Here is a 230,686-nt window from a genome sequence, read left to right on the forward strand (position 1 = left end):
AATGAACTGTTGTTCTTTCCATTTCCCTTCGTAATCAACGTGTTTTACCGCGACTATATGGTTGCGTTGTCTGCGCCATATCATGCGGAAAGTGATGATGGTGAGTAATAAGATGAGCGCCACCAAAGTCGGCAATAGCCAATCACTGGTGATGGTTTGCGCTTCTTTAGAAACGGGTAGTGCGCTGGCGGGGCGGGCAAGATCCCGATCAATCAGGTTATCCAATTGACCAATGCTGTTGAGCTGCCTTTCGCGTTGCTGATTGAATTTTTGTTCCAGTAGACGCGCGTATCCTTGCTCAGATTCTGGGTCCTGATTGGCGTTAACTCGGTACCAAATCTCAGCCAGATCGAGCGCCGCAATCGCGGTGGGATGTTGTTCATACCACTTGGCTAAGGTCGTACCCGCTTGAGGATTTCCAGCCAGAGCTAGTTTGATAAGCCAATATTGGGCTTGCAGTGGATCTTTTTCCACGCCTTGGCCTGTCAGATATGCGTTGGCGACTTGGGCCATGGCGGGTGGATGGTTCAATTCAGCGGATTGTAAAAACCAGTAAAACGCTTCATTCAGGTTTTGTGGGGTGCTACTTCCGGTTTGATAAGCCAAAGCGAGTTGATATTGAGCTTGCGGATTTTGCTCTTGGGCCAGTTGGGTGAGTCTTGTGACATCATCAGCGGCCGCCAGTGGCAATGAAAACAGCAAAAACAGCCATAAACTCCGCAAACGCATGATCTTTCTTTCCCTGAAAATGAAACGTTCGGTCAATTCGCTGTTTAGTTGAAGGTGCAGCCGTTATGGCTGCAACTTTAAGCTAATGAGCGTTCAAACACTATTTGAGTGGCAGAATTTGAATCTCGACGCGGCGGTTACAAGCGCGTCCTTCTGCGGTGTTATTTGAGCATAGAGGGAAACGCTCACCATTACCACGAGCAATTGCACGCCCCGCTGCAACCCCTTGAGATAACAGGAATGAGCGCACTGACTCGGCACGCTTCTCAGAAAGCACTTGGTTGGTGGTATCACTGCCTGTGCTATCGGTATGGCCTTCAATCACTAAGCTGGTATCTGGATATTCGACCAGAATACGCGCGACACCGCGTAAAGTTTTATGGATATAGCTATCGAGTTGGTAAGAATTGCTGGTAAAGCCAATACCGTTTTCCATGCGCAGTAAGAGTTGGTTTTCGCCAACGCGTACCACTTGTACACCGGAATCTAATAATGCTTTACGTAATTCCGCTTCTTGTTGGTCTAAGTAGTAACCAATCCCTCCACCCACAGCTGCGCCACCTGCTGCACCAATTAAAGCTTTCTTACGACGTTTTTTGGCATCATCACCTGTCGCTAGACCCACCGCAGCACCTGCGATAGCCCCAATTAAGGCACCTTTGGTCGCTGAGTTTGTTTCTGTTTCGCCTGTTGTTGCATTTTGGCGCTGGGTTGCCTGACAGCCAGATAAAGTGACAACTGCGGCTAACAACAAAGTGGTTTTGTTCAACACGTTCTCTCCGTTTATTGAATGATATTTCGCGCAATAGACGAGAATTTTCGTCTCCCGTCAATTGATGGGGTGCGCATTTTACCAATCTCTTACAAATAGTTATTTGAGTAGTTTTGGAGCTTGCGCGCCATTGATCGGGCGATTAACTGAGACTCGGCGACCTTTTTTGAGGCCTGTCTCATAATCTTCCGTCAGATTTTTCATCGCTTCACGCAACTGCTGTTTGAAGGTTTCACGGTCGATATTCTCAAACTCCTTATCAATATAGTTATTGATTTTATTCATAGAATCTTCGTCCGGAGTGATGATAGGTAATTTTTCTAAAGCGCCTTCAATCCAGCCAGAAACAAACGAGTTAACCCGACGTGTCACCTCCAGTGAAGAGGTTCCGGTTCCCGCAAAACTGTTACGAAATTGTCCAGTTTGCTCATTCATTTCACGATAAATAATATCAAAGGCAAAAGCCGCGAAGATGGCGCGATCTGCTTCGCCAATGAATTCAACGCGTTTTAACCCTTTATGATTGATCAATACGGCTTCCACTCCGAATCTGGTATTGATGCCTCGGATCACTCGCAAAATCCCAGAAGAAATGGCAGCCGGAAGCAAATGGGTCGACTGTGTCTTGCCCATTTTGATGAACTCGATATCGTCTTTGTCGAGACCATACTTGAGCATGAGGTTATGCGCCATTTTGATCGCGTTTGCGGCTTCATTAATATTGGCGGAATTACCTAGCTCAAGGCATTTGGCGATTTTTTTAAGGGCTTTTTGTTTATCCATTAGCAAGCAAAATAGATTCGGTACGGCTTAAGAAAAGTCCGACATTCTAGCGTTTTTGACAGCTAAGGAAAAGGGAAGAGGCCATCTCTTACAAGATAGCCTGATACGCTAAACGAATTTGGATATAAGGAATTAGATACCGAGCTGATCCAACAAATCGGCAGATGCACTGTCTTCTTTTGAGTGGCTAGCAACCGAGAGTGATTTTTGCTGTTTCTGTGTTGCGGCCAGAATATCGTCAGGGCTTTCATCTTCCTGAACGTCGAACTCTTCGAGTTGGATAAACTCGGTTTTGTCCATCGCCAGTTCAAGATAAAAAATGTTGTTATTGGCTGTTGAAAATGTCACCCGTCGCGCCTGTGGACGATCAAGGTTGGTATCTACAGATAAAAGCACCTGCTTGTTCAGCGAAAGCATCTTAGGTTGGTTCTGGGTAATGTTGGTTTGCAGATCTTTACGCACCTTGTTGGTGAAGTCACCGACAAGTTGGTTCATCAGCTCGCCCAGTACATCGCCAACTTCATCGGAGGTGTGTAGTACCGCGAGTTCTTCTTCTGGCATGCCCATGTTACGCATGTAATTGGTGTAAACCTCAAGCGCCGCTTTGGCGGTAAAGTTGATCACAACAAGGCCACTAAAACCACCATCAAACAACACAAAACAGCCGAAATCTGGTTTCAGCGAGGTTTTATTAATTTTTTGTACCATTGCGGAATAGTGAATCGGTGAATTCGTTGCGGACGTGAGAACCGTAGAAACCGATTGGCACAGCATGAGTAGGATATCTTCCGTTGTTACTATTTGATTTTTTTTCATCGTTTTTTCCATACAGTTCTAAATAAGCGAAATAACAGAATGGCTCGGTGATAACAAAGTTGAAAAAATTCTGTTTCACCGCATTCTGGCACTCAGATTCTGATTTGATCACCATTTTAAATGTTGTAAAGTGACCGAATTCAAAGATTACTCTTTAAAATCTAACAATAACCCAAAGCTGATTGGATCAGCGTAGTAGGGGCAGGAAGCAAATGTTACCAAGACTCCATCACCAATCCGACGTTGATCCGGTGGTTTTAACTTTTTTACACGAGTTAAAAACCGCAGGATTTACCGGCGATATTGAAACCCAATACTCCAGCCGTCTTGCGGTAGCGACGGATAACAGCGTCTACCAACAATTGCCTCAAGCGGTCGTACATCCTAAATCCACCGCTGATGTTGTTCTTATAGGAAAGATTAGTTCAAAACCAGAATTTGAGAGAGTGACTTTTTCACCTCGCGGTGGCGGTACGGGCACGAATGGTCAATCGCTGACTAAAGGTGTGGTCGTTGATTTGTCGCGGCATATGAATCGTATCCTAGAAATTAACCCGCAAGAGGGATGGGTACGAGTGCAGGCGGGGGTCATTAAAGATCAACTCAATGATGCGGTTCGCCCACACGGTTTTTTCTTCTCTCCCGATCTTTCGACCAGTAATCGCGCGACACTTGGCGGCATGGTTAACACCGATGCTTCAGGGCAAGGGTCGCTACAGTATGGCAAAACGTCGGATCACGTACTCTCGTTGCAAGCGGTATTTGCCGATGGTTCTTTGCTGGAAACCGATCTCTCGCAAGGTTTGCCTGCTCCCAATACGTTTGCTGCGCAAGCGATGCAAGTCACGGAGCAGGTTTGCCGTACCAAACGTGAGCAAATTGTCGCGAAATTTCCGCCGCTCAACCGTTTTTTGACTGGATACGATTTAAAAAATGCCCTGAATGAGGCCGAAGATCGCTTTGATATCACGCGGGTGTTGTGTGGCGCGGAAGGTTCACTGGCGTTTATTACCGAAGCTAAACTCAATTTAACGTCAATCCCCAAAGCACGCACTTTAGTGAATGTGAAATACGACAGCTTTGATTCCGCACTGCGCAATGCGCCTTTAATGGTTGAAGCCAAAGCTTTGTCGGTAGAAACCGTTGACTCGAAAGTGCTCAATCTTGCCAAAGAAGACATTATTTGGCACAGCGTAAAAGACTTGCTGACCGATGTGCCGGGCAAAGAGATGCAAGGCATCAATATGGTCGAATACGCTGGCCAAGACAGCGCGCAGATTAATGAACAAGTCGCACAATTAACCGCGCGCCTTGATGAGATGATGGCCAACCAACAAGCGGGAATTATTGGCTATCAAGTTTGCAGTGATTTGGCGAGCATCAACCGCATTTACAATATGCGTAAAAAAGCGGTGGGCTTGCTCGGCGCAGCCAAAGGCCGCGCTAAACCGGTTGCGTTTACGGAAGATACCTGTGTGCCGCCAGAGAACTTAGCCGATTTTATCGTTGAATTTCGCGCGCTGCTCGATTCCAAAAATCTAGCGTATGGTATGTTTGGGCATGTGGATGCGGGCGTATTGCATGTGCGTCCTGCGCTTGACTTGTGCGATCCCAAGCAAGAACTGTTGATGCGTGAAATCTCCGATCAAGTGGTTAAGCTCGTCGCTAAATATGGCGGCTTGATGTGGGGTGAGCATGGCAAAGGCTATCGTTCGGAATACGGTCCAGAATTTTTTGGTGAGGAGTTGTTCACTGAACTGCGTCGTGTGAAAGCGGCGTTTGACCCGCACAATAAGATGAATCCGGGCAAGATTTGTACCCCACTCGATACACCGTTTGAACTAGTCAAGGTATCGGATACTAAACGCGGTTTTTACGATCGCCAAATCGACGTCAAAGTGCGCGACAGCTTTAAGCAAGCCATGGAGTGTAACGGTAACGGTTTGTGCTTTAACTACGAAACTAGCTCTCCTATGTGTCCGTCAATGAAGGTGACGGCGGATCGTCGTCACTCGCCGAAAGGGCGCGCAGGATTAGTGCGAGAATGGCTACGCCAACTGACAGAGCAGGGCATTGATATTCTCGATCTTGAAAAAGCTACGCTCGAATCCTCGCCAACAGTTAAATCCATGCTGGATCGGGTTCGTCATGCTTTTAGCAAAGATAAAGAGTACGACTTTTCGCATGAAGTGTACGAGGTGATGAATGGTTGCTTGGCCTGTAAGGCCTGTGCAAGCCAGTGTCCGATTAAGGTGGATGTGCCCAGTTTCCGCTCGCGTTTTCTGAATATCTATCACAGCCGTTATCCGCGTCCAGTCAAAGATTATTTAGTCGCGAATATCGAAACCTTATTACCAGTGATGGCGAAGGCTCCGCAACTGGTAAATAGCGTGTTAGCACAATCTGCGGTGCAAAAATTAACCGCTAAAACGGTGGGTTATGTTGATGCGCCACTCTTGTCGGTACCTACACTCGCACAGCGTTTACGCCGTCATCCCGTCGTCCTGTTTGATATGCAGCGTTTGGCGGGGTTATCGCAAGAAGAGCGCGAGCAACATGTGTTGATCGTGCAAGATCCGTTTACCAGTTATTACGATGCGGATGTGGTCGAAGATTTTGTCACCCTGCTGCTTAAATTAGGCAAAAAACCAGTATTGTTGCCGTTTAAACCCAATGGCAAAGCACAACACATCAAAGGCTTCTTACGCCAATTTCGTTCGACGGCAGCGAATACCGCGGCATTTCTGACTCAAGTGGCGGATCTCAATATTCCGCTCGTGGGTGTAGATCCTGCTTTGGTGCTTTGTTATCGCGATGAGTATGTTGAAATATTAGGCAAAGAGCGCGGCGAGTTTTCGGTTTTGACGGTTCATGAATGGCTCAAACCACGCCTGCCGCAGTTTACGCCTCAAGCAACCGATGTACAGCCTTGGTATCTATTGGCGCACTGTACAGAAAAAACTAAGCTGCCTAATGCGGAAAAAGAGTGGGTGGAAATCTTCCGCCACTTTGGTACGCAGCTCAATGCGGTGGCGGTAGGGTGCTGTGGTATGGCGGGTACCTTTGGTCATGAGGTCGATAAATTAACCATGTCTCGCGATATTTACGATTTGAGTTGGCAACCCGCATTAGCGTCGCTACCGAAAGAGCGCTGTTTGGTCACCGGTTACTCGTGTCGTAGCCAAGTGAAACGGTTTGAGCAAATCAAACCTAAGCATCCGTTGCAGGCTCTGTTACACTTGCTATAAGCAGAATGCCCAGTGACTCCACTGGGCTTTTTCATTCAGTTGAATTGAGGTGATTATGAAAAATTTAGAATTAAAGGTTCCTCCAGTCGCGGTTTTTCTGGTGGCCTTGGCGTTGATTCATCTCTCTTCCATTCTCTTTCCGACTTTAACCATTACACTACCGTGGCCAAGCCTAGTCATGGCGCTCTGTTTTTGCAGCTCAGGTTTCTGGGGAATTGCTGGTCTGTTGGAGTTTCGTCGTTTTAAAACGACGGTGAACCCCATGGCTCCGGATCTCGCGGCCACGGTGGTAGACAGCGGCGTTTTTGCACTCAGCCGTAATCCTATGTATCTCGGCTTACTGCTCCTGCTGTTTGGGCTTGCTTACTGGCAAGAAAACGCTCTCAGCTTGGTGATCGTTGGCGGTTTTTTGCTGTATATGAATCAATACCAAATCGAGCCTGAAGAGCGGATTCTAGAAGCCAAGTTTGGCGAAGCCTATCTAGATTACAAAAAGCGAGTGAGACGCTGGTTGTAATGTCCGATTACTTAGCATTTTTAGCTAAAATTCACATATTTGTGAAAAAAGAGTTTGAAACATTTCTGGGGTTTATAGATTTGTGCGTAGGATAACCTTTCTACTTGACGTTGCAGTGGTAGTGGCTGGCGCGCGGCGCAATTTGTTCCCAACAAACTTGTCACTGACTTGTCGCCTACCTATCGTTCCAAGTCGTTGGGATATAACGAGCTATCAAATGATAATTTCTGATTAATGAAAGGATTGAGTTGTGCATCAGGTTGCTAAATTGCTGTCGTGTTTTATCGGTTTTTCTCTTTTCTCTACACTGCTCTATGCGGAATCCACAGCAGATATTTCATCTCGTATTATTAATGGTTCGAATGCAAACTCTGCCGAATGGCCATCGATTGTGGCTCTGGTTAAACGCGGTGCAGATGCTTATCAAGGGCAATTTTGTGGCGGCAGTTTCTTAGGTGGACGATATGTCTTAACCGCTGCTCACTGTTTTGATAGTCGTAGTGCTGCTAGTGTGGATGTGGTTATTGGTGCGTATGATCTGAATAACTCTTCTCAAGGAGAAAGGATTGCCGCGCAAAAAATTTACCGTCATTTGAGTTATAGTCCCAGTAACTTATTGAATGACATTGCGATTGTCGAGTTAGCACAAACCAGTAGTTTGTCTGCCATCACTTTAGCGGGTCCTGCAACACGCACGTCTTTACCAGCATTAACCCCTTTAACAGTGGCTGGATGGGGGATTACCGTGCAAACTAAACCGCCACAATTTACTCCGATACTACAAGAAGTGGATGTTGACCTGGTTTCGCAATCGCTTTGCCAAATAGTCATGCAGCATGGAATTTCCTCTGATCCTAATTCGACCAACTTTTGTGCCGCTCGTCTTACGAAAGATTCATGTCAGGGAGATTCTGGTGGCCCAATTGTAGTTAAAACGGGTCGAGAGCAGCTGGGTATTGTGAGTTGGGGGGATGAACAATGCGCTAAAACAGGCACTTATGGTGTGTATACCAACGTCAGTTATTTTCGTGATTGGATCACAAAGCACACTAACCAGCTTAGCTATGATCAAGTCGCCAATCTCGGTATTCGTCCATTAGGTAAAGTGAGTCAATCATTTACATATACCAACCTTGATGCCAATACGTTGACCTATACAGGAAACACATTCTCAAGTCTGCCCGCTGATTTTAGTGTGCTATCCGATGGGTGCAGTACTAAAGTGACGTTAGCCACTGGTGAAAGTTGTAGTGTAGAAGTGGCTGTTGATGCGCAACACTACCGTCAATATCAGTATGACTTTGAGTTGATCTTTAGCTATGCGGGAGGTTCTAAACGTGCAACGTCTCGCATTCAACTGGATACTTCGCCTTTTGCCCCAAGTACCTCTTCTGGCGGTTCCATCGGCTGGCTGAGTTTGCTGTTTTTGGCTCCATTGTGGATGAGACGGAAAACCGCCTGATTACCAATCCGAGATAAAAAATAACCCGCGGTGTGCGGGTTATTTTTTTGCGTTAGATTTAGATGTTCTGCGAATTATGCCGCTTGCTCAATCTGGCTAAGAAAGGCTTCTTTGCGCTCATTGAAACGGTTGACGAGATCATCGATTTCCGCTTGGTCGTAAGGTTTTAAACCGCTGGCGACCATACGTTTTAGCCCTTTACCGACCACTTGTCCTTCATCTTTAAACACGAAGTTGAGTGTCACTAAGCCGCGTTTGCCATCAACATCAAAAGTCGCGCCCGCAAACTCTACTTCTGGATGGGTAAGATCAAGGCGGGTAAATTCCACCTCCATCGATTCATAAATCACCAGTGGACGCTGGCAGTTGATCATCATCTGCTGCTCTTCCATCAAAGGCACCATGATGTGCGGGAAGTTCATGCCAGAAAACTGTACATAGCTGGTCACCACATGCTCGATAAAGGCAGGGTTGCGGTTAACTTCACCTTCATGTGACATGTGCAGGTACTCTTTGCCGCTGGCATCCACGACTGCGCTTTCACGCTGACACTTATTTTCAATGTGCAGAGCAACGCCATCACTCACCATGCCAGAGAAATCAAAACGCATCTTTTGGCTAATGCCTTCTTTTTGCAACAGTACGGCAAACAGCAAATCGCCCGGTACGCAAAAGCGTTTGTTGTCTTCATCATGGATAGGGTTGAAATCACCCGCGACCAATTTGGCAAAGTGGCTAGCCTGTTGGCGAGTAAATTGAAATTGGTGCTGTTGATTTGAATGGTATGCAGTCAGGAACATGGTTATCGCTATCTCAACTAAACTGCGCGCATTATAGGACAGAATCTTGCAATCATTGGTCTATCCAGTGGATATGTTCTTTTGCCACTTCAAGTGATTTAAGCATAAGAGCCCCGTAGGGCTCTTGAAATGTTGATTTGTCAGCCACTTAGTGCTGGCTTGGTAGCAGCTGCTCGGGCATTAAACGGTTGTGTACGGCAAGTTGCAGCAGAGCATTGGCTTTTTCGATATCCGGCGCAAAATAGCGGTCTTTATCGTAAAACGGCACTTTTTCTCGCAGTATCTGCCTTGCTTCCTCAATGCGTGGTGAGGACTTCAATGGCGCACGAAAATCCAATCCTTGCGCGGCTGCAAGGTATTCCACCGCCAAAATACCACGAGTATTTTCGCCCATGTCACGTAGTCTGCGTGCGGCAAACGTCGCCATCGAAACGTGGTCTTCTTGGTTGGCTGAAGTGGGTAAACTGTCCACTGACGCAGGATGCGCGAGGGTTTTGTTCTCACTAGCTAAGGCGGCTGCTGTGACTTGTGCAATCATAAAGCCGGAGTTAACCCCACCATTGTCGACCAAAAAGGGCGGTAGCTTACTTAGCGCACTGTCAATCAGCAGTGCCATACGCCGCTCGGAAAGACTGCCAATTTCAGCAATCGCCAGCGCCAAGTTATCCGCAACCATGGCGACGGGTTCAGCATGGAAGTTGCCGCCAGAGATGATGTCGCCATCCTCGGCAAACACGAGTGGGTTATCAGAAACCGAGTTGGCTTCGACTTCCAACACCTCAGATGCACTTCGAATTTGCTGCAAGCAAGCGCCCATCACTTGGGGTTGGCAGCGCAAAGAGTAAGGGTCTTGCACTTTTTCACAGTTGCTGTGGGATTGGCCAATTTCACTGCTGACATCGAGCAGGTGACGATACGCCGTTGCAGCATCCATTTGGGTTCGGTGCCCACGCACACGGTGGATACGCGGATCGAAGGGGCGACGGCTTCCCAGAGCGGCTTCGACCGACATCGCACCGCACACAGTGGCAGAGGCAAACAGATCTTCAGCCACAAACAGTCCTTCGAGCGCAAACGCGGTCGAGGCTTGAGTGCCATTGAGTAGCGCGAGCCCTTCTTTAGGGGCAAGGGTAATTGGCTCTAGCCCCGCAATTTTCATCGCTTCCAGACCGGAGATGATTTTGCCGTTGTAACGTGCTTGGCCTTCGCCGAGTAACACTGTGCTCATGTGAGCCAGCGGCGCAAGATCGCCCGATGCGCCAACCGAGCCTTTTTTCGGTACGCAAGGATAAATCTGGTTATTGACGAGCTCGATCAAAGCTTGGATGACTTCAAGACGGATACCAGAATAGCCACGCGCCAAGCTGTTGATTTTAAGTAACATCATCAAACGAACGGTTTCATCCGACATCAGCTCACCGATGCCCGCAGCATGAGAAAGCACGATGCTCTTTTGCAGCGTTTCTAAATCTTGCGGGGCAATTTTGGTGTTGGCGAGCAAACCAAAACCAGTATTGATGCCGTAAACGGTACGTCCTTCGCTGATCACTTGTTCCACCACTTGGGCGCTTTCGGCAATCGCCGGAATCGCTTCCGGATCGAGGGATAACACCACGGGTGAGCGGCTCACTTGACGCAACTGTTTTAAGCTGAGTTGGCCGGGTTTGATCATCAGGTGCAACATGGTTTCTTTCCTCACTTGAGTTTGGCCAGCTCAGCGTTGAGCATTGGTAAATCGAGTTTTTGCTGCTGCGCGCAGCGTTTGGCAATCTCATAGCCCGCATCGGCATGGCGCATCACGCCGGTCGCTGGATCATTATGCAGCACGCGTGCAATACGTTCGGCGGCATCATCACTGCCATCACAGCAAATCACCATGCCGGAATGTTGTGAGAAGCCCATGCCGACGCCACCACCGTGGTGCAGCGAAACCCAAGTAGCACCACCTGCGGTGTTGAGTAGCGCATTGAGTAACGGCCAATCAGAGACCGCATCTGAACCATCGAGCATGCCTTCCGTTTCGCGGTTCGGGCTAGCGACTGAGCCTGAATCCAAATGATCACGACCAATCACGATTGGCGCTTTGAGCTCGCCATTTTTCACCATTTCGTTAAAGGCTAAGCCTAAGCGAGCGCGATCTTTTAAACCCACCCAGCAAATACGAGCCGGTAAACCTTGGAAGTGGATTCGCTCACGCGCCATATCCAGCCAGTTGTGCAGATGTGGGTTGTCAGGGATCAGCTCTTTGACTTTTTGATCGGTTTTGTAAATGTCTTCCGGATCGCCAGACAGTGCTGCCCAACGGAACGGACCTATCCCTTCACAGAAGAGTGGACGAATATAGGCCGGCACAAAACCGGGGAAATCGAATGCATTGGCAACACCTTCTTCCAGCGCCATTTGGCGAATGTTATTGCCATAGTCCAGCGTCGCAGCGCCGCGAGCTTGCAAATCAAGCATGGCGCGCACTTGGATAGCCATTGAGGCTTTGGCGGCTTTGACGACGTCGGCTTCATTTTGCTGACGCGTCTGCGCAGCTTTTTCCATGCTCCAGCCGAGTGGTAAATAGCCATTGAGTGGATCGTGTGCCGACGTTTGATCTGTCACCACATCAGGTGTGATGTTGCGTTTGACTAATTCGGGGAAGACGTCGGCAGCATTACCCAGTAAGCCGACAGAAATTGGACGATCAGTATCAGCGATCATCGCCAGCGCTTCATCAAGTGTGTTGGCTTTTTTGTCGACATAACCGGTGCGTAGACGATAGTCGATGCGCGATTCATCGCATTCCACCGCAATCATCGAGAATCCTGCCATCGTCGCCGCCAAAGGTTGCGCGCCGCCCATGCCGCCCAATCCGCCAGTCAAAACCCAACGGCCTTTGGCATCGCCATTGAAATGCTTTTTCGCAACCGCGACAAAGGTTTCGTAAGTGCCTTGAACTATGCCTTGTGAGCCAATGTAAATCCAAGATCCCGCCGTCATCTGGCCGTACATCATCAAGCCTTGTTTATCGAGCTCGTTGAAATGTTCCCAGTTTGCCCAGTGTGGTACTAAGTTGGAGTTGGCAATCAACACGCGTGGCGCATTTTTGTGGGTGGGGAAAACCCCAACCGGTTTACCCGATTGCACCAGTAAAGTCTGGTCATCTTCGAGGCGCTCCAGCACTTCGACGATTTTGTCAAAGCACTCCCAGTTACGCGCCGCGCGGCCAATGCCACCATACACAACCAGTGCATGAGGATGTTCAGCCACATCGGGGTCGAGGTTATTCATCAGCATGCGAAGTGGGGCTTCAGTGAGCCAAGATTTGGCGCGCAGCTGTGTACCACGAGGGGCGCGAATGGTGCGCTGAGTGTCCAGTCTTGTTCCTTGTGCAGATGACTGTGTCATGTTGAGACTCCTTTTGATTCACGGGTGACGGATGGATTGCACTTGTTCGGCCATGGCGTTAGCAATGTCCCAACACAAACGAGCGGCTAAGCGCGCGGTGTGCTGATCAATATCGAAACTCGGGTTGTATTCGGCGATATCGGCAATCATCAATTTGTTTTTGTTATGAAGAATTTGGTCGAAATAGGGGGCGAGCATTTCTATGCTCACACCGCGCGCGGCAGGCGCACTGACGCCGGGCGCACTGGCCGCCGGAAACACGTCCAGATCAATGGTGAGATAGAGGTAATCACAATCATCAATAAAGTGTTGTAATTGAGTCAGGTGATCCTTGAGTGACAAAGGCGAAAACGCTTTATCTTCAACATACCAAACCCCTAGCTTATCTGCGCGTTCAAACAGCGCGGGCGTGTTGCTGGCGCGGCTCACTCCCAAGCAGGCGTAATGAAAATCCCAACCTTGCTGCTGGCAAAAATGGTGGATTTGATTAAACGGCGTGCCTGAGCTTGGGCGTACTGGAACGAACGCTGTTTCAACCCCAGATTCAAACGCGCGTAAGTCAAAATGCGCATCAAAATTGATGATGCCGATCCGTGGTTGCTTTACGCCTGTTGCTAGAAAATGTTGTGCTAAACCCTGAAAGGTTGCCCAAGCAATCTCGTGTCCGCCGCCGAGCACGATGGCCCGCGCGTGAGGCAGAGCCTGTTGAATCACTTGCGCGCATTCTTGCTGAGCTTGCTCTAATGCATCACCTTCACAACGAATGTTGCCCAAATCGTAAATGGGGGTTGGATGGTGCCACGCGAGATTGGCCAGTGCTTGCTTAATAAGGTTGGGCGCGTGTTTGGCTCCGATGCGACCTTTGTTGCGTGCAACGCCCGCATCACACTCAAAACCGATCAACGCCACACCCGGCTCTTGGTTCGCTAGCTCGCCCACTTGAATGGGACAAGCGATATAGTGCACACGACGCCCAGCTTGGCCATCCTCAGTATCATGGCGGCCTTGCCAAGTGTGCTCTGTGGTGAAATTAGGATTCATAGCTTAGCTCTCCATTCACCATGCGAGCATGCAGGCGAGAAACGCCGACTTGGTAGCTCAGCTCGGCAGGGTGTTCGATATTCCAAATTGCCAAATCAGCATCGTAGCCTTCTACGATTTGTCCTCGGTTTGCGGGGTAACCCAAGGCTTGCGCTGCATGGCAAGTGACACCGCGTAGCGTCTCTTCTGGCGTTAGGCCAAACAAGGTACAGCCCATATTCATCATCAGGGACAAATCGGCAAATGGTGAGGTGCCGGGGTTTAAATCGGTAGAGATGGCCATGGGTACGCGATATTGGCGCAGCCATTCAATCGGCGGCTTTTGGGTTTCGCGCAAAAAGTAGAATGCGCCGGGAAGTAAGGTGGCAACCGTGCTCGATTGCGCCAATGCTTTCACGCCCGCTTCATCAAGATATTCGATATGGTCAACGGAGAGCCCACCCATGCGAGCGGTGAGTGCGCTGCCGCCTAAGTTGGAAAGCTGCTCGGTATGACCTTTGATTTGCAAGCCATGCGCTTGCGCAGCATGAAACACGCGTTCAGTTTGCGCCACGCTAAAGCCAATCGACTCACAAAACACATCCACGCTGGTGGCCAGTTGCTCTTCGGCAACCCGAGGAATGATCTCTTGGCAAATATGCGCGATATAGTCATCACTACGGCCTTGAAATTCAGGAGGCAGTGCGTGCGCGGCAAGTAATGTGGTGGTGATTTTGACTCGACGATGCTGCTCAAGCGCTTTGGCGGCGCGCAGCATTTTCAGCTCATCCTTGAGCGTTAAACCGTAGCCAGATTTCACTTCAACGGAAGTGACACCGCTACGCAGCAGGCCATCCAAACGCGGTAGGGCGAGTTCGATCAACGCTTCTTCACTGGCCTTACGAGTGGCATTCACGGTAGAAAGAATGCCGCTACCTTGGGCGGCGATGGTTTGGTAGGGCACACCTTGTAAACGCAGCTCGAATTCGTTGGCGCGGCTGCCGGCATAAACCAAATGGGTGTGGCAATCAATCAATCCCGGTGTGACTAATTTGCCGGCACACGAGATAGGATGTGCATCGCTGGGGTGGTCAATATGTTGGCCTATGTACTGAATGCGCCCCTGCTCAATGACTAGGGTTTGCGGCTCGGTTATCTGATAACCTTGCACGCCCGGTTGCATGGTTACTAAACGCGCTTCGGTCAACACACAATTCATCGCTTTCCATCCAGATATCGAAATTTCAAATGTATATACAAATAAATAGTGGAAAGCGTGAAAGTTCGCAACTTGAATGTTGCGAAAATGTGATCATGTGGGGCTATTGGTTGAATAGAATTTTCGAGCTGAGTTTATAGCGCGAACCCGGATGATAGAGCAGGGCTGAGCTCACCAGCTTGTCACCACTCCAAGTACGGCGATTGAGTAGCAAGCAAGGTTCATTAGCCGCAAGTGCAAGGGCTTGTTTGACATGCGCATCGGCCACAATGGCTTCTACAGTATGTTCAATCGCGCTCAGTGGACAGTTTTGCGACAAATATTGGTTGGGCGTAATTTGGGTAAAATCTTGGTCTAAATAGTGCGGTACCGAACGGCTATTCACCCAACGCACTTCCAGCTGCATCGGGATATCGTTAGCGTAGTGAATGATTTCACTGTAAAACACTGGGCTTCCCACCATTACACCGAGCTTGATGGCGACAGCTTCATCGGCGTTCAACGCACGCTGTTCAACCACTTTGTTGTGATACTGCTTACCGCGACTGAGGATTTCATCCGCGATATTACGAATATCCAGCAAAGGTGATTCGGCTTTCTCTTCTGCCGCGCAAACAAAGGTGCCCAAGCGTGGGCGGCGCTGTAATTTGCCTTCACTGACCAGATCGCGCAGCGCTTTGTTGACCGTCATGCGGCTGACACCAAATTGCTCGGTTAATTCCAATTCAGTGGGGGTACGATAACCGACCGGCCAACGACCCGACTCGATGTTGTCGAGCATAAATTGTTTGATTTGCAGATAGCGTGGAGACAAGTTTCAACTCTTTCAAAAATCATTTGCATAGACAAATCATTTCTTTGAAATCGAAGTTTTGCAACTTTTTGTGTGTAAGTTGCCACATTGCGCAGATTTTACTGAGTGATAACGCCTACAAGCGATAGCGATAACTGATGTGCAGCGCAATATCCGTGCTGAAGACGTTTTCAGTTAACGCAAGCTCCAGGCGCTGGATGGCATTACGTAGCGATAACCCAGCACATATTCTGTTGCGGGTTTCTCAAGCTCCTTGGGGCTTTCCACTGTGCCTTGATAAAAATGAAAAGAGCTAAACAAGTGGTGCTTGGTATTGAGCTGGTACTCATAACCTGCTGCCAGAGTGAGGGTCGACTTTTTCGTTGGTAGCGTGCTCGTCGCACTATTGTGATGAACTACGCCGAGCAGGCCATAAATTCGATGCGCGTCCTGCTGATAGGTGTAGTTCAGTTGCAGTGCTTGCTCAAAACGGTTTAAGCGTAATAAGCCATTTTGGTTGTAATAGAGAGTAGCACCGAGTGAAAGACCATGCTGCTCTGAAGTGTGGATTTGGTACTGCGTGTAAAGAGAAAATGCGTTGCTTAGAGTGGAGCCAGAAAAGTCATCCCACGCAATCTTGTGCTCTGGAACGGCAATATGAAAACGGTGTTTATCAACACTATCACGCCCATTTTGATCCAGACCAAACAGGTCATGAAATCCCATGGTCAGCGAATCCAACTGGTTATCCCTCGCCTGACTAAACCGATAGCTCAGCTCCGCCTGCCAACGGGGTGCAAACTGCCATTTAAGACCTAAGGTGAACTGGTTTTGGTAGAAATCACCCTCATAACCCGGACTATCACTCCAGATACTGGCAGCAGAAAATCCACCAAACAGCTCTTGGCTATCCAGCGGGAGTGAAAATCCGTCGCGAAGTTGTGGAGCAAGGGAATGACTGGCGAGAGGCGCTTGGGCGTAATTGATGAATGGGCCGTAACGGTAGTCATTAGCCAGACTAGGAAAAGCCACCAGAGTACAAATAAGGCTAAGCAATGGGATGAATCGCATCGTCTAACTCACAGTTTGATTGCACTTGAGCTAAGTTTAGCGGAATTTTTTGTGATAAAGCTTGGGTTTATGTCTCAATCTAACATCTTGGAATGTCAATAAAGAGCAACGCCAGCTTGAAAGCTGGCGTTGAGAAGTTTAGTCACGCTTCCACAGCATATGGCAAAACTTCTGATCTGGGTCACGACTGATCAACATGCGCGCGAACACATCGTCCAGCACATCATTTTCTTCGTTCACCAGACCAATACGTACTTCGGCATAGATTTCTTTATCGACTTCGAATCCCACTTGGTCATCCCAGTCATCACCCACATCGACCAGCTCAGCCGCGCCGCGATCATCAAACTGTGCCGTGAACAGAATCACGTCTACAGGTTCAAGGTTATCTGGCGCCATTTCCAAGAAAATGTCGTATGCAGTATCAATGGTGTCGTCGATAGAAATAAGCTCAGCCATAAGATTACGCTCGGTTCATGAATTTGCGTTCAGCAGTATTGATAACGATACGATCGCCCGTTGCAATGTACTCTGGAACTTGAACCACTAATCCAGTTGGCATACGCGCTGGTTTAGTACGAGAAGAGGCAGAAGCACCTTTGATTGATGGATCCGTCTCTTCAATCACCATTTCAACAGAAGATGGCAGTTCAATCGCAACCGCTTCACCGTCAACCAATACTACGCTCATGCCTTGAATTTCTTCAGTGATGAACAGCAGCTCGTCTTCGATTTCATCTTTCTTGAAGTTGTATGGGGTGTAGTCGTCATTGTTCATGAAGACATATTCATCGCCATCAATGTAAGAGAAAGAGATCGGACGTTTGTTCATTTCTACGGTATCCAGAACGTCATCAGATTTGTAACGCTCATCTACGCGTGCGCCTGTGTTTAGGTCAGTACAACGTAGTTTGTAGATTTTTGAACCGCCGCGGCCACCAGGAGTGGTCACTTCGATATCTTTGATCAGCAGAGTCTTACCGTTAGAAATGATGGCAAAACCTTTTTTGAGTTCACTTGCCTTTGGCATGAAATATATCCTTCGTGTAAAAAGTGGCAGCATTATAACTAAAGGATGGGGAGAAAAGGAATATCTCTCCCCCTGCTACGTGACGTGGTGCGTGCATCGTGGTTAAGAATTAAGGTTTGACTGGTTGATTGCTCGCCAGTGGGGTAAGTCTGCTATTGATTGATGGTCACGCATCATAGAACATAAGGCCTGTGCAAATTAAGCGAGTATGGAGCGGTATGACTCTGCCGGTGATTGACCCCAAGCAACCTTTTCAACCTGAATATCAAAACGCGATTGCGGATTTGGTGCGCTTTTGGCGCGCAGGGGCAGGGCAGGCATTACACAGCATTTACCTCTACGGCAGCGTGGCGCGAAAAACGGCCAAGCCGAATCGCTCCAACCTTGATGTCGTGGTAGTGACCTATGGCTCTTTTGAAGAAAACCGCGCGACCTTAATCAACACTATCCGTTGGCGTTTTCAAAAAAGCTACCCGTGGATCACCGATGTCTCCTTTAAGATCGCAGCCGTTGAGGAAGTGGCGACCTTAGAGGCGATTTTTTCTTGGGGTTTCATGCTACGCCACTGCTGTGTTTGTGTGTATGGCGATAATCTGGCCGAATGTTTTGGCCATTACGAGCCAAGCTGGGAAATTGCGAAGCATTGGAATATGGATGTGGGGGATTGGCTTGCCTATTACCGAGATAAAATTGCCAAAGCCGCAACCGAACAAGAGCAGATCATGGCTCAGCAGATGGTGGCCAAAAAGCTACTGCGTGCCAGCTATTCGCTGATTATGTACCGCGACAAGCAGTGGTTTGATGACCCGATCGAATGCGGTACCCACTTCCTACGCTATCACCCAGAGAAGCAGCTTGAGATTGACCGCCTTGGCTTGCTACTAAAACCCCGTGCAATTCCCAAACGCTCGGTGATTGGTTTACTCGATAGTTTTGGTCCGTGGCTGGTGTCTCAATATCAAAAAACCGAGTTTCGAATTGGTTAGTCTTTTTTGAGAATAAGCAGTAAGTATAAGTTTTAACCGCTGAATCATTTATTGATAAAGAAATTAGTGTGCTAAGTTTTTAATACGCGTCACTTGAGCCTCTTTAGCATGCTGAGTTTTAATAAGTACTTACCCACGGTGAGAAAAAATGAGTTAACCAAGGTTTCTCAATACCTTGTTTCAGCGATGCATTCGATTCGTGAAGGGATGGTGTGGCTGATCCCGTGCTTAATGATCTCTTCCTTCGTCCTATTTATTGCCAGCATGGGCGAGCTGTTTAGCGGTGGCCGTCCTGAATGGGTTTTGATTTTGTATCGCGCGAACCAAGTGATCGCCGAAACCTTTCCTTATTTGATGACGGCCACCATCTCATATCTGCTGGCCATGCATTGGCATTTGCCACGTCCCCCGATTGCGCTACTGAGTATCATTTATTTGGCGATCTCGTCAGCTTCGGTAAGTGCCGAGAATAATTTGCCAACGTTTCAAATCATCACAGCACTGATCACGCCAATTTATGCTATTCCGATGATAGCTTGGTTGATGAGTTATCCGGTCTTACACTTAACCCGCTCAAACAGTGCTGGCAGTATAGTACGTGAGTCACTCAATCTGGTGTTGCCTGCGGCACTGACGGCCATGGTTGTGGTGGGCATAAATTTAATTTTATTTGGCCCGATCACTCGTCAGATCTTTGCAAGCTTGATGCATTTTGATTATGCCAATGACCCTTATTCCTTCGGCTTAACATTCGCCAGCCTAAACTCGCTGCTTTGGTTTTTCGGCATCCACGGTTATTACGCTTTATTACCTTTAGTGGAATTATTGCAAGAAGCGAGTCGGCTGTCCGAGTCCTATTTTTTGATCGGTGAAACCGCCCCTTATCCAATGAATTTATCCTTTATGGGCACGTTTGTGTTTATCGGAGGCAGCGGTGCAACCTTTTCTTTAGCTTTAGCTATCCTATTGTTCGGAAAGCAGAAAAACATTCGCTTGCTCGCGATTGCCAGTCTTCCGATCGGGCTGATTAATGTGAATGAGATTTTCCTATTTGGTTTACCTCTGATCCTCAATCCGCGTTTATTCTTCCCCTTTCTCCTCGCACCTATGGTGAATGTGGTGGTATCACTCTGGGCGGTCGAATCGGGTTGGGTCGCGTACCCGAGTGTTTCAGTGCCGTTCAATAGTCCGATTTTTCTCAATGCTTGGATTGCGACTAGCGGTGACTGGAATGGATTACTCCTGCAATTGGTCAATATTGTTCTCGGTTGTCTCTTATATTTGCCCTCGGTACTGCGTCTTAATGAACAATATGGTCAGCAAACGATTCGAATTCCTTCGTTGGATACTATGTATACTCGCCGTCAAGAAGAGGCGGCTCATCTGCAAGATGATCCCATTGCGTTGGCGCAGAAACGGGAGCGTGAGCAGCTTAAAGTTGAACAGCAACTGCAGATGATGAGCAGCAAAGAGTTCTGTTTGGAGTATCAACCGCAGGTTTGTCACCGAACAGGACAAGTGATTGGTTGTGAGGCATTAATTCGAGCCAAAGATCAACAAGATAACATTCTATCACCAGCAACCTTTTTACCCTCACTTGCCAAAGCTGGGTTGATGAAGGAGATGGATTTATGGGTAGTGAAACATGCTACGCGTGATGTTCGTAAACTCACGAATGTCGGAGTTTATGTGCCTGTCAGTATTAATCTGACGGCAGAAACCTTGATGGATTTGACCGTAATGGCTCAGATTGAAGAGATCATTCGCCCAGTAGCAGGATTAATTCATATTGAGCTAACGGAAGAAAGTTTACTGGCGGATGAACAGCGTTTGACTTGGGTGTTTAACCAACTTCATCAATTAGGCGTCAAAATTTATATTGATGATTTTGGTACCGGTTACTCTTCCTTGAGCTATCTGCACCGTTTTGATGTCGATGGCATCAAGATTGATCGCTCCTTTGTGCTGGCTTTGGCCTCTGAAAAAGGGCGCAAAGTGTTTGCAAATTTACAGCTCGTTGCTCATTCCCTTGAGCTGGAAACGATCGTCGAAGGGGTCGAAACCCAAGAGCAGTTAGACGCGATGGGAGATGAGTACCCGTTCTCTGTACAAGGTTGGTTTTACAGTAAGTCATTGAATCGTAGTGATTTAGTCGAGTTTGTGCAGAGTCGAGATGTTTCTAAAATAGCCCCAGTTGAGGCGCAATAAGCTCATCAAATTGTTTGCCAATAAAAGGCAAAATCGCATCTGCGACCGGTTTAAGCTGTTTATCGATGTAGTGCTGATAATCAATAGGGCTTTTCGAATACTCTTTCGGCTCGGGACCATTGACTGTAATCACATATTCAATCGTTCCGCGGTATTGGTATTGTAACGGTCGCCCAAGTTTGGCGTTAATGTCATCCGCCATTCTGGCCGCGCGTACTTGCGGAGGTACATTCTTTTGGTATTCATGTAACCGTCGGCGCAAACGCTTTTGATACACCAACTGCTCATCCAATTGGCCTGCCAATGTCTGTTCTACGATAGTGCGAATATAGGACTCCGGATCCTGTCTGTGGAATATCAATTGATACAACTGATGTTGAAAACGTTGCGCGAGCGGTGTCCAATCGGTGCGTGCGCTTTCCAAACCTTTAAAAATCAGTTGCTCATTGTCACCATCCCCTTTTAAGCCCGCATAGCGTTTTTTGGAGCCCGTTTCCGAACCGCGAATGGTCGGCATTAAAAAACGGCGATAGTGGGTTTCGTACTCGAGTTCAAGAATCGAAGTAAGGGCATATTCTTGCTTTAAATGCTCTGTCCACCATTGGTTGATTTCGCGGACCAAAGCGTGACCAATGTTATCCGCTTCTTGCTGAGAGTATTGCCCACCGAGTGCGACAAACGTTGAATCCGTATCGCCATAGATCACTTGATAACCGCGCGCTTCAATCAACTGTTTTGTTTGGATCATGATTTCATGGCCGCGCATGGTAATGCTCGATGCCAAACGGGTATCGAAAAAGCGGCAGCCTGATGAGCCGAGCACACCATAAAACGAGTTCATGATGATTTTGATTGCTTGTGAAAAAGCCTTTTCTTGGTTGCGTTTGGCTTCATCGCGCGCTGCCCATAGCTTTTCGATCATCTCAGGTAAAAAGTGTTTGGTGCGATGAAATTGACCACCGCGAAATCCCGGAACCGCGTGATCGGCCTGTTTGCCTATTGGCAGTTTTAATCCTTCAATCAACCCAAGTGGATCAATCAAAAACGAGCGAATAATCGAAGGGTAGAGGCTTTTAAAGTCGAGCACGAGTACCGAGTCATACAGCCCCGGAATCGAATCCATCACATAACCGCCCGGGCTGGCAACCCAGTTTTCTGGCTGCAAATTGGGAGCGACATACCCTGCACGGTGCAGTTGTGGTAGATATAGATTGGTGAATGCGGCCACGGAGCCACCAATGCGATCTAGCTCGACCCCTGTTAAACGCGAACGCTGAATCGCGAAATCGAGCAGATGAGTGGCCGCAAAAATCTTATTCACTAATACGCAGTCTTGCAGGTTGTAGTGCGCGAGCGAGGGCTTATCGTGGCGAAACATCTGGTTAATTTCATCCATCCGATCATGTACGTTATGAATCGCTTTCCCTTCGCCGAGCAGCTCTTGCGAGACGGACTCCAAAGACCATGAGCGAAAATGAAAAGTTGCGGTTTTTAACGTATCGATACCATCGAGCACCACACGCCCGGGAATACTGATAAAACCCTGCTGCGTTTGGCTCGCCGTGCGGAAAAAGCTCGGTTGCTGAGCTCGGCCAATGGTGAGTTTAAGTTTGTGGAATTCCGCGCGTTTGTGCAGTAGCCGGAAATCGAAATCCACCACACTCCAACCAATAATCACATCAGGATCAAACTGCTCAAACCATGCAATCAGCGCTTTGAGTAACTGGTATTCATCCTCGACCCATTGAATCGGCGTTTCTGCAGGCTCCGGCTGACCAACCATAATCACTCGGCTGTCCAACTGGCTATCCAAACCAATCGAGTAAAGCAACCCTTTTTCGGAACATTCGATGTCTAGCGACACCATATTCAGCGCCGGCAGGTAATCACCTTGGCGACATTTGGCTTGATGAACTTGGCGATAATGGCCGAAATCGGTGATCTGACCAGTAAATTCGATGCTGCCTTGGATAAAGCGTTCCATCAGAAAACGGTCAGCCAAACGAATATCCGCCTCTAAGGTCAACATGTCCGCTTGAGCGAGTTTCTCCGCTAAGATTTGGCTATCGCGAATCGTATTGCAGTAACAAGCGGCGAGGGGGTGGCCTGCAAAGCTACGTAATGGCAGAGGCGATAATGAGGGTGTTATTGATAATTCTGCGGCAATTCGTATCACTTCTTGGCTAGCCGATTGTTCAATAAAAAAAACCGGACGCTCACCGCGTATGGTAAGTTGTGTTGGGCCAGAAGGTGTAGCGAGCCAAAGTTCAATTTGGGTTTGTCCTGCGATGTCACGAGCATGACGCGTTAATACAAACCCTTGTTCAATCTTCAATCTGGCTCACCATTTTTCAACACTCATCTATTTTTACGCTGGCACATTATACTAATAGTGACGCTGATTACATCGCATTGTGACGTCACAAGCAGGAGTCGGTGAGCACCTAGGTGATTGCGACGCAAAAGTAGGCTAAAAATCACGGCTTTCATTCACCAAATCTTTCAATTAGGCGAATATGATTTTTGTTAAGTAATTGATTTTTATGTGCCACATGTGCGATCCGACACTTTGAAAAATAAGTGCTTGCTAAAGTGTAGGTTTCAGATCATATTCACAGAAGAAAGTTGCCCGCGTTGGTTTGGGGTAGCTTCGCTGTAATCCACTGTCTCGGTGGGTGCAGAGCCAATAGATAAGTGTGGAGATACAAGTTTGATTAGTGTTTTCCTTGTAGATGATCACGAGCTGGTTCGCACAGGGATACGACGTATTATTGAAGACGTCCGTGGAATGAAAGTAGCAGGGGAAGCTGACAGCGGTGAAGAAGCCGTAAAATGGTGCCGTACTAACCATGCGGATGTCATTTTAATGGATATGAACATGCCGGGTATTGGTGGCTTAGAGGCAACCAAGAAGCTGTTACGTGTTAATCCAGACATTAAAATTATCGTATTGACGGTACATACCGAAAATCCGTTCCCAACCAAAGTGATGCAAGCGGGTGCCGCAGGTTATCTCACGAAGGGCGCGGCTCCGGATGAAATGGTCAATGCGATTCGTATCGTTAACAGCGGTCAGCGTTATATTTCTCCAGAGATTGCGCAGCAAATGGCGTTGAGCCAGTTTTCTCCCGCCTCTGAAAACCCTTTTGCTGATCTCTCTGAACGCGAATTGCAGATCATGTTGATGATCACTAAAGGCCAGAAGGTGACGGACATTTCCGAACAGCTCAGCTTGAGCCCGAAAACCGTCAACAGCTACCGCTACCGTTTGTTTGCCAAGCTGAATATCAACGGTGATGTGGAATTAACCCACTTAGCTATCCGACACGGGATCTTAGATACTGAGAAGTTATAGTGTCGACACCGTTTGATTCTGCCCCTTTTCTTAAGACAGTCACCAACCAGCCCGGCGTATACCGAATGTATAACGCTGAGGCTGAAGTGATCTATGTCGGCAAAGCCAAAGACCTCAAAAAGCGTCTAACCAGCTATTTTCGCAAGAATCTCGACAGCGAAAAAACCAAAGCTCTCGTCAGCAACATCGCCAAGATTGACGTGACGGTCACCCACACCGAAACGGAAGCATTGATCCTTGAGCACAATTACATCAAGCAGTATCTGCCTAAGTACAACGTGCTGCTGCGTGATGATAAGTCTTATCCCTATATTTTCTTAAGCGCGCACAAACACCCGCGACTGTCCTCACATCGTGGTGCCAAAAAACGCCGTGGTGAATATTTCGGGCCTTATCCGGATTCGGGTGCAGTGCGTGAAACTCTGCATTTGATCCAGAAAATCTTTCCCGTCCGTCAGTGTGAAGATACGGTGTACAGCAATCGTACTCGACCTTGCTTGATGTATCAGATTGGGCGCTGTGCCGGACCTTGTGTGAAAGGGCTGATTTCTGACCAAGGCTATCAAGAGAGCGTCCATTACCTGCGTCTTTTCCTGCAAGGCAAAGACAACCAAGTACTGTCGATTCTGGTTGAGAAAATGGAGCAGGCGAGCCGTGAACTGCGTTTTGAAGATGCCGCTAAAGCGCGTGACCAAATTCAAGCCATTCGCCGCGTACAAGAGCAGCAGTTTGTGTCGGATGACAGTTTGGAAGACCTGGATGTGCTCGGTTTTGCACAAGAAAATGGCATTGCTTGCATCCATATTTTGATGATCCGCCAAGGCAAAGTGCTCGGCAGTCGTAGCCATTTCCCGAAAATACCAAGTGACACCTCGCAGGTCGAAGTGTTTGAGAGCTTTTTAAGCCAATATTATTTGAGTCACAGTGAAGCTCGCAGTATTCCGGCACGGATCATTTTAAATCGAGGGTTGACCGAAGAAACCGAGGCGTTACAAACCGCGATCAGTGAACTTGCAGGGCGCAAAGTCACTTTCCATGTCAATCCAACTGGTACGCGAGGTCGTTATCTGAAACTCGCCAATACCAACGCGCTGACGGCGATCACGACTAAGATTAATCACAAGATGACCATCAGTCAGCGCTTCAAAGCCCTGCAAGAAGAGCTCGGCATGGATGCGATTACTCGCATGGAGTGCTTTGATATCTCACATACTATGGGCGAAAGCACGATGGCTTCTTGTGTGGTCTTCAACCAAGAAGGGCCGCTAAAGCAAGAGTATCGGCGTTACAACATCACGGGCATCACTGGTGGGGATGATTACGCGGCGATGGCGCAAGTGTTGGAACGTCGCTACAGCAAGCAGCTCGATAGCAGCAAGATCCCCGACATTATTTTCATTGATGGTGGTAAAGGGCAGCTCAATCGTGCCTATGAGATCATTTCGTCCTGCTGGCAAGATTGGCCTAAGTACCCGAAGATCATTGGTATAGCCAAAGGTGTGACGCGTAAACCTGGTTTGGAAACGCTGATCACCATTGATGGTGACGAGTTTCATCTACCGAGTGATGCGCCTGCGTTGCACTTAATTCAACACATTCGGGATGAAAGCCATAACCACGCGATTGCAGGGCACCGAGCGCAGCGCGGAAAAACTCGCCGAACCAGTACGCTTGAGGGTATCGAAGGGGTCGGGCCGAAACGGCGTCAAGCCTTGCTGAAATATCTGGGTGGTATGCAGGAGTTAAAACGCGCTTCTGTTGAAGAAATCGCCAAAGTGCCGGGCATCAGCCACGCATTGGCAGAAAACATTTATCAAGCATTGAAACAATAAGAAAAATACAGCAACATTAACGCGCCATCGAAAAGAGCCTATACATTATGCGTTTCAACATTCCTAACCTTCTCTCTTTGCTCAGATTATTTCTGATCCCCGTGTTTGTGGTGACCTTTTATCTCCCTTTTGAATGGGCTCCCTTTGTTGCCGCTATGGTGTTTTGGGTCGCTGGATTCACCGATTGGCTAGATGGGATGTTGGCGCGAAAATTAGGCCAAACCTCGCGTTTTGGTGCATTTATTGACCCAGTAGCGGATAAAGTACTGGTTGCCACGGCGCTGATTTTGATCACCGAACATTATCACAGTATCTGGATCACCATTCCTGCGGTGACCATGATCGCTCGCGAAATCATCATTTCAGCACTGCGTGAGTGGATGGCAGAAATTGGCAAACGAGCCAGTGTCGCGGTTTCATGGGTTGGCAAAGTAAAAACTCTGACTCAAATGTTTGCGCTGTGGGTATTGATCTGGCGTTATGACGACTGGATGATTTGGCTTGGCTACATTTCTATCTATGTGGCGACTGTACTGACCTATTGGTCAATGGTGCAATATTTGGCGGCGGCCAAAGACGACTTACTGAATGAAGAACATCACTAGAAAACGGGCGAAAGCCCGTTTTTTTATCGTTGCGTAATAGGCGAGTAGAACAAAAAAGTGAAGCTTGGGATCCAGTTATCTCTATAAAAATCCGGTGTTTTTTGCTAACAAAGTGAGCAAATATCGCGTTTTTGCACGTTAAATAGTCAAACGATTAGAAAGGCAAAAAAATTGTGTTGACTCAATAACTCGAATGCGTAGAATGCATTCCCGTAGTCAGACAGCCACCGAAACAAGTGAAAGTCTGAAGTTACAGAGGCGCGTTGGCAGAGTGGCCATGCAGCGGATTGCAAATCCGTGGACCTCGGTTCGACTCCGGGACGCGCCTCCATTGCGACACTAGCTGAGTTGGTAGAGCGCAACCTTGCCAAGGTTGAGGTCACGAGTTCGAACCTCGTGTGTCGCTCCAAATTAAATGATATGGCGTTAAGCGGTATCACAAGATGGTGTCTCCCATCGCAAAAATTTTGCGTGCCCTGGTGGTGAAATCGGTAGACACAAGGGATTTAAAATCCCTCGACTTTCGAGTCGTGCCGGTTCAAGTCCGGCCCGGGGCACCATCTCCATTTCGCGACACTAGCTCAGTTGGTAGAGCGCAACCTTGCCAAGGTTGAGGTCACGAGTTCGAACCTCGTGTGTCGCTCCAAATCAGAAAGCCCGCTCCTTGAGCGGGCTTTTGCTTTCTTGATACTTTTTCATTCTGGTACTTTTGCACTATATCAACATGCTGTGCTGTGATGTTTCTCGTTGATTTATTTAGCACTTGCTAACGTTTTCCGGTTTTTATGATTAAAGTCACGTCGAGTGATTCGCTTCTCGTTACAATTGCCCTAGATTTATTAAGGAATAATCGTGAGTTAGCGGTATAGGCTAAAGAGTTGAGCGCCGAGCATGCAATCATTCAAATGGGATCAATACTTCGAAACAGGATTGGAGGAGGTTGATGAGCAGCATCAATCTCTTGTCAATATCGTCAATCGCTACAGCTCTCTGTTGGCCGAAAATCATGTATCACTAGATGAGATACGTCTCGCTCTGTTTGAGCTTTCTCGTTACTCTGAGTATCACTTCAAAGAAGAAGAGAAGCTCATGCGTGAGGTCGGCATTTCGGCACTTCATCTTGAAGAGCACATTCAGGTTCATCGCACGTTTATGTCTGAAGTGTTTAGCATGCAAGCTTTCATCCATGATGTAGATGACCGCTCGGCCGTTCAGTTATTGGAGTTTTTGATCCATTGGTTGGCGTACCACATCTTAGGTATCGATCAGAATATGGCGCGACAAGTGATTGCGATTCGCTCAGGCATGAGTGCCGAAGAGGCCTATGCTAAAGAAGAACGTGAGAAAAATGCCGCGACAGAGCCATTACTCAATGCCCTTAATGCGTTATTTGATCAAGTCTCAGAACGTAATCGAGAACTCGTCAAACTCAATCAATCACTAGAAGAAAAAGTGATTGAGCGCACTCAGCAGCTTTACCAAGTCAATCGTCAGCTCGAAGCGCTATCCATGACCGACAGTTTGACGGGCTTACCAAACCGCCGTAAAGCCATGCGTCAGCTTGTGTTGCATTGGAATCTTGCGCAAGACAACCAGCAGCCTTTCGTGTGTGTCATGATCGATATTGATGGGTTTAAAGCGGTTAATGATCATCACGGGCACGATGTAGGCGACAAAGTGTTAACCACGATAGCGAACATGCTAAGAGATCACTTTCGTAGTGATGATCTGGTATGTCGTTTAGGCGGCGACGAGTTTCTAGTGATTTGTCCTGAAACCGATACTGCTGGTGGTGTCTATATTGCAGAGCAGGTTTGCCGTGCGATTCAACAGCAGGTGATCTCGCTTGAAAACAATATTCGTTGGCAAGGCAGTGTCAGTATGGGGGTTGCCGCGTTTGCCTCAAACATGAAAGATCACCATGAGCTGCTGCGCGCGGCGGATCAAGCGGTTTACCTTGCCAAAAACAGCGGAAAAAATCGTGTTTGCGCTTTTGGTGCACCGAGCTAGTTGAGTGATTTCAGCATCCACACGTCGCAGCCATTATGCTCTGTCCCCGCCATGGGCTGCGTTAAGTGCTCAAAACCAAGCTGTTGGTAGAGCTTGATCGCTTGGGTCATGCTAGAAAGGGTATCTAAATAACATTTGGCATAGCCTTGCTGTTTCGCAAAATTCAAACAATGTTCGCTGAGCGCTCGGCCTACGCCATGGCCGCGGCTTGTGGGGAGCAGAAACAACTTCTTCAGCTCACACAAATCCGTATGGCCAGCAAAAGGTGCAATGCCGCCACCGCCGACTACCTTCCCCTCCAATAACGCAACAAAATACGCGCTACGGTCTTGCTCTCGATAATGCTGACTCATCGTAAGCACTTCGGCATCCGATGGGCCAAACCCTTCACCAATCGCACCAAATTCAGCGCCGACGCTTTGAATAATTTGGCAAATAGCAGCATCAAACTCAGGTCGAATCGGTACGATTTTTAATGTCATTGGTATTCCTTTTCTGGATGAAAAATGTGGTGGTGTGAATTTTTTAGCATGTCACCGCGTACTTCTAATTAGTGGGTATTGATGTAAGACTTTTCAAGTGCATGAATAATGCGCCAATAATGCATACAGGATGGATTTCAATTTGGCTTTAATCCTGGCTTTCGGTACTATGTACAGCTATTTGAAAACCCCAAGAATCCCTTACGGTAACACTATTGGCGGTCTTGCGACTGCCAAAGAAACCTACTCGGGCTCCTAAAGGAAACTGCTGATTAGCAGACGAGGAAACGATGCAACATCTACAAGAGATTATTGCTAATGCGACCGCGGCGATTAACGCTGCAGAGTCGCTCGTCGCACTGGATGAAGTGCGTGTTCAGTATCTGGGCAAAAAAGGCGAACTGACGCTTCAACTGCAAAGCCTAGGTAAGCTACCGCCGGAAGAGCGCCGTACTGCTGGCCAAGAAATTAACGTTGCGAAAGACGCAGTTCAAAAAGCGCTGGCTGAACGTAAAGATGCGCTGCAAAGCGCAGAGCTGGAAGCCAAATTAGCGGCTGAAACCATCGATGTGACACTGCCGGGGCGCCGTATCGAAAATGGTGGTTTGCACCCAGTGACTCGTACTATCGAACGTATTGAAAGCTTCTTTGGTGAGCTTGGCTTTACTGTAGAGTCTGGCCCTGAAATCGAAGATGATTTCCATAACTTCGATGCTCTGAACATTGCCGTGGATCACCCAGCGCGTACCGATCACGATACTTTTTTCTTCAATCCGAAGCTGATGTTGCGTACTCACACCTCTGGCGTGCAAATCCGTACTCTGGAAGAGCGTCAGCCGCCACTGCGTTTCATCGCCCCAGGCCGTGTTTATCGTAACGACTACGACCAAACGCATACCCCAATGTTCCACCAAGTGGAAGGTATGTTGGTTGATGAAAACGTTAACTTTGCACAGCTGAAAGGCATCCTGCATGACTTCCTGTGCAACTTCTTTGAAGAAGATTTGGAAGTGCGTTTCCGTCCTTCTTACTTCCCGTTCACTGAGCCTTCAGCGGAAGTGGATGTGAAAGGCAAAAATGGCAAATGGCTAGAAGTGCTAGGCTGCGGCATGGTGCACCCAAATGTACTGCGCAGCGTAGGCATCGACCCTGAGAAATACTCAGGCTTCGCGTTTGGTATGGGCGTTGAGCGTTTAACCATGCTCCGCTATGGCGTGAATGACCTGCGTGCATTCTTCGAAAACGATCTGCGTTTCCTAAAACAGTTCAAATAATTCAGGGTTCCCAAGAGGTATATACAATGAAATTCAGCGAATCATGGCTTCGTGAGTGGGTTAACCCGGCAATTACCACTGACGAATTAACTCACCAAATTACAATGGCGGGTCTGGAAGTGGACGACGTACTGGCCGTGGCTGGTGTGTTCGACGGCGTAAAAGTGGGTCAGGTGGTTGAGTGTGCTCAACACCCAGATGCTGACAAACTGCGCGTCACCAAAGTGGATATAGGCGAAGATGAGCTTCTGGACATCGTGTGTGGTGCAGCCAACTGTCGTCAAGGCCTGAAAGTGGCAGTGGCAACGGTAGGCGCGACCCTGCCAGGTGATTTCAAAATTAAGAAAGCCAAACTGCGTGGCCAACCGTCACACGGCATGCTGTGTTCTTTCTCTGAGCTGGGTATCGATGTTGAATCGAACGGCATCATGGAACTTGCGAAAAATGCACCGATTGGTATGGATTTTCGCGATTTTCTGTCACTGAATGATGTGACAATCGATGTGGATCTGACGTCTAACCGCGCGGACTGTTTCAGCATCCGCGGTCTGGCTCGTGAAGTGGGCGTACTGAACCGTGCGGACGTGACTGCGCCTACGGTGAATGCGATTGCAGCAACCATCAATGATACGATTTCTATTGACGTGAAAGCGCCTGCGGCGTGTCCACGTTACCTTGGTCGTATCGTGAAGAACGTGAACGTTCAAGCGCAAACGCCGCTGTGGATGCAAGAAAAACTGCGTCGTTGTGGTATCCGCTCTATCGATCCGGTGGTTGATATCACTAACTTCGTGATGCTGGAGCAAGGCCAACCAATGCACGCATTTGATCTGGCAAAGATTGAAGGCGGAATCGTGGTTCGTCTGGCTGAGCAAGATGAAAAACTGACTCTGCTTGATGGCTCAGAAGCCAAATTGAACGCAGATACGCTAGTGGTTGCTGACCAACAAAAAGCGCTGGCGATTGCTGGTGTGTTTGGTAGCGAGCATTCTGGCGTCAGCACTGACACCAAAGATGTATTACTGGAGTGTGCGTTCTTCGCACCAGACCACATTCGTGGTCGTGCACGTAGCTACGGCCTACACACCGATTCTTCAATGCGTTTTGAACGTGGTGTGGATTATGCTCTGCAACACGCCGCGATGGAGCGTGCAACGCAGCTGCTGGTTGAGATCTGTGGTGGTGACGTTGCACCAGTGGTAGCCGCAGAATCAGCGGCTGATTTACCCAAACCAAACCAAGTTGCGCTGCGTCGTAGCAAGCTCGACAAACTACTGGGTCATGCGATTCCGGATGCGGACGTGGTTGAGATTCTACAGCGTCTAGGTATGCAGGTCGAAACCACCTCAGAAGGTTGGCAAGCGACTGCGCCAACATGGCGTTTTGATATTGCTATCGAGCAAGATCTGGTGGAAGAAGTTGGCCGTATCTATGGTTACAACAACATTCCTAACCAAGCGCCAGTGGCCGCGTTGAACATGAACCTGCACAACGAAGCGAAATTACCGCTGAAGCGTGTACGCGACCTGCTGGTTGACCGTGGTTACCAAGAGGCGATCACCTACAGCTTCGTTGAGCCTGAGCAACAGAAACTGGTTGTACCGGGGGTTGATGCGCTGATCCTGCCAAACCCAATTTCTGCTGAAATGTCAGCGATGCGTTTGAGCCTGATTCAAGGTCTGCTGAACACTGTGGTTCACAACCAAAAACGTCAGCAACCTCGTGTTCGTCTGTTTGAATACGGTTTGCGCTTCATTCCTGATGCGGCGGCAGAAAATGGCATGCGCCAAGAGCCTATGTTGGCGGGTGTGATTTCTGGCGCTCGTGGTGAAGAGCACTGGAATATGGAAACGGCAACCGTTGATTTCTTCGATATGAAGGGCGATCTGGAAGCAGTTCTTGAATTGACCGCGAAAGGCAAAGCCTACAGCTTCGTCGCGACTAAGCATCCAGCTCTGCATCCAGGTCAAGCCGCAGCGATTATGGTGGATGGCAAAGCGATCGGTGTGATTGGTACGGTTCACCCAGAACTTGAGCGTAAGTTTGGCCTCAATGGTCGCACTATTGTGTTCGAGATCGAGTGGAATGCGATCAACACACGCGTGATCCCAGAAGCTGCAGCGATTTCTAAGTTCCCAGCCAACCGTCGTGATATCGCGTTGGTGGTCGATGGCAACATCGCTTCTGGCGACATCGTTGAAGCTTGCCGTGTGGCGGGTGGTGAGCTACTGAAAGACGCAAAACTGTTTGACGTTTATGTCGGTAAAGGCGTGGAAGAAGGCAAGAAGAGCTTGGCGATTGCGCTGACGTTGCAATCGGTTGAACGCACACTTGAAGAAGCGGATATCGCAGCAGCGGTAGAGGCGATTGTGCAAGCCGTATCTGCCCAATTCGGCGCGGCTCTGCGCGACTAAGCTTAGGTCTATCTTCGCTTTAAATCAGATGAAAACAGGCTCTTCGGAGCCTGTTTTTTTATCGTGATAATCTGGAACTGAGCCAACAACTCTCTGATTTTTAGATGAAACTAAGAAAAAATTTTTGGCGTATCGAAAAAAATTATCTACGCTAAATAGTGATGAGGGTCTGAAAATCATTTTAGTGACAATGATGTAAATAACTAAAAACTCAGATTTTTTTCCTCTTGTCATTCAAGAGAGAGTCAGTGATTTTTTGAAAGAGATGTAAATCGTAACGTTTTGAATCGCTTACTGAGTAATAAAAAAGTTGGCGAAAATCAGAAGGTTGGCATACACTTTCACTGTTCGGCAGTTAGGTTATTGATTGGCCGAATAAAAATTGCTTTGGCGCTGCCAACCAGCAGCAAGGTTTAACTTAGCTTTGAGGGAAGTTTTATGGCGCTCACAAAGGCCGAATTGGCTGAAGCCCTGTTCGAACAGCTCGGCATGAGCAAGCGGGATGCCAAGGATACGGTTGAGGTGTTTTTTGAAGAAATTCGTAAAGCACTCGAAAGTGGCGAACAGGTAAAACTCTCCGGTTTTGGTAATTTTGACCTACGAGATAAAAATCAACGTCCGGGTCGAAACCCTAAAACCGGTGAAGATATTCCTATTACCGCTCGACGTGTCGTAACGTTCCGCCCAGGGCAAAAATTGAAAGCCCGTGTCGAGAACATCAAAGTCGAAAAATAAGACCGAGCAATAGACCACGCCCGAAAGCGTGGTCTTTTTGCTTTATCCCCATTTCAATAAAAAACGCAACCGAGATGCCTAGGCTGCGTGTTTTGTTTGTGCTGTCCGAAGCGTCGGGTATTTATGCCGCTTGAATGTGTGTTGTGATGTAAGGCTGCCACGCTTGTTGATAGAGATCGCGTGAGGCTGAGCGCATCTTGGCAATTTGCGCATTTTCCCATTCGGTTAACTCACGTTGCTCTTGGCGCGCGGTGCGCTCAATGGTTTGGATTTGCTCATACAGCTCATGCTCTGCACCACTTTTTACTTGCGCAATCGCCGCTAAATGCAACTGAACCTCAGCAATAATCCCTGTTTTAGGTAACTGAACTAAAACGTTAAGATCGCGATAACCAGATTCTGCCGGATTCTTGAAGCGGTTTTTCACTTTTACCACAGTCGCTTCGCGACTTAATGTCTCATAAGCGGTGACGAGACTCGCCACATCATTCGCCACTATGGTGGCTCGGGCTAAATCGGTAATACGTTCAGCCTGACCATCTAACTCTAACTCAACCTTTTCTAAAGCACGCTGACGAGATTTTGTGCCAGCAAAGTAGGCTTGAGTATGGGTCAAGAGTGCGGTGCTTTTGCACAAAGTTTCTAGCTCGATTTGCGCTTGATGTGCTTTGCTGTACAGCACATCAAAATCTTGATAAGGCTGGACAATAGGGTAATTTTGGTTAGCGATACCGTACAAACCACTTAAGCTATGACGAAACAGCTTAGAGCTGACTTCGTTTTGTTGTGACTCTTCGCGGTTATCTTCCGTTGAATTGGTGGTTAATGGCACAGCCGCCATGGCAGGAGCACGGCTCAGCAGCAATAACATTAAGGCTGTGGTACGTAGCAATAGACTCATTCACTCTCCTTAGCTTGCGCTGTTCAGTCAAAAAGTAGACCTAGAAGGCGTTTTCTGACAGTGCAATCAAAGTGGGTTTAGTGTTCCTTTCTGCTCACTATGATCAATTGGGCCTTGTTGTTCCTTTTCCAATTCAATCTGGATTTTCAGTTGTAAGAATTTGTTATCCATCACATATCTTCTTCCTATTTGAAGCTGCAAGGGCGATGTTCGCGCACGCCAATCACATAGTCTGTCGATGTTTATTGGAATTCACTCATCTGCCGCCTATCTGCCATTTCAGGTTCTGCAACTTCAAATCGTTTGGAAAGAACATAGGCATCCATTCAGACTTCGAGTTTTCGATGGAGTTCCAAAGCCTTAGATAAAGAAATGTAACTGTCGAACAGATGGGGAGGGACAAATTCGTGCTACCGTGGGAGCAGAAGATCCGCTACTCTTGGCGGTAGCAAATGAAAAGGAGTAGAAGATGCGAGATCCTGAGTTCTGGCATAACAAATGGGCAGCGAACCAGATTGGTTTTCACCTTGAAGACGTGAACCCGCTATTGATCCGCTTTTGGTCTGATCTTGCCCCTAAACGCAGTGAAAAAGTGCTCGTCCCTTTGTGTGGTAAGAGTGAAGATCTGATTTGGCTGGCGAATCAGCATGACAGTGTTCAAGGGGTTGAACTGAGTCAAATCGCGGTACGTTCTTTCTTTGCCGAGCATTTCTATACCCCGACAGTGACCCGACTCAATGCGCAACATGAGCTGTATCAGTTTGATGAGCTTACGCTTTTTACCGGAGATTTCTTCACAGCTCCTGTTGAATCGGTGGACTTAGTTTATGATCGTGCAGCGCTAGTGGCATTGCCGGAAGAGATGCGCGCAGAGTACGCGCAGCGCGTGTTGCAACTGCTTAAACCGGGTGGGCGCATTTTGCTGGTCAGTATGGATTATGTGCAAACTGAGTTGTCAGGGCCGCCATTTTCGGTTCCTGAAGCGGAAATTCGAACCTTGTTTATGGGGTGTGAGGTGCGCAGAGTTTACCAAGATACGAGCATAGATCCGCATCTGAATAAGCGCACACAAGCGGGCTTAAGCCGCTTTGCCGAAGAAGTTTGGGTGATTGAAAAAGCCGAGTGACTTTGACTCTTTAACTCTTTGAATGCCACTAAGTAGAAATGAAAAAAGCGCGCTGAATGAGCGCGCTTTCTGATAGTGCTGATAAAGATAAAAAGCTGAATTAGTAATGAATCTTCACAGCTTTCGCACACTCAATCGCGCGATCAGTGGCTTCTTGCGTCGTTTTTCCTCGGCTCAGGGCAACACCTAAGCGACGACGACCCGCAATATCTGGCTTGCCAAATAAGCGTACTTGGGTGTGAGGAATGCTTAAGGCGTCATCAAGTCCACTAAACTGGATATTCTGTGATTGACCTTGGCCGAGGATCGCCGCAGAAGCTGATGGGCCATATTGCACGATTTGACCAATCGGTAAACCGGTAAACGCGCGCACATGCAAAGCGAATTCAGAGAGCTCTTGAGAAATCAGCGTCACCATTCCGGTATCGTGTGGGCGAGGGGAAACTTCATTGAAGATGACCTTGTCACCTTTCACAAACAGTTCAACCCCAAACAAGCCATAACCACCAAGCGCGTTAACCACCTGTTCTGCCACATATTCAGCCGCTTTGATGGCATTTTCTGACATCAGTTGTGGTTGCCATGACTCGCGGTAATCGCCATCTTCTTGGCGATGGCCAATTGGAGCGCAGAAATGGACGCCATCCACAGCGCGTACGGTCAGCAGTGTGATTTCGTAATCAAAATCCACGAAGCCTTCCACAATCACTCGGCCAGCGCCACTGCGTCCACCTTGTTGTGCGTATTGCCAAGCCGCTTCGATCTGCTCTGGTGTGCGAATAACACTTTGGCCTTTGCCCGATGAACTCATGACAGGCTTACAGACACAAGGTAAACCAATGGTTTCTACTGCCGCGGCAAAGCTCTCATAGCTGTCTGCGAATTGATACGCGGAAGTGGGCAACCCTAACTCTTCAGCGGCTAAACGGCGAATGCCTTCACGGTTCATGGTTAGGCGAGTTGCATTGGCGGTAGGCACAACGTTTAAGCCTTGCGCTTCTAACTCCACTAACTTGCTGGTGGCAATCGCTTCAATTTCTGGAACCACGAAATGTGGCTTTTCTAAATCAATCACTTGTTGTAGTGCATCGGCATCGAGCATATCAAACACGTGGCTGCGATGGGCGACCTGCATGGCAGGCGCATCGGCGTAACGATCACAGGCGATGACTTCGAGGCCAAGGCGCTGACACTCAATCGCGACTTCCTTACCAAGTTCACCAGAGCCAAGCAAAAGTACTCGCGTTGCGTTATCCCGAGTCGCGGTCCCAAACATAGACAATCCTTATAGTCATTCAGTCAACATTAGCAAAAAACAGCGGCCATGATACTGGAACAAAGCACAAAAGAAAACGTTTGCTTCCCGCTGTAGCCAGTCAAATTACCCCGTATTCGGGTCAAGTTTATGACAGTTTTATGGCGAACAGGATCAGAGTGAAAGAGCGATAAACAGCAATATGGGCAGGCTTAATAAGCTGAAGAAATTACCAAACAACACCATAGCCGCAACCTGAGTAGGCTCGATGTGATAACGCTCGGCGAACAGATAATTCATCACTGCGGGGGGCAACATGGTAAACAGCACCATCATTTGCAGTTGTAAGGGAGGCAGTGGAATGAAAAAGTAAATCAGCGCAAACGCGCAGGCTCCGGTGAGCAGAGATTGTGCCGTTGAAACAAGGCCAACTTTGAGCCCGGCTAAGCGCAGGTTGATCATTTGTGAGCCGAGGGAAAGCAGCATCACAGGAACGGCAGCTTGCCCAAGTAAAGCGGTGGCGTTGTACAAGGGGGACCAGATAGAGACTCCGCTTAGATTGAGCAGTAAAGCCAGTGAGGATGCTAAAAAGACCGGAGCGCTGAGCACGGTTTTCAATACGCTACCTTTGCTCAGCATGGCCACCCCTAAGCTAATGTGCAGACACATAGAAACCACAAACAGCAACACGGCAGAGGGGAGCGCGGTTTCGCCAAACGCATAAGTAAACAGGGGGATCGCTAAATTACCGCTGTTGCGAAACATGTGCAGTGGAGCCCATGTTTTAAATGACCAACGACCCAAACGACATATCAGGAGCATTAAAATACCGGGCAGCAATACCGCGACAAGAGCGGCAAGCAACAGAGGTGTTTGCTGCGTATCCAGTGGCATGTTGACCAGTGAAGAAAACACCAACGCAGGCACAAAGGCCTCCATATTGATGCGATTGATCGGGCGAAAATCGGGTTTGAGCCAGAAACCAATCAAATAGCCAATCAAGACTAAGCTCATCACAGGAAAGAGAATGGCAATGATTTGTTCAAACATAGCTTGCGAGAGATGCGTGTAAAAAGCGCAAGTTATCAGGCTTTATTCAGAACGTCATGGTAGGTGATGGAAAAGTGTGCGCGCGACATCTTTAGCAAGATGTGGACTAAGAGAGCTAGTAGCAAAAAGTGAAGAGGCCAATGGCCTCTTCATTCGGTTTACAGTGAGAGATAAGAAAGTGGAATATCGGGATTGATCACTTCCAGCGTTGCTTGAGTATCGGCAAGATGGCTGATTTTGCCGGTTGCACTCTCTACCAGCGCGGCGGCTTCAATATCCTCGAATGATTCACCCATCATCATCGCTTGTGCTAAGGCAACTTGTAGCGGTGGCAAACTTGGGTTAAACGCAGCATTTTCGGCATACGCGCCAAGGTAAATCGCGCCACTGCGCATTTTCAGTGCCACACCACTGAAGTTTTGGGTATAAGGCGAGTGGCTGATGTTCATCGCGCGCAGGGCTTGCTGGATCAGCTCTTCATCATCGTCACTGGTTTTACCATGATTGACTGGGCTCATCAGGCCAGAATCAATGCCGAGATCGGCAGGGCCAAACGACTCAGGTAGGTACTCTTGCAAAGTTTTGGCAGCACGCTTGGGCAGTTGAATTTTCAGCGAAGACGCGGTGGTCAGCTCATTCATAAACTGGCGGCAATGGCCGCAAGGGCTAAAGTTGATGGTGATGTCTGCCACCCCTTTTTCCCCTTTCATCCACGCATGGCTAATGGCGCACTGCTCAGCATGTACGGTTTGCCCAAGCTGCGCACCAGTAAATTCCATATTGGCACCAAGATAGAGACGGCCGGAGATGCCACGTACAATCGCACCAACATAAAATTCAGAGATGGGGGCATACGAGTAAGCGGCAGCGATAGGTAACAGCGCGACGCGCAAATCGGCATCTTCCAGACCTGAAAGGGTCAAAAGCTGCTGATACTGCTCGGCAGAGAAAGTGGCATCGAAATCCTTGGCCAACACCAATTCACGTAAATATGGGGCAAAAGAAGCAGGCATTTGTTGTAATGCTTGTTCAATACGGTTTCTCATAGTGATTCCTTTTCATTGCATGGAATCCTATTTTAGGTAATGCGAGATTTTATAAGGTGATCAGCGTCACGTTAAGTTATGTAATTTATTTTTATGTTTCATTATTAGAGTGACGTCACACATGATAACGATTGCAAGCGTATGAGATGTGACGCCACTCGAAATGAAATTATTGAAGCCAAAGTGCGAAAGCAAACAGACTTGGTGCTAAGACAGATGTGATAATACCACACACGACAAGGGCTAGTGAGCTGAACGCGGCGTCGCGAGGATCTTTCTCAGCGCACGTGGCTGTGCCGAGGGCATGGGATACCGTACCCATGGTCAGCCCTTTGGCGATGGGATGAGTAATATTGAGCAGTTTGTAAATCGGGTAGGCAAGAATGGCACCAAATAGCCCGACGAGTAGCACCAAAATCGCAGCAATCGCGGGCTCGCCGCCCAACTGGCGTGCCACTTCCATCGCGATCGGCGTTGTCACTGATTTTCCCATCAAGGCGGCAATCAGTTCTATATCTGCCCCCATGCTTACGGCTATCAAACTGGCGGTGATCATCGACATCACACTGCCCACGCCACAAGCCAAAGCGATAATTCGCCAGTTGGCACGAATTTGTGGCAACTGCTCATAAAGTGGATAAGCCAAAGCAACAACCGCTGGCTGGAGTAGATAACTCAACCACTGATTATCAGCGTAGTAAGTCTCAAAAGGTACTTTGAGGTAAGTCAGCAGTGGAATAAGTATACCGATACTGATCAGAAGCGGATTGGCCAGTGGGGTATTGCATTTTTGAGCCACCCAACGGGCGACGAAAAATACCCCAAGTGTGATGATCAGCCACATGACTTTTTCCCCTTCTTGAGCATTCGATCCAGTATCAGTCCCAGTGTCACCATGACAATTAAGGTACCGCCGATAGCGCTAGCGAGGATCGGGGCGAGGTTTGCCAGTAGCGTATCGAAGTGCACCATCAAGCCGACACTGATCGGGACGAACAGTAAAATCATGTAACGAATAAACAGGGTGGCACTGGGCTTGACCCATTCGACAGGCACTAAACCGCTGGCCATCAAGCCAAATAGGATCAGTAACCCTATGATGCTGCCGGGAATGGCAATGCCTAGCCAAGTTTGTAAATTGATGCCAGCCAAAAGACAGAGAAAAATCAGTCCCATCGAGACGCAGTATTGAGCTATTTTTTTGATCATTAATGAAGTCAGCAAGTAAAAATAAACGTTAGTGAGCGAGTTTTTCAACGTAATGGTAAACGGATTTTAAAATCGCCATTTTCTTTGGATCAGCTTGATGTTCATGCACCAGATTTTCCAAATTCAACATATAACCTTCTAGATTGCGCTCGAAATAGTCACGGCAATGCGCTGCCCAGCGGCGTTGCTCGGCATCGGTTAAGGTATGGGGATAATGGCGCGCACGATAACGAAACAGCAGTGGTTCAATGCGCTTATCTGCCACCTGTATCGCTAAGCTGCCCAGATTCTCCGGTGCAGTGGTGCGGATGATCTCCATCGCCGCGCGATCGGCTGGGGAGAAAAAGCCGGCATAGAGTTGGCTATCCACATCACTCTCTTGGTTAAACTCGCGCTCTTGGCTAAATACCGTCACCAGCTTTTCACGAATCTCGGGATGTTGACGAATCACATTCAAGTGCGCGAGACACTGTTCGCGGTCAATACCAATCTTTTGTGCATTTTCTGCGGTCAAGGTTTTGGCCGGAGCCAGAATAGGGCATTTATTGAGATGCACCAATTTCACGGGTACTGGTAGCTCATCCGGTGCTAGGTCTTCATACCGCGTATAGAGACGCGCTTGCAGCGTTTCGGCATCGAGATCCATTAGCGGCTTAGGGTCTTTACCCAAATCCACCACAATCACCGCATTTTGATTGGTCGGATGCCAAGCAATCGGCACAATCCAGCTAGTGTAGTGACGCTCACGCCCAAGCATGCCAGAAACATGCATCAGCGGAGTTTGGTTCACAATATCAATCAGTTCTGTCAGTTTGCGTTTGTGGCGCATAGTGAAGAAGTAGTCGAACAATTTCGGCTGCGCGGCTTTGACTTTTTTCGCCAGTTCAATGGTGGCAATCACATCGGCCATCGCATCGTGCGCGTTGCTGTGCTCAATGCCGTTGGCAACAGAAAGATATTCCAGTTTAAAGCTGGTGAAGCCGTCATCATTTTCCGGCCACTCGATACCTTCAGGACGCAAAGCATGACACGCGCGAAGCACATCCAGCAGATCCCAACGGGAATTGCCGTGTTGCCAGCTCCAAGCATAGGGGTCGATAAAGTTGCGATAGCAGGTGTAGCGCGTCACTTCATCATCAAAACGTATGCTGTTATAACCTAGGCTGGTGGTATTGGGTGTGGAGAGCTCAGCATGAATACGCGCGATAAATTCGGGCTCCGCCAGACCTTGGCTATTGGCTTTTTGAGGAGTGATCCCTGTGATCAATGCGGCTTCAGGAGCAGGTAAATAGTCGTTGGGCAGCTGACAGTAAATTACCAAAGGCTCACCGATGATGTTGAAGTCCATATCGGTACGCACACCCGCAAACTGACTAGGACGATCTTTGGCGGGATTGACTCCCCAAGTCTCGTAGTCAAAGAAGAAGAATGTGGGCTGGTGTTCTTGCTGCATGTGGCTTACCAAATCGCTAAAAATTGCCGTTATTAGACCATCCTGACCCTGACATAGCAATTGCTGCCCTTGTGCTATCCCATTATTTGTTCAGCCTTTCAACAAAAAAGCCGATGCTGTGCATCGGCTTTGGCAAGGTAAGATTAGGCTTGCTGAGTTTGCAGCTCAGGCTCTTCGTTTGTCTCTTTAAGCAAACGGCTTGTGACAGTGCCTGCCGTCATCGAACCTGACACGTTAAGCGCCGTACGCGCCATATCAATCAGTGGCTCGATAGAAATCAAAAGCGCCGCAATCGTGACGGGTAAGCCCATGGCTGGCAGCACAATCAGGGCTGCGAAGGTCGCACCGCCACCCACACCTGCAATACCAAAGGAGCTGATGGTGATCATCGCAATCAACGACACGATAAAGTGAATATCCAGTGGGTTAATCCCTACGGTTGGAGCAACCATTACCGCCAACATCGCAGGGTAAATGCCCGCACAGCCGTTTTGCCCAATCGTGGCACCGAATGAAGCTGACAGGTTAGCAATTGCAGGTGGCACATTCAGTTTGGTGATTTGCGCTTCCACATTGAGAGGAATCGTGGCCGCAGAGCTGCGCGATGTGAAGGCAAAAGTCAGTACAGGCCAGATATTTTTAAAGTAACGGGTTGGGTTAACGCCCACCATAGCAACCAGTAATCCGTGCACCACAAACATCAGGGCTATCGCCACATAAGAAGCCACAATGAAACCGAGCAAGTTCAGAATGTCGGTAGCACTGGATGTCGCGACGACTTTCGCCATCAGCGCGGCGATACCGTAAGGTGTCAGCGCCATGATCATTTTCACTAAACGCATCACAATCGCTTGTGCCGCTTCAACAAAAGTACGAATTGGCGTTTCTAACTCTTGTTTATCGGCAATCACTTTGCGTGCGGCAATACCAGTGAGCACGCCGAAAATCACCACCGCGATGATGGAGGTTGAACGTGCGCCGGTTAAATCGGCAAAGGGGTTGGTTGGGATAAAGCTCAACAGAATTTGTGGAATCGTTAGGTCGGCAACCGTTGATGCGCGGCTTTCAAGTGCTGCAATACGTGCGGTTTCGCGTGCGCCTTCAACCAAACCTTCAGCCGTCAGGCCAAATGCTTGAGTGATGAGAATACCGATCAGCGCAGAAATCGCAGTAGTCACCAGCAAAATACCGATAGTCAGACTGGAGATTTTGCCCAGTGAACCGTTTTTATCGAGGCGCACCACGGCAGAGATCATCGATACCAGCACCAGTGGCATGATGACCATTTTCAGCAGACCCACGTAGCCATTGCCCACAATGCCAACCCAAGCGAGAGTCTCTTCAATAGCTGGATGACCTTCGCCGAGTACAACTTGCAGAGCAAATCCAAACAGACTACCTAGAACTAGGCCAAACAGTACTTGACGAGAAAGGGTGGCGGCTTTTTTCTGTAGCCCAAAGAGGTAAAGCAATAAACCGGCGAAAATCACCAGTGCTGCGATGGTAACCACTGACATAGACAAATCCTTAAAAGAGATGAAGGAACTCAACCGTAGTACTCGACAAAATAGAGATATCTGCGAAATGAGAATGATTTTGCGCAAATATAGCGACCGCCATCACGAAAATAAACTGTGAATAAATCATGTTTTATAACCAATGGTTATCAAAAACAGAGAGTTGGCTGATTTGTGGTCAATTTCAATGCCATTTCCGATCATATGGGTCACCGCTTAGTGCGTGCTCAAGTGGAAGTGCGTTGTAACACTTGCGAGTCGCACCTAGGGCATGTGTTTCCTGATGGGCATTTTTTTCAATGGAATTAGGTTAGTGCAAACGGTACGCGCTTGCCTTTTTTATTGGCAGGTTTATTCGGCTTTGGTTTCGGTGATCTTTGGTTAGCAATCATGGTACAGCTCCTTGTGGTGTCTCAAGCAAGAGACAACGTTAAAACAGGATAACCAAACTGAAGCATTAAAAGATGAAGCATTATTTGTACCAAAGTATAGGACAGACTGGTTCAAATGCTTGTACCCGTCTTATCTTGAATCAGCAACTCCAAGTAGTGTGGGTACATTTGATGCCGTGGCCAACGTCAGCCGCGGCGGCAAGTCGTTTGCGCTGAGAGTGTGGTGTAGTAGGCAAAATAAGTGAAGGCTTTTGCTTTGTTGTTCAGAGCGAGTAGACTGTGCCGATTCTCTCTCATGCCTAAAAAAAGAAGTAAGGAAACACGCATGTTAGATCGCTCATTCAGCGCCGAAATCCAACAACGAATCGATCAAAAAACCAAGCCAATCGGGGCGCTAGGGCAGCTTGAGCGCGTTGCGCATCATTTAGCACTTATCCAAAGCCAAAACCAAGCTCAAGCGGTAACTCAACTGGCGATTCATCAGCCGACCGTTTTGGTTTTTGCCGCCGATCACGGCATTGCTGCGCAAGGTGTCAGTATTGCGCCAAGCGCAGTCACTGAACAAATGGTGCAAAATTTTCTCGCGGGCGGCGCGGCCATCAACTGTTTTTGTCGTACTGAACACGCCGCCATGCGGGTGATTGACTGCGGTATTTTGCAAGCTCAGCCCGCTCACGCGGATTTGATTGAGCAACGTCTCGGTGCGGGTACGCATAATTTGGCCGAGCAAGCCGCCATGTCTTCAGAGCAGGTGCAACAAGGAATCGCACTTGGCAAGGCGTTGATCCATCGTGAAGTTGAGTCGGGCTGTAATCTATTGATGTTTGGTGAGATGGGCATCGGCAATACCAGCAGTGCAGCTGCAATCTTGGCGGCACTCTCCGGGTTGCCGATTGAAGTGTGTGTTGGACGTGGCACCGGCATTACGGATGAGCAGTACCAACGTAAACGAGAGTTAGTCACCCAAGGTGTTGAGCGCTGTTTAGGCGCCGCGCCGCAAGATGTCTTGCAGCAAGTTGGCGGGTTTGAAATTGTCCAAATGGTCGGGGCATTTATGGGGGCATACGAAAAGCAAACCCCAGTGCTGGTGGACGGTTTTATTGTGACGGTTGCCGCTTATGTTGCGACCTTAATTGAGCCCAATGTACGAGACTTTTTGCTGTTTGCCCACTGCTCACAAGAAACGGGGCACCGCGCAGTATTAGAAATGCTGGCCGCAGAGCCACTGTTGGATTTAGGTTTACGTTTAGGTGAAGGTACCGGAGCTGTGTTGGCGCTGGGTCTTGTTCGTGCTGCAGTGGAGTTTTACAACCACATGGCCAGTTTTGCTGATGCAGGAGTCACAGTGTAATGGCGGCTATTTTACGTTATCAACTGGAGCTGTTTTTGCTGGCCGTGAGCTTCTTCTCACGCATTCCTGTGCCGGTGAGTTTGCCTTATAGCAGTGAGCGAATGAATCAAGCTGGGCGCTATTTTGCTCTGGTTGGACTCCTGCTCGGGGCGATTTGCGCTTTGGTTTACTCGCTCGCGACGCAGCTTTTTTCTACTAACATCAGCGTGTTTTTGACCATGGTGTTGAGCTTGTTATTGACCGGTGCCTTTCATGAAGACGGCTTAGCGGATATGGCTGACGGTGTGGGCGGTGGTATGACGGCTGAGCGCCGTCTAGAGATCATGAAAGACAGCCGCATTGGCACTTATGGCTCTAGCGCTTTGATTATGGTTTTGCTGGGTAAATATTTGCTACTCACCGAATTGGCCGATCTTACTTCACTGGTTCCTGTTTGGTTACTGGCTTATACCCTAAGCCGCGCGGTGGCGGCGTCTTTGATTCGTAATACGCCTTATGTCTCCGATACCGACAGCAGTAAAAGTAAGCCGCTGGCGCAGCAGCAGTCGGGCACAGATTTGGTGATTTTGGCGCTTACTGCCTTGGCAACACTGCTCTATTTCTCAGGGCAGTTTATTGCGGTAATGATTTCGGTCTGTTTGATTTTTAGACAGGTTTTCCGCCTATGGTTAATCAGACGTTTGGGGGGCTTTACCGGCGATTGCCTTGGCGCCGCGCAGCAGTTGATGGAGATTCTGATTTATCTGATCCTGCTCTCCTTTTTGCAGCATGAAGTGATGATTTAGGGGGCAAAGTGACGGTTCATTTGGTTTTAGGCGGTGCCCGTAGTGGTAAATCGAGTTACGCAGAGTTACTCGCCAAACAAACCGCACAAGCTTCGGGGGCCACCTTGCATTATGTGGCGACCGCCACTGCCTTAGATGATGAGATGCGCGAGCGTATTGCTCATCATCAAGCCCGACGAACCGCAGAGTGGAATGAACATGAAGTGCCGCTGGCTTTGGCTGAGGCGTTAACTCGTTTTCAACGCCAAGATGTAGTGTTAGTCGATTGCCTGACGTTATGGCTCAATAATCTGCTTTTTGAACACGAAGCCGCGCTCTGCGCAGCGCGGATTGAGCAGCATGTCGATTCGCTGTTGGCGGCATTGGCTCAAACCCAAGCTCACATTATTTTGGTCAGCAATGAAGTGGGTATGGGAGTTGTACCTATGGGCGAATTGACTCGCATGTTTGTTGACCACGCGGGATGGATGAACCAGAAAATCGCGGCATTAGCCGATTCGGTGACGTTTGTCGTGGCGGGATTGCCACAGCGTTTAAAAGGCGAGTAGCAAGGCATGATCCGAATTTGGTTACTGCGTCACGGCAAAACACAAGGCCCTGCAGCCCTGAATGGTATAACGGATGTCGCGGTGGAGCCGAGCGTGCAACAAGCGATAGCCAGCCAATTGAGCACTTTGCCGTTTACTCGTGTGATAAGCTCCCCCTTACGTCGCTGCGCCGATCTGGCTCGATTGCTCCAATCGGCTCGTCCACATGTTATGCTCGATTTCGACCCGCAGCTCCAAGAGCTTAACTTTGGTGAGTTGGATGGACAAAGTTTTGCCGACTTGGAGACTCAATGGCCAATATTGGATGCCTTTTGGCAAGACCCCGCAAAGAACACACTGCCACAAGCTGAACCTCTCGCTATGGCCTATCAAAGAGTGAGTCAAGCTTGGCAACAATGGCTACCTAAGCTTGAGAGCGATACGCTTATCATCTGCCATGCAGGAACCATACGTTTGATTTTGGCACACGTATTGGGTGTCGATTGGCGCAACCCACACTGGCATACTCGGTTAACCATTCCTCATCAATCGGTGACTGAGCTTGTCCTTTATCCCGGTGAGCCACCGATAGTGAGCGTGACCAGCATCGGAAATGCGCTTTTCCGTTAGCTCATAAAGCGAATTGAATATGGAGCATCTCATTGAATTAGTGGTAGAATCCGCGCCTATATCGTCGTCTGGCTGGGAATAAAAAGATCTATTCCTTGCTACTTGAAGCTGCAGCGGTGTTGGCTATATTCGCTCACCCCAATCACTGAGTATTTCTATGATGAGGGATCACTCTCCACCTGCAACTCCAAGTCGTTTGGGTAGAGTGCCGTTAACGACCACGGATATTGAATGGGTGATGATAAGTGCGATCATCTTGGCATAAATTGTTCGTACAATTTCTTAACATACCGCTGTGCAATAAAGGAGTAGCGCATGACGAAGTCTCTCTTCCGCCAATCTTTTCTTTTCGACAGCTTAGATCTTGACCATCCCATGGTCGCGCAAACCGTACGTACAGAGCAGGGTGTGACCTTAAAGCTGCATCAACGTGGCGTGTTGGAAGTGATCCCAGCTCAAACGGACGCGGCGACAAAAAATATGGTGATCTCCTGTGGGGTACATGGTGATGAAACCGCACCTATGGAACTGCTGGATAAATGGATTGACGATATCGTCAGCGGATTTCAACCCGTTGCTGAGCGCTGCTTATTTATTCTGGCGCACCCGCAAGCCACGGTGTGCCATGTCCGTTTTATTGAGCAGAATCTCAACCGCTTATTTGATGATAAGCCCCACACTCCGAGCACTGAGCTGGCGATTGCCGATAACTTAAAAGTGCTGCTTAAACAGTTTTTTGCCAACACGGACGAGCACTCGCGTTGGCACCTAGATTTGCACTGTGCGATTCGTGGCTCGAAACACTATTCGTTTGCAGTAAGCCCGAAAGCGCGTCATCCGGTGCGCAGCCGTAGCCTGATGCAATTTATCGAGCAAGCCCATATTGAAGCCGTGATGCTATCGAATGCGCCATCCAGTACGTTTAGTTGGTATTCGGCAGAGCATTATGCTGCGCAGGCCTTAACCTTAGAGCTTGGTCAAGTGGCACGCTTAGGTGAAAATCTATTAGACCGTCTGTTGGCCTTTGATCTGGCGATGCGAGATCTCATCTCTCGCCATAAACCCGAGCACTTACCGAGAAAAACGGTGATGTACCGAGTCAGTCGTACCATAGTGCGTCTGCACGATGATTTTGATTTTCGCTTCAGTGACGACGTGGAAAACTTCACCGCCTTTATGCATGGGGAAGTGTTTGGTCACGATGGCGATAAGCCTTTAATGGCGAAAAATGAAGGGGAAGCGATTGTTTTCCCGAACCGCAAAGTGGCCATTGGCCAGCGTGCTGCCTTGATGGTGTGTAAGGTGAACACGCGCTATGAAGATGACCAATTGGTGTACGACTGATCTTGCTTGGGCATGATCTCCTTTCTATTTGAATGGCTTAACGGTAAGGTTAGGCCATTCTTTTTTCTATGAACGACAAGATGGATTTTCATCGACTGCTTCAACATAAACAGCAACGCTGGCAGCGCAGCAGTTATCTGCTGATCGGGCTGTTTTTGAGTGTGTGTGTCCTTTATTTGTTGGTGGGAGAGCTGTGGCTATCTCCTTTTTCCGCTTGGTCTTCTCTCGAACAGCAGTTGGTCTGGGAACTGCGTTTGCCAAGATTACTGGCTGCGGCGGTGATTGGGGCTTCTCTGGCCGTGGCGGGAGCCACCTTACAAGTGTTGCTAGGCAATGTGCTTGCTGAGCCGGGTGTCGTGGGGGTATCGGGTGGTGCAAGCGTGGCGATGGTGATTCTGCTGCTGTTTTTCCCGAGTTTAAATTCCCCAGTGGCTTTTATGGCGGCCGCGGTATTGGGCGCGTTGCTGTTTACGTTGCTCTTGGTGGTGATGGCTCGTAAGTTACGCTTGACCACCGCAAGGCTATTACTGGTCGGGGTAGCATTGGGGATTTTGTCTGGCGCGGTAGTCACTTGGGCTTTCTATTTCAGTGATGACCTTGGTTTGCGTCAACTGATGTACTGGTTAATGGGCAGTGTCGCAGGCGTCAGTTGGTATCAACATCTCCTCTCTTTGGTGGCGGTGCCTGTGGTGATTTGGCTTGTCTTGCAAGGTGGTATTCTGGATAAGCTGATGCTTGGTGAAGGGCATGCCAAACAGTTAGGGGTCGATATTCATCGTGTTCGCTGGCGGCTCATTCTCGCTATCGCATTACTGGTCGGGGCTTCCGTCGCACTAGGGGGAGTGATCGGTTTTGTTGGGTTAGTGGTTCCTCATTTGCTGCGTTTAACGCTAGGCTCGGAAAATCGTCTATTGCTGCCACTTTCTGCTTTGTGCGGCGCTTTATTACTGGTGAGTGCGGATCTGATTGCGCGTTTGGCGCTGGGCAGCGGTGAATTACCATTGGGGGTAGTTACCACCACTCTGGGCGCACCCATTTTTATTTGGATGTTGGTGAGAAACCATGATTCGTGTTAACAGCTTACAGGTGGATTCTCGTCTGCTGCCGCTGTCATTACAGGCTAACGCTGGCGAAGTTTGGCATGTGATTGGCCCCAACGGCTGTGGTAAAAGCACCTTGCTTGCCGCTTTAGCGGGGATGATCCCTTTCTCTGGTTCTGTGCAGATTGGTGGCTTAGACGTGAGTCAAGCAAGCTTATCTGAGCTCGCCCGACATCGCGCTTATTTGGCGCAAAATGATAAACCCAGCTTTCAACTGCACGTTTTCCAATATTTGGCGCTGTCGGTTCCTACGAACGTAGCCCTAGAACGCTCGGAAGTGGCTAGCGAAATCGATCAGATCAGCCGTTTACTCAATATTGATGACAAACTACACCGTTCGATCCACCAGCTTTCTGGTGGTGAGTGGCAGCGTGTGCGTCTAGCTGGAAGTTGTCTACAGGTCTCACCGGTTTTGAATCCTTCTGCACGTTTACTGATTTGGGATGAGCCAGCGGCACCGTTGGATATTGCGCAAGAAAGCCTGTTGTATCGTCTGATTGAGCGCATGGCAGGGCAGGGATTAACGGTGATCATGGCCAATCATGACCTTAACCGTACTTTGCGTCATGCCGATCAAGTGTTACTGCTCAGTCGTGGTGTCCTATACCGTGCTGGAAGTGCGAAAGAGGTACTGACTCAAGAAGTGCTGCAATCCGTGTTTGGCACGTCAATTCGCCGAGTGGAGCTGGAAGGGCATCCTCACTTGCTGTTCGATTGAGTCTAAGACGCCAGCATCTTATCGGGTGCTGAGTTGACCAATCATGGCGCATTGAGCACTGTTTTAGCGCATGTTGCTGGAAGAATAGGCGAGAAGGTTTTTTAGTATTTTTTTATTTATCAATGGGTTGTGTTTTTTATCGTAAGGAAAAAATATTGGCACACAATTCGCAATACTAGATTTGATACATTCTCGTTCTTGTTAGGCTCATCACTCTTCGGCAGATCCCTTGGCACTCTCTCCTGAATGGTGCCTTGGTATAAGAGTATTGAGTTTGTGCTGAACTGATTGGCCCCAATCAGACGCAGTATGCCACCTTAGTGACTAAGGTGGCCTTTTTTTATCTGGATACTCGATACCTTGCCAACTTAATGCAGAGGCTGATTACTGAGTGAGTGCTGCGAGATCCGCTGGGCGGTAATAAACCGACTTCAGCACTTTGCCCTGACGCACGGTTTTAGACTCAGAGATAAAATCTTCTGCACATTTGGCAATAATGTACTCACCTTGATGAACCGCCATCAGCTTGACACCTTGTTCAGCATAGAATTTCTCAGTATCTAAATACTCTTGTTCAGTGCGGCACACTTTACTCATATTGGAGCTGTGTACTTCATCCCAGCATGGAAGAAAGTCGATATTTAAGTTGGTCGCGACATGCAAAAGCAGGTCAATCAAATAGCTGATCGCTAGATTGTCTTCTACCTTAGCGTGGCCTAAATGCACCAATCTTCCCATCAACACATAGACGGTATCCACAATCGCATCCGCTTGTTCGGTTTTATTATCGGCTTGGGCAAGCTCAGTCAGCTCTTCAATCGCCAAAGAAGTGTGTAAGGTGTCAGCCTGGGAATTTAAGGTCTGTGGTGCGGCGACAGGCAGATCAAAGGTTTGGCGGAATTCACTGATATCACGGTATAAGTGGTCGAAGATCTCTTGCGTCAGCTTAGTTAATTGCATGCTTGCGTTCCGAATGGGGTTTAACAGGAGGGCAAGTGTAACAAAGCTTGTGCAGCGGGGCTACGTCAGCACACGAATCACAGGATTGAATAACAAAGCGAGCAAAAACAAAAGGCGCAATTATGCGCCTTATCGGTAGGGAGAACCGAAATACCGATTAACCTACATAGGGAATAGGTTATAGGTAGAGTTTGGCCAGTTGTGATGGCTCTAATTCTTTACCTTCGAGGTTGGCATTCCAGTTCGTTCCGACCAGAACACCATCTTCATCAAGAGTGATTAACCAATCTTCTACAAAAACATCCAGCGGGATTTCTACCACCTCAAAGTCAGCCCACTCTTCAACATTATGAATTTGTGCATCTTCTTTGGATGACCAGAAAGGCATTACTTCACTTTCTTCAAATTCAGTCGACTCACAAGAGAGCCAACCTTCTTCGTTGCGTAAACCCCAAACAAGTTGGCTTTCTTGGGTTTCTTGAATAAACAGCGCTAGATTCGCTTCGATATCTGCCGTTAATTTGCTCATTTTATTCTCTCGCAGTAGATAATGCCGTAAGGGTAGCACTTTCATCGAAGAATGCCCATGCCGATCTCTGTCTGCTCATAAAAAGAGTGAGATCACAGTTTAAAGGCCGTCAGTTTTTGGTCGAGTTGCCGTGACAAATCAGCCAGTTTTTCACTCTCTTCTGCTAAATAAGTGGCCGCTTGCGACATTTCCAGCGCCGCATCATTAATGCCACTTACGTTGCGGTTCATCTCTTCGGCAACGGCACTTTGTTCTTCCGCTGCGGTGGCAATCTGAGTGGCTTTGTCGCTGACGTGCTGAATGTGACTCACAATCAGAGATAAGTCGCTGCCCGCATTCTCTGCGGTTGCCACGCTGTTAGCCGCCAATTCTTGGCTTTTTTGCATCGCACTGGCTGTGCTTACCGCCAGTTGTTGCAGACGGTTAATCATGGTTTGGATTTCATCGGTGGAATGATGAGTTCGGCTGGCTAAATTCCGTACCTCATCGGCGACCACAGCAAAGCCGCGACCTTGATCGCCCGCTCGCGCCGCTTCAATCGCCGCATTTAAAGCAAGAAGGTTTGTTTGTTCGGAAATGCCACTGATGACCGAGGTGACTTCGCTAATTTGCATCACCCCTTCTTTGAGCTTATTCACTTGGTCAGTCGCAACGCCCAGTTCAACCGATAAGGCGCGAATGCTGTCTACGCTCGAATGGACGTCCTTATCTCCTAGGTTCGCTTCTTTGCTGGCATCGAGGGTATCGCGCGCGGTGTCTTCTGCATGGCCTGCCACATCGGCCACGGTCGCGGTCATCTGGTTCATCGCAGTAGCAAGCTGGCTTAATTGGTCACGTTGTGAAACCACGGCTTGGCTAGTTTCTTCGGCAGAGGAGGCAATGCGGATTGCCGCTTCCGCGACCGAAGAGGCGGACTGTACGGATTCAACCAAGGCATCATGTACGGAGGCAATACTGTTATTGATGCGCTGGGCAACAATGCCAAGCTCATCTTTCCCCATTACAGGAATCTGAGCGGTGAGATCGCCTTGGGCAACTTTTTTCATCACATCTTTGATGGTATCAAGTGGTTGAATCACCGCGCGGCTGATCACAACACCAAGACCTATCATAACGAGTGTCACTATGAGGGTGGCGAAACCCATTTTGAGGAATTGTTGGTAAACCGCGTGCTCAATATCATCTAAAAGCATGCCTGAGCCTAAAATCCATCCCCAAGGTGCAAAGCCATTAACGAACGAGAGTTTATCGGCTGGGTCACCTTGTTGGTTTTTCCAAGGATAAATCAGAGAGCCTTGCTGGCCATTGCGCGCCAAGTCGATCATGGTGAACCAGAATTTACCTTCCGTATCTTTACCCGGATTCCCCATCTGTTGGCCGACCAAATCCTGACGGATCGGGTGTACAACCGTGTAGCGTGATTCATCAATCACGAACATATAGTTGTTGCCATCAAATCGCAGCGCGTTGATCAGGGCTTTGGCTTGCTCTTGAGCCTGTTCTTTGGGTAGGGCTTGATTGAGATAAGCCACCTGAGAAAGGGTGCTCTGAATCACTGCTTTCAAACGTGCTTCACGCTCAGCAACCAAATTTTCTTTTAGGGCATTGGCAGAGATAAAGAGCAGACTCAAAAAACCAACAATACCAACGATGACAATAGCGGCCAGTTTATAACTGACCTTGATATTCTCTAGCTTCAACATGACGTACCACCTAACTGAGCGCTGTAATGTTTTATGGTCTTATTCGGCTAGGTTATTGTTTGACTGGATAGGCCGATAAGGACTAATAAAAGGATGGTTCACAACGGCCGATTTGCCACTGGCCTCATTTCATTTTGTTAACCAGCTCAACTATTTGATGATAGTTAGTGCAATAACTCAAACGCAAGCAGGGAGGCTAAGCCTCCCTCGTTAGGATGGGATGAAAAGAGTTAAGCTTCGAGTGTCACGCGAGTATCTTCGCTTAGGGCTTCGAGCTCTTTGATGACGTCATCGATTTCAATATTCACAGGTAGATGCATAGCGACATTAGCCGTAAAGAGGCTAGAGCTGATACCGCCACCACCGGCGATAAACACACGTTGGCAGTCCATATCTAAGATGCTAATACCTTGTCCATCGAGCAGATGGGTAATTTCATTAACGATCCCTGCGCGATCATTGGCATCTAGCCTAACTTGATAGACAGTATCGCTCTTATGGACATGCGGATCGGCATCGGTAATTTCGACCAAAAGGCCGGGATAAGATTTGAAGGCGTGCTTTACTGTGCTGGCATTGTCTGCAGGTAATTCAATTTTGATGACAGCAGCAACGCTGTCTTCAATAAAGTTCACTTTACTGATGAGCCACTTACCCCCATTTTCGTGAGTGACGGCTGCCAGTTGCTTAATGGTGGCTGGTGTTGCTTTTCCGACAAAATTCACAATAAATGTGCTGTTCATGTTGGCCTCCTGACAAAGAATTCTTGTTGCTTGCTCTTTGAGTGTAGGAGGTTAACTGAGGTCGGAATTGACAAAAATCAATTTTCGGACAGGGAGTCTCAACAGAAGGACAATAATTCTACTTGCGCCACAGATTTATCCCCTTCTGGCTTTCAACTTTAGGTTGTTTGGCCACCTCACTAGAAGGCTAATCAATAAAAGGGGATGTGATGGGCAAAAACGAGCACAGGCTATGCCTAGGTATAGCCTGCCGCACAGAGTTAGAAGGTGATTTTAAAATTGACGCCGTAGTACTGTGAATCGTATGGAGCACCGGCATCCAGCGCATATTTGGCTGCATCTGGGTTGTTTGACCAAGGGCTGCTTTGGAACGAGACATCCGCAGAGCCTCCCCAAGCACTGCTCACCCAGCCATGAATATGACCGATTGGGTTCAGGAAGAAAAGAGTTACACCACCTACAGTATCGGAGCCCATGACTTCACCCCCATTAGCCACAATATTTTGTTCGGCTTCAAACATCAGTTCACCGACCACAGCACCAAAAAACGGGGTGATGAAAATATCTTGCCATGAAGGGACTTCCGCGAAAGACTCAACCCCGTATTCCCAGAAGAACGTTGACATGGTGGCAGAGTAGAGGAAGGATTCAAATTCATTAAACCCTGCATGACGGGCCGCCGTGTAATAAACCCCACCGAAGTATGGGTGCATAATGTAGTTCAGAACATGTTCGTCACGATCCCAAGTTGGACCTGAGGTAACGTTATCTTTCCACTTTTTGCCAAGGCCGCTTAGTTTGCGATCTTCTGAATCCCACTTTGTGATGGACTCAGGGAGTAACGTCATCAATCCTGCGGTTACAACACTCAGGCCGAGAATAGTATAGGTTTGACCTTTCAGATAATCCCAGTCTCGGGTGTCTTGCACCATTAAATATTTAGGAAGAGGTTCATCGAGTTTGAGTGAAGAAGCATCATTGAGACTCAAAGAAAAAGGGTTACCAACAGAGTCGGTATAATAATTGCTTGAATAGCAGTTGTTCTGCTCACAGCTCAATGGATAGGTAAAATCAGATTTGAAGTTCACATCTTGTTGCTGTGCGTTTGCGCAGGCGGAAAATGTCAACAACATCATTGAGGTGATGTTTTTCTTGAGCACAGATGTCTCCAGTTAGGTGATATATCGATCGGGGTCACAATTATCCATAAAACTCACAAACAAGGAACTGATAATTCGTGCTTGTTTGAAATAGCTTAGTCGATAAAACATTCTTTTCTATTGGCTTATTGTAGGCTGATATGGAAACAGCATTTACATCAGGATGGCAAATATGTTGAAAATAGCAATGCTCAGTACCGGCGAAGAAGTTTTGCACGGTGATATCGTCGATTCTAACGCCGCTTGGCTAGCGCGTGAATTTTATCAGCATGGCTTTTCATTGGCTAAACGCGCCACGGTTGGTGACAGCTTGCCTGCTCTGGTGGAAGAATTAATGATGCTGAGCTTTAACTCGGATGTGGTAATCGTCAATGGTGGTTTAGGCCCGACCAGCGATGATATCACTGCCCAAGCTGCGGCTCAGGCAGCAGAACAACCGCTGGTTTTGAACGCAGATTGGTTGACTCAACTGGAAGCCTTTTTTTCTGGACGCGGTCGAGTGATGCCAGAGAGTAATCGCAAACAGGCTATGCTGCCAGCCAATGCTGAGGTGATTGATAATCCGATTGGCACCGCTTGTGGGTTCAAAATGCAGATCAACGATTGCAGGTTCTACTTTACCCCTGGGGTTCCTAAAGAGTTTTACCAAATGGTCAGTGAACAGATCTTGCCTGATCTGCAGCGGCAATTTCCTTCCGTGTTAGGGCAACAATGTAGCCGCCTATATACCTTTGGCACTTCGGAATCCTCCATCTCCGATAAGCTAGATAAAATGCATTTGCCGGAAGGCTACAGCTTAGGTTATCGCTCTTATCTGCCGTTTATTGAAGTTAAATTGTTTGGCCCCAGCCACGATCAAGAACGTCGCCTCAGCTTACTGAAAATCATTCATGCGCATTTAGAGCAGTATGTGGTAAGCATTGATGAGCCGATGTTGACTTATTTAGGCCATGTGATGGCAGAAAAAGGGCTCTCTTTGGCTTTGGCAGAGCAAGCAACCCAAGGTTGGTTGTCGAGTTGGTTGCTGAGTGATCCCAACCTTGAAGCACTAGCAGGACATTCTTGGATTTTAAGCCATCGTGTATCGTCTGAACTTGCTCACCAAGACCCATTGGCAGCAGCGTTTGCCCTTGCAGGAGCGACAAAAGACAAATGTGGTACTCAAATGGCGCTGGTTACTGGGGCTTTGAAAGAGGATCAAGTTTCGGTTGCGCTCTCAACCCCAAATGGAGAATGGGGGCAAACGGTTAAATTTGTGCGTCGTTTTAGCGCACCAGAGCAAAAAGAGTGGATCGCGACATTAGCTGCGGACATGTTACTGCGCTATCTCACTGGACGTTCTATGTTTGTTGGTTACAGTGCGGTTGAGCGGGTCAAAGAGATGCATTTGCCGAATAGTGTGCTCAATTAGAAATCAAAACCTTACACTAATGTATTGATTTTAAATTGAATTTTTATCGTTATACGTTCGGTGTTAACTGAATGAATCTGCTACTTATTCTGCTTATTGATGGTTTAGCTTTCGTTATGCGTATTTTGTCTAATCAATAAGCGGATGATTTATTTAGAGAGCGTGATTTGTCTCAAAAGAGAGGCTTTAAACCATTGGTTGGATCGGTACACTGACTGCTCCCCGAAAAGTGGCGGCAGGAGGCTGACATGTTTCAACACTCGAAAATCTTGGTTTGGTATAAAATCGCCAGTCAAAAAGTCGTTTTAGGAGAAGCACATAGCGACGGAACTGAGGATGTAGTTTCACTCTGGTTACACGCTCCAACCCAATTTGATAACGTCAGTAACCAAGGCTATTGGTTATCGCTATTTGATGATGGCGGACGCGAAATCGGCAATAAGTGGGTATCAATGAGAACCGCGGATGCGATTTTGTGTGGTGAGAATAGAGCCAGAGCCTAAGCTCTGGCTTGCTCATATCCTGTGAAGCCGCCGTATTACTGGCGGCAACTTTACTTTCAGTGGTTTTGATTTTATGGCGTTTGCTTAACTCAAACGGCTATCGAACGCCATCGACGTATCGAGAACGTCAAACACCGCCTGCTAAGCGCGTTTAGCTTTGAGCTGATAAGTGACTTGTTCTATCTCAAGTGCCGTTTTTGCACGGCAGATACAAGGTAGAATTTCGTTACCTTGTGTATAAGCCATGGCAAAACCAACATACTCGACTTCACCAGAGATGAGCTGGCAACGACAAGCACCACAGTGCCCGTCGCGACAGTTGTATTCTGGCTCTAACCCTGCTTTTTCCATACTTTCAAGCAGAGTATGGCTCGAGTTAGATTCAATGGTCAGCAGCTTGTTGATTTTGATCGCAGCCATTACAGTTCAAAGCCCTCGAAATCATCGGCGCTTACTTCGTTGTCGATTTGACCTACTAAGTAAGAACTGATTTCAGCTTCTTGAGGCGCAACTTGCACGTTATCAGAAGAAAGCCATGCATTGATCCATGGGATCGGGTTATTCGTCGCGGCTGGATATGCCGGTTCTAAACCGACGGCTTGCATACGGATATTGGTAATGTACTCAACGTACTGACACAGAATATCTTTGTTAAGACCGATCATCGAACCATCTTTAAACAAGTATTCTGCCCACTCTTTCTCTTGTTCTGCGGCTTCTTTGAACAAGTCGAAGCTTTCTTGCTTACACTCTTCTGCTACTTGCAGGAAGGCAAAATCATCCATGCCATTGCGCAGTATATTCAACATGTGCTGAGTACCCGTCAGGTGCAAAGCTTCATCACGCGCAATCAGTTTGATGATTTTCGCATTACCTTCCATCAGTTCACGTTCTGCAAACGCGAAAGAGCAGGCAAAGCTCACGTAGAAGCGAATAGCTTCAAGCGCATTCACCGACATCAAGCAGAGATAGAGCTTCTTCTTCAACTCTTTCAGCGATACCGTGATGGTTTCACCGTTGATCTCGTGTTTGCCTTCACCATAGCGGTGATAGTCATTCGTCAGTTCAATCAAATCATCGTAGTAGTGTGCAATGTCTTTGGCACGCTTGATGATGTGTTCGTTTTCGACGATATCGTCAAACACCACTGCAGGATCATTCACGATATTACGAATGATGTGAGTGTAAGAGCGCGAGTGAATGGTTTCAGAGAAAGACCATGTCTCAATCCAAGTTTCGAGTTCTGGCAATGAAACCAGTGGCAGCAGTGCGACGTTCGGGCTGCGGCCTTGGATAGAGTCGAGCAGAGTTTGGTATTTCAGGTTGGAAATGAAAATATGTTTTTCATGATCAGGCAATTTGCCGTAATCAATCCGATCGCTTGATACATCGACTTCTTCTGGACGCCAGAAGAAGGAAAGCTGCTTTTCAATCAGCTTCTCGAAGATCTCGTATTTCTGCTGGTCATAACGTGCGACGTTAACCGGTTGACCAAGGAACATCGGTTCTTTTAGTTGGTCATTCTTTTTTTGGGTAAAAGTACTGTAAGCCATTGTTGCCTTCATCCGTTTGGCCTCTCGCCTAAGCAAGAGGCATGCAAATCAAAGAGTTAAACTATTTCTCGTGCATTGTGCTTTAGAAGCTGGAGTTTAGATCTTACAAGCGCCGCTGGCACAATCGTCTTCCTGCACTTTCACTGCAGCATCGGTCTGCTCGTCTTTCGCACCATCACGAGTGTTATGGTAGTACAGGGTTTTCACACCAAACTTATACGCAGTTAGCAGATCTTGGAGCAGTTTTTTCATCGGTACTTTGCCCGAATCGAAATTGCTTGGATCGTAGTTGGTATTGGCAGAGATCGCTTGGTCGACGAATTTCTGCATGATACCCACTAAGTGCAAATAGCCATCGTTTGACCCGATGTTCCATAGCAGTTCATAGTTCTCTTTCAAGCGAGTAAATTCGGGAACCACTTGCTTCAAGATGCCATCTTTTGATGCTTTAACTGAAACATAACCACGTGGTGGTTCAATGCCATTAGTCGCGTTAGAGATTTGCGATGACGTCTCAGAAGGCATCAGTGCCGTCAGCGTCGAGTTACGCAGACCGTGTTCCATGATCTCGTGACGCAGCTTGTCCCAGTCGTAATGCAGAGGCTCTGCACACACCAGATCGATCTCTTTCTTATAAGTATCGATTGGCATTAAGCCTTTCGCGTAGTTGGTTTCATGGAACAGTGGACAGCGACCTTGTTCTTTCGCCAGCTTCATGGAAGCGCGCAGCAAGTGATACTGCATGGCTTCAAAGGTGCGGTGGGTCAAACCATTTGCGCTACCATCTGAGTATTTCACGCCATTTTTCGCCAAGTAGTAAGCGTAGTTGATTACGCCCACACCCAGAGTACGGCGGTTCATTGAAGAACGGTACGCCGCTGGCAGTGGGTAATCTTGGTAATCGAGCAATGCATCCAGAGCGCGTACCACAAGGTCAGACAACTCTTCGAAATCGTCTAGTGACTCAATTGCGCCTAAGTTAAATGCAGAGAGAGTACATAGGGCTATTTCACCGCTTTCATCTTCTACGTTAGTCAGTGGCGAAGTCGGCAGTGCGATTTCCAGACACAGGTTTGATTGACGCACAGGCGCAACCGCCGCATCAAATGGGCTGTGCGTGTTACAGTGGTCAACGTTTTGGATGTAGATACGGCCTGTTGAAGCACGCTCTTGCATCAGCAGAGTAAAGATTTCCAGCGCTTTAACGGTTTTCTTCTTAATAGAAGGATCGTTTTCGTACTTCACGTACAGGCGTTCGAATTCATCCTGATCTTGGAAGAAAGCGTCGTACAGTCCTGGCACATCAGAAGGAGAGAATAGGGTAATGTTACCGCCTTCAACCAGACGCTTGTACATCAGTTTGTTGAGCTGAACACCGTAATCCATATGACGAACACGGTTCTCTTCTACACCACGGTTGTTCTTCAGAACCAGCAGAGATTCCGCTTCACCATGCCACAGAGGGTAGAACACGGTTGCGGCACCACCACGCACGCCGCCTTGTGAGCAGCATTTCACCGCGGTTTGGAAGTATTTGTAGAAGGGGATACAGCCAGTGTGGAACGCTTCGCCCCCCCGGATTTCCGAACCCAGCGCACGAATACGGCCTGCGTTGATACCAATACCGGCACGTTGAGAAACGTAGCGAACAATCGAGCTTGCCGTTGCATTGATAGAATCAAGGCTGTCACCACATTCAATCAGTACGCAAGAGCTGAACTGACGAGTAGGAGTACGTACACCCGACATAATCGGTGTGGGCAGCGAGATCTTGAAGGTCGACGTCGCATCGTAGAAACGCTTGATGTAATCAAGGCGTGTCTCTTTTGGATACTTAGCAAACAGGCAAGCCGCAACTAGAATATAGAGGAACTGTGCACTTTCGTAGATTTGGCCGGTAACACGGTTTTGTACGAAATATTTGCCTTCAAGCTGTTTCACCGCAGCGTAAGAGAAATCAAGGTCACGACGATGGTCAATGAAGCTATCCATCAGCTCCAGCTCTTCACGGGTATAGTCTTCGAGCAAATGCTTGTCGTATTTACCTTTCTCAACCATCTTGGTGACATGAGCGAGCAGTGTGGGTGGCTCGTATTGACCGTAGGCCTTTTTGCGCAGGTGGAAAACCGCAAGACGCGCAGCAAGGTATTGGTAGTCGGGGGTCTCTTCTGAGATCAGATCCGCGGCTGACTTAATGATGGTTTCATGAATGTCTGAAGTCGTAATGCCGTCATAGAACTGAATGTGAGCGCGCAGTTCTACTTGTGAGACAGATACGTTTTGCAGACCTTCGGCAGCCCAAGTGATCACTCGGTGGATCTTATCCAGATCAATGTTTTCTTTGCGGCCATCACGCTTGGTGACAGTAAGTTGTTGGTTCATTCTGCTTCATTTCCCTAACAAAACTGATAAAAGCCGTGTTTTTGTCTAAATCTTGTAAATTGAATCGAGGCTTTTGTGATTGAGCTCGTCCTACATATAGTGTCACAAACACTATATGTAGGGGTGCTTCAGTGTTCGGGTTACAAGATAGTGCTATAGCATCGGTATTGCAAGTTACAGCTTTGGGACATTTTGTGGATAACTAGCAAAATTAAAAAAATCAGTTAGTACCTACTTACTGATGATCTAAGAGCAGAATTGATTGTAAAAAATCGCCGTTTGCACATCGCTTTATTCGTAACCACAAACGAAAAAAAATTTCTTGATCTTTAAGGAAAAATTCACCCTAAAAATGGATCGTTTAAAATGGAATCAAACGCACGAAAAATAGGCTAAAAAAGCGCGGTAACTTGTGCTACCGCATCGATTTTTTAGCGTGGAGTATGCGCTAAAAAAGGCGAGTATGGACGATGTAATTCACATCGACATTCGACCCTAAACGATAGGTATCGGTAAACGGATTGTAGTGTAAACCTGTGATGCCTTGTTCTTGCAGCGCAGTATGATCAACCATCTTCAAAAGTTCAGAAGGGCGAATGAATTTGTTGTGGTCATGCGTGCCTTCTGGAACGATTTTCAGCAGCTTCTCAGCCCCCACAATCGCAAATAGATAGGATTTGACGTTGCGATTCAGGGTCGAGAAAAACACATGGCCGCCGGGCTTAACCAGTTTGGCGCAAGACTGGATGACGGAAAGTGGGTCAGGAACGTGCTCCAGCATCTCCATGCAAGTCACTACATCATAGGTGTGCGGGTTGGCCTCAGCATGTGCTTCCACCGTGCTTTGGATGTAGGTGAGTTTGGTACCCGTCTCAAGGGCATGTAAACGCGCCACTTCTAACGGCTCTTTCCCCATATCAAGACCAGTCACTTGTGCGCCTTCGCGCGCCATGCTTTCGGCTAAAATGCCGCCACCACAGCCGACATCCAAAACCCTCTTCCCAAACAGGCCATTGGCTTTTTCTAGCACATAGTTCAAACGTAGAGGGTTGATCTGGTGTAAAGGCTTAAATTCGCCTTCCAGATCCCACCAACGGGAAGCCATATCCTCAAATTTTTTGATTTCATTAGGATCGACGTTCTGTGTTGCTGTCAGTGGTGTCGAAGCCAAGTCTATTGAAGCCATCTTGTATCGCCTGTGTTACGCATCCGTGAAGAGTGGGCATTATAGCGCGCTGAGTAAATCGCACCAGTTGAGATGCCAGATTTGGCGATGAGCGTTTAAAAAACAGCCATCTAACTTTGCCAAGTGCAAGGAATGTGTAAATTCTCGGCATTTAAGACGCAACCAAGGTCACAACCTGATAAAAGGTCAGGGAAAGTAATGCCGAAGCGTGGAAACATGTGTTATATTTTTTCACCTTATAAGTATCAAGAATATCCAGTTCTCGACTGACTTGGCGCTCAATCTTGTAGTGAGCTTCGTTTCAGTAAGAATTTGGGTATACCGATCAAACTATAGAGGGATAATGGCTCTATGAGCGATCTAGCTAAAGAGATCACGCCCGTAAACATCGAAGACGAGCTACGCAGTTCGTATTTGGACTACGCGATGTCGGTTATCGTGGGTCGTGCTCTTCCTGATGTGCGTGATGGCCTTAAACCAGTACACCGACGCGTACTGTTCGCGATGAATGTGCTGGGCAACGACTGGAACAAAGCCTATAAAAAATCTGCCCGTGTGGTAGGTGACGTAATCGGTAAATATCACCCTCATGGTGACAGTGCGGTTTACGACACCATCGTGCGTATGGCGCAGCCTTTCTCACTTCGTTACATGTTGGTCGATGGCCAAGGTAACTTTGGCTCGATCGACGGCGACTCCGCGGCGGCAATGCGTTATACCGAAGTTCGTATGTCGAAAATCGCGCACGAACTCTTGGCAGACCTAGACAAAGAAACCGTTGACTACGTTCCGAACTATGACGGCACCGAGCAAATTCCTGCGGTATTGCCGACCAAGATCCCGAACCTGCTGATCAACGGCGCATCTGGTATTGCGGTGGGTATGGCAACCAACATTCCTCCGCACAACTTAGGTGAAGTGATCGATGGCTGTTTAGCCTACATCAACAATGAATCGATCACCATTGATGAGTTGATGGACTACATTCCTGGTCCAGATTTCCCAACCGCAGCGCTGATCAGTGGCCGTAAAGGCATCATTGACGCGTACAAAACCGGCCGCGGCAAGGTTTACATGCGCTCGAAAGCGGAAATCGAAACCGATAAGAACGGCAAAGAAACCATCATCGTCAGCGAAATCCCTTATCAAGTGAACAAAGCGCGCTTGATCGAAAAAATCGCTGAGTTGGTGAAAGAGAAAAAAGTCGAAGGGATCAGTGCACTGCGTGACGAGTCTGATAAAGACGGTATGCGCATTGTGATTGAGTGTAAGCGTGATGCGGTTGGTGAAGTAGTTCTGAACAACCTGTATGCCAACACTCAGCTGCAAACCACCTTCGGTATCAACATGGTGGCACTCGATAACGGTCAGCCTAAGCTGTTTAACCTGAAAGAGATGCTGAAGTGTTTCGTCGACCACCGCCGCGAAGTGGTGACTCGTCGTACTATTTTTGAACTGCGTAAAGCGCGTGAACGTGCCCACATCCTTGAAGGTTTGGCACTGGCTCTGGCTAACATTGATGAAATCATTGAACTGATCCGCCGTGCCGCCACGCCTGCAGAAGCAAAAGAAGGCTTAATTGCCCGTGGTTGGGATCTTGGCAACGTTGCGGCAATGCTTGAGCGTGCAGGTACGGATGCTGCGCGTCCTGAGTGGCTTGAGCCACAATACGGCATCCGCGATGGCAAGTACTTCCTGACTGAGCAACAAGCGCAAGCGATTCTGGATCTGCGTCTGCATAAGCTGACTGGTCTAGAGCACGAGAAGATCCTCGATGAGTACAAACAGCTTCTCGAAGAAATTGCGGCATTGATGCACATTCTGGCGAGCACAGAGCGCTTGATGGAAGTGATCCGTGAAGAGCTTGAAGCGATTCGCGCTGGCTTTAGTGATGCGCGCCGCACTGAAATCACGGCGGCAACGCACGACATCGACATGGAAGAGCTGATCGCCCGTGAAGATGTGGTTGTGACTCTGTCACACGAAGGTTATGTGAAGTATCAATTACTGAGCGACTACGAAGCACAGCGTCGTGGTGGTAAAGGTAAGAGTGCAACCAAGATGAAAGAAGAGGACTACATTGAGCGTCTTCTGGTTGCCAATACCCACGATAACATTCTGCTGTTCTCGACTCGCGGCAAAACTTACCGTATGAAGGTATACCAACTGCCGCTCGCCAGCCGTGCAGCACGTGGTAAGCCAATCGTGAACCTGCTTCCTCTGGAAGAAAACGAGCGTATTACTGCGATTCTGCCAGTCACTGAGTTTAGTGAAGATAAATTCATCTTCATGGCAACCGGTGACGGTACTGTGAAGAAAACTTCACTGGATCAGTTTGCCAACGTGCGTGCGAATGGTTTGATTGCGCTCAACCTGCGTGACGAAGACTCGCTGATTGGTGTGGATATCACCGATGGCGAAAGCGAAATTATGCTGTTCTCTAAATTCGGTAAAGTGGTTCGCTTTAAAGAGTCCGAAGAAACCGCGGTTGTAGATGAAAATGGTCAACCTGTGCTGGATGAAAATGGCCAGCCAGAGATCAAGTTCAAAGGCGTAAGGCCAATGGGTCGTACCGCGGCGGGTGTTCGCGGGATGAAACTGGCTGAAGGCGACCAAGTGGTATCGCTCATCGTACCGAAGACCGAAGGTGACGTGCTCACCGTAACGGAAAATGGCTACGGCAAGCGTACCAACCTGTCTGAATACCCCACCAAAGGTCGTGGTACTCAGGGTGTGGTTTCGATCAAAGTCTCTGAGCGTAACGGCAGCGTAGTGGGTGCAGTACAAGTAGCCGAGGGTGATGAGTTCATGATGATCACCAATGCTGGCACACTGGTACGTACTCGCGTGGCGGAAGTGAGCCAAGTAGGCCGTAATACTCAAGGCGTGACCCTGATCCGTACTTCGGAAGGTGAAAGTGTGGTAGGTCTGCAGCGTATCGATGAAATCGAAGAGTCGGAATTGCCAGAAGGTGAGGAAGCACTCGTTGAGAACGATGCACCTGTTGCACAAGATGATGATGGTGAACAAGAATAATCTGCTCTGTCATACCCCTGCCTAATCACCCTTGGGTAGGGAAATTCATAAAGTGCCTAATCAAAGCCGGACAATCGTCCGGCTTTTTTGATCCTGCCTATATGCCAGCACCATAAAACCCATCATTCGCTATACCCCCAAAAACACTCCGTATTTGTCATCGGTTTGCTTGGGTATAATGCCCGCCCAATTTATAGGTGTTGTAATTGAAAGGTCATACCATGAGTCAATATGTTGTCTGTGCGCTCTACAAATTTGTTGAGCTCAATCATTACCAAGAGCTAAGAGCGCCGCTGCTGGCACTGATGGAAGAGAACCACATTCGCGGCACATTATTGCTGGCGCAAGAAGGCATTAACGGTACGGTCGCTTCTTCTCGCCAAGGGATTGATGCGCTGCTGGCGTGGCTAGAAAACGAACCGAGTTTAAAAGGCACTGTGTATAAAGAGTCTTCTGCCTCTGAGCCACCGTTTAACCGCACTAAGGTCAAACTCAAAAAAGAGATCGTGACCATGGGGGTAGAAGGTATCGATCCCCGTCATGTAGTGGGCACTTATGTGAAGCCGCAAGATTGGAACGCGCTGATTTCCGATCCTGAAGTCTTGGTGGTGGATACCCGAAACGACTACGAAGTACAGCTTGGCACCTTTAAAAACGCGCTCAACCCAAAAACGGAGACGTTCCGCGAGTTTCCACACTATGTACAGGAAAACCTTGATCCGCAAAAGCACAAGAAAGTCGCCATGTTCTGTACTGGCGGGATCCGCTGTGAAAAATCCACCGCATATTTGAAAGAGCAAGGCTTTGAAGAGGTGTATCACCTTGAAGGCGGCATCTTGAAATATCTTGAAGAGGTGCCTCAAGAGCAAAGCTTGTGGGAAGGGGATTGCTATGTGTTTGATGGGCGCGTTGCGGTAGGGCATGGCCTTGCCGAAAGTGATTATCAAATTTGTAATGCTTGCCGTTTGCCTATCACAGAGGAAGATAAGCAGAGCGAACAGTATGAACAAGGGGTCAGCTGTCCGCGCTGTTTTGGTACTCATTCCGAAGAGCAGCTAGAGCGTTTCCGTGAACGTGAAAAGCAAGTTCAATTGGCGAAACTGCGTGGTGAAAGCCATATCGGTGAAGAGAGTGCGGCACTGATTGAAAAACGCCGCGCAGAAAAGTTGGCGCGCAAAGCGGCGCAGCGCGGCCAGAAAGGCTAACGAGTCGTGAGTGGGTGGCCGTTTTGCTACCCACTCACTGCTTGAAATCGCTGGCGAAACTCTCTCGGAGTCATGGTTTTGAGGGTTTTAAATTGGCGGTTAAAGTTCGACAAATTGCCAAACCCAGTTCGCTCGGCAATTAACGCAATCGGCAGCGCAGAACTGGCTAAAAGCTCACACGCTTTACCAATTCGAAACTGTTTTAAATGCTCAGAAAAACTCATCCCATAGTGCTTTTCAAATAAGCGATACGCCGAGCTTTCGCTCAAATGTAACTGATGACATAAGTCGGTAATTTTTATTGCTTGTGCGTAGTGCTGCTCCACATATTGTTTGGCCAGTTGAATTTTCTTATGCGTGTCACTGTTGCTGGTGAGTGCCGTCATCACATAGGGTGCGACAGATAGACGCTGTGCCTGCGCATCGTCCGCCATCACAAGCAAGGACTCAATCACGCGCAGAGATTGGTAACTGTGAGGCTGTTGATCGACATTGGCTAGGAGTTCGGCGACGCGCGTAGCGGTTTGCTCACTGAGACGCACGCCATAGGTGGCATGTTGCTGCAAGCGTTGCAAAGCTTGAGCTTGAGGCAATACGCTCTGTAGCTTGTCTAGCCACTCTTGTTTGAACCAGATAATCGTTGAGTGCAGAGTTTGGGCTTTATTGATCAGCTGTCTACCCGCAATCATATGTGGCAAACCGGGGCCGTAAAGTAAAAGTGTGTTGTGCTCAACCGCGCCAATCGCATCCCCTGCAAAATAGTTACCGACAAAACGCTGATCAGGGTTCTGGTAGAGCACTAATTCATATTCGGTGTGGTAGTGCCAAGGACAGGAAAATTCTTGAGTTTGGCTTTTGCTGCGAAATTCACGCAGCACCCAATCCTGACTGATACCGCTCATCACATTTTCAATTAAAGGTCGCATAACGATTTACGTGGGTTTTCTTGCGCTCAACGCATGGAGATAGACTAGAGGAATGGCTTGTTTTCTGTCAAATCATCAAGTGATTTTGCCTGAATAGTATTAGAACTGGCTTGAATAACATCAATAACTCATGCCCAGATTCAGTACACTAGCCGCCATAATCACCCTGCTGCTCTAAGTCGTTTAGGGATAAAGTGACGCTGCCAAGTAGGAAGGGGATTCCATCGAATATTGCTATGAGGTTACTGCATGTATCGAGATAAAACCGCCTTACTGTTTATTATGTCGACACTGGTTACGGGTCTATGCGGAGCGTTTTTCTATCCACTCTCCAGTCTGTTTATTGTTGAGGCGCTCGATGCTTCACCGATGCAACTGAGCCTGTACATGGTGCTGGCAGTCGTCAGCTCAGTTATTGTCTCACAGTGGCTTGCGCGCCAGTCAGATCGACATTGGCAGCGTAAAACCATCTTATTGGTTTCGTTAATCTGTTATCTCATCACTGTGGTCAGCTTTATGTTTATTCGCAGCTACAGTCTCGCCATCATAGTGGTGGTACTGTTTGCTAGCGTGAGTGGCGCGTCATTTGGTCAGCTTTTTGCTCTTGGCCGCGAATACGCCGATCAGCATTTAACCGATAAAACGACCTTCCTCTCTACCATGCGTGCCGGAATTGCGATTGCTTGGGTATTCGGCCCTCCGGCGGCGTTTATGCTCAAAGCAAGTTTTGGCTTTAATGCCGCCTTTGCGGTGTCTGCTCTGATAGTATTTTTAGGCATAGTGCTGATTGCTCGCTTCTTGCCAGCAGGGGTGAAAACCGCCGCAGCCGTTGGAACCACGCCAGTCGAGCTTGGACAATATTCACCCCGTAAGCGTGCTTTGATCGTACTGTACTGCGTGACCTTGGTATGTACTTTTGGCTCAAACAATCTTTATATCACCAGTATGCCGCTCTATTTATCACGTGAGTTGATGGTGCCTGAACATTGGCTAGGGTTGCTGTTTGGCACGGCCGCATTGTGTGAAATTCCGGTCATGTTAATGGCGGGAAAACTTGCCGAGCGATGGGGAACAAATAAATTGCTGATGCTTGGGATCACCAGCGGCATCTTGTTTTACGGTGTGATGCTGACCCACACTGGGTTTGTTGCCATGATGGCCGCGCAAGTGCTCAATGGTTTTTTTATCGGCGTGTGCGCGACGCTAGGCATGGTGGTGCTGCAGGACATGATGCAAGACCGATTGGGCACGGCTTCCACCTTATTTTCGAGCATGCTCAGTATCAGTACTTTGGTGGCGAGCTTATCGGTTGGCGTAGTCGGTGAGTTTTATAACTATTTCAGTACCTTGTATGTTTCTTTAACTGGTGCTTTCAGTGCTTTACTGCTGTTGGCGTTGTTTAGTCAACTACAGCGCAAAGCAATACCAACCGAAGCGGTGCAAAGTGGAGTCTCGGTCCATTAAGGGCAAAGAAAAATGCGTTGCGTTGGGATCGCTTGAGGTGTTCGTCAAGGTACTCGCTGCGTAATTATTCTCTAAACTGTAAAAATTATGTGACCATACTTCCATATCTTATTGCGTGATAAGAAATAATTATGAAAGAAGGTATTATTTATAAGAAATGGATGAAATTGTGGAGAGAGTAGGTGGACAATTCGGTTGTTACCCAGCTGAAGAAAGAGTTCTACGCGCAGTTGAGCGCGTTGCAAGCTCATTCAGCGCCACAATCAAAACCGACACTCTCGGTATTAACCGATGAAGAGTTACGTCAATTAGAGCAAATCTGGATTGAGTTGAGCGTCTGGAAGAAGTCGCAAAACTAATTATTTTTATCCCTATTTTGATGCTTGAATGAACCCAACCCACTCCGGTTGGGTTTTTTGTTGCTCAAAAAGGCATTTGTTATAACATAACAATTTAAGCCTTCGAGTGATCTTTTCTTTGAAAAAAGGGGTATCAGCCCTCATAGTTAGGTCACTAGTAGAGACAAGTTATGCAAATGTTGAGAAACGTGCATCCCGTTACAGAAATTCAAGTGAGTGCAAACATGGCGGAAGTAAGAGCCAGAGTCGATTTTAAAGTCGGTGCGAAAAGCAATATTGACGCAGAAATCCTGTCATTTCATGGACTGCAATCAGACAAAGAACACGTTGCAGTGATTTTCAAATCAGCGGATACCACCCAAGAAGCCCCGCTTGTGCGTATGCACTCGGAGTGTTTAACGGGCGATGTTTTCCATTCGTCTCGTTGCGACTGTGGTGAACAGCTAGAAGAAACCATTACTCGCATGGGACAGTCAGGCGGCATCATTCTGTATTTACGTCAAGAAGGGCGGGGTATTGGTCTGTACAATAAGATTGATGCGTATCGCTTGCAAAGTCAGGGCATGAATACTTATGAAGCCAATAATCACCTCGGTTTTGGGGATGATCTGCGTGACTTTACGGAAGCCGCGCAAATGCTACAAGCCTTGGGGGTGAAGAAGATACGTTTGGTGACGAACAATCCGAAAAAGATCCGTGAGTTAAAAGAACATGGCATTGAGATTGTCGAGGTAGTTCATACCTCGGCACACATCAAAGACGGTAATGAAAATTACCTGAAAGCCAAAGTTTCTCACGGTAAGCATCAACTCAAACTGTAACCTTCAGTTTTATAAATAGATTCGCGTTACTGCCGATAATATCGCATGTTATTAAACCCCGCACTTGTGGGGTTTTTTGTGTGTTCAGGTTGAAAAAAAATTGTAAATTTGTATTATTTGCATCGAAATAACAAATGATAATAATTTGCAATTCATATCAAGCTCAACAAGGACGCTCCATGAACGTTAAGTCTATTCTCTCTTCCGCCATCTTAGCTTCACTGACGCTCACTACATCAGCAAGCTTCGCTGCAGCGCCAACTCAAGCCCAAGTGGTTGAACATTATGCCGATATTGCGCATGCCGTTTATGCCGATTCACGTGTGACTGCGCAGCAACTGCAAAAAACCATCGACCGTTTCTTACAAGCTCCGACCGCACAAGGTCTGGAAGAAGTGAAACAAGCGTGGTTGGCGGCGCGTGTGCCTTATCAACAATCAGAAGTGTTCCGTTTTGGTAACGCGATTGTCGATGACTGGGAAGGTCAGTTGAACGCGTGGCCGCTAGATGAAGGTTTGATCGATTATGTGGCAGGAAGTTATCAACATGAACTGGGCAATGAAGGCGCAAATGCCAATATCATTGCCAATACTGCACTGACCATTGGCGCAACGAAAGTTGATGTGAAAGAGATCACGCCTGAGCTGCTGGCCAGCCTCAACGAAATCGGTGGCTCTGAAGCCAACGTGGCATCGGGCTACCACGCGATTGAATTTCTGTTGTGGGGACAAGATTTAAACGGCACCAAAGCCGGTGCCGGTGCTCGCTCATACACGGATTACCTGCAAGGCAAAGCCTGTACCAATAATCACTGTGATCGCCGTGCACAATACCTCAAAGCCGCCGCGCAACTTTTGGTGACCGATCTTGAGTGGATGGAGAAGCAGTGGGCGAGTGGTGAAAAAGACAATTATCGCCAGCAACTGCTGAGTGAGTCAGCGGAAAATGGTCTGCGCAAAATGCTGTTTGGTATGGGTTCGCTCTCACTGGGTGAATTGGCGGGTGAGCGTATGAAAGTCGCGCTAGAAGCGAATTCAACCGAAGATGAGCATGATTGCTTCTCGGATAACACGCATAACTCGCACTACTACAACGAGCAAGGTATCTACAATATCTACACAGGTAGCTACACTCGCGCCGATGGTTCTGAGCTAAAAGGCCCAAGTCTGTACCAATTGGTTGCAGAGAAAGATGCCAATGCGGCAAAAGAGATCCTGCAACAGTTTGAAGCGGCGCGCACGCAAGTGGGTGAGTTAGTCACGGCAGCTGAAAAAAATAACCAACACTTTGATCAACTGATCGCGGCAGATAACGCGGCAGGTCACGCGATTATCAATCAAGCCATTCTGGCGCTCGTGGCACAAACGGGTTCGATTGAACGCGCGGCAGGCATCATCGGGATCGATAATCTAAACCCAGATACGGCAGAGCACGAGTTTTAATCTCGTCACTGTCCCTATCCCTTTCTTCGCGCAATGGCCTTTGGTTTATGCATGGAGAAAGGGATAACTTATTTTCGCAATAAAACCCAATACCGCTTTACGTCAATGATAATTCCTAAATAGTTTGGTATGCAGCGTCAATTCCGCGGCTACTTATAGCCTTCCTACTTGAAGCTGCAGCAGTGTTGGCTACGTTCGTTCACCCCAATCAGATAGTGTATCTATGCTCATGGGGATGAACTTACTTGCCGCCTACCTGCAACGCCAAGTAGTTTGGGTATATACGGTAAAGGGAATCAGGGATTGGGCCGTTTTTTACAGGAACCATGTCATGAAGTCGTCTTTATCTCTGTTATTACTCACGAGCGCCTTGAGCAACCTTGCTTTGGCAACAGAGATTAAATCGGGTGGGGAAACCAGTACCACGAAAGAGGGAGCCAATGCGTTTTCCATGCCGGCCGCGAATTTGCCGATGGCGAAACGCCTTGATTTTAGTGTTGGTAACAGCTTTTTCCGCAATCCTTGGGTTCCCGCTCCCGCTTCGACGGATGCGCGCGACGGACTAGGACCTCTTTTTAATACCAATGGCTGTCAAAACTGCCACATTAAAGACGGGAGAGGCCATCCACCAGAGCCTAATGACACCCAAGCGGTTTCCATGCTGGTGCGTTTGAGTATTCCTGCGGTTACTGAGCAGCAAAAAGCCATCTATGCGGTCAATGGCGTAGTGCCAGAGCCGACTTATGGCGGGCAGCTACAAGATTTTTCGCTACCCGACCAAAAGCCAGAAGGGCGAATCCACATTACGTATGATGAAGTGGTGGTCACTTTTGCCGATGGTACTCCTGTGGCACTTCGGAAACCGAACCTAAAGATTTTGGATCTCGCTTATGGTGAGATGCACCCAGATGTGCAAATGTCGGCGCGGGTTGCGCCGCCGATGATTGGACTTGGACTGTTAGAAGCGATCCCGGATGCGACCTTATTACAGTGGGCTGACCCTGAGGATCGCGATGGCGATGGTATTTCCGGCCGTGTTAACCAAGTGCGCGATGTACGCACTGGCGAAATGGCGATTGGCCGTTTTGGCTGGAAAGCGGGCCAACCCAACATCATGCAGCAAAATGCGGCGGCCTTTAATGGCGACCTAGGATTAACCAGCCATCTCTTTCCGCAAGAAAACTGCACCGAAAAACAGACAATCTGTCGTGATTTACCGAATGGTGGCTCACCAGAAGTGAGCGATAACATTCTGGATTTCGTGGAGTTTTATGCTCAGCACTTGGCGGTGCCTGTGCGCCGTAACGTGCAAGATCCACAGGTACAACAGGGGGAGAACCTGTTTGCTCAAGCGGGTTGCCAATCTTGCCATAAAACCAATGTGTTGACGCAAGAGCTGGCTGAACGTCCCGCGCTTTCCAAGCAGCGAATTCAGCCGTACACCGATTTGCTGCTGCATGATATGGGCGAAGGCTTGAGTGATGGTCGTCCAGAGGCTTTTGCATCTGCGCGTGAATGGCGTACTGCCCCTTTGTGGGGGATAGGTTATACCCAAGAAGTCAATGGCCACACCTATTTCTTGCATGATGGCCGTGCGCGCAATGTGCTGGAAGCGGTGCTGTGGCATGGTGGTGAAGCGCAGGCGAGCCGCGATAAGGTACTGCAGTTTGATAAAGCGCAGCGTGAAGCGCTAGTGGCCTTTTTGAATTCACTCTAGGAGAGAAGGATGAAAAAAACAGTGACTCTGCTAGCGGTGTCTTTACTGGCGGCGTGTCAGAGTGCTCCAGACATGGAGCATCCTAGCCAAGCGGTATTCGAGCTAGAGCGTGAATATGCCCACATTCTCGCTGAGCAAACCAAGCAGTTACAGCAGCGTATGGCTCACTATTGCCAAGCGCCGACGACGGATATATCACCACTGAAACAAGAGTGGCAAGCCAGCATGCAAAGTTGGATGGCCTTACAAGGACAGCAGCGTGGGCCGAGTGCTGCATTAGATTTGAGCTGGAATATGCAATTCTGGCCAGATAAAAAAGACACGACTGGGCATAAAATGAAGCAGCTGCTCGCCAAACCACCAGTATGGGAAGTCGACGATATTGCAAAACAGAGTGTGGCAGTGCAAGGGTTGGGTGCATTGGAATGGCTCATTTTCGATAGCGCATCGCCTTTGCTGACTGCACCGCAGCAAGCTTGTCCAGCCGCGATGGCCATCAGCGCGACTGTGCAGCGTAATGCCACTCACATTGCTAAGGCTTGGCAAGAGAACCCATGGCAATCTTTGGATGATCGCACTTGGCGTGCGGAGTACATCGCGCTGCTTTCCAATCAGTTGGAGTTTACGCTCTCTAAGCTCAATCGGCCGCTGGCCAACATTGGTCAGCCACGGCCTTATTTTTCGGAGTCGTGGCGATCGAAAACTTCGCTGAGCAATATGCGTTATAACTTGTTGGCGATTCAAGCCTTATACCTTGCCGATGGTAAAGGTATGGATGCGATGCTGCGCCAACAAGGTATGGTTGCCAAGGCGGATCGCGTCACCACGCAGTTGGCCGGGATTATCGAAACTTGGCCGCAGCAAGCAAGCCTGTTTGATTTGCTGCAAACCAAAGCGGGGTATCGCGAGGGTTTAGTTTTGCGCGACAAGCTCGAGCAACTGAACTATTTACTGCACGACGAAGTGGCTGTGGGACTCGGTGTGGTCATAGGGTTTAATGCAACCGATGGTGACTGATGCAACACGTCGCCACTTATTGCAAGTGGCGCTTTTTGGCTGCACGACACCTTGGCTAATCAGCGGTTGTAGCTCTGCGCGATCGCCACAGCCAGCCTTGATTGGTTGTGCAATAGAAGGGCGAGAGCGCTTTAGTGTAGTGATGGCAGATAACGCTGGGCAGGCGGTCGGTAAGCTTGCCTTACCTGCTCGGGGGCATGGTATTGCCATTCACCCAACGTTGCCGCATGCAGTGGCTTTTGCACGCCGCCCCGGTCAGTTTATGTCGGTGTTTGATTATCAAACGGCGCAGCAAATTGTGTTGCGTCCCGCCGATAGCCAGCGTTACTACTACGGACATGGTGTCTATTCACATGATGGTCGCTACTTATACGCCACGGAAGGGGAGCAGAAAACCAGTCGTGGTGTGATTGGCGTTTATGATGTGACTCACCACTATCAAAAAGTCGCGGAATGGAGCGGTTTTGGGATTGGTCCTCACGAAGTGATCTTGATGGCCGATGGTCGCTTAGTCGTGGGGGTCGGAGGCGTCCACACTTTTGGCCGTGAACCGTTAAATCTAGAGAGTATGCAGCCAAGTTTGACTTATCTCTCAGCACACGGTGAGGTACTGGAGCAAATCACTTTACCTGATCGCCATCTGAGCATCCGTCATTTGGCGCATGATGGGGATAACACTGTCCTGTGTGGTCAACAATATCGCGGCCAGCCAGACGATTATCCTCCCTTAGTTGCCATGCACACAGGAGCAGGTCCGCTTAAGCCATTACAAGCAGAGCCTGAGCAATGGGCGCGTTTTAATCACTATATTGCCAGTATTGCGGCGACCGATGAGTGGATTCTTGCCACTTCTCCCCCTGGAAATTGCTATGGGATCTGGTCAAGAGCTACGGGTGAATTGGTGGAATTAGCCGCTTTAGCCGATGCTTCTGGCGTGGTTGTTCGCCATGGTGCTTTTCAAATCAGTTCGGGGTCGGGCAAAATCATTTTGCAGTCTGCACCTGCGCTCTCGCAATCGCATATGAGTAATGTGATGTGGGACAACCATTGGTCAGCGATCTAGGTATAACCCTCCTACTTGAAGTGGCCGCGGTGTTGGCCACCTTTGTTCACCCCCATAGTCTCTCTAGGTTTATGGGGATGAACGTACTTGCCGCCGCCTTGCTTGCCGTCATCCTGCAATGCTCATTCGTTTGGGAATAGAACGACCGACGATAAAGATGAGACATGAGTGAAAATACTCCTATCAATAGCTTAATTTTGCGGCTGAGTTTTGCCATACTTAGTGCATCTTCAGCCAGTAGGGCGTTTTGATGAAAAGCCGAGTCGTTGCCGCTATCGCATTGTTATTCTTTGTTATTCCGTGTTCTGCTACCCAGCGTTTTGTTGAATTAGGGTGGATTGATAGCAGTTCGTCGGTCAATAAACAGATCACTAACCCAGCTTTGGTTGAGCAAATCTACCAAATTAGTAATGATCAGTTACTGTGGAGTGATCTTGCTACGGTGAACCATTTAGAAGCTCAGCTTGAGGTGATCCACCGTGCGAGTTTTAGCCCTTTATTTAGCCGACAACTTTTAGCGCTGAAAAGCTATCGCCAACAAGATAGATGGCATGAGTATGACGTGTTGGCGACCGACACTTTACTGCAATACCTCAGCTATGCTGAGCAGGCACCGAAAATCGGTATTGCTTGGTTTTTTGAAGGTCAACTTGATCAACCTCTTGCTCCGCCGAGTGAAGAGGCGCAACTGGCTTTGCATATGGCAATTGGCAACCAGTCACTCGCTCGCTTAATGGATGAATACACCCCACAAGACCCTACTTATCAGCAACTGCTGCACGCGTATCAATCGCTCTCGAGCATTGAGTTTAGTGAGGTGGCACTTTACGTGCAGATGGAGCGGCTTAAGCGTCCGGGTGACCCATTAAGCCACCGTGAAGCTTTAATGCAACGTTTAGCTCTGGTGAATCTGGATACTACATCCATCTTAAATGATGTGGCCTATTACGATGCCTCGCTTGAAAAACCGATTAAGCAGTTTCAAAGGATGCATGGCTTGCAGCCTGATGGCGTGATTGGTCCACAAACCATGAAATGGCTGAATAAATCCGTGACTGAGCGACTTGCCTTGTTAGCGCTTAATGCAGAGCGGATTCGATTATGGCCAACCCAACAAGACAGTATGATTGTGGTCAATGTGCCCGGTTTTGAGATGAAGTATTGGGATGCGGGACGCGAAGTGTTTGAAGCCAAGGTGGTGGTGGGCAAAACCACCAGACCGACACCGGTGATGAATACCAAACTCGATTCACTGATCATCAACCCAACCTGGAATGTGCCGCATAAAATCATGGTGGAAGACATTCTGCCAATGGTGAAGCGTGATAGTGAGTATCTCGCCAATCATCGTATGGAAATCATTCGTGGTTGGAGCGATCCGGAAGTGATTGATCCTGAGCTGATTGATTGGGAAGCCGTTGAACCGGAAACCTTCCCATACCGTCTTCGCCAACAGGCAGGCGTGCAAAATGCGCTTGGTATATACAAGTTTAACACCCCCAATTCACGCGCTATCTATCTGCATGATACACCGAGTAAGCATCTATTTAATAACGCGTCTCGGGCGTTCAGTTCTGGCTGTATACGGGTAGAAAACGCTGAAAAGTTTGCGCAAGCCTTGCTCGAAAATCAAGGCATTACTCTGAACGATTTTCCGGTGAGCACCCAAGCGATCGCGCTCAAAAAGCGCATTCCAGTCCACATCATCTATCAGACTGTGTGGTATGAAGAAGGTGCGCTGCATTATCGTGATGATATTTATCACTATGATGCTTTAGCTCTCGGCAATGGTGACGCGTCTCCAAGTTTGACTAAAATTTGACAGCGGAAATTTTTCCTTTCTGTTCAATAAGTAAGAGAAAATCTATCCAAAATCAGTGATAGTTAGCACGTTTTATGCATTTGATATCGAACCCAGAGTCCGGTACTTTCCGTATCGATAGAGCCCAGTTCGGTAGGTAATTAAAGTGCAAACAACACGTCGAGATTTCTTAAAACTGACTGCGGGTGGTTTAATCTTAGCCTCCTGTACGCCTAGCATCGCGTTCGCGAGTTATGCCGCCAAGCCAAGAGAATTGGCATTAAGCAACTTACATACAGGCGAAAGTATTGAAACGCGCTATTTCAATGGTAAAAACTACGTTCGTTCAGAATTGAAGCGGCTCAATCATTTATGTCGTGATTTTCGTCGTGACGAAGTGCACGCCATGGATAAGCTATTGTTTGATCAACTGTGCCAAATCCAATTGCTACTCGGCACTCAAGCCGAAGTGCACATTGTCTCTGGTTACCGCTCTCCGGTGACCAATAAACAACTGCGCAGCAAATCAAAAGGTGTAGCTAAGAAAAGCTACCATATGTCTGGGCAGGCCATCGATTTTCGTTTGGATGGCGTGTCGTTAAAGAAAATCCGTGAAGCGGCAATCAGTTTGCAAGCGGGTGGTGTCGGTTTCTATCCGAAAAGCCAATTTATTCATATTGATACCGGGCCCGTACGCCAATGGGTTGGAGCCTAACTTGTCAAAAGCGGGCGTTAATGACATAGTGCCTGCCAGTTAAGAATCAGACAGGATAGGTTTATGTCTTTACAATATCAGGTGGTGCCTGTTACGGCCTTTGCCCAAAACTGCTCTATCGTGTGGTGTGATGAAACCATGGAAGGAATAGTGGTGGATCCGGGTGGTGATGTGAAACAACTGGCAATGTTGATCGCGGAGCTAGGCGTAAAAGTAACCCAACTGGTACTGACTCATGGTCACCTTGATCACGTTGGTGGTACGCAGTCACTGGCGCAAGCTCTCGGTGGAACTCAGATTGTCGGGCCGCATAAAGCGGATAATTTCTGGTTACAAGGGCTCGAAGGGCAAAGCAAAATGTTTGGCTTTCCGCTTACGGAAGCCTTTGAACCTGATGAGTGGCTCGATGATGGTGATGTTATTCACTTTGGTCAGCAAACTCTGCAAGTTATCCATACTCCCGGACATACACCAGGTCATGTTGTGCTGTTTAGTGAAGCGGCGCGTTTGGCGTTTGTGGGTGATGTGCTGTTTAATGGCAGTATTGGCCGTACGGATTTCCCGCAAGGGGATTTCAATACTCTGATTGCGTCTATCAAAAATAAACTTTGGCCGCTAGGCAGCGATGTCACCTTCATCCCCGGTCATGGACCCCAATCTACCTTTGGCCGTGAACGTGCCAGCAACCCATTTGTCGCGGACGAAATGCCGCTTTACTGACCATGTTCTGGCTCGGCAGCGGCAAGATAGCGCCGAGCCAATCCGACAAACTCTTCCGCACTGCGATCCAAGTCCTGCTCTGAAATAAAAATATCGTAACCAAAGAAGTCACGTTGATACTGCATTCGATTAGCCAGCATGGCTTGCAGTCCGGTGTATTGTTTACCCTCGGCGTCCACATAGGGTGTGGAGTCCAAGACCAGATCTTCAAATTGATGATGCCGCGCTTTTTGTTGAGCACCGAGATAGAGTAAGGCGCGTTGGCTGAGCAACAGTTGGGTCGATAAGCGAGGACAAATACTGTTGAGGTAGGGCGCGTAATGTTTAAGACGAATGCCAACCCAAGGTAGAGGTTGATGCCAGCCTTCCCGCTCGTAACTACACACGCCAATCTGGCTGATATTATTCCATTTCACCACCCAACCACCTTGATAAAAATGCTGCTGGAAATGGGTTGCCGTTAATGTGTAAGCCACTTGGCCTTTTAACATCAACCAGTAGGCAATACCTGCCCAAGCCATGAGCGCAAGTATTCCGACCAAGGCTTGCAAAAATGATTCGGCGACGCCAATCACCACCAAAGTGATAAGGCCAGCCAAGGCTAACAGTCCCTTTATCACGAAAGGTGTGAAATGGATCTGATGATTGTAAAGTTGCAAAGTGGGCATGCCCTTCTCACTCTTTGGCCGTGTCGCCCAAATTATAGTCATCTGAGTGGGCTAAAGATCATTTGTCGTCAAGAACTTGACCTCATCCCTACAAACGTCGAACGTAATTTGCTATAAAGCGCGCTTCAAAATTTTATGACTGCCTTTGGGCAGCGAAATGGAGACCGACCCGATGAGACTAGCTCATAAGCGTAAAGTGCAGGCTAAGCTGCAAAAACGCATTAAAGCGATCGTTGCCAACCTTGCCACGGTAAAAGTGACGGTAAAATCGAGCACCACTGTGCAGCAACCTGCGCAATCCGTGCACTCAAAGGCCCTTTCGGCACACCAATCTGAGCAAGCGGCAACGCCAACGGTGACTTGTCAACTGACGCCAAAACAGCAGCAAGTCCTTGAGATTGTACGTGGCGCAGTTGAGGGGATTAACCCCAAAGCGATTGGTTTGCTGGCAGGCCAAGAGGAAGCGAAAGCTTCTGCATGGGCCGCGGGCGCGCTAAAAAAACTGCTCGATGAAAAGCTGGTTGAGAAAAACCAAGTCGGCAATAAAGTGACTTACACTCTGACGATGTAAGCTCTAAGCAAAGCTCCGTTCTCGGAGCTTTGCTACTGCTGATTAAGGTGTCTACTGGCTCCTAGTTCACTTGAGCTGTTATTGTCTTGCAAGTGATAGCTATGCCTTTGTCACATTTTTTACTCTTTTCTTTAAAATCCCCTCACGTAGGAATGACTACGTATTTCCCTCCCATACGCTTATTAATCTTTCTTTATGCTTTTGTTTTTAAATTATTTTTATTTTTATCTTACGTAGTAATACTTAAGACGAATGGCTAAGTTGTGCGGTTGGAGTGTTACTTGGCTGCGTGGTCTCGCCGATTTCTTGTCTTACGAATATCGACCACATTGTTGACGAGCCTGTTGCAGGGTGCGCAGGTATGGATAACCAAGGACGTCAAACCATGAGTCTGATTCATCAGTCTGTATCACGAGTTATGAAGCGAAGCGTGCTGCTTATTGCGGCGGGTGTTGCGCTGTTCACAACTTCCGCTTTTGCAGAAGAGAAAGTTTACCGTTTAACACTGGCTGAGACATGGGGACCTAACTTCCCAATCTTCGGCGACACCACAAAGAATATGGCGGCAATGGCAAAGAAAATGTCCAATGGCCGTTTACAAATTCGCATTGATTCTGCCAACAAACATAAAGCGCCACTGGGTGTGTTTGATATGGTTAAATCGGGCCAATACGACATGGGACACTCCGCGTCTTATTACTGGAAAGGCAAAGTTCCGAACACTTTGTATTTTACCTCTATGCCTTTTGGTATGACGACGGGCGAGCAATACGCATGGTTCTACCACGGTGGTGGTATGGAGTTGATGGAGAAGGTTTACTCTCCACACAATATGCTTTCATTCCCCGGTGGTAACACCGACGTGCAGATGGGTGGCTGGTTCCAAAAAGAAATCAACAGCGTTGCAGATCTGCAAGGGCTGAAAATGCGCATTCCCGGTTTTGCCGGAGAAGTGTTAGCGGAGCTCGGTGCCAAACCCACCAACATTGCTCCGGGAGAGCTATACACCTCGCTCGAGCGTCGCACAATTGATGCGCTAGAGTGGGTAGGGCCGTCACTTGACTTACGTATGGGGTTCCACAAGATTGCGCCTTATTACTACACCGGTTGGCATGAGCCAGCAACTGAGCTGCAATTCTTAGTCAACCAAAAGACGTGGGATAAATTGCCTGAAGATCTACGTGAAATCTTACGTGTTGCGATGCGCACTGCTGCTTACGACATGTATGTTCAATCAGTTCATGAAAGTGGCAAAAACTGGGTTTCGATTACCCAAGAGTTCCCAGATGTGAAAGTAAAAACCTTCCCAGCGCCTGTGATTAAAGCCCTGCGTGAGGTTAACGACCGACTACTGGCGAAACACGCAGCAGAAGATCCACTGGCTAAAGAGATCCAAGAATCACAAGCCAACTATCTGAAACAAACACGCAGTTGGACAGATATTTCACTGCGAGCCTACCTCAATAGCGAATCACAATGATAAGCTGAACTGCGTGTGCAGGAAGCCCAAGAAAAGCACATAACGATAAGCTCCGTGCACATTCGTGACACGGAGCAATTTGATTAGACAGGGAGTGTGTAATGAGAAGTCTGATTTATGTTGAGCGGTTATTTAACCGTCTTAGCGATCTACTGGGGTGGCTCTCCAGTATTCTGTTTATTCTGTTGGTGGCCAATGTCGTGTATGACGTGGTGATGCGCTATGCCTTTAACGATGTTTCTATCGCCTTTCAAGAATTAGAGTGGCATCTGTTTGCCACGGTTTTTTTGCTTGGTATTCCTTACGCCATTAAAGCGGGCGGCCATGTACGAGTCGATCTGTTCTATGAACGTTTATCGATGAAAGCACAGGCGGTGATCGACATTCTTGGCACTCTGTTTTTCCTGTTGCCGTTCTGCTTGTTGGTGGTCTATTTCGGGATCGACTTTGCCAAAGAAAGCTACGCTCTGGGTGAAACGTCCGGTGACCCGGGTGGTTTGCCATATCGTTGGATTATCAAGGCGATGATCCCAGTCTCTTTCACTTTCATGGCGATAAGTGGTGTCGGCTTGATCATCCACTCGCTCAATAAAGTGTTTAACCCACGTCTGATGCACGCAGACCAAACTAAGTAAGGGAAACGTATGATTGGTATTGTGATGTTTTTCGTTGCCCTGTTTGCGCTATTACTGGGTTTCCCCGTTGCTTTTACCTTTGGGGGCATTGCGCTGATTTTTGGCGTGTGGGCTGAAGGCATAGAGATGTTTGCGTTTATGCCTTACCGCATTCAATCAATCATGGAAAACACCGTGTTAATGGCGGTGCCGCTGTTTGTGTTTATGGGTTTGGTGCTACAAAAAACCAAGCTGGCGGAGCAGCTATTAGAGTCGATGGGGCGCTTATTTGGTGGCATTCACGGTGGTGTGGCGATATCTACCGTGTTGGTGGGCACTTTACTCGCCGCCTCGACAGGGGTAGTGGGTGCATCGGTAGTGGCGATGGGGCTAATTTCACTGCCTGTGATGCTCAAATACCGTTACGACAAAGGGTTGGCGTGTGGCACCATCTGTGCGTCGGGGACCCTTGGGCAAATCATTCCACCTTCTATCGTATTGATTCTATTGGGGGATGTACTTGGGGTTCCGGTTGGCGATCTGTTCCAAGCCGCACTCTGGCCGGGTTTGATGTTGGTGGCGGCGTATATCATTTACATCCTGATTTACGCCAAGCTGAATCCGCAAGCGGCGATGCCTATTGAACCTGATGCCGATTTATCACGTCGTCAAGAAGTGGTGAAAGCACTGAAAGCGGTTATCCCGCCGTTGGCGCTGATTGTGGTGGTTCTGGGCTCGATTTTCGCTGGTGTGGCGACGCCCACAGAATCCGCAGCACTTGGTGGTGCGGGCGCGATTTTACTGGCATTGGCGTATGGTCAATTCAGTTGGTCAATGGTCTATGATGCCTCTAAAGAAACCGTCAAAGTGACTGCTATGGTGTTTGCTATCTTATTGGGTGCGACCGCGTTCTCGATGGCGTTTACTTATACCGGTGGTGATGAGTTGGTAGAAGAATGGATGATGAATCTGCCAGGAGATAAATGGGGATTCTTGATTGTCACTATGTTGGTGATCTTAATTCTGGGTTTCTTTATCGACTTCGTAGAAATCTGTTTCATCATCGTACCGATTTTGGCTCCAGTCGCTGTGCTGATGGATGTGAATATGACGTGGTTTGCTATCTTAGTTGCGATGAACTTGCAAACATCGTTCTTAACTCCCCCGTTCGGCTTTAGTTTGTTCTATTTGAAAGGGGTTGCGCCAAAGTCGGTCACCACCATGGACATCTACCGCGGCGTAGTGCCCTTTATCCTGATCCAGATTTTGGTTTTGATTTCGTTGATGGTATTCCCAAGCTTTTATGGAATGTGATCCGACTCAAGAGTGAGCGTATCGAAATTCAATCCACAACAACAAGTTGTTAGAGTGAAACTGCTTTTCGAAGGGTCGGAAAGCAGTTTTTTTATGGGGAAATGGAATGCCTCTCAAAGCCAAATTGATTTTGCTGGCTTTACTGCCTCTCTTAATTGCCACAGCAAGCATCAGTTGGATTTCGATTCATCAGGCGAAAACCTTAGGCCAGCGTGAAATTGAGATCTTCCGAGCTAAGCTGATGGAAGAGCGCGAAACCTCACTCAAAGACAGCGTCGAAGTGGCGTTTGATGCGGTGAGGTTGATTGCCAATAATCCCAACTTAAGTGAAGCGGAAGCCAAACAGCAGGTCAAAGCGGTATTAACCAATATTCGTTATGGCTCTGATGGCTATTTTTTCGCTTATGATGCTCAGGGCACGAACTTAGTGCATCCGATCCAACCTGAGCTGGTAGGGCAAAACTTATGGCAGTTGCAAGATGAACGCGGTGACTTTCTCATCCAAGCGCTTCTTTTCCAAGCCCAATCGGGTGGTGGGTATCACCAATATTTGTGGCGCAAACCCTCAAGTGGAGAGACTGTCCCTAAACTCAGCTATTCGGCTTGGCTTGACGACTGGGAATGGATGATCGGCACCGGCTTGTACATTGAAGATCTCAGTTATGAAGTTGAGAAGATGCAAGCGGCCGTCAACGCTAATATCGATACCACCTTCTTTTCAGTCGTGGTGATTTTGATAGTTACGGTGGCGGTGATCATTGTGTTGACCTTAGCCATCAACCTGCATGAACACCGTTTGGCGGATAAGAATCTCAAAGATTTGGTACACAAAACCGTGTTGTTTCAGGAAGATGAAAAGAAGCATCTCGCCCGCGAGCTGCATGATGGAATTAATCAGTTATTGGTATCTAGCAAGTGTCATCTTGAGTTACTGGCAAACCAGTTAAACGATCCAAAACAGATCGTGCATCTGGAAAAATCCCAGCACTCGTTGATCACTGCAATTAATGAAGTTCGGCGAATCTCGCACCATTTACGCCCCAGTGCGCTAGATGATCTCGGTTTACAAGCGGCACTCACGACGCTGCTTGAGGATTTCAAACTGCATTCACAAATGGAGATCGAGATGTTGTTTGATACCCAGCCGGGCAAGCTAAAATCGGAAGTGGCCACCACACTGTATCGAGTGGTGCAAGAGTCACTCAATAATATTGAAAAACACGCCAAAGCCGAGAAAGTCACGGTGTTACTGCAGCAAATGGGTGATATGTTGCAGCTTATGGTGCGTGATGATGGGGTAGGATTTTCCAGCAAAGAAGCGCTGCAAAAGCGCGGGATTGGTTTACGTAACATGCGCGAACGTGTCGAGTTTATTGGTGGTGAATTTGAATTAAGCAGCGAGCCACAATTGGGCACCGAAATTACGGTTTTACTGAAGTTGGATGGAAGTGTTTATGGATAAACCAATCAGAGTGGTGATGGTGGATGATCATCAGGTGGTGTTAGAGGGTTTTATTGCGCGTTTAGAGCAAGAGCCGGAAATCGAGGTCGTCGCCACGGCGAGTAATGGATTGGAAGCTTTAGAATTGGTCAAACTTCACCAACCGGATGTGGTGCTGATGGATGTGAGTATGCCGATCATGAACGGTATTGAAGCCACCCGCTTGATCAAAGAAGAAGTTCCTCACACCAAAGTATTGATGCTGACCATGCATGATAACCGCGAGTACATTATGCAAGTGATGCAAGCCGGCGCAATGGGCTACATGCTCAAAGAAATCTCAGCACTGAAAATGGTGCAAGCGATCAAAACGGTTCATCAAGGCGCGACGTACTTCTGTGAATCCACCACCTCAACACTGTTTAGCCAAGAGATTTTACCCGTGGCGAATAAGCCAAACCCGCTGAGCCGCCGTGAAGAGGCGATCTTACGTATGGTTGCACAAGGTTGCAGCAGTAAAAAAATCGCGACCTTGCTGAATATCAGCTATCGCACGGTCGAAACCCATAGGCAAAATATTAAGCATAAGCTCGACATCCACTCCACGGCAGAGTTAGCTCAGTACGCGCTACAACATGGTTTATTGGAATGAACTATTCTGGCTGCGTAATGCTACCAATCGTCAGCATCGGCGCGGCATCCATATCTTGCGCGTTCATCATGGCTGAGATGCGTTGTACAGAAGAGAGCAGTAAGCTCTGTTCCCAATCTTGTAATTGATGGAATTGCTCAACAAAGCTCTCTTGTAAAGGCTGTGGGGCTTGTGCGAGTAGCTTACGCCCCTCATCGGTTAAGTGAGCATGAACTTTGCGTTTATCACTGTTACTGCGCACGCGCTGCACATAGCCGTTACGCTCCAATCGATCCAAAATCGTGGTAGCGGTGCCTTGGCTCATATTGGTATGCACCGCGAGCTCACGAATTGTGACCTGTTCACCTAAGTCATGAATTGAACGCATCAAAATCAATTGGGGGCCGGTGAGTCCTGCGTCCTTATTAAGTTTTTTGGAGTGTAGGTCAATGGCGCGGATGATCTGGCGCAATGCGACTAATACTTCTTCGTGCTTTTCCACAGAGGGTTCACCCAGTTTGTGCTGAATCTGTCGCGAACCATACCTTACTTGCCTTGATTTTTAAAGTATTGAGCTAAGAGTAATCCATGGCGTTACTGCGATGGATTTTGCTTTTTATATTCCACTTAGATGCTTTGAGTGAGAATTAAATTTTGGTGGTTTCTGATGTCGACCATTTGAAATAGACAAAGGGTTTTCTGTCTTAAATTGGCTTAAATGCTCTATATGGTGGATCTTTTCTGTGATCTATGTAAAATAATCGTGCTTTTAATGAATGAAATTAACAATGAGTACAAAGCAATTTGTGATTAAAAAACCGAAAATGCTTTGTTGTCATTGTTGTTGAGCTCGATTTAAATGACTCAGAGAGGGTACATGACAAAAGAAATTGATAAGTACAGTATCGATAATACGGATTACACCGTAGGCCAAGATAATGTACAGAAATGGGGGTTTGATGTGCACAACCCCGTGTTTGGGATCAGTGCAGGTTTGATCGCTGCATTTTTACTACTGACCGTACTCGTAGACGCTCACCAAGCTAAGATTGGGCTTGATACCGTAAAGCAGGGCATTATTGCGAGCTTCGACTGGTTGTTTATCTGGTCGGGTAACTTATTCCTACTATTTTGCATCGTATTGGTCCTTTCACCGTTTGGCAAAATTCGGTTAGGTGGACAAGCCGCGCAAGCGGACCACTCTTTTCTATCTTGGTTATCGATGCTGTTTGCTGCAGGGATGGGGATTGGTTTGATGTTCTGGAGTGTTGCAGAACCCGTGGCCTATTATACGGGCTGGTATGAAACACCACTGGGCGTAGAAGCCAACACTCCTCAAGCTGCGCAACTGGCGATGGGAGCAACCATGTTCCACTGGGGACTTCACCCGTGGGCCATTTATGGTGTTGTTGCTCTATCATTGGCTTTTTTCTGCTACAACAAAGGCTTGCCACTTTCAATGCGCTCGGTTTTTTATCCGCTACTGGGTGATCGCGCTTGGGGATGGGCGGGGCATGTGGTCGATATTCTTGCGGTATTAGCCACGCTGTTTGGTTTGGCAACGTCTCTCGGTCTTGGGGCGCAGCAAGCGGCTTCTGGTATCCACCATGTATTTGGTTTTGAATCGGGCATTGGGCTACAAATTGCGGTGATCTGTGTGGTGACGGGTTTAGCCACATTGTCTGTGGTTCGAGGTATTGATGGCGGGGTGAAAGTCATCTCTAACATCAATATGATTGTCGCGTTTTTATTGCTCGCACTGGTGGCAGTGATTGGTTATAGCGTCACATTGACTTCGATTCCGACGACTTTAATGGCTTACCTACAAAACTTAATTCCGCTGAGTAATCCTCATGGCCGTGAAGATGAAGTGTGGTTCCAAGGTTGGACGGTCTTCTACTGGGCATGGTGGATTTCATGGTCACCGTTCGTGGGCATGTTCATCGCACGTGTTTCTAAAGGACGTACCATTCGTGAATTCATTGTGGCGGTCTTATTGATCCCAACGTTAGTGACACTGGTGTGGATGTCGGTATTTGGTGGCCTAGCAGTAGAGCAAGTGATTAATGAAATCGGCGTGTTAGGTCAAAATGGCTTAACCGATGTTTCGCTGGCCATGTTCCAGATGTTTGATTCGCTGGTTTTCGGTAAGGTGCTATCTGTGATTGCCGTGGTGCTGGTTCTGGTGTTTTTTATCACGTCGTCAGATTCGGGTTCACTGGTCATTGACAGTATTACCTCAGGCGGCAAATTGGACTCACCAGTATTGCAGCGTGTATTTTGGGCGGTACTCGAAGGCGCAGTCGCGGTTGCACTGCTATGGATTGGAGGCACGGAAGCGGTACAAGCGCTGCAAGCGGGCGTTATCTCTACAGCCTTGCCATTTACGGTGATCTTGCTACTGATGTGCGTCAGCTTATGGAAAGGGTTAAAAACCGAACCTGAGTTTAGTGCGACACCGCTATCAAGCAATTCATAAAAGGCATAAAAAAGTCCGGCATTTATGCCGGACTTTTAGATAATCAATGGTGTCTTAGGCTCTTTGGAGTGCCTGTGGTTCAATGGTGTCATTGATAAGTGTTGGTGGCAGTTTAGCGACTTGCTGAATCAGCAGGGGATTACCCAGAACATAACTCAGTTCGACTTTGGTCAGGAGTGCCAGTAGGCTTTCTTGACTTTCCGCTTCCTGTACTTTAATGCGTGCTACTGCATCTAAAGGTTCAATCGCGGTTCCGGGTTGACGTGACGGCAGTTTATCCATCATCGCAATATGTAAAGCGATCAAGTTTTGATCGGCAAGTACCATTCGAGCGTTCCACACTTCCTGAAGATCAGATACATACTCGTCACGACGGGCTTGGGCAGCAAGCACAATCTCCGGTGTTTCAATCTCTTCTGGTGTTGCAAGAATACGTTTTTGCTTAAACCAAGCCCCGATGGTGTATGAGGCTGTGATCCCAGAAAGTGGCACAGAGAACCACAAACCGATTAAGGCCGGAGACATCCACGCTAGCAGAGTCCATGAGTCGAGCATCGCTGCATAACCAAGGAGCAATCCAGCGGTCATGTGCCAACGGTGGCGGTACAGCAAATCTTTGATTGGCAAACTACCGTCATCACGTCGTTGAGGAGCCCAACCACTATCTCGCCCAAACAGGATCGATATAACGGCTCCGCAGTGGATGAGCATCATGATTGGCGCGACTAGTGCAGAGAGCAGGATCTCAGTAATCGCGCTGAGTATGACTCTCACTCTTCCCCCTAATGTTCGACACATGTCACCATCAAACATCAGTAGCAGTAATCCGAAAATTTTCGGGCTAAATAGAATACCCATGGTGATGTAAAACAATTGCAACGCGCGTGTTGAGTCCATGACCGGCCAAGTCGGGAACAGTGAAAACTGCTCGGTAAAATATTCAGGACGAATATAGTGCGCTTGCAGTGCCAGCAACAAACCAGACAAGATTAACAGCAACCAAAATGGTGAAGATAGATAAGACATAATGCCCGTGGTGAGGTGCAAACGACTGACCCAGTGTAGGCCTCTTGTAGCAATGATACGGCTATGCTGTAAGTTACCTTGGCACCAACGGCGATCACGTACTGCTAAATCAATAATCGAAGGAGGGCACTCTTCAAAAGAGCCACTGAGATCAGCGGCAATGGTGACACTCCAGCCTGCACGACGAATTAAAGCGGCTTCAACGAAATCATGACTGAGAATATGTCCACCAAAAGGCGGTCTACCAGATAAATGCGGTAGGCCAGCGGCACTCATAAAGGCTTCGGTACGAATAATCGCGTTGTGTCCCCAGAAGTTACCTTCTTTTTGCACCCACCAAGCCAGACCAGTACCGACCACTGGACCATAGATGCGAGCGGCAAACTGCTGCACACGAGCCATGAGCGTCGTACCATTGATTAGCGCAGGAATGGTTTGAATCAATCCAGCATCTGGGTCACTTTGCATGCGTTGAGCCAATGAAATCATGGTAGTTGGCTGCATAACGCTATCGGCATCTAATACTAATAAATGGTCATACCCAGAACCCCAACGACGGCAAAAATCGGCGACATTACCGGCTTTGCGCGCAATGTTTTTACGCCGCCGCCGATAGTATACGTTAGCTTTGTTTGCGGTTTGCTGGCGTAGTAACCAGAAGGCTTGTTCTTCAGATAGAGCCACCTCAGGGTCGGTGGTATCGCTGAGAATAAACCAATCGAAGGCATGCCCGTGTTCCGTATCCGCTAGAGCTAAAGCCATGGTTTCGACTGCGGCAAAGACGCGATCTGGTGCTTCGTTATAGGTTGGCATCAAAATCGCTGTTCGTGTCGTTAGGGGCAGGTCTAGGGGAGCGGTTTGTTTGCGGCTAGCGAGGACAAAAAATCCGGCAATTGAGCTTGAGAAGGCTAAAGCAATCCAGCAGAAGTTGATGGCAAAGAGAACCAAAACAGCGTATTCGATGGGGGTCAGTCTACCAACTAAAAATACGCCGCGCATTTCAAAAATAGCAAAAGCAGAAATAAGTAAAGCGAAGCCGACGACGAACACACGTCGCCAAGAGCAGGATTTAACCCCATCCGTTTTAATCGGGTCGCGCGGAAAACCCTCACTAAGTCGTTTAAGATTTTGTTCCGGCATCTCGCCGTGCTGTTCTGGCGGCATGGCAGAGCCCCCCATTAACTGGGAGGCTCCTTTTTCAACCATTGGGTTTGTCATAAAAAATCCGAGTACTAACTACAGGGTCCAACGATACAGCCAAGTTTCCACTGGACGTGCTTCTTTCAAAATTAGCTCTGCACGCAATTCGGCCAGCGTAACTTCGGTTGGATCAAATTCAAATGATAAGCGATAGCCATTGTTGGCAGGGTTATCACGTAATACAACGTTACTGATTACCCCAGCATTACTGCGCACTTTTGGTTCTGGCATTTGCGCAGGTTTTACACCTTGGACTTGGTAATCAATCACAAATAAACGTTTTGGTGTTGGTTTAGCAATATCGGCACGTCCACTCGCAGTGCGGCTCACAGTGATCGCTTGTGGATTCTTTTCAGGCTGAGCGCCCCAGTTGAGGTGGTAAGAGAAACGATATTCGCTACCTGCCGCAAGTGGTTGAGCTGGCTTCCAGAAAGCAACGATGTTGTCGTGAATTTCTGATTGAGTTGGAATTTCTGTCAACACAACAGCACCAGGACCCCAGTTACCGACCGGTTCAACCCACAGACTTGGGCGTTTTTCGTAATGAGCTTCCAAATCTTGGTAGTTCGCGTAATCGCGCTCACGCTGCATCAGGCCAAAACCTTGCGGTGAGTTATCCATAAAGGCGCTCACTTGCAGTGTGCTAGGGTTAGCCAATGGACGCCACAAACGCTCACCACGTCCGTTGATCATCAATAAACCATCAGAATCATGTACAGAAGGACGGAAATCATCAGTCTTCTCACGGCCATTTGGCGAATGCATGAACATACTGGTTGCTGGCGCTAGACCAACTTTGCTTAACTCTACACGTGGGAAGAGTACCGCCTCGACGTCCATACGAGTATTTTCTCCTGGACGAATAGAGAAACGATAGGCGCCAGACACGCTTGGGCTATCCAGTAGGGCATGAACCACAATCAAGTTGGTGTCGTAGTTTGGCTTCTCCACCCAGAATGCGCGGAAAATAGGGAACTCTTCACCCGTAGGATCGGCAGTTTTAATGGCTAAGCCACGAGCAGATAAGCCATAAGCATTGCCTTTACCCAGAGCACGGAAGTAGCTTGCTCCTTGGAATACAAATAGTTCATCAAAATATGCTGCACTATTGAGAGGGTAATGTACACGAAGGCCACTATAACCAATATCTTCAGTAGGCAGGTTCTGTTGTAGAACTTCGCCAGCGGTGAACATATTCGGATCGTAGCTTAAATGTGTGGCTTTATTGCCTTCAACAAGCGCAATTTCAATCAGATCTTGGAAGAAGAAACCACGATGGAATAGTTGCATTTGGTATGGCAAACCATCAGATTTCCACACAGCGCTATCGGGTTTAAAACGAATATCACGATACTCATCATAACTGATCTTAGCCAAACTCTCCGGTAGCGGATCTTTTAAAGCAACATAAGGCTTTTTCGCCAACTGGCGAGCTAGACGAACAACGGTGTCGTTCTCAAACGATCCTGTTTTGGCAAAGCGAACCACATTTTTAACTTCGCCAGCTTTTGTTGGCTTAGTAGATTCTGAATTGACTGCAGAAGAGGCGCTAGTATTTTTAATGTCTGTAGCAAAACCATCATCAGACATTAATAAAGAAGCCCCAAACAACAGGGAGAAAAGTACAATCAGTTTTTGCGCATGACGTTGCACGGCGCTGGACACACGAATCATATAGAAATGAACCGATAACAAAGTGAAATACGAAGATAGCTTAAGAGTTTACTGCAATTTTGCTGACCGGGCGGTATAACAGGAAATTGCAGGTCTCATTTAAGCGCGAAAGATAACAGAACTGTAAAAAAATGCACAACATATGTTGTTGAGAACTGTCTTTATCAGATATTTTCTATTCATAAGCTTATATCCTTTAGCTATATGTGATTTTGCGAGGGGAATCACGTTGTGTGGAGATTGAAAGTTTGGTAGCAGCCAGTAATTCCTGTTTAAGGCCTTATAACATAAATGGTTAATTTAGGTCTGTGATAAGTTGTCAGAAAAAATGACAAAACGAGTGCGCTTTAATCGAATAGTGTTTAATATCGCGACTCCTTCGTTCCAACTTTTTGTTTAAAATAATGAAATTAACACTAAAACACAAACTGATTGGCGCAAGTTTATCGGCAGTGGTGGTAATGGCGACGGCATTGACTTGGTTTTCCGCCAGTCAATTGCAACAGCAAACCAGCAATGCGGTTTATACTCGTGCTGACGCAATTTCTTCGACCGCTGCTAAAGGCATCTCAGATTGGATTTCTATCCGTAAATCAATTAGTACTGCGTTTAATGCTCATATTGAAGCACAAGATGTTGTCCCTTATCTGCAACAAGCACGCAATGCGGGTGGTTTTGACGATATTTTTTACGGTACGACTGACGGCGCGATGTATCGTTCGCATCCAGAGCGTAATCGTGCGGATTATGATCCACGTACGCGCCCTTGGTATAAAGATGCAGCCAGTGCGGGTAAGCAGATCATCACCACCGCTTACAGTGATGCGATAACTGGCGCACTGCTTGTGACGATTGCAGAACCTGTTCGCCTTAACGGTAATATGAGTGGTGTGGTTGGCGCCGATGTCCTCATTGATCAGCTGATTGCGGACGTGATCAGTATGGATGCAGGAAAAAATGCACAAACCATGCTGATTGATGGTCAAAACGGTTCGTTTTTAGCTCATCCAGAAAAATCCTTATTATTGAAGCCTGTTACCACGCTCACCTCTGCCTTAGATATGCGCACTATTGAGCGTGCCGCAGATCAAGGTCAATTGCTCGCGCTTAAACTGAATGGCGTAGCGAAGTTCTTCTTTTTCACCGCTGTACCTGATACTCCTTGGTATTTTGCGGTACAGATGGATAGCAATACCGAATACGCCTCTCATTCCGAGTTGTTAACAGGCCTTATCACTACTGCGCTGCTGATCACTGTGATTGTGGTTGTGATTGTCTCTTGGCTCGTCAGCTTCTTGTTCCGTGACTTGGGCCGTGTATCGAAAGCGCTGGAGGAAATAGCCTCTGGTGATGCCGATTTGACACAACGTTTAGAGCCTCGCAGTGATGATGAAGTCGGACAACTGGCAAGCAACTTCAATACCTTCGTGAGCAACATGCACACCATGGTACTCAAGTTAAGCCATGTTTCAGCCGCATTGGCGCAGCAGTCGAAAGTGACGGCGGCACAAGCGGAAGAGCGCAGTAGCCGAATTCGCTTGCAACAAGATGAAATCAACATGGTGGCTACCGCAATCAATGAGATGGCTGCTGCCACTCAAGAAATTGCGGGTAACGCGGATCACACGGCGCAAAACGCAGGTGAAGCCGTGACGGCGTGTGTCCATGGCGCAGGTCAAGTCACTCAAACGCAGCGTTCGATTCAATCTTTGGCTGAAGAAGTGCAAGTCGCGACCGAAGTCATTCAAGAGCTGGAAGCGCATGGTCACCAAATCAGTACGATTCTGTCGACGATTCAGAACATCGCTGAACAGACTAACCTACTGGCGCTCAATGCGGCCATTGAAGCTGCCCGTGCGGGCGAGCAAGGGCGTGGTTTTGCTGTCGTGGCTGATGAAGTTCGTGTGTTGAGCCAACGTACCCACGCGTCGACCAAAGAAATTCAGCAGATGATTGAAACGCTGCAAGCCACCACAGGTAAAGCGGTAGGTATTATGGACGACAGCCGTCGCCTCGCGGACACCAGTGTTGATGATGCTAATGAAGCTTCGGTTAGCTTGGAGCAGATCCATAAAACGGTAGAACGTATCAGTGATATGGCGACGCAAATTGCGTCAGCGGCTGAAGAGCAAGCCTCTGTGACTTCGGAAATCACTCGCAATACCGTAGGTATTCGTGATGTTTCAAATGATCTCGCGCAAGAAGCTCACTCCGCTGCTGAACAAGCTGCAGAGTTGTCTGAACTGTCGCATGAGTTAGAACAAGAGATCCGTCGTTTTAAACTGTAATGACGTCACAGACAAAGTTTGATTAAGGAGCGCTTGATGCGCTCCTTTTTCGTTCTTATGCATCTCGTCATTTCGAGTTTCGATTCGCGGTCAAAGACCTATATAGAGCTCTTAAGTACAGAGGCTAAAGCCACAGAGACTGAATGGCGGTGTGGGGGGGGAGATGGTGCGCGCACTGCGCTTGAAAAAGTTCTGCGGTCGCAATGGCATCCGTCAGTGCATGGTGAGGTGAGTAGGGCGGTAAGTGATAGCGTATCCGTGATTGCCCAAGGCGTATGGAGGGCAGAGGTCGACGTGTAATGTGTTGCCACAGCGAGCGTTGTTTATCCAGTAACTGACGTTCAATTTCTAATGTATCGATCACGGGAAATTCGATCGCCTCGCCCCATATATTCAGGCTACTCTGGCGCAAAAATTCACGTTCAATATGCCTAAAGTGTACGACGACAATCTTACCGTGTAACTCCTCGAGTAATTCTTTCAATACCTGTTCTGGATCTCGCGCCTGTTGTAACTCGGAGTGCGTGATCCCATGGAACACTATCGATTCCTCTTCAAATGGTTGAGAGGGTTTTACTAACCAGTACCGAGCTTGATTAAGAAAAATCCGTTGAGTAGTAAAAGGCACTAAACCGATACTCACAATGGCATCTTGCTCGGCATTCAGTCCCGTTGTTTCAAAATCGAGGGCAACCAGTGAGCACTGATGAATCGGTGTTGAGCCTTCAACCAGAGGTTGAGCATAAAAGCGTTGTAAACTGGATTGCCGAGCCTGCTGGGCTAAGTGAGCAAACCGAGCGGGCCAGTAAATCGCAGAATCGAACATGACGCTCACTTAAAATGTTGGTTGGCTTGGTAACGATACTTAAGATAATTCTGCCCGTTACTGAGGATCTGAAACGCATCTTTTAAGTTGCGTCGTTCAAAGTCCGAAAGATTTTCCGGCTCGATGCTGTTGTCGGCTTCACGCTCTTGTTCAACATCAATCGCTTGATGGCGAATCCGCACCATCGCGATGAATTCCAAGGCATCACGCAGATCTTTGCCTTTACCTTGCGGGAGCAATCCTGCTTCAATTACATCATCTAAACGTTCAAATGAGTTTTTAGCGCGTGAACCTGCGGCGAGGGCATGTACGCGGATCAAATCCGCCAGTGGTGCTGTCCCGCGACGTTTCAAATTGATGGAGTTGTTATGGCGTCCATCTTTTTCCATCACGAAATTCTTAAAAAAGCCCAGTGGCGGCGTGCGATTGAGCGCATTACGCGCCAAACAGGCTAAAAATCGCTGATTGCGTCTGGCGCGGCGTACAATGAAACCAGACAGTTGCTCGGCCCATTTGGTGCGTCCATAGACACCATCGAGATCAAAAAAAATCGACGCATTGAGCAGAGCTTGCGGGTTGGGATTATCAATCCAGTCAGCAAAGCAGGTTTCCCATTCTTTGCGAGTCATGCGCCATTGCGGATTGCTAGCCATGATATCACCGTCACACAATGGGTATCCGCAGCGGTCTAATCCCCTACACACCAACTCAGCAAATTGAGCAAAATAAGCACCATGCTGCTGCACATCGTAGCGATCATCTAAAATCAGAGCATTATCTTGATCGGTCACAATCAGTTGCTCATCGCGTCCCATCGAACCAAAGGCGACAAAACAGTAGGGTAGCGGCGCAGCACCCAGCTCGGCCTCGACTAATTCAATGATGCGCTGAGTGAAAGCGCGGCCAATGGTCGACATCGCAGTACCAATCATGTGTGAATTGGCGTCTTCGTTAACTAAACGTACGAAGCTTGCTTTGACTTCATTGGCGAGTTGAGCCAAATCATCCATGCACGTTTGCTGGTAGATACGACTGACTAAAAGCAATGAGTTTTGCGACTCATGGCGTACGATGTCGGTCATATCGATGATGCCAATCGGCTGCCTTTCTTTTAATACAGGGAGATGGTGAACGTTATTGCGTAGCATGGCGAGCATGGCTTCATAGACGTAAGCGTTATGATCCAGCGAGATGACCTCATGAGTCATGACTTGACTGACGGTCTGTGTGACATCCATACCTTGCGCCAAGACGCGTCGGCAGAGATCTCGTTCCGTGACAATGCCGACCACGGGCGTTGAGTCATCTTCTGTATCAAGCAGGATCTGGTGATCGAGGATCAGCAGCGCAGAGACGTTTTCATCTGCCATGCGCTGTGCCGCCTGTTGAATAGAGGCTTGTTTGTCTATCGCTGGCGCTTGACGTGTTAACAGCTGTTTGACTTTGCTGGTGATAAGATCATTTTGTTCTTTTTGTTTAGCAACGGTTTGACGCAAGCGTACGGCTTGCTCTACTTCAACAAAATCGGCAAAACTATCAAACTCTTGGTGTAAACGGTGAAAGAGCGCTTCAGGCAAACAGTACAGTAGCGTATCTTCAATTGCAGTGACCGCGAAAGACACTTGGTTACGCGTTAATAACCCCATTTGTCCAAATAGACTGCCTTCCGTCAGTCGATTGTACAGCTCACCATGACGTCGATAGACTTCGACCGCACCACTACGAACCAAATATAAATCACTGATGGCTTGTTTATAGCCAATAATCGGTGTGTCCTTACGAAAGTAGGCAATTTCAATTTGTTGAGCGATTTCTGGTAGTCGTTCGTTGGGTAAGGCATCAAAAGGTGGATGCTGTTGCAGGAATTGTTGAATCTCGATTAACTCGGCGTCCATGGAGGCTCCTATCGTTACAAACATGCGTTAGGCGATGTTTTTGGCGGTATGGCAGACCATACTACCTCAATTTATTGCCTTAGGGCTAATCGGAGCACGCAGAGAGAGGGAAAGGAGTCTATCTATACCCTTCCTACTTGAAGCTGCAGCGGTGTTGGCTACGTTCGTTCACCCCAATCACATAGTGTATCTATGCTCATGGGGAGGAACTCACTTGCCGCCTACCTGCAACTCCAAGTAGTTTGGGTATATGAACAGTAAAAAACAAAAACCGGCCATATTCCAGCCGGTTTAAGAGAGTCATTGACGATGCGATTACATCACCGCAGCAATGCCTTGGCACAATGGTAGCATGTTTGATTTGGTCATCCCCGCTACGCTGATGCGGCCAGAGCCGACGATATAGATACCCAACTCTGATTTGAGGCGTGCAACTTGCTCTTTGCTTAGGCCAGAGAAAGAGAACATGCCGTTTTGACGCTCGATAAAGCTAAAGTCAGCGTCTACACCCACTTCTTTCAATGTGTTAACGAAAAGTACGCGCATCTCTTGAATGCGTTCACGCATTTCCGCGACTTCGGCTTCCCATTCTGCACGTAATTCTGGATTGTTCAGAATGTAAGTGACGACGGCAGCACCGTGAGCTGGTGGGTTTGAGTAGATAGAGCGGATAATCGCTTTAACTTGTGAGAACGCCGTCTCTGCAACGGCCGTTGAAGGTGCAACCAGCGTGAATGCACCGACACGTTCGTTGTACAAGCCAAAGTTCTTTGAGAAAGAGCTGGCAACCAGAATCTCAGAGTTGTATTTCGCAAAAATACGTAGGCCAGCTGCGTCTTCTTCTACGCCTGAAGCAAAGCCTTGGTAAGCAAAGTCAAACAGAGGCAGTAAGCCTTTGTTTGCCACCAATTTCGCCAGTACTTCCCACTCTTGCTCTGTTGGGTCAATACCCGTTGGATTGTGGCAGCAGCCGTGCAGTAAAACCACATCGCCTTTCTCTGCCTGCTCTAAATCTGCCAGCATAGCGGCAAAATCTTTGTCTTTGGCTTTGGCATCATAATAAGCGTATTGCGTAGTTTCTAAGCCAGCGGCATTGAACACACCGTGATGGTTAGCCCAAGTCGGGTTACTGATCCAGACTTTCACATCGCCCAGTTGACGCTTAATAAATTCACCCGCCACACGCAGCGCACCAGTTCCACCAGGTGCTTGCGCTGTTTTTGCCAGTTTTTGTGTCACTATGTCCGAATTCGCGCCGAACAGCAGTTTTTGTACGGCTAAACCGTATTCAGCTGTCCCTTCAATCGTCAGATAAGATTTGGTTTTCTCTGACTCAAGCAGTGCAGCTTCCGCTTTCTTTACAGTAGCGAGAACTGGGGTTTCACCTGCTTCATTCTTATAAATACCTACACCGAGGTTAATTTTGTCGGTACGAGGGTCTTTTTTGAACTCTTCAGTTAAACCTAGGATAGGGTCAGCGGGAGCGGCAACGACTTTTTCGAACATAAAGCACATCCATGTCAAGTTAGGGTGGGAAGGGATGATTAAACTCATCAAAATTTACCGTATTTATACCTCCCGCGAATTCAGGTGACAACAGCACCTGAAAGAAAATATCGAAAAATTTTCACTTGGCTGAAAAATTGGGAATAGTTGTGCATTTTTTTATGTAATAGAACACCTTCATGGCTTTCGATATTCGTGAATACTGCTAAGATGCAACTTATAGTCGGGGAGCCTGAGAGCGTATATACCCTTCTTACTTGAAGCTGCAGCGGTGTTGGCTACGTTCGTTCACCCCAATCACATAGTTTATCTATGCTCATGGGGATGAACTCACTTGCCGCCTACCTGCAACTCCAAGTAGTTTGGGTATAACAACGTGCGAATCAAAGGCTGAGATCGCGTAGCGAGACCCGTTGAACCTGATTCAGTTAGGACTGACGTAGGGAACTATCCTCAACCGCTGGTATTGTCTCACCATTGATTTGCAGTTTGGGATCAGTTCCTGTTTTCACAGGAGCTTTTATGTCAACAATCTCTTCTATTCATACTCCCATAGTGCTGACTATCGCAGGCTCAGATAGCGGTGGTGGTGCTGGAATTCAAGCCGATATCAAAGCCATTTCAGCGACAGGGGGGTACGCCTGCTCAGTGATTACCGCGATTACCGCACAAAATACGCAGGGTGTTTCCGCCGTTTTTCCTTTGCCATCAACGGTGGTTGAGCAACAGTTAGACGCCGTGTTTAGCGATATTCCCGTCTTGGCAGTCAAAATTGGTATGTTGGCGGATGCCCCAATCATCGCTCTGGTTGCTAAGAAATTACGCCAATATCAACCGAAATGGATTGTGCTCGACCCAGTGATGATCTCAACCAGTGGCCATCATTTATTGGCGGCAGAGGCAGTCGAGACGTTAAAACGCGAGCTATTACCGTTAGCCAATCTCATTACGCCTAATCTGCCAGAAGCGGCGGTTTTAGTGGGGATGACGCAACAAGAATGGCAGCAGAATCCGCAGCAGGGTATTACCGCGCTTAGTCAGTTAAACACACCAGCGGTACTGCTCAAAGGCGGTCACGACCATCAGCAAGCCAACAGTGATGACTTACTGATTCAAAGTGGTGATAGTCGTCATTTCTGTGCGCCCCGTATTGCTACGAAGAATACGCATGGTACGGGCTGCTCACTCTCATCTGCGATCGCCTCATACTTAGCGCAGGGGGCTGAGTTAGTGGAAGCGGTGGATAAAGCCAAACAGTATATCCACCAAGCGATTGCGCATGCCGATCAATTGAGGATCGGCCAAGGTTATGGGCCGATACACCATTTTTATCTACTGCAAATAGCTAAAAGCCAGCAGAAAAGCCAATAAGAGTGAGCTTGAGGTATAAAAAAACCGTCTCGCTTGAGACGGTTTTTACATTCAACAGAGCGGAATTAGAAACTCGCGCTGCGTGGGGTACGTGGGAATGGGATCACGTCACGCACGTTGCCCATACCAGTGACGTAAGAGACTAGACGCTCGAAGCCCAGACCAAAGCCCGCGTGCGGCACTGTGCCGTAACGGCGCAGGTCGCGATACCAGTCCATGTGCTCAGGATCGATGCCAAATTCACGCATACGCGCATCAAGAATATCCAAACGCTCTTCACGCTGTGAACCGCCGATGATTTCACCAATGCCCGGTGCCAATACGTCCATCGCCGCAACAGTTTTGCCATCTTCGTTCATACGCATGTAGAAGGCTTTGATGTCTTTTGGATAGTTCTTCACGATAACCGGTGCTTTGAAGTGCTCTTCTGCAAGGAAACGCTCGTGCTCAGAAGCCAAATCAATGCCCCATTCAACAGGGAACTCAAACGTTTTGCCGCAGTTTTTCAGAATTTCAATCGCATCGGTGTAATCCACTTGTGCGAAATCTGAATCTACAAACTGTTCAAGACGGGCAATCACTTCGTTGTTGATACGATCGTTAAAGAACTCAAGATCGTCACGACGCTCTGCCAGTACGGCTTTGAACACGTACTTCAGCATGTCTTCAGCCAGTTTTGCTACAGTGTTCAGGTCAGCAAACGCAACTTCAGGTTCAACCATCCAGAATTCCGCCAAGTGACGGCTGGTGTTTGAGTTTTCCGCACGGAATGTTGGGCCGAAAGTGTACACTTTGCTGATCGCACAAGCGTAAGCTTCCGCGTTGAGTTGGCCTGATACGGTCAGGAAGGTTTCTTTACCAAAGAAGTCTTGGTTGTAATCCACTTTACCTGCATCAGTACGCGGCAGGTTTTCCATATCCAGCGTTGAAACGCGGAACATTTCACCTGCGCCTTCTGCATCAGAAGCGGTGATCAGTGGAGCTGAAACCCAGAAGTAACCTTGCTCATGGTAGAAACGGTGAATCGCTTGCGCCAAACAGTTACGAACACGCGCAACCGCACCGATCACGTTAGTACGTGGACGCAGGTGAGCCACTTCACGCAGATATTCAATTGAATGACGAGTTTTCGCCATTGGGTAAGTGTCGGCATCTTCAACCCAACCGACGACTTTTACGTCAGACGCAGCTAGCTCAAATGCTTGGCCTGAAGCTGGAGATTCAACAATCTTACCGGTTACTTCAACGGAACAGCCTGTAGTGAGCTTCAGAACTTCGTTGTCGTAATTATTGAGATTATTAGGAACCACGGCCTGAATCGGGTTGAAACAAGAGCCGTCATAGATGGCAAGAAACGAAATTCCAGCTTTGGAATCACGACGTGTGCGAATCCAGCCGCGAACAGTGACTTCACTGTCTACTGCGAGCTTGCCGCTGAGTACGTCATTTACAGGCGCGTAAGTCATGTTTATTACAGTCTCCGTTGAGATAAAAGACACCCCGATGCCATTTGCTGCATTCATTGCGCAAAAAATAGACGAAACATCGGGTTGTAGAGAGTTTTACAGATTCAACGGAACATATTACCTGTCAATTTGTCAGCTTCAACCTTTAATGTGGTTTCCGCGCAGAATTCTTAGCAATCAAAGTAAATTGATTCAGCAAGGATTCTAATTGTTGTGATAAATGTTCAAGATCGATGCTGATCTCACGCGTCTCACTTGCCGATTGTGATGTGTTGTTCGCGTGATGAGTGATGACTTCAACTTTATTCTGGATCTCATGACTGACTTCCGTCGTGCGTTTGGTCTGCTCTTGAATGCCCATAGCATGGCTTAGTACTTGCTGCATTTCGCTGACTACACGAGTCATGGCGGCAGAGAGTTCCTCCACTTCGGATGAGCGCTGATGCGCATGAGAGCAGACGTTATCTACAGAAGAGAGTGAGGCTTTGCTGTCACGCTGAAATCCCGCGATGATATTTTCAATATTGCCGGTGGCTTCCGTGGTGCGTGATGCAAGATGACGCACTTCATCTGCAACGACAGCAAAACCACGACCTTGTTCGCCCGCTCGCGCCGCCTCAATAGCGGCATTGAGCGCAAGTAAGTTAGTCTGCTCGGCAATGCCTTTGATCACGCCAAGAATGGACGATACTTGGCCAGTTTGATTATTTAATTCCACAATACGCTGTTTGACCGCCTCAATATCGCCCACCAGATTTTTGATATCTTCACTGGCTGCGTGTGCTTGCTTGGCACTTTGCTGAACAATACTGGTGGTGTGATTGATCAATTTAGACGCTTCTTCGGTAGCAAACTCAACTTGTTGCTGCTTACCTTGCATATCCGTGATGTTGGTTTGCACTTCTGCGGTTTCTTTTTGTTGATTGTTGGCCGCCTGATCGGTGACTTGCGCGACATTCGTAAGCTTTTTGGCTGAATCAGCAAGGGAATGGGAAGTGTCTTGCACTTGTTGCAAACTGTCTGACACCGTATCCATCAGTGAGTTGATGGATACCGACAGTTGTCCGAGTTCATCTTTTCTATCGTTTTCGAGTCGATGGGAAAGATCTTTACTTTTACTGACAGCACACATAAATGCCGATGTTTTTTGCAAAGGCAGAACGATAATTCTACGCATAAAAAACAGCGTCAACATAAAACCAAACAGCGCAATAACCGACATAATGCCGACACCAATAAGAGTGCGATGATTCACCATTTGCGTTAAGTGGTTAAGATTAAACTCAAGACGAATCACACCAAGCACTTCACCTTCCGGTGCGATATGGCAAGCTACGCAATTAGTTCCTCGGTAGTTTTCACTCGATTTCATTGGTAACGCGACCACGATGCCTTCCCCCCAATCGGATTGGTAGGGCTCTATAACCATTTCTCCTTGTAATGCCCGTTGATCAATTTCATCTTTAGGTTGTTGATCTGTGCTTCCTGGGCCATAAATCTTATTCAAAGAGGGCGCTCGAATGACGCGAACTTGTTCAATCCCATCTTGTGCTAATGCTTTTTGGCGTAGCGTCTCTTTTTGTGCCATGGTGCCAGTCAGCATCATCATATTCAGGCTATCAAAGTAGTTACTGGCTTTGTCGTGTAACTGCTCACTTAGCACGGAATGGATGAGATCTTTTTGCTGCCAATATTGATAAGAGGTTGAGCCCGCCAAAACTAAAGCAAACACGGTGATTAATGTGAGCAGCAATTTACTAAGAATGGATGAGTGCATGATAGTTTTGTAATTATAAGTGGCCCCGACTCATGTAAATATAGCGTTAATTCGCTAGGTGACAAACGTAGACCAATTGTTAGTGTGACCTTAACCAAAGTGTGAGTTTAAATATGAGGTATGACGCATACTCTTAGATGGTTGCACAACCTATCACGTTGATGAATCTCAGCTATTGCATTGATTATTGAGGGATGTTTTTCACAAGCTTGTGTGAGAGGTGCAAGTTGCCTGAATTATGTTTTGAATAGCCTTGTCTGAGCCGCTGAGATTTCTTAGTATTGCGGCTCTTTTTATGCCCCGAGAATGATGATGAAAACAGAATTATACAAAGAGTTTATGTTTGAGGCTGCTCACCACTTACCGCATGTACCAACTGGTCATAAGTGTGGTCGTTTACATGGACACTCTTTTTTAGTTCGTCTGTATGTTGAAGGTGAGGTTGATCCCCATACAGGTTGGGTTGTAGATTTTGCGGAAATTAAAGCCGCATTCAAACCGATTTATGATCGTCTCGATCACTATTATCTGAATGATATCGAAGGGTTAGAAAACCCAACCAGTGAAGTGTTGGCAAAGTGGATTTGGCAACAGCTCAAGCCCAGTTTACCGCTGCTGAGCAAAGTCGAGATTAAAGAAACTTGCACGGCGGGTTGTATTTATCGCGGTGAATAGCGCATTGATGTGAGATGTAATCTGATCATGCAAAGCATAAAAAAACGCCCGGATATCCGGGCGTTTTTGTAACCACAAAAGGTTCCGATTAACAGATCACTTTGATTGCCAAGCCACCCTGTGAGGTTTCACGGTACTTAGCATTCATGTCCTTGCCGGTTTCCAGCATGGTTTCAATCACTTTATCCAGTGAAACACGTGGGGCAGAGGAACGACGCAGCGCCATACGGGTCGAGTTGATCGCTTTCACGGCTGCAATGCCGTTACGCTCGATACATGGCACTTGTACTTGTCCTGCAACTGGGTCACAAGTCAAACCAAGGTTATGTTCCATCGCGATTTCAGCTGCCATACAGACTTGCTCTGGGCTACCGCCTAAAAGCTCAGCAAGACCGGCTGCTGCCATAGAGCAAGCGACACCCACTTCACCTTGACAGCCCACTTCCGCCCCAGAGATAGAGGCATTGCGCTTGTACAAACCACCAATCGCGCCAGAAGCGGCGAAGTAACGGATGTAGTCTTTCTCGGTCACGGTTTGGATGAATTTGTCGTAGTAGGCGAGTACCGCAGGAATAATGCCGCATGCACCGTTGGTTGGCGCAGTAACTACACGGCCACCTGCTGCGTTTTCCTCGTTAACCGCAAACGCATACATGTTTACCCAGTCAACCACCGCCATTGGATCGTTAGTGGTTTTTTCAGATGTGAGCAGTTGTTGGCGCAGCGCAGCAGCACGGCGTGGTACACGCAAAGGCCCAGGTAGGATACCTTCGGTGTTCATCCCGCGTTCCATACACTCACGCATGGTACGCCAAATGTTGGCGAAATAGGTGCGTACTTCTTCGTCAGAATGCATGGCTTTTTCGTTAGCCATAACAAGCGTGCTGATCGAAAGACCGCTTTCTTTACACTGATGCAGCAGCTCGTCAGCCGAACGGAAAGCGTAAGGCACTTGAATTAGAGATTCGTTCTCTTTGCCAAAGTTTTCTTCATCAACGATGAAACCACCACCGATAGAGTAGTAAGTTTTGCTGAAGATTTTCTCGTCGTTGATCCATGCGTGAATCTGCATGCCGTTTTCGTGCAAAGGCAGATTAGTGCGGTGGAAATTCATCCCACCTTCACGAGGGAAAGAGACGGTATGACAGTGCATACCAACAGGAAGACGTTCTGTTTCTTCTACACGAGCGATAAAGCTCGGAATCGAGTCGATATCCACTTTCTCTGGTGTATTACCTGCCAGACCCATGATGATAGCGATATCCGTGTGGTGACCTTTCCCTGTCAGTGATAGCGATCCATAAACGTCCACGGTGATTTTAGTGACGTCGCGCAATTTTCCCATTGAGCGTAGTTCGTCAATAAACTCTTTACCCGCTTTCATCGGTCCAACCGTGTGTGAACTTGAAGGACCAACACCGATTTTATAGATATCAAATACACTAATCATTTTGAATGCCTCAAAACTAAGCCCCCCTAAGGGTAGGGAGGCTTTTGGTATAGTTATGTTTTGTGTTTTAAGCTCATACGCAAAGGTAGAGATTAAAGAGCGCCGTAGATTACAGAACTAATCGCAGCCAAGCCACAAATAACTGTAAAAATCTGTACAGGTGCTGAAGTCTTGAACTTAGCCATTGCAGGCACTTTATGCATTGCAAATACAGGCAATAGGAACAAGATAGCAGCAATCATTGGTGCGCCCATGGTTTCGATCATATCGAGAATACTTGGGTTCACAATCGCCACAATCCAAGTGGTCAGTACGATAAAGCCGAGAGAGATTTTTTCAATCTTGCTGACTTGCATGTTGCTGCGTGATTTCACCAGACCCACCAGACCTTCATGAGCACCTAAGAAGTGACCGAAGTAGCTTGAGGTGATCGCTGCAAATGCCACGATTGGACCTAAGTAAGAGATGATTGGAGAGGCATGAGCGTTTGCTAAGTAAGATAAAACAGAGATGTTTTGCTCTTTGGCCATGGCTAGCTGCTCTGGAGAGAGAGAAAGCACGACCGAGAAAACAAAGAACATCACAAAGCCCATCAGCATCATGGCTGCACCGCCAGTGATCATGTCAGTTTTCTGTACTGCCTTGTCACCAAACTCTTGACGTTGCACTTTAGAGAATTGAGAAATGATTGGACTGTGGTTAAAAGAGAACACGATGATTGGAATGGCAAGCCATACTACTGTTGGAAGCGTTGACCAGTCTGGTGCAACTTCCATCATAGAGGTATTCCAATCTGGGATCAGGTAGAAAGAGAGTGCCAATAGGATAAATACCAGAGGGTAAACCATGGCAGAAGTCGCTTTCAGCATTAGCTCCTTACCAAATACCACACCCGCGGTCATCACGGTGATCAGTGCGCCAGACAGCAACCAGCGAGGAATTGATTCCATACCGATTTGGTTGACGAGGAAAGAATCCACCGTGTTAGTGATGCCCACACCGTAGATCAGAACGATAGGATAGATGGCGAAAAAGTAAGCAAAAGTAATAAGGTTAGCGCCAGCTTTACCAAAATGTTCTTCAACCGTGTCAGTGATGTCTGCATCAGGATTTTTTGCAGATAATACGAAACGAGCGAGAGACTTGTGTGCAAACCAAGTCATTGGGGCGGCAATCAGTGCGAGAAGAACTAATGGCCAGAAGCCACCCGCACCCGCTTTGATTGGTAGGAACAGGACACCTGCACCAACCGCTGTACCGAAAAGGGACAGAGCCCAGGTGAAATCTTTATAGGTCCACTTGCTAGCAGAACGTGCTGTAGAAGTAGCCGCTGTTGTAGTATTCATATGTTTTTACTCATTTTGGGAACAGGAAATAAGTCGGAGCGCATTTTTGCACATTTTTCACATAAGAAAACTAGATCTAAATCATGATTGGTTGTACTTATTGAAACTTCTATCAAAAACCTATTTTTGATCACGAAATTGGCGTGCCACATGTGAGAATTGTTAATGGCTTGGATCAGGTTTAGTTATGTTTGCGTGAAAAATTCTCAGTGAATGGTCAGGAAAACGTTTGCTTGTCTTTTTGATTAGATTTTCTAATGATTTGTATTGCCTTGCCCAAAGTGAGAAAAATAGGCCTTCAAACTAACTCATTGTAATTAATAAATTGTTTTTGAAGGGATTGGATGATTTGTGCGGTCATACCCCATATAAAATGTTGTTTATAGGAGAGGGCGAACAGTTTATGACGGTGGTTTTTTAACTGAAAAGTCCCGCTGTGGATCTTTTTTCGATCAAGCAAAAAACTCATCGGCACTTCAAACACTTCATCAACTTCGTTGTGATCGAGCTGAATCGGGTAGTCGGATTCGACAAAAGCTAAAAAAGGCGTCACGGCAAATTGGCTTACGGTCACTAACTCAGGCAGCTGACCAACAATACGAATTTTCTCTTCTGGGATGCCAATCTCTTCTCGTGCTTCTCGCTTTGCCGTCTGCTGTAACGAGTGGTCGCTCTCTTCGTACTTTCCGCCGGGAAAACTGATTTGCCCGGGGTGATGCCTCAAATGCGCTGCGCGCTTGGTCATGATCACTTGTAGGCCTTGCGGGCGTTCTACTACGCCAATCAATACCGACGCTTTACGTAGCTTCTCTGGCGCTAAATGTGCGACGCGCCGCAAGCTTTCCTGAGGATAGGCGGCGGGTAAATGGAGCTGAAACTGCTGGATAAACTCGTGACGGCTAATGTTTTGCAAAGCAGACCTCTATACTGTGATTAACGTATAACACCTGTTATATACCCTTCCTACTTGAAGTTGCAGCGGTGTTGGCTACGTTCGTTCACCCCAATCACATAGTGTATCTATGCTCATGGGGATTTACTCATTTGCCGCCTACCTGCAACTCCAAGTTGTTTGGGTATAGCGTGTTTCATAACAATGCGCTGTCGGTTACTGCACATTTGCCGGATATGATATCCCCTTTCTACCGACTTGACGCTGTAAGTAGGAAGGGGATGGCTTGAGAAGAAAACCGCCAACGAGCATTGGCGGTGCTGACGGTGGTTCAAACTGAGAGTTAGGATTCTAGGGTTGGAAGAATTCGGCTTAACTTATCTAGCGTTTCTTGATACTCCGCAGCTCCTTCGCTGTCAGCCACCAAGCCGCCACCCGCCCAAGCATAAAGTTGCTGCTGATAGGCAACCAAAGTACGAATGGTGATGCTGGTATCCATTTTTCCATGACGGCTGAGATAGCCAATTGAGCCACAATAAGCGCTACGGCGATGCGGCTCGAGCTCTTCAATGATTTCCATTGCCCGCACCTTGGGCGCTCCCGTAATCGAACCGCCGGGAAAACAGGCGCGTAACAGATCGGCGGCTTGGTATTGCTCATCCAGTGTTGCACGAATCGTGCTCACCAGATGGTGCACGGCGGGAAAGCTCTCGACATCAAACAACTTAGGTACATGCACGCTACCCGGCTTTGCCACACGACCAATATCATTACGCAGCAGATCGACAATCATTAAATTCTCGGCCTGATCTTTTTCTGCGCTGACTAAATCTTGCTTGAGTAGGGCATCTTGTTGCTTGTCGGCATGGCGTGGACGTGTGCCTTTGATCGGTTTGGTTTCAATCACTCGATCGCAAACTTGCAGAAAACGTTCTGGAGATACACTCAAAATTGCGCCTTGCGGCAAACGCAAAAAGGCGGAGAAGGGCGCTTGGTTACCTTTTTCCAGCTTCAAATATGCTTGCCATTCACTACCGGTGTAGTGAGCCTGAAAACGCTGCGCGAGGTTGATCTGGTAACAGTCTCCCGAGCGTAAATACGCCTGCACACGAGCAAATTTATCTTGATAGGCGGTATAGCTCATATTGGATCGCCAAGGCGATGTGAGAGCAAAGTCAGTTACTTCGCTTGGCTTTATCGCCTCTTGTTGGTTTAACCAACCCCAAGCGTCTTCAACATTTTGTCCGACCAATTGCGCGGTGTGCTGTTGGTGATCGACCACGAGCGCCCAAGAATAGATGCCCACGGCCATATCGGGCATAGCAATGTCTTGTTCTGCCAAGCTAGGGAGGACTTCGACTCGGCGTCCTAAATCATAGGCAAAATACCCCAGAGCACCGCCAACAAAAGGTAACTCCGACGCATCAGTCACTTGAGGAAGATACTGCTCTTGGATGTCAGCAAGAAGCGCAAAAGGATCTTTTAGTGACAATGTCACGCCGTTCTGAGCGTGAATTTCAGTTTCATCACCAAAAGTCACTAAAGTGGCGAAAGGATTGGCGACCAGAATATCAAAGCGGCTATCCATATGGGTGGTAGACGCGGAGCGCAGCAGCATTGCCCAAGGTTGCTGCTCAATAGATGTAAAAAATTGTTTAGCAATATCAGGATGATAAGTTAATTTTTTGTGTTCAATTGACAAAATTTGGTTGTTATTCATTTGTGTAATTTGTGACAGAGAAACCGTTCATTGCGTAGCATCGCAGGGAAAGCAAGAGTATCATAAAAATCTCATACAAAGCTGCTACTTAAAGAGTGAGCGTCTCCTTCGGTTTTGGAAGCAGTAATTCACCCAAGTCGCAGTACACGGAAGCATAACAATAACGAGGCGAGCAATGACGGTAATACGCAAGCAAGATGTGATCAGCAGTGTCGCTGATGCGCTGCAGTACATCTCCTACTACCACCCATTAGACTTTGTAAAAGCCCTAGAAAAAGCCTACCAACGTGAAGAAAGCCAAGCGGCGAAAGATTCGATAGCGCAGATTTTGATCAACTCGCGCATGTCTGCAGAAGGCCACCGCCCCATTTGTCAGGATACGGGTATTGTCACTTGTTTCGTCAATATTGGTATGGGCGTGCAATGGGATTCGACCGACATGACGGTGCAGCAGATGGTGGATGAGGGCGTGCGCCAAGCGTACACCAACCCAGATAACCCACTGCGTGCTTCAGTATTGATGGATCCTGCGGGCAAGCGCATCAATACCAAAGACAATACCCCAGCTGTGGTGCACATCAATATGGTGCCTGGCGATAAAGTGGATATTCAAATTGCGGCCAAAGGTGGCGGCAGTGAAAACAAAACCAAGATGGTGATGCTCAATCCATCAGATGATGTTGCGGAATGGGTAGAAAAAACCGTACCCTTGATGGGCGCGGGCTGGTGTCCACCGGGCATGCTTGGCATTGGTATTGGTGGTACGGCGGAAAAAGCGGCCGTCCTCGCCAAAGAAGCCTTGATGGAACACATTGATATTCATGAGCTTATCGAGCGTGGTGCGCAAAATGCGGAAGAAGAGCTGCGTTTAGACATTTTCAACCGTGTGAATAAGCTCGGTATTGGCGCGCAAGGTCTTGGCGGTTTGACCACAGTGGTTGATGTGAAAATCAAATCGGCACCGACACATGCCGCTTCTAAGCCTGTCTGCATGATACCCAACTGTGCGGCGACACGCCACGTGCATTTCACACTCGATGGCAGCGGCCCTGCGCAGTTAACACCGCCTAAGTTAGAAGATTGGCCACAAATCACTTGGGAAGCGGGCGCGAATACGCGTCGTGTCAATCTTGATAACATCACCCGTGAAGAGATCCAAACGTGGAAAACCGGTGAAACGGTTCTGCTGTCTGGCAAGATTCTCACTGGTCGTGACGCCGCCCATAAACGCATTCAAACCATGCTGCAAAAAGGCGAAAAATTGCCTGACGGTGTCGATTTGAAAGACAAGTTCATTTACTACGTAGGTCCTGTGGACGCAGTAGGCGATGAAGTGGTTGGCCCTGCAGGCCCTACAACTTCAACTCGTATGGACAAGTTTACCGACATGATGCTTGAAGAGGTCGGCGTCATGGGCATGATCGGTAAAGCTGAGCGCGGCCCAGCTACCGTTGAATCGATCAAAAAACACAAAGCTGTTTATTTGATGGCAGTGGGTGGTGCAGCTTACTTAGTGGCGAAAGCGATCAAGAAAGCTCGTGTAGTCGCGTTTGAAGACTTAGGCATGGAGGCAATCTACGAATTTGAAGTCGAAGATATGCCAGTCACTGTTGCTGTGGATTCAACGGGCGCGAATGCGCACCAAATCGGCCCAGATACTTGGCGGGTCAAAATCGCTGAAGCGGCCAAGTAAAGGCTTGCCTCTCTCTTCTGTGCGAGGAACTTGGCAAAAAAATGACAAAGGTGCACGTAAGTTGCACCTTTTTAATAGGATACCTTTCCTACTCGAAGCTGTAGTTTTGGTATACAATTCATTTCGTTATCGATAGGTCAGGAGTTAGTAGGCATGCCTCGTTTTATTCAGATTCTACAAATCATTATGGCTGTGGTGATCGGTGCTGTGGTCGGTTACGACCTTATTTTGAACGGTATCAGCATTTTTAATGATAAATACGTCACCATCACCTGCGGTTTATTTGTGCTGCTTGAGATCGCACTGTTTGTCATCTACAAACTGATCGAAGAAGATTAATCCCTCTTATCGCTCCTGTGACTTGAATGGCTTATAGACAGGAGCGAGCCATTACCCATTGTTATTTTGCTCTGTGCCTAGTACTTAGCTGAGCAAAAGCGATACCCGAATAACTTGGCGTTTCAGGTAGTCAGCACTGCTGCCACTTTAAGTAGGAAGGGTATATTCATCTCACATTAAGCTTGAGCTTATTAAGCTGTGCGAAATCCTGATTTGGAGTGAACAATGCAGCGTATTCGTCAAGAAATGAGCGATTTTATCCATCGTGGCCTCGATTCCCATGTCCGTCTTGCGGTGACGGGACTTTCGCGAGCAGGTAAAACGGCGTTTATTACTTCACTGGTCAATCAACTTTTGCATACGTCCAGCCATCATAATCTCCCTCTGTTAGCGGCGGATCGTGAGCAGCGCTTGATTGGTGCAAAGCGTGTCCCGCAAAGCAACATGATGGTGCCACGCTTTGCCTATGATGAAGCGTTAACCGAGTTGCAAAGCAGCCCTGCAAACTGGCCTGTGCCAACCCGAGATGTGAGCGAAATTCGTTTGGCGATCAAATACAAGCCGAAAAAACGCAGCAAAAAGCTACTCACCAGTAGTGCAACTCTCTATCTCGACATTATTGACTATCCCGGAGAGTGGTTGCTGGATTTACCGCTATTAGAGATGGATTACGCCACTTGGTCAGCACAGCAATTTCATGCTCTGCATGGGTTACGCAAAGAGCTCGCTAAGCCTTGGTGTGACGCTGTGGAGCAGCTTGATCTTCACCAAGAAGCCAATGAGCAAACCTTGGCGGCGATTGCCGCGAGTTACACCGACTATCTGCATCAATGTAAAGCCAGTGGGCTGCATTGGGTTCAGCCGGGACGATTTGTGTTGCCAGGGGAGCTGGAAGGTGCGCCTGTGCTGCAATTTTTCCCGTGTCATGCGCCGCAGGGCTCAGTGAGCAAGCAGAGCTATTACGCTTTGCTGCAAGCGCGCTATCAGGAGTACCAAAACAAGGTGGTAAAAGCCTTTTATAAGGACTATTTCGCGACGTTTGATCGCCAGATTGTGTTGGTGGATTGCTTATCGCCGCTCAATGTAGGGCACGAATCGTTTTTGGATATGCGCAGCGCGCTGGAGCAAATCATGCACAGTTTCCGCTATGGGCGCAGTGGTTTGCTCAGCCGTTTATTTGCACCCAAAATCGATAAAGTCGTCTTTGCGGCCACTAAGGCTGACCATGTGACACCGGAGCAGCATGTCAATATGGTTTCTCTATTGCAGCAGATGATCCATCCGGCTTGGCAGCATGCAGCCTATGAAAATATTGAAATGAACTGCATCAGCATGGCTTCGGTGCGCGCTACGCAATCGGGTTACATCATGCAGGGAGAGCAGAAGGTGGCGGCGATTCAAGGTGTCACACTGGAAGGTGAATCCATCACGCTCTTTCCCGGTGAGGTGCCACGCAAACTGCCAGATCCCGATTATTGGCAGCGTCAGGCGTTTGATTTTACGGCGTTTCGTCCACTGCCCACAGCTATGGATGAGCCATGCCAGCACATTCGAGTCGATAAAGCCCTCGACATTCTGATTGGAGATAAACTGCGATGAGCGATCTTAAAACCAAACAGATTTTTAGCGAGCCACTGCAAGGTAGCTTAGAAACGCCGAGTTTGACGGCTCAGCAGCAGTTCAGCGCACAAGAAAAGTTTGTGCCCATGAACATGGAAGAGCCAGCAGAAGAGGCATTGGAAGCTGAGCTCGACACCATCATTCGCCCCAGCAAAGGGCGCAAATGGTTTGCCGGTGGCTTGTTTGCGGCTTTCAGTGGTTTGGTCGCATGGCAGGCTATCGATAGCGTGGTACAAGCTATTCAACATTCGGACTGGCTCAGCCTAGGATGGGTGGGATTTGTCAGTGCTTTGGCGACGTTAGGGTTAGGCGCTATCGCGAAAGAGTTGTGGAAACTGCGTCGTCTACGTCAACATTTTAGTGTTCAAGAACAAGCGCAAATCTTGATGGAGAATGATGCAGTTGGCCAAGGTCAAGCGTTCTGTGAGCAGATAGCCAAACAAGGTAAAGTGGATAAGCAGGGCTACCAACGTTGGCTATCGGCACTCAATAGCAGCCACAGTGACGCAGAAATTCTCGACCTGTACGATGCGCTGGTGGTGGGGGAGCAAGATAAACAAGCCAGTCAAATTGTGAGTCGTTATGCGACTGAAGCGGCCGCATTAGTGGCGATTAGCCCACTCGCGATTGCTGATATGTTGCTGGTGGCTTGGCGTAACTTTTCCATGGTGGATCAACTGGCAAAAGTGTATGGCGTTGAACTCGGTTACTGGTCACGCATAAAACTGTTTAAAGCCGTATTGCTCAACATGGCGTTAGCGGGGGCGAGTGAATTGGCTGTTGATGCCAGCGTGGATCTGTTTTCCATGGACTTGGCTGGACGCCTTTCTGCCCGTGCAGGGCAGGGTGTAGGCGTGGGTATTCTGACGGCGCGTTTGGGCATTAAAGCGGTAGGGTTGCTGCGTCCACTGCCATGGCACCCCGATCGCCAACTCAAACTGAGTGCGGTTCGTAAGCAAGTCGTGAGTAAAGTGGCTGCTTTGCTCGCCAAATAACCTTTCATTCTCGGAAACTGCGATCCGTTATCACGGATCGCTTGACGCCGATCTGGGCTTGGGCGAAACTACTGTCAACTTTTCGTGACACTTTCAAACAGGATCCTATTAAAGTGCGTCTTGAAGTCCTCTGTGAAGACCGATTAGGTCTGACTCGCGAGTTACTGGATATTCTCGCCTCCAAAAGCATCGATCTGCGAGGGATCGAAATCGATGTGATCGGTATTATTTACCTCAATTGTCCTGATATTGATTTTGAAACCTTCAGTGAACTGATGGCGGAAATTCGCCGCATTCCCGGGGTGAAAGATGTCCGTAAAATCCAGTTTATGCCGATTGAACGGCACAACACCGAATTGATTTCTCTGCTCAATAACTTGCCTGATGCGGTATTGGCGATCAACCTCAAAGGCGCGGTGGATATGGCTAACCACGCTGCGGCTGCATTGTTCAATCGTGAAGAATCCAGCATGATTGGCCAGCAAATTTCAGCTTTGATGCCCGTTTTCAACTTCACACGTTGGCTGGAAGGCAGTAAGTCTCGTCTGCGTGAAGATGTGGTCTTGGATGGACTGGATTATGTGATGGAAATCATGCCCGTCTACATTTCGAGCGATGCCAAACAATCCACCTTAGCCAGTGCGATGATGATGTTACGTGCTGCGAATACGGGATTGACTAGCACAACTCAAATCCCACTACAGAGCAACTTAGGCTTTGAACATTTTGTGGGTGTTTCGAATCGACACAAAAGCCTGATGAGCCAAGCGAAAAAATTGGCCATGCTTGATCAACCTCTGCTGATTGAAGGGGAAACCGGCACAGGTAAAGAGATGCTCGCTAAGGCGTGCCATAACCGTTCGGATCGTTCTTCTGCACCCTTTTTGGTACTGAGCTGCGCGTCAATGCCGGATGATGTGGCCGAAACCGAATTGTTTGGTCATGCGCCGGGCTCTTTTAATCATCAACAAGGTCATAAAGGCATCTTTGAGCAAGCCAATGGTGGCACTGTATTTCTGGATGAAATTGGTGAAATGAGTCCACATTTGCAAATTAAGCTACTGCGCTTTTTGCAAGATGGTACTTTCCGCCGTGTCGGGGAGGAGCATGAAATCCACGTGGATGTGCGTGTGATTGCCTCTACACGTCATAACTTAGCGGATTTGGCCGAGTCGCGCCGTTTTCGAGAGGACCTGTTCTACCGCCTCAATGTCTTGACGCTGCGTATTCCACCTCTGCGTGAACGCCCAAGTGATGTACAGCCGCTGCTTGAACTCTTCATCACCAAACACTGTAACAAGTTGGGTATGCTCAAACCTAAGTTGACCGACGATCTGCTGGATAAACTCAGTCAGTATCAGTGGCCGGGCAATATGCGCCAACTGGACAATATGGTGCTGCGAGCCTTAACTGAAATTGAAGGGGATGTGCTGGGTATTGAACCGTTCCACCTACCGCAAGTGGACAGCGTAAGTTCTGCGCCTAGCATCAACCTCGATGGTTCGCTCGACGACATCATGAAGGAGTACGAATCGCAAGTGTTGGATCGTCTGTTCCAATCTTTTCCTTCCAGTCGTAAGTTGGCGAAAAGACTCAATGTTTCTCACACGTCGATCGCGAATAAGCTGAGGGATTATGGAATAAGGAAGCGCTGATGAATGGATTAAACAGCGAATGCCATTTCTATCAAACCGATGGTGACATTGTTGTACGCTGCGCGCAAATCAACGACGCCGAGCGTTTAAGCCAGTATTTTGTGGATAACCGAAGCCACTTGATTGAGTGGGAGCCAAGGCGTGAAGCTGAGTTTTTTACTGAGTCCGGCTGGCTGCAAAGGCTGATTAAGCTCAATGAATTGCACAAAATGAAGCTCGGTTACTATCTACTGATTTTGGATGCGAAAAATGATGCCATGTTAGGCACCATCTCATTTAGCAATATTATCCGCTTCCCATTCCATGCGTGTAATGTCGGTTACTCGTTGGCCTATGAGGCGCAAGGCAAAGGGATCATGACGCGTGCTTTGACGATGGCTTGTCAATACATGTTTAGCGAGCACAACATGCATCGCATAATGGCTTCTTACATTCCGCACAATAAACGCAGTGAAAATGTGCTCAAACGCGTGGGTTTCGTGCTTGAGGGCCACGCTAAAGATTACTTACTGATCAACGGTAAATGGGAAGACCACAACCTGACTTCGCTGATCAATCCCAATTGGAAAGAATAACCCGTTCGGCGATACCCAAACCCTTTGGGAGTACGCAAAACACATTATTGAACAAGCAAGCTAAAACGGCTGGCTGAAAGTTTAAGGATACTCAATGTCTTATTTGCCTTTGGAGAAATACCAAAGAAAATGGATTTTTACCCATGCGTCGATGCCAGTGCCTGAAGCCGATCTGGCACAGATCAAACCCATGGAGCCGTTGCGCGCGGCGCAATTTTGGAAAGAGAACATCAGTGACATGAGCCCTGATGCTGAGCGTTTGAGCTCTCACGACTGGCCACGCAAAGCCAATAGCTGGTCTGGTGAGACAGGCTGGATGGCGGAGTGGGAGAGCGATGAACCAGAACTGCCGGAAGCATTGGCAGCCCATCTGCCATGGCAAGATGATGTGACGGTATATTTCTGTTACGAGAAATACAATGTGCTGGAAACCAAATGGTCAGTGTTTAAGCGCCATTGGAAGAACTTCCTGTTTTACGATGATGGCCCATTTTTGCTGGGCCGCCGGCGTAAAGAAGCGCTCTGGTTTAGTAGCGAAGGCAAAGTAAAACTCGGACAACGCCCATAAAAAATCCGGCTTCGGCCGGATTTTTCTCTTCTTATCGCTTTCTTTCCTATGACTGACCGCGATGCTTTTACTCTTGAGTCACTTTAGTCGGTGATTTCGCCGCGGACAAGGTAGAGCCCATGGACGCAGTAATGATCATAAAAATCGCTAGCCACTGGCTCCATTGTAGGGTTTCACTCAAAATGGCTAACCCCGCCATCGCGGCAATCGCAGGCTCTAAGCTCATTAATACACTGAAATGCTGTGTAGAGAGTCGGCTGAGTGCCACCATCTCTAGGCTATAAGGTAGGGCGCTCGACATTACGGCGACCAGCAGTGCCATCGGCAGAATCGACCAGCTAAAAATCGAGGCTTCGGCCAATTGAGTGGCGATTGGGAAATAGATGACTGCGGCAACCAGCATCCCAATCGAAACCGTCATACCGCCTGAGCCTACGCTGCCAGCACGTTGTCCGAACCAGATGTAGCCAGCCCAAAAACCGCCAGCAATTAATGCGAGCGCAACGCCAATCGGATCTAACGCATCAACGCCGTTCATATCCGGTAATAAGAACACAATACCGAGAATGGCCAACGCAACCCATATCAGATCTTTCTTGCGCTTAGAGGAGAGTAAGGCGAGCAGCAGTGGGCCTGAAAATTCTAACGCGACCCCAATACCCAATGGAATACGTTCGATAGCGAAGTAAAAACTCAGCTGCATCCCACCCAAACTTGCACCATAAATGCACATAGAGCGCCATTGTGGCCAACTGAGGCGGGCACGCCAAGGACGGAAAATCAGCATTAAAATCAGCGCAGAGAGGCTGATGCGTAGCGCTACTGTACCGCCCGGGCCGACCAGTGGAAACAACTGTTTAGCAATCGACGCTCCAGATTGGATGGTGATCATAGCGGCGAGCAAGCTAAGAATAGCAATGAGTAAAGGAGATTTTATTGTTGGCATAAATAATGAAAAACTCAGCAGAAAGTGCGAAGAGATTATGCCGTAAAAAGGTCTGCGGAGATAGGTGGGCGTATGCGCCCACCTCGATTGGGTGGTTTCTCCAAGTTGTTTGGGTATAGCTTATTTCACGTAGAAACGTGGGTTGCTGGTTCCCCACAGCGTATACAATTCAGGGAAAATCAGCTCAGCGTTGTTTTCCATCTCACTGACCGCGATGCTTTGTTTCTGCTGCTGACCAAACAGAACCACTTCTTGACTGGGGAGCACGCCCTTAATCTCGGTGACATCAACCACTGTGGTGTTCATCGAGGTCACTCCCACGACTTTGGCGCGTTGGCCATTGATCAGTACTTCGGCTTTATTGCCCATTTTACGTGGGTAACCATCAGAATAACCCACAGGCAGGTTCGCCAGTACACTGTCACGGCTGGTAGTAAAAGTACTGTCATAACCCACAGTTGAGCCCTTTGGCACATGGTGCAGCGAAGACACGCGTGTTTTGAAAGAAACAATCGATGGGTATTCAGGGTTGGTTGGCAAATCGCCGAACAACACGCCACCCGGACGAACCATGTCCAACTGTGCTTCTGGCACATTGAGCGCGGTGTATGAGTTCGCGACATGCAGTGTGATCTCTTCACGTTTCAAATTGGCTTGTTGCATTAGCCAAGTTGAGCTCTCTTTGAATTGAGCCAGTTTTGCGCGCACTTCGTCCGCATTGTAATTCGGGAAGTGGGTCATAATGCCAACGACACTCAACGAAGGTTGAGTCGCAATAGAGACGGCTTCTTTCTTGCCTGCTTCCGTGGTCATATCAATGCCGTTACGGCCCATGCCGCCGTCATTCAGCGCAATGTGGACTTTGATCGTTTTACCACTTTGTTTGGCAAGCTCCGCCAGATCGAGGGCTTGTTGGTGGGTACCAATCAGCTCTTCGATATTGAGATCAAGCACCGCGGACATTTCACTTAGGCTGGCAGAGCGCACACGGATCAGTTCACCTTTAAAGCCACTTTCACGCACCGCACGCGCCTCTGCATTACTTGCCACCCCCACACAAGGAATACCTTGCGCGATAATGGTCGGCATTAAACCACGGATACCGTTACCGTAAGCGTCGGCTTTCATGATGGCGCAAATTTTGGTGTTGGCGTTCATGTGTGATTTGAATTGTTCAATGTTGCTTTGAAATTGGCCTACGCTAATCTCCAGCCAAGCATTACTTTGCTGAATTTGAGCGGCATCCGGTAAAGCGGTGTCGATGTGTAATGGCGCAGCAGAGAGAGAGAAAGAAGGCAAAGTCGCCGCGATAGAGAGAGAAAGCAGCGTGGCTTTAAAATGCATGATATCTCCTGTGGTTATCATTGATTGAACGTTGCTCTTGCGACTGAGAAGCGGCTGCTTCAAGTCGCAAGAAGTCTAGAGAAAGACGCCGCCCTGTAGGCGGCGTAAAAATTAACGAATCTTAAATCGGCGTAGCGTATCTTGTAGCGAAACCGCGAGCTGAGTGAGTTCGCGACAAGCTTGGGCTGTCTGTTGTGAGCCTTGTGCGACTTCTTGTGAAGCCAAGTGAATGTTTTCCACATTGCGGCTGAGTTCATCGGCGACCGAATCTTGTTCACTACATGCGCTGGCGATTTGTGTACCCACATCGGCGATATTGGCAATCGACTCTTCGATAGAGATCATCAAAGACTGAGAGTGGTTACCTTGTTCCACACACTTATCGATACTGGAGCGAGAACGTTCAGTCGCATCTTTGGCTTGTTTGGCCATGACTTGCAGCTTTTCAATAATCGTGGTGATTTCACCCGTTGAATCTTGGGTACGGCCCGCTAAAGTACGAACTTCATCCGCAACCACCGCAAAGCCGCGGCCTGATTCACCGGCACGTGCCGCTTCGATAGCCGCGTTGAGTGCGAGCAGGTTGGTTTGGTCGGCAATACTGCGGATCACATCAACTACGACGTTGATCTGGCTAGATTGCTGCTCAAGTTCACTCACGGTTTGACCCGCCTCTCCGATAACATCGGCCACTTGCTGGATGGAGCGAACCATAGAAGCATTTTCACGTGCCCCTTCTTGTGACTTGTGATTGGCCGCCATCGCTTGGCTAGCGGAATCTTCGGTATTACGAGCAACGTCTGCCACTGCCGCTTTCATTTGCGTCATTGCCGTTGCCACTTGAGTGATTTGATATTGCTGCTCTTTCATGCCATTAGCAGATTGATTAGAGATCTGCGTCATTTCTTCTACAGCACTACTGAGCTGGGTCACTGCCGAGATAATTTCATCGATCAACTGACGTAGATTTTGTTGCATCAGCACAGATGCATCGGCTAATACGCCTAATTCATCATGGCCAATCGCTTTACGATCCATATTTTGTGATAGGTCGCCTTTAGCAATTGCTTGAGCCTGTTTCATCACAATCGACAGTGGACCACAGATTAGACGAGTTAATAACAAAGTCATGAAAACCATGATCGCTAAAATAGCTACATTGCTCGCGATAGAAGTAGAGTTAAGGTTTTGTACCGACTCCAAGATTTCCACTTTGTTATTGTCCATTGCAGAATGTAGGATGCCGATCAATATAACGAAATCATTTTCCAAAGCTTCGAATGTTGCCAATGAATTCACTAGAATCGGATAAGCGACATCAGCACCTTGAGCTAAAAGAGTTTGATTAAATTGTTCGGTGACTGCAGTGTAAGCATTCCAATTACTTATTAGGCGTTTGAAGGTTTGTTCTTCTTCACCTGGCCATACGGTTTTGCCATACGCAATTAAGGATTCGTTGATTTCAGCTTGGATACGGTTGTTACGCTCAATAGTTTGACGAATTTGAGCAGTATCTTTCATTGGCAAGAGAGCAAACTGCGTGCGACGCCAGTAAGACGTTTTGTCTTTTATCGCATCGACATTTTCCATTGCCGGTAGAGTATCATCCGTATAATTGAGCAACTCAGATTGGATTTTTCCTAACTCAGAGATCAAGTAAGTCGCAAATCCTAGGCTAATTACCGCAATGACCGAAAAAGAGAGCGCAATTTTTTTGCCTATCGACAAGTTTTTTAGAAACATGAATGTTTTACCTTTAATTGATGTCATTAAAAGCCGCGTGACTCACAACATCCTTATCTGCGACAGTGTTACTTATGTCCCAAATTTGGCCGCATGTTATCATTCCAATTGTCAGTTGGCGACCATTATAGATAAAGTTAGCAAAAACTATGGAAAGCGCAGATAAATTTGTTAATTACTGTTTCGCCTATCTGACTACTCAATTCTAGAACAACAATTTGTTAAGTGTGGCTCACTTTTGGCTATTGCCGAACGAAGAAACTTTAATCATTGATCTAACACCAAAACATTTCTTTTTTAAGCATCAATAATGACGATTGCCGCGGTGATAGCGTGCCAGCTCCTCGCCAAACACATAATCGATTCTCAGGAAGAGTGAATATGATGCGCCCTTATCTTAAATATATTATTCCGTTGCTGATCCCCATGTTGGTCTTGATGCTTCCTGTCACCGCGTTCCCCTTTGAGGGGCTGACTGTCATACAGCAAAGGGTGATCGCGATTTTCCTTTTAGCGGCGCTATTGTGGGTGTTTGAGCCGATTCCGATTTATTCCACGTCGGTGGTGATTATTGTGCTTGAAGTTCTCATGTTGTCCGATAAAGGTTTCATTTTGTTTCGATTGGGCGAGGGGACAAGTGAATTTGGTGCTTTGTTGAAATCGACCGAAATCATGGCAACCTTTGCCAATCCTATTATCATGTTGTTTTTAGGTGGTTTTTTTCTCGCGATGGCCGCGACCAAATATCGGTTGGATGTCAACTTAGCGCGAGTACTGCTTAAACCCTTCGGTAATAACCCTAAATACGTCATGTTAGGTTTAATGTTAATTACTGCGGTTTTCTCAATGTTTATGTCGAATACCGCAACCACGGCCATGATGCTCTCTATTTTAACGCCAGTGATTGCTGTTTTTGGCCCGAAAGACCCCGGCCGAGTCGCCTTTGCACTTTGTATTCCAGTTGCTGCAAATATTGGCGGTATAGGTACACCAATTGGTACTCCACCTAACGCGATAGCGTTGAAATATCTGGTGGGTGATAACTTAATTACGTTTGCCGAATGGATGGCATTTGGGATCCCGTTTGTGGTGATTTTAATGGCGCTCGCTTGGCTGCTGATTGAATTTATGTATCGCGCTGAGCAGAAAACCATTGAATTAACCATCAAAGGTAAGTTTTTAAAAACGCCCAAAGCCATCATTGTTTACATTACATTTGCGTCAACCATTTTATTGTGGATGCTCGGTTCACTGCACGGTATGAACTCCTATTCTGTTGCCTTAATCCCTGTCGCGGTCTTTTCGGTGACCGGCATTATTGGCAAAGAAGATTTAAAAATGATCTCTTGGGATGTGTTGTGGCTAGTTTCCGGTGGTATAGCTTTAGGTCTAGCCTTAGATAAAACCGGTCTGGCAGAACTGGTCGTCCACAGTATTCCGTTTGACCAATATTCACCCTATGTCGTAATTCTCGGTGCGGCCATCCTCTGTTTGCTGATGGCGAATTTTATGTCACACACCGCGACTGCTAACTTGCTGATGCCTATCATGGCCGCGCTTGGGGCATCCATGACGTCACTGAATCCTTTGGGCGGTGAAGTCACGCTGATTCTGGTGGTGACTTTTGCGGCGTCTTTAGGGATGTCATTGCCTATCAGTACGCCACCGAATGCGCTGGCCCATGCAACAGGGAATGTACAGAGCCAACAGATGGCAAAAGTGGGCATTATCTTGGGGGTTTTGGGGGTGCTGATGAGCTTTGTGATGGTGTGGATCCTCAACATGGTCGGCCATTAAGGAAACGTTATGTCCAACTTAGCGGCTGTTATTGAGCGCTATTTCAACCATACCGATCGCCGTATTACCTTGCCGGCTGGGTCAATTTTGCTTGCCCAAAATGGTTATAACGATCGGCTTTACTATTTACGAAGTGGCCACGTTTCTGGCTATTTTGCGGAAAAAGGTGAGCGGCGCATTAAAGTATTTTCTGCCGCGTCCGGCGCATTTATTGGGGTACACAGTTTTTTCTCAGGCTTGTGGACGGCTTCATCCACTGTGATTGCCGATAGTGAGGTCGAGTTAGCGTGGATCGATCGTGATACACCAGTGCAGGATGTGGAGCAGTATGGTTCACTCAGCACACAATTCATGCCTGTGATTGTGGCTGAGTTATCTCAGCGGCAGCGAAGAGCCACTCAAGAAGCGGTTGCCAAAGAACGCGCTTTAGAGCGGCTATATTCTGCTGAGCAGATGACGACGCTGGGCCAGCTCGCGGCGGGCATTGCCCATGAGCTCAACAATGCTATTGGGGTGGTCAGCAGTAAAACAGAACGCCTAGAGGCCTTGTTTATGGAGTTACTGGAAGAAGTGCATCCAGAAGCGAGTCAGTTTTTTGATTTTGGCTTGCTGTTTGGGCAGAAAGTGTCATCCAGTGAAGCCCGTGAACGCGGTGCTGTGTTTGAAAAGCAGTATCAGCTACCCAAAGATATCGCCCGCGAGTTAGCCCGCGCAGTTCCCGCTAATGAGCTTTCCGCTCACTGGCTGAAAAATCCGCATTTAGCGATTCGTTATTGGCAGATGGGGCGAGATTTGCATGACTTGCGATTGGCCGCAAAACATTCGGTTGGGATAGTCAAATCGGTTAAGCAGCTTGGTCGAGCGGATATTCGCTTGGATGAAGAAGTGGATTTGAACAGCACCATCAATCGCGCTTTGGCCCTGTTACAAAGCGACTTGCGTCGTGTGTCCGTGCGGATGCGTCCGGGAAGTTTACCCATCATCAAAGGCTCGCAGACCGAATGGGTACAGGTGTGGATCAATTTAATTAAAAACGCCTGTGATGCGATGGCGCAAACCGCGGAACCTACGATTGACATTCAAACCCGCTGTTCTCGCCAGCGTCTATACGTGACGGTCGCCAATAATGGACCAGAAATAAATGAGGCCACACGGCGTAAGATTTTCCAACCCTGTTTTACCACCAAGAAAGAGGGACTCTCGTTTGGGCTTGGGCTTGGGCTGGGGCTGGCGATTGTCAAACGTATTGTCTCTGGCTATGGCTATGGCGGAACCGTTGCGGTGAAAAGCGATCAGGACAAAACCATTTTTAGGATTAAATTACCAGTTGAGGGATACCATGGAGAAACTGAACATCATTTGCGTGGATGATCAACGCGAAGTACTGAGTGCGGTGTTACAGGATTTAGAGCCCTTGAGCCGCTGGATCAATATTGAAGACTGCGAATCGGCAGACGAAGCTTTGGAGCTGATGGATGACCTTGATGCCCAAGGGGAGTGGGTGGCGGTCGTGATTTCTGATCACGTGATGCCGGGCAAAAGTGGCGTCGAGTTGCTCAGTGAAATCAGCGCTGACCCTCGCTTCATACACACTAAAAAGGTTTTACTCACTGGGCAAGCTACCCACACCGACACCATTAATGCTATCAATACAGCCGGGATTCATCACTACTTTGACAAACCGTGGAGCGCAAAAACCTTAGTGGACAGTGTTCGCAGTTTAGTGACTCACTATGTGTTTGATCAGCGTTTAGATTACACCGAATGGCAAAGCGAGTTGGATAATAACATCGTGCTTTCCCGACTGCGTGGTTGAAGTCGGGAAAGGCGATGTTAGGTGAGCTTAGTGGTGAATCTCGTTATCCCAAGGTTGCAAATTAGCTTGAATCGACTGTTCAAGCTCGGCTAGCCAAGCGTAACGTTTGGTATAGAGTCGGCGCTTAGTTTTCGACAAGCTGAGAGGGTCTTTACGCGGTGGATGCGTTGGGAGCGAATGCCAATAAGGGTTAATCGCTTCACCGCCCATTTCTTGCCATAACTCGGAATACTGAAAGCGTACCGAACTGCGTTTTGAGCCGATGTAACGCAGCGCTTGATAAACATGCCCCTCATTAGTCACACCATAGACTTTCTCTACACTCCAGTAGCGTGCCAAAATCAGCAGGACTTCCATAATCAGCGCCTTAGGACGCAATCCATGCAACTGATGGGTTAATTGACGAATGATCTCTTGGCGATTTTCAACGTTGGGTCCCGGACCTTGCAACGCGCCAATATGAATCACAGGTTTGTTGCGACCACTGATGTTGAACGCGAGCGTGAACAGGGGCTGATGCTCTTGACTGAGCAAGACCAGAGCAAGTGAACCTTCGCGCTCAGGACCGTGGCAGAGCTGAATCGAAAACAACTCATGTTGAAAAAGCGACCAGCCTTGATGACGATAAATGAGCGGAAGCAGTTGAGCATGGCGCTTTTCCAGAAACGCAAAATGTTCAATCAGCCGTTGTGCGCGCTCTTGGGGTGACCATTTCACACAGACATAAGGTTTCAACGGTTTTTCCAAGGTGCGTGGATAGTGTTGGCGAACCGGATGAAAAGAGGGCTGATTCAGTAAATCTTGGATACGAGCCAAGGTATCCGGCATCAAGATCCCCCACAGACAGAAACGAGCGTTATAACGAAGCTTTTTGACCCCGCGAATATCGGGATAAATTTCAGCAGCGAGAGTGGATAAGCTTTTTAAATAATCAATGCGTGGGTTCATATAAAAGCCATTTCGGTAGCGCAGGGCAGTTCAAGCAGAAAAATCAGACAGGAGGAGCTCCTGTCTGAAGGCGGTATCGTTTAGAAGTGGCAGCCGACTAGAAGTGGTAAGCGACGGTTGCCCCAACGAGCCACTGGTTTGCGCTCTCGACGATGGGGGAATGGGCGATATCAGAGCCTAAACGAGTGTACGCACTGGTTTGGGTGATTTCCCAACGGTCATTAATTGGGTAAACCAATTTGTAACCTAGGTTGTAAGAGAAGTCGCCACCCGCATGGTAGGCTTTACGTTGCGCGGTCGCTTCTTTGTCTTTTACACCGAAATAGTAGTTGTTGTAATCCGAACTCTGGTAACTGATACCAGCAAAAGGTACTAAGTCAGCGACACCCAAATCGATGATATGGAAGTAGTTAACGCCTGTTTTGTAGCCTTTGTTCTCGTTAAGAATATCGTGTTGGAAGTAGGTTGACACAGTACCGTCACCCAGCGCGATATCGGCGTTTAAACCTAGGTCAACCGTGGCTTTGCGCTTGTCCATGCCTTTGACACTGTTTGCTGAATCTTGGTCATAAGCAACGCCGCTGCCAGTCAGATAAGTGCCTAGGTTCACGATATCGCCTGTGTTGCCAAAGAAGCGGTAGTTAATGCCTGAAAGATCGGCATTGAAATCTTCACCGTGGTAACCAAAATTCAGTAAAGCACCGTAAGATTTGTCTTGATCCTTGAGTAGGTCAGTACTGCCAAAAGCACCGACTTCCGCAACCCATTGACCTTCGTGGGTATAGATATTGCCGTTACGAATGTAAGTTTGGGCAGCTAGAGCGTTGCCTGCGATAAGTGATGCTGTGATAAATAGTGCGATCTTTTTCATTATGTCCTTCCAGTTAAGAGCTTATGTTTGGATGTGAACACTGTACAAAATCGCTAGCGAAGACAATATCAATAGTTTGTATGGCTATGTCTGACTTTTGTCAGAGCGGCTTATCCCTGTCTACTTATCTTTTCTAATTGAAGCCGAAATCATGTGCGGGTCGCGAGGGTTTCCCCCAATCACATCGTCTGTTGATGCTCATGGGGATCAACTCACGGCTTGTTTACTGGCAACTCCAGTTTGTTGTGGTATAGAGGTAGCCATAGCGAGAAACAAGCTCCGCCCAATCGACTCTTGGTCAGCGTGACTTCTCCTTGGTGGCGCACCATGATCTGCTTAACGATGGCAAGCCCAAGCCCAAACCCTGATTGCGCTTTGTTGCGTGACGAGTCAGTGCTGTAAAAGGCATCGAAGATATGCGGCCAATGTTGCTCTTCAATCCCCGGTCCATTGTCGTGTATGGCGATGCAGAGCTTAGCGTCGATGGTACTCGCTTCAATCAGTAGACGATCACCTGCGTACTTTTCTGCATTACGGATGAGGTTAACCAATGCCCTTGTAAGCAATTGAGGGTCGGCATCCAGCATTAAGGGTTGCAGAGAAGGGAGGTACTGTATTTGTAAACTGCTTTTATGGCTTTGCTCGTCAATGAAGTCGGCAAGCCACTGATTAGCTTCTAAATGCTGACTCTGGATGTCGCTTTCTGGATGTTCTAGTTTGGCGTAATACAGCAGTTCATCTACCATGGTTTCCATTTCCTCCGTGTCCTCAATAATGCTCGCGACTTGCTGCTGCTGTTTTGCATTCAACTGGCTTTCGGCTAACACTTCGGCTTGCCACTGGATACGGAAGATCGGGGTGCGTAAATCATGTGCGATGGCATTGGTGAGCGCTTTGTTACTGAGGATCAGGTGAGAGATTTTATCGGCCATCATGTTAAAGCTATGGTTGAGCTTACCGACGCTTTTACTGCTTTTAGTACTCGCTCGCGCTTGCAAATTACCATTTGCGAAATCGTGAGTGACCCGCTCCAACTCACGTAGCCGACGACTCAAAAACCAAATTAAGAACATACAATAGAGAGCGAACCCACCTAACATAAAGACAAACAATAAGTTATCGGCGCGATCTATGGCTTGATAGACAGGGGAGTGGCTGTCGGGTTTGAGGAGATAGATCTGCTCGTTGAAGTCCAACTGAAGCCATAAATTACGATCATCATCGTGGAAAATAGGAGAATGCGCTGCCTCACTCGAAAAGTGCTTTTGTACCTCTGGCGGTAATTCGGTGATTGGTAGTAAGTCGACCGTTTTGTGGATATGTTCGGCATAGCCACGCAGTGCGGTTTTCGCCGCTTCTGGACTGTCTAACTGACGAATTTGACTTAATAAAGTCTGTAAGGCTTCTGCCTGATAATCTTCCAGTACGTAGTCATAGTCGGTATCTAATTCATAGACAATAAAGCTATAGCTGACCAAGCTGCCAAAAAACAGCACGATCAGTGAGACAAGTGACTCGATGTAAATGCGGCGCATAGGTTTCCTTTAAATCAACTTAGGTTTACCAAGTGTCAGGCACAAATAAATACCCCTTACCGCGTACCGTAATGATCCGTTTCGGCGTGCTAGAGTCATCACATAGCTTTTTACGTAAAGTGACAATTTTGTTGTCGACTGTCCGATCGAGCCCATCATACTCAATACCCCGAAGTGATTTAGTCAAAAACTCGCGCGATACAACTTGATCCGCCGCTGAAGCTAAGAGCCACAGTAGATCGAATTCACTATCTGATAAGTTGATCACTTCACCATCCAATTCACAGTAGCGTCGGCTTTGGTTTAGTAAAAGAGCGCCAAATTGCAATAAATGGGTAGTATCGGCATTAGCAGTCGTTCGCTCTTCTCGGCGCATCAGCATGCGGATCCTCGCCAAAAGCACTCTGGGTTTTATTGGCTTGTTGACGAAATCATCGGCGCCCATTTCAAGGGCCGCAACATGGTCAAAATCATCATCACTGGCGGTAAGCATGAGAATCTTACCGAGAAATTGTGCACGGATCTGTCTACAAATTGTCAGGCCATTTTCGCCAGGTAGCATGAGATCGAGCAGAACCAGATCAGGCTGATTAAGCAGAATTTGTTCGGAAGCGGTTTCGCCAGTCGCAAAAGTGGTCACTTGGAAGCCTTGATTGGTCATGTACTCGGCCAACATTTCGCGAAGTTTAGTGTCGTCTTCGATAATGTAGAGACTGGGTTGGTTAGACATGGGGACCTCGTGTTTACGGTTTATCCATCAAGGAATAAACGTCTAATACTAACGGAAAACCTCATCAGTATAACGAATATTTCTGTTTGTTTTTGTCAGAAATCCGAATATTTATCAAATGGAGTTCTATAAATGTGGTATGTCGAGAATTTTTTCTTTTCATAAGTACTATTCACACGATCTGCATTATGCAATGATGTACACCAAGCATAGTGTTCGAAAAATACATCAGGTACGATTTTAACTAGATAAGAAAATGCTGTTCGCTAAACTCAGTAACTTCTCTAAACTTCTACACTATTATCATCGGTTATCGATGAGTACTTCTTGTTGCTTTATGGCTACACTCTCAGTGATTAAACGGATTCAACTAAGTGGCTTCTGACTCTATTCCTCGCCGTGTATTAAAAAAGCGTCGACGCGCACAAAAAAACAAACCTCGATATTGGTTAATTGCGGTACTGCTTATCGGTACAGCCGGTGGTGCCGCATTGTTCCATGAAATGGAAACGTCAACACTGCAATCGCGTGAAATCAGTCGTTATGCCAAGGGTTTGACTTATCAAGTCGAACCGGGAGCCAGCGACAAAATCGCGTTCCCGAGTTACGGGCCTTTCGACCAGCGTCTAGGTTATGTGGCGCTACCGAATATTCAAGACCGTCTATTGCAGCGCGGTTTTACGATTCGACAGCAAGTACGTTTCTCCGATGAGCTTCAGCGTTATGCGCAATATGGACTGTATGTACCTTACACGGAAAAAGTTCAAGCTGGACTTACTTTGTTTGATTGCCGTATTGAACCCGTTTATCAATTCCGTTATCCCGGCAATCACTATGAAGACTTTAACTCGATCCCCGATTTGATTGTGCAGTCGTTGTTGTTCATTGAAAACAGGGACTTGTTGAGCGATAAAAATCCATTAGTGAACCCAGCTGTGGATTGGCCACGATTTTTTAAAGCGGCCTTGACACAGGTTGGTAAAGCGTTGGATCTGGATGGGCAATCTGCAGGTGGAAGTACACTCGCTACCCAAGTTGAGAAATATCGTCACTCAGAAGATGGCTTGACATACAGCCCACAGGAGAAAATTCGCCAGATGGTATCGGCGAGCGTACGTGCCTATCGATTAGGTGAAAATACCCTAGAGGCACGTAAGTTGGTGGTCTGGGCTTATTTGAATTCAGTACCCCTATCGGCGGCACCCGGTTATGGTGAAGTGCATGGTCTAGGGGATGGTTTATGGGTATGGTTTGCCGCTGATCCACAGCGTGTGAATCAACTGTTGGATACTCGGCTCAATCAGTCTGTCGATCTTGCCGAACAAGGTTTGGCATTACGCCAAGTGGTCGCGTTGATGATTGCCCATCGTCGCCCTTCATACTACTTGGCCGTCTCAGGTCGTTCGGACTTAAATACCTTAACCGACAGCCACATACGACTTTTCTACCGTGAAAAGATGATTTCAAAATCATTAATGGATGCTGCATTGAATGCAACATTACAGTTCCGTGATTTTGTACGTCAACCCGCGATGACTCGAATCAATACCAATAAAGGTTTATTGGCAGCGCGTACTCATTTAAGCCGTCAGCTTGGGGTGAGTTTGTATGATCTGGATCGAATGGATCTCAGCGCTTCAACCACACTGAATTTTGAATTGCAAAGTGAGGTGACTCGTTACTTGCAGAAATTGGCCACCCCTGAGTATGCAGCGGAAGTTGGGATTCTTGGTTTTCGTTTATTGGCGGCAGAAAAAACCGCGGATGTGCGTTATAGCTTCACACTGTTTGAACGAACGGATGAAGGTTTCAAAGTGCGTGTGCAAACCGACAACACTAACCAACCGTTCGACCTCAATGAAGGCAGTAAGTTGGAGTTGGGCTCTACCGCTAAGCTGCGTGTACTCACTACCTATCTAGAAATTATTGCCAAGTTACATAACAAGTACCATCAACTTTCGGTCACAGAACTTCGCCGCCATCTGGTGGATGCACAAGATACCTTGAGTGTCTGGTCTCTGGAATGGTTACTGACGAGTCCAAAACGTGATTTGGCGACTATGTTGGAAGCGGCATTGGAGCGTCGGTATTCTGCAAGTCCGAAAGAGCGCTTTTTCACCGGTGGTGGTATCCATACCTTTAATAACTTCCGTAGAGAAGATGATGAACGTATTGTGACCATGCGTGATGCATTGCGTGAGTCGATCAACCTGCCTTTCGTGCGACTGATGAAAGATATTGAGCGCTACACCTTGTACAGCGAAGGGTATCGAGCTCAATTGATGAAGGATGATAAAGATCCGCGCCGCATGGAATACCTGCGTCAGTTTGCGGATAAAGAGGGTAGAGCATATCTGCTTCGCTTCTGGCGCAAATACAAAGACAAAACGACAGACGAGCGTATGGCGACGCTGCTCGAAGGTTTAAGACCGAGTGCTGAACGTTTAGCCGCTGTACACCGTTATCTGCTGCCAGACTCATCTTTTGCCGAGTTCAAAGTGTTCATGGATGCTAAATTACCTGCTGCAACCCGCGATAAGGTGAGCAATAAGCAATTTGAGACTCTTTATAACAAGTATGGACGTGGCAAGTTCTCATTACCTGACCAAGGTTATATAGCTCGTGTACACCCGCTTGAATTATGGCTACTTGGCTACCTCAATGAACATGATCAGGCATCATTTAGTGATGCTGTTGCAGCCAGCAGTGATAAACGCCAAGAAGTGTACAGCTGGTTGTTTAAAACACGTCATCGTAATGCGCGTGACAGCCGAGTGCGTACTATGTTGGAAGTGGAGGCCTTTACAGATATTCACCAAAGTTGGCAACGCTTAGGTTACCCATTTGATCACCTTGTGCCTTCTCTCGCCACCGCTCTGGGGAGCTCTGGTGATAGGCCTGCGGCTTTGTCTGAATTAATGGGTATCATTTTGAACGATGGTGTGCGTGTGCCGACGAAACGGATTAACCATCTGCATTTTGCACAAGGCACTCCGTTTGAAACCGAGTTCACTCCTGTTGAAACTCAAGGCGTGCGTGTCTTGCCTGTTGAAGTGGCAAGAGCGTTGCGCGGTGCGTTATCTCAGGTGGTGGATACAGGAACCGCAAGACGGATCTCTGGTGTATTTAAGCTGCCAGATGGAACGCCGATTGTATTGGGTGGTAAAACTGGGACCGGTGATAACCGCTTACAAACAGTAAATCGCGCTGGTACCGTTGTGCAATCTCTAGCACGTAACCGCACAGCGACCTTTGTATTCTATTTGGGTGATAATCACTTCGGGACATTAACTGCGTATGTCGCAGGAAGTGATTCAGAAAAATTTACCTTTACCTCGGCACTACCGGTACAGGTATTGAAAGGCATGGCACCGATTCTATCGCCCTATCTGGCACCGAATGATCAAGAGTGCAGACCTGTGATGAAGCCCTCAAATACAAAGTAAAATATAAAAGCCAACAAAGATTAAGGCAGGTGAATTCCTGCCTTAATCTTTTATGTCTTGCCTGCTTGAAGTCGCAGAGGGGAGCTTATTTTTTGGGTTCGGAAATTTGATAAAGCTTGCGCTGATGAGTATCGCAAGTGGTTTCACAATTACACTCTTTATCAATCCCCACGTTAGCTAGCCCACCGCAACTGCCCTGAATCGGTTTGCGCTTAGCCATCACTCCTAACGTCATTAAAACTGCAAAGAGCACAAAGGCACCGAAAGCCAGTAGATACGTCATCTCTCTTCTCCTTTCCATAACCGTTTGATGGAAAACCCACGCTGAAACGGGTGCGTCGATGGCGAAACGAATGTGGTACGCGAGCCTGACTGATTGCTACTGTGCTGACCACATCCCCGTTTATCATGGACTTTATTCGGCGAGGCTTTGCCATAACTTAAATCCGTGATTGGTCGTAACTGTGTTAACACCAGATCGGTTAAAGCAACTCCTCTAGGTAAAGCATAGACGCGGATCCCTGCGTTAAACAAGGCTTGCAGCATAGATTGTCCGATTTGGCGAACCGCAACTGCTTCGACTTGATAGTGGCGGAGCTGATGCAGGATCGCTGACTTTTTGCCACAGGACTTTGACGGGTCAAGTTCAAGATGGAATTCCGCTTGTAACTGCTGTGTATTGGAATCGATAACGGAAAATGATGGCGATTTGGCAAAATGGTTAAACGGCACACCATGGCGGCTAGGAATGGCTAGAATCATTGGAGTTCTCCTAAATAAGATTACGCCACTATTTTGCGTCGATTTGTTGGCATATGCCAATAATTAAATCAGCAAACTTATCTGTCGTCCCTGTGGTGCGTGAGTAGCGAATGAATGGGTATTTTTCGTCATCTTGTTAAAACACCATCAATACTTCAGCCACTTCATAGTCAGTCCAATTTCTTATCACTACCATTAGTTTGTGTAAACGTTATCACTCTTTATTTTTTAGATACGACATTATGCCACTGAGTGAGCACGGGTATTGTCGTCAAATTAGGGTTAAATTGTTATTGAGTTCAAACTATTTAAACAAATGGTTACAGCTTGGTGGTTTGAAGAACAATTTTTTAACTGGTTCACATTAATTGTGTTTTTTAAAACTATACTCTTGAGTAAACGTTTTCACGGGCTGTGCAAGTAAGTTTTTGTACAAAAGGTCGAGTAAGCGTTGTTCCCTACACACGTAATAAAAAACAACAAATAGGACTTGTTCAATGAGAAAGTTAACTGTTTTAGCAATGCTTTCTGCTGGTATGGGTTTTGGTACACAAGCTCTGGCAGATACCACCATTGGCTTTACCATCTATAAATACGATGACAACTTTATGTCGGTTGTTCGCCAAGCGATTGAAAAAGAAGCTGCGGCGGATAGCAAAACGCGCATCCTCATGAATGACTCGCAGAACAGCCAGTCGATGCAAAATGACCAAGTCGATGTGATGTTGGCGCGTGGTGTACAAGCGCTCGCGATCAACCTTGTTGACCCAGCAGCTGCACCGACCATCATCCAGAAAGCCAAAATAGACGACGTTCCTGTGGTGTTTTACAACAAAGAACCTGCACCTGAAGCGATGGCCAGCTATGACAAAGTGTTCTACGTTGGAACTGATTCTAAAGAGTCAGGCATTATTCAAGGTGATCTGATTGCTGCCCAATGGAAAGCAAATCCAACATGGGATAAGAATGGTGATGGCGTATTGCAATACGTAATGCTTAAGGGTGAACCTGGGCATCCAGATGCGGAAGCTCGTACTTCTTATTCCATCCAAACCCTTAATGACAACGGTATTAAAACTCAAGAGCTGCACATGGATACAGGCATGTGGGATACAGCGATGGCCAAAGACAAAATGGACGCGTGGCTCTCAGGTCCAAATGGCAGCAAAATCGAAGTCGTGATTGCCAACAACGACGGTATGGCGATGGGCGCGATTGAGGCTCTGCGCGGTGCTGGCCAAAAAATCCCAGTTTTTGGTGTGGATGCATTGGCAGAAGCGTTAGCGCTGATCAAATCCGGTGATATGGCGGGTACTGTGCTAAATGATGCGCAAAACCAAGCTAAAGCGACCTTTGAATTGGCACGTAACCTAGCCAATGGCAAGCCTGCTGCTGAAGGCACTCAGTGGACGATTGAAAATAAAGTTGTTCGCGTACCTTATGTAGGCGTTGACATCAATAACGTCGAATAACCTTGGCGAGACGAGGAGAAGGTCACTTCTCCTCTTCACAATCCCTTCTTAGTTGAAGCTGCAACGCTAAGTAATTTGGATAGATTTTTGCAATATAGAAAGATTCAGCGACAGATCAACGGATTTGCCGCACAGAGATATCACGCCGTGTGTACCACGCATTGATATGGGTTGTCTGAATTCTTGCACAATAAAAGTGATGCCATGGTCAATCAAACACATGAATTCCTGTTAGAAATGACAGGGATAACGAAAGAGTTTCCCGGAGTGAAAGCTCTGGATCAGGTGAATTTGAAAGTTCGTCCTCATTCGGTTCACGCTCTAATGGGCGAAAATGGAGCGGGCAAATCCACCTTGCTGAAATGTCTCTTTGGTATTTATGAGAAAGATGCAGGTAAGATTATTTTTCTTGGCCAACCAGTGAATTTCACCTCTTCGAAAGAAGCATTGGAGTCGGGCGTTTCTATGGTTCACCAAGAGCTGAACCAAGTAAAACAGTGCTCGGTGATGGATAACATTTGGCTTGGCCGTTATCCAACCAGAGGTTTTTTTGTCGATCACGACAAAATGTATCGCGATACCAAAGCGATTTTTGCCGAACTCGATATTGATATCGATCCGAAGGTCAAAGTCGCGACCTTGTCGGTTTCGCAAATGCAGATGCTAGAGATCGCCAAAGCGTTTTCCTACGATGCCAAAGTGGTGATCATGGATGAACCTACCTCATCCCTGACCGAAAAAGAGGTAAACCATCTTTTTACCATCATCAAAAAGCTCAAAGAAAAAGGCTGTGGGGTGGTGTACATCTCGCACAAAATGGAAGAGATCTTTTCCATTTGCGATGAGATCACCATTTTGCGTGATGGCCAGTGGGTCGATACGCGTCCGTTGAAAGGGCTGGACATGGACAAAATCATTTCGATGATGGTTGGCCGTGAACTGACCCAGCGTTTCCCAGAAAAAAGCAACGAACCGAAGAATGTCATTCTTGAGGTGAAGAATCTCACCGCACTCAATCAACCCTCGATTCAAGATATTTCGTTTGAACTACGAGCTGGGGAGATTTTGGGCGTGGCGGGTCTCGTCGGTTCGCGTCGTACCGATATTGTGGAAACCATTTTTGGTGTGCGTGAACGCAGTGCCGGACATATTCTGCTCCATGGTCGTGAAATGAAAAATCACGATGCGCATGAAGCGATCAGAAACGGCTTTGCACTCGTGACCGAAGAGCGTCGCTCGACGGGGATCTACTCTAATCTCGACATCACTTTTAACTCTCTCGTTGCCAACGTGGATGAGTACAAAACGCCTTACGGTCTCCTCAGTGACAAAAAAATGAAAAGTGATACGCAATGGGTGATTGATTCTATGCGGGTGAAAACCCCGTCGCATCAAACCCATATCGGTTCGCTTTCCGGTGGTAACCAGCAAAAAGTGATCATTGGACGTTGGCTTTTGACGCAGCCGGAGATTTTGATGTTGGATGAACCCACACGCGGTATTGATGTGGGCGCGAAATACGAAATTTATCAGTTGATTTTAGAGCTGGCCAAGAAAGATAAAGGCATCATCATTATTTCCTCTGAGATGCCGGAATTACTCGGTATTACCGACCGGATCATGGTGATGAGCAACGGCCGCAATGCAGGCATTGTGAACACTAAAGAAACCACTCAGAACGAAATTCTAGAACTGGCCTCTCGATACCTCTAAGGAAATGACTATGGATGCTGTCAAATCATTTGCAATTAAACATTTAAAAGAGGGCGCAATCTACGCAGTGCTGTTTATTCTGCTGGCGATTATTGTGATTCAAGAGCCCTCATTTCTAAGCTTACGTAACCTCAGTAACATTCTGACTCAATCCTCCGTGCGCGTGATTATTGCATTGGGGGGTAGCAGGTTTGATCGTGACCCAAGGCACCGACTTATCGGCAGGTCGCCAAGTGGGTCTGGCCGCGGTGATTTCCGCTACTTTGTTGCAATCAATGGATAACGTGAACAAAGTATTCCCAAGCTTGGGTGAAATTCCCATTCTCGCGGTGATCATTAGTGTCTGCTTGATTGGTGCGATTATCGGTTTGGTGAACGGTGTGATTGTGGCTTACCTCAAAGTAACGCCATTCATTGCGACCTTAGGTACCATGATCATCGTCTACGGCATTAACTCGCTGTACTACGATTCGGTCGGTGCTTCACCGATTGCAGGTTTTGATGAACGCTTCACTACCTTCACTCAAGGCTTTATTCGAATTGGGGATTTTCGGTTCTCCTACATCACCTTCTACGCCATTATCGCGATCATTTTTATGTGGGTGCTGTGGAATAAAACTGTGTTCGGCAAAAACATTTTTGCGGTTGGTGGAAACCCAGAAGCGGCGAAAGTGTCGGGTGTTAACGTGCCTCTGACTCTGCTTAAAGTGTATGCGCTTTCCGGTGTGTTCTATGCGTTTGGCGGTATGCTCGAAGCGGGACGAATTGGTAGTGCCACCAACAACTTAGGCTTCTTATATGAGTTGGATGCGATTGCGGCGTGTGTGGTGGGAGGTGTCTCATTCGCTGGTGGTGTGGGGAGTATCGCTGGGGTCGTAACCGGGGTACTGATCTTCACCGTAATCAACTACGGTATGACCTACATCGGCGTAAGCCCATATTGGCAGTACATCATTAAAGGTTCGATCATCATCTTCGCCGTAGCGCTGGATTCAATGAAATACGCCAATAAGAAGTAAGCGGATAAAATTTAGAAGAAGCTTGATTAAGCCTAGAAGGCCTGACACTTGTCAGGCCTTTTTCATTGAGGATATGTTCTGAATATAAAACAACTTAGTGGAAAATAATGTATGGTTTCGAAAGCGTTAGACTGAATGTTTAAGAATTCTCTTGATAATAAGGATAAAAATCGATGCTCAAACTATCTCTTACTGCTTTTCTGATGGCATTACTTGTTGCTTGTTCAGCATATCATTCAGATGAGTATGCAATTAGTGTTAGTGAGCGTACTCTTGAGAAAGCGAAATCTATTATCGAGAATGAAATAAAACCGAATACGCATTTAACATCGGGTGATTTAATTGTTCACACTTCTCGCTTATTTATGGATACGCCTTATCAGGCTGGAACTTTAATCAGTAATTCAAATCATCCGTATGCGTTAGTGGTCAAATTCGATTTGTTAGACTGCTTTACTTATTTAGATTATGTTATAGCATTGAGCCAATCTTTTGATAATGCGTCATTTTTGAGCGCACTCGTCAACGTTCGCTATAAAAAGTCCAATGTCACTTATTATGATCGCAAGCATTTCTTTTCAGATTGGTATGCAGTATCACCACAAATTGCTGCGGATATAACCGCGGTTATAAGTCCTGATGCCATCACTGTACCTAAACAGTTAAATCAAAAATTAGAAGGCGGGGAGTATATTCAAGGTTTAGGTGTTATTCCGCGACTGGTCACTTATATTCCGAGTGATAAAATCACTCAATCTGTCCTCGATAATCTGCAAAATGGTGACTTAGTTGGGGTTTATTCTCCAAAAATAGGGTTAGATGTCACTCACACCGGTATTATCGTTAAAGAAAATAATCAAATTCTCTACCGTAACGCTTCATCCTTATCCAAATACAATAAAGTTGTCGATCTTCCTTTTATGGATTATATCCGCTCAAAACCCGGAATTGTGGTTTTGCGGGTCGAATGATTGATTGTTAATGATGTAACTTATTGAGATATTTTAAACAATGACAGAAAACGCCTATTGTTCCAAGAGCTGTGAGCAGATCTTCGCGAAATATAGAAAAGTGCCACCTTTACGGTGGCACTTTTATTTTTTAGTGAAGTATCAACTTTAATCAGTGCGGCAGTTTCACCCCTGTTGGACGCTTTTTACGTTCCATCAAGCGGCCAAACAGTGGGCTGAGGAGTGTCACAATCGCCAATACGGTAAAGGCTAAAGTGATTGGGCGTTCCCACAGGAAGCTGATTTCGCCATCCGTAATGACCAATGCACGGCGTAAGTTCTCTTCCATCAAACCGCCTAAAATAAAGCCGAGCAGGAGGGGAGCAAGTGGGAAGTTCGCTAGACGCAGAGCAATTGCGCCCATCGCGACCAGAATCATCACATACACATCCATGGTATTGAACGACACCAAATACACGCCGGTGATTGAGAAGAACAGAATCATCGGCAACAGTACAGTGCGTGGAACTGCAAGCAGTTTGGAGATGTACGGGATCAACGGCAAGTTGAGGATCAGCAGTACGATGTTACCCACGTACATGGAGATGATGACTGACCAGAAAATATCAGGATGATCAACAAACAGACGTGGCCCCGGTTGAATTCCATAAGCGATGAGAGCACCCAACATAATCGCAGTGGTGCCAGAGCCAGGAATACCGAGTGTTAAAAGTGGGACGAATGAGCCGCTGGATGCGGCGTTGTTGGCCGATTCTGGCGCAACTAAGCCACGAATTGAACCTTGACCGAACTCTTCTTTTTTGGCTTTTGGGGCAAGGTTACGTTCCATACCGTAAGCCAAGAAAGCGGCAATGGTTGCGCCTGCGCCGGGTAGTACGCCAGTGAAGAAACCGAGGATTGAGGAGCGCAGTGAAACCGGAGCCGCTTCTTTGACTTCTTCTTTAGTCAGTTTCATGCTGCCGATGTTTTTCATCTGCTCTTGCTCGTTAGCACTGTTGTCAGCATCCGGCTTTAAAATGCCCATCAAGGTTTCGCCAAGGGCAAAGGTCGCCATGGCTAAGAGTAGGAAGCTAAAGCCATCCATCAAATCGGTGAGGCCGAAGGTGAAGCGTTCGACACCAATGCCTTTATCAATACCAACAGTGGAAAGCATTAAACCGAGCACGGTCATCATCCATGCTTTAATAACTTGGCCTTTTCCTGCAAAGGCCGCCACCGCTGAAAGACCGACCAGCATCAGTGCGAAATAATCTGAAGATTGGAAACTGAGTGATACTTTGGCTAGGGCAGGCGCGGCAAACAGCAACATAATGGCAGACAGTGTACCGCCAGTGAACGAGGCGTAAGCGGCGAGTGCCAGAGCTTTACCCGCTTGGCCTTTTTGCGCCATAGGGTAGCCATCAAATGAGGTAACAACTGTGGCAGAGCAACCCGGCGCATTAATTAAAATTGAGGATGTTGAGCCACCAAAAATCGCACCGTAGTAAACGCCCGCCATTAAAATTAGTCCAGAAGCGGGTTCTAGTCCGTAAGTAATCGGGATCATCAGCGCAATGGCTGAAATGGGACCTAAACCGGGAAGCATGCCAATGAAGGTGCCGACGAAGCAGCCGATCATCACCATCATCAGATTGGTCGGCATTACTGCCGTCGCCAGCCCTTGTAAAATTCCGTCTAACATGATGATTTCCTATCCGAAAGTAAACAGATGACCCGGTTCAAGATACACATCCAGTCCTTTGGTCAATAATAAGTAAAATGCGATAACGAAAGGGAACGAAGCACCAAATAGGATGCTTTTGCGTCGTTCGCCCAACAGGTAAAAACCAGCAAGTAAGAAGAAAGAAGTGGCCAGTACAAAGCCGAGGTAAGTCAAGCCAAGGCCGTACAGCGTCATCAGAACTAAAAAGCCGATCAGCAATTTCCAGTTAAACTCGATCACAGCACCGCTTTTTTTATCTGGTTGACCAACCACGAGCAGCAGCAGTGATAAACCGATAGCGACATAAGTCAGAATCGTCGGTAAGGTTTGGGCGTTAAAGGGCTCTAACTCATCGCCCGGTAGCATAGTAATGAGTGAAGTTTGATAGCCGTAACCAAGGCTGAACAGTAGGAATAACATGGCTCCCACTCGGTCACGGCAGAGTAAGTTTTCTTTAGTGAAAATTTTGGTTGGCAGATCTGACATATCCAACTCCATTGGGTTTGTGAACGGTGTGCGAGAAAGAGCCGAGTAAACACAAGTTAATAAATGGGGATTAACCAAACCTGTCACACTACCAGCAAAAATGCAGGCAGCATTAAGGTGTTTGGGTATGACTGCAAGTCAAAGGAACTTTATCCATAAACAAACTTTACCCATAAACAAAGGAGTGACGGTGTTTACGTTTACTCGGCAAACAGTGTGAGAGAAGCGGATTGCTCCGCTTCTGCTGCAATTACTTCAAGAAGCCGAGTTCACGCATCAGGTCGCCCATTTGCTTCTCTTGTTCTTCAAGGAAAGCGTAAAACTCTTTGTCACCTTTGTAGCTGTCAATCCAGCCATTACGGTCACGGATCACTTTCCACTCTTCGCTGGCAAACATCTTCTTGAACACTTCGTTCCACTCCGCGACTTTTTCTGCGCTCACGCCCGGTGCGGCAAAGTAGCCACGCCAGTTAACGAAGGTGGTTGGGTTGCCATAGTCGGCAAGGGTTGGAATATCGGGTGCGATCTCCAAACGTTTTGGAGAGGTGATCGCTAAAACGCGCACTTGACCGGATTTCGACATCTCCAGCACTTCGCCCAGACCGGTTGAAAGGACTTGAGTTTCGCCAGAGAGCAGGGCAGTCATGGCGGAGCCTCCCGCATCATAAGCGACGTAACGCACTTCTTTTGGATCTAAGCCTTGGCCTTTAAAGGCTGCAGCAGCGACTAAGTGGTCCATACTGCCGCGTGCTGAGCCGCCTGCGATTTTGATTTGTTTCGGATTGGCTTTGAAATCCGCGACCACTTGTTCCCAAGAGGTGTATTTCGAATCACCCGCCACGACGAAAGCACCATAGTCAGAGACGATTTCGGCAACTGGCGTGAGATCTCGGAAAGATTGAGGAAAAACACCAGACAGCGAACGAATGACGATCGGGGTCGAGTTAATCATCAGAGTATCTTGCTGACGATTGGCGGTTTCAATCAGGTGTGCAATGGCTTTACCGCCACCGCCACCAGAGAGGTTTTGGTAAGAAGCATTCCCCACCAATTTCGCTTTCATAAGCGCATCACCTGTGGCGCGTGCGGTCATATCCCAGCCGCCACCTGCACCACCGGGTACGATAAAGTGGATTTTTTCAAGGTCAGCCGCGAGAGAGGAGAAAGAAAAAGTAGCGGCCAGCATGGCGGCGGTGAGGGAGGGTTTAAAAAACTTCAGCATGTTTCACGTTCCTTATGTTGGCGCATCATACAACTCGTTGATGCTTATTGTTTTGTCCCCTTTTGATCTGAAGCGGCAGCGGTGTCGGCTACGATTCGAGTCATTGGGGTATCTCTTTTTCACCACGACCTCATGAGAAGAGGCACGATTAACGTTTGTCAGTCAGTGTCGTCAATTGTGTGGATTATGTGGTCAAGGTTTGGGGTACCACTGCTCCTGATAATGAGCATGCAACCAAGGTTAATGATCTGTTAAATAAATGTCTTTAATCCGTCAATAAAAGCAATATTGGGCATTAAGTGAATTATGTTCATAAAGTTCACGGTCTTGATTGAGGTTATGTTGACGTCATGGAAAAGCGTATCGTGTAGACAGATGTTAATCATGATACGCAACCAGTCAGTGGGGAAATGAAAAGAAGTTTTTGTTTTACTATTTGTTTTTAAATGTTTTTATTTCTACTTTCCTTTCTTTCTCCCCGCATTCAACTTTATACCTTAGTCTAAAGTGTCGACAATTATCTTGATTGTCGACACTTTTATGGGCTATTTTTTCATCAGACCAAGATAGCGATGCGCATTTAACACAGAGTGAGTTGTGAACAGTTAGGTGCGAAGATGAGAATCACGATTGATGAAAAGTAGTCCGTTAGTCCGCCAAGCGAGCACTGAAAAAGAGAGCACCAAATCAGAGAATCTGACCGAATATCTGATTGAAGCCATTGTGGAAGGGGAGCTCGCGCCGGGCAGTAAAATCTCTGAACCTGAGCTCGCCAAACAGTTTCAAGTCAGCCGTGGCCCATTGCGTGAAGCGTTAATGCGCGTCGAAGGGCTTGGCTTGATAGAGCGTATTCCGCACATCGGTGCGCGAGTGATTCAATTGTCACCCACCAAACTGGTTGAGCTGTATGCAGTGCGCGAAGCTTTGGAAGGCATGGCCGCAAGGTTAGCAGCGCGCAATATTACTGAAATCGAACTGGCGGGCTTAGAAAGCTTATTGTCGACACATTCCACTCATATCGATCAGGTTGAAGGCGCTTCTTACTTTCACCAGCAGGGTGATTTCGATTTCCACTATCGAATTATTCAAGCCAGTCGCAATCAACAACTGATTGGTTTGCTGTGTGATGAGCTTTACCACTTGCTGCGTATGTATCGTTACCAATCGCCGCGTTCGCATTCGCGTCCGGTAGAAGCTTTGGAAGAACACAAATCTATTCTGCGTGCGATTCGCCAACGAGACGAAGAGTTGGCCGAAATGCTGATGCGTCGCCACATCTCGCGCAGTCGTCAATTGATCGAACAACAAATAATGCTGGATGCCCAACAACAAGGTTAAGGAGAATCCCATGAGTTTAAGTCCTGGCGCCAAATTCAGGCTGGCAGTGAAAACCCATCATCCACTGCAAATCGTCGGCACCATCAACCCTTACTGCGCCATGATGGCGAAAAGTATCGGACATCAAGCGATTTATCTCTCTGGCGGTGGCATTGCCAATGCTTCGTACGGCTTGCCGGATTTGGGCATCACCACACTCAATGATGTGTTGGTGGATGTGGAACGCATCACCAACGCCTGCGATTTGCCTTTGCTGGTGGATATTGATACCGGCTTTGGCGGTGCATTTAACATTGCTCGCACCATCAAAGCGATGGAAAAAGCCGGAGCTGCAGCAGTGCACATGGAAGATCAGGTGGCGCAGAAACGCTGTGGTCATCGTCCGAATAAAGCGATTGTTAGCCAGCAAGAGATGGTGGATCGCGTTAAAGCCGCAGTGGATGCGCGCATCAATCCTGAGTTTGTGATCATGGCACGCACCGATGCGTTAGCGGTAGAAGGCATGGACAGCGCGATTGAGCGTGCGATTGCTTGTGTGGAAGCGGGCGCGGACATGATTTTCCCTGAAGCCATGACTGAGCTGAAACAGTACGAACAGTTCTCAACGGCACTGCGTAGTGCCACAGGTAAACATGTGCCGATTTTAGCCAACATTACCGAGTTTGGTCAGACCCCCCTTTACAGCGGCGAGCAATTGGCAGCGGTGAATGTCGATATGGTGCTGTACCCACTCAGCGCTTTCCGCGCCATGAATAAGGCGGCGGAAAATGTGTATCGCCACTTGCTGGAACACGGGAATCAGGAAGCACTGCTCGATCAAATGCAAACGCGCAAAGAGCTCTACGCTTATCTGCATTACCACGAATACGAAGACAAGCTGGATCAGCTGTTTTCACAACCCTCTTAAGTCGAGGGAAGCCCAAGGAAAACAACCCTCTCTTAGGTTTGACAGCCAATGTGGCTGCGTGAGTAAGAGAACATTAAATCCAATAACGTGAATCACTCTCCTAAAACACCCGAAGGTGGACACTAAGAGGTCGGTGCGCTAGCACCAAAAGGAGAGCCAGAAAAGGAGTTCGACATGTCTGCTGCAAAAGAGTTAGGCGGAGCAGGGCTGCGCGGCCAAAGCGCGGGAAGCACCGCTTTGTGTACTGTGGGAAAAACGGGAACCGGGTTAACCTACCGTGGTTACGACATTACCGATTTGGCCCATCATGCTCAATTTGAAGAGGTCGCGCACCTGCTATTGGTGGGGCATTTGCCAACGCAAGCGGAGCTGGATCAGTACAAAACTCGTTTGATTGGCCTGCGCGGTTTACCCGAAAAACTTAAACAAGCACTGGAATTGATCCCTGCTGAAGCGCATCCGATGGATGTGATGCGCACGGGCTGCTCCATTCTTGGCAACCTTGAGCCTGAACATACCTTTGCTGAGCAACAAGCGGCGACCGAGCGTATGTTGGCGCTGTTTCCGGCGATCATCTGTTACTGGTATCGCTTCAGTCATGACGGGGTGCGTATTGATACCGCCGATCAAAGTGAAGATTCGATTGGCGGCTATTTCCTCAAAATGCTCACCGGCCAAGCGCCGAGCGAGCTGTTCAAAAAAGTGATGCACTGCTCGCTCACTCTGTACGCTGAGCATGAATTCAATGCTTCTACCTTTGCGGCAAGAGTCTGCGCGTCAACCTTGTCGGATATTCACTCTTGTGTGACAGGCGCGATTGGTACGCTACGCGGGCCTTTGCATGGTGGAGCGAATGAAGCCGCGATGGCGATGATTGAGCAGTGGCACAGTGCCGATGAAGCGGAAGCGGGCATCATGCGCATGTTGGCGAACAAAGAGAAAATCATGGGCTTTGGCCACGCGATTTATCGTGAGAGTGACCCACGCAATGCCTTAATCAAAGAGTGGTCGAAGGCGCTTTCTGAAGCAGTGGGGGATTCTCATCTCTACGCTGTTTCTGAGCGTGTGGAAGCGGTGATGAAGCGCGAGAAAGATCTGTTCTGTAATGCGGACTTCTTCCACGCCTCGGCCTATCACTTTATGGGCATTCCGACCAAATTGTTCACGCCAATCTTTGTGATGAGCCGCTTAACCGGCTGGGCGGCGCATGTTTATGAGCAGCGTGCCAACAACCGAATTATTCGCCCAAGCGCCGATTATGTGGGGCCTGAGCATCAAACTTGGTTGCCGATTGAACAGCGTGGCTAACACTGAACAAGTACAACGAACCCTCCAGTGGAGGGTTCAGAGCCATTTCAATGGCCAGCAGCATCTTTGAGTTCCTATCTTTTAGTTGCTAAGCAATGGAAGCAAAAACATGAACAGTCAGTATCGTAAAGCCTTATCGCCAAGCCCTGCGCAATCTCAGGTCGATTTTTTTGATACGCGCGCGGCGGTCGAGGCGTTAAAACCGGGCGCATACCAAACTTTGCCTTACACGGCACGTATTCTGGCCGAAAACTTAGTGCGCCGCTGCCCAGTGGAACAATTGAGCGAAAGTCTGCTGCAAATTATCGAGCGTAAACGCGATCTTGATTTCCCTTGGTATCCCGCGCGCGTGGTGTGCCACGATATTCTCGGCCAAACCGCGTTGGTCGATTTAGCAGGCTTACGTGATGCGATTGCCGAACAAGGCGGCGACCCCGCGCAAGTCAATCCTGTGGTGGAGACTCAGTTGATTGTCGATCATTCGCTGGCGGTAGAATATTCCGGCTGCGATCCTGATGCGTTTGAGAAAAATCGCGCGGTAGAAGACAGACGCAACGAAGATCGCTTCCACTTTATCGAGTGGTGTAAAACCGCGTTCAAAAACGTCAGCGTGATCCCTGCCGGTAACGGCATCATGCACCAGATCAACCTCGAAAAAATGTCGCCGGTGATACAAGTGAAAGAGGGTGTGGCTTTCCCTGATTCTTGCGTAGGTACGGATAGCCATACGCCGCACGTTGATGCACTCGGTGTGCTGGCGATTGGCGTGGGCGGCCTTGAAGCGGAAACCGTAATGCTCGGTCGCCCTTCCATGATGCGTTTGCCAGACATTGTCGGTGTGAAACTGACCGGAGCGCGCCAACCGGGTATTACCGCAACCGATATTGTGTTGGCTTTAACTGAATTTCTGCGCCGCGAGCGCGTGGTCTCAGCCTATCTGGAGTTTTTTGGCGAAGGGGCGAAAGCGCTGACCATCGGCGATCGCGCGACCATCTCCAACATGACGCCTGAATATGGCGCGACCGCCGGCATGTTCTACATTGATGAACAGACCATTCAATATTTAAAACTCACTGGCCGTGAGCCAGAGCAAGTCGCTTTGGTTGAAAGCTATGCCAAAGCCGCAGGTTTATGGGCGGACAGCTTAGATCACGCGGAATACGAACGTGTGCTGGAGTTTGATCTCTCCAGCGTTGAGCGCAATCTGGCGGGGCCTTCCAATCCGCATCGCCGTTTGCCGACCAAAGAGCTGAGCACGCGCGGCATTGCGATACCTGCTCAGCAACGAGAAGCACAACAAGCAGAGGGCTTGATGCCTGATGGTGCGGTGATCATCGCCGCCATCACTTCTTGCACCAACACCAGTAACCCGCGTAACGTGGTCGCAGCAGGGCTGCTCGCCAAAAAAGCTAATCAGCTCGGCCTTAAACGCCAACCTTGGGTGAAAACCTCTTTCGCGCCGGGCTCGAAAGTCGCCAAATTGTACTTGGAAGAGGCTGGGCTGCTCTCTGAACTTGAACAACTTGGTTTTGGGATTGTGGCGTATGCCTGTACCACCTGTAACGGCATGAGTGGCGCGCTCGACCCTGCCATTCAACAAGAAATCATTGAACGCGATCTCTACGCAACAGCGGTGCTGTCTGGTAACCGCAATTTTGATGGCCGTATCCATCCGTATGCCAAGCAAGCGTTTTTGGCTTCGCCGCCACTGGTCGTGGCTTACGCGATAGCAGGCACGATGCGCTTTGATATAGAGCGTGACGCGCTGGGTCACGATGCGCAAGGCAAGCCGATTTATCTCAATGACTTATGGCCAAGTGATGAAGAGATTGATGCCGTCGTCGGCCGCGCGGTCAAGCCGGAGCAGTTCAAGCAGATCTATATCCAGATGTTTAAACTCGATGAGACACAAAGCGCGAGCTCGCCGCTGTATGACTGGCGGCCGATGAGCACGTATATTCGCCGTCCACCGTATTGGGAAGGGGCGCTCGCGGCGCCGCGCACCTTGAAAGCGATGCGACCACTGGCGATTTTGGGTGACAACATCACCACCGATCATTTATCGCCCTCCAATGCCATTTTGGCGAGCAGTGCCGCTGGGGAATACCTGACCAAAATGGGCGTGCCGGAGGAAGATTTTAACTCTTACGCTACCCACCGCGGTGATCACCTCACCGCACAACGTGCCACGTTTGCCAACCCGAAACTGTTTAACGAAATGGTCAAAGAAAACGGGCAGATCAAACAAGGTTCTCTCGCGCGTATTGAGCCGGAAGGCAAAGTAACCCGCATGTGGGAAGCGATTGAAACCTACATGAACCGCAAGCAACCACTGATTGTGATTGCGGGAGCGGATTATGGACAAGGTTCATCACGTGACTGGGCGGCCAAAGGTGTGCGTTTAGCTGGCGTTGAAGCGATTGTTGCCGAAGGCTTTGAGCGCATTCACCGCACCAACTTGGTTGGGATGGGCGTGCTGCCGCTAGAGTTTAAGTTGGGGGTCAATCGCCACTCGTTAGCGCTCGATGGCACTGAGCTGTTTGATGTGCTGGGTGAGATCAGGCCAGGTGCCGATTTAGCCCTAGTTGTGACCAGACAAAACGGCGAAAAGCTGGATGTGGCGGTGACGTGTCGTTTGGACACAGCCGATGAAGTACATGTATATCAAGCGGGTGGCGTGTTGCAACGCTTCGCGCAAGACTTTTTGGCGCAGTAGGAGGCAGCATGAACGAGACAGTGTCACAAATTCGTATTCCTGCCACCTACATGCGCGGCGGAACCAGCAAAGGGGTGTTTTTCCGTCTGAACGATTTGCCGCTTGAAGCGCAGCTTCCCGGTGCTGCCCGTGATGCTCTGTTGTTACGAGTGATTGGTAGCCCAGATCCTTACGGTAAACAGATTGATGGCATGGGCGGTGCGACATCAAGCACCAGCAAAACGGTGATTGTCAGTGCCAGTTCGTGCACTGATCACGATGTGGATTATCTGTTCGGGCAAGTGGCGATAGATAAACCGTTTGTCGATTGGAGCGGAAACTGCGGCAATCTTTCCGCTGCGGTGGGGCCCTTTGCAATCCATGCTGGGCTGATTCCTGCTGAGCGCATTCCGCACAATGGTGTGGTGGCGGTGAAAGTGTGGCAGGCCAACATCAGCAAAACCATTGTCGTTCATGTGCCGATAGTCAATGGCGCAGTGCAGGAGTGCGGTGAATTTGAACTCGATGGAGTGACTTTTCCGGCGGCCGAAGTGCAGGTCGATTTTGTGGATCCTGCAGATGATAGCGGTGCCATGTTCCCAACCGGTAACGTGATGGATGATTTGCAAGTGCCGGGTATCGGCACGTTCAACGCAACTTTCATCAACTCGGGCATTCCAACCATTTTTGTCGATGCCGAAGCGCTCGGCTATCAAGGCACTGAGTTGCAAGATGCTATCAATAGTGACTCACAAGCCTTGGCCAAGTTTGAAACGCTACGCGCTTATGGCGCACTGAAAATGGGTCTGATTGAGCGCATTGAAGAAGCGCAAAACCGTCAGCACACGCCAAAAATTGCTTTTGTCAGTGGCGCGAAAAGTTACTTAGCTTCAAGCGGTAAGCGAGTAGAAGCGGATTCGGTGGATCTGCTCGTGCGCGCGCTCTCGATGGGCAAACTGCATCACGCCATGATGGGCACGGCCGCCGTGGCGATTGCTTCTGCTGCCGCCGTTCCGGGCACGTTGGTCAATTTGGCTGCCGGGGGCGGCGAGCGTACGTCGGTCACCTTTGGTCATCCCTCCGGCACCTTAAAAGTCGGAGCGAAAGCCAAGCAAGGTAAACAAGGCTGGCAAATTGAGCGCGCGATCATGAGCCGCAGCGCCAGAATTCTAATGGAAGGATGGGTACGCGTTCCCGAAAATTACGCTGCCCTCAGTGAGAGCAAGGAGTAATGCGATGTCTGCCTATCAAGAGCAATATCAATCGGCGAAAGAGCAGCCCGAAGCCTTCTGGCGTAAACAAGCGCAGCAGATCGACTGGTTTCAACCGCCGCAAACTATTTTGGCCAATGACGAACATGGTATTGAGCGCTGGTTTCCTGATGGCGTGCTCAATACCTGTTGGTTAGCACTCGATTATCACTGCGAGCAAGGCCGTGGCGATCACACGGCGCTGATTTATGACTCGCCCGTGACGGGCAAAAAGCAGCGCTACAGTTACTCGGCCCTGCGTGACAGTGTCGCAAAAATTGCTGGCATGCTGGCCGCACAGGGGGTGAGCAAAGGGGATCGCGTTATCATCTACATGCCGATGATCCCAGAAGCGGCGATGGCGATGCTGGCTTGTGCGCGCTTGGGCGCGATTCACTCGGTGGTGTTTGGCGGCTTTGCACCCAATGAACTGGCGGTACGGATTGAAGATGCGGAGCCGAAAGTGATCATGACCGCCTCGTGCGGCGTGGAAATCAATAAGGTGATTCCCTACAAGCCCATGGTCGATAAAGCCATTATGGATAGCCGTTGGAAACCTGAAAAAGTCTTGGTTTATCAGCGCAGCGAATGCCACGCCGAGCTCACTCATGCACGTGATTTGGAATGGAACACGGTCGTGCAATCGGCCACGCCACACGGTTGTGTGCCTGTGCTCGCCACCGATCCGCTGTATATCCTTTACACCTCAGGCACCACAGGCAAACCGAAAGGGGTGGTGCGCGATAATGGCGGGCATGCGGTTGCGCTCAAGTATTCAATGCAGATTATCTACAACATGCCGCAAGACGGGGTGTTTTGGGCAGCTTCGGATGTGGGTTGGGTAGTCGGTCATTCCTATATTGTGTATGCGCCGCTCATTCACGGTTGCACCACCATTTTGTATGAAGGCAAACCGGTACGCACACCCGATCCCGGCGCGTTTTGGCGAGTGTGTCAGGAATACCAAGTGACTGCGCTGTTTTCTGCGCCGACCGCGTTTCGTGCCATCAAAAAAGAAGATCCAAATGGCGATTATTTAAAACAGTACGATTTGTCGGCGTTAACCACCATTTTTATGGCCGGAGAGCGGCTTGACCCGCCGACCTTGGAATGGGTACAAAGCAAAACAGGCAAGACAGTGATTGATCACTGGTGGCAAACCGAAACGGGTTGGGCGATTGCTGGAAACCCAACGGGTCTTGAATCTATGCCCATCAAAGCGGGCTCGGCAACCAAACCCATCCCCGGTTATCAGGTGGAGATTCTTAATGAGCTTGGCGAAAACATGCCCGCCAATCAGCAAGGTTTTGTCGCACTGAAAAGGCCACTTCCACCAAGCTGCTTACCCACCGTGTGGCGCAACCATGACCGGTTTGAGTCGGGCTATTTGGCGCAATTCCCCGGTTACTATGTGTCCGGCGATGGCGGCTATCTTGATGAAGAAGGGTACCTGTTCATCATGGGACGCATTGATGATGTGATCAACGTTGCGGGGCATCGACTATCGACAGGCGAGATGGAAGAGATTGTCGGCGCGCATCCGGCTGTCGCGGAATGTGCGGTGATTGGCGTCCACGACGAGCTGAAAGGGCAGTTGCCACTGGGTTTAGTGGTGCTCAAAGATGGAGTGAAGATTGATGCGCAAACGTTGGAGCAAGAGCTGGTCGCCAGTGTGCGCAATCAAATTGGTGCGGTGGCTTGCTTTAAACATGCCATAGTGGTTGAACGTTTACCGAAAACGCGATCCGGCAAAATTTTGCGGCGTATCATCCGCCAAATCGCCGATGGTGAGAGTTACACCATTCCGTCGACCATTGACGATCCCATGAGTCTCAATGAGCTGGAAAACCTGTTTCAGCACTGAAAATGCAATGAACAAAACATAAAGTGCTCCTCATGGAGCACTTTTTAATGACTCATCTCATCTCTGTGACACAGATAACAATCTGATTGCACAGAATCTCCACAGCGAAAGCTGATTTTTTTCGGAACTTCATATACAATTTCGCACCACTATAAATTGATAAAAATCACAAAATGGCCAATATCTCACTCTCTTCGGCAAGCAGTGCAGATTTACAACAACTCAACCAGTTGATGTTTGAGCTGCATGATGAACACCATCAGCAATGCCCTGAACATTTCAAGACCGCGGAAGAGATTGAGCAAGAGAAGAGTATTGCCCGTTATTTGGATGATCCGCAGTGTTTGGTGTATGTCGCCAAACAAGGTGAGCAGGTGGTGGGCTTTATTACGGGCCATTTTTGTGAGCTGGTTTCGACCGTGAGTCAGGCGGTTGCAATGGGAAGTGTCGATGAGCTTTATGTGCTTCCGGCCTTTCGTGGACAAGGGATTGCCAGTCAGCTATGTCATAAATTAGAGCGGGTTTTCAAAGATTACGGGGTAAAACAGATGTTTGTTGAAGTCTGGGACTTTAACCAGTCTGCCCAAGATTTTTATCAGTGTGCTGGTTTCGTTCAGCATATTCACTGGTTGCGTAAACCGCTGGTTTAGGTCAGTTCGTTTTTTTAAAGGAAACAATATTGTTGGCACATGTTCGCGCATTTTGGTTAGTGTTGGGTTTCACATTCTGCATGGGGCTTTCTTTTTCTGCGCTATCTAGCCAAGAAGAAGAGGCAGCTTATCGCGGCGTTTTATGTTTGATCCGTGGTGATAATAAATTGGTGATGACCCAAGAAGTGCTCACCGGAAAACTCTCATTGCCCGGCGGTACGATTGAAGCGGGTGAAACACCTCAAATGGCGGCTCAGCGTGAAACATGGCAAGAAACTGGCATGGTGGTTTCTGTTGGGCGTTTGATTGGTCAGACGCCGACTGCGTTAATCTATGAATGCGTCAGTGAATCTCAGGTGATCGCTTACTCTTACCAAAATGGTTTTGGGGGATACGAATTGCCAATCTGGTTTGCGCCGGACTATGGGGTTGAAACCGTCTCTGCCATGTTGATCAATCCGAGACTTATAAAGGCTGAGCAGTATCGTTATCCGGAGCAGTGGCCCTTGCTGGCTGATTTGTTTAAAGTCAGCCAAAATCAAACTGTGGATTATGTGGCAGAGCTCCATAAAGCGGCTCCTCAATTTCAGCAAGTGGAATTAGAGTGGTTGGGACAATTACAACATGGTGTCGCCCAGCTAAAAAAGAGTATGCCATGGTTACAGAATCTGATCTTAAGCGGGATGGTTTTTAATCTTCCAGTAGTAGCCTTAGTTTTGTTTCCTTTTCTTTATTGGCAGCTTGGCAAACCTTACTGTTACAAGATTTTGTTTGCAATGTCGGTCACATCCTTGCTTTGCCTCGTCGCTCAGCAGGGATTCGCTTTACCAAGACCACATGTTTACCAACCCGCATTAGAACTGTATCCAAGCTACGGTTTTGCTTTCCCTAATTTGCCTATCGCGCTTTGGAGCTGCTTAGGTGTACTACTGTGGCATGTGCAACAAGAGTTAACTCAACGTTGGGTCATGCGTGCGTGGGTAGGTCTGTTTGCTTGGCTATCGTTTGCTTCTTTCTATTCAGGCAGTGCCTTTCTCAGCGATCTTGCCACTGGCGCATTAGTGGGTGCTTTAGTCGCTTGGCACATTATTCGTCTTGATTTAAAACCGGGTGTGAATGTCGAGAATTTACTTTGTTCGAAGTCGGTTTGGTGGGGATTGACGGTCGCTTGCGTGATCCTCGCAATTATCTGGCCACAACCCATTTTTACGCAATGGATTGCGTTATTGGTGACGATATCTGGTCTAGTGACCCTCTTAACGCCAAGCTCTTCATCGCTTTCATTGCGTGGGGTGTTGCTGATGATCGCGCTATTACTGTTAGCCGATCAGGGAATCTCCTTGTTGATTGAGCCTTTCAACCACAGTTCATTCTATATGTTAGTAGGTGAAACTCTGCGCTATCCCGTGCTGATTTTACTGTTTGTGTTACTGGCTCGCCGCGGCTTAAAAGCTCCGATAGTAAGTTCCACATATTAAAATCAGTTTAAATAAAAACCGGAAGCCATTTGCTTCCGGTTTTTATTAATGACTCAAGTACTCGATTAGGCCGTCGTGTAAGCACAGACGAATTCGGCAATTTTCACCATATCCGCAATCGCGATGTACTCTTCAGTGGTATGTACTTTGGCCATGCCTGTAGATAGATTGACCGTGGTTAACCCTTTCGCATTGAAGTTATTGGCATCGCTGCCACCACCACTCAGTTTGGTTTTCGGTTCAATACCGATTGTTTCAAAGCTCGCTTTGATCGCTTGGATATGCGCGTTATCTTCTTCCAACTTAAAGGCGTTGTAAGCGCGAGTCGATTCAATCTCAACGGTTGCGCCATGCTTTTCCGCGGCACGTTCAAAAGTTTCAATCATGTGCTGAACTTGCGCTTCGAGTTTGGCATCGTTGAGTGAACGCGCTTCCGCCACGATTTTCAGCTCAGGCATCACAATGTTCGTCGCTTGACCGCCCTGCACAATACCGATGTTAGCCGTGGTTTCTTCGTCAATTCGCAGCAGTTTCATTTGAGTAATTGCATCAGCGGCCACCGCAATGGCGCTGATCCCATCTTCCGGTACCAAACCAGCATGAGCGGGTTTACCTTTGATCAGTGCGACGATTTTTTGCTGACCCGGTGCTGCACGCACGATAGTGCCGATTGGACCGCCTGTGTCGAGAACAATCGCTTTCTCTGCTTGCACCTTACTCATATCAAAATGCTCAGAACCTTTCAGACCGCCTTCTTCATGCACAGTGAAAGCAATCTCAATGGTTTTGTGCGCTTGCTGGCTATCGCGCAGAACACGTACCGCTTCAAGGATCGCGGCAATGCCAGATTTGTCATCGCCACCCAAAATCGTGTTGCCTTTGGAACGGATAATGCCATCTTCAATCACAGGCTCAATGCCGATACCCGGTTTAACCGTATCCATGTGGCAACTAAACAGAATACTGTCATTGAGTTTGCCTTCTAGGCGGGCATACAGGTTAAAGCCGTTTGACACCTCCGCCGGAACAGGGAGTTTATGTACGATGAAACCAAGTTCGCCCAGTTGTTCCGCGAGCGTTTCAGCAATCTTTTTTTCATTGCCCGATTCGCTATCGATCTGAATCAGTTGTAGGAAGTGGTCAACAAGGCGCTGGGTATTAATCAGACTCATAGGAATACCTCTTAGGGAACAGAAGTTGTCACCATGCCTGCAATTGACTTGACTGATGATGCGTTAAATCAAAAAAAGCCTGAAAACCAGAGGGAAATAGAAACCAGAGCGTTGCAAGGCTTAGTGGTGTCAATAGAGAGGCTCCAGCTACGTCTGGTATGAATTGAAAGTAACAATATCGTTACATTGTAAGCTTGGCTTTACTCTTCTCAGATGAGTGTAAATTCACGAAATTTAGACATGAAATTTTAACTATTTATTAATATTCAATGAGTTATGTTTAAGTTTTGTAGGATTAGGGCAAGGGTTTTTGTGGCGTTGATCTTAGATGTGTTGAATGTAATAAAATTGTTACCTTTTGGTGATTTGGGGTGAGTTAAACCATTTGCAGAGCTGGGATTTTCTTTATGAATTATTTCAGCCATGGTTACTTCAACTCAACACACCAAGGAAACGATGATGATGGATAGCGTAAACCCACTCGGTACAGATGGCTTTGAATTTGTGGAATATACTGCCGCTGATGAGCAGGGCATTGCCAGCCTCAAACACCTCTTCACCTCTCTGGGCTTTGCCGAAATTGCTAAACACCGTTCTAAAGAAGCTTGGTTGTATCGTCAGGGTGACATCAACTTTATTGTCAACGCACAGCCTCGTAGCCAAGCTGAAGCGTTTGCTAAACAGCATGGCCCTTCGGTATGCGGTATGGCGTTTCGCGTGAAAGACGCGGCGATTGCTCTCAAGCATGCGCAAGCTAATGGTGCCGTCGAGTACAAAACTGAGATTGGGCCTATGGAGTTAAGCATTCCTGCGGTGATCGGGATTGGTGATAGCTTGCTCTATTTTGTCGATCGTTATGGCGATCGCAGCATCTATGATGTCGATTTTCATTTCTACCCTGATAGCAAAGAGCGCCTTGCCAAAGCGCAAGTGGGTTTGTATGAAATTGACCACCTCACCCACAACGTGAAACGTGGCAACATGAACCTGTGGGCAGGTTTTTATGAGCGGATTGGTAACTTCCGTGAAATTCGCTACTTTGATATTGAGGGCAAACTGACGGGGTTGGTGAGCCGAGCCATGACCGCGCCCTGTGGCAAAATCCGTATTCCGATCAACGAGTCCTCTGACGATAAATCGCAAATCGAAGAGTTTATTCGTGAGTACAAAGGCGAAGGTATCCAGCATATTGCGCTCAGTACCGAGGATATTTACCACAGTGTGAAAACCTTGCGTGAACGTGGTATGGACTTTATGCCCACGCCAGACACCTATTACGACAAGGTGAATCAGCGAGTGGTGGGACATCAAGAAGATGTGCAAGCCCTGCGTGACTTACGTATTTTGATTGATGGTGCACCGATGAAAGATGGCATTTTGCTGCAAATCTTCACTCAAACTGTGATTGGGCCTGTGTTCTTTGAAATCATTCAGCGCAAAGGTAATCAAGGATTTGGTGAAGGTAACTTCAAAGCGCTGTTTGAATCGATTGAAGAAGATCAGATCCGCCGTGGAGTATTGACTGATGCATAAATGGATCACTTTTCCGCATCGTGAAGGCACTTGTTCCAGGCAGGCGCATGCGGATTTCCCAGAGCAGGCGATTTACGAACGTGAAGCGGGGCGCAGTGGCTTTTTTGGCCCCGCGGCGCATTTTCATCATCAACATGCACCGACAGGTTGGAGCGAGTGGGAAGGCGAACTGCGTCCACGCGCCTTCAACTTCAATCATGTGGAAGGGATCCATGCTTTGTCTCCTTGGCAAGTGCCCCTGTTACTGCACAACCATGAAGTGAAAGTGCGGGTGTGGAAGCTTACTCAAGCTATGCCAGCCTTGGCGCGCAATGCCGATGGTGATGAGCTGCTGTTTATCCATCAAGGTAAAGCGGATCTCTATTGTGACTATGGCCATATGGTCGTCAGTGAGGGCGATTATGTGCTGATCCCGCGCTCGACCAACTGGCGTCTAGAGCCGATTGAGCCCTTGTTTATCTTGATGATTGAAAACACCGATGCCGCTTATGCGTTACCCGAAAAAGGCTTAGTCGGCAATCACGCGGTGTTTGATCCTGCGGTGTTGGACGTGCCTTCGATCAATGATCCATTCCGCGCACAATACTCTGAGCAGCAGACGCAAGTGCAGGTGAAACGTCATGGGCAGCTAAGTACCATCACCTTCCCGTTTAATCCTTTGGATGCGGTGGGTTGGCATGGCGATCTCTCTGTCGTGCGCCTCAACTGGCGCGATATTCGCCCGCTGATGTCGCATCGCTACCATCTTCCGCCTTCGGCACATACCACCTTTGTCGGCCAAGGTTTTGTGGTGTGTACTTTTGTCCCTCGTCCCATTGAAAGTGATCCCGGCGCGCTCAAAGTGCCGTTTTATCACAATAATGATGATTATGATGAAGTGCTGTTTTACCACGCTGGAGATTTTTTCAGCCGCGATAATATTGAAGCCGGCATGGTGACCTTCCACCCTGCGGGTTTTACTCACGGGCCGCATCCGAAAGCGTTCCAAGCAGGCTTGGAATATCGCAAAAAATTCACTGATGAAGTGGCGGTCATGATTGATACCCGCCATGCGCTACAGTTTAGTGACGCAGCGCAGCAGGTGGAAAATCGTCAGTATGTTTACAGTTGGCAGAGTAAAAAGGAGTAGGGCGATATGAAGTTAGCGACCCTGAATAATGGTACGCGAGATGGTCAGTTGGCGGTCGTCAGCCGTGACTTAACCCTGTGTGTTGCGGTACCGGAGATTGCCAGTACTTTACAGCAGGCGCTCGATAATTGGGATGCGGTGGTAGCATCGTTGCAAGATGTCTATTGCGCACTGAATGAACGTACTATTACTGCCCGTTTGTTCGACCCAGAGCAGTGTTTATCTCCGTTGCCTAGAGCCTACCATTGGGCGGATGGTTCCGCTTACGTTAACCATGTGGAATTGGTGCGCAAAGCGCGTGGCGCAGAAATGCCCGCCAGTTTCTGGACGGATCCTCTGATGTATCAAGGTGGATCAGATACGTTTTTAGCCCCGCGGAGTCCGATCCTGATGGCGGATGAAGCGTGGGGGATCGATTTTGAAGCAGAAGTGGCGGTGGTAACTGCCGATGTGGCGATGGGAAGCTCAGTGCAAGAAGCGGCGCAGGCCATTCGGCTACTGATGCTGGTCAATGATGTGTCACTGCGTGGTTTAATCCCCAACGAACTCGCTAAAGGGTTTGGTTTCTATCAATCCAAACCTTCTTCGGCTTTTTCACCTGTCGCGGTGACTCCGGATGAGCTTGGTGAGGCGTGGGATGGCGCGCGCCTTGCCCTGCCATTACGTACCACCTATAACCACGAACTGTTTGGCTGCCCCAATGCCGGCGTGGATATGACTTTTTCATTCCCAGAGTTAATCGCTCATGCAGCGAAAACACGAGCACTGTGTGCGGGCTCGATCATAGGGTCGGGCACCGTTTCCAATAAGCAGGGAACCGATTATGGCAGTGCAATCCGTGAAGGTGGCGTAGGGTATTCATGCATTGCTGAGCTGCGAATGATAGAAACGCTGCGTGATGGTGAGCCTAAAACATCCTTCATGCGCTTTGGTGATACGGTGCGAATTGAGATGCTCAATCCACAGCAACAGAGTATTTTTGGTGCGATTGAGCAACAGGTGATGCAGTACAACAAGGAAATGTGATGAGTTTAATTCTCTATGGTTATTGGCGTTCGTCAGCCGCCTATCGAGTGCGTATTGCCCTCAATATTAAACAGTTGGTTTACGAGTCACGCGCCGTGCATCTTAGCCGTGAGGGAGGGGAGCAGCATCATGCCGAGTTTCATCGCCTCAATCCTAGCGAGTTGATTCCTGTGCTTATCGATGGTGAGCTCTGCTTGAATCAATCGCTGGCGATTATTGAGTATTTGGATGAAACCTATCCCGCCCCCCGTTTGATCCCAGAGCGAGGTGCCGAGCGTTATCAGGTGAAAGCGTTAGCGTTAGACATCGCAGCGGATATCCATCCGCTCAATAACTTGCGGATTTTGCAGTATCTTACCGCAAAGCTTGGTGTAGCCGATGAAGAAAAAAATCAATGGTATCGCCACTGGATTGATAAAGGTTTTCAAGGTTTGGAAGAGAAATTGCGCTATACGGCAGGGGAATATTGTGTGGGTAATCGCTTGTCTCTGGTCGATGTCTGTTTAGTGCCTCAAGTTTATAACGCTGAGCGATTTGATCTCGATATGAGTCGTTATCCCACCTTACAGCAGATTGCAGCAAGGTTACGTGCTTTGCCTGCGTTTGCGCAGGCTACTCCAGAAAATCAGCCTGATGCACAGTAGTCAGCTTAGATTATGGGTTTCGCGGCTTTGATTCCCCTCAATTTCTATTCAGCAGTAGCACAAGCGTGATCGGCAACCTAGCACATAAGCAAGATTGCCGATAAACGGCGTTAAACTCGATTCCAGATTTTTGTATGAAAAACATTCTCTTATCAACCACAGGGGCTAGCCCGTAGGTTCTAACTGAAACCCTTTACGCCATTTTTCAAAGTGGGCGGCCTTGTCTATGTGATCACCACGCAAAGTGCCAAACCAGCGCTAATCAATGGTCTATTCCGCGATGGTCATTTACAAGCTTTAAAAGATGAATACCAATTGCCTGATTTTGCCTTTGATGAAAGTCATATTTGGCTGATTGAAGGCGACAACGGCTTGCCGATTGATGATACAAAACCATTGATGATCACACCACGATGGCCGACTTTATGACCCGCAAAGTGTTTGAATTAACGCAAGACGACAACTGTGCCATTCATGGTTTCTTGGCGGGAGGTCGCAAAACAATGGCATTCTATTTTGGTTATGCGATGTCGATGTTTGGTCGTGAACAAGATGTTCTCAGCCATGTTTTTGTCAATGAAGCCTTCGAATTTGTGCGCGATTTCTGGTATCCCACCAAACAAAGTCGTTGGATTACGGGAAAAAATGGTCAAGGAGAGCTGGATACTAGCCAAGCGACGATTACGTTAGCTGAAATCCCTTTTGTGCGTATGCGCCAGTCGTTAGAGACCACCTTACTCAGCCACTTAGCACATTCCTCTTTCAGTCAAACAAGGTGTTGATTAAGAGATAACCATTTGTGCTTGAGCCCGAGCACAGAAGCAAAAACCGATCACAATTTGGTTGTTTTACATGAGAAATTGCACTCAAAAACCGAGTTTCTTATCCAATTTTAGTGTATATAAGCGCATAACAACCAGTTGATTAATATTTGATTTGTCAATAGTGTTTAAACGTCATTTAAGGCGGAAATTTTCTTACTAGGGACTTAAAAATAGATAGCTTAAACCAAACTGGTGGTATAACGACCATGATCGCAAAACTGATTAAACCTTGATTTAAATTCAATAAGCAGCTTTCTTTGCGTAATGAACAAAGAGCAAGTCATTGTTTAGTCGGTTCATAGAGGGAAATTTATAATGGAAACTAAACGCAAGCAGGAAATCTTAGATTATTTACAAGGGTTAAGTAAACATATCAATACAGCGGCTGGTTTCACTCCCGAGTTGTTACAAAAGTCAGCGAGTATTCTACAAACTTCGATTGAAGAAGTGACAACTGCTGTGGCACAGCAAGTACTATACGTACCAGTTGTCGGTGGTTTTAGTACCGGAAAATCTACCGCACTGAATACTCTTCTTGAACGAAAAGTTTTGCCAGAAAAAGTATCTCCTGAAACATCAATCCCAGCCGAACTTCACTTCAGTACTGAAGAAAAAATGATGGCGCTATCACAAGCGGGGGCATGGAGTGAGCATGAAATTTCTGAACTCTCCATGCTATCAGCTAATGCTGGAAATTATCAGTTAGTGCGTCTCTACCTTAATAGCCCAGTTTTACAGCAGATAGAGCCTTTGGTAATGGTTGATATGCCGGGGTTTGATTCTGGAATTAATAAACACAATGAAGCCATTCTGCGCTATATAACGACTGGAGTCATGTATCTATATTTGATCGATTGTAAAGCTGGCAGCATTAGTCGCCAAGATCTGCGGCGAATTGAGGAGATTTTGGATCTTGGTCGCTGTGTAAAAGTTTTCCTGACCAAAACAGATTTAGCATCGCCACAGGAGCTCGAATCTGCACGTGATTATGTGACAGATTGCTTAATTACACTTACTGGTGAGTCGGTTGCTGGTACAGTAAATAAAGATAATGCAGCTGATATGCTCGCAACAATTAATGAAGCAAATAAAACTGCACTGTTTGATGTGATGGTCTTACCAATGGTGAAAACCCTTTTCTTCGATGCCGACGGTATGGTTAATACGGCCATTAATGCACTGAATGCAAATGCTTCTGACATTGCCCAAGCCTTAAAAGAAGCTGAACAGGCGTTAGATAATTTAGATGCCGATCGTGACCGAATGTTGCAAGAGATCAAGCAAAGGGGGGTTGTACAAAAAAGCGACCTGATTTTAAGTAGGTTAGAGCAAACGCTACGCAAAGCCACCGAGGAACTGCTGATACAGGCACGTATGGGTGAGACACAGTTACGTAACACCATTGGTGATCTGGTTCGCTCTACTCTCAGCGTAGAAATTCAAGCATTGTTAAAGCAAACGACAGCGAACATAGCTTATCAATTCTCCGATAATATCAACATCAGTGGTCTAGCGTTGGGCTCTAATGATCATAATTGGGTCGAGGGTCTAATTTCTACTATTGAATCGCAGGCTATGAATGCCATAGCAGGTTTGAATGACTCAATAGCAACAGATAAAGGACATCACGCTAATAAAGGAAAGAGTGTTGGGAATATCATATCACTCAGCACAATAGCAATACTGATTCCTAATCCTATTCTTAAAGTGGTTTTTGCCATTTTGCCAGGAATTATTGGAGAGTTATTTGGTAGCTTAAGACGGAAAACTGAAGCTAACCAGTTGCGCGAAGCGATCTGTAATCAAGTTATTCCTGGTGTCTTAACACAGTTGCGACCTCAAGTGAACGAGTCTTTGCTGTGTATTGAGGCGGAGCTGATTCGCGTCACTTCAGAACAAGTAGCACAAAAAATCAGTGCTCAGAAATCTTTGTATGACGAGATGGCCAAAACGACTGGACAGGAAGCGAGTCAGTTGGAAATTTCTTTATCTTCCCTAAAACAAATTCGCAGTGAAATGCAACAAAACGCTAATGGAGTGATTATTTGATGGCAGTAAGTTCAGAAAAATATTTAACAGTATTGGAAGAATTTGAGCGAAAAATAGCTCGCTATGATGACCTAGTCAATACGCCTATGCGTAGCAAGTTGAAACCAGGTGGCTTCGCAGAACACAAGGATGCCCAAAAGCATCTGGAAGCATTGCAGCAATCAGGGCGATCACTAAAAATCGGTGTTATTGGTCGTGTTAAAGCAGGTAAGTCTTCATTAATTAACGCTTTATTGTTTGACGGTAAGGAGGTTTTGCCAAAGGCTGCGACTCCAATGACGGCAGCGTTGACCTCGATCCGATATGCGCCAAAGTTTACCGCGGAAGTACATTTCTTCTCATCTGAGGATATCCGTGATCTACAGATAAAGGCACAAGAATATAAAGAAGAAGTTGCCTATTTGATTGAGCATTACAAAAAAGAATATTCCGAGCGTCAGAAGCAAAATCCAATGCGTTCAATGCCACCATTGGATGAGAATATTCTGCATAAAAAAGCTATTCGTGAAGTGAGTGAAAATGGTGCCTTAGCCGCGGCTGCCGATATCTGTTTGCGAATGGAAGCCTCTGGCGTTGATGTCGGTGAACTGGGAGAGGTGCGTGTATTAACTGGAGATTCAATTGAGGACTTAAATAGCGAATTAACCCAATATGTTGGGGCGTCGGGTAAGTTTATGCCATTTACTCGTGAGTTGGTTTTAGGTTTACCGCTGCTCTCGCTACAGGGGATTGAAGTTATTGATACGCCTGGGGTTAATGATCCGGTTAAATCACGTGAACAGCGCACTTACGAACGTTTAAAAGAATGCAATGCTGCTTTTTTGGTCAGTCCAGCAGGGCAGTTCCTTAGCCAGCAGGACTTTGAGTTGGCTGATCGCTTAAGTGCCCGTGAAGGAACGCAAGAAATATATTTGGTGGCTAGCCAATCCGATATGCAACTACACTCAAATTTGCGTGATGAGGCCAAGGGAGACTTACATGTAGCGCTCAGTAAACTGCATCAAATTTTGACGAAACAGGCGATTAGTGCTTTGAGTGGTACTGAAAACGAAGTCCTTAGTAGCATCACCGCTGACATTAGTGAGCGGTTAATTGTTACTTCAGGAATTTGTGAGACTTTGCTGCAAAATGACGGGATAGGCGACGATGGTGCAGAACATGCGATGAAGCTATTAGCTGAAAACTATCGCGATTATTTCTCTTTACCAGAGTCGAAACAAGCCTGCCTCAAAAAACTTTCAGCGCGTGATCGGCTGCAAGATGCTGTAGAAATAGTTCGTGCGAAAAAGGTACACATACTCGAACAGCAAGCGCAAACATACATCGATGCTCAATGGCAAACATTACAGCAAGTCAGAGACGATGTACTAAGTGTTTTATCCGATCTACATAATGAGGTAAAAAATGGTGACAAAGCGACGCTTGAGGCAAGAATTGCACACTTAAATCAAGTTTCCAGCAAAGCTATTGTTGCAACGAATAGCGAGTTCATTAACCAGGCAGAGAATATCCAGCTAAAGTTACCATCTGATCTTGAGCGTACTATTCAAAAAGCATTCGATATTTTGGACGAGAGATCGGAAAGCGCTGAAGGGCAAGAGACAGTGACGTATCAAGTTGAAAAAAGTGGCGTAGGGTCATGGCTGGCACGCAATCTATGGGGCGGTGGCTCTGAAGAACGAACCCGTTCAGTTGCCACGCTAAATCCGTTGCCGATTCGCCGTGCACTTGAGGGGTTAGCCAAACTTATGCGGAGCGGCATGAAAGATTGTGCTAATGGCTCGCTTATTCAATGGCGCCGCGAACTGGTCAAAGGCATGACTCGGCAACTGCGTGATACCATTGGTGATGATGAAGTCGATATTGCCCGACTGCAAGAGGTTTGTCGCAGTGTAGTGGATAAACTGGTCAACTTCCCTGATATCGATGTTCCTGCTTTACCGGCGGAACTCGCCAAGTCCAGTAAGCTTAGAGGTAGCAGTGTAAGGGAATATCAAGAAGCTGCGCAAAACTATGCCTCACGGTTAGAAGCGAATGGTTTAGCATTTATTCAGTCAGTTCGCACATCGATAGATAATATTATGAAGAAAAATATCGGTGAAGAGTTAGTGGCCGATTTAATTAAAGAGGTCAAAGATCTTCAGGAACAGGTTGAGAGTAAATCCCTGACATTAGAAAAAATAAAGCGCATGCAAGCAGAAATGAGGGAATTATAATGACAGAGGCAAAAACAAACGTGGCTTTACCAGTTACCAGTGCTGAGAAGTTTTTCTCTGCCTTGAGTTCGTCAATAAAAAAGCTACGTGCTGAGTATGAGGTTACGGTCGCTAATAACCAGCAGACTCATATTGAACTTAATAAAGTTAGCGACGCTTTAAATAATAAGATTGAAGAGTTATTAGACCTTAAAAGCCGCTATGATCTGATTTGCTCGGCAATATCTCCGATAAAAAATGAGTCCGAATACTATAAATCGATTAAATTATTGATTGATGGTTCTTTATTACCGTTGATTAATCGAGTTAATGTTCTCGCCAATGAGGCGGAGCAAGTTACTGAGATACGCGCAGTGGATGATGAGCTGCGATTGGTGGACTCGTTATCCACATTTGCTGAGCGTACGATCATTGCTGTAGCTGGTGGTTTCAGCAGCGGTAAATCGTCATTGATTTCCAGTTTTTTTGCCGACGAAACGGTGAAACTGCCTATTGGTATTGAACCTGTCACTGCGATCCCAACCTATGTTGGTCATGCGGATAATACTGCGATTCGTGGCTATTCTCATGAGGGAGGTTATTTTGATGTGTCAAAGCATATATATACATGCTTGTCGCATCAATTTGTCGAAGAGTTTGGTTTTAACTTCCGCGATCTTGTCCCCTTTATGTCACTTGAAATTCCTTTCAAGTTGCTGCGTCATATCGCTTTTATTGATTTGCCTGGTTACAACCCTGGACAGAGAGGTGGTACAACGATGGGAGATCAGGCTGTGTCAGATGAGTTTATTACTCAGGGGCAGGCACTAATTTGGGTGATTGGTCTTGATTCAAATGGCACTATACCACGTGATGATTTGGATAAGCTCTCGAGTTTAAATGAGCTTGATATGCCCCTATACGTGATTCTCAATAAGGCAGACCTACGGCCACAAGGTTCTTTAGATGAAATATTAGACCAAGTTACCGAAGAGTTGATGATGAGTGGTATTCCCTATGAAGGCGTGTCAGCTTACAGCAGTGCAACGGGTACTGAGCTAGCGTTCCGTGAGCGTAGCTTGTTAGAGGTACTGGCGGAATGGGATCAGCCGCGTGACGCTATTCAAATTGCGGCCCAGAAATTAGAACATGTGATTGCTGCATATGAACATGCTATTAAGGTAGATATTGAGAGTCGAAAGAAAAAAGCCTCATTAGTTAAGGCGTTGGAATTAAACTTACTCGAAATTGGCGTATTTGATACGGAATTATTTAGCTCAGAATTTGATGTCGAAGCTTACATGGGTGAAGAGCCTCAAGAAAGTACACCCATATCGAGGGGGCTCTCATCATGGCTAGCCAGAGAACTATGGGGTGGTGGATACGATACAGGCACTACAAAGGAAAAGAGCACTAAGGCAGCTACTGCCGAAAAAAAACAAGCACCATTGCAGGTAAGTCAACTTGATTCTATTCGTGATCAACTAAAAAGTTTACGGGATGACTATTCTATAAAGAAAAGCGAAGAGGATCTGAAAGAGCTTCAAAGCATTCGGTGTGAACTGCAATCATTATTGCAGAAGAAAACGGTTTGGCAGCAACCTGCAATAGCCTCACCAGTCTGATATTGCACCATCTAAAACGTTGTATAACTTAAGCAACGCAATAGTCGCTTTATCTAAATACTGTAACGTTCGTTTCAGTATTAACGCCTTGCTGATGGGCAAGGCGTTATTTTGGGCTACAAACTGGCCAGCACGGTTTCTGCTTTGCTTAGCTCAAAGGTTTTTGGTGGCTCAACATTGGTAACCGTTCACCAGCACCCCATTGACAACCTCTAAAGTGTGACCAACAGCACTTGATCCCCTTTTTTCTCTTGAGTGATCATTTTCATCCTTCATCATCAGAGCATGAAAAAGAAAAAATCCAAATTTGCAGACGCGCCCCCCGTCGCTTCTGATATCCATCAAGCTAACGCACTCATCGAAGAGTTGTGGGCACAGCTTCGTGAGTATGAAGATAAACTCAAGACCAGTGGCTTGGTCTGTAGACAAAAGTTAATTAACTACCGGTGAACGGTTAAGCAGATTCTTCATCGGCAAACTTTTGTGCAATGTCGATGAAGTTCTGCTCTTCTATTAAAAAGGCATCTATTACCATAGGGTCAAAATGCGAACCTCGGCCTTGTAAAATGATCGCTTTTGCCTCTTCATGACTCATCGGCTCTTTATAAACGCGGCGACAAATCAAAGCGTCATACACATCGGCGAGAGCCATTAAGCGGGCACTGAGTGGAATGGCTTCACCTCTTAGACCCATGGGATAACCAGAACCGTCCCATTTCTCATGATGACCAATCACGATTTCTTTGGCGGCATTGATGAGCGCGGTACAGGCTCCGGAAAGTTTCTCCGCTTTTTCGAGAGCAAGCTTACCCAGCAAGGCGTGATTGCGCATAGTGGTAAACTCGTCTGGGGTCAATTTGCCCGGTTTGAGCAGAATATTGTCGGGAATGCCGACTTTACCTATGTCGTGCAACGGTGCCGCTTTAAAGTAAGTATCAATCACGGTCGGGCTCAGTACATCGCGGTATTTGTCCGTGGTGGCGAGACGCTGGGCTAATACTTTCACGTAATGTTGGGTACGCAGTAGGTGATTACCTGTCTCCGGATCGCGTGTTTCAGCAAGACTTGCTAATGCAAACACCACTGCATCTTGCATGCGATCCAATTCTCCGGACCGTCGCAGCACTTCGGTTTCCAGATAATCGTTTTGATTCAATAAAATGTCTTTAGAGCGCTTATTTTGTAAGTGAGTGTGAACGCGCGATTTCAGCAGCGGAATACTGACCGGTTTAAAAACGTAATCAACGGCACCAAGCTCAAAGCCTAATTGTTCATCTTCGGGATTACTTTTACCTGTAAGAAAAATCACCGGAATATGCTCGGTATGCGGGTTATGTTTGATTTGATTAATCACCTCATAGCCTGTCATTTCTGGCATGACAATATCGAGCAGAACCAGATCGATAGGGTATTGCGCCAAGATCTCGAGAGCCACTTTTCCTGAGCGTGCTGCCTTGATTCGATAGTATTGCGCCAGCCCTTGCGACATAAAGGCGATATTGTCTGGCGAGTCATCGACGATCAGTATTGTGCATTGGCTAAGGTCTTCCATTGACATGTGAAACATCCTATTCATCACAAAGTTTAGGTATTTAAGATTAAAGTGAGATGAGTTGCTTAAACTATAGCTAAACTTTGAAGATAGGTTGCACAAAATCCTGTGTAGAGAAGGAGATGGCATGCGCTCGATAAAAGCGATGTTTGTACTACTGTTTTGCTTGATGTCGGTATTGGCGGTTGCCATGTTTAAAGTGACTCGGCAAGTGGCAGAACTTAGGCTAGAGAGTCATCAATACAGCGAGCAGCTTTTTCACTTTTATCGTCTGTCTCAAGAGCTAAAACAAAGCTCAGACCATCTGACTAAGTTTGCTCGAGCGTATGCCAGTACAGGCAATGAGCGCTGGTTGCGCATGTTTAACCAAGTTCTGGATGTACGCAGTGGCAAACTGCCAGCGCCAAACAATAATGATTACGAGTTTTGGGATGTCGCTGTTCTTAATGATGCGAGTGAGCTTACACCAAACGCTAATCAGCGCTATCCCACATTGATTGAACGCATTCGTCAATCCGGCATTGGGTCGGTCGAGTTTCTTGAATTACAAAATGCTCTATCGTTATCGGATCAGTTAGTCGCATTGGAGCGTGAAGCCTTCATGGCGGTGAAGGGGTGGAAGAAAGAGTTTGCGGGGGAATACCGCTACACCGGTGAACCTGATCTGAACTTTGCCCGTTCTTTGCTTTATAGCGAAAAGTATTTTCTCGAGAAAGCTAAAATTATGGCTGCAATTGGGTCGTCGCACTCCAATATCGTAGGGCGTATTGAATCTCAAGTGAGATCTGCAGATAAGAAAGCGCAATATTATGAGCGAGTTAACTCAGTCTTAGTCAGTTTGCTACTGTTGGCCATCATGGCTTCTTTTGTGCTGCTTTGGATTGTCTACGTTGCTCCGTTAAGCATTTTATTGAAAACGGTGGTGAGGCAAGTCCGCAATGAAGATTATGAATTTACTCTGACTCAAAAAGCGTATGGCGAATTACAACGCTTTATCGATAGTTTGAATGTGGTGTTTCACCATATTGCCGAACAGCTCAGTTTTAATACCTTGGTGAAAGACTTCAACATCATCATTCGTAACCATCCGACCACGGAAGCCTTGTGCAATAAGGTGACACAGTTTTTACTGCACCATTTTCCCGTTGAACTGATAGGTCTTTATCTCTATCAAAATGGCGTACTGACGCGCATTGCCGGTGTTGGTCAGTCGGAGTCTGCACAACGTGACTACAGTGATCCAACGACAACGCATTGTAGTGTGCTGCGTTCGGGCAAGCCTTATGCAATGAAGTCACTTAATGGCAACTTCCAAGTGGTTTCTACCTCAGGAGTGATTGCACTCAATGAGGTGTATTATCTACCTCTACAGGTCAATAATCAGCCGATAGCGTTACTGGAGTTAGGAACCGTAGGCATGCTGACAATGCAGCAATACCATTGGTTATCGCAGATGCTTGACGATCTCTCTGTCGCGATTCAACTTAGCCAAAATGCGGAGCAGCAACGTTTGGCAGAAAGAAAAGTGCTTGAACAATCACAGCTCAATCAAGAGATCCTCGATGCTACACCCAACCCGATGTACTGCTTGAGTGCAGATGGTAAATTCCTCACGGTCAATGCCAAGTTCTTGGATCTCATGGGTTTATACAATAACGAAGTGATTGATAAAGAGCCGCAAGAGATTTTCCCAGCTGAGGTTGCAGAGCGCTTTGCTGCGGCGCACCAAGTGTTGACTAAACAACAAAGCAGTCAAAATTACGAAATTTCTTTGGTCGATTACACGGGTGTTCAGCGTGAAATGCTGGTTTACGAGGCATCTTTTAGCGATCGTGCGGACAAGGTCAATGGCATCGTCGGTATTTTGCTGGATATGACCGAACGCAAAGAGATGGAAGATGAACTCCGCAAAGCCAAAGAGGCGGCGGACGCGATGAGTCAGGCCAAAGGTGACTTCTTGGCGAATATGAGCCATGAAATCCGAACCCCAATGAATGCAATTTTGGGTATGGCACATCTGGCATTGAATACCCAACTCGATACGACACAACGCAAATACGTGAGTCGTATTAATGAATCCGCCAAAAACTTACTGGGCATCATCAATGACATTCTGGATTTTTCCAAAATGGAGGCGGGTAAACTCAATGTAGAGCGGATCGATTTCAATCTTGATGATGTACTGGATAATGTGACGGCAGTTGTCTCATTGAAAGCCCAAGAGAAAGGCATTGAGTTTTTGATGGATATCGACCCGCACATCCCACTAGGGCTGATTGGCGATCCGCTTAGGCTTGGTCAAGTGATGGTTAATCTGTGTGGTAATGCGGTGAAGTTTACCTCACAAGGCGAAATTGTACTGTCTGCACGAGTGAGCCAATTGAATGAACAGCAAGTCACGCTGCGGTTTGCCGTCAAAGACACAGGGATTGAGCATCAGTAAGCAATTGGTCGAGCTTATGGGAGGGCAAATTACCGTTCATAGTGAAGAAGGTAAAGGTTCCACCTTTGAGTTTTCTGTGGTGTGTGGTCTGCAAGATGCCAAAATGCGTGATATTTCCCAACCTGTGCATGGTCTAGCGGATAAGCGAGTGTTAGTGGTGGATGATAATGATTCTGCTCGCCACATTCTCGACTCTTTACTGACCGCTATGCGTTTTAACGTCGTGACGGTGAGTAATGGGTTTGAGGCGCTGTCGGAAATTCAACAGAAACCCTTTGATATGTTGTTTGTTGACTGGAACATGCCGGGTATGAATGGCATTGAGCTACTGACGCGAGTGAAAACCCTCGGCCTTCGTGGGCACATGAAGAGCTTTTTAGTCACGGCTTATGGACGTGAGATTAACCTTGAAGGCGAAAACAGCAAGTTGGTTGACGCTTTAATTGTCAAACCGGTTAATCCCTCGAATCTGCTGGATGCGATTGTGACCAGTTATGGAATTGAGCATGTACGCCATAAGACGAACGAAGCGCATCACAACAGCAGGCCGAATTTTGCCGGCCAGAGTCTGTTGCTCGTCGAAGATAATGAGGTGAACCAAGAAGTTGCGCTTGGCCTACTCCAAGACACTGGCCTTAATGTCGTGGTCGCCAATCATGGTCAAGAAGCGCTAGAGAGGTTAGAGCATGCCGATTTTGATCTGGTGTTAATGGATATGCAGATGCCAGTGATGGATGGGATCACCGCGACTGAGCATATCCGAGCCAATCCGCGGTGGCAGAGCTTACCCATCGTTGCTATGACCGCTAATGCGATGGCGATAGATATTGAACGCTGCTTGCAAGCAGGTATGAATGATCATCTTTCCAAACCGATTGAAGTGGATAAGTTTTATCTGGTACTCAGGCATTTTCTTCAGGTGAGTCATGAGCAGAGCTTTTCATCGCATTCCCCAAATAAACCCAGCGCATCAAAACCTGCGATGAGCGCTTTGCTGGATCTGCCTCAGCTGACGGGAGTTGATTTGCAACAAGCTATCTTCCGGATTGGGGGTAATCAACAACGCTATTTTGAAATTCTACGTCACTTTATCGATAGCCAAGTTGATGAGCTGAACAGTGTAACAGGGTTAATCGAAGCGCAAGACTGGAGCTCTGCGACCCGAGTGGCTCATACTCTGAAAGGTTCTGCCGCGAATTTAGGATTGGAAGCTTTAGCTCAGTTGGCGGCAGAGATGGAGCAGAGTCTAGAGCAGCAAATCCCACCTTCGTTTGAGCAGCTTCAACAAGCTAAAAGCTTACTAACCCTAGTCGATGATGAACTCTCTGCGTGGGAACATCAGCATAAAGAGCCGCTATTGGCGGAGAACCTAGATTGGGGTTTGTGGTATCAGCAGTTGCAACAGGCGATCAATGATTATGATGTCACCGCATTAAGTCTGAGTAAGTCCATTCGCCAAGTTTCCCAGTGGGATTCGGCGCAGCAAGCCGCCTTAATTTCTGCAATTGAAGATTTTGATTTTGAGCAGGCAAAGGCGCTATTAGCCAGCTATCCGCAGTTAAGCGGTGAGCGTTTAAGCCAGTAGCTTTAAAGTAATAGTGTTCAAGGTTTGCAACGAGAGTTGTTCAATAAAGGCGATCAACCCGACACGCGGTCAAAAGACCCAGTGTCGGGTTTTTGAGGACTAGAATTACAAACTGGCTAGTACAGTTTCTGCTTTGCTCAGTTCAAAGGTTTTTGGTGGCTCAACATTGAGCAGAGTGACTACGTTATTTTCAATCACCATGGCGTAGCGTTGCGAACGTACGCCACCAAAGTTACCTGTGTCCATTTCGAGACCTAAGGCTTTAGTGAAGCTCGCGTCGCCATCAGCCAGCATGGTAATTTCGCTCGCATTTTGCGCTTCGCCCCATGCTTTCATCACAAAAGCATCGTTAACTGAAACGCAAGCGATCATATCTACGCCTTTCTCTTTAAATTTGTCTGCCAAGACGACATAGCCAGGTAGATGCGCTTCTGAGCAAGTCGGAGTGAAGGCTCCCGGTACGGCAAACAGTACGACTTTTTTGTTAGCAAACAAAGTGGTTACAGAGTGAGTCAGTGTACCCTCACTGGTTCTTTGGCTCAGTTGAACATCTGGTAAGGTTTGTCCGATTTGAATCATGATGTTTTCCTTATGAAGGTGGTATATCTCTACACGATTTCGAGTTCTAGCTCGGAATGAATCTAGCCGTAGTGTAGCCCCTTATCGAGCAAACAAATACAGAGTGTTATTGGGGATATATTTTAGAGGATCGACATACTGTTTCAGTATAGGATGCGCATGTTCACTCTTTCGGTTGAAATCTTGGTAAATTTGGGCAGCAAAGTTTATTTTTTATAATGAATTGTGTGCGACAAAAATGAGAAAAACACGGTGAATAGTGCGATCAGAAATTAGATAATCCACCACTTCGTTTGATTATGAAAGAATAAATAGCGAAATCTTGGCGGATAATAAAAGGATAGGTATAGCCGAGTGCCTTGAAAGGATATCGTTGTCGTCATGCAATGTCACTAAAACCTGAATCACTTTTTATGATAAGTGAGTAAAGGAAAGCTAGGCTTCAAAATAAAAAACTGCTTTTCATCATCGGTGATGGTGCACTTGGGGCATGCCCAGATGATCAGCGAATAATAAAATTATCCAGCTTAATGCTGGAAGCCATTGTACTTAAACAACTTGGAGTTGCTGCCAATACCGCAGCGGCTTCAAGTTCAAGGTGTATAAGACCCTAAAGGGGCGGTTTTCCAGTATAAAGGACCATTAGAATAATGACAGGAATTAGGCTTTTAGCTTGCTACGGAGTGCAGATCTGTTCAGTGTTTTTGCTGATCATCAGTTCATCTGCTTATGCCGTAGTCGAACATATTTCGGACTATTTCGTGGAGACGTGGACCTCCACTGATGGTTTACCGCACAACAGTATTAATAGTATCGCTCAGACACGCGATGGTTATTTGTGGTTTGCCACTTGGGAAGGCGTGGTGCGATATAACGGCATCAATTTTCAAGTGTTTGATCGCAATCCACAAACTGGAATGGCTGACTCCGGAACTCGCACCTTATTACCCATGGATAACAATGGGTTGTTGGTGGCTGGTGCACGGGGGAGTATCACGCACAGACAGAGTTATGGCTGGCAATCTTTTCGTTCTGCACCCAGTTTAGTCAATGGTGCATTGATTGATGATGCACAGAACTTGTGGCTCGCGATTGAAGGTCTCGGTGTGGTCGTTCGACCTTATTTGGGCCATAACCACTATGGACCGGATCGATGGTTACTGACCGATGCCAGTGCTTATCGTTTGGTAAAAAATCAGCATGGAGTGATTTTTGCGGCCACCGATAAAGGGTTATATCGCTTTAATGATTGGCAAGTGTCAGCCATGGAATTGCCGATTGGGCGCTATGAGCGAATTAACTATATTTCCATCAGTTTAAATCAAGAACTTGTCGTGGCAACAGATCAAGGTGTTTGGGTCAACACTGAAGAAGGTTTTCAATCGTTGTTTGCACCGCTTGAGAAAGAGGTAGTAACGCTGGTGGAGCAAGATCGTGTCGGGAACTGGTGGATTGGCACTGTCAATAGTGGTATCGCTCGACTGAAAGATCAGCAGTTGCAATTTTTGGAGCCTAGTAGAGGGTTGCCCTATAGCCGAGTGTTCTCTTGGTATCAGGATATCGAAGGCAGTGTATGGGTGGGGACCAATGCTGGGATTATGCGACTGCGTGATGCACCTTTCATTAATATCAACAGTGATAAAGGATTAGTGGGCGATTATGTCCGAACCTTGTTGCCGCTAGATGAGCGACGAGTCATGGTCGGCACCAGTCGTGGATTAAGCATTATTGAAGAGGGCTTGGCACATAGCGCGTTAATGCCTCAAGTCGGTGCTCGTCCTTCGATATTAAGTTTGGCCAAAGTCGATCAGCAAAGCGCAAAAGTCTGGGTTGGGACGGTACAAAAAGGATTGCTCCTTTGGCAAAACGGCCAGTTGCGTCCTGTGCTGGATGAGCATAACGGTTTACCCAGCAGTGAAGTCAGAGCGATTGTCACCGATTCACAAGATAATCTTTGGATTGGTACTTCAAATGGTATTGTCAAAAGAACTCCGCAAGGTGTGCTGACGACATACAACAAAAACAATACCCCCTTACCTGATGATTACATCCTGGCACTCGCTGTGGATTCGGAAGGGAAATTGTGGGTAGGTAGCGCTGTCGGTGTAGCTTATTTTGATGCTCAAGGAAAAATTCGCCCAGTAGATCTTACTAAGCAAGAGCAAGCGCAGTATGTGTTTGGCTTCTACATGGAATCCGATTATGTCTGGATGGCTACAGATCGAGGTATTGTGCGTTATCGCTTGAGCGATGGCAGCCTCTCTTTAGTCGGCCGTGCTGCGGGCTTACCGATCGATAAATTCTTTCAAATGTTACGCGATAGTGAGGGGCATGTTTGGCTTTCAAGCAACCGTGGGTTGTGGAAACTCAATTATGACCAGATGTTAGCGGTCGCTGATGGTATGAGTACACAGATCGAATTTGAACATTTTGATGAAGGTGATGGCATGGCAACCAGTCAGGCGAATGGAGGGACTAATCCCGCGTCTGCAAGTTTGCCAAATGGTGAGCTGCTTTTTGCCACCGCCAAAGGGGTGGCGAGCATCAAGGTACAACGTCTCCAGCAACTGAGTGAACTGCGCTTACCGGTCGTTCTAGAATCGGTCAGTTTTGACAGTGAGAGTATCAACCCAGATCAGCAGTACATTGCTGCTGCCGGAACCAATCGGGTCAGCTTCGGATACGTGGGGCTAGGTTTTGTGATGTCGGAGCGTTTGCAATATCGCACGAAGCTCGAAGGGTTCGATCGAGATTGGTCATATCGGGGTCATAGTACCCAAGCGGAATACACCAATTTAGCGCCGGGTAAATATCGATTCTTTGTCAGCGCCCGTTATCCGTATGGTGAGTGGAATGATGCCACGTTTAGTTACGTATTTATCATTGAACCTCATTGGTGGCAGCGTAAAGAGGTGATTGTCATGGCTGGCATGCTGTTTCTGGCGCTGGCGGTGTCTCTGGTGATGTGGCGAATTCGTATTTTGAAACGGCGTGAGCTGTACCTCGTCGAGCAGGTTGCGTTAAAAACCCAAAAATTGCGTCTACAAGCGGAAAAGTTTGAGAGACTCTCGAAAGAAGATGATTTAACTGGGCTTGCCAATCGCCGCGCATTTGATATGTACCTCAAACAAGCCTTTTCTCGTCTGCAAAATCCAGATCAGCAAGTTAGCATTGCGCTGCTGGATATTGATCACTTCAAACAGATTAATGACCGCTATTCGCACATTATCGGCGACCAAGCCATTATAGCGGTATCACAAGAGCTACTTAGGTATGTTGGCGACAAGACCCGAGTGGCAAGATGGGGCGGTGAAGAGTTCACGATTTTATATTTAGGTGATCCTAAACAAGCTTGGGGCTATTTTGAAAAACTGCGTTGTAAGATTGAACAGGTTGATTTGTCTGCAGTAGCACCGGGATTAAACGTGACAGTGAGTATTGGCTTTGCCGATGCGCAGCAGGCGGAGAGCTATGAAACCGTTTTGAAGTTGGCGGATCATGCATTATTGACAGCGAAGAAACTGGGGCGTAACCGCGTGGTGAAAAGTGAAGAGTGGCAAGTAAAAAGCGATCTCAATTGAGACCGCTTTTCTATGCTTGCTAACGTTCGCTCACGCCATCGCTTATAAAACCTTACAAGCAAAGCCTTTGAGATAAAAACCTTCAGGATAAGCGGTATCGGTTGGGTGATCGGCCGCTTGTTCAAAACGCTCCACGAATTTGACATCTCTCCCAGCGTCGAGTGCCGCATCAGCAATGATTTTCTGGAACAGTACTTGATCCATCAAACCCGAACATGAATAGGTAAGCAGGGTGCCACCTGGGTTTAAGATCTGCATGGCCAGCATGTTGATGTCTTTATAGCCGCGACATGCACCATCCAGTTGAGCTTTGGATTCGGCGAATTTGGGTGGATCCATGATTACTACATCAAAACGTGTGCCTTGATCGCGGTATTCACGGAGTAATTTGAATACGTCGGCATTCAAGAAAACGGCGCGTTTTTTACTGATATCGAAACCGTTCAGTTCAGCATTGAATTTAGCAGTATCCAAGGCTGGCTGAGATACATCCGCGTTGATCACACGCTTAGCTCCACCTTTCAGCGCGTATAAACCAAACCCTCCCGTGTAAGAGAAGCAGTTCAGGACGTCTTTATCTTTAACGTATTTCATGGATTGGAAGCGGCTATCGCGTTGATCCAGATAGAAACCGGTTTTATGTCCGCCGACAATATCGACACTGATTTTGACGCCATTTTCTTCAATCACGACCGATTTTGGCGGTAATTCACCGTACAGTACACCGACGCGCTCTTCTAGGCCTTCTTTCTTACGTACCGCAACATCGGAACGCTCATAAATATGGCACTCAGGGAAGCAATGTAATAAAGCCTCGACCAGAGTTTGCTTTTGATACTCGGCACCGGCACTCAGTAGTTGGCAGACCAAATAATCTTGATATTTGTCGATAGTAATGCCAGGTAAGCCGTCTGATTCTGCGGCAATTAAACGGTAACCGGTTAAGCCATCACGTTCGATAATATCGTTGCGCAATAATTGTGCTTGTTCGATGCGTTTAATGAAGAAATCGCGATCAATCGGCTGCTTGGTAAAGCTCCAGACACGCGCAGTAATTTGTGAATGCGGTGAGTAGGCGGCTTTGGCTAACCATTTGCCTTCAAAGGAGTAAACATCGACCGTTTCTCCCAGTTCAGGAGTCCCTTCGACTTTGCTGATCCCACGAGAAAAAATCCACGGATGTTTACGACGCAAAGATTTGTCTCGACCTTTGACCAAATAAATTGCAGGAGTCATTACGCTACTCAGATGGAAATAGAAATGGGCGGCTATTGTCGTGGAACTGATGAAGAAAAGCAAAAGAAAAGCCCCTTTTCCTTTGGGTACAAGAGCGGGTATTTATTGACTATCTTTGGGTTAAAGCGGATCTCGACTATGATCATCAGGATGAACTCATTTTACACTTACCTGTAACATCAGGGTGTTTGAGTACAATAGCGTCAGATAATGGATCGCAATTGAACCAATAAGGATGAAGAGATGGATAAACAGTGTAATAAGTTTATCGTTTCAGGCCATGTGCAAGGCGTGGGTTTTCGCTATCACACGTCTCATCAAGGTCTGAAGTTGGGTTTAACGGGCTACGCGAAAAATCTCGATAACGGAGATGTCGAGGTCGTGGCTTGTGGTGCATCTGAAAGATTAGAGGCATTGTATCTATGGCTGCAGGACGGCCCTAAAACTGCCAACGTTCGACAAGTGCGCCGCTTAAGCTGTGAGTCAGAGCATGATTATCAGGGGTTTGAAATTCTGTAGTGTTAAGTCGGAAGAGTGTCAAAGCGAAGCCGAATACGATGACTTCGCTATGGAGTTTTTAAATCTTATAAGCACTTCGCCGGTTTTGGTAAGCCGGCCAGTTTTGTCGCTTGTTTGGCGGGGCCTTTCGGAAAGAGTTTAAACAGATATTTACTGTTGCCTTTTTCTGGGCCGTGCTCTTTTTCCATCGCTTTGACCAACATACGAATCGCAGGGGAGGTTTTAAACTCCTCATAGAAACGACGGACAAAATGAACCACTTCTAAATGGGCATCCGTCAGTTCAATCCCTTCTTGCTCTGCTAAAAGAGCGATCATACCTTCTTCCCATTGCGTAAAGTCAAGAAGATAGCCTTGGGCGTCAGTGTCGATAGTTTTGCCTTGGTATTCAAGCATGGTGAGTATCTGTGGTTGTCAATTTGCGCATAGGGTAGCGAAGCTCAAGGTATGGCTCAAGCATAAAAAAGCCCGATGGATTCATCGGGCTTACCATAAAACAATCTAAGCAATTAATCATTATTGTTCATGATACCCAGAATGCTCAACAAGCTAGTGAACAGGTTCAGGATATTCAAGTACATAGAAATCGTTGCTGAGATATAGTTGGTTTCTTCACCACGCACAATACGGCTGGTATCAAACAGAATGAACCCGGAAAACACCAGGGCAGAAACACTACTGATAGCCAGATGAGCCACCGTTGAGCCAACAAAGATGTTAATCAATGCCGCAACAATCACAATGATCAGGCCAGCGAACAAGAAATTACGCATGAAAGAGAAATCTTTCTTGCTGGTAATGGTGTAAGCCGATAGACCTAAAAACACCATGCCGGTCAGGCCGAGTGCTTGCGCAATAACGATTGGGCCATTTGGCATCGCCGCATAGAAATTCAGCATTGGGCCAAGAGCACCACCCATCAGTCCAGTAAAGACGAAGGTCCATACTAATCCTGATGATGAGTTAATCGCTTTTGGCATCACGAAAAACAAAATGCCAATGGCAGCCAATTGCATCACCAAAGCCACGATAGGAGAAATGCCGATAGCCATAGTCGCCATTGCGGCAATCGCACTGGTGACAAGGGTCATAGAAAGCAGGAAGTAGGTATTCTTCAAAACCTTGTTGGTTTCAAGAGTACGTTCCATGCTGGAAGTTCTGGTAAACATTGGCGTATTCATACTTTTCCTCTATTAAAAGTATTGATTGCTACAGGGACAGTTATGAGGCTCAATGCCATAAATTTCAAGCCCCTTGTGCTGTCTAACTCAATAATAATCAAAATCGGTGGCTAAGGTTATGTGCAGTTGTAACACGATATTTCATCTCATTCACCGAATATGGTTATTTTATTTGCATGATTTTTAAAGGATTCAGAAGCGATTAACGCTTCTGAATGATAAGTCAATGGCGGATTCTCACCATTAATGAGAGAGGATTTGTGCAAGGAAGTTCTGTGTACGGTCCGATTGCGGGTTTTCAAAGAATTCTTTGGGGTTATTTTCCTCAATGATTTCTCCTGCATCCATGAAAATCACTCGGTCTGCCACTTCTTTGGCAAAGCCCATTTCATGAGTCACACACAGCATGGTCATGCCTTCTTCGGCAAGTTCAACCATCACGTCCAGTACTTCGCGCACCATTTCGGGGTCGAGGGCTGAGGTTGGCTCGTCAAACAGCATGATTTGCGGGTTCATACAGAGTGAACGAGCAATAGCTACCCGTTGCTGTTGGCCTCCAGAGAGTTGGCCGGGATATTTATCCGCTTGCTCTGGAATACGCACCCGAGTGAGATATTTCATGGCAATTTCTTCGGCTTTATGTTTGGGCATTTTTTTGACCCAAATCGGTGCGAGCGTGCAATTTTCCAACACCGTCAGATGAGGGAAGAGGTTGAAATGTTGAAAACACATTCCGACTTCACTACGTACCAGTTCGATATTTTTCAGATCTTCAGTTAATTCATTTCCCGCGACGATGATTTGTCCCTTTTGGTGTTCTTCTAGGCGGTTAATACAGCGGATCATGGTCGACTTTCCTGAACCTGATGGTCCACAAATGACGATACGTTCGCCTTTTTTGACATTCAGGTTGATGTTTTTCAGGACGTGAAATTCACCATACCATTTATTCATGCCTTTAATTTGAATCATAAAATCTTGGTTGAGTTGTTGCGTCATAATACGTTCCTTGCAAAGTGACTTATCGTTTGTGACCGGTATGGAGTTTGCCTTCGAGCCAAATCGAGTATCTCGACATGCCAAAGCAGAAGATCCAGAACACTAACGCGACAAAAACATAACTTTCTGTAGCAAAACCGAGCCAATTCGGGTCGGTATTGGCGGATTGTCCGATGCCGAGCACATCAAACATGCCGATAATCAACACCAGACTGGTGTCTTTAAATAGGCCAATAAAGGTATTAACAATCGAGGGGATGGTGATTTTCAGCGCTTGCGGCAGAATAATCAGCCCCATTTTTTTCCAGTAACTTAAACCGAGCGCATCGGCTGCCTCATACTGGCCTTTGGGAATCGCTTGCAAACCACCACGGATCACTTCTGCCATGTATGCGGCACTGAACATCACCACGCCAATCAAGGCACGCAGTAATTTATCGATATCAGTCCCTTGTGATAAAAAGAGTGGCAGCATCACCGAAGCCATGAAAAGTACGGTAATTAAAGGCACCCCACGCCATACCTCAATGTAGACGGTACATAGGCTGCGAATGATGGGCATGTCGGAGCGACGTCCTAAAGCCAGTGCAACGCCAATCGGTAGTGAAGCGATGATGCCGACTAAAGCGATGATCAAGGTGACTAGTAATCCACCCCATTTGTGGGTTTCGACCACTTCAAGCCCGAAGAAACCGCCATAAAGGAGTAGGGCAGCGAAGAAGGGATAGATGTTGACGAAAACCAGCCAAATCCATCCTCGCTTTGGTGTTTTCTCATAAGCGAGTAGTGCGACGAAAAGAGCCAGAGTGAAGAAGAATAGCCTTGGTCTCCACAGTTCTGCCGCGGGGTAGAAGCCGTACATGAACTGCTCCCAGCGGACACTGATGAATACCCAGCAAGCGCCCTCAAGAGTGCAGTCGGTACGTGTTGTACCGCTCCAGTTGGCGTTAAAAATCGCCCAATCGAGGATATTTAAGAGGCCTTGAATAGCTAAGTAGCCTAATACTAAGGTGGCGATCGAGTTAAATACGCCATTAAATAAGTTTTTACGTAACCATCCAACGATGCCTGTAGTGTTAGCTGGCGGCGGTAGGCTGGGTTGAAATTGATGTGTTGCCATAATTATCTCTCCACCAGTGCCACTTTACGGTTATACAAGTTCATTAATGCTGAAGTTAATAAACTCAGCGTGAGATAGACCAACATGGTCATCGAAATGATCTCAATGGCTTGTCCTGTTTGGTTGAGGGTTGTACCAGCAAATACTGATACTAAATCGGGATAGCCAATGGCCATCGCTAATGAGGAGTTTTTGGTTAGATTCAGATATTGGCTAGTCAGCGGTGGAATGATGATCCTGAGTGCTTGAGGAATAATGACCAGTTTTAAGGTTTTCGTACGAGTTAAACCGAGAGACATTGCGGCTTCAGTTTGCCCATGGCTGACGGCATTAATTCCAGAACGTACAATTTCTGCGATAAAAGATGCGGTATAGATAGTCAAAGCGACCAGTAATGCTGCCAGTTCAGGCAGTACCGAAATTCCACCTTGGAAATTGAATCCGCGGAGTACGGGATATTCAGCACTGATCGGCTGACCGAGTAGAAAATAAACCAAAATTGGGAAAACGACACACAGTAAAAGTATATATTGCCCCATTGGGGTTTGTTGTCCCGTTAAACGTTGGCGATTTCTTGCCCAGATACTCAATACCCAACAGGCAATCATGCCCGCGATTAAGGCAACCAATACCCAGATACTTGCGGATTCAAAGATCGGTTTAGCGAGATATAGCCCTTTTATGTTGAGGTAAAACCACTCGCCAAGATGGATGCTTTCTCTTGCCGAGGGTAATGCCTGAAGTACGATGAAATACCAAAAGAATATTTGCAGTAGTAGTGGTAAATTCCGAAATGTCTCGATGTAGACCGAGGCAAATCGACTAATTAGCCAGTTACTAGAGAGGCGTGCAATACCAATCAGGAATCCTAGTATGGTGGCAAATAGAATTCCGAGTACTGAAACCAGAGCGGTATTAAGCAAGCCGACCAGAAAAGTTCTACCATAGCTGTAAGTTTCATCGTAGGGAATTAAGCTTTGGCTGATACCAAAACCCGCGGTTTGATCTAGAAAGGCGAATCCTGTTGCGATACCCCGAGATTGAAGGTTAGTTAACGCATTATTCACTATGGTGTAGAGAAAAAATGCTAATACGCAAACAGCGAGAAGTTGGAATACAACCGAACGGAAGGTTGGGTTATAAAGCAAATGAGTATGCTTGGAATGCGCGCCAGAAGAGTCTGGTGTCACTTTATTTGTGGGTTTCATACAACAATAACCTCTTATCCATTTTTGTGCTTGGAGCTAAGCCAAGCTCAGATTCCTTTTTACTTAAAGCCGCAGTACGCACGTCTCGTACTGCAGCTTTAAGGTGGTCGGGATTATAGTTATCAATTAACGGATAGGTGGTGCGTACATGAAGCCGCCCGCGTTCCAGAGTGCATTCACACCGCGGTCAATTTTTAGTGGGGAGCCAGCACCGACAGTGCGCTCGAAGCTTTCGCCGTAGTTGCCTACCTGTTTAACAATTTGGTAGCTCCAATCATCACGAATACCCAGGCCAGTGCCTTTAGGACCATCGCGGCCTAATATACGCATCACTTCTGGGTTATCCGACTTCATCATCTCATCGACGTTTTTCGATGTGATACCGTACTCTTCAGCATTGACCATTGCGTACAGTACCCATTTAGCGACGTTGAACCACTTATCATCATCCTGACGAACCACAGGACCTAGAGGCTCTTTAGAGATGATTTCAGGTAGAACGACCGCAGAGTCTGGCTTTTCTAAATTGAGGCGCAGTGCATACAGACCGGATTGGTCAGTCGTCAGTACATCGCAACGACCTGCATCAAATCCTTTAGCTGTTTGGGCTGACGTATCAAATACAACAGGTTTGTAGGTCATGCCGTTGTTACGGAAGTAGTCTGCAAGGTTTAATTCAGTCGTAGTACCTGATTGAATACAGATTGAAGCGCCGTTCAAGTCTTTTGCACTTTTCACACCCAAATCTTTTTTCACCATGAAACCTTGGCCGTCGTAGTAGTTCACGCCGACAAAGTTAAGACCCAAAGCGCTATCGCGTTGCAGAGTCCATGTCGTATTACGAGAAAGTACATCAATTTCACCAGATTGCAGGGCGGTGAAACGCTCTTTTGCGGTGAGTGGAACAAATTTAACTTTGGCTTTATCCCCAAGCACGGCCGCAGCCATTGCTTGACAATATTCAACATCGATCCCTTCCCATTCCCCTTTTGCATTTGGGTTAGAAAAACCCGGTAAGCCTGTACTGACGCCACAAGTAATAACACCTTGAGATAACACTTTGTCTAGAGTGCTTTGTGCGGCTGATACCGAAAGGCTCAGCATTGCAGACGAGGCTGCGACCACAGAAGCAAGAACAGTGAGTTTATTCGCCATTTGTATCCTTCCTGTTTGATCCGTTTTTGACCAGGTGACACCTGATACAAGAGTTCAGCTATGTTGTTTTTCTTCAGTTATTGGTTGATGTCTATGCGGATGCAATTGATAAATCAACCAGTTGTAAGCGTAGGTAAGGATGTTAGATTTCTCAAACAACGAGTGAAAAGAGTTGCTTAATTCCCCATTCCTTAACTGCGCCAAGAATGGCGAAGTGTTAAATAAATGTAAATAGTGCAACTGGGTAACAGAGTGGTGCAACAGGATGGCGTGGCGGTGAGTGAACAAAGTTCTAATTAATAGTTCTATTAATTTGTTAAGGATTAGTCGGATTCACTGATTTATGGATGAAATTTGCACAGATTTTATTTCATTCTGGTTATTAGATGCTTTTCTTGCCCCATTTTTGGTAGCATGAGTGCCAGTTAAGGATGAACAACCATAAGATGTACTATGCGCTATTTTCCTCTGTTTTTGGATTTGACCAATAAACCCGTTTTGGTCGTCGGGGGCGGCGAAGTGGCCTGCCGAAAGATTGATGCGCTATTGAGAGCGGACGCTAAAGTCACCGTGATTTCGCCGCAAGTGGCCCCCGCTTTACAAGCTTGGATTGAACAGGGGAAATGTCACTGGATTCAGCATTTTTATTCATCAAACTGGTTAGATAAGCGTTATGTTCAAGTATGGGCAACCACAGATAATCCAGAATTGAATCATCAGGTGTACAAGGATGCGAAAGAGCAGGGCATATTAGTCAATGTGGTGGATGATCAGCCATACTGCGACTTCATTACCCCCTCAATGATTGAAAGAGGCCGCATTCAGCTCGCCATTTCCAGCGGCGGCGCATCTCCAGTGTTGATTCGTAATATTCGTGAAACCTTGGAAGCCGTTTTAGCGCAAAATCTTGCACTTTTGGCGGATTTCGGTGCATCAAAGCGTAATTCGATCAAAGATTTTTTACCGAGTGTTGATCTACGTCGTCAGTTTTGGGAGCGATTTTTTGCCCATCCGGAAGTCAAAAATGCTCAAGATAGAGAGTCATTAGAACGCATATATATTCATCTGCTTACTCAATCTGCGGACAAGGTTTCTGCAACGACGTGGATCGAGTTTGGAGCGGATGTTGAGTTGTTATCACTGAAAGCACTGCGCTATATGCAACAAGCTGAGTTGGTGCTGCATACCCAAGATTGTCCATATGCGTTTGTGGATTTGTGTCGTCGAGATGCACAGCGGCAGAGCTTCAACTCATCGGTTGAATTGAGCACTTTACTCTTACAAGCTCAGCAAGAAACACAAAACGTGTGTGTGTTGATCCCTTCAGGAAGTAGTGAATACGCCTTGCTACAAGGCAAAGCCACAGTGCTCAAAATGGCTCAGCAAGGTTAAAAGACGAGGATAAAAGAGATCAAGGGTAAGGCGTAATACGCCTTACCCAAAGCTTACCCATCAAAACTTAAGCTTCGCTGAAACAGCCTAGCGCAAAGCGTTCTATCGCCACGGCCACGCCATCGTGATCGTTGCTTAGTGTAATGTGATCCGCAATGTGTTTGGTCTCTTCCATGGCATTCGCCATCGCGATACCGAGGCCTGCGTATTGCAGCATGTGGTGATCGTTTTCCGCATCTCCCATACACATCACTTCACTGGCTTGAATGCCTAAATGCTCTGCAATCGCTTGTACGCCGATGCCTTTATTACTCCCCGTGTTAAGAAATTCTAAAAAGAAAGGTGCACTTTGTACCACAGTAAATTCTTCACGCCATTGCGCTGGTAATTGAGCAATGGCTTGAGTGAGTTTTTCTGGCTCTCCGACGATCATCGCCTTAATGATCGGGTGGTCATCTGCCAATTGTGCAAAATCCATTTCGGTAATATTGAGGCCATTTATGCTGGCTTCCACTTCGGTATATTGGCTGGTTTTAGGAGTGATCAAACCGTGAATTTGGCTAAAGGCATGGGTATTGAGCCCAAACTCTTGCGCGAGTGTTGCCACACGCTTAGCCGCTTTGCCATCAATGATTTGCTGATGAATAATCTCCCCAGTACCGACATTCGCGACCATAGAGCCGTTGTAATAGAGTACATAGTCATTTTCCGTGGTCAGATGTAACTCTTCCAATTTACTGCGCATGCCATCAAGAGGGCGGCCAGAAGCCAAAACCACTTGAATGCCTTGCTGACGAGCTTGAGCAATAGCCTGCTTGGTGCGAGGAGAGATCTGTTTTTGGCTATTGAGCAGTGTGCCATCCATATCGAGCGCAATCAGTTTGTACATCGGGTACCTACATAAAGTGGAAAAAGAGGAGGAGCTCGATTATATACAGATCGCGCTTAAACTGTGAGCCACAGTAATAAAAAATGAAAACTAGAGTTATCCCCATCCTAATTGAAGCTGCAGCGGTGTTGGCGTTGCAGGTAGGTGACATAGATGCATTTAATTTGACCTCGATCGCTATCTCCATTATGGTCTGCCACCTGCAACTGTTTATCCATGTTAGGTCGTTCATCTTGTACCGAATTAATGAAATGTTTGAGACTATCCAAGGCGAAGGCGTGTTTACTGGGGTGCCTGCAGTCTTTGTGCGTTTGCAAGGCTGCCCAGTCGGTTGTGCTTGGTGTGATACTAAGCAGACTTGGGAAACATTAGACTCAGACCAAACCTCATTCTCACAAATTTTGCTGAAAACCAGTGACGCGCCAACTTGGTGTCAGGCCACTGCGCAAGAGTTGGTTCAACGCTATCAAGCTCAAGGTTATCAGGCAAAACATATCGTCATTACGGGCGGTGAGCCCTGCATTTACGATTTGACTGAGTTAACTCAAGCGTTTGAGGCAATGGGTTGCCGATGTCAAATTGAAACCAGTGGTACTTACGAAGTCTATGCGACCGAGAACACCTGGGTGACAGTGTCACCCAAAGTCGCGATGAAAGGGAAGTTACCGATTCTGGATTCAGCCTTGCAACGTGCCAACGAAATTAAACATCCCGTGGCGACTGAGAAAGATATCGACAATCTTGATGAGTTGCTTGCGCGAGCTCAGGTCAGTGCTCAAACCGCGATCGCTTTGCAGCCGATTAGCCAAAAGCCGCGTGCGACAGAGTTGTGCATTCGCACCTGTATTGCTCGCAATTGGCGTTTATCTATCCAAACCCATAAATATCTCAACATTGCTTAAAGGGAGCGCATCATGAAAAAAGCCGTCGTCGTGTTCAGTGGTGGGCAAGACTCAACCACCTGTTTAGTTCAGGCGTTAAAAGAGTTTGATGAAGTGCATGCGATCACCTTTGATTATGGCCAGCGCCATAAATTAGAGATAGAAGTGGCCCAACAACTGGCGAAGCAGCTTGGTGTGACTGCGCATAAAGTCATGGACGTGAGTTTACTGAATGAGCTTGCCATCAGCTCGCTGACGCGTGATGACATTCCGGTTTCTCATGAGCTACAAGCCAATGGACTGCCGAATTCTTTTGTTCCGGGACGCAATATTCTGTTTTTAACTTTGGCGGGTATCTATGCTTACCAAATCGGCGCGACCACGGTCATTACTGGGGTTTGTGAGACGGATTTTTCCGGTTATCCCGATTGCCGTGATGAATTCGTACAAGCGATGAACCAAGCACTCGCGAAAGGCATGGATCTGCCTTTAATGATACGCACTCCATTGATGTGGTTGAATAAAGCAGAGACGTGGGCATTGGCCGATCAACTGGGAGCATTGGATCTGGTTCGTCACCAAACGCTCACCTGTTATAACGGGTTGATAGGTGATGGCTGTGGAGAATGCCCAGCCTGTGGTTTGCGTCAGGCTGGGCTTAAAGCGTATCTCGATAATCGCGATGTGATAATGAGTGCGCTTAAGAGCAAGCAGTCAGCAGCGCATTAGTGGGATCGGCGGCATCGATTAAGCCGCCATTGCCGCTCTGTTTGGCGATGCTTAGAGCGCTATCCAGCTTGGGATAAAAGTGCGTAAAACTCGCCAAACCACTCTCTACCATTAAATAGCTGAGGGTAACGCTCAAGCCAACTGTTGATTTAGCATCGGTTGGTGTTTTGCCATTTAACGCATGATGAAGCGCAAACAGCCGCGTTTCCGAAAGAGTTCGTCTGCAGTTTGGCATAACCATCAAGAATTCATCATCCCCTAAGCGACACACAAACTCCTTGGCACGCAACTGGTGCAGCAAAGTATTGATTGTATTTTGTAACGCAATATCGCCCCGTTCATAGCCGTAACGTTCATTGAACTGCCTCAGTTGGTCAATATCCAATAAAGCCAGCAAATGGACATGCTCAGTTTGCTGGCAGGCTTCAATATGAGTTAATCGCTCTAATCCACTGGTACGGCTCAACACCCCATGCAAGCTATCTTGTCGATTCTGATCGCACTCTTTTCTGCGACGATAATGGGCAATGGGCAGAATCAGTGCAAACACAATCACTAATAGTGAAAGTGAAACACGTTGCCACTTCAACATTTCATATTTTTCGGCCAACGCTTGGTAATTTTCTCGCCAAAAATTGACGCCGCGTTTTTGTTCTAATTCCGCTTTCGCCAGATCGAGCGCTTCAAAAGCTTTACGCTGCTCTGTGTTGCGCAGCAACAGCTCACTCTCAGCATATTGGCGATACCAGCTTAATGCCTCTTGGTATTGCTGCTCAGCCTCCGCAATTTTGGCTAACTGTAAATAAGCTTGCGCTTTAATGCGTGGCAGAGAAGCGCTCTCGCTAATCGCGACAGCTTGATTGGCATAGTCAATCGCTTGCGCGTATTTCTGCTCTTTGAAATGGGCTTGCGCAAGTGATAAGTAAATCAGTCCCTGCAAATGTTGGTCTTTATGTTGATTGACATACTCGAGAGCCTGAAAGAGATGTTGGTCGCCTTCAACGAAATTATTGAGTTCAATGTACGCTTTGCCTAAACCTAGGTGCACGTAAGCCAGCCCAAACAGATAATTAGCGGGAGTAAGATGGGCTTTCGCCTGTTCAAAATAGAGGATGCTTTCTTCATATCGACCTTGCCTGAAGTAAGTATCACCCAAACTGTGTTCTACTTGCGCGATGAGTAGTGGGTTGCCTTGTTCGAGTCGATACTCCAATGCTTTATTGAGGTAGTCCAAGGCCGATTCATACTGGCCTAATGTCCCCATCAGAAGCCCGACATCGTTGTAAATACCGGATGGGTCGACATAATCAGGTAGCAGACTGAGTAGCAGATCGTAAGTTTGCAGCGCCTCTTCATATTCCCCTAAGAACTCCAAATTATTGGCGACGAGGTGTAGGCCGCGATAGCGAGGAAATAGGGGATCTTCAGCATTAAGAAGGCGCTGATCCATCTGTGAGCAATAGAAACGAGCTTGGTACGGGCGGCCATGCCGCTGGAAAAGACGACAAAGATGGTATTCAAATAGCACCATGCCATCTTGGTCGTTTTTTTGTTTCATCTCGGCGTAGAAGGTTAAGTAGGTTTCTTCTGCAGAGTGGTAATCGAGACTTTCTTCATGATTCAACGCGTCTAGGAAGCGTTGTTCTGTCAGCGCGTAAGTATCATGGGAATTGACCAATTCACCATAATAGGGCTGCCCTTTGAGCACGAAATAGCCGTGTAATTTAGAGGTTAAATAGAGCTTTTCAGCCCCTTCAGGAAGGGAATGGTAGCGATCCTGTAATAGTTTTAGGGCCGTCTCTGTTTGCTTGTGTTGAGATTTGGCGTAAACCTCTTCCCATGCAGATCGTTCAGAGGCGGCGCAGAATGAGGATACTAGGCTAAGAACAACTAATGAGAGTTTAAAATTGAGTTTCATGCTTTGAATATGTGATGTTAGTTCGAAAAATATATTACTTACTAGCTTGATAAACAATAAGTTATTCTGATCGAAATCTCATTTTGTGATAGTTGCAGCATGCTGATGCAGTAAACGTGTGATTGAACTATACCTCATTTCCTTATTTATCATTTGATACCCGATTGGACTGTATGAAAAAACAGTGTTCTGATTGACAAGAGTACAAAGTTGGCTATGCTGTAATTATGTACAGTGAAGGAGGGCATAATATGTTTTGGGATACATTCGAACGTGTTAACCGTCTGCGTCAGCAAGCGATGAATAACCCTGAATTTCTTCAATCTGCCAAACAGCATGAGGAAACTTTACAGCACGTAGAACAATACTTTGAACCAAAGAAATATCGTAAAAGTAACCAAAAGCGCCAAAAAACCTTGGCCGATATCTATGATCAAGCCGCTTTTGGTGAACGTACTGATGATGTTACTCATTAGTTAAACCTGTAAACGACCGACAAATCATCTCGGTAGACACACATTCCTTTCTCAATTCAAACGCTGAGTGTTGTCCATGTGTGGCAACACTCGCGAATCACCGATTAACAACTACACTAAACCTTAGAACAATATTCATACAGATTCAGAGGTTGGCATGTTCTTGGCTCAGCAATCCCGAAGATGGATAGTTTACCTATCGATCCTCGTCATCGCTTTTGTGGCGTGGCGATGGCTGACTCCTTTGGCAACCGCCATTAGCGTAAACTCCAATGCTGTTCCAATTAAAATAGCGGTATCACAAACCCCTCTTTCTTCCCCTTTTTATCTTGCTGATCAACTGGGCTTTTTTAAGCAGCAGGGGATTGATGTTGAGCTCGTGGCATGCAGTGGTGGAGTGCAATGCAGCCAAGCCTTGTTTCAAGGGGAAGTGAGTTATGCGACGGCGTCAGAATCCGTGGCAATGTTTAGTAGTTTCGAGCGTCAGGATTTTCTTATTCTTACTAGCTTTGTGAAATCGGATAACGATTTGAAGCTCCTTGCGTTAGAACGTGAGACGATTCGCTCGGTTGCGGATTTACACAACAAACGTGTTGGTATGATCAGAGCGAGTGCCAGTGAGTTTTATTTTGATTCATTACTTTTGGCCAATAACCTGAAAGGTATTCCAATCGATAAAGTGTATGGCACCGCTGATGAGCTTTATCAGCAGTTATTTGATAAAGAGTTGGATGCCATTTCGATTTGGGAGCCCTGGGGATACAAAATTGAGGTTGCTGCAGAATCGAAAGTGACCAACCTGAGTTTGCCGGGCATTTACACCTTATCGTTCAATTTATTAGCCATGAAACCGACGACGGAAGAAGAAAAGCAACGCAGTCTTGCGATTTTAAAAGCCCTGAAACAAGCGATCGATTGGATCCATAAGAACCCAGAACGCGCGCGATATCGAGTGGCTGGTGTGCTGAATATTGACGAGAAACAGCTAAGATGGTCATGGCAAGATTATTCGTTTCGTCTTTCACTCGGTAATACCTTATTAACGAACTTACAACTTCAAGGGCGTTGGGCATTAGAAAACAAGTTAGTACATGGTCAATTACCCGATTATCGGCAACTAATGGCTGACGAGATGTTGAGTGAAGCCGTGAAAATCGATGGAGGCCGGCGTTGATCAACTCGTTAAATCGTAAAATGACGTTACTGTTTATTGCATCGTTGTTGTTAGTGGGATTGATTGCCTTCTCACTACTAAACTTAGATCAACGGCAACAGCAAACCAATGCTGAGTTGGATACGATTTTGGAAATCCAAAACAGTATTGCCATGTTACGTAGCCAGCTCTGGGTCTTTTTGCAATACAATGATTATCATAGCTTGGAGCAGGTTTATCGTGCGCAGCAGGTTTTGGCTGGGCAGCTCGAGATGGAAACGGTCTTTGGCCAACACTTAGCCGGCATCCAAAGAATGAATAACAGTTTGGCCGGTCTATTAGAACAAGAGCGCTACACGGCCGAAGAATCGGGCATTACTAAGTTAGTCGATGGCATCGGAACTTATGAGCTACTTCACTCTCGATACAATATTTTGGTGCAAAACATGAATGAGGAGCTGGCTTATTTTCAGCGTCAAGTCATGGAAGAGAGCATTAACAATCAACGCTATTTATTGTTAACCACCATGGCGCACTTACTGCTCTTCTCTTCGGTCGTCTGTGGTATCGCGCTGGTGGTGTTACGCCGTTTCCGACATGGTTGTAAAACTCTCCAAGAAGGGATTGAACAAATGGCGAAAGGGGATCTCGCCAGCCGAATTTCCACTCAAAATAATGAACAAGAGTTTGTTCAATTAACTCAGTTTTTCAATCAAATGAAGGCTTCGCTGCAATGCACTACAGTGACCAAAGACGAGTTACAAGCCGAAGTGGCGAGAAAAACCGCGAAATTAGAGCGTCAAAAAGCGGAATTACGCTTCTTATCAGAAAGAGATTCATTGACTGGCATTTTGAACCGCCGTGCCTTTAAACAGCAGCTTAGTCAAGCGTTAATTAAAGCGAAGCGCTCCAATATGAAATTGGCGTTACTGTTTTTTGACTTAGATAAATTTAAAGAAATCAATGACACCAAAGGGCACGAAGTGGGAGATCATGTCTTGCAAGAAATCGCTCAACGGCTCAAAGGGTCGATACGAGAATCCGATTTTTGTGGGCGCTTAGGCGGCGATGAATTTGTGGTGTGCCTGGATCTTCTTCAGGATCACAGTGGTGTTATTAATAAGGCTTATCAGATGTTGGAGAAGCTACAAAAACCTCTCCAACTTAACCAAGAGAGCTTAGAGATTGGTGTGAGTATTGGTGTCGCCTTATACCCAGAGCAAGCGATTCAAGTACCTGAATTATTGCGTATTGCTGACGAAGCGATGTACACCGCAAAACATCAATCCGGCAATACGGTGTATTGCGCCCATCAAGATAAGCACGATCACACCAGTTTAGTGAGCTGATGCATAATGACTGCAGCAACGGAATAAGAGCTCGGTTACTGCAGTTTTTGTTATGACGATGAGTAGCGCGCGTTTTTGGATGCTGCGGGTCTCGCGTGAAAAGGCTTCGTTGGATTCGGTTTACGTCGAGCGGCAAATTTTGTGGGTTTATGCTGTGATTTTCTCTGCTCGGCGGCTTTCTTTGCCGCCACATTTTCGACGACAAAATAGGGGTCTTCGTAGTGTTCCGCTGGTCCAAATTCTTGTTTGACCAAGCGATTCCACAATCCTCGGTCAAAGCCTTGTTCAGGAATGGCAGGGTAGAGTGTCTCAATTTCTTCTTGAGCATAATTCAAGAATGCGGCTTTTTGGGTTTGATTAAAGCGCTGCGCAACCGTGTTATGTTTTTTGATCCACACTATTTTAAATTGACGCAATTCTGCTTCTGCTTGCTCCAAGGGTAAACGAGACAGGTAAATGCGCTTATAAGACACTTTTCTATCGATCATAGTGCGCATTGCGGTTTGAATATAATCACCATGATGAGTAATCGAAATGTCGTCCGGATCAAACAGATTGACGCACCAACCCTTAGGCAGAAATTCGTCTTGTTGATATTGATGATTACGTGCGACCAGTGCTTGATGGAGCACTAAATCAGACTTACCTCGAAAAGTTTGCTGCCATTTGGCAATGCGCACTTGGATTGACCCTGGCAAACGAAAAATATGTGTAAATTTATCTTGTTCCATTGGCTTATTTGCAACCTGAGCTTGTATACCCAGCCTATATGATTGCGAAAGAGTGGGAGATCGAAGGATATCCGCTTTCCGCAACGTTAGGTTATCTGGGCATATACCCTTCCTACTTGAAGCTGCAGCGGTGTTGGCTACGTTCGTTCACCCCAATCACATAGTTTATCTATGCTCATGGGGATGAACTCACTTGCCGCCTACCTGCAACTCCAAGTAGTTTGGGTATAGAATCTATGTTTTATTGATACCTCGATTTCCTGCATAGGGGAGGCTATTCACGAAAATCGAAATTAAGCAAAAGAGCAAACTGTCACAGCAGTTACTAACCAACGACGCGAGTCTACTTGTCTTTAATAAGACTATAGTTTTGTTTGGGAGGAGAATTCTACACCCGTTCAGGTCGTTAATGCGAGCTTAAGTTGTTAGATAATTTATATTTTAGTAGTTATTTGGGGAGAAGAGCGCCAAAATGTTGTTTAAGTTGATTTTATTTTTGTGCATTCAGGACGACCAAGCATGATGGATCTTTCTTTTTTAGAAATTGCCACAGTGATAAATAACATCGCATGCAGTGCAATAGCCGCGCTCTTTCTCTATATGCTAAGAAGCAAGCTGATTGAACATAAATTGGATACGGCCACTTGGTTTGTGCTGCTCTTTTTAGCTTACGGCTTGGCTTATACCACCTCTTCGCTGCGTTTTATTTTACCGATGGGATTTGCCATCTTTGTTAATAACTTGCTCTATCAACTGGGCGGTTATTGCATGCTATTTGCCGTATTGCGCTGGTATCAAAAGCCGATCAAAAGTGGCTTATACCTACTGATGATGGCGCACTCCCTGTTGTTTGCTTTGTTGTTATATCTTTTGTTTCGCTTGAATCCCGAAGATATAGGACTGCGTATCTTGATTGCTTCGCTGAGCTTGTCTTCGGTGTATCTGATTTCTGCAATCGTTGCGGCAAAAAATGGTCAGCGTGGGCGGACAGAACAAACCCTGTTCGCTGTTGTATTGGCGGTAATGATGGTTATGCTCTATGTTCCTTTAGTTGCTTATCAAACCTTACCTTTGTTGGCGGTATTTCGCGCCTCGACCATAGTGGTGCAGAACCTGTTCTTTTTTATCATTCTTGGCACCATGCTAATGCTGTTTTTGTTCGAGGAAATAGAATGGCATCGCTTACGCTCTATTCAAGATGAACTGACGGGGGCGTTTAACCGTCGTCATTTTAAAGAGCAAGTACAGCAAAAATTGAAGCAGTCTAAGCAGAAATCTATGGTAGCTTTAGTCGATATTGACCATTTCAAACAGATCAATGATTCCTATGGACACGATATTGGTGATTCCGTGATCACCTATGTGGTTCGCCATTTAGAGTCGCTGGCATTAACGGAATGCTTGGTCGCTCGATATGGCGGTGAAGAGTTCGCAATCTTTGCCCGTGAAAATGATTTTGAGCGAGTATCGCAAGCCCTTGATTCGGTACGTGATGCGATTTCGGAAGGTTTTCATGTTGAACAGCAGCCACTTAAGGTATCGGTCAGTATCGGCGCGGTGATTTTCGAAAGTTCACATGAATATGGCGAAGTATTACGCCAAGCGGATAAGGCGTTATACCAAGCGAAGCAACAAGGACGAAACCGAATCATGCTGCAAGAGGTAAGCGCGAGTTAACTCAGATTGTTTGTAGGATGGGAGCCGATGACTATTGAGATTAACAGCTCCTATATCTCAATACCTTCTTGCTTGAAGTTGCAGCGGCGCTGGATGCTATCTGCAACTTCAAGTTGTTTGGGCCTAGGTTTTTTGTTTCTCTGGCTCAGTGAGCCAGCAAAATCAACCCGCTGGGTAAGCTTTCTCCAAACGCACGTTGAGTTTCCGCTTCATCCAGTTCGACTACTTCACTAACCAGATTAATCCATGAATCGGCCACGCGGCTCTGCTTGAGCTTATCCAACACTTGTGTGCGCCATTGTTCCGATATATCACGAGTGCGATCCCCTGTTTTGCGACACATCATCACAGTGGCAAAAGCGCACATCGGCTCTTGTTGCCAGTCTTGCTCTAAGAGCTTAGGGAGCCACTGCTGGATCTGCTCTTTGGGCAGACAGGTATGCAGGCTGCCGTAAAAAGGTGTGCGATTGGCCAATCGTCCTAATGCCCACCAATGCGCTTGTTGATATTGAGTGTGGTTGAGCGCTTTATTTAAAAACCAAGTGGCGAGTAGTGTTTTGTCTTCCACCTGTAAATGCTCTAAAGAGGCGGCGAGACGCACCATGGCTTCATAGCCTGTCTCTTGGGCTTCTTTGCTTGAAGCAGGAGTACGCATTGCTCCGGGATGGAGATACTTGGCGATATCTGCCAACAAGGTTTCTTGCTGTTCTTGATTCAAACCACCCGCAACACGACGCCAGAATACCCACCAATCTGTCCAACCTTGCGTATTGGTAAACTGAATACCTTGTTGGTACAGCGCCCAAATTTGTTCAATCCGCCAACCATCGGTGGCATCACCAAAACCGGGACGTAAGCAGAAGCCCGCCAGACGTAGCCAGTTTTTTTCATGGGGCTCTGAGCGGCGCCGGCGCTTGCGGCCAAGGGCAAGCGTGTCAAACAGGCTGCGTAAGGTAGAAAAATCCCACGTTTCCCGTTTACCTAAGCGTTTTTCTAGCTCTTTGGTCAGCGTTTTGATCGCTTGTTGGTCGGCACTAGTTTTATTGGCGCTGTAGATTTTGCTGATGAGCTCTTTTGCCTCTTGTAACTTAGGAGAAGTAGCGATGCTGTCCTCCAGTTCTCCGGCTTGGGTTACGCTGTGACGAATATCAAATTCGACCTGCCAGCGCTGCTTTTCATCATTGGGATTGACACACACGATTTGCAGCGTGCCCACCTCGGTTAATTGGCAGGCCAATTGCACTTCTACGCGCTGCTTTTGGTTGGCGGCAAGCTCGGTGGGATCGAGTGCGGGTAACGTAACAATATAAGGCGGCAAGGGCTGAAACTTATCGGTATCAATGGTAAACAGAGCGCCATTTTGTACCCGTTGCTCTTGTGTGATGTGCTCGTGCGTCGAGGTTAACAAATTAAAGCGCACAGGTTCGCCGACCGTGAGGGCAAAGCGGCGGCTGGTTAAACGAATTTCTTGTCCTTCTTCACTGCCTTTGGCGAGCAGACATAAGGCTTTGCCGAGTTTATTTTTTTCTTGTAGATGAAGGAAATAAGAGCGCGCTGCGCCACCACCAATTTTGAGCTGCGCACCGCGTCTTGCTTTAGCATAAGCCACTGCGCCTAATGCGACAGACCAGTCTGGGTGCGGGTTATCAAGTAGGGTGATTGGTCGGCCTAACCAGTCACTCAGTAACGCGATGAGTCTTTGCGTGATGAGCGAACTATTAAAGACGCCACCGTTGAGTAATAACGCGGTCGGCAACAGGTCGGTGGACACTGTATTGGGCTCTGTATTGGGATCGGAGGGCACCACGACTTGATGATGGCTCAAAAACTCAGCGATATGTTTACTGACCGCAGGGTCAGACGCATAAGGCAAGCCAAACTCCACAACCGCACTGCGGCGTTTCTCTGGTCGTACGTCACGCTGGGTCAGTGGAAAAAATCCATCAAGCGCAATTTGGTGTACTTCGTCACGGTGTAGGGCGACACTTTGAGTGCCGCCGAGTAATTTTGAGCCGCTGCCGAGCAGGGTGATTTTCATCTGCTCTGGTGCATCTGCAGAGAGCAGGCTCTCTTTCGCTTGGCGGGTTTGCTGGATAAGCTTGGATAAACCTGCCGCGCTGAGTTTTTTGTTTTGGTTAAAGCGACGTTCCGCCACATGCGCTAAAGCCAGATCAATGTTGTCACCGCCAAGCATCAAATGATCGCCGACGCCAATTCGATTGAGTTGTAAGGCGGCCTGCGCATCAAATTGTGCCGCAATCAGGCTTAAATCCGTGGTACCCCCACCGACATCACACACCAGAATCAGCGGGGACGCATGCAAGATCTCGTTGGCTTGGGTTTGATGGCGATGATGCCAGTCATAACACACCGCTTGTGGCTCTTCGAGCAGCATGATGTTGGATAACCCAGCCAGTCGAGCGGCTTCGAGCGTTAATTTGCGCGCCGTTTCGTCAAACGAGGCTGGGACGGTGATCACCACCTCTTGCTGTTCAAGCGGGTTCAACGGATGGCGATGATTCCACGCTTGGCGAATATGGTTGAGGTAGCTGGCGCTAGCGACAATCGGCGATACTTTTTCAACATCGTTTGCACCTGCCCAAGGCAAAATCGGCTGAGTACGATCGACATTAGGGTGTGACAGCCAGCTTTTGGCACTGGAGACTTGCCGGCCTTCGACTTTCGCGCCTAAATCGCGTGCCCACTCGCCAATAATCACTTGGGGCAGATCGCCCTCGACCAATTCGGATGACCATGGCAGGGTCAAATCAGAATCACTGAATTGTCCCTCTGCGGGGTGATAACGAAAGGAGGGCAGCAGGGGACGACGCACCACTTCTCCCGGGCCAATTAACTGATCGATCGGGAAAATACTCACTGGAGCTTGTTCAAGAGCATCGCTCAATTCACAAAAGGCGACCACAGTATTGGTGGTGCCTAAATCAATGCCGACCAGAAAACGTGGTGATGACATGCGATACCTCGTGTTCATAAAGGTTGAGCGGCACCCCGAAGGATGCCGCTACTGTCTTGTTAATGTTGCTGTGGTGTAGGTTCGTTCTGTGGGTTATCCCGAACATCAAATTCTACATGCCATTTTTGGCCATTATCAGCCGCAATCGCTTCAAGATAGAGCGTACCGAGCTCGGTCACTCGTGATGCCAGCGTAACCGGAACCACTTCTCCTACTCGGCGACCTTCAGAAATAGGTAAGGTGATCTGAATGGTTGGCAGATCGTCGAGCTCATCATTGGCCCAATCGACAAGGTGAGTCCCCGCAACATCATCACGGCGAACAGTGGAGCCATAGAATTGGAAGTGCACAGGCTCACCAATCACTAGGCCAAACTGGCGATCCGCGACTTGCGCGCTCGAGCCTTCTTCCATACCAAATGGAGCAACGCAGAGTGCTTCCATCGGCGGTAACATGCCCGGAATGGCTGGCATCGCACTTTCAATCCCGACATAGTAAGCCGAAGCAATACCGCCACGGATGCGTACCCCTTGACCTTGGCGCACAACGCCGTAATAAGCCGCGCCACGTGCCACTGCCAGATCCAAATCCACTCCGGCTAGCAGTTTGGCAGGCGCCGCATTGGCCTGAGTTAACCAAGCATTGATGGTGTCGAGTAAACGATCGGCAAGCAGAGTTGATTTCAGCACGCCGCCGTTAAGCAAAATGGCGCTTGGCTTAATGAAATCGGCTTGTGATGCACCCATACCCGGAATGCCGGCCATCGCGAAAGGCAGGCTTTCGGTTTGACCTTGCGCGTTGGCTTGTTTACTTAAAAATGCGGCGATGTGGCGAGTAATGCCGGCATCGTGCGCGTAAGGCAAACTCATTTGAGTCAAAGCTCCGCGCATTTTTTGTTGTGGATGCTCGTTGATGGAAACCGCAGGGAAGAAACCATCGACCAGCGTTTGCTGAACTTCTTCACGTGTCAGTTCGGTTTTCAGTGTTGCGCCGAGCAGTTTAGAACCGCGGCTTGGTACCACGATTGGCACTGCGGCCAAATCTGGTTGGCTGAGTAGCGCTTCTTTCGCATCACGACAAGCGTGCGTCATGGCTTGCACTTGCCACATTTGCAGCTCTTTGCCTTCTTGTGCCAACTTCATTTTTAGACGATAGGCGAGGGCGAGATCCATGTTATCGCCACCGAGCAGAATATGTTCGCCAACGGCAATACGCTTGAGGGCAAGGTTGCCTTCTTCTTCGGTCACTTCGACCAGTGAAAGGTCAGTGGTACCGCCGCCGATATCGATCACTAACACCACATCGCCAACGCTCACTTCACTGCGCCACTGTTCGTGGCGGTTATCAATCCAGCTGTACAGCGCCGCTTGTGGTTCTTCGAGCAGAGTAAAGTGCTGCAGGCCAATATTACGTGCCGCTTCCGCGGTTAAATCACGAGCGGCAGGATCAAACGAAGCAGGAACGGTAATGGTGACATCTTGTTCAGCTAATGGGGCATCAGGATGTGCATGATCCCACGCGGCTTGTAAGTGCTCTAAATAAAGCTCAGTGGCACGCAGTGGGGAAATTTTGCTGACATCTTCAGGGCTGCCCGATGGCAAAAAGGCTTCACGACGATTAACGCCTGCATGACACAACCAAGATTTGGCGCTTGCGACTAGGCGAATCGGGGTTTTTGAGCCCAAATTGCGCGCAATTGCACCGACCAGTGCAGTTGGTTCACTGCTCCAAGGTAAACGGCGTGAAGCGGCAGCCATTTCATGTTCATGGGGTTGATAAACGAAAGAACCGAGCTGGTTGAGGTTTTCTACTGTGCCCGGCGCTGTCATTTGCGCAATCGACATAACTTCAACACGGCTCTCTTCACTCTGTACATCTTGATAAGCGAGTACGCAGTGGGTTGTACCAAGGTCAATGCCTACACTGTATTTGGCGGAATGAATTGACATCTCCATTACAGTTCTACCTCCGCAGGTGTGAGGATAGAGGTGTCGTAATTGTCAGCCAGTTTTGGCAGGGTGATGGAATCCGCGCGCCAACCTTTGTGAATCAGAGTGCCAACAAATGGCGCTTGGCCAGTCACTTGACCGGTTAGGCGAATTTCTTGCGTATTGAAGCCCGCTTCGACGCTGATGCGGCTCTCTTCTTGTTCGCTACGAATGGGCGATAGAGTGAGGTATTCGCGCAGCACTTTTTGGCCGCCGCTATGAATCACGCGAGCGGCTGCACCCACTTCTTCATCCGAAAACTGGCTCACTTCTTCTTGTAAGAAGTCAATTAGGCGCGCTTCTTTTTGCAACAGTGCGAGAAGTTGCAGTGCTGAATCGGTTGAGGCGGTCGCGAGTTTGGATTCAACTTCAACGACTCGTTCCACGACTTTTTCAACTTCGACGATCTTTTCCACTTCGATGATTTTTTCTACCGGCTTTTCAACCGTCACAATCTTTTCGACGGGTTTTTCTACGATCTTTTCTGTCACCTTGCCTTTACGAGCAATGGCAACAATCAATAGCAGTACTGACGAAGCTGCTAGCCCAGCATGGAGCATATCAAAAGTGGTTGGGATCAGGTTTAGGTCGATATTCATCGTGAATTCTCTTTTGCAGACTCTGTACTCAAGGCACAACAAGTTTTTACACCTAGCGAAAAAAAGTAAGTGACACAACGTGGTGACAGGTGACTATTGCTAGAGTAGTCAAGCTTCTTTTCGCTAAGCTGCGTTATAGACTAAGCTCAAAATAGGGGCGGATAGTACCATATTCAAGGCGAAAGGCAGCGATGAATCCCGATTTACAGGCTGGGATAAGGTTTGATTGGTGGCTTTGTGAGCAGTGAGTGTGGTCGATTTTGCACCATATACCCCTGCATTTCGTGAGTAAGCGCTCGGTTTATCAATGAGCACGCTGAAAATGACTTGAATCAAGTGTCCCAACTGAAGTAAGGATATTGATATATCACACATCTTCATCATGATTTTCATGATAGATAACATAATAAGGAAGAGGTGGATGCTCAAACGTGTGCGCATAATTGTGCCCTTGCTGGTACTGTCGTTTTCTCTGCTTCTGACCGTGTTTGTGGTTTACACCGCATATTCATTAGAACAACGCCATGATCGTACTGTGTTGGAAACACTTGCCGATAGGCAAACCATGGTATTACAACAGTTTGTCAATAGTGATATCCGTTACATTGGCTCTGCGGCTAATTTTTTTCGTTCAAGCACAACAGATGATTGGTTTCGCTTTCATACTTTTGCACAAGAGACATTAAAAGGTTCACAAAGTCTCATCGCTTTACAGTGGTTGGTGAAAGTGGAACCACCTCAAGTCGATGCTTTTATTCAGCAAATGCGTAAACGCTTCCCTGAATTTACCTTATTTACAGTGCCAGAAGCTGATCAAATAAGGTATGGATTTGGCTCAGATATAGAAGCTAAATATGTTTTATCCGATGTCTATCCGCTTAATCACTACAATCGAAAACTGTTAGGTTTTTATTCGGAACGTGAGCGTTTTAAGCGAATTTTAGCGGATATTGTCAGCAATCGTCGTCCGAACGTTTCTGATAAGCTGCGTCTTTTGCAAGATGGTATTGGTCCATCGGTACCGAAAGATGGCATGCTGGTTTTTCACCCCGTGTTTTCTGCAGAGGATGATCGCAGCTTACTTGGTGTAATGGTCGGTGTTGTCCGTTTATCAACTTATTTCGAGAAGTTGATGGAGATCAGCGTGATGGAACAAGATCTCGATATGCGCGTGATTGATACCGGATTTGATTCGGAAGACAGTCCTATTCTTTATCAAAGCCCGATGTGGCGAGCTGATGAAGGACTGAAGATAGAACGAAAATTAGTGTTACCGAATCGAGATTGGGTTCTGGATTTTCAGCTACATCAGCCAATTAATCATAGTGAAGAATGGACTTTGTTTGGTTTAGGCTTTGGCGGAATCACAATCTCATTTTTACTCGCCTACATAGTACGAATGCAGTTGGAAGAGAAACAACGACTGACGGATATGATTGAGGAACGTACCGCTGAGCTACGTTATTTGGTGGAACATGACAGTTTGACCCACATCTACAACCGCCACTTCTTTAGTCAGTATTTGTGCAAGATGTTAGATGACAAACAACCCTTTACCTTGATTTCATTTGATATCGATCGCTTTAAGCAAATCAACGACAGTTACGGGCATTTAGCGGGGGATTACACTTTAAGTCATGTGGTTGATGTGGTGAAAAAAGAGCTGGCCGAATCGGATATCTTTGCACGATTTGGCGGTGATGAATTTGCTATCTTGTCACCGATTACAGACGAGGTAGCGCTTTACTCTTATCTAGAGCGGATCCGTAAAGTGGTCGAAGCCGAACCTGTGATGCTCAATGCTGAGACACCATTAACCTTAACCATCAGTATTGGGGCGAGCATCAACTGCGAGTACAGTGAGCCGGAGATTTTACAGAGTGTTGATGATCAGCTTTATCTCAGTAAATCGAAAGGTCGAAATCGTGTATCGATTGCGCAGCAATGCAGCAAGGTGGAATCGAATTATGCCTTCAATTCAGGTAGGATGTTCGACTTTATGTAACAGAGAAAGAGCCAAGAATGAATTACAACCGTGTCGTGTGCTTCGATTTAGAAATGTGTTGTTGGAACGAAAACGGAGTGGGAACCACGGGTGAAATCATTGAAATTGGTCTAGCAGAAATCGATCTCGCGGCGGGAGAAATCGTCAAGCGCGCGCAGTACTTTGTCAAACCGGAAAAAGATGAAATCTCGCTGTTTTGCGCCGAACTTACTGGGATCACACCGCGCAAAATCGAAAAGCAGGGTCGGCCTTTAGCCGAGGTGATCCAGTCTATGGTCAAAAACTTCGGTGGTTCGAATAAAATTTACGCCTCATGGGGGCGCGATGACCTCATTTTGCTTAACGAGTGCCGAGAAAAGGGCCTTTCTGTGCCATTTCAGGAGTTTCTCAACCTTGCCACCTTGTATCGTATTCAGCATCGTTTGAAAGATAAACGCATTGGTCATCGCGCGGCTCAGGAATCGCAAGGTATTGAATGGGAAGGGCGTCAGCATTCAGGCTATGTTGATGCCTACAACTTGGCAAAGTTAGCGTTAACCATGCTGTAATGTGATGTTCAGCTAATTGTTATGCAACGTTTCAGATCTTGTTCTAGGCTTTTGTATGGTTGTCCACAAAGCCGAGTGTACCGATGGAAGATATTCTTTACGTTTGCTGGCTGGTGAATGCTCTAAGTTGTATCGCTGTGATGCTCTATTGGCGAATGACACCACCACTCTAGCGACTTTTTAGACAATAAGTCCTAGATGAAAGCCCAAGTTCAAAAGCGCGAATTTCGCGCTTTTTGTCTTTCAGACAAAGGGAGAGTGTGTCGGAGCCGATAACGCGCGGCGTTATTCTGGTGATTGATGTTTGTCTGCGGCCATCAGTTTGGCGCGAATAAACTGACTGTGATCGACATACAGCAGCTCAGCGGCCTTACGAATTACCGCATCTTCAAGCGGATCAATCGTGCCATCGGCATTTGCCACTTCCCACATCGCTTTGATCAGCTCAAATCGTTGTGTTTGGGAGAGGCTACGTAGCTGGGAAGTAAAATCGTACAGTGACGCAGATTGTTTGACTTCTTGCTCTGCGCGCATGAGTAAGTCGCTGGCTTGCTCAGCCTTACATTGGAGCAAATGCTGCAACAGTGTCAGCTTAGCTTGTTGCTCGGGCGCTGAAATTTGTTGATCTGCGCCAGCCACTTCGCTGAGCAGACAGGCGATGGCCAGCTCCGGTGTTGCAGAGTGTTGAGCTAAGTCATGGCCTTCAAGAAGCTGCTTAAACAGGGAGGTGAGTGCATTAAACATAGGCAAGCCTTAGAGATTGGGAGTCGTAGGTTAAACAATGTGGCCTTGAGCATCACTCTTCAAGCATAGCACCTAAAATTTCGATAAATTCTGAGCTAGTGCGTTCGTGGGCAAGAGTAATCAACGCCAGTAGCGCTTCGGCTTTGGTTTTGGGGCCGCTGTCCTCAGCCAAAATCGTCATGAGCTGTGAGCGGATCAATTCCATCTCATGCTCGACAAAACCTCGGCCTTCCTCTTCGCCTTCCCCTTCTTCCGGCGCATTATCAAAGGTGAGAAACAGCATGTCATCCTCAAGCTGCGCTTCAATTAAGCGCTCTGGAAGCCACACTTCCCCCATCACCACATCAGGGTCAAGGTCATCGGGGAGCTGGTTTAAAATCGTTTTCAGTTCAGAGGCTTTCACAATCGCTTCGTTTCCTTAAGGTTCTATCTTCATTTTAGCGGCCAATCGTGCCGAAAACGAAGCTTCTTTTGAGTATTAGGCTTGCATTTGCTGTTTCTATAGACAGGTAAAGGTGGCTAAAGCGTGTGATCATGGGCGTGTTGCTAAAACTCTGTGGTACAATCCGCGCAGTTTTTTGGAAAGATAACAATAGGAAATGCTTTGACTTCGTCACAGCCCACACCCGATTCGGCAGCTCAGCCCAACGCCAATAGCGCTGCCAGTTTAAAAAAGGCGCTCGGAGAGTGCCTGATCAAAGACCGTTTTCGTTTCAGTAAACGCATTGATGGTGCCAGTAAAATTAAAAATGAATCGGCACGTAACGCGGTATTTGACGAAATCGCGCTCGATATTGCGCAATCCATGATGGTGGTTGAGCAGCGTAAACAGCAGATGCCCAAAATCGAGTATCCTGCGCTGCTGCCAGTTAGCCAAAAACGCGATGATATTGCGAAGGCGATTGCTCATCATCAAGTGGTGATCGTGGCTGGTGAAACCGGTTCAGGCAAAACCACTCAGCTACCGAAAATTTGCGCAGAATTAGGCCGCGGCAAATACGGTTTGATTGGCCACACTCAGCCGCGCCGTCTTGCTGCGCGATCAGTGGCAAACCGCATTGCCGAAGAGATGGAAACCGAACTCGGCGGCTTTGTGGGCTATAAAGTGCGTTTTACCGATCAAATCTCGGATCAGACTCAAATCAAATTGATGACTGACGGTATCTTGCTGGCGGAGATCCAAAACGATCGTTTCCTCAACCAGTACGACACCATCATTATCGATGAAGCGCACGAGCGCAGTCTCAATATCGATTTTATCTTGGGCTATCTCAAGCAGCTTTTGCCGCGTCGTCCCGATCTCAAAGTCATCATCACCTCGGCGACTATCGACCCTGAGCGTTTCTCGAAGCATTTTAGCAATGCGCCAATCATTGAAGTTTCAGGCCGTACTTATCCGGTGGAAGTGCGCTATCGCCCTCTGGCGGGGGATGATGACAGCGAAAGCGATCGCGACCAACTGGAAGGCATTTTCCAAGCGGTGGATGAGCTGTGCGATGAAGGGCTGGGCGACATTCTGATCTTCATGAACGGTGAGCGCGAAATTCGTGATACCGCGGATGCACTCTCAAAGCGAAATCTGCGTGATACGGAAATTGTGCCACTGTATGCGCGTTTGTCAGCCGGTGAGCAGAACAAGATTTTCCAACCTCATGCGGGTCGTCGCATTGTGCTGGCCACCAACGTGGCGGAAACCTCGCTAACGGTTCCGGGCATCAAATACGTTATCGACCCAGGTACCGCGCGGATCAGCCGTTACAGCTACCGCACCAAAGTGCAGCGTCTGCCGATTGAGCCGATTTCCCAAGCCAGCGCTAACCAGCGTAAAGGCCGCTGTGGACGTACCGAAGAGGGGACCTGTATCCGCCTCTATTCGGAAGAGGATTTCTTGTCACGCCCTGAGTTTACCGATCCCGAGATTCTGCGCACCAACTTAGCCTCGGTTATCTTGCAGATGACGGCATTGGGGCTGGGCGATATTGAAGCCTTCCCCTTTGTGGAAGCGCCAGATAAACGCAACATTCAAGATGGTGTGCGTCTGCTCGAAGAGTTGGGGGCTATCAACGATCAAATCAAAGACCCGAAAAAACGCCTCACCGAAAGTGGTAAGCAGCTAGCGCGTTTGCCGATTGATCCACGTTTGGCACGCATGGTGCTCGAAGCGTCGAAATTAGGCTGTTTGAAAGAAGTGATGATTATTGCTTCCGCGCTGTCGATTCAAGATCCGCGTGAAAGACCGAGCGACAAGCAGCAAGCATCGGATGAGAAACATCGCCGCTTTAACCATGAAGATTCCGATTTCCTAACGTTAGTGAACTTGTGGCATTACATCGGCGAGCAGCAAAAAGCGTTGACCAGTAACCAGTTCCGCCGTCAGTGCAAGCTCGATTACCTCAACTATTTGCGCGTGCGCGAATGGCAGGATGTGTACACCCAACTGCATCAATCGGCTCGGGAAATGGGTTTTAAGCTCAATGATGAGCCGGGCAGTTACCATGCGGTGCACAGTGCGATCTTGGTCGGTTTGTTGTCGCACATCGGTATGAAAGATCAGGAGAAGAACGAGTACCACGGCGCACGTAACGCACGTTTCAACATTTTCCCTGCCTCTGGCTTATTTAAAAAGCAGCCGAAATGGGTCATGTCGGCAGAGCTGGTGGAAACCTCGAAACTGTGGGCGCGCGTGGTCGCGAAAATCGAACCGGATTGGATCGAGCCACTGGCGCAACACCTGATCAAGCGCAGTTACAGTGAACCGCATTGGTCGAAGAAAAATGCGGCAGTAATGGCGTATGAAAAAGTGATGTTGTACGGCATCCCGATTGTGCCCAAGCGCTTGGTCAACTATGGCACGATTGATCCTGTGCTCAGCCGCGAAATTTTCATTCGCAGCGCGCTGGTTGAAGGGGATTGGGAAACCAAACACGCCTTCTTCAAACAAAACCGCGCGCTGCTCGCCGAAGTGGAAGAGTTAGAACACAAATCGCGTCGCCGCGATATTCTGGTTGATGATGAAGAGCTATTTCAATTCTATGACCAACGTGTCGGCACCGAAGTGGTGTCTGGTCGCCATTTTGATGCGTGGTGGAAAACCGCAAGCCGTAAAACGCCGGATCTGCTCAGCTTTGAAAAAGAGATGCTGTTCAAAGGCGATGCCAGCCACATTACCGATCTGGATTACCCGAATTTCTGGCATCAAGGCAATCTGAAACTCAAACTCAGTTACCAGTTTGAGCCGGGCGAGAACAGTGACGGTGTGACGGTACACATTCCGCTGCCGATCTTAAACCAAGTTGAGCCACATGGCTTTGACTGGCAAATTCCCGGTTTGCGCCATGAGTTGGTGGTGAGCTTAATTAAATCGCTGCCGAAAACGCTGCGTAAAAACTTTGTGCCAGCCCCCAATTACGCTGACGCTTTTTTGGCGCGTGTAACACCGTTTGAAATGCCGCTGCTCGATGCAATGGAAAAAGAGCTGCGCCGCATGACGGGTGTGACGGTGCTGCGTGAAGATTGGAAACTCGATCAACTGCCTGCGCATTTAAAAATTACTTATCGCGCGGTGGATCACCGTAATCGCAAGCTCAATGAAAGCTGCGATCTGCATGAGCTGAAAGAGAGCTTGAAAGAGAAAGTGCAAGAGACACTTTCGCAAGTCGCCGATGATGATATTGAGCAGCGCGATCTGCATACGTGGTCGTTTGGTGAGCTACCGAAAGTGTACCAGCAAAAGCGTGGTGGCTTTGAAGTCAGAGCTTATCCGGCGTTAGTCGATAAGAAAGACAGCGTAGAAATCAAACTGTTTGAAACCGAGCAAGAGCAGCTTAGCGCGATGCGTGCCGGCCAGCGTCGTTTGATTTTGCTTAACGTCCCCTCACCAATCAAATATCTGCACGCCAATCTGCCGAACAAATCTAAACTCGGTTTGTACTTTAACCCGTATGGCAAGGTGCTGGATTTGATTGATGACTGCATTGCCTGCGGCGTTGATAAGCTGATTGAAGAGCGCGGCGGCATGGTGTGGGAGCCACAAGCATTTGAAGCGCTCAAAGAGCATGTGCGTGCTGAGCTTGGCGATACGGTAGTTGAGATTGCCAAGCAGGTAGAAACCATTTTGACCACCGCTTACAACATCAATAAGCGTTTGAAAGGTAAGGTTGATTTCACGATGGCCTTTGCGCTTTCGGATGTCAAAGCACAAATCGAAGGGCTGATTTTCAGCGGCTTTGCGACTGAGTGTGGTTGGAAACGTCTGCCGGACATTCTGCGTTACATGCGTGCGATTGAACGCCGGATGGAAAAACTGCCGATCGATCCCAACAAAGATCGTCTGCATATGCTGAAAATTGAATCGGTAGCCAACAAGTATAAAGAGCTGCTGAACAAGATCCCGAAAGGGATGGCGATTCCCGATAATGTGCGAGAAATCCGCTGGATGCTCGAAGAGTTACGCGTGAGTTATTTTGCTCAGCAATTGGGTACGCCGTATCCGGTTTCGGATAAACGAATTATTAACGCGATTGAAGCATGTTAGGTACAATTTTTGCTTAACAAGCTGAGATGACGGAATTTGCACTCAATGTGGCAACGACTGGCCGCCGTCAACGTTGCCCCACTATTTTAAGAAGGTTAATTATGAAAAAGACATTACTTGCTCTGGCATTACTGGGTGCCTCTTCAACCGCGATGGCGGATTCACTGTTTTATGGTGGTGCGTCAGTAGGTCAGTCGGATTACGAAGGCAAGAAGAGCACATCTTATTCGGTGCATGCAGGTACAGGTATTCTGCCATTCATTGGTTTAGAAGCAGGGTATGTGAATCATGGTGATTTTGACCTTGGCGCAAACAGAGAGCTTTCAGCGACTTCACTTTACTTTGCGGTGAAACCAAGTATAGATTTTGGCCCTCTGCACGTTTACGCCAAAGGCGGCCTGCACTCATGGGATAAAGACATCAACGGTGGCAAAATCGATGATGGCATCGACGTGATGTATGGCATCGGTGCTGAATACTTCATCATGGGTCCATTCTCGGTAGGCGCAAGCTACATGAACTACACCATGGATAGTACGGACGCAAGCACGTTGACTTTCAACGCGACTTTCCACTTCTTGTAAGCCTTATTGCTCTAAAGAACATAAAAAGCCAGCCGATGTTCAGCTGGCTTTTTTATTGCGCATCATATGAAAAACACTCAAGGATGCGATGATCGTTAGGGCTGTGTTTCACTATCATAAAAGTGACATCAATTCCCAACCTAATTGTCATAGTGTTTGACTAGGGTGAGTGCCAGTTAATATATAAAGGAATTTCAAATGCTTAATCCTCATTTTCGCTTAGGTGCTTTAGCTGCGGCATTAGCCTGTTTCACTTTCCCTAGCGCAGCAAACACGTTCAATCGAATTTCTAGTTTTGCCGTGGCAAACAACATTTCATCTGCAGGGGATGTTAAGGACCGTACTTCGGCTGAGATCATTACCGCTACCCCTGATGGAAATACTGTGATTTATTCTGATAGCCCATTGGGTGGGATCGGTTTTGTGGATATTAAAGACCCAACAGCCCCCAAAGCTGCAGGTTTTCTGCCACTCAATGGCGAACCAACCTCGGTAGCAGCATCAGGGAAATGGGTTATCGCAGGAGTTAACACTTCGGAAAGTTATACCCAACCTTCAGGCCATCTAGCTGTCGTGTCGGTCGAGAGTCGCAAAATTGTCGACAAGTGTGAACTCGGTGGTCAACCAGATTCTGTCGCGGTATCTAAAGATGGTCGTTATATCGCTGTCGCAATCGAAAATGAGCGTGATGAAGATTTTAATGATGGTGCACTACCTCAAATGCCGGCTGGATTTTTAGTCATTTTGACGGCAGATCAACAAGGTAAGCCCGATTGTAAAAGCCTTAAGCGAGTGGAGTTAACTGGATTAGCGCAAATTGCAGGAGATGATCCTGAGCCTGAGTTTGTGGCGTTCAATGATGAAAACCAAATAGCTCTGACGTTACAAGAAAATAATCATTTGGTGATCATCGACGCTGCGAGCGGCAATATTGTGAACCACTTTTCAGCCGGCTCCGTCGATTTGAGCCAGATTGATACAGAGAAAGATGGTGCACTGCGTTTTGATGGGAAAATTAAAAGCGCATTGCGTGAACCCGATGCCGTGAAATGGTTGGATAATAATCGATTAGTGATTGCCAACGAAGGTGATTACCAAGGTGGTGCGCGTGGATTTACCATCTTCAGTAAAAGTGGTGAAGTATTGTTTGAAAGCGGTGCCGAGTTTGAACACCAAGCGATCCGTGTTGGGCATTACCCTGAAAAACGCTCTAATAAAAAAGGCATCGAACCCGAAGGGTTAGAAGTCGCGACTTTTAATGGTCAGCAGTATATTTTTGTGTTGGCTGAACGAGCCTCTCTGGTCGGAGTGTATAAAGATACGGGCGGCAAACCAGAATTTGTACAAGTTTTACCATCAGGTATTGCTCCAGAGTCAGCAATTGCAATTCCACAGCGCCAACTGCTGGTGACCGCCAATGAAGCCGATTTAGGTGACGATGGCGGCGCGCGTTCACATGTGATGCTCTACCAGCTCTCGGAACGCACGGCTCAATATCCACAGATTATCTCAGGCAATGATGCTCAAGGTTTGCCTATTGGCTGGGGGGCACTGTCTGGTTTAACCAGCGACCCTAAGCAAGCGGGTAAACTCTACGCGGTAAATGACAGCTTTTACTCTGCACAACCGTCGATTTTTACTATTGATGCCACTCGGCAGCCAGCATTGATTGAGCAAGCCATCACCGTAAAACGTAATGGTAAGGTAGCGAAAAAGCTGGATCTGGAAGGCATTACGGTTGATGGAAAAGGGGGTTTTTGGCTCGCCTCCGAAGGTGATGCCGAGAAAAAAGTCACTCATGCTCTCTATCATGTTGATGCAACTGGTGAAATCACGCAGAGTGTTGAATTTTCATCCGAATTGTTAGAGCATCAGACCCGATTCGGGGCAGAAGGTGTGGCCATGGTTGGCGACACACTCTGGGTGGCGATTCAGCGTCCTTGGAAAGACGATCGCAAAACGATGACAAAACTGTTGGCTTACGACACCCAAACAAAGCAGTGGGGAGCGGTGCACTATCCGTTAGAGAATACAGAGCAAGGTTGGGTTGGTTTATCGGAAATCACTGCCTATAACAATAGACTGTATGTCTTAGAGCGGGATAACCAGATAGCGGATAACGCCAAAATTAAACGTCTTTATCAAATAGACCTTCGAGATCTCAAACCAGCTAAATTGGGTGAGACTCTGCCAGTGGTGAAAAAGAAGTTGGCTTACGATTTTCTACCAGATCTGAAAGCAGGGAAGGGTTATGTTGTGGATAAAATCGAAGGGTTTACCATCGATAGTCGTGGCCAGGGTTATGCGGTAACGGATAACGATGGTGTTGATGACAGCAGTGGTGAAACGTTGTTCTTTAAAGTAACTGCACAATTTTGATAACAGTGAGATGTCATTTCTTATAACCCCCAGTCTTGTACTGGGGGTTATTTTTCTCCTATGTAGTGATTACGCATTACAAGCGTGGTTTGCCTAGAAACAACAATTTCTTCTAGAGATAAGAGAAGGCTTGCGATAGGATCGCCGGCCTTTTTTCGCTTAAGAGTAGGAGTGGGTAGATGTTTATTGGATTTGACTATGGTACGGCCAACTGCTCGGTAGCGAGCATGCAGGATGGCAATCCTGTGCTGATCCCACTTGAAGGTGACAGCCTCTATATTCCTTCGACACTTGCTGCGCCCACGCGTGAGTCGGTATCTGAGCATCTATTTCGCCATCGTCACATTGCCCCTGCGGATGCACTCGGTGAACAACTTCTGCGTCGTTCAGTGGCGTCTAATCGTGAAGAAGGCATCGATTTACAGTTTGCTGATGTGGTGTTTGGTCAGGCGGCGCTTGATCTTTACCTCTCCGATCCCCATGAAGTGTATTACGTGAAATCGCCTAAATCCTTTTTGGGGGCGATGGGGCTACACGACATTCAACTGAGCTTTTTTGAAGATCTGGTGTGCGCCATGATGGCCAATATCAAAGCGCAAGCAGAAGCTCGTTCTAATGCAGTGATTCAGGATGCGGTGATTGGTCGCCCGGTCAATTTTCATGGTCGGGGTGGCGAAGACTCTAACCAGCAAGCGGAAAAGATTCTGCGCCGTGCGGCCACTCGCGCTGGTTTTCGTCATCTTGAGTTTCAGTTTGAGCCTGTCGCTGCTGGGCTAGAATACGAAGCCACACTGACCGAAGACAAAACCGTGTTAGTGGTGGATATTGGCGGCGGTACTACCGACTGCTCACTTATTCAAATGGGGCCATCATGGCGCGGCAAAGCGGATCGCACGCAAAGTCTGATTGCGCATACAGGTCAGCGCGTAGGCGGTAACGATCTCGATATTCATCTCGCTTTCAAAGCCCTGATGACGCCCTTTGGTTTTGGCAGTCAAACGCAAAGCGGGCTAGACATGCCGATCACCCAATTTTGGAATCCGATTGCGATTAACGATGTGAGTGCGCAAGCCAAATTCTTTTCTCGTGAAAATTTGGCCGATTTAAAACGCCTGCACAAAGAGGCGCGTGAGCCGGAAAAACTGGCGCGACTTCTGGCGGTCTATCACGATACTTTGGGTTACAGCCTTGTCAAAAAAGCCGAAGAGGCGAAGATCGCGCTCTCTGACACGGCGCGAGTGACTGCGCAAATCAAAGTGCTATCCGAACTGCTAGAAGTTGAAATTCAACGCGAAGCGATGATCGAAGCGATTGACGTGCCCAAGACCAAAATGATTGAGTTGGTGACAGAAGCGGTGACGCTCGGCGGCGTGACGCCGGATGTGATCTTTATGACCGGCGGTAGCGCGCGTTCACCGATTTTACGGGCTGGCGTTGAGCAAGCTCTGCCTAACGTGCCTGTCGTCAGTGGTAACTACTTTGGTTCGGTTACGGCGGGTCTGGCGCGCTGGGCACAGGTCTGTTTTCGCTGATGATCTTAAGCATTCTTCGGAAGGCTTTTTTGTATGGCGAATTTATTGAAAGCAAGGCGTTTGGCTATCTGCGCAGAATTGCGTAACATGGCGCATCTTTTCTATTGCTTGGTACGCAACAACCATGACTAAGACTCGCATTCTGCTTTCTGATTCTACGGACCCTTGGTTTAACCTTGCCGTCGAAGACACGATTTTTCGTTCTATGCCCGCCGATCAGCGTGTGCTGTTTTTGTGGCGTAACGCCGATACCGTCGTGATTGGTCGTGCGCAAAACCCGTGGCGCGAATGCAAAACGGATCGTATGGAGCAGGACAAAGTGAAACTCGCACGTCGTCAGACTGGGGGCGGGGCAGTTTTCCATGATTTGGGCAATACCAACTTCACCTTTATGGCGGGTAAACCGGAGTACGATAAAGAGGTCTCAACCAAGATTGTGTTGGCGGGGCTGCAAAAGTTGGGGATTCATGGGGTCGCCAACGGGCGCAATGATCTGGTACTGGAAGATGAACAGGGTATTCGTAAGTTTTCCGGTTCGGCTTATCGTGAAACGCTGGATCGCGGATTTCACCACGGCACACTGCTGCTGAGTGCCGATCTCAACCGTTTAGCCGATTACCTCAATCCCGATCTTAAAAAGCTGCAAGCGAAAGGCATAACCTCGGTGAAATCGCGAGTCATCAACCTCAACACGGTTAAAGCGGATATTGAGCACCAACAAGTGTGTGAAGCGATCATGCAAGCCTATTGCGAACATTACCAACAGCAGGTTGAGCCTGAGTTGATCTCGCCGCAGTCGTTTTTTGATTTGCCGGGATTTGAGCAAAAATTCGCTCAGCAAAGCAGTTGGGATTGGAACTTCGGACAAACGCCACCTTTTACTCACCACATGGATGAACGATTTAGCTGGGGTGGCGTCGAGGTGTATCTTGAAGTTGAGCGCGGTACGATTGTGCAAGCCACGATTTTCAGCGATATGCTGGACCCTTATCCGATGGAGCAATTGGCGCTGCGTTTAAGTGGGCTCACCTACAACAAAACGGCGCTTGAACCATGCCTCGCACAATTGATGCAGGAATTGCCACAATACCAATTACCTCTAGAAGAGTTTCAGCGCTGGTTCATCGACCAGATGGATTGAGTCTCTCCGACACGTCTTTTAACCGCGATCCTATTTATCATTTCCTATTCTCGATTCCCTCCTCTGTCAGAGGAGGGGCTCACCAAGCATGTCTACTTTGTTGCTTGAGATCCTTTTTATCTACTGCCGAATAAGCATTCGCCAAATCAATTAATTTGGCGCATTTATTCTTTCGAAGGGCATCTGATCTCCGTTTATTTACATCGCTGTGCCGAGATCACAGAAGCGTGCAAACATCGGAGCAATCGTTTGCATTTGTGGGGCATTCTCTTACTATCGCGGCGACACTGATGCCTGTTCCGAGGAAAGAAAATGCGAAAACAAAATTTAATCGTTGCGGCGATGGCCAGCTTAAGCTTGTTCTCTGCCATGAGCCATGCTCAATCTGATGCTGATTTGATGATCACTGATGCTATGGTACTGACGATGAATGGTGATAAAACCGTGTATCAAAATGGTACGGTGGTGGTGAAAGAGAACAAGATCATTGCGGTGGGAGGCGCCGAATTAGCCAAGCAGTATCAAGCGAAACAAGTGCTGGATGTGGATGGTGATATCGTGATGCCGGGGTTGATTAATACCCATACTCACGTTTCGATGACTGTCTTTCGCTCGTTGGGGGATGACGTGCCCGATCGGCTGCATCGTTATATTTTCCCGCTAGAGTCGAAACTGGTATCACGCGATATGGTGCGCATCGGTGCCAATTTAGGTAACGTTGAGATGCTCAAAGGTGGCGTTACTACTTATGCGGACATGTACTACTTTGAAGATGAAGTGGCGAAGACCGTAGACAAGATTGGAATGCGCGCGGTGCTAGGCCAAAGCGTGATTCAATTTCCGGTCGCTGATGCGAAAAATGCCGATGAAGGCATTCAGTATGCGCTGAACTTTATCGAGCAATATAAAAATCACCCGCGAATTACGCCTGCGTTTGCGCCTCACGCGCCATATACCAATACCACGGAGACGTTGCAAAAAATCGCTAAGCTCTCTTTAGAGAAGCAAGTGCCCGTGTTGATCCACCTAGCGGAATCTGACCGTGAGCAAGAGAAAATTGCCGAGCGAGCTAACGGCTTATCTCCTGTGCAGTATATGCATCAGATTGGCGCGTTGAACGCCAACTTGGTGGGGGCGCACATGATTTTGGTCGATGACAAAGATATCGAGCTGGTGAAAGCATCGGATATGGGGGTTGCCCACAACATGAGTGCAAACATTAAAGCGGCGAAAGGCGTTTCGCCCGCCCTGAAAATGTACGATCAGGGTGTACGCATTGGTCTGGGGACCGATGGCCCGATGTCGGGCAACACGCTGAGTACCATTGATGAATTCAACCAAGTTGCCAAGGTTCACAAACTGGTCAATCACGATCGTGCGGCAATGCCTCCTTTAAAGGTTGTCGATATGGCGACCATGGGCGCGGCTAAAGCGCTGCATATGGAAGAGAAAATAGGATCGTTAGAAGTAGGCAAGCTTGCCGATATGATTGTGATTGATACCAAGGCTCCCAACATGGTACCGATTTACAATCCCTACTCGGCACTGGTTTACTCGGCCAACAGCGGCAATGTGCGCCATGCCATTATTGATGGCAAGCTGGTGATGCAAGATCGCCAAATCCATACCGTCGATGAAGAGCAAATCCGTCAAGAAGCGTTAGCCTTTACTGACATTGTGCGTAAGAGCGTTTTGGAATCAGGTGAAGAGATCCGCTAATCCACGCTCAATTCTGTCACACAACATTCATCGTTTCAGGGCAACAAAGTATGTTGCCTTTATTTCTTTCTTGTTCTCTTTCTTATGATTGCCAAACCCTGACAAGCGGTGAGCCAATCAGACGCAACGTTCGTATATCTTCAAATTGAATAACTGACGTGATACTCGGTGTAGGGTGACTTCGCATAAAAAAGCCTATTTGGCGCAGAAAATCTGTCCTGTCTGTCAGCGCCCTTTTGCTTGGCGTAAAAAATGGCAGCAGTGTTGGGATCAAGTCAAATATTGTTCGGAGCGCTGCCGGCGTCATCGTTCATCACAGTCGCTTGGTGCTGTTAAGGCTGATGCCAATAACTGAATGCCACTCGTGACCAGTGCGTCATGATGTAATCAATCAGGGCTTGAGTGCGCTCAGGCAAAAAACGGCGCTGCGGATGGAGTAGATACACATCTGCGCCTTCGATTTCCCACTCTGGGAGCAGCTCGATGAGCTGACCGCTACGCAGGAGTGGCTCCATTAATCCTCTTGGTAAGCGCGCTATGCCCATGCCTTGCAAGGTGGCTTGCACTATCGTATCCAATTCGTCGGAGCACAAACGCGCAGTCGGAATAAATTGCACTTTTTGCGCGACGCTGTGGTGATGAAAAATCCACGGCAGCTTGTGGTTGAGACTGAGTAGGGGATGCTCTTTTAACTGATCGGGATGCGCTAAGGCAGGCGTTATTGTGCTGAGTTTGGCGGCAAGCTCAGCGCTGGCACAGAGTACGGAAGGGTTACGCGCCAGTTTACGCGCTACCCAGTCGGACTCCGGCTGAGGGCCAAAACGCAGCGCGATATCCAGATCCCGCTGGCTGAAATAGTCGAGCCCTGAGCCAACTTGCATGCGCAGTGTGACATTCGGATGCAGCTCGGCAAACTCCAGCGCTAAAGGGGTTAATTGGTGGCGCAGAGGTAACACGGGGGCACTTATCGCAATTTCGCCGCGGTAATCTCGCTTCGCTTGCTCGACCTCTTCTTGTTTGCGCTCTATTTGAGCAAACAGCTCGGCGTAGCTGTGAAATAGCTGTTCACCTTCTTTGGTCAGTATTAACTCTTTACTGTTGCGGATCAGCAAAATGCTGCCCGTATCTTGTTCAAGTTGCTGAATACGGCGGCTCAATGTGCTGGTGGACATCGATTTCTGTTTCGCAGCTAGCGCAAAACTGCCGCAACGCACCACGGTTAAAAACAGCGCCAAATCATCAAGTTTCATGATTAATCCCATTTTTGCAATTTCGCGTCCCATTCTATCCTATTTTCGGATGGCTGTGATTTGGTTATCTTGTGCCACAGCAAATCCATTCCCTTTGACTTTATCTTGAAAGAGAGCTCATGCATTCCGATCCTATTCCCGCTGCCAATGCCCCTCATCCGCGAATTATTTTTGCTAGCGTTGCGCTAGTGATTGCCCTTGGTTCACTAGAAAAAAGCATAGTGACCACACCGCTGGCCTTGATTGGGCAAGATCTCTCGGCGGGAAGCGCCTTAACTTGGGTGATCACCGCCTACTTACTCGCCGCCACAGCCGTATTGCCTGTGTATGGCAAATTGAGCGATCTGTTTGGCCGTGTACGCATGCTCAATATCAGCATCGGCATTTTTATTGTTGGCTCAGCGATGTGTACCTTTGCCGTTGACTTACCAACCCTGATTGGGGCGCGAGTGGTGCAGGGAATTGGCGGCGGCGGTTTGATTGCTTTGGCGTTCACCGTGATTGCCGATTCCATTCCGGCGCGTGAAGTCGGCAAATACCAAGGCTATATTTCGGCGGTGTATGCCGTTTCCAGTGTCGCTGGCCCTTTACTGGGTGGCTATTTTGCTGACCATCTTAGCTGGCGCTGGGTGTTTGGCATTAATTTACCGCTGGGAATGGTGGCTCTGTATATGGTCAACCGCCATCTCAAACACCTTAACCAAAAACGCCACAGCCGATTTGACTGGCTGGGCGCTGGGCTTTTAATGCTCACCACCACCTTATTGCTGCTTCAGCTTTCCTCACACTCCTTTTTGCCTGCGGGGTGGGGAGCCTTTGCTCTGTTACTCTGCTTGGTGCTGTTAATCCTTGTGGAAAGACAGGTGAGTGACCCGATTTTGCCTGCGCGTTTGGCACGCTTACCCAGTTACCTGACCGCGATTGGTCTAATCATGGCCTCACAAATGTTGATGTTCGCGCTTTTGGTTTATATGCCGTTGCAATTGCAGTGGCAGAAAGGCTTTTCACCGTCGCAAAGTGGCACCGTGATGGTGATTTTCATGTTCAGTATCACCACCGGGGCTTATCTTGGTGGCAAATGGGTGGCTCGCTCAGGGCGATACAAAGCGCTGGTGGTGAGCGGTTTTCTGCTTGCTGCCGTTGCCATCTGGCAGATTCACTACGACTTGTGGGTTCATCTCTCGCTAGGTATTGGCGGCCTTGGGCTTGGTTTCACTCTGCCTTCTCTTAATGTAGTGGTACAGAGTGTGTTGCCTGCCCGTGATCGGGGTATTGGCATGTCACTGTTTAACTTTGGCCGTGAGCTTGGTGGTGCGCTTGGGGTGGCGTTCTGTTCTGCGCTGTTTTATCTGCGTGTGCCGCAAAGTGTCACGGTAAGTGAGCACGGCAGCCAAGCCTCATCAGTAACGCCTGACGTGCTCGCCCAAGGTTTTAGTTTGGTGTACATCGGCATGAGTGCGTTGGCGGTTGTGGCTATGGTACTGACCGCTTGGCGTCTACGTAAAGATGCGCTGAAAGGGCACTAGCCTCTCTCTGTGTTCAATAGAAAACGCGGTGATAGGTAAAAAGCGACGTAATAGAAAGCGAGGCGATAGATAGAACACGGGAGCGATCTTTTCCTCTCCTGTCGCGTACAAGCGGCAGAGAAAACAAGGAAAGAGTATGGAAAAGATCAATCTGGTATGGCTCAAACGCGACCTAAGGCTGACCGATCACGCGCCATTACAAGCGGCGTTAACTTCGGGGCGACCGACGTTACTACTCTATCTGTTTGAGCCAATGCTGCTTGGCGATGCGCATTACAGCGAACGACACTGGCGCTTTGTGTGGCAATCATTGCAAGCCATCAATCGTGATTTGGCGCAGAGCAAAGGGGAGGTGTTGATCGTCACATCCGATTGGCAAACCTGCTTTGTACGTATTGCTGAGCGCTACGCCATTGAGGCGATTTATTCTCATCAAGAAGTCGGTTTAGCCTGCACTTTTCAGCGCGATCTTGCGCTGGCGCAGTGGTGCCAGCAACACGACATCGTCTGGCATCAACTCCCTTATGCCGCGGTGATCCGCGGGGCGCAAACCCGTAAAAATTGGGATGAACATTGGCAGCAAGTAATGCGCTCCCCTTGTTGCGATCCTGATTTAACACGCGCCAATTGGTTGAAGCTGGATGCCGCAGCGCTTGCTTTGCGCAGCGATATCCCTGCCACATGGCAGAATAAACAAGCGGGCATGCAAACTGGCGGCAGTGATATGGCGTGGGCGACGCTGGAGGATTTTTTCGCGCGTCGAGGGCGAGAGTATTATCGCTCCATCTCAAGTCCGAGCTTAGCGCGCCACGCGTGCTCGCGGATGTCACCTTATCTTGCGTGGGGGAATATCTCACTGCGGGAGATGTACCAAACCTTGCTCAAACACTGGTCGGTAGCGGGGTTTCGCCGCAGCCTGATTGCGCTGTCATCGCGTCTGCATTGGCACTGTCACTTTATCCAAAAATTTGAATCAGAATGTGAGATGGAGTTTCGCTGCGTCAACCGCGCTTATGATTCACTCTTGCAGCAATCAAGCGATGTCCCCGTCGCGCAGTTAGCGGCTTGGCAAACCGGACACACCGGCATTCCACTGGTGGATGCCTGTATGCGCTGCTTAATTCAAACCGGATACCTCAATTTTCGCATGCGCGCGATGTTGGTGAGCGTGTTAACTCATCATATGAATGTCGATTGGCGAGCGGGCGTGACTTATTTGGCGCAACTGTTCCTCGATTTTGAACCGGGCATTCATTACCCGCAGTTTCAAATGCAAGCTGGGGTCACGGGCACCAATACTATCCGAATTTATAATCCGACCAAGCAAGCACAAGAGCATGACAGTGAAGGGCAGTTTATTCACAAATGGGTGCCAGAGTTGGCGCAAGTGCCTGTACCGCTGCTCTTTGAACCCTGGCTGATGACACCGCTTGAAGCGCAGATGTACCAAGTGCCGCTTGAGAGCCCTTACCTCAAGCCGGTGATGGATTTGGAAGCCAGTGCCAAGCAAGCACGGGATCGCTTATGGCAGTGGCAGAAACTGCCTGCGGTGCAAGCCGAAGCGATGCGTATCCTCGCGCGCCATGTGCGGCAAGCTAAACCCCGAACTTCGCCGCGCCAAGCCAAGCCAAGCTAGCCAAGCCCCGTAAGCTTTGCTAGTCTTAGCGGCACATCAGGAAGTGAGGACGACCTCACCGCTCCATCTTTTCTTCGGGGACGACCCCATATATGAGGTGTATATATGGCGTGGTTAATCCTCTTTCTCGCCGGTATTTGTGAAATCGCTTGGGCTATTGGCCTCAAATACAGTGAAGGTTTTAGCAAACCGCTGGCTTCTGTCGCTACCTTATCGGCGCTGGTCATTAGTTTTGTGTTACTTGGGATCGCGTTGCGCACTCTGCCTCTTGGCGTGGCTTACGGAATTTGGGTGGGAATTGGCGCAGTAGGTACCGCAGTCATGGGGATCTTGCTATTCGGGGAAGCGGTGAGCTTGTTTAAACTGATGAGCTTAGCCTTAATCGTTATCGGTATCGCAGGGCTCAAGCTCGCCTCTTAGTCTGTTTTCGCCGCATGCTCTTTCTTTTTGCAGCTGATGCTCAACGTTGTTTCAGCAGGAGTCAGAAAATACTGCATTGTGGAGACGCGCTTGATGTTAGAATCAGCGCAACATTTTAGGCTGCATCTTTCCAGTCAGCCTGTTTATTATCGATTTAGAGTCTATTTATGTCTTTTTCTCAACTTGGATTAAGTGACGTTCTGGTACAAACCGTAGCGCAACTTGGTTACCAAAAACCGACCCATATTCAAACCCAAGCGATTCCAGTGATTTTGCAGGGACGTGATCTGATTGCCGCTGCGCAAACGGGCACGGGTAAAACCGCCAGTTTCGTCCTGCCTATTTTGGAGAAACTGCGCCAAGGGCAAACGCAACGTAAAAAACGTGTTCGCGCCTTGATTTTAGTGCCAACCCGCGAGCTTGCGATGCAAGTGGCGGAAAAAGTAGAGCAATACGGCAAAGACACGGGCTTAAAGAGCCTTGCGGTGTTTGGTGGCGTCGATGAACAAGCGCAGAAGCAGCGCTTGATTGATGGCGTGGATGTGCTGGTGGCGACACCGGGGCGTTTGATGGATCTCTACGGACAACGCGCCGTCTATTTCGAAGAGATAGAAATGGTGGTACTCGACGAAGCTGACCGCATGCTCGATTTGGGCTTTATTGAGTCGATCAACAAAATCATTGACTGCCTGCCGAGTGAAGTTCAGTTTCTGCTTTTTTCCGCGACACTGTCACGTAAAGTGCGTGAATTAGCGAAAACCGCAGTACGTGATCCGCATGAAATCAGTATTGCCGCCAACCAAGCCTCAAAAAGCAATATTAGCCAATGGCTGATCACCGTTGATAAAGAGACCAAATCCGCATTGTTGAGCCATTTAATCAATGAGCAGCAGTGGGATCAGGCATTGATTTTTATTGAAACCAAACATGGAGCAGCCAAGCTCGTTTCTCAACTTGAAAAGCGGGGCATTCAGGCAGAAGCCTTTCATAGCGGACGTAGCCAAGCCATTCGTGCCCAACTGCTTGAAGATTTTAAGTCAGGAAAAATCAAATACTTGGTTGCGACAGGTGTCGCTGCGCGCGGCATTGATATTGACCAGCTATCGCGCGTAGTGAACTACGATTTGCCTTTCCCAGCCGATGAATATGTCCACCGGATCGGTCGAACAGGGCGCGCAGAGGCGGTCGGCGAAGCCATTTCGTTTGTCTCAAAAGACAACTTCAAAAATCTGTGCATGATTGAAAGCCGCTTAGGCCATTTAATTGAGCGTCGCGTGGTAGAAGGCTTTGAGCCGAAAAAGCCCGTGCCGATCTCGATTTTGAACTATGTGCCCAAACATAAACGTGCGGTGCAGGAACAATAAGTCATTGCCTAGCGACTTGAGGGGCTTACCTTTAATCCAATCAATAACTGAGTATCACTTTATCTAAAGCAATCGCTATTTCACTATATCCAGCTTTATCGCTGTTGATGCCTTGGTGTGTTTACTGATCGCACAGCGCCACGGGTTTGAGCTGGACATTGATTCCCCCTATGTGCCTCATTCATTACTGGAGCCGGAACAAGAGGGGGATATCAGTGAATACGTCAGCTACGAAAGGATATTGAGTCACGTCACGAGAAACATTAACGAACTGAAAGCCACCTTCGGGCTGACTCAGGAATAAAAGCAAGTCAAAGTTAGGTAACGACCAACGTCTACTTTGTTTTAGCCGAGCAGGGTTGAGCTCAGTAGACGTTCTTCATTTCAAGTGTTACCTCAACATTTTTCAGCCTAACATAGCCCTACCTATTATGAAGCTGAAAAGTTACCACTGGTGAGCGGTTGCCGAAAAGCCGTCGAAAAGCTGTTGCTGCTTATTCTATTTTCACTGCCCCAGCAAGGCTTTACCACTGGGCAAAACCAACAGCTGCTGAAACAAGTGTGTGAACTGCCAAAGACCTAGCTTTAGAGAAAACCTATCAAAGACTTTGTTGAAGTCAGCAAGAAACCATGCCATTTGATGACGTAACACATTGATTAAAATTATCAATGGAGGTTATGTTATTCGCGTTTTATCACAACCAATCAACAACAAGGATCGCAGATGATTAACCAACGAACCTGTATCTACTTACTTTTATGCGGTGCTCTGTTTTTATCTAAATTGGCGCAGGCCAGTGATATTGATGGGCGCTATCGTGATAACGGCAATGGCACCATAACCGACAGCAAAACCAACCTTACCTGGATGCGTTGCAGCCTTGGGCAGCAGTGGACGGGCAGTACCTGTGCCGGTGTGGCCATGGAGATGAACTGGAATGATGCACTCAGAACCGCAATGAGTTTTAGCTATGCAGGCCACAGTGACTGGCGGGTACCCACTGTCGATGAGTTAGATACACTGGTGCAATGCTCGGCAGGTCGAGAACCCTCAGTGCGCCCTAATGGTGAGTTTGTGGCAGATACCAGTGGCGGCTGCCTTGGTGACAAACACCAGAGGCCGACCATCAATATCACTGTTTTTCACAACACGCCAGACAATTGGTATTGGTCGTCTTCGCCCTATGCCTACAATAGTGACCACGCGTGGCACGTCAGCATCTACAGTGGTTACGTCTTCTACGGCTATAAGTACAGCAACCACCACGTTCGTTTGGTGCGAGCCGGACAGTAATTGGTTTTTTGGCGTTTGCACACCGCACCATTTTTGTTGATGGCATCGCAATAGGGGAGATGTAATGAAACCTCGCTTAAACCTACTCAAACCCTATTTGAGCAGTGTGGTGTACGCTTTGCTGCTGAGTGCGTGCGCCAGTTACCCATTGGGCATGAGTGAAGCCCAATGGCTGGCATTAACCCCCGAGCAGCAGTATGACGCGCAGCTAAAACAAGCCGAGTTGGATAGGCAACGTGAAGCGCGCCGCTTGGCCGAGCAGCAAGCACGCGAGCAAGCGCTAAAAGAGCAGCAAGCGCAGCTGGAGCTGGCGCGTGAAAACGCCAAATATGGCGAGCGGGTGCAATGCGTGCTGCAAAATAGCGAGCTGTACTTTAATAAAAAATGGCGCGCGAGCGAGCCCTTGGCGCTCGATCTCTTGGCGAACCAACCGGCGCAAGCGGTAAAACAAAGCACCGCTGATGGCCGTTATGGTTTCAACCTCTACGCGCAGTTTGATGGACAAATCCTCAGCTGTGCCGTCATGAAAACAGCCGCCGCCAAGAGTGCGCGCTGATGCTCGGCACTTTTAACGATTACCACCGCGGTATGCGCCAAACTATCCAGCAAGATAACTGGCTGCGCGGCCAACTGCGCTGGCAGTTTGTGCCGAAAGTATGGTGATAAGAGCAAGGTTGAAAGCAGAGCCGCGATTAAGCACACGCATTGCCGATTACGCGGCTTTTTTGTTCATCACAATGTGATCAGCAGTAAACAGGCGGAATGAAAACAGAAAGTGAAACTGAAAATGGTAACCAGGGAATCCGTCCACATCTGGGCAACCTTATCCTATTGCTTGCCATAAATGGCTGGGCTGATGCCGAGCCAAACAAGTCTAGCTCTCTGGACGCTGAAAAATGACGGTGAAGTCGTGAGGTTTTGAGGAGATAAAGAACCCCACATTTCGTGGGGTTCGTGAAAAATTACTTCAGATAGCGCTGACTCAAATGAGCTTTAAAATGCTCTGGATTGAGGGTTTCCCCCGTCGCTTGTTTAACCAATTCATCGGTACTGAATAAGCTGCCCTTGCTCCAAATATTCTCAGACAACCAAGCAAAAATCGGTGAGAGATCGCTGCTGCGAATCGCGCCATCCACATCCACGGTTTTCTTCATGGCCGTCATAAATTGCGCGGCATACATGGCACCTAAGGTGTAGCTTGGGAAGTAACCAAAGCTGCCATCGGTCCAGTGAATATCCTGCATACACCCATTTTTGTAGTTATCTTTGGTACTTATACCCAGATAAGCCTGCATCTTTTGATCCCAAAGTTCTGGCACATCAGTGTGTTTGATCTTGCCGTTCATCAAATCCCGTTCGATTTCAAAACGCAGGATCACATGGGCTGGGTAGGTGAGCTCATCCGCATCGACGCGGATAAAATCTTTCTGCACGCGAGTGTAAAGTTTTTGAATGTTTTCCACTCGGAAGACCGGATCATTCATCGCCGAAAAATGTTTGCCTGCCAGTTCAGCGAGATGGGCAATAAACGCAGGGCTACGACCCACTTGCATCTCAAAGAACAGAGATTGTGATTCATGAATGCCCATCGAACGCGCTTCGCCAGCCGGAGTGCCAGCCAAATGCTTAGGTAAACCTTGCTCGTAACGCGCATGGCCAGTTTCATGCACAATGCCCATCAGCGATTGCACAAACTCGCTTTCGTTGTAGCGTGTAGTAATGCGCACATCACTCGGTACGCCGCCACAGAAGGGGTGCACACTTTCATCAAGTCGGCCGTGGTTAAAATCAAACTGAAGTAGCTTCATCACATCCAACCCCAGCGCTTTTTGGCTTTCAGCAGGATAATGGCCTTTAGGTGCGATAAAGCTTTCGCTACTCTGCTTTTCAATCACCACATCAATTAAGCTTGGTAGCCAAGTTTTCACATCACTAAATACACGATTGAGCTGTTCGGTTGTTGTGCCCGGCTCATAAAGCTCCAGCATCGCATCGTAAGGGGTTTTCCCAGTTGCTTCGGCACGAATTTGCGCTTCTTCTTGAGAAAGCTTGACCACTTCCGCCCAGTTTTTCTCAAAACCTGCCCAATCGTTACTTTTGCGTTGGCTACGCCAAGCGTGTTCACATTTGGAGCCAGCTAGGGATTGCGCTTCGACTAAGGCTTCAGGCAGAACCGTCGCTTGTTGCCATTGGCGTTTCATTTCACGCAGGGTGGCTTGCTGCTCGATATTGAGCGTTTCACTTTCTGCCTCGGCAAACCAATCAGCCAATTGTGGCTGGGTCATCAGGCCATGGATATGCACAGAAAGCTCTGCCATGGCTTGCGAGCGCGCTTCAGCGCCGCCACTAGGCATGACGGCGGCTTGGTCCCAACCTACGATGGACGACAAATGATTAAAGTTAGAAATCTTTTTAGAATGTTTTACTAATTTATTGAACGCATTCATGGAAATAGCCTTCCGTGACGATAAACGAAAGCGAAGTGTATCAATCAAGGTGCAGATAACCAAGTGATGAGAAGCGCGTTTTTTCATCAGGAGGTTTTTTGCCCGCCAAGCAAGATCTTGCTCAGCGTTGGGCAGCTTTTTGCTTTGTTGATGGGGTTGTTTCTATAACTTATTGATTTTGAATGGTGTAAAAGTTGGCATCCCACTTGCTCTTTGTATCGCGACGGTGCGCAGAGCGCGTTAACTCATTCATTGACTTAAAAATGATTTATTGAAAGGAAATAGCCATGCCAACTCCATGTTATATCTCTATCGAAGGCCAAACTCAGGGTCTTATCACTGCAGGCGCATGTACTGCTGACTCTATCGGCGATTCATTCGTTGAAGGCCACGAAGATGAGATGCTGGTTCAGCAGTTTGACCACGTCGTAACCGTACCGACTGACCCACAATCTGGTCAGCCTTCAGGCCAACGTGTGCACAAGCCATTCAAATTCACTGTGGCGCTGAACAAAGCAGTTCCTCTGCTGTACAACGCGCTCTCTTCTGGTGAGAAGCTGAAAACCGTTGAGCTGAAGTGGTACCGTACTTCTATCGAAGGCAAACAGGAAAACTTCTTCACCACTAAGCTGGAAAACGCGTCTATCATCGATATCCACTGTGAAATGCCACACTGCCAAGACCCAGCAAAATCTGACTTTACTCAGAATGTGACTGTGTCTCTGTCTTACCGCAAAATCACTTGGGACCACGTTAACGCGGGTACTTCAGGTGCGGATGACTGGCGTAAGCCAATCGAAGCGTAATTTACGCTGCGAGAATGTCGCTCACCTTCGGGTGGGCGGCTGTGAACCTTAAACCCAGAGTATCGTTTGGCGCGGTATTGTGGGTTTAAGGTTTTGCCATTTTTAATGTAGGGGAAGGAAAGGCAGGATGGCGACATTAGCGTACAGCATTGAGGTTGAAGGGCTGGAAGATGAGACTCTGGTGGTCAGAGGCTTTCACGGGCAGGAGTCACTCTCTAACAGTGTTTTTTTAGGGCAAGCCTGTTACGGGTTTCGCTATCAAGTGCAACTGGCGAGTCGGGCATCCAATCTGACTGCTGAGCAGATGGTCGATAAGCGTGCGGAGCTCAAGCTTTACCGTAATTCACAGTTGGTGCAGCGCGTGCACGGCATTGTGCGCGCCTTTAGCCAAGGCGATATCGGCCATCACCACACCTTCTACGAACTCACTTTAGTCCCTGCCTTAGAGCGCTTATCCTTGCGCCACAACAGCCGCATCTTTCAAAAGCAAACCGTCCCTGAAATTCTCTCTATCTTGCTGCAAGAAATGGGCATCACCGATTACGCTTTTGCGCTCAAGCGTGATTGCGTGCAGCGTGAGTTTTGTGTTCAGTATCGTGAATGTGATATCGACTTTCTGCACCGCCTCGCCGCTGAAGAAGGCTTGGTGTACAGCTTTGTCCATGAAGCGGGCAAACATACCCTCTATTTCAGTGACGCCAGTGACAGCCTAAGTAAACTGCCGGAGCCTATCCCGTACAACGCTTTAGCGGGCGGCACGATGGATACGCCGTATATCCACGGCTTAACCTATCGCACCCAAGCAGAAGTGAGCGAAGTTCAGCTCAAAGATTACAGCTTCAAAAAGCCGGCGTACTCGTTTTTACAAACCGTGCAGGGCACGGAGCTGGATTATCAGCAAACGCGCTACCAACATTTTGATGCGCCGGGGCGCTACAAAGACGATGTGAACGGCGCCGCCTTTAGCCAAATCCGTTTAGACTACCTGCGCCGCCATGCCCACACTGCAACAGGGCAGAGCAACGAGCCGCTGCTGCGTGCCGGCTATAAGTTTGACCTGCAAGAGCACCTTGACCCCGCGATGAATCGCGATTGGGTGGTGGTCTCCATTAACCACCAAGGTGAGCAGCCGCAAGCGTTACAAGAAGAGGGCGGTAGTGGTGCCACTACCTACAGTAATCAGTTCAGCTTAATTCCGGGGCATCTTCACTGGCGTGCCGAGCCACAACCCAAACCGCAAGTTGATGGTCCAATGATAGCCACGGTTGTTGGCCCTGAAGGCGAAGAAATCTTCTGTGATGAACACGGGCGTGTGAAAATTCACTTTCCGTGGGACCGCTACTCGAACGGCAACGAGCAGAGCTCCTGTTGGGTACGGGTGTCACAAGGTTGGGCGGGCAGCCAATACGGCTTTATCGCCATTCCGCGCATCAGTCATGAAGTGATTGTTTCTTTCTTAAATGGTGACCCAGACCAACCGATTATCACTGGCCGCACTTATCATGCGACCAACACACCGCCGTATACCCTGCCTGAGCATAAAACCAAAACTGTGCTGCGCACCGAGACGCACCAAGGGGAAGGGTTTAACGAGCTCAGTTTTGAAGACCAAGCAGGCAAAGAGCAAATCTACCTGCATGCGCAGAAAGACTTCGATGGTTTGATTGAAAACGACCACACCACGGTCATTCGTCACGACCAACACCTAACCGTTGAAAACGACCAGTTCACCCAGATTAAGCACAATCAACACCTGACGGTGGAAGGGGAGAGTCGAGAAGCAGTAACGGGTGAGCAAGTGCTGAGTATTGAAGGCTCGCTGCATGTGAAAGCGGGCAAAGTTTGGGTCAATGAAGCGGGTACAGAGATCCATGTAAAAGCGGGACAGAAAGTCGTGATTGAAGCGGGCTCCGAGATTACCGTTAAAGCGGGCGGCAGCTTTGTTAAAGTCGATCCGGCGGGAGTGCATCTGTCCGGAGCTTTGGTCAATCTCAACTCTGGCGGTAGCGCCGGAAGTGGTAGCGGCTTTGGCGGTGCAATGCCCGCCTTACCGGGCGGCTTAGAGCCCGCCGTGACACTGGCTCCACCGCAAACCATCTCTTACCAAGCGTTGCTACAGGCCGAGCAAGCGAATGTTCCTGCGGTGAAGGTGTGTCCTTTAGCGGGAGCAAACTCATGATTCAACAGTGGTTAGTGGAGCAAACCACACCGGTCTTTTGGTTATTAGATCAGCAAACCTTTAAACAAGTTATTGCGGCTAATAATGGGTTAGTGTTTGACGGCACTCAGATTCTATTTCACGGCGAGACCTTTGCTCCTGTGATGAGTTTGTCTCCTTGGTTAATTCCTGTCTCAGATAAGGTGTTGGAATTGCCGGATGAGCTGTTACAGCAAGGTATTTTCTTAACCAGTCATAGTTCTACAAGTGAATTATTAAGCCATCTCCAAAGTCTTTTGATTGCCGCATTAGAAGGCGAAGAAGTACTGTTTCGTTTTTATGATAGGCAGGTCATTGTGCCTATGTTGGATGCGATGCGAGAGCTGGAACGCAACGATTTTTTAGGGCCGGTAGAGAAATTAGCCATCCTTAAACAAGGAATATTTCAAGAATGGGTAAATACGCGTAGTTTCGAGTTTATCTATCAACCTGCCCCTTGGTGGAAAATACAGCCTTATCATTTGATGCCACTTTATCGAACTGAAGTGCATGCCCAAGTTTTAGAACGACGTTTTTGGGAAAAGCTTCCTTACGTAATGGAACAGCTTGATGAGCCACAACAATGGATTAAAACCATTTTAGATGAAGCTAAGCAGGCTAATTTGGGGCACGATAATGCAGAGTACTTAGTTTTAAATCACTTGTGGAAAGCCTCATTAACCACTCTAGAGCAGATGAGTGATGCTCTTCATCTTAATCAACAAGAACTTCAGGAAATAATGCAAATTCGGGAGAAATTAGCATGAGTAGCACAGGTGCCCATCCACATTGTCAACCTTGTGAGAATCTCAAACATTGGATTGAAATTATTGTGCGGGATGAACATAACCAGCCCTTTGAAGGTGTGAGTGGTGTTTTGATTGACGCAATGAAAAATAAGCATCCAATTGAACTTAATGCTTCACCTATCCTGATTGAAAATCTTGCGCCCGGTCCTGTTGAAATCGAGTTGGGTTATGATCAGTGGTTGAAAGCCGCGCAAGATAAAAGTCACCCAAGAAATGAAGAAAAAGCTAAACCGGTTGAAGAGTTTTCTAGCAGTTACAGTGCCCACAAGAGTGGCCCGGTGGTTTATCAAGAAATTACGACGGGTGATTTGACCAAATTACCGAAAGAGATCGTATTGCCAACTAACCATCAAAAAGGCAAAGCCGGAACGTTAAAACTCTTTACAGATAAAACCTATATTCTTCAAGTCAGGGCATACAAGTTTATTACTCTTCGAGTCGGAATGTTCTTTGATGGTACCGCTAACAATACCTACAGCGCCCAATGGGGAAAACAACAATTAGAAAATTATTATCGTAAATGGAAAGCAAAGTACGATGCTGAATGCGAGATTAATTCCAAAAACGGTAATGGAACAAAAAAAGAAGTTCCAATTACGGCACTTTCTAATGATTGTTTTACCTATCCGAAAAAAGACAATTTTATTCTCTCCTTATTTAAAAATGATGAGGGAGAAATGGAAACGGTTGCGGGTAGTGCAAGTAATGAATTAACCAATGTTCAAAAACTGTTCGATTTATACTCTCAAGACAAATTTTTTAAAGAAAAAAATATGTTTAGCCATGCTGAGTATATCACTGGGATTGGTACGGGAAATAGCACCGCGATTGCTCCTGCAGATGAGTCGATCGTTGTCGGGCAAGGATTGGGGATTGGCAAATATGGTGTTACAGCCAAAGTCACAACAGGGATTCAAACACTTTCTCAAAATATAGAACAGGTTACATCTACATTTGAAAAAGTTCTTGAAATGAAAGTCGATGGTATAGAAAAGCTCCAGTTTGATGTTTTTGGATTTAGTCGCGGAGCGGCCGCTGCACGACATTTCATCAATATGGTATTGGATGGTGAAAATGGCGAATTTGCGAAGACGTTTACATTAGGCTGCCAGAAAGCCGATTTACCACTCATTTACGCTTTTGATTGGGGTGAGGTCGATGAAATAAAAGCGAATTGCGAAATTACCTTTGCTGGTTTGTTTGATACAGTGGCCTCAGTAGTCAATATTTTTTCTAAAAATTCCCCTTTGGGCCTAGATCTCAATACACACACGGATAATGGTGATGTAAGACTATGGATTGACCCTAAACGAGTCAGGCATGCCGTACATTTAACTGCAGATCCGACCATTGAATGCCGAGATAATTTTAGTTTGAACCATCTCAATTCTACGGATGAAGAACATTTTCATGAATTTGTTTTGCCAGGCGCTCACTCAGATATTGGGGGCGGCTATTACTCTAGGTTAAGTTTTAACAATCAAGGGTATCTGCTACCAGTTTTAGAGAAGAAGCTTGTTAAGCGTGTGAGTCGTACGTTTTCCGATCGCTGGGACGAAGAGAAAACTAAGCAGTATGTGTTAAATGAGCTAGAAAAATATAAAGTACGAGATCGGCTTACGGGGTGGAAAGAAGAGGATTACGTGATTGAGCCGTTGGACGTTCGCCAAGAAGGTAAGAACGATGGGGGGCGAGTAATAGGCAAACTTTATATTCAACGTCAAGTGGAAGGGGATCTCTCGCGTTTATACTTACGTTTAATGTACGGTTTGGCCGAGTTCCATGGCGTTCCCATGTCCGACGAAAATTCCGAAATCTGGGAAGATAAAGATATGCGTCACTACAACATCGAAGATTATGGCAGCGGCTTTGCCAAGATCAATCAAAGCGTACTAGAGCTAGCTAAAAATGGGCAATATTCAGCGTTGCAACAGAAGCTCTCAATCCCAGAGCTAAAGACAAATCTCATGGCATTGAATCTCTTCCACCATTCATCCGGTGATGATATTGGAATGTCTCCGTTGTGGGACGAAAAAGCAGGTTGCTATAAAAGAGCCAGCTATCCATGCGAACAAGGAAAATAAAATGAAAAAAGTGTTCTTGTTATTGTCAGTGCTTTTACTTAACTCATGTTCTACTAATGCTGCATATCAAACCGAGCAGCCATGGACGTGGCGAGTTGGTGTAACAATGCCTTCGTTTTACCCAGTAAAAATTACCCAAATCTACGGTGTTAATGAAAAAGAAAACTGGACTGTATTAATTCATAATATTATCCCCCGTATGAGTGATAGCGATATTGAGTATATCCGTCAGATATTTCCTGATTATGATGGTTTTGGGCTGCCACATGCCTTAGGTATTACAAGCAGAAGCCAAATTGGTGTAGGTTCCACCCAGCTACCTGATACACTTTATGTGTACTGGGTTTCATTGTTTGATACCAAATTTTATGTCACTAAGTATGAGATTCCTGACAACGTAAAACAGTTAGTAGCTACGAAAACAACTTATACTAAATGGAATGGATTTATTGTTGATCCATGTTATCGCGCAGAGTTTATTTTTGGTCTTCTGCCTAATGGGCAAGCTAAGGTGTGGTTGAGTGGCTGTAGTGAGACTATTTATCTTACGGAGTTAGCTCCTGACCAAACCCCTGATCGTGATAGCAATGGGTTTAAAGCCGATACATATAAAGAATCTTCTTATATTAGAAATATCCAAAAACGAGCAAAAGATGCAGGTGTTGAGCTAGAGCCGATCCCTTGGGATAAAGTGAATAAAGTCTACTCGAGATATGAGATTAAAACGCTTGATTAATAAAGGTGAGTTACTGGTAAGCGCAAGGCAAAAAGTGCTCTTGTTATTGTCAGTGCTTTTACTTAACTCATGTTCTACTAATGCTGCATATAAAACAGAGCAGCCTTGGGCTTGGAGTATCAGCGTAACAATGCCTTCTTTTTATCCAATTGATGTTACTCAAGCCTACGGAGTGAATAATAAAGAGGATTGGACAGTGCTTCTACATGGCTATATGCATACCATGCGCAATAGCGAATTGAAGAGAATACAAGAAAGATTTACTGACTACGATGGTTTTGGTTTGTCTTTGCTTAACACTACTATGGGGGTACAAATTGGTACTGGCACAACGCGCTTGCCCGATACGCTTTATCTGTATTGGGTGTCTCTATTTGATACCAAATTTTATGTCACTAAGTATGAGATCCCTAATAATGTGAAACAGTTAGCGGCTACGAAAATGACTTATACTAGACGAGATGGAGCTACTGTCGATTCATGTTATCGAGCAGAGTTTATTTTTGGACTTCTGCCTAATGGGCAAGCTAAAGTTTGGCTAGATGGCTGTGGTGAGACTATTTATTTGACCGAGCTAGCACCAGCTCAAACTCTTGATCGTGATAGCAATGGCTTTAAAGATGAGACATACAAGCTATCACCAGATTTGAAAACTATCCAAAAACGAGCAAAAGATGCA

Annotated in this window: 181 protein-coding genes, 4 tRNA genes and 6 pseudogenes (2 of these 191 running past the window's edge); 112 read left to right on the forward strand and 79 right to left on the reverse strand. The window is 47.6% G+C overall.

Features of this window, described 5'->3' with window-relative positions:
• From R4537_RS10690 to R4537_RS10705, 4 genes are all read right to left on the reverse strand, one after another.
• Positions 1–729, reverse strand: the 5' portion of a protein-coding gene (locus R4537_RS10690) for a J domain-containing protein (protein ID WP_071177811.1). Its footprint begins 288 nt before the window's first position; the window shows 729 of its 1,017 coding nt (coding positions 1–729); it begins with the start codon at positions 727–729; the stop codon falls past the left edge of the window.
• Between the two features lie 100 nt (positions 730–829).
• Positions 830–1,498 carry a YiaD family glycine zipper/OmpA-like lipoprotein gene (locus tag R4537_RS10695; protein ID WP_001925209.1) on the reverse strand — a complete coding sequence of 223 codons (669 nt, stop codon included), beginning with the start codon at positions 1,496–1,498 and terminating at the stop codon, positions 830–832.
• A 102-nt stretch (positions 1,499–1,600) separates the two neighbouring features.
• Complete coding sequence (locus R4537_RS10700) at positions 1,601–2,284, reverse strand: DUF2786 domain-containing protein (RefSeq protein WP_029628174.1); 684 nt, start codon at positions 2,282–2,284, stop codon at positions 1,601–1,603.
• 132 nt (positions 2,285–2,416) lie between these two features.
• On the reverse strand, positions 2,417–3,100 hold the full coding sequence (locus R4537_RS10705) for a DUF3334 family protein (RefSeq protein ID WP_071177812.1): 684 nt from the start codon (positions 3,098–3,100) through the stop codon (positions 2,417–2,419).
• A gap of 212 nt (positions 3,101–3,312) precedes the next feature.
• Here R4537_RS10705 and ydiJ point away from each other — a divergent pair, with 212 nt between their 5' ends.
• The 3 genes from ydiJ (at position 3,313) to vesB (ending at position 8,327) form a co-directional block, all read left to right on the forward strand.
• Positions 3,313–6,348, forward strand: coding sequence for a D-2-hydroxyglutarate dehydrogenase YdiJ (ydiJ, locus tag R4537_RS10710; protein ID WP_071177813.1), 3,036 nt, complete (start codon positions 3,313–3,315; stop codon positions 6,346–6,348).
• A gap of 55 nt (positions 6,349–6,403) precedes the next feature.
• Positions 6,404–6,865: a methyltransferase family protein gene (locus R4537_RS10715; RefSeq protein ID WP_000792732.1), complete on the forward strand. Its 462-nt coding sequence runs from the start codon at positions 6,404–6,406 to the stop codon at positions 6,863–6,865.
• Positions 6,866–7,115: 250 nt separating this feature from the next.
• A complete protein-coding gene (gene vesB, locus R4537_RS10720; RefSeq protein WP_071177814.1) occupies positions 7,116–8,327 on the forward strand; it encodes a GlyGly-anchored extracellular serine protease VesB in 1,212 nt (403 codons plus the stop codon).
• A 74-nt stretch (positions 8,328–8,401) separates the two neighbouring features.
• Here vesB and R4537_RS10725 read toward each other — a convergent pair whose 3' ends face one another.
• The 9 genes and pseudogenes from R4537_RS10725 to yeiP form a co-directional block, all read right to left on the reverse strand.
• Complete coding sequence (locus tag R4537_RS10725; RefSeq protein ID WP_071177815.1) at positions 8,402–9,127, reverse strand: DUF3581 domain-containing protein; 726 nt, start codon at positions 9,125–9,127, stop codon at positions 8,402–8,404.
• 148 nt (positions 9,128–9,275) lie between these two features.
• Entirely contained in the window at positions 9,276–10,811 is a 1,536-nt protein-coding gene (gene hutH, locus R4537_RS10730; protein ID WP_071177816.1) for a histidine ammonia-lyase, read from the reverse strand.
• Between the two features lie 11 nt (positions 10,812–10,822).
• Positions 10,823–12,520 carry a urocanate hydratase gene (gene hutU / locus R4537_RS10735; protein ID WP_071177817.1) on the reverse strand — a complete coding sequence of 566 codons (1,698 nt, stop codon included), beginning with the start codon at positions 12,518–12,520 and terminating at the stop codon, positions 10,823–10,825.
• A gap of 18 nt (positions 12,521–12,538) precedes the next feature.
• The gene (gene hutG / locus R4537_RS10740) at positions 12,539–13,561 is read right to left on the reverse strand and encodes a formimidoylglutamase (RefSeq protein ID WP_071177818.1); all 1,023 of its coding nucleotides are present in this window, start codon (positions 13,559–13,561) and stop codon (positions 12,539–12,541) included.
• Positions 13,551–14,759 (reverse strand): imidazolonepropionase, encoded by a 1,209-nt coding sequence (hutI, locus tag R4537_RS10745; protein ID WP_071177819.1) that lies wholly within the window; start codon positions 14,757–14,759, stop codon positions 13,551–13,553. Before hutI ends, hutG begins: the two co-directional genes overlap by 11 nt.
• Before the next feature lie 103 nt (positions 14,760–14,862).
• Positions 14,863–15,573 (reverse strand): histidine utilization repressor, encoded by a 711-nt coding sequence (gene hutC, locus R4537_RS10750; protein WP_000075030.1) that lies wholly within the window; start codon positions 15,571–15,573, stop codon positions 14,863–14,865.
• A gap of 115 nt (positions 15,574–15,688) precedes the next feature.
• A pseudogene (locus tag R4537_RS10755) lies at positions 15,689–16,623 on the reverse strand (DUF3187 family protein).
• Positions 16,624–16,761: 138 nt separating this feature from the next.
• Entirely contained in the window at positions 16,762–17,082 is a 321-nt protein-coding gene (locus tag R4537_RS10760) for an HI1450 family dsDNA-mimic protein (RefSeq protein ID WP_000818872.1), read from the reverse strand.
• A gap of 4 nt (positions 17,083–17,086) precedes the next feature.
• Positions 17,087–17,653, reverse strand: a complete 567-nt coding sequence (yeiP, locus tag R4537_RS10765; protein WP_001123591.1) for an elongation factor P-like protein YeiP — start codon at positions 17,651–17,653, stop codon at positions 17,087–17,089.
• Between the two features lie 218 nt (positions 17,654–17,871).
• Between yeiP and R4537_RS10770 the strand changes: the two genes are divergently transcribed.
• Both R4537_RS10770 and R4537_RS10775 read left to right on the forward strand, forming a co-directional pair.
• Positions 17,872–18,639 carry a nucleotidyltransferase domain-containing protein gene (locus tag R4537_RS10770; protein ID WP_000174733.1) on the forward strand — a complete coding sequence of 256 codons (768 nt, stop codon included), beginning with the start codon at positions 17,872–17,874 and terminating at the stop codon, positions 18,637–18,639.
• 108 nt (positions 18,640–18,747) lie between these two features.
• Positions 18,748–20,847 carry a PTS sugar transporter subunit IIC/EAL domain-containing protein gene (locus R4537_RS10775; protein WP_071177820.1) on the forward strand — a complete coding sequence of 700 codons (2,100 nt, stop codon included), beginning with the start codon at positions 18,748–18,750 and terminating at the stop codon, positions 20,845–20,847.
• On the opposite strand, the gene R4537_RS10780 is transcribed toward R4537_RS10775, so the two are convergent.
• On the reverse strand, positions 20,819–23,182 hold the full coding sequence (locus R4537_RS10780) for a DNA polymerase II (RefSeq protein ID WP_071177821.1): 2,364 nt from the start codon (positions 23,180–23,182) through the stop codon (positions 20,819–20,821). The genes R4537_RS10775 and R4537_RS10780 overlap by 29 nt on opposite strands.
• A 375-nt stretch (positions 23,183–23,557) precedes the next feature.
• Here R4537_RS10780 and uvrY point away from each other — a divergent pair, with 375 nt between their 5' ends.
• The 8 genes from uvrY to R4537_RS10820 all read left to right on the forward strand — a co-directional run bounded on the left by uvrY (position 23,558) and on the right by R4537_RS10820 (position 28,649).
• Positions 23,558–24,202, forward strand: a complete 645-nt coding sequence (gene uvrY, locus R4537_RS10785; RefSeq protein WP_029628248.1) for a UvrY/SirA/GacA family response regulator transcription factor — start codon at positions 23,558–23,560, stop codon at positions 24,200–24,202.
• Positions 24,202–26,034: an excinuclease ABC subunit UvrC gene (gene uvrC, locus R4537_RS10790; RefSeq protein WP_071177822.1), complete on the forward strand. Its 1,833-nt coding sequence runs from the start codon at positions 24,202–24,204 to the stop codon at positions 26,032–26,034. The genes uvrY and uvrC overlap by 1 nt, the downstream gene beginning before the upstream one ends.
• Positions 26,035–26,081: 47 nt before the next feature.
• Positions 26,082–26,639 (forward strand): CDP-diacylglycerol--glycerol-3-phosphate 3-phosphatidyltransferase, encoded by a 558-nt coding sequence (pgsA, locus tag R4537_RS10795; RefSeq protein ID WP_001211977.1) that lies wholly within the window; start codon positions 26,082–26,084, stop codon positions 26,637–26,639.
• 257 nt (positions 26,640–26,896) lie between these two features.
• Positions 26,897–26,970 (forward strand) — tRNA-Cys (locus R4537_RS10800).
• A gap of 2 nt (positions 26,971–26,972) precedes the next feature.
• Positions 26,973–27,048 (forward strand) — tRNA-Gly (locus R4537_RS10805).
• A gap of 64 nt (positions 27,049–27,112) precedes the next feature.
• Positions 27,113–27,199 (forward strand) — tRNA-Leu (locus tag R4537_RS10810).
• Positions 27,200–27,209: 10 nt separating this feature from the next.
• Positions 27,210–27,285, forward strand: a tRNA-Gly gene (locus R4537_RS10815).
• Positions 27,286–27,530: 245 nt separating this feature from the next.
• Positions 27,531–28,649 (forward strand): GGDEF domain-containing protein, encoded by a 1,119-nt coding sequence (locus R4537_RS10820; protein WP_001190447.1) that lies wholly within the window; start codon positions 27,531–27,533, stop codon positions 28,647–28,649.
• On the opposite strand, the gene R4537_RS10825 is transcribed toward R4537_RS10820, so the two are convergent.
• Positions 28,646–29,131 carry a GNAT family N-acetyltransferase gene (locus R4537_RS10825; protein ID WP_071179478.1) on the reverse strand — a complete coding sequence of 162 codons (486 nt, stop codon included), beginning with the start codon at positions 29,129–29,131 and terminating at the stop codon, positions 28,646–28,648. The two genes, R4537_RS10820 and R4537_RS10825, sit on opposite strands and share 4 nt — an antisense overlap.
• A gap of 290 nt (positions 29,132–29,421) precedes the next feature.
• Here R4537_RS10825 and pheS point away from each other — a divergent pair, with 290 nt between their 5' ends.
• The 3 genes from pheS to ihfA all read left to right on the forward strand — a co-directional run bounded on the left by pheS (position 29,422) and on the right by ihfA (position 33,554).
• On the forward strand, positions 29,422–30,405 hold the full coding sequence (pheS, locus tag R4537_RS10830) for a phenylalanine--tRNA ligase subunit alpha (protein ID WP_071179479.1): 984 nt from the start codon (positions 29,422–29,424) through the stop codon (positions 30,403–30,405).
• A gap of 26 nt (positions 30,406–30,431) precedes the next feature.
• Positions 30,432–32,819: a phenylalanine--tRNA ligase subunit beta gene (gene pheT, locus R4537_RS10835; RefSeq protein ID WP_071179480.1), complete on the forward strand. Its 2,388-nt coding sequence runs from the start codon at positions 30,432–30,434 to the stop codon at positions 32,817–32,819.
• A 438-nt stretch (positions 32,820–33,257) separates the two neighbouring features.
• Positions 33,258–33,554 (forward strand): integration host factor subunit alpha, encoded by a 297-nt coding sequence (gene ihfA / locus R4537_RS10840; protein WP_001229261.1) that lies wholly within the window; start codon positions 33,258–33,260, stop codon positions 33,552–33,554.
• Between the two features lie 121 nt (positions 33,555–33,675).
• On the opposite strand, the gene relV is transcribed toward ihfA, so the two are convergent.
• Positions 33,676–34,455 carry a (p)ppGpp synthetase RelV gene (gene relV / locus R4537_RS10845; RefSeq protein ID WP_000054943.1) on the reverse strand — a complete coding sequence of 260 codons (780 nt, stop codon included), beginning with the start codon at positions 34,453–34,455 and terminating at the stop codon, positions 33,676–33,678.
• Positions 34,456–34,924: 469 nt separating this feature from the next.
• Here relV and R4537_RS10850 point away from each other — a divergent pair, with 469 nt between their 5' ends.
• On the forward strand, positions 34,925–35,581 hold the full coding sequence (locus R4537_RS10850) for a thiopurine S-methyltransferase (RefSeq protein ID WP_071179481.1): 657 nt from the start codon (positions 34,925–34,927) through the stop codon (positions 35,579–35,581).
• A 100-nt stretch (positions 35,582–35,681) separates the two neighbouring features.
• Here R4537_RS10850 and purT read toward each other — a convergent pair whose 3' ends face one another.
• From purT to R4537_RS10885, 7 genes are all read right to left on the reverse strand, one after another.
• A complete protein-coding gene (purT, locus tag R4537_RS10855; RefSeq protein WP_001959616.1) occupies positions 35,682–36,857 on the reverse strand; it encodes a phosphoribosylglycinamide formyltransferase 2 in 1,176 nt (391 codons plus the stop codon).
• A gap of 153 nt (positions 36,858–37,010) precedes the next feature.
• Positions 37,011–37,886 carry an AEC family transporter gene (locus R4537_RS10860; protein WP_000462867.1) on the reverse strand — a complete coding sequence of 292 codons (876 nt, stop codon included), beginning with the start codon at positions 37,884–37,886 and terminating at the stop codon, positions 37,011–37,013.
• Positions 37,887–38,044: 158 nt separating this feature from the next.
• Positions 38,045–38,932, reverse strand: coding sequence for a cytidine deaminase (cdd, locus tag R4537_RS10865; protein ID WP_001245905.1), 888 nt, complete (start codon positions 38,930–38,932; stop codon positions 38,045–38,047).
• A gap of 169 nt (positions 38,933–39,101) precedes the next feature.
• A complete protein-coding gene (locus tag R4537_RS10870) occupies positions 39,102–39,776 on the reverse strand; it encodes an LrgB family protein (RefSeq protein WP_071179482.1) in 675 nt (224 codons plus the stop codon).
• Positions 39,767–40,141, reverse strand: coding sequence for a CidA/LrgA family protein (locus tag R4537_RS10875; protein ID WP_001881007.1), 375 nt, complete (start codon positions 40,139–40,141; stop codon positions 39,767–39,769). The genes R4537_RS10870 and R4537_RS10875 overlap by 10 nt, the downstream gene beginning before the upstream one ends.
• A gap of 28 nt (positions 40,142–40,169) precedes the next feature.
• Entirely contained in the window at positions 40,170–41,594 is a 1,425-nt protein-coding gene (gene sbcB, locus R4537_RS10880; RefSeq protein WP_071179483.1) for an exodeoxyribonuclease I, read from the reverse strand.
• Between the two features lie 143 nt (positions 41,595–41,737).
• The gene (locus tag R4537_RS10885) at positions 41,738–43,111 is read right to left on the reverse strand and encodes an L-cystine transporter (protein WP_071179484.1); all 1,374 of its coding nucleotides are present in this window, start codon (positions 43,109–43,111) and stop codon (positions 41,738–41,740) included.
• A gap of 177 nt (positions 43,112–43,288) precedes the next feature.
• On the opposite strand from R4537_RS10885, the pseudogene R4537_RS10890 reads away from it, so the two are divergent.
• The 8 genes and pseudogenes from R4537_RS10890 to btuD form a co-directional block, all read left to right on the forward strand.
• A pseudogene (locus R4537_RS10890) lies at positions 43,289–43,420 on the forward strand (peptide-methionine (R)-S-oxide reductase); the annotation flags it as partial.
• 408 nt (positions 43,421–43,828) lie between these two features.
• Entirely contained in the window at positions 43,829–44,854 is a 1,026-nt protein-coding gene (cobT, locus tag R4537_RS10895; RefSeq protein ID WP_071179485.1) for a nicotinate-nucleotide--dimethylbenzimidazole phosphoribosyltransferase, read from the forward strand.
• A complete protein-coding gene (locus tag R4537_RS10900) occupies positions 44,854–45,639 on the forward strand; it encodes an adenosylcobinamide-GDP ribazoletransferase (RefSeq protein ID WP_000718971.1) in 786 nt (261 codons plus the stop codon). The genes cobT and R4537_RS10900 overlap by 1 nt, the downstream gene beginning before the upstream one ends.
• Before the next feature lie 8 nt (positions 45,640–45,647).
• A complete protein-coding gene (gene cobU / locus R4537_RS10905) occupies positions 45,648–46,187 on the forward strand; it encodes a bifunctional adenosylcobinamide kinase/adenosylcobinamide-phosphate guanylyltransferase (protein ID WP_071179486.1) in 540 nt (179 codons plus the stop codon).
• 6 nt (positions 46,188–46,193) lie between these two features.
• Positions 46,194–46,796: a histidine phosphatase family protein gene (locus R4537_RS10910; RefSeq protein WP_071179487.1), complete on the forward strand. Its 603-nt coding sequence runs from the start codon at positions 46,194–46,196 to the stop codon at positions 46,794–46,796.
• 315 nt (positions 46,797–47,111) lie between these two features.
• Positions 47,112–48,140, forward strand: a complete 1,029-nt coding sequence (locus tag R4537_RS10915; RefSeq protein ID WP_071179488.1) for a succinylglutamate desuccinylase — start codon at positions 47,112–47,114, stop codon at positions 48,138–48,140.
• Between the two features lie 80 nt (positions 48,141–48,220).
• Positions 48,221–49,216, forward strand: coding sequence for a vitamin B12 ABC transporter permease BtuC (gene btuC, locus R4537_RS10920; protein WP_071179489.1), 996 nt, complete (start codon positions 48,221–48,223; stop codon positions 49,214–49,216).
• The gene (btuD, locus tag R4537_RS10925) at positions 49,203–49,958 is read left to right on the forward strand and encodes a vitamin B12 ABC transporter ATP-binding protein BtuD (protein ID WP_071179490.1); all 756 of its coding nucleotides are present in this window, start codon (positions 49,203–49,205) and stop codon (positions 49,956–49,958) included. The genes btuC and btuD overlap by 14 nt, the downstream gene beginning before the upstream one ends.
• A gap of 384 nt (positions 49,959–50,342) precedes the next feature.
• On the opposite strand, the gene R4537_RS10930 is transcribed toward btuD, so the two are convergent.
• The 5 genes from R4537_RS10930 to R4537_RS10950 all read right to left on the reverse strand — a co-directional run bounded on the left by R4537_RS10930 (position 50,343) and on the right by R4537_RS10950 (position 55,053).
• A complete protein-coding gene (locus R4537_RS10930; RefSeq protein WP_071179491.1) occupies positions 50,343–50,918 on the reverse strand; it encodes a nucleoside triphosphate pyrophosphohydrolase family protein in 576 nt (191 codons plus the stop codon).
• A gap of 178 nt (positions 50,919–51,096) precedes the next feature.
• The gene (locus R4537_RS10935) at positions 51,097–51,447 is read right to left on the reverse strand and encodes a DUF2750 domain-containing protein (protein WP_000041073.1); all 351 of its coding nucleotides are present in this window, start codon (positions 51,445–51,447) and stop codon (positions 51,097–51,099) included.
• A 92-nt stretch (positions 51,448–51,539) separates the two neighbouring features.
• Entirely contained in the window at positions 51,540–53,150 is a 1,611-nt protein-coding gene (locus R4537_RS10940) for a methyl-accepting chemotaxis protein (RefSeq protein WP_071179492.1), read from the reverse strand.
• 230 nt (positions 53,151–53,380) lie between these two features.
• Positions 53,381–53,893: a glycine cleavage system transcriptional repressor gene (locus tag R4537_RS10945; protein ID WP_002031924.1), complete on the reverse strand. Its 513-nt coding sequence runs from the start codon at positions 53,891–53,893 to the stop codon at positions 53,381–53,383.
• A 260-nt stretch (positions 53,894–54,153) separates the two neighbouring features.
• Positions 54,154–55,053, reverse strand: coding sequence for a DUF3943 domain-containing protein (locus R4537_RS10950; RefSeq protein ID WP_071179493.1), 900 nt, complete (start codon positions 55,051–55,053; stop codon positions 54,154–54,156).
• A 172-nt stretch (positions 55,054–55,225) separates the two neighbouring features.
• On the opposite strand from R4537_RS10950, the gene R4537_RS10955 reads away from it, so the two are divergent.
• On the forward strand, positions 55,226–56,464 hold the full coding sequence (locus tag R4537_RS10955) for a CinA family nicotinamide mononucleotide deamidase-related protein (protein WP_071179494.1): 1,239 nt from the start codon (positions 55,226–55,228) through the stop codon (positions 56,462–56,464).
• A 248-nt stretch (positions 56,465–56,712) separates the two neighbouring features.
• Positions 56,713–56,967, forward strand: coding sequence for a 30S ribosomal protein S6 modification protein (locus tag R4537_RS10960; RefSeq protein ID WP_071179495.1), 255 nt, complete (start codon positions 56,713–56,715; stop codon positions 56,965–56,967).
• Between the two features lie 141 nt (positions 56,968–57,108).
• Here R4537_RS10960 and yfaE read toward each other — a convergent pair whose 3' ends face one another.
• The 4 genes from yfaE to ubiG form a co-directional block, all read right to left on the reverse strand.
• Positions 57,109–57,387, reverse strand: coding sequence for a class I ribonucleotide reductase maintenance protein YfaE (gene yfaE, locus R4537_RS10965; RefSeq protein ID WP_071179496.1), 279 nt, complete (start codon positions 57,385–57,387; stop codon positions 57,109–57,111).
• The gene (nrdB, locus tag R4537_RS10970; protein ID WP_002031934.1) at positions 57,387–58,520 is read right to left on the reverse strand and encodes a class Ia ribonucleoside-diphosphate reductase subunit beta; all 1,134 of its coding nucleotides are present in this window, start codon (positions 58,518–58,520) and stop codon (positions 57,387–57,389) included. The genes yfaE and nrdB overlap by 1 nt, the downstream gene beginning before the upstream one ends.
• 96 nt (positions 58,521–58,616) lie before the next feature.
• Positions 58,617–60,902, reverse strand: coding sequence for a class 1a ribonucleoside-diphosphate reductase subunit alpha (nrdA, locus tag R4537_RS10975; protein ID WP_071179497.1), 2,286 nt, complete (start codon positions 60,900–60,902; stop codon positions 58,617–58,619).
• Between the two features lie 448 nt (positions 60,903–61,350).
• Positions 61,351–62,088: a bifunctional 2-polyprenyl-6-hydroxyphenol methylase/3-demethylubiquinol 3-O-methyltransferase UbiG gene (gene ubiG / locus R4537_RS10980; protein WP_000146463.1), complete on the reverse strand. Its 738-nt coding sequence runs from the start codon at positions 62,086–62,088 to the stop codon at positions 61,351–61,353.
• 351 nt (positions 62,089–62,439) lie between these two features.
• Between ubiG and gyrA the strand changes: the two genes are divergently transcribed.
• Both gyrA and trhO read left to right on the forward strand, forming a co-directional pair.
• Positions 62,440–65,124: a DNA topoisomerase (ATP-hydrolyzing) subunit A gene (gyrA, locus tag R4537_RS10985; protein WP_071179498.1), complete on the forward strand. Its 2,685-nt coding sequence runs from the start codon at positions 62,440–62,442 to the stop codon at positions 65,122–65,124.
• A 221-nt stretch (positions 65,125–65,345) separates the two neighbouring features.
• A complete protein-coding gene (gene trhO / locus R4537_RS10990) occupies positions 65,346–66,329 on the forward strand; it encodes an oxygen-dependent tRNA uridine(34) hydroxylase TrhO (protein WP_000085170.1) in 984 nt (327 codons plus the stop codon).
• Between the two features lie 26 nt (positions 66,330–66,355).
• On the opposite strand, the gene R4537_RS10995 is transcribed toward trhO, so the two are convergent.
• Positions 66,356–67,255, reverse strand: a complete 900-nt coding sequence (locus tag R4537_RS10995; protein WP_001959655.1) for a helix-turn-helix domain-containing protein — start codon at positions 67,253–67,255, stop codon at positions 66,356–66,358.
• Between the two features lie 249 nt (positions 67,256–67,504).
• Between R4537_RS10995 and R4537_RS11000 the strand changes: the two genes are divergently transcribed.
• The 10 genes from R4537_RS11000 to R4537_RS11045 all read left to right on the forward strand — a co-directional run bounded on the left by R4537_RS11000 (position 67,505) and on the right by R4537_RS11045 (position 78,374).
• Complete coding sequence (locus R4537_RS11000; protein WP_001959657.1) at positions 67,505–68,719, forward strand: sugar efflux transporter; 1,215 nt, start codon at positions 67,505–67,507, stop codon at positions 68,717–68,719.
• 182 nt (positions 68,720–68,901) lie between these two features.
• On the forward strand, positions 68,902–69,078 hold the full coding sequence (locus R4537_RS11005; protein WP_000370567.1) for a globin family protein: 177 nt from the start codon (positions 68,902–68,904) through the stop codon (positions 69,076–69,078).
• Positions 69,079–69,248: 170 nt separating this feature from the next.
• Positions 69,249–69,899, forward strand: a complete 651-nt coding sequence (locus tag R4537_RS11010; protein WP_001884677.1) for a GTP cyclohydrolase II — start codon at positions 69,249–69,251, stop codon at positions 69,897–69,899.
• A 179-nt stretch (positions 69,900–70,078) separates the two neighbouring features.
• On the forward strand, positions 70,079–71,341 hold the full coding sequence (locus R4537_RS11015) for an imelysin family protein (protein WP_071179499.1): 1,263 nt from the start codon (positions 70,079–70,081) through the stop codon (positions 71,339–71,341).
• A 331-nt stretch (positions 71,342–71,672) separates the two neighbouring features.
• Positions 71,673–73,058, forward strand: coding sequence for a di-heme oxidoreductase family protein (locus R4537_RS11020; RefSeq protein WP_071179500.1), 1,386 nt, complete (start codon positions 71,673–71,675; stop codon positions 73,056–73,058).
• Positions 73,059–73,067: 9 nt separating this feature from the next.
• Positions 73,068–74,075 carry an imelysin family protein gene (locus R4537_RS11025; RefSeq protein WP_071179501.1) on the forward strand — a complete coding sequence of 336 codons (1,008 nt, stop codon included), beginning with the start codon at positions 73,068–73,070 and terminating at the stop codon, positions 74,073–74,075.
• Positions 74,065–75,138 carry a DUF1513 domain-containing protein gene (locus R4537_RS11030; protein ID WP_071179502.1) on the forward strand — a complete coding sequence of 358 codons (1,074 nt, stop codon included), beginning with the start codon at positions 74,065–74,067 and terminating at the stop codon, positions 75,136–75,138. The genes R4537_RS11025 and R4537_RS11030 overlap by 11 nt, the downstream gene beginning before the upstream one ends.
• 250 nt (positions 75,139–75,388) lie before the next feature.
• Complete coding sequence (locus R4537_RS11035) at positions 75,389–76,960, forward strand: L,D-transpeptidase family protein (protein ID WP_071179503.1); 1,572 nt, start codon at positions 75,389–75,391, stop codon at positions 76,958–76,960.
• A gap of 145 nt (positions 76,961–77,105) precedes the next feature.
• The gene (mepK, locus tag R4537_RS11040; RefSeq protein WP_032479948.1) at positions 77,106–77,654 is read left to right on the forward strand and encodes a peptidoglycan L,D-endopeptidase MepK; all 549 of its coding nucleotides are present in this window, start codon (positions 77,106–77,108) and stop codon (positions 77,652–77,654) included.
• A 63-nt stretch (positions 77,655–77,717) separates the two neighbouring features.
• Positions 77,718–78,374: an MBL fold metallo-hydrolase gene (locus R4537_RS11045; protein WP_000058360.1), complete on the forward strand. Its 657-nt coding sequence runs from the start codon at positions 77,718–77,720 to the stop codon at positions 78,372–78,374.
• Here the strand turns inward: R4537_RS11045 and R4537_RS11050 are convergent.
• Positions 78,368–79,042 carry a DUF2982 domain-containing protein gene (locus tag R4537_RS11050; RefSeq protein WP_071179504.1) on the reverse strand — a complete coding sequence of 225 codons (675 nt, stop codon included), beginning with the start codon at positions 79,040–79,042 and terminating at the stop codon, positions 78,368–78,370. The two genes, R4537_RS11045 and R4537_RS11050, sit on opposite strands and share 7 nt — an antisense overlap.
• A gap of 172 nt (positions 79,043–79,214) precedes the next feature.
• Between R4537_RS11050 and R4537_RS11055 the strand changes: the two genes are divergently transcribed.
• The 6 genes from R4537_RS11055 (at position 79,215) to R4537_RS11080 (ending at position 85,114) form a co-directional block, all read left to right on the forward strand.
• Positions 79,215–79,613 (forward strand): hypothetical protein, encoded by a 399-nt coding sequence (locus tag R4537_RS11055; protein WP_071179505.1) that lies wholly within the window; start codon positions 79,215–79,217, stop codon positions 79,611–79,613.
• A 385-nt stretch (positions 79,614–79,998) separates the two neighbouring features.
• Positions 79,999–81,093: a TRAP transporter substrate-binding protein gene (locus R4537_RS11060; protein ID WP_071179580.1), complete on the forward strand. Its 1,095-nt coding sequence runs from the start codon at positions 79,999–80,001 to the stop codon at positions 81,091–81,093.
• Between the two features lie 101 nt (positions 81,094–81,194).
• Complete coding sequence (locus R4537_RS11065) at positions 81,195–81,728, forward strand: TRAP transporter small permease subunit (protein ID WP_001257145.1); 534 nt, start codon at positions 81,195–81,197, stop codon at positions 81,726–81,728.
• A 9-nt stretch (positions 81,729–81,737) separates the two neighbouring features.
• Complete coding sequence (locus R4537_RS11070) at positions 81,738–83,021, forward strand: TRAP transporter large permease (RefSeq protein ID WP_071179506.1); 1,284 nt, start codon at positions 81,738–81,740, stop codon at positions 83,019–83,021.
• Between the two features lie 106 nt (positions 83,022–83,127).
• Positions 83,128–84,483 (forward strand): cache domain-containing protein, encoded by a 1,356-nt coding sequence (locus tag R4537_RS11075; protein WP_071179507.1) that lies wholly within the window; start codon positions 83,128–83,130, stop codon positions 84,481–84,483.
• A complete protein-coding gene (locus R4537_RS11080) occupies positions 84,476–85,114 on the forward strand; it encodes a response regulator transcription factor (protein WP_000360442.1) in 639 nt (212 codons plus the stop codon). Before R4537_RS11075 ends, R4537_RS11080 begins: the two co-directional genes overlap by 8 nt.
• 1 nt (position 85,115) lies before the next feature.
• Here the strand turns inward: R4537_RS11080 and R4537_RS11085 are convergent, their stop codons facing one another.
• Complete coding sequence (locus tag R4537_RS11085) at positions 85,116–85,595, reverse strand: MarR family winged helix-turn-helix transcriptional regulator (protein ID WP_000410818.1); 480 nt, start codon at positions 85,593–85,595, stop codon at positions 85,116–85,118.
• Between the two features lie 375 nt (positions 85,596–85,970).
• On the opposite strand from R4537_RS11085, the gene R4537_RS11090 reads away from it, so the two are divergent.
• A complete protein-coding gene (locus R4537_RS11090; RefSeq protein WP_071179508.1) occupies positions 85,971–87,572 on the forward strand; it encodes a BCCT family transporter in 1,602 nt (533 codons plus the stop codon).
• A gap of 54 nt (positions 87,573–87,626) precedes the next feature.
• Here R4537_RS11090 and mdoH read toward each other — a convergent pair whose 3' ends face one another.
• A complete protein-coding gene (mdoH, locus tag R4537_RS11095) occupies positions 87,627–89,762 on the reverse strand; it encodes a glucans biosynthesis glucosyltransferase MdoH (RefSeq protein WP_235859134.1) in 2,136 nt (711 codons plus the stop codon).
• Positions 89,763–89,834: 72 nt separating this feature from the next.
• Complete coding sequence (locus R4537_RS11100; protein ID WP_071179510.1) at positions 89,835–91,472, reverse strand: glucan biosynthesis protein G; 1,638 nt, start codon at positions 91,470–91,472, stop codon at positions 89,835–89,837.
• Positions 91,473–91,876: 404 nt separating this feature from the next.
• On the opposite strand from R4537_RS11100, the gene R4537_RS11105 reads away from it, so the two are divergent.
• Positions 91,877–93,760: a methyl-accepting chemotaxis protein gene (locus R4537_RS11105; protein WP_071179511.1), complete on the forward strand. Its 1,884-nt coding sequence runs from the start codon at positions 91,877–91,879 to the stop codon at positions 93,758–93,760.
• A 124-nt stretch (positions 93,761–93,884) separates the two neighbouring features.
• Here R4537_RS11105 and R4537_RS11110 read toward each other — a convergent pair whose 3' ends face one another.
• The 3 genes from R4537_RS11110 to R4537_RS11120 all read right to left on the reverse strand — a co-directional run bounded on the left by R4537_RS11110 (position 93,885) and on the right by R4537_RS11120 (position 97,987).
• Entirely contained in the window at positions 93,885–94,586 is a 702-nt protein-coding gene (locus R4537_RS11110) for a 3'-5' exonuclease (protein ID WP_071179512.1), read from the reverse strand.
• A gap of 5 nt (positions 94,587–94,591) precedes the next feature.
• Positions 94,592–96,481 carry a CBS domain-containing protein gene (locus R4537_RS11115; protein ID WP_071179513.1) on the reverse strand — a complete coding sequence of 630 codons (1,890 nt, stop codon included), beginning with the start codon at positions 96,479–96,481 and terminating at the stop codon, positions 94,592–94,594.
• A 315-nt stretch (positions 96,482–96,796) separates the two neighbouring features.
• Positions 96,797–97,987, reverse strand: coding sequence for an amino acid aminotransferase (locus R4537_RS11120; RefSeq protein ID WP_032479957.1), 1,191 nt, complete (start codon positions 97,985–97,987; stop codon positions 96,797–96,799).
• 522 nt (positions 97,988–98,509) lie between these two features.
• Here R4537_RS11120 and thiD point away from each other — a divergent pair.
• Entirely contained in the window at positions 98,510–99,358 is an 849-nt protein-coding gene (gene thiD, locus R4537_RS11125) for a bifunctional hydroxymethylpyrimidine kinase/phosphomethylpyrimidine kinase (protein ID WP_071179514.1), read from the forward strand.
• A 65-nt stretch (positions 99,359–99,423) separates the two neighbouring features.
• Here the strand turns inward: thiD and asnS are convergent, their stop codons facing one another.
• A complete protein-coding gene (gene asnS, locus R4537_RS11130) occupies positions 99,424–100,824 on the reverse strand; it encodes an asparagine--tRNA ligase (protein WP_000220369.1) in 1,401 nt (466 codons plus the stop codon).
• Positions 100,825–100,969: 145 nt separating this feature from the next.
• Positions 100,970–102,601 (reverse strand): methyl-accepting chemotaxis protein, encoded by a 1,632-nt coding sequence (locus R4537_RS11135; protein ID WP_071179515.1) that lies wholly within the window; start codon positions 102,599–102,601, stop codon positions 100,970–100,972.
• Positions 102,602–102,913: 312 nt separating this feature from the next.
• Between R4537_RS11135 and queD the strand changes: the two genes are divergently transcribed.
• Positions 102,914–103,276 (forward strand): 6-carboxytetrahydropterin synthase QueD, encoded by a 363-nt coding sequence (queD, locus tag R4537_RS11140; protein WP_000845982.1) that lies wholly within the window; start codon positions 102,914–102,916, stop codon positions 103,274–103,276.
• An 88-nt stretch (positions 103,277–103,364) separates the two neighbouring features.
• Here queD and R4537_RS11145 read toward each other — a convergent pair whose 3' ends face one another.
• The 4 genes from R4537_RS11145 to pabB all read right to left on the reverse strand — a co-directional run bounded on the left by R4537_RS11145 (position 103,365) and on the right by pabB (position 108,684).
• Positions 103,365–104,726 carry an L-serine ammonia-lyase gene (locus tag R4537_RS11145; RefSeq protein WP_000626428.1) on the reverse strand — a complete coding sequence of 454 codons (1,362 nt, stop codon included), beginning with the start codon at positions 104,724–104,726 and terminating at the stop codon, positions 103,365–103,367.
• A 92-nt stretch (positions 104,727–104,818) separates the two neighbouring features.
• Entirely contained in the window at positions 104,819–106,072 is a 1,254-nt protein-coding gene (locus R4537_RS11150; RefSeq protein WP_001098619.1) for an aromatic amino acid transport family protein, read from the reverse strand.
• A gap of 298 nt (positions 106,073–106,370) precedes the next feature.
• Entirely contained in the window at positions 106,371–106,985 is a 615-nt protein-coding gene (locus tag R4537_RS11155; protein WP_071179516.1) for a CoA pyrophosphatase, read from the reverse strand.
• 322 nt (positions 106,986–107,307) lie between these two features.
• On the reverse strand, positions 107,308–108,684 hold the full coding sequence (gene pabB, locus R4537_RS11160; protein WP_071179517.1) for an aminodeoxychorismate synthase component 1: 1,377 nt from the start codon (positions 108,682–108,684) through the stop codon (positions 107,308–107,310).
• A gap of 175 nt (positions 108,685–108,859) precedes the next feature.
• Between pabB and R4537_RS11165 the strand changes: the two genes are divergently transcribed.
• The 7 genes from R4537_RS11165 to R4537_RS11195 all read left to right on the forward strand — a co-directional run bounded on the left by R4537_RS11165 (position 108,860) and on the right by R4537_RS11195 (position 116,129).
• A complete protein-coding gene (locus R4537_RS11165; RefSeq protein WP_071179518.1) occupies positions 108,860–110,377 on the forward strand; it encodes a fumarate hydratase in 1,518 nt (505 codons plus the stop codon).
• A 153-nt stretch (positions 110,378–110,530) separates the two neighbouring features.
• A complete protein-coding gene (locus R4537_RS11170; protein ID WP_071179519.1) occupies positions 110,531–110,716 on the forward strand; it encodes a hypothetical protein in 186 nt (61 codons plus the stop codon).
• Positions 110,717–110,941: 225 nt separating this feature from the next.
• A complete protein-coding gene (locus R4537_RS11175; RefSeq protein ID WP_001188975.1) occupies positions 110,942–112,315 on the forward strand; it encodes a YcjX family GTP-binding protein in 1,374 nt (457 codons plus the stop codon).
• A complete protein-coding gene (locus R4537_RS11180; RefSeq protein ID WP_071179520.1) occupies positions 112,312–113,331 on the forward strand; it encodes a YcjF family protein in 1,020 nt (339 codons plus the stop codon). The genes R4537_RS11175 and R4537_RS11180 overlap by 4 nt, the downstream gene beginning before the upstream one ends.
• A 113-nt stretch (positions 113,332–113,444) precedes the next feature.
• Entirely contained in the window at positions 113,445–114,986 is a 1,542-nt protein-coding gene (gene tyrR, locus R4537_RS11185) for a transcriptional regulator TyrR (RefSeq protein WP_071179581.1), read from the forward strand.
• On the forward strand, positions 114,986–115,561 hold the full coding sequence (gene rimJ, locus R4537_RS11190; protein WP_001013812.1) for a ribosomal protein S5-alanine N-acetyltransferase: 576 nt from the start codon (positions 114,986–114,988) through the stop codon (positions 115,559–115,561). Before tyrR ends, rimJ begins: the two co-directional genes overlap by 1 nt.
• A gap of 94 nt (positions 115,562–115,655) precedes the next feature.
• Positions 115,656–116,129, forward strand: a complete 474-nt coding sequence (locus R4537_RS11195) for a DUF2947 domain-containing protein (RefSeq protein WP_071179521.1) — start codon at positions 115,656–115,658, stop codon at positions 116,127–116,129.
• Between the two features lie 67 nt (positions 116,130–116,196).
• Here the strand turns inward: R4537_RS11195 and R4537_RS11200 are convergent, their stop codons facing one another.
• The 3 genes from R4537_RS11200 to R4537_RS11210 form a co-directional block, all read right to left on the reverse strand.
• Complete coding sequence (locus tag R4537_RS11200) at positions 116,197–117,075, reverse strand: EamA family transporter (protein WP_071179522.1); 879 nt, start codon at positions 117,073–117,075, stop codon at positions 116,197–116,199.
• A gap of 120 nt (positions 117,076–117,195) precedes the next feature.
• Positions 117,196–118,419 (reverse strand): alanine racemase, encoded by a 1,224-nt coding sequence (gene alr / locus R4537_RS11205; RefSeq protein WP_071179523.1) that lies wholly within the window; start codon positions 118,417–118,419, stop codon positions 117,196–117,198.
• A gap of 111 nt (positions 118,420–118,530) precedes the next feature.
• Entirely contained in the window at positions 118,531–120,162 is a 1,632-nt protein-coding gene (locus tag R4537_RS11210) for a methyl-accepting chemotaxis protein (protein ID WP_071179524.1), read from the reverse strand.
• Positions 120,163–120,546: 384 nt separating this feature from the next.
• Between R4537_RS11210 and R4537_RS11215 the strand changes: the two genes are divergently transcribed.
• The 3 genes from R4537_RS11215 to R4537_RS11225 are packed head-to-tail and all read left to right on the forward strand — an operon-like array spanning position 120,547 to position 123,775.
• A complete protein-coding gene (locus R4537_RS11215; protein ID WP_071179582.1) occupies positions 120,547–121,959 on the forward strand; it encodes an SLC13 family permease in 1,413 nt (470 codons plus the stop codon).
• 9 nt (positions 121,960–121,968) lie between these two features.
• Positions 121,969–123,330, forward strand: a complete 1,362-nt coding sequence (locus R4537_RS11220) for a sensor histidine kinase (RefSeq protein ID WP_071179525.1) — start codon at positions 121,969–121,971, stop codon at positions 123,328–123,330.
• Positions 123,299–123,775 (forward strand): response regulator, encoded by a 477-nt coding sequence (locus tag R4537_RS11225; RefSeq protein WP_071179526.1) that lies wholly within the window; start codon positions 123,299–123,301, stop codon positions 123,773–123,775. The genes R4537_RS11220 and R4537_RS11225 overlap by 32 nt, the downstream gene beginning before the upstream one ends.
• A 27-nt stretch (positions 123,776–123,802) precedes the next feature.
• Here the strand turns inward: R4537_RS11225 and R4537_RS11230 are convergent, their stop codons facing one another.
• From R4537_RS11230 to carR, 4 genes are all read right to left on the reverse strand, one after another.
• Positions 123,803–124,723: a VirK/YbjX family protein gene (locus tag R4537_RS11230; RefSeq protein ID WP_071179527.1), complete on the reverse strand. Its 921-nt coding sequence runs from the start codon at positions 124,721–124,723 to the stop codon at positions 123,803–123,805.
• A 97-nt stretch (positions 124,724–124,820) separates the two neighbouring features.
• Positions 124,821–125,594: an outer membrane protein OmpV gene (ompV, locus tag R4537_RS11235; RefSeq protein WP_071179528.1), complete on the reverse strand. Its 774-nt coding sequence runs from the start codon at positions 125,592–125,594 to the stop codon at positions 124,821–124,823.
• Between the two features lie 212 nt (positions 125,595–125,806).
• Positions 125,807–127,129, reverse strand: a complete 1,323-nt coding sequence (gene carS, locus R4537_RS11240) for a histidine kinase CarS (protein WP_071179529.1) — start codon at positions 127,127–127,129, stop codon at positions 125,807–125,809.
• 25 nt (positions 127,130–127,154) lie between these two features.
• Positions 127,155–127,859 (reverse strand): response regulator transcription factor CarR, encoded by a 705-nt coding sequence (gene carR, locus R4537_RS11245; protein WP_071179530.1) that lies wholly within the window; start codon positions 127,857–127,859, stop codon positions 127,155–127,157.
• Between the two features lie 374 nt (positions 127,860–128,233).
• On the opposite strand from carR, the gene R4537_RS11250 reads away from it, so the two are divergent.
• Entirely contained in the window at positions 128,234–131,305 is a 3,072-nt protein-coding gene (locus R4537_RS11250; RefSeq protein WP_071179531.1) for a transglycosylase domain-containing protein, read from the forward strand.
• Between the two features lie 85 nt (positions 131,306–131,390).
• On the opposite strand, the gene nqrM is transcribed toward R4537_RS11250, so the two are convergent.
• The gene (gene nqrM, locus R4537_RS11255) at positions 131,391–131,588 is read right to left on the reverse strand and encodes a (Na+)-NQR maturation NqrM (RefSeq protein ID WP_000221701.1); all 198 of its coding nucleotides are present in this window, start codon (positions 131,586–131,588) and stop codon (positions 131,391–131,393) included.
• Complete coding sequence (locus R4537_RS11260) at positions 131,585–132,067, reverse strand: NifB/NifX family molybdenum-iron cluster-binding protein (RefSeq protein WP_071179532.1); 483 nt, start codon at positions 132,065–132,067, stop codon at positions 131,585–131,587. Before R4537_RS11260 ends, nqrM begins: the two co-directional genes overlap by 4 nt.
• A gap of 497 nt (positions 132,068–132,564) precedes the next feature.
• Between R4537_RS11260 and mglB the strand changes: the two genes are divergently transcribed.
• From mglB to R4537_RS11280, 4 genes and pseudogenes are all read left to right on the forward strand, one after another.
• Positions 132,565–133,539, forward strand: a complete 975-nt coding sequence (gene mglB, locus R4537_RS11265; protein WP_002021375.1) for a galactose/glucose ABC transporter substrate-binding protein MglB — start codon at positions 132,565–132,567, stop codon at positions 133,537–133,539.
• Between the two features lie 204 nt (positions 133,540–133,743).
• Positions 133,744–135,252, forward strand: coding sequence for a galactose/methyl galactoside ABC transporter ATP-binding protein MglA (mglA, locus tag R4537_RS11270; RefSeq protein WP_071179583.1), 1,509 nt, complete (start codon positions 133,744–133,746; stop codon positions 135,250–135,252).
• A 10-nt stretch (positions 135,253–135,262) separates the two neighbouring features.
• Positions 135,263–136,271 (forward strand): annotated as a pseudogene (mglC, locus tag R4537_RS11275) (galactose/methyl galactoside ABC transporter permease MglC).
• 173 nt (positions 136,272–136,444) lie between these two features.
• Complete coding sequence (locus tag R4537_RS11280; RefSeq protein WP_071179533.1) at positions 136,445–137,242, forward strand: DUF1460 domain-containing protein; 798 nt, start codon at positions 136,445–136,447, stop codon at positions 137,240–137,242.
• A gap of 151 nt (positions 137,243–137,393) precedes the next feature.
• Here the strand turns inward: R4537_RS11280 and R4537_RS11285 are convergent, their stop codons facing one another.
• The 3 genes from R4537_RS11285 to R4537_RS11295 all read right to left on the reverse strand — a co-directional run bounded on the left by R4537_RS11285 (position 137,394) and on the right by R4537_RS11295 (position 140,652).
• A complete protein-coding gene (locus R4537_RS11285; protein WP_071179534.1) occupies positions 137,394–138,923 on the reverse strand; it encodes a tripartite tricarboxylate transporter permease in 1,530 nt (509 codons plus the stop codon).
• A 9-nt stretch (positions 138,924–138,932) separates the two neighbouring features.
• On the reverse strand, positions 138,933–139,430 hold the full coding sequence (locus R4537_RS11290; protein ID WP_057644414.1) for a tripartite tricarboxylate transporter TctB family protein: 498 nt from the start codon (positions 139,428–139,430) through the stop codon (positions 138,933–138,935).
• 250 nt (positions 139,431–139,680) lie between these two features.
• Positions 139,681–140,652: a tripartite tricarboxylate transporter substrate binding protein gene (locus tag R4537_RS11295; RefSeq protein WP_071179535.1), complete on the reverse strand. Its 972-nt coding sequence runs from the start codon at positions 140,650–140,652 to the stop codon at positions 139,681–139,683.
• 633 nt (positions 140,653–141,285) lie between these two features.
• Here R4537_RS11295 and R4537_RS11300 point away from each other — a divergent pair.
• The 8 genes from R4537_RS11300 to R4537_RS11335 all read left to right on the forward strand — a co-directional run bounded on the left by R4537_RS11300 (position 141,286) and on the right by R4537_RS11335 (position 152,142).
• A complete protein-coding gene (locus R4537_RS11300) occupies positions 141,286–141,990 on the forward strand; it encodes a GntR family transcriptional regulator (RefSeq protein WP_071179536.1) in 705 nt (234 codons plus the stop codon).
• Between the two features lie 10 nt (positions 141,991–142,000).
• Positions 142,001–142,897 carry a methylisocitrate lyase gene (gene prpB / locus R4537_RS11305; RefSeq protein ID WP_071179537.1) on the forward strand — a complete coding sequence of 299 codons (897 nt, stop codon included), beginning with the start codon at positions 142,001–142,003 and terminating at the stop codon, positions 142,895–142,897.
• Between the two features lie 174 nt (positions 142,898–143,071).
• Positions 143,072–144,205 carry a bifunctional 2-methylcitrate synthase/citrate synthase gene (gene prpC, locus R4537_RS11310; RefSeq protein WP_001271306.1) on the forward strand — a complete coding sequence of 378 codons (1,134 nt, stop codon included), beginning with the start codon at positions 143,072–143,074 and terminating at the stop codon, positions 144,203–144,205.
• 109 nt (positions 144,206–144,314) lie between these two features.
• A complete protein-coding gene (gene acnD, locus R4537_RS11315) occupies positions 144,315–146,921 on the forward strand; it encodes a Fe/S-dependent 2-methylisocitrate dehydratase AcnD (protein ID WP_071179538.1) in 2,607 nt (868 codons plus the stop codon).
• 8 nt (positions 146,922–146,929) lie between these two features.
• Complete coding sequence (gene prpF / locus R4537_RS11320; protein ID WP_071179539.1) at positions 146,930–148,132, forward strand: 2-methylaconitate cis-trans isomerase PrpF; 1,203 nt, start codon at positions 146,930–146,932, stop codon at positions 148,130–148,132.
• A gap of 4 nt (positions 148,133–148,136) precedes the next feature.
• Positions 148,137–150,014, forward strand: a complete 1,878-nt coding sequence (locus tag R4537_RS11325) for a propionyl-CoA synthetase (RefSeq protein ID WP_071179540.1) — start codon at positions 148,137–148,139, stop codon at positions 150,012–150,014.
• Positions 150,015–150,187: 173 nt separating this feature from the next.
• Positions 150,188–150,664 (forward strand): GNAT family N-acetyltransferase, encoded by a 477-nt coding sequence (locus R4537_RS11330; RefSeq protein ID WP_001284194.1) that lies wholly within the window; start codon positions 150,188–150,190, stop codon positions 150,662–150,664.
• 80 nt (positions 150,665–150,744) lie between these two features.
• The gene (locus tag R4537_RS11335) at positions 150,745–152,142 is read left to right on the forward strand and encodes a bifunctional NUDIX hydrolase/phosphatase PAP2 family protein (protein WP_071179584.1); all 1,398 of its coding nucleotides are present in this window, start codon (positions 150,745–150,747) and stop codon (positions 152,140–152,142) included.
• Positions 152,143–152,207: 65 nt separating this feature from the next.
• On the opposite strand, the gene R4537_RS11340 is transcribed toward R4537_RS11335, so the two are convergent.
• Positions 152,208–153,314: a tripeptidase T gene (locus R4537_RS11340; protein WP_071179541.1), complete on the reverse strand. Its 1,107-nt coding sequence runs from the start codon at positions 153,312–153,314 to the stop codon at positions 152,208–152,210.
• 459 nt (positions 153,315–153,773) lie between these two features.
• Here R4537_RS11340 and hppD point away from each other — a divergent pair, with 459 nt between their 5' ends.
• From hppD to R4537_RS11385, 8 genes and pseudogenes are all read left to right on the forward strand, one after another.
• Complete coding sequence (hppD, locus tag R4537_RS11345; RefSeq protein WP_071179542.1) at positions 153,774–154,847, forward strand: 4-hydroxyphenylpyruvate dioxygenase; 1,074 nt, start codon at positions 153,774–153,776, stop codon at positions 154,845–154,847.
• Positions 154,840–155,976, forward strand: coding sequence for a homogentisate 1,2-dioxygenase (locus R4537_RS11350; protein WP_071179543.1), 1,137 nt, complete (start codon positions 154,840–154,842; stop codon positions 155,974–155,976). Before hppD ends, R4537_RS11350 begins: the two co-directional genes overlap by 8 nt.
• A gap of 6 nt (positions 155,977–155,982) precedes the next feature.
• Positions 155,983–157,002: a fumarylacetoacetate hydrolase family protein gene (locus R4537_RS11355; protein ID WP_071179544.1), complete on the forward strand. Its 1,020-nt coding sequence runs from the start codon at positions 155,983–155,985 to the stop codon at positions 157,000–157,002.
• Positions 157,002–157,646 carry a maleylacetoacetate isomerase gene (maiA, locus tag R4537_RS11360; RefSeq protein ID WP_071179545.1) on the forward strand — a complete coding sequence of 215 codons (645 nt, stop codon included), beginning with the start codon at positions 157,002–157,004 and terminating at the stop codon, positions 157,644–157,646. The genes R4537_RS11355 and maiA overlap by 1 nt, the downstream gene beginning before the upstream one ends.
• Before the next feature lie 134 nt (positions 157,647–157,780).
• Positions 157,781–158,419 (forward strand): annotated as a pseudogene (gene csm6 / locus R4537_RS18710) (CRISPR-associated ring nuclease Csm6); the annotation flags it as partial.
• 366 nt (positions 158,420–158,785) lie between these two features.
• Complete coding sequence (locus R4537_RS11375; RefSeq protein ID WP_071179546.1) at positions 158,786–160,519, forward strand: dynamin family protein; 1,734 nt, start codon at positions 158,786–158,788, stop codon at positions 160,517–160,519.
• Positions 160,519–162,735 (forward strand): dynamin family protein, encoded by a 2,217-nt coding sequence (locus tag R4537_RS11380; RefSeq protein WP_071179547.1) that lies wholly within the window; start codon positions 160,519–160,521, stop codon positions 162,733–162,735. Before R4537_RS11375 ends, R4537_RS11380 begins: the two co-directional genes overlap by 1 nt.
• Positions 162,735–164,339, forward strand: a complete 1,605-nt coding sequence (locus R4537_RS11385) for a GTPase domain-containing protein (RefSeq protein WP_071179548.1) — start codon at positions 162,735–162,737, stop codon at positions 164,337–164,339. The genes R4537_RS11380 and R4537_RS11385 overlap by 1 nt, the downstream gene beginning before the upstream one ends.
• A gap of 116 nt (positions 164,340–164,455) precedes the next feature.
• On the opposite strand, the pseudogene R4537_RS11390 reads toward R4537_RS11385, so the two are convergent.
• Both R4537_RS11390 and R4537_RS11400 read right to left on the reverse strand, forming a co-directional pair.
• Positions 164,456–164,527: pseudogene (locus R4537_RS11390) on the reverse strand (peroxiredoxin); the annotation flags it as partial.
• A gap of 266 nt (positions 164,528–164,793) precedes the next feature.
• A complete protein-coding gene (locus R4537_RS11400) occupies positions 164,794–165,897 on the reverse strand; it encodes a response regulator (RefSeq protein WP_071179549.1) in 1,104 nt (367 codons plus the stop codon).
• A gap of 121 nt (positions 165,898–166,018) precedes the next feature.
• On the opposite strand from R4537_RS11400, the pseudogene R4537_RS11405 reads away from it, so the two are divergent.
• A pseudogene (locus tag R4537_RS11405) lies at positions 166,019–169,919 on the forward strand (PAS domain-containing hybrid sensor histidine kinase/response regulator).
• Positions 169,920–170,024: 105 nt separating this feature from the next.
• Here the strand turns inward: R4537_RS11405 and R4537_RS11410 are convergent.
• Positions 170,025–170,498, reverse strand: a complete 474-nt coding sequence (locus tag R4537_RS11410) for a peroxiredoxin (RefSeq protein ID WP_000614591.1) — start codon at positions 170,496–170,498, stop codon at positions 170,025–170,027.
• Positions 170,499–171,148: 650 nt separating this feature from the next.
• On the opposite strand from R4537_RS11410, the gene R4537_RS11415 reads away from it, so the two are divergent.
• Entirely contained in the window at positions 171,149–174,079 is a 2,931-nt protein-coding gene (locus R4537_RS11415) for a diguanylate cyclase (protein WP_071179550.1), read from the forward strand.
• A gap of 42 nt (positions 174,080–174,121) precedes the next feature.
• Here R4537_RS11415 and R4537_RS11420 read toward each other — a convergent pair whose 3' ends face one another.
• On the reverse strand, positions 174,122–175,315 hold the full coding sequence (locus R4537_RS11420; protein WP_000186579.1) for a class I SAM-dependent methyltransferase: 1,194 nt from the start codon (positions 175,313–175,315) through the stop codon (positions 174,122–174,124).
• 243 nt (positions 175,316–175,558) lie between these two features.
• Between R4537_RS11420 and yccX the strand changes: the two genes are divergently transcribed.
• Positions 175,559–175,834: an acylphosphatase gene (gene yccX, locus R4537_RS11425; RefSeq protein ID WP_071179551.1), complete on the forward strand. Its 276-nt coding sequence runs from the start codon at positions 175,559–175,561 to the stop codon at positions 175,832–175,834.
• 65 nt (positions 175,835–175,899) lie between these two features.
• Here the strand turns inward: yccX and R4537_RS11430 are convergent, their stop codons facing one another.
• The 6 genes from R4537_RS11430 to R4537_RS11455 form a co-directional block, all read right to left on the reverse strand.
• Positions 175,900–176,229, reverse strand: coding sequence for a TusE/DsrC/DsvC family sulfur relay protein (locus R4537_RS11430; protein WP_000895407.1), 330 nt, complete (start codon positions 176,227–176,229; stop codon positions 175,900–175,902).
• Between the two features lie 113 nt (positions 176,230–176,342).
• Positions 176,343–177,014, reverse strand: a complete 672-nt coding sequence (locus R4537_RS11435) for a Bax inhibitor-1/YccA family protein (RefSeq protein ID WP_071179552.1) — start codon at positions 177,012–177,014, stop codon at positions 176,343–176,345.
• 243 nt (positions 177,015–177,257) lie between these two features.
• Positions 177,258–178,013, reverse strand: coding sequence for an amino acid ABC transporter ATP-binding protein (locus tag R4537_RS11440; RefSeq protein WP_000193740.1), 756 nt, complete (start codon positions 178,011–178,013; stop codon positions 177,258–177,260).
• 22 nt (positions 178,014–178,035) lie between these two features.
• Positions 178,036–179,133: an amino acid ABC transporter permease gene (locus tag R4537_RS11445; protein WP_071179553.1), complete on the reverse strand. Its 1,098-nt coding sequence runs from the start codon at positions 179,131–179,133 to the stop codon at positions 178,036–178,038.
• A gap of 2 nt (positions 179,134–179,135) precedes the next feature.
• Positions 179,136–180,341, reverse strand: coding sequence for an amino acid ABC transporter permease (locus R4537_RS11450; RefSeq protein ID WP_071179554.1), 1,206 nt, complete (start codon positions 180,339–180,341; stop codon positions 179,136–179,138).
• A gap of 126 nt (positions 180,342–180,467) precedes the next feature.
• Positions 180,468–181,496 (reverse strand): amino acid ABC transporter substrate-binding protein, encoded by a 1,029-nt coding sequence (locus R4537_RS11455; RefSeq protein ID WP_071179555.1) that lies wholly within the window; start codon positions 181,494–181,496, stop codon positions 180,468–180,470.
• 453 nt (positions 181,497–181,949) lie between these two features.
• On the opposite strand from R4537_RS11455, the gene R4537_RS11460 reads away from it, so the two are divergent.
• On the forward strand, positions 181,950–182,888 hold the full coding sequence (locus R4537_RS11460) for a precorrin-2 dehydrogenase/sirohydrochlorin ferrochelatase family protein (protein WP_071179556.1): 939 nt from the start codon (positions 181,950–181,952) through the stop codon (positions 182,886–182,888).
• A gap of 67 nt (positions 182,889–182,955) precedes the next feature.
• On the opposite strand, the gene yidA is transcribed toward R4537_RS11460, so the two are convergent.
• Positions 182,956–183,777 (reverse strand): sugar-phosphatase, encoded by an 822-nt coding sequence (gene yidA / locus R4537_RS11465; protein WP_071179557.1) that lies wholly within the window; start codon positions 183,775–183,777, stop codon positions 182,956–182,958.
• 233 nt (positions 183,778–184,010) lie between these two features.
• Here yidA and queE point away from each other — a divergent pair, with 233 nt between their 5' ends.
• Positions 184,011–184,679 carry a 7-carboxy-7-deazaguanine synthase QueE gene (gene queE, locus R4537_RS11470; protein WP_316245989.1) on the forward strand — a complete coding sequence of 223 codons (669 nt, stop codon included), beginning with the start codon at positions 184,011–184,013 and terminating at the stop codon, positions 184,677–184,679.
• A gap of 12 nt (positions 184,680–184,691) precedes the next feature.
• Complete coding sequence (queC, locus tag R4537_RS11475; protein WP_000710448.1) at positions 184,692–185,387, forward strand: 7-cyano-7-deazaguanine synthase QueC; 696 nt, start codon at positions 184,692–184,694, stop codon at positions 185,385–185,387.
• Here queC and R4537_RS11480 read toward each other — a convergent pair.
• On the reverse strand, positions 185,359–187,305 hold the full coding sequence (locus R4537_RS11480; RefSeq protein WP_071179560.1) for a tetratricopeptide repeat-containing diguanylate cyclase: 1,947 nt from the start codon (positions 187,303–187,305) through the stop codon (positions 185,359–185,361). The two genes, queC and R4537_RS11480, sit on opposite strands and share 29 nt — an antisense overlap.
• A 251-nt stretch (positions 187,306–187,556) precedes the next feature.
• Between R4537_RS11480 and R4537_RS11485 the strand changes: the two genes are divergently transcribed.
• From R4537_RS11485 to R4537_RS11495, 3 genes are all read left to right on the forward strand, one after another.
• A complete protein-coding gene (locus R4537_RS11485) occupies positions 187,557–187,781 on the forward strand; it encodes a hypothetical protein (protein ID WP_071179561.1) in 225 nt (74 codons plus the stop codon).
• A gap of 157 nt (positions 187,782–187,938) precedes the next feature.
• Positions 187,939–188,955 (forward strand): ABC transporter substrate-binding protein, encoded by a 1,017-nt coding sequence (locus R4537_RS11490; protein WP_071179562.1) that lies wholly within the window; start codon positions 187,939–187,941, stop codon positions 188,953–188,955.
• On the forward strand, positions 188,952–190,283 hold the full coding sequence (locus R4537_RS11495; RefSeq protein ID WP_071179563.1) for a GGDEF domain-containing protein: 1,332 nt from the start codon (positions 188,952–188,954) through the stop codon (positions 190,281–190,283). The genes R4537_RS11490 and R4537_RS11495 overlap by 4 nt, the downstream gene beginning before the upstream one ends.
• A gap of 50 nt (positions 190,284–190,333) precedes the next feature.
• Here R4537_RS11495 and R4537_RS11500 read toward each other — a convergent pair whose 3' ends face one another.
• Positions 190,334–191,014, reverse strand: coding sequence for an MSHA operon transcriptional regulator (locus R4537_RS11500; RefSeq protein ID WP_000434275.1), 681 nt, complete (start codon positions 191,012–191,014; stop codon positions 190,334–190,336).
• A gap of 600 nt (positions 191,015–191,614) precedes the next feature.
• Between R4537_RS11500 and R4537_RS11505 the strand changes: the two genes are divergently transcribed.
• On the forward strand, positions 191,615–192,691 hold the full coding sequence (locus R4537_RS11505; protein ID WP_071179585.1) for a GGDEF domain-containing protein: 1,077 nt from the start codon (positions 191,615–191,617) through the stop codon (positions 192,689–192,691).
• A 145-nt stretch (positions 192,692–192,836) separates the two neighbouring features.
• Here the strand turns inward: R4537_RS11505 and R4537_RS11510 are convergent, their stop codons facing one another.
• The 3 genes from R4537_RS11510 to R4537_RS11520 are packed head-to-tail and all read right to left on the reverse strand — an operon-like array spanning position 192,837 to position 198,252.
• Positions 192,837–195,665 (reverse strand): Hsp70 family protein, encoded by a 2,829-nt coding sequence (locus R4537_RS11510; RefSeq protein ID WP_071179564.1) that lies wholly within the window; start codon positions 195,663–195,665, stop codon positions 192,837–192,839.
• A gap of 59 nt (positions 195,666–195,724) precedes the next feature.
• Positions 195,725–197,620 carry an Hsp70 family protein gene (locus R4537_RS11515; protein WP_071179565.1) on the reverse strand — a complete coding sequence of 632 codons (1,896 nt, stop codon included), beginning with the start codon at positions 197,618–197,620 and terminating at the stop codon, positions 195,725–195,727.
• The gene (locus tag R4537_RS11520; protein ID WP_071179566.1) at positions 197,620–198,252 is read right to left on the reverse strand and encodes a DUF2760 domain-containing protein; all 633 of its coding nucleotides are present in this window, start codon (positions 198,250–198,252) and stop codon (positions 197,620–197,622) included. Before R4537_RS11520 ends, R4537_RS11515 begins: the two co-directional genes overlap by 1 nt.
• Before the next feature lie 421 nt (positions 198,253–198,673).
• Here R4537_RS11520 and R4537_RS11525 point away from each other — a divergent pair, with 421 nt between their 5' ends.
• Together R4537_RS11525 and R4537_RS11530 are read left to right on the forward strand one after the other, a co-directional pair.
• On the forward strand, positions 198,674–200,257 hold the full coding sequence (locus tag R4537_RS11525) for a sensor domain-containing diguanylate cyclase (RefSeq protein WP_071179567.1): 1,584 nt from the start codon (positions 198,674–198,676) through the stop codon (positions 200,255–200,257).
• A gap of 17 nt (positions 200,258–200,274) precedes the next feature.
• A complete protein-coding gene (locus R4537_RS11530; RefSeq protein ID WP_001108807.1) occupies positions 200,275–200,805 on the forward strand; it encodes a 3'-5' exonuclease in 531 nt (176 codons plus the stop codon).
• Positions 200,806–201,090: 285 nt separating this feature from the next.
• On the opposite strand, the gene R4537_RS11535 is transcribed toward R4537_RS11530, so the two are convergent.
• Both R4537_RS11535 and R4537_RS11540 read right to left on the reverse strand, forming a co-directional pair.
• Positions 201,091–201,549 carry a tellurite resistance TerB family protein gene (locus R4537_RS11535; RefSeq protein WP_071179568.1) on the reverse strand — a complete coding sequence of 153 codons (459 nt, stop codon included), beginning with the start codon at positions 201,547–201,549 and terminating at the stop codon, positions 201,091–201,093.
• A 52-nt stretch (positions 201,550–201,601) separates the two neighbouring features.
• Positions 201,602–201,952, reverse strand: coding sequence for a VC1380 family protein (locus R4537_RS11540; protein WP_000647619.1), 351 nt, complete (start codon positions 201,950–201,952; stop codon positions 201,602–201,604).
• 201 nt (positions 201,953–202,153) lie between these two features.
• On the opposite strand from R4537_RS11540, the gene hrpA reads away from it, so the two are divergent.
• The 7 genes from hrpA to R4537_RS11575 all read left to right on the forward strand — a co-directional run bounded on the left by hrpA (position 202,154) and on the right by R4537_RS11575 (position 213,793).
• Positions 202,154–206,083: an ATP-dependent RNA helicase HrpA gene (gene hrpA / locus R4537_RS11545; protein WP_071179570.1), complete on the forward strand. Its 3,930-nt coding sequence runs from the start codon at positions 202,154–202,156 to the stop codon at positions 206,081–206,083.
• Positions 206,084–206,184: 101 nt separating this feature from the next.
• Entirely contained in the window at positions 206,185–206,667 is a 483-nt protein-coding gene (locus R4537_RS11550; RefSeq protein WP_071179571.1) for an outer membrane beta-barrel protein, read from the forward strand.
• Between the two features lie 198 nt (positions 206,668–206,865).
• Positions 206,866–209,046: an esterase-like activity of phytase family protein gene (locus tag R4537_RS11555; protein WP_071179572.1), complete on the forward strand. Its 2,181-nt coding sequence runs from the start codon at positions 206,866–206,868 to the stop codon at positions 209,044–209,046.
• Between the two features lie 179 nt (positions 209,047–209,225).
• Positions 209,226–210,578 (forward strand): molecular chaperone, encoded by a 1,353-nt coding sequence (gene yegD / locus R4537_RS11560; protein WP_071179573.1) that lies wholly within the window; start codon positions 209,226–209,228, stop codon positions 210,576–210,578.
• A gap of 124 nt (positions 210,579–210,702) precedes the next feature.
• Complete coding sequence (locus R4537_RS11565) at positions 210,703–211,719, forward strand: lipoate--protein ligase (protein WP_071179574.1); 1,017 nt, start codon at positions 210,703–210,705, stop codon at positions 211,717–211,719.
• A 312-nt stretch (positions 211,720–212,031) separates the two neighbouring features.
• Positions 212,032–213,438: an amidohydrolase gene (locus tag R4537_RS11570; protein ID WP_071179575.1), complete on the forward strand. Its 1,407-nt coding sequence runs from the start codon at positions 212,032–212,034 to the stop codon at positions 213,436–213,438.
• Between the two features lie 175 nt (positions 213,439–213,613).
• The gene (locus R4537_RS11575; protein ID WP_057554484.1) at positions 213,614–213,793 is read left to right on the forward strand and encodes a DUF2256 domain-containing protein; all 180 of its coding nucleotides are present in this window, start codon (positions 213,614–213,616) and stop codon (positions 213,791–213,793) included.
• Here R4537_RS11575 and R4537_RS11580 read toward each other — a convergent pair.
• On the reverse strand, positions 213,771–214,721 hold the full coding sequence (locus tag R4537_RS11580; RefSeq protein ID WP_071179576.1) for a LysR family transcriptional regulator: 951 nt from the start codon (positions 214,719–214,721) through the stop codon (positions 213,771–213,773). The genes R4537_RS11575 and R4537_RS11580 overlap by 23 nt on opposite strands.
• 86 nt (positions 214,722–214,807) lie before the next feature.
• Between R4537_RS11580 and R4537_RS11585 the strand changes: the two genes are divergently transcribed.
• From R4537_RS11585 to R4537_RS11615, 7 genes are all read left to right on the forward strand, one after another.
• On the forward strand, positions 214,808–216,214 hold the full coding sequence (locus R4537_RS11585; RefSeq protein WP_071179577.1) for an MDR family MFS transporter: 1,407 nt from the start codon (positions 214,808–214,810) through the stop codon (positions 216,212–216,214).
• A gap of 136 nt (positions 216,215–216,350) precedes the next feature.
• Positions 216,351–217,850, forward strand: coding sequence for a cryptochrome/deoxyribodipyrimidine photo-lyase family protein (locus tag R4537_RS11590; RefSeq protein ID WP_071179578.1), 1,500 nt, complete (start codon positions 216,351–216,353; stop codon positions 217,848–217,850).
• Positions 217,851–217,955: 105 nt separating this feature from the next.
• Entirely contained in the window at positions 217,956–218,270 is a 315-nt protein-coding gene (locus tag R4537_RS11595; protein ID WP_000312391.1) for a DMT family transporter, read from the forward strand.
• A 167-nt stretch (positions 218,271–218,437) separates the two neighbouring features.
• On the forward strand, positions 218,438–219,634 hold the full coding sequence (locus R4537_RS11600; RefSeq protein ID WP_071179579.1) for a DEAD/DEAH box helicase: 1,197 nt from the start codon (positions 218,438–218,440) through the stop codon (positions 219,632–219,634).
• A gap of 115 nt (positions 219,635–219,749) precedes the next feature.
• Positions 219,750–219,938, forward strand: coding sequence for a hypothetical protein (locus R4537_RS11605; protein ID WP_002155130.1), 189 nt, complete (start codon positions 219,750–219,752; stop codon positions 219,936–219,938).
• 420 nt (positions 219,939–220,358) lie between these two features.
• Positions 220,359–220,928 (forward strand): Lcl C-terminal domain-containing protein, encoded by a 570-nt coding sequence (locus R4537_RS11610; RefSeq protein ID WP_042989572.1) that lies wholly within the window; start codon positions 220,359–220,361, stop codon positions 220,926–220,928.
• Between the two features lie 64 nt (positions 220,929–220,992).
• Positions 220,993–221,484: a hypothetical protein gene (locus R4537_RS11615; protein ID WP_000804510.1), complete on the forward strand. Its 492-nt coding sequence runs from the start codon at positions 220,993–220,995 to the stop codon at positions 221,482–221,484.
• A gap of 406 nt (positions 221,485–221,890) precedes the next feature.
• Here the strand turns inward: R4537_RS11615 and R4537_RS11620 are convergent, their stop codons facing one another.
• Complete coding sequence (locus R4537_RS11620) at positions 221,891–223,375, reverse strand: carboxypeptidase M32 (protein WP_071179587.1); 1,485 nt, start codon at positions 223,373–223,375, stop codon at positions 221,891–221,893.
• Positions 223,376–223,662: 287 nt separating this feature from the next.
• Here R4537_RS11620 and hcp-2 point away from each other — a divergent pair, with 287 nt between their 5' ends.
• The 6 genes from hcp-2 to R4537_RS11650 form a co-directional block, all read left to right on the forward strand.
• Positions 223,663–224,181 carry a type VI secretion system effector Hcp-2 gene (gene hcp-2, locus R4537_RS11625; protein ID WP_001142933.1) on the forward strand — a complete coding sequence of 173 codons (519 nt, stop codon included), beginning with the start codon at positions 223,663–223,665 and terminating at the stop codon, positions 224,179–224,181.
• 127 nt (positions 224,182–224,308) lie between these two features.
• A complete protein-coding gene (locus R4537_RS11630; RefSeq protein ID WP_338953150.1) occupies positions 224,309–226,360 on the forward strand; it encodes a type VI secretion system Vgr family protein in 2,052 nt (683 codons plus the stop codon).
• Positions 226,357–227,145 (forward strand): DUF4123 domain-containing protein, encoded by a 789-nt coding sequence (locus R4537_RS11635; protein ID WP_071177909.1) that lies wholly within the window; start codon positions 226,357–226,359, stop codon positions 227,143–227,145. Before R4537_RS11630 ends, R4537_RS11635 begins: the two co-directional genes overlap by 4 nt.
• Positions 227,142–229,271, forward strand: coding sequence for a phospholipase effector Tle1 domain-containing protein (locus R4537_RS11640; RefSeq protein ID WP_071177910.1), 2,130 nt, complete (start codon positions 227,142–227,144; stop codon positions 229,269–229,271). The genes R4537_RS11635 and R4537_RS11640 overlap by 4 nt, the downstream gene beginning before the upstream one ends.
• Position 229,272: 1 nt before the next feature.
• A complete protein-coding gene (locus tag R4537_RS11645) occupies positions 229,273–230,007 on the forward strand; it encodes a DUF2931 family protein (protein WP_071177911.1) in 735 nt (244 codons plus the stop codon).
• A protein-coding gene (locus tag R4537_RS11650) for a DUF2931 family protein (RefSeq protein ID WP_071177912.1) crosses the window boundary here: on the forward strand, positions 229,985–230,686 show its 5' portion. 78 nt of this gene lie beyond the right edge of the window; 702 of the gene's 780 nt are visible here — the first part of the coding sequence; it begins with the start codon at positions 229,985–229,987; the stop codon falls past the right edge of the window. The genes R4537_RS11645 and R4537_RS11650 overlap by 23 nt, the downstream gene beginning before the upstream one ends.

This window comes from Vibrio paracholerae, from assembly GCF_037672085.1.
Taxonomy (GTDB): domain Bacteria; phylum Pseudomonadota; class Gammaproteobacteria; order Enterobacterales; family Vibrionaceae; genus Vibrio; species Vibrio cholerae.

Bases quoted from the DNA above. Each gene is read 5' to 3' on its own strand.
- R4537_RS11445 (WP_071179553.1), bottom strand. From the start codon at position 179,133: ATGGCAACACATCAATTTCAACCCAGCCTACCGCCGCCAGCTAACACT.
- mglB (WP_002021375.1), top strand. From the start codon at position 132,565: ATGAGAAAGTTAACTGTTTTAGCAATGCTTTCTGCTGGTATGGGTTTT.
- R4537_RS11045 (WP_000058360.1), top strand. From the start codon at position 77,718: ATGTCTTTACAATATCAGGTGGTGCCTGTTACGGCCTTTGCCCAAAAC.
- R4537_RS11635 (WP_071177909.1), top strand. From the start codon at position 226,357: ATGATTCAACAGTGGTTAGTGGAGCAAACCACACCGGTCTTTTGGTTA.
- R4537_RS11020 (WP_071179500.1), top strand. From the start codon at position 71,673: ATGAAGTCGTCTTTATCTCTGTTATTACTCACGAGCGCCTTGAGCAAC.
- R4537_RS11580 (WP_071179576.1), bottom strand. From the start codon at position 214,721: ATGGGACGCGAAATTGCAAAAATGGGATTAATCATGAAACTTGATGAT.
- pgsA (WP_001211977.1), top strand. From the start codon at position 26,082: ATGCGTTTCAACATTCCTAACCTTCTCTCTTTGCTCAGATTATTTCTG.
- R4537_RS10700 (WP_029628174.1), bottom strand. From the start codon at position 2,284: ATGGATAAACAAAAAGCCCTTAAAAAAATCGCCAAATGCCTTGAGCTA.
- R4537_RS11410 (WP_000614591.1), bottom strand. From the start codon at position 170,498: ATGATTCAAATCGGACAAACCTTACCAGATGTTCAACTGAGCCAAAGA.
- R4537_RS11300 (WP_071179536.1), top strand. From the start codon at position 141,286: ATGAAAAGTAGTCCGTTAGTCCGCCAAGCGAGCACTGAAAAAGAGAGC.
- R4537_RS11325 (WP_071179540.1), top strand. From the start codon at position 148,137: ATGTCTGCCTATCAAGAGCAATATCAATCGGCGAAAGAGCAGCCCGAA.
- nrdA (WP_071179497.1), bottom strand. From the start codon at position 60,902: ATGAACCAACAACTTACTGTCACCAAGCGTGATGGCCGCAAAGAAAAC.
- hutI (WP_071177819.1), bottom strand. From the start codon at position 14,759: ATGAATTGTGTGTTGACCGAAGCGCGTTTAGTAACCATGCAACCGGGC.
- R4537_RS10930 (WP_071179491.1), bottom strand. From the start codon at position 50,918: ATGCAATTAACTAAGCTGACGCAAGAGATCTTCGACCACTTATACCGT.
- R4537_RS11330 (WP_001284194.1), top strand. From the start codon at position 150,188: ATGGCCAATATCTCACTCTCTTCGGCAAGCAGTGCAGATTTACAACAA.
- R4537_RS11525 (WP_071179567.1), top strand. From the start codon at position 198,674: ATGCTCAAACGTGTGCGCATAATTGTGCCCTTGCTGGTACTGTCGTTT.
- R4537_RS11285 (WP_071179534.1), bottom strand. From the start codon at position 138,923: ATGTTAGACGGAATTTTACAAGGGCTGGCGACGGCAGTAATGCCGACC.
- yfaE (WP_071179496.1), bottom strand. From the start codon at position 57,387: ATGGCTGCGATCAAAATCAACAAGCTGCTGACCATTGAATCTAACTCG.
- pheT (WP_071179480.1), top strand. From the start codon at position 30,432: ATGAAATTCAGCGAATCATGGCTTCGTGAGTGGGTTAACCCGGCAATT.
- R4537_RS11435 (WP_071179552.1), bottom strand. From the start codon at position 177,014: ATGAATACGCCAATGTTTACCAGAACTTCCAGCATGGAACGTACTCTT.
- purT (WP_001959616.1), bottom strand. From the start codon at position 36,857: ATGTTTGGGACCGCGACTCGGGATAACGCAACGCGAGTACTTTTGCTT.
- hcp-2 (WP_001142933.1), top strand. From the start codon at position 223,663: ATGCCAACTCCATGTTATATCTCTATCGAAGGCCAAACTCAGGGTCTT.
- R4537_RS11035 (WP_071179503.1), top strand. From the start codon at position 75,389: ATGAAAAGCCGAGTCGTTGCCGCTATCGCATTGTTATTCTTTGTTATT.
- R4537_RS11090 (WP_071179508.1), top strand. From the start codon at position 85,971: ATGACAAAAGAAATTGATAAGTACAGTATCGATAATACGGATTACACC.
- ompV (WP_071179528.1), bottom strand. From the start codon at position 125,594: ATGAAAAAGATCGCACTATTTATCACAGCATCACTTATCGCAGGCAAC.
- R4537_RS11550 (WP_071179571.1), top strand. From the start codon at position 206,185: ATGAAAAAGACATTACTTGCTCTGGCATTACTGGGTGCCTCTTCAACC.
- trhO (WP_000085170.1), top strand. From the start codon at position 65,346: ATGAGTCAATATGTTGTCTGTGCGCTCTACAAATTTGTTGAGCTCAAT.
- prpC (WP_001271306.1), top strand. From the start codon at position 143,072: ATGTCTGCTGCAAAAGAGTTAGGCGGAGCAGGGCTGCGCGGCCAAAGC.
- R4537_RS11555 (WP_071179572.1), top strand. From the start codon at position 206,866: ATGCTTAATCCTCATTTTCGCTTAGGTGCTTTAGCTGCGGCATTAGCC.
- R4537_RS11340 (WP_071179541.1), bottom strand. From the start codon at position 153,314: ATGAGTCTGATTAATACCCAGCGCCTTGTTGACCACTTCCTACAACTG.
- R4537_RS10900 (WP_000718971.1), top strand. From the start codon at position 44,854: ATGGCGGCTATTTTACGTTATCAACTGGAGCTGTTTTTGCTGGCCGTG.
- R4537_RS11120 (WP_032479957.1), bottom strand. From the start codon at position 97,987: ATGTTCGAAAAAGTCGTTGCCGCTCCCGCTGACCCTATCCTAGGTTTA.
- R4537_RS11260 (WP_071179532.1), bottom strand. From the start codon at position 132,067: ATGATTCTAGCCATTCCTAGCCGCCATGGTGTGCCGTTTAACCATTTT.
- R4537_RS11170 (WP_071179519.1), top strand. From the start codon at position 110,531: ATGCCTCGTTTTATTCAGATTCTACAAATCATTATGGCTGTGGTGATC.
- R4537_RS11280 (WP_071179533.1), top strand. From the start codon at position 136,445: ATGCTCAAACTATCTCTTACTGCTTTTCTGATGGCATTACTTGTTGCT.
- R4537_RS11430 (WP_000895407.1), bottom strand. From the start codon at position 176,229: ATGCTTGAATACCAAGGCAAAACTATCGACACTGACGCCCAAGGCTAT.
- R4537_RS11520 (WP_071179566.1), bottom strand. From the start codon at position 198,252: ATGAATATCGACCTAAACCTGATCCCAACCACTTTTGATATGCTCCAT.
- R4537_RS11585 (WP_071179577.1), top strand. From the start codon at position 214,808: ATGCATTCCGATCCTATTCCCGCTGCCAATGCCCCTCATCCGCGAATT.
- R4537_RS11030 (WP_071179502.1), top strand. From the start codon at position 74,065: ATGGTGACTGATGCAACACGTCGCCACTTATTGCAAGTGGCGCTTTTT.
- carR (WP_071179530.1), bottom strand. From the start codon at position 127,859: ATGTCTAACCAACCCAGTCTCTACATTATCGAAGACGACACTAAACTT.
- R4537_RS11000 (WP_001959657.1), top strand. From the start codon at position 67,505: ATGTATCGAGATAAAACCGCCTTACTGTTTATTATGTCGACACTGGTT.
- R4537_RS11135 (WP_071179515.1), bottom strand. From the start codon at position 102,601: ATGCACTCATCCATTCTTAGTAAATTGCTGCTCACATTAATCACCGTG.
- queD (WP_000845982.1), top strand. From the start codon at position 102,914: ATGAAAACAGAATTATACAAAGAGTTTATGTTTGAGGCTGCTCACCAC.
- maiA (WP_071179545.1), top strand. From the start codon at position 157,002: ATGAGTTTAATTCTCTATGGTTATTGGCGTTCGTCAGCCGCCTATCGA.
- queC (WP_000710448.1), top strand. From the start codon at position 184,692: ATGAAAAAAGCCGTCGTCGTGTTCAGTGGTGGGCAAGACTCAACCACC.
- R4537_RS11105 (WP_071179511.1), top strand. From the start codon at position 91,877: ATGAAATTAACACTAAAACACAAACTGATTGGCGCAAGTTTATCGGCA.
- R4537_RS11590 (WP_071179578.1), top strand. From the start codon at position 216,351: ATGGAAAAGATCAATCTGGTATGGCTCAAACGCGACCTAAGGCTGACC.
- R4537_RS11195 (WP_071179521.1), top strand. From the start codon at position 115,656: ATGTCTTATTTGCCTTTGGAGAAATACCAAAGAAAATGGATTTTTACC.
- R4537_RS11065 (WP_001257145.1), top strand. From the start codon at position 81,195: ATGAGAAGTCTGATTTATGTTGAGCGGTTATTTAACCGTCTTAGCGAT.
- R4537_RS11535 (WP_071179568.1), bottom strand. From the start codon at position 201,549: ATGTTTAATGCACTCACCTCCCTGTTTAAGCAGCTTCTTGAAGGCCAT.
- R4537_RS11505 (WP_071179585.1), top strand. From the start codon at position 191,615: ATGCTAAGAAGCAAGCTGATTGAACATAAATTGGATACGGCCACTTGG.
- hppD (WP_071179542.1), top strand. From the start codon at position 153,774: ATGATGGATAGCGTAAACCCACTCGGTACAGATGGCTTTGAATTTGTG.
- R4537_RS11210 (WP_071179524.1), bottom strand. From the start codon at position 120,162: ATGTTTCTAAAAAACTTGTCGATAGGCAAAAAAATTGCGCTCTCTTTT.
- prpF (WP_071179539.1), top strand. From the start codon at position 146,930: ATGAACGAGACAGTGTCACAAATTCGTATTCCTGCCACCTACATGCGC.
- btuD (WP_071179490.1), top strand. From the start codon at position 49,203: ATGATTCGTGTTAACAGCTTACAGGTGGATTCTCGTCTGCTGCCGCTG.
- R4537_RS11420 (WP_000186579.1), bottom strand. From the start codon at position 175,315: ATGACTCCTGCAATTTATTTGGTCAAAGGTCGAGACAAATCTTTGCGT.
- R4537_RS11180 (WP_071179520.1), top strand. From the start codon at position 112,312: ATGAGCGATCTTAAAACCAAACAGATTTTTAGCGAGCCACTGCAAGGT.
- R4537_RS10955 (WP_071179494.1), top strand. From the start codon at position 55,226: ATGTTGAAAATAGCAATGCTCAGTACCGGCGAAGAAGTTTTGCACGGT.
- nqrM (WP_000221701.1), bottom strand. From the start codon at position 131,588: ATGACGTATCTACTGGCTTTCGGTGCCTTTGTGCTCTTTGCAGTTTTA.
- R4537_RS11115 (WP_071179513.1), bottom strand. From the start codon at position 96,481: ATGGACGCCGAGTTAATCGAGATTCAACAATTCCTGCAACAGCATCCA.
- R4537_RS11075 (WP_071179507.1), top strand. From the start codon at position 83,128: ATGCCTCTCAAAGCCAAATTGATTTTGCTGGCTTTACTGCCTCTCTTA.
- R4537_RS10860 (WP_000462867.1), bottom strand. From the start codon at position 37,886: ATGTTTGAACAAATCATTGCCATTCTCTTTCCTGTGATGAGCTTAGTC.
- hutH (WP_071177816.1), bottom strand. From the start codon at position 10,811: ATGTTGCACCTGATGATCAAACCCGGCCAACTCAGCTTAAAACAGTTG.
- cobT (WP_071179485.1), top strand. From the start codon at position 43,829: ATGTTAGATCGCTCATTCAGCGCCGAAATCCAACAACGAATCGATCAA.
- sbcB (WP_071179483.1), bottom strand. From the start codon at position 41,594: ATGCAGCAAGAACACCAGCCCACATTCTTCTTCTTTGACTACGAGACT.
- R4537_RS11385 (WP_071179548.1), top strand. From the start codon at position 162,735: ATGACAGAGGCAAAAACAAACGTGGCTTTACCAGTTACCAGTGCTGAG.
- R4537_RS11015 (WP_071179499.1), top strand. From the start codon at position 70,079: ATGAACGTTAAGTCTATTCTCTCTTCCGCCATCTTAGCTTCACTGACG.
- R4537_RS10940 (WP_071179492.1), bottom strand. From the start codon at position 53,150: ATGTTGAAGCTAGAGAATATCAAGGTCAGTTATAAACTGGCCGCTATT.
- R4537_RS10705 (WP_071177812.1), bottom strand. From the start codon at position 3,100: ATGAAAAAAAATCAAATAGTAACAACGGAAGATATCCTACTCATGCTG.
- R4537_RS11375 (WP_071179546.1), top strand. From the start codon at position 158,786: ATGGAAACTAAACGCAAGCAGGAAATCTTAGATTATTTACAAGGGTTA.
- R4537_RS11400 (WP_071179549.1), bottom strand. From the start codon at position 165,897: ATGTCAATGGAAGACCTTAGCCAATGCACAATACTGATCGTCGATGAC.
- R4537_RS11055 (WP_071179505.1), top strand. From the start codon at position 79,215: ATGAGACTAGCTCATAAGCGTAAAGTGCAGGCTAAGCTGCAAAAACGC.
- R4537_RS10760 (WP_000818872.1), bottom strand. From the start codon at position 17,082: ATGGCTGAGCTTATTTCTATCGACGACACCATTGATACTGCATACGAC.
- R4537_RS11630 (WP_338953150.1), top strand. From the start codon at position 224,309: ATGGCGACATTAGCGTACAGCATTGAGGTTGAAGGGCTGGAAGATGAG.
- hutG (WP_071177818.1), bottom strand. From the start codon at position 13,561: ATGAATCCTAATTTCACCACAGAGCACACTTGGCAAGGCCGCCATGAT.
- R4537_RS11025 (WP_071179501.1), top strand. From the start codon at position 73,068: ATGAAAAAAACAGTGACTCTGCTAGCGGTGTCTTTACTGGCGGCGTGT.
- R4537_RS10960 (WP_071179495.1), top strand. From the start codon at position 56,713: ATGTTTCAACACTCGAAAATCTTGGTTTGGTATAAAATCGCCAGTCAA.
- R4537_RS11610 (WP_042989572.1), top strand. From the start codon at position 220,359: ATGATTAACCAACGAACCTGTATCTACTTACTTTTATGCGGTGCTCTG.
- R4537_RS11510 (WP_071179564.1), bottom strand. From the start codon at position 195,665: ATGTCATCACCACGTTTTCTGGTCGGCATTGATTTAGGCACCACCAAT.
- R4537_RS11645 (WP_071177911.1), top strand. From the start codon at position 229,273: ATGAAAAAAGTGTTCTTGTTATTGTCAGTGCTTTTACTTAACTCATGT.
- carS (WP_071179529.1), bottom strand. From the start codon at position 127,129: ATGCGCCGCATTTACATCGAGTCACTTGTCTCACTGATCGTGCTGTTT.
- hutU (WP_071177817.1), bottom strand. From the start codon at position 12,520: ATGACACAGTCATCTGCACAAGGAACAAGACTGGACACTCAGCGCACC.
- ubiG (WP_000146463.1), bottom strand. From the start codon at position 62,088: ATGGCTTCAATAGACTTGGCTTCGACACCACTGACAGCAACACAGAAC.
- R4537_RS10850 (WP_071179481.1), top strand. From the start codon at position 34,925: ATGCGAGATCCTGAGTTCTGGCATAACAAATGGGCAGCGAACCAGATT.
- R4537_RS11230 (WP_071179527.1), bottom strand. From the start codon at position 124,723: ATGAACCCACGCATTGATTATTTAAAAAGCTTATCCACTCTCGCTGCT.
- yidA (WP_071179557.1), bottom strand. From the start codon at position 183,777: ATGTACAAACTGATTGCGCTCGATATGGATGGCACACTGCTCAATAGC.
- asnS (WP_000220369.1), bottom strand. From the start codon at position 100,824: ATGACTTACGCGCCTGTAAATGACGTACTCAGCGGCAAGCTCGCAGTA.
- R4537_RS10995 (WP_001959655.1), bottom strand. From the start codon at position 67,255: ATGCGACCTTTAATTGAAAATGTGATGAGCGGTATCAGTCAGGATTGG.
- R4537_RS11595 (WP_000312391.1), top strand. From the start codon at position 217,956: ATGGCGTGGTTAATCCTCTTTCTCGCCGGTATTTGTGAAATCGCTTGG.
- R4537_RS10945 (WP_002031924.1), bottom strand. From the start codon at position 53,893: ATGAACAGCACATTTATTGTGAATTTTGTCGGAAAAGCAACACCAGCC.
- R4537_RS11570 (WP_071179575.1), top strand. From the start codon at position 212,032: ATGCGAAAACAAAATTTAATCGTTGCGGCGATGGCCAGCTTAAGCTTG.
- R4537_RS11100 (WP_071179510.1), bottom strand. From the start codon at position 91,472: ATGATTCGTGTGTCCAGCGCCGTGCAACGTCATGCGCAAAAACTGATT.
- acnD (WP_071179538.1), top strand. From the start codon at position 144,315: ATGAACAGTCAGTATCGTAAAGCCTTATCGCCAAGCCCTGCGCAATCT.
- R4537_RS11485 (WP_071179561.1), top strand. From the start codon at position 187,557: ATGTTTTGGGATACATTCGAACGTGTTAACCGTCTGCGTCAGCAAGCG.
- R4537_RS11450 (WP_071179554.1), bottom strand. From the start codon at position 180,341: ATGAAACCCACAAATAAAGTGACACCAGACTCTTCTGGCGCGCATTCC.
- R4537_RS11415 (WP_071179550.1), top strand. From the start codon at position 171,149: ATGACAGGAATTAGGCTTTTAGCTTGCTACGGAGTGCAGATCTGTTCA.
- R4537_RS11295 (WP_071179535.1), bottom strand. From the start codon at position 140,652: ATGCTGAAGTTTTTTAAACCCTCCCTCACCGCCGCCATGCTGGCCGCT.
- pabB (WP_071179517.1), bottom strand. From the start codon at position 108,684: ATGAATAACAACCAAATTTTGTCAATTGAACACAAAAAATTAACTTAT.
- R4537_RS11225 (WP_071179526.1), top strand. From the start codon at position 123,299: ATGGAGAAACTGAACATCATTTGCGTGGATGATCAACGCGAAGTACTG.
- R4537_RS11145 (WP_000626428.1), bottom strand. From the start codon at position 104,726: ATGATTAGTGTATTTGATATCTATAAAATCGGTGTTGGTCCTTCAAGT.
- R4537_RS11220 (WP_071179525.1), top strand. From the start codon at position 121,969: ATGTCCAACTTAGCGGCTGTTATTGAGCGCTATTTCAACCATACCGAT.
- R4537_RS11350 (WP_071179543.1), top strand. From the start codon at position 154,840: ATGCATAAATGGATCACTTTTCCGCATCGTGAAGGCACTTGTTCCAGG.
- ydiJ (WP_071177813.1), top strand. From the start codon at position 3,313: ATGTTACCAAGACTCCATCACCAATCCGACGTTGATCCGGTGGTTTTA.
- R4537_RS11515 (WP_071179565.1), bottom strand. From the start codon at position 197,620: ATGGAGATGTCAATTCATTCCGCCAAATACAGTGTAGGCATTGACCTT.
- yccX (WP_071179551.1), top strand. From the start codon at position 175,559: ATGGATAAACAGTGTAATAAGTTTATCGTTTCAGGCCATGTGCAAGGC.
- R4537_RS11080 (WP_000360442.1), top strand. From the start codon at position 84,476: ATGGATAAACCAATCAGAGTGGTGATGGTGGATGATCATCAGGTGGTG.
- gyrA (WP_071179498.1), top strand. From the start codon at position 62,440: ATGAGCGATCTAGCTAAAGAGATCACGCCCGTAAACATCGAAGACGAG.
- btuC (WP_071179489.1), top strand. From the start codon at position 48,221: ATGGATTTTCATCGACTGCTTCAACATAAACAGCAACGCTGGCAGCGC.
- R4537_RS11150 (WP_001098619.1), bottom strand. From the start codon at position 106,072: ATGAATACTACAACAGCGGCTACTTCTACAGCACGTTCTGCTAGCAAG.
- R4537_RS11600 (WP_071179579.1), top strand. From the start codon at position 218,438: ATGTCTTTTTCTCAACTTGGATTAAGTGACGTTCTGGTACAAACCGTA.
- R4537_RS11355 (WP_071179544.1), top strand. From the start codon at position 155,983: ATGAAGTTAGCGACCCTGAATAATGGTACGCGAGATGGTCAGTTGGCG.
- R4537_RS11620 (WP_071179587.1), bottom strand. From the start codon at position 223,375: ATGAATGCGTTCAATAAATTAGTAAAACATTCTAAAAAGATTTCTAAC.
- ihfA (WP_001229261.1), top strand. From the start codon at position 33,258: ATGGCGCTCACAAAGGCCGAATTGGCTGAAGCCCTGTTCGAACAGCTC.
- mglA (WP_071179583.1), top strand. From the start codon at position 133,744: ATGGTCAATCAAACACATGAATTCCTGTTAGAAATGACAGGGATAACG.
- R4537_RS11200 (WP_071179522.1), bottom strand. From the start codon at position 117,075: ATGCCAACAATAAAATCTCCTTTACTCATTGCTATTCTTAGCTTGCTC.
- alr (WP_071179523.1), bottom strand. From the start codon at position 118,419: ATGCATTTTAAAGCCACGCTGCTTTCTCTCTCTATCGCGGCGACTTTG.
- R4537_RS11380 (WP_071179547.1), top strand. From the start codon at position 160,519: ATGGCAGTAAGTTCAGAAAAATATTTAACAGTATTGGAAGAATTTGAG.
- R4537_RS11440 (WP_000193740.1), bottom strand. From the start codon at position 178,013: ATGACGCAACAACTCAACCAAGATTTTATGATTCAAATTAAAGGCATG.
- yeiP (WP_001123591.1), bottom strand. From the start codon at position 17,653: ATGCCAAAGGCAAGTGAACTCAAAAAAGGTTTTGCCATCATTTCTAAC.
- R4537_RS10825 (WP_071179478.1), bottom strand. From the start codon at position 29,131: ATGACATTAAAAATCGTACCGATTCGACCTGAGTTTGATGCTGCTATT.
- R4537_RS10910 (WP_071179487.1), top strand. From the start codon at position 46,194: ATGATCCGAATTTGGTTACTGCGTCACGGCAAAACACAAGGCCCTGCA.
- R4537_RS11175 (WP_001188975.1), top strand. From the start codon at position 110,942: ATGCAGCGTATTCGTCAAGAAATGAGCGATTTTATCCATCGTGGCCTC.
- R4537_RS10875 (WP_001881007.1), bottom strand. From the start codon at position 40,141: ATGATCAAAAAAATAGCTCAATACTGCGTCTCGATGGGACTGATTTTT.
- thiD (WP_071179514.1), top strand. From the start codon at position 98,510: ATGTCAACAATCTCTTCTATTCATACTCCCATAGTGCTGACTATCGCA.
- nrdB (WP_002031934.1), bottom strand. From the start codon at position 58,520: ATGGCTTACAGTACTTTTACCCAAAAAAAGAATGACCAACTAAAAGAA.
- R4537_RS11050 (WP_071179504.1), bottom strand. From the start codon at position 79,042: ATGCCCACTTTGCAACTTTACAATCATCAGATCCATTTCACACCTTTC.
- relV (WP_000054943.1), bottom strand. From the start codon at position 34,455: ATGAGTCTATTGCTACGTACCACAGCCTTAATGTTATTGCTGCTGAGC.
- R4537_RS11165 (WP_071179518.1), top strand. From the start codon at position 108,860: ATGACGGTAATACGCAAGCAAGATGTGATCAGCAGTGTCGCTGATGCG.
- cdd (WP_001245905.1), bottom strand. From the start codon at position 38,932: ATGAGAAACCGTATTGAACAAGCATTACAACAAATGCCTGCTTCTTTT.
- R4537_RS11565 (WP_071179574.1), top strand. From the start codon at position 210,703: ATGACTAAGACTCGCATTCTGCTTTCTGATTCTACGGACCCTTGGTTT.
- R4537_RS10775 (WP_071177820.1), top strand. From the start codon at position 18,748: ATGCTGAGTTTTAATAAGTACTTACCCACGGTGAGAAAAAATGAGTTA.
- R4537_RS11215 (WP_071179582.1), top strand. From the start codon at position 120,547: ATGCGCCCTTATCTTAAATATATTATTCCGTTGCTGATCCCCATGTTG.
- R4537_RS10885 (WP_071179484.1), bottom strand. From the start codon at position 43,111: ATGTCAGTGGTTACCATCGCAGCACTGGTGATTTTCGCCGGTTTATTG.
- R4537_RS11335 (WP_071179584.1), top strand. From the start codon at position 150,745: ATGGGGCTTTCTTTTTCTGCGCTATCTAGCCAAGAAGAAGAGGCAGCT.
- R4537_RS11640 (WP_071177910.1), top strand. From the start codon at position 227,142: ATGAGTAGCACAGGTGCCCATCCACATTGTCAACCTTGTGAGAATCTC.
- R4537_RS10870 (WP_071179482.1), bottom strand. From the start codon at position 39,776: ATGTGGCTGATCATCACACTTGGGGTATTTTTCGTCGCCCGTTGGGTG.
- R4537_RS11070 (WP_071179506.1), top strand. From the start codon at position 81,738: ATGATTGGTATTGTGATGTTTTTCGTTGCCCTGTTTGCGCTATTACTG.
- R4537_RS11615 (WP_000804510.1), top strand. From the start codon at position 220,993: ATGAAACCTCGCTTAAACCTACTCAAACCCTATTTGAGCAGTGTGGTG.
- R4537_RS11460 (WP_071179556.1), top strand. From the start codon at position 181,950: ATGCGCTATTTTCCTCTGTTTTTGGATTTGACCAATAAACCCGTTTTG.
- R4537_RS11455 (WP_071179555.1), bottom strand. From the start codon at position 181,496: ATGGCGAATAAACTCACTGTTCTTGCTTCTGTGGTCGCAGCCTCGTCT.
- R4537_RS11290 (WP_057644414.1), bottom strand. From the start codon at position 139,430: ATGTCAGATCTGCCAACCAAAATTTTCACTAAAGAAAACTTACTCTGC.
- R4537_RS10820 (WP_001190447.1), top strand. From the start codon at position 27,531: ATGCAATCATTCAAATGGGATCAATACTTCGAAACAGGATTGGAGGAG.
- R4537_RS10770 (WP_000174733.1), top strand. From the start codon at position 17,872: ATGACTCTGCCGGTGATTGACCCCAAGCAACCTTTTCAACCTGAATAT.
- prpB (WP_071179537.1), top strand. From the start codon at position 142,001: ATGAGTTTAAGTCCTGGCGCCAAATTCAGGCTGGCAGTGAAAACCCAT.
- R4537_RS11480 (WP_071179560.1), bottom strand. From the start codon at position 187,305: ATGAAACTCAATTTTAAACTCTCATTAGTTGTTCTTAGCCTAGTATCC.
- R4537_RS10935 (WP_000041073.1), bottom strand. From the start codon at position 51,447: ATGAGCAAATTAACGGCAGATATCGAAGCGAATCTAGCGCTGTTTATT.
- R4537_RS11060 (WP_071179580.1), top strand. From the start codon at position 79,999: ATGAGTCTGATTCATCAGTCTGTATCACGAGTTATGAAGCGAAGCGTG.
- yegD (WP_071179573.1), top strand. From the start codon at position 209,226: ATGTTTATTGGATTTGACTATGGTACGGCCAACTGCTCGGTAGCGAGC.
- R4537_RS10715 (WP_000792732.1), top strand. From the start codon at position 6,404: ATGAAAAATTTAGAATTAAAGGTTCCTCCAGTCGCGGTTTTTCTGGTG.
- R4537_RS11500 (WP_000434275.1), bottom strand. From the start codon at position 191,014: ATGGAACAAGATAAATTTACACATATTTTTCGTTTGCCAGGGTCAATC.
- pheS (WP_071179479.1), top strand. From the start codon at position 29,422: ATGCAACATCTACAAGAGATTATTGCTAATGCGACCGCGGCGATTAAC.
- R4537_RS10725 (WP_071177815.1), bottom strand. From the start codon at position 9,127: ATGTTCCTGACTGCATACCATTCAAATCAACAGCACCAATTTCAATTT.
- R4537_RS10915 (WP_071179488.1), top strand. From the start codon at position 47,112: ATGACGAAGTCTCTCTTCCGCCAATCTTTTCTTTTCGACAGCTTAGAT.
- R4537_RS11110 (WP_071179512.1), bottom strand. From the start codon at position 94,586: ATGTTCGATTCTGCGATTTACTGGCCCGCTCGGTTTGCTCACTTAGCC.
- R4537_RS11010 (WP_001884677.1), top strand. From the start codon at position 69,249: ATGCAAATGTTGAGAAACGTGCATCCCGTTACAGAAATTCAAGTGAGT.
- R4537_RS11530 (WP_001108807.1), top strand. From the start codon at position 200,275: ATGAATTACAACCGTGTCGTGTGCTTCGATTTAGAAATGTGTTGTTGG.
- mdoH (WP_235859134.1), bottom strand. From the start codon at position 89,762: ATGCCGCCAGAACAGCACGGCGAGATGCCGGAACAAAATCTTAAACGA.
- R4537_RS11490 (WP_071179562.1), top strand. From the start codon at position 187,939: ATGTTCTTGGCTCAGCAATCCCGAAGATGGATAGTTTACCTATCGATC.
- rimJ (WP_001013812.1), top strand. From the start codon at position 114,986: ATGAATGGATTAAACAGCGAATGCCATTTCTATCAAACCGATGGTGAC.